This is a genomic window from Acinetobacter soli (assembly GCF_018139125.1).
GTDB classification, from domain to species: domain Bacteria; phylum Pseudomonadota; class Gammaproteobacteria; order Pseudomonadales; family Moraxellaceae; genus Acinetobacter; species Acinetobacter soli.
Map to the genome: position 1 here is coordinate 288,358 of NZ_CP073241.1, position 230,686 is coordinate 519,043.

Consider the following 230,686-nt stretch of genomic DNA (forward strand, 5'->3'; position numbering starts at 1 on the left):
GTCTTGCATGCCAACCAAAATGAAATGCAAGATGAAAAGGCGCGTGTTGTACTGACCAAGTTTATCCAGACCAAAGAGCAAACCCCTGAAGTTTTACCGGCATTGGCCAGCATTACAGATCACTTGGGTGAGCGCGTAGGACAGTATGGCGATTTAAAAGATATCCCAGAGCAGGCAGTCAGCGAAATTCGTAATGATATGTACTTGAGCACCACAACGTTTAAACGTTTGGAAAAAGCTGAAGCACTTCCTGCAATGACCCCTCAGCAACAAGATACCTTAAAAGAATATCGTAGCAACCTTGATGGCTTTTTACAGTATATTCCTAACTGGGTGAAGGTTGCGGTTGCCTTAGCACTTGGCTTGGGCACGATGGTAGGCTGGAAGCGTATTGTGGTGACTGTGGGTGAGCGTATTGGTAAAAACCACATGACCTATGGTCAGGGCATGTCTGCTGAACTCGTTGCCATGAGCACCATTGCAGCAGCAGATGGTCTAGGTATGCCAGTTTCGACCACACACGTCTTGAACAGTGCAGTTGCAGGGACCATGGTGGCGAATAAATCTGGTTTGAACTTTGCAACAGTAAAAACCATTATTTCGGCATGGATCTTTACCTTGCCAGCAACAATCTGTTTATCCGGTGGTTTATATTGGGTGTTCTTACAGTTTGTTGGTTAAACTGCTATTCTAAAAAAGGTCACATGGGTGGCCTTTTTTTATGTCGCAATATTTCTATTTTCCGCTCAAACACGTATAAGTTTAAAGCAGATAATCAATAAGCTTTACAGGGTTTTGCCGTCATGATGTCATCTCTTGCATCTGCGTTACAACATGATCAGTTAATCAATGCATTAAAACACTATCAAGAAATCTTTTGGTATCCACCTGAAACTAAGGATTGTGAGCATGGTCTAAATGGGGTTGGTCTTCGCCGTGCCGATATTGAAGATGCCGAACAGCGTCTAACACGCTTCGCACCTTATCTGGCTAAGGTGTTTACTGAGCTCGAAGCTTCACATGGGCGGATTGAATCTGAGATGGTGTCTATCCCTAACATGCAAAAACATGCCTGTGCTACGCTCAATTTACCTACCACAGGGCAATGGTGGTTAAAAAAAGACAGTCACTTACCCATTTCAGGTTCGATTAAAGCACGAGGTGGGATATATGAGGTATTGGCACATGCTGAAAAGTTAGCGCTTGAAGCAGGATTACTTCAGCCAGATGATGACTATACAATCTTTGATTCAGCACCTTTTCGTCAATTTTTTGCGCAGCATCAAATTGCTGTAGGATCTACAGGAAATTTAGGTTTATCGATAGGCATCATGAGTGCCAAACTTGGCTTTCGTGTGAGCGTACATATGTCAGCCGATGCTCGGCAGTGGAAAAAAGACAAATTACGTTCGCTGGGTGTCAATGTGGTGGAATATGCCAGTGACTACGGCGTGGCGGTCGAACAAGGCCGAAAAGCCGCCGAAAACGATCCTTTATGTTTTTTTATAGATGATGAAAATTCGAAAACCCTGTTTCTGGGCTACGCTGTTGCAGGCTTGCGTTTAAAACAGCAACTCAACGATCATCAAATCAAGGTCGATGCGGCGCATCCATTATTTGTTTATTTGCCTTGCGGCGTAGGCGGTGGTCCTGGAGGCGTCAGTTTTGGTTTAAAGCATGCTTTTGGTGAGCATGTGCATTGTATTTTTGCAGAACCGACACATTCTCCGTGTATGCTTTTGGGTGTTTATACCGGATTACATGACCAGATTTCAGTACAAGATATTGGCCTAGATAATCATACTGCGGCAGACGGACTGGCGGTAGGGCGCGCCTCTGGCTTTGTTGGTCGTGCCATGCAAGATCTGATCGATGCCTATGTGACGGTCTCGGATGCACAATTATTTCAGTTTATTCAATTGCTCAATCAAACTGAGAATATTCAGCTTGAGCCTTCAGCGATAGCAGGCTTACTCGGAATTGGGCATGTACTTCAAAATCAGGATTATCAGCGAGTACAACAGTTAAGTGACTCGCAGTTGAAAAATGCCACGCATCTCATTTGGGCCACTGGCGGTGGCATGGTCCCTTCCGATGAAATGGCCAAGTACCTGAGTATGCATGGCTAAGAAAAAGCCTGTCAGTTTGACAGGCTTTTTTTTATTTTTTGAGCCAGTGCAGAGGCAGTTTATCCGAGGCAAAGCCATAAAGCGCCGCAAAGGGTAGCGCAGTACGTGCCAGATATGCAACCCGCCACAAACCACCATGATTAGCGCCTTCCATCATCAGCTCTAGTGGATGATCAATGGAAGTGTGCGGATTCGCTGCACATTCATCATTGCGTAAATCGTGTACCCAAAGCGCAGCCATAATGGCATTGGTGGTTTCAGGTGCAAAGGCTTCAACATCAAACAATGAAGCACCATTAAACGCAGCTTTGAGGATTGGATTTTTGGTGACAGAGTGTGTGGTAGTTGAGGGTGCAATATTGATGCTCACGCGTTGACCATTTTGGTGAGCCAAAATAGCACGCCACTGTTGAATACGTTTTGCCAGCGCATAATTTGGGCCTTGCTCGAGCACTAGACAGTCTGCCACACCGTAGTGTTTATCATTATCTGAGCGAATCAGTGCTTGTTCACTCGATTGAAAAAAGTGTTTCAAGGTCAGAGTCTTAATACCTGCCGTCAAGACTTTTTGTAAGTTTGAGCGTTGCTCTGCTTTTTGATGTGCTGCTTCGACCACTTCTTTAGGAACAGCATAAATGTCGGTTGGCGTACACATAAACATAAGTGAGCTATCTGGTTTGTGTTCACTCACTAGGCTCATGATCGTGTCCATGGCCATAGATACCCGCACATGTTTTTCGCCGTCTAGATAGGCAATCGCAGCCAAATCGAGTGAAGATTTAAATTGATTTAACCACGTGACCACTTCGGGTAACTGGGTAAGTAGATTTGCGCCAAGTTTATGTTTTAAATCAGCAGAGGATACGCCAGCATCCAGATTTTCTACACAAGGTGCTATCAGCTTGGCATTGCCTTTACGCACGGTATCCAGAATTTTTTCCCATACTTTTGGATTGGGCAGATCGACGGCCACGATATTGGCTCGCCATTTTGACAACCAAGTGAGCGGGCCAGCTTCTGAGGCTGCGCCAAACAGCACCATGGTACGGTCAGATAAATCAAACCATTCAGGGTGGCTGCTGGCCAGTCTTAACGCTTTTGCATGGCTTGGTTCAATAATGCCGCGCGTTTCCCAGTCTTGAATCTGAGTAAGTAAAGCTTGTCCCGTCAGCTTTTTACCGCCATAAGGTACGTACCATTCAGGATCATCCTGACTTTCACCTTTGATGGTCACGCTATGAAGTGGAGACACGTTTGCCACATTCATGACATCTTTGAGCAGGTATTTAATGCCATCGCGGTAAAATACAAAGCTGTGGTGCGCTTTGTGTAAACCTTGCTGGGCAATGTTCACGCTCTGATGTCGGGTACGAATGCCATGCTCGACCAACGCTCGAAAATACACCGGATACTGCTTGCGCCATTGTTTTTCGTTGAGCGCCTGCTGAGAGAGCTTGTTATCGACAATCGATAATGCTTCTGAAATGATCGCTTTGCCTGTATGAGATGTACTCGGCTTTTGCGTGGTTTCGAGCAGGGGAAATTGTAATCCGTCTAGTGAATTGGACATGCAGAAAGTCTCACGATGTATTTTTAATCAATAGCATTTTGCCATTATCTACCGTATATACCTGCAAAGAGTGGCAATAACTACCAAATTTGAAATGAATCGTTAAATTTAATTTTGATCATGTGAAGTCAGTTGGACTTTATGCGTGCTTTGTAAAACGCTTGGCTCTATTACGTTATCGCCTCATAGTGAGGCGATAACGCGTTAAACCCATTCATCAGTATATTGCGTTTAAAAAGGTAGTTGGGTGAGTTTGTTTAAAAAGTGCTGAATCAGGCGTGGTTCTAATATAATCGTCATGACCACACCATAGGCTGCTCCCCAAAGGTGTGCACTGTGATTGATGTGGGTATTGCCACGTTTGCCAGACCAAATGCTATATGCGACATACAATATGGCAAAGATAATCGCTGGAACCGGGATGAAAAAGACAAAAATCAGTTTCCACGGTTCAAACAAAATATAGGCAAACAATACCGCTGAGACAGCCCCAGATGCACCTAAACTGGCCCAGTGCGTATCGTTTTTATGTTTGAGATAGCTGGGTAAAATAGCAACAATTAATCCGCCCAAATAAAACAACACAAAGCCTAAATCAAAGAAATACTGTCTGTAGAAGCTTTCGATAATGCTGCCAAAAAAGAACAGCGTAATCATATTAAAAAGCAAATGCGTGCCATCGGCATGCACAAAACCATGGGTGATGAAACGATCAATCTGACCGCGTTGCATAGCGGGTGGCCAAAAAATCAGACGATTCATGACATTTTGGTTGGAAAAAGCCAACAGTGAAACGATCACGGTAATGATGATCAGGGTAATCGTATGATTAAACGGTAAATGCAGCATAAGATGAGAAAAAAGTTTTATTTGATGTCCATCATGCCATTTTTTGAGCATGAATAAATACCAAAAGTAAAACAAATCCGACAAATTTGGTTGATTTTTTTTAAATCCCCCGCATCTTCAGTTAAGATAAGCACTTCAGCTTGAGGATGATTGATATGTCGACTGAGAACACCAACACTGCCGTTGCAGATGAAATTCCAAATCTTTTAATTACACCGACTGCACAAGAGTATTTAAAGGATTTATTGGAAAAGCAAAACACTCCGGGTATTGGCGTTCGTATCTTTGTTGAAAACCCGGGTACGCCACGTGCAGAATGCTGTATGGCCTATAGTGCACCGGATGAAGTGGTTGCCACCGATTACAAACAAGAATATCCAGATTTTCCAGCATATGTAGACGGACCATCTATTCCGTACCTGCTTGATGCTGTGATTGATTACAACAAAGATCGTTTTGGTGGCCAGTTAACATTCCGTGCGCCAAATTCTAAAGTGCCACGTGTTGGACCAGATGCATCGATTGAAGAACGTATTACCTATGTACTCCAGTCTGAGATCAATCCGGGCTTAGCAGGTCATGGTGGTAACTGTGCACTCGTCGAAGTACAAGACGATGCAGAGCACGGCTTAACAGCTGTACTTAAATTTGGTGGTGGCTGCCAAGGTTGTTCTGCAATTGATGTAACTTTGAAACAAGGTGTCGAGACGACTTTACGCCAGCATATTCCTGAGCTTCAGCGCGTTGTGGATCAAACCGACCACACCCAAGCAGAAGGCGCTTACTTCAAATAATTTTTGATAAATTCGCTGTAATGAAAACCCCTGAGTTTCGGCTCAGGGGTTTTTTAGTTTTTAATATTGAGAATTATTATCAATATTGTTTGTAATTTTATTTCTTTTTGCTAGAATTGTCACGCAATTTAAGCTTGATTTAATATTTGTAACAAAGGGGATGTCAATGTGTAAGCCGTTATTTCGTACAGTTTTATCCGCAGCCATACTCAGTAGTATGTTCTCAGTGGCTTATGCAGAAGATACGCAGCAAGATGATCAATCTAACCCAGATGCAACCAAACTTGAGAAAATCGTTTTAACGGCAGAAGAGCAGATCAAGCAATCATTGGGTGTGTCTGTGATTACCGCAGACGATTTGGAACGTATGCCGGTGGTCAATGATGTATCTGAATATATTCGTAAAATGCCCGGGGTAAACCTGACTGGAAATAGTTCAACGGGTCAGCGTGGCAATAACCGTCAGATCGATATTCGAGGAATGGGGCCTGAAAATACCTTGATATTAATTGATGGTAAACCAGTCACTTCACGTAATTCAGTGCGTTATGGATGGCGTGGCGAGCGCGATACACGCGGTGATTCAAACTGGGTACCTGCCGATGCAATTGAATCGATTGAAGTAATTCGAGGGCCAGCCGCAGCACGCTATGGCAATGGCGCGATGGGAGGCGTGGTCAATATTAAAACTAAAAAAATCACCAATGAAACGCATGGTTCTGTCGAACTGTTCAGCAATCAGCCTGAAAACAGTAAAGAAGGTGCAACCAATCGTGTGAGTGTTAATTTAAGCGGCCCGATTATCCAAGATGTGCTGTCTTATCGTATTTATGGGAACTTCAATAAAACGGACAATGATGCAGTCGATATTAATCCACTTACCCCAAGCGGTACGCGAGCTGCTGGTCGTGAAGGAGTAGAAAATAAAGATCTGAGCGCTCGATTTGCATGGCAGGCAACCGATCATCAAACGCTGTTATTGGATTTGGCTTCGAGTCGTCAAGGCAACTTATTTGCAGGTGATTCACAAAATAGTGGTGTTGATCCGATCTCAAATGAAATTCTCTCGCAATTGATTGGTAAAGAAACCAATACCATGTGGAAAGACAGCTATGCCATGACCCATGAAGGCAAGTGGGACTGGGGCGATAGCCGTATTATTGCGCAGTTTGATCGAACCAAAAATAAACGCTTTGCCGAAGGGACTGCTGGTAGGGTTGAGGGGCAAATTAATAGTTTAGGCAACCGAACCACATCGACATTGGATACACTGCGCTTAAATGGTGAGGTGAATATTCCACTCGACTTCTATGTGCCTCAAAATTTAACTGTGGGTACAGAATGGGTTGAAGATCGTTTTAAAGACCCAGGAAATACCACCCAAGGAACGGGTGAGTATGCGAATTCATTGACTACTGGCGATCGCAGTAAAATGAATTCACGTATTGCATCGGCATATGTAGAAGATAACCTTAAAATGACCGACAGTACCGACTTTGTTTTGGGCTTGCGCTTTGATGATCACAATAAATCTGGCTCAAACTGGAGCCCAAGCTTAAATATCACACAGCGTTTAGGTGATTACTTCACGCTCAAAGGCGGTATTGCACGTGCCTATAAAGCACCAAACTTGTATCAAAATGCAGAAGGTTACTTGCTTGCAACTAAGGGGAATGGCTGTCCGATTGGGCTAACGCAATGTGTCCTTCAAGGTAATGATGATTTAAAACCTGAAACATCCGTCAATAAAGAGATTGGCATTCAATTCCAAAAAGATAACGTCAATGCCAGCTTGGCTTGGTTCCGTAACGACTATAAAGATAAAATTTCTTCAGGAACCGAAGTGTCACAGCAGGTTGTCATTGGAGCTACCACGTACAATGTTTTGCAGTGGACCAATATTCCTAAAGCATTGGTTCAAGGGCTTGAAGGCAGTGTGACGCTAGATTGGGGAGATATCAGCTGGACCAATAATTTTACCTACATGATGGATTCGGTGAACAAAGAAACTGGCAATCCGCTGTCGGTGATTCCAAATTACACCATCAACTCGATTTTTAATTATAAGATCACCGATAAAGCCGATGTTAACTTTGTCTATACGCAATATGGTCGTCAGAAACCCCGTCAATATGTCGAAACCAATATTGATAATACAGCTGGTTTAGTGACCGAAAGTATCAAAAGTTATGGCATCGCCGGAATTAACATGGGCTATAAATTTACTGATCAGTTCAGTGGCCGTGTGGGGGTCAGTAATGTATTTGACGAAGAAAAACTTCGCGATCTTTCAGTGAGTCAAAGTTATAACGAGCCAGGACGAGCGTACTACGCCAGCTTGAAATATCAATTTTAATAAAAAAAGCCGCATTAGCGGCTTTTTTTATAGCTTTAACAGTTGTTGTGTTTCAGCTGCGTAATAAAACTTTTCTAAGTAATGTCGTGCTCGTGTCGCCAAGTATTGTGTTTCGAGCATTTGACTCAAAATAGGTTTTAAGAGCGCACTTAACTCATGTTCAATCAGCGGTTCATGGATGTTCAGATCTTGAAGCAATTGATCAAAGGTACGTTCCTGATTGCGTGCATACCACGCGTAAATACCATCATGCACCTGCTGTTTTAAGTAATCGGTCTGCCGAAGATGTTGCCAGATTTCATGCCCCATCGACACGGTATTGGGTAAATCTTCAACTTCAATATAGTGGCGTAAAACACTCAGCGGTTGGAGTTTGATTTTGTGCCATAAATTGGCCTGAAAATGATAGAGCTTATCATCGCTAAAATGCTGATTGAGCACACTTTCACTGAGCTGGCTCAGCTTGGAAATATTCTTGTGCAAGTAATTTGAGACAGTTGCATCTAGGTTTGAATCGGTGACCGATTCAAGTACCGATTTGCCCATTTTCATGAACCGTCCTACACCCGGCACTTTTTTGGCCATGAGTGAATTGTCCATGTAATCTTGTATCGCATGTTGAATCAACTGGCTCACCATAGCTGAAAACGCGGGATTGTTGGTGACCCGTTTGATTAATGCTTTGCGGTGGTCACTTTTACTGGCGATGTATTGTGCGATACGATCGATGGTGAGCACTGGAATCACATCTTGAATCAGCGTTTGATCATTGAGCGGGTGAATCAGAGCAAAACGAATATGCTCTGCAATTTGATCAATCAAAAACGCCGTTGCAGGGGTATTTAAAATTTGTTTTTCAATCAACTGCTGAATCTGTTCAAATGACCAGATGTGCTGAAGCTGCTGTTGTTTGAACCAATGATAGAAGCTTGAAAACTCTGCTTGAATGGTCTCGGGTGCAGAAAACTCGTGTTGTAAAAATGCCAGATGTGCGTCGATCAATTGTTCAATCACTGGGTGTTTTTGCATGTTCAGCTTAATTTGAAAAGAATGCCTTCATACTAAAAGATATCCGCACAATTTGAAATGACCCTTTTTATGGAATATGGCAAATGATTTATCTATTTCAAATACACAAATTAAAATATCAACCATATAAAAAGTAATTTAAATTCATTTGTTTAGAACTATATTGATTGCAAAATAACAATATATAAATTTGTTGTAAGAGTTGAGATTTTGTCAGTGACTTTCTATAAGGAGCTGATTAAACTTATCTAAATTTTTAGTTGGATGGTAGAACAAAATGTTAACCGCACAAGAAGCATTGGATCGTCTAAAAGCTGGAAATCAGAGATTTATGAAAGGTGAAACCACCAATCATACTCTCGTGAGCCATCAAGAGCGTGCAGAAATGGCAGAAGGTCAAAACCCTTTTGCGATTATTTTAGGCTGTTCAGATTCACGTGTACCGGCTGAAATGGTTTTCGACCAAGGCTTAGGTGATTTGTTCGTGATTCGTGTGGCAGGTAACGTTGTTGCACCATCGCAAGTAGGTAGTGTTGAATTTGCTGCTGAACGATATGATTGTGCAGTGGTTGTGGTACTCGGTCATAGTCATTGCGGTGCGATACAAGCTACTGTAGATACTTTGCTCAATCCAGAAAATCCACCTTCTGACAACTTGATGTCTATTGTGAATCGTGTACGCCCATCAGTTGAAATTTTGCTGCAAACTGATTTAAAACACGATCACAATAAACTTTGTATGCATGCCATTCGTTCAAATGTATTTGCATCGGTCAATCAATTAAGACACGGTTCTGCTGTACTTGAAAGCTTGATTGCCAAAGGCAAAATGATTGTCGTGGGTGCTGAGTACTCACTTGAGACAGGTGAAGTTAATTTTTTTGATTTCTAAGTCCTGATACGTCGGCAGACGGTTGGGCAAAAGGCGTCTTATAAGGCGCCTTTTACGTATGGATATGCCGTTTTGAGTAAAATAGACTGCGCTTTGGCATTTGGATGAATCTGATCTTTTTGCATTAACGTTTTATTGCCCGCAACCCCTTCAAGAAAAAATGGCAAAAGTTTGACCTTATACTTTTGACTGACCACTTTATAATTATTTTCAAATGCCTGACTGTATGCAGTGCCGTAATTCGGTGGAATTTTCATTCCAAATAAAACAACTTTGGCTTGAGCAGCTTGACCTTGCTGAACCAGTTTTTCAAGATTCGCACGAATCAACTGAGGGGGTTGGCCGCGAAGTGCATCGTTGCCACCAAGCTCAACAATCATAACTTGCGGTTTGTAGGTTTGCAGCAATTTGGGTAGTCGTGCGAGTGCGCCGCTGGTGGTTTCTCCACTCACACTGGCGTTAATGACTTTATGCTGTTTAGGATCGTCCTGATCGAGACGCTTTTGTAAAAGTGCAACCCAGCCCTGTTCAGGATTGAGGCCATAACCTGCACTCAAACTATCACCGACCACTAAAATCGTTTTAGCTGAAACCGCAAATGGCATGATGCTAAATGAACCAATAATTAACCATTTTGTCCATTTTCCGTTTAAAAACATGTTATACAGTTGCATAGTAAGTCGTCGATGCTTTCACCAGAGGGGATACTGATCATCATGCCACAACCAATAATTTCTGCCCATCACCTGACACAATCTGTGCAATTTAATAACAATCAGTTAACGATTTTAGATCAGATCAATTTGGAAATTTTTGCTGGGGAACAGGTAGCAATTACAGGTCGTTCTGGCTCTGGAAAATCTACTTTATTGGGAGTGCTGGCAACCCTAGATAGACCTTCTTCGGGTGAGCTATGGGTGTGTGGTCAGGCAGTACATGGGATGTCGGAAGAGCAGCGTGCGACTTTAAGATTAGAGCATATTGGCTTTGTTTTTCAGTCTTTTCAGCTTCTGCCGCATTTGAGCGCACTTGAAAATGTGATGCTACCGCTACGCTTACAGGCATCATTTCACTTTAAAGATGCCGAGATGAAAGCACGAGAATGGCTTGCACGCGTGGGGCTTGAGCGTCAAGTTGAGCAAACACCTAAAGTTCTTTCTGGCGGGGAACAGCAGCGCGTTGCCATTGCACGTGCACTCATCGCCGAGCCAAAACTGGTATTTGCCGATGAACCTACAGGCAATCTAGATGGCCAAACCGCAAAAGAGATTGAACGTTTATTGTTTAAACTGAATCAGGAGCTTGGAACTACATTGGTGTTGGTGACGCACGATCAAAAACTGGCCAGTCAATGTCAGCGGCATTTTAATCTGGTCGATGGACGTATCAATGAAGAACTGGCAAAGGTGGAGCATGTATGAGTTCACTTTTAAAACCGTTATTGTTGCAAAGTTTACGAACGGGCGGGCTTTATTTATTGATCATTGCCTTATCGTTGGCGATCAGCGCAACCACTGCTTTAAAATTTAGTAACAATCAGGTCAAACAAGCCGTCAATCTACAAGCTGCGCAAATGCTGGCGGCCGATCTGGTGCTTTCCGATCAAGACCCTTTATCAAACCAGTGGTCACAGCGTGCGACACAAGATGGACTCAAACAATCGCGTGTCACGCTGTTTAGTTCAATGGCACGCACCGAGCAAAACTTTGTGATGGTCAATGTAAAAGCAATTGATTCGGCCTTTCCATTACGAGGTGAACTGCGTATTCAGCCGGCACAAAAAACGCCAGCAATAGGGGAGATCTGGCTGAGCACACGGGCTATGGAATTGCTGAAAGTGAAGCTGAACGACACGGTTTATATTGCCGATGGTCAATTCCGTGTGGCAGGTGTCATTGCGCATGATTCCAATCAGGAGCTGGGTTTTTCTGGTTTTTCTCCGACGGTGATCATCAATCAGAATGATGTCGCGAAAACCAATGCCATTCAGGTGGGTAGTCGGATCGAATACCGGTTGCTCCTTGCAGGCCGCCCAGATCAGACCAAACGCTTTGCAGATGAATTTAAGTATCTGCAACAAACGGACAGCAGCAGTGCACAGCAAGCAGATTCTGAAAGTGCAACCACCTTGCGCCTACGTGATGCCACGCAAGGTAATACTCGTTTGGTCAAACCGATTGAAAATCTAGACACCTTTTTGCAACTGGCAAATATTTTAACCATTCTACTCTGCGGGATTGCCATTGCCCTGACCAGTCAGCGCTATGTACAGCAAAACCAAGACCACATCGCGTTGATTCGATGCTTGGGTGCCAGCAAGGCACAGGTTTTATGGGCTTATATGGGGCTGCTCGCGATTGTAAGCTTCATTTCAATTGTACTGGGCAGTGCAATAGGTGTCGGTTTAGGCTTTGGACTACTGCAACTCATGCTGCAGTTAATACCGCAGTTACAACTGAATTTTTCAGTCTGGGATATCTGGATTGGCCCACTACCAACGGCCATCTTTACCAGCGTGGTGGTTTTGTTCGGATTTATCTTACCGAGTGTGTGGGAGCTGTTAAATACGCCGCCAATTCGGGTGATTCGTCAGGAAGTTCGGTCTAAACGCTCACTGGCGCTGATGTTTCTTGCCGGTATCATTAGTCTAATTGTGTTCAGTCTGGTGTTGAGTGATAACCTTCAACTGAGCGCACTTATGCTTGCTGCGATTTTACTCTTAAGTTTGTTGCTGTATGGGGTGGTCTGGAGTGTACTTAAGTTCATCAAAGGCCTTAAAAACGGACTTTCAGCCTATGTGCGTTTACCGCATCAGAGTGCGATCCAAATTACGGCTTTGGCGTTAGGAATCAGTCTGATTACGGTGCTGAGTGTCTTACGAGTCGATTTGCTTGAGCGCTGGCAAGAACAATTGCCTGAAGGGACGCCTAATCAATTTGTCTATGGTTTACCGCCATTCGACATGCCGCAGCTACAACAGCAATTAACCCAAAACGGTTGGAAAAGCACACCGCTATACCCGAATATCCGTGGTCGACTGGTGGCTAAAAACGATCGCGCCTTTACGCCCGAACAAGTCAAACAAAACAATGCACTGCGCCGTGAATTGAATTTAACTCAATCACGCACATTCCCAGACGATAATAAAATCGTTTCAGGGGTAACGCGCTTTAATCAAGTCAATCAAGTGTCGGTAGAGGCTAAACTGGCCGAAGAGCTGGGGATTAAAATTGGCGATAAACTGACCTTTCAATTGCCTGAAGGTCCGTTGTCTGCCCGAGTGATTAACCTAAGAACCGTGGAGTGGGAAAGTTTCAGTCCGAATTTCTTCTTTATTTTCTCACCATCGACCATCGATGAGAACTCAGGCAGTTATTTAGGGAGTTTTTATGTTCCCCCGCAAGACAAAGCCAAACTGGTGGGGCTTATTCAGCAATTTAGCAATACCGTCTTTATCGATGTCAGCTTGATCTTGGAAGAAGTCAAACGACTGGTCGGTGTTTTGGTGCAAATTATTACTGTACTTGCCGTATTGGTCGGTATTTCGGGCTTATTGGTGTTAATTGCGTGTTTGAATCTTTTAATGGATGAGCGGCGTCAGGAAGTGGCTGTGTTACGTTCGTTTGGTATTGCCAAAACCAAGCTCAAACAATTGCTGATGCTTGAAGTCGGATTAATGGGTTTGTTGTCTGGGATTGTCGCATGTTTATTTGCAGAAGTGATTAGTGCGGTTGCCAGTTACAAGATGAACATTGCAGTTCAGTGGCATCCTGAAATCTGGTTGATTTTACCACTCACAATGATGGTGGTCTGTGCCCTGATTGGGCGTTATCGCCTCAGTTATTTATGTGACATTCCGCCACTGCAAAGTCTAAGAGAGCTGAATCAATCTTGATTCAATGGGCCAGCTTATAGATTAAGCTGGCTTTTCATTTGCATCAGAATGTGTTGCCACAGCTCTAAAATAGGCGCCAACAAACTGAGACAGTATTGATAAGCTAAATAGCACAATAAACTCCCCGTGGCTAAGCCGACAAGTTTTGCCACTGTGCTCACGGCGAAGCGCTGCCCCACATACCAGATCAGTGCCAGTAATGCGCCCATCAGCATCCCCCCAATATGCGCAGCGTTATTGATGCCGGTTGCCATGAAACCAAAGGCCAAGTTAATCGCCATAATGATCAATAACGCTTTTTTGTCGAGAATAAAACGTTGCCTCGGCAATGCAGGTAATATGGCCAGTATTGTGAGTGCGCCGCCAAGCCCCATCACCGCGCCAGAGGCACCGGCTCCCACATGGGGCAGTAAACTTGGATCAAAGTTTTCAAGTAGTGCATAACTGTCACGAATGGAGATATAACCACTGAGCAGACTCCCGGCCAGTCCGGCCAGAATATACAGGCCCAGATAATACCCGCGTCCGAGTAGTTGTTCGGCAATGTTGCCAAACACATACAATGCCCACATGTTCAGCATAAGATGAATCAAGCCAAAATGAAAAAACATGCTGGTAAACAGACGAGCCGGTTGCTCAAGATAGGTGAGCGGCGCAAAATCGGCTCCCCAGTAAATGGCATCGGCTGTGGTCGGGTTACTGGCATCTACGCCATGCATGATCTGCCAGACAAATAAACCCACGTTTATCATGATCAGTACAGCCGTAATCCACCAACTGTAGAGGTCAAGTTTACGATTCATCTGAGGTGGTCTTAGATCAGTCATGCTATGCTTTTGTAATCATTCAATAAGAGCGATAAAGTAGCTTAGCATGAAACTACAAACTCTCTGGAGAAAAGCGCTGACATGAAACGTTTTTTTGTACGTGTTATTTTGGCACTTGTCAGTGTTGTACTTCTGGTTCAACTTTGGATTTTTGCAAGTTTAGTATGGTGGCGCACGCAGCCTGTCAATACCAGCATGTTTATGCGCATTGCATCGTGGTCAGAGCCCTCTAAACCGCTTCAACACCATTGGCGTGACTACGACAATATTAGTAATAATTTCAAGCGAGCAGTAGTGGCTGCCGAAGATGGCAAGTTTTTGCAGCATCATGGTTTTGACTGGGATGGTATTCAGTACGCTTTAGAAAAAAATGAAAAATCAGGTGAAGTGGTCAATGGTGGATCGACTATCTCGCAGCAGTTGGCCAAGAATCTATTTTTATTCAATCAGCGTTCTTTTTTGCGCAAGGGCCAAGAAGCGATTGCGACTTGGATGATGGAGCGAATGTGGTCGAAGCAGCGTATTTTAGAAGTGTATATGAACTCGGTTGAATTTGGTGAACATATTTATGGTGTAGAGGCGGCATCTCAATATTACTTTAACCGCAGTGCTAAAAACTTAAGCCGAGAACAAGCTGCGTTTTTGGCTGCCTTACTACCCAATCCAAAGTACTATCAAAACAACCGAAACGACGCCAAATTTCGTTTTAAACAGCGCTTTACACTAAAATATATGCGCTACAGTCAAATTCCTTAAGAATCGAGATGTGTAATGAATATAAAAAACGTACTTTTAGTGCGTTTTTTTATGTAATTGAAATAATTTTGAAGCATACTAATTCAATCACGAAGCTTTTGTAGATAGGGTTGGCGCATGAATACTGCGATAACAACGACACCAGTAGAATATACTTACAACGATCGATATATTAATCGTGAATTATCCATTTTAGATTTTCATCTTCGGGTTTTAGAACAGGCGGTTGATCCGCTCCATCCTTTGCTCGAGCGCATGAATTTTTTACTGATTTTTTCACGAAATCTTGACGAGTTTTTTGAAATTCGTGTGGCCGGTATTCTAGAGCAGCTAGATTTGGGTAACGAAAGCCGAAGCCCTGATGGTCTGACGCCTAAACAGGTACTTGAGCAAATTTCACAAACAGCACATGCCGCGATTGAGCGTCAATACCGTATCTTAAATGAAGAAATATTGCCAAAACTACGTGACGAAGATATCTGTTTCTTGCGCCGTGGCGAACTTACCCCTGCACAATCGGCATGGGTGAAAAAATATTTTCAAGAGCAGGTTGCGCCAGTACTCACCCCAATCAGCTTAGACCCTGCACATCCATTTCCGCGTTTGGTCAATAAAAGTCTCAACTTTGTAATTACGCTCGAAGGTAAAGACGCCTTTGGCCGTCAAATTGACTTAGCAGTTGTACCGGCGCCGCGTTCACTACCGCGTGTAGTTCGTTTACCCGACGAGCTTACAGGAGGTAAAGAACATCATGTGATGTTGTCTGCTATTATCCATGAACATGTGTCTGATCTGTTCCCGGGCATGACCGCAACGGGCTGTTATCAATTCCGTGTTACACGAAATGCAGATTTGGCACTCAATGAAGATGTTGAAGATTTGGCTAAAGCACTAAAAGGTGAGCTGAGTTCCCGCCGCTTTGGTCGAGCCGTACGTTTAGAAGTAACAGAAAACTGTCCAAAACATATTTATAACTATCTGCTCGAAGAATTTGATCTGGATGAAGATCAGCTTTATAAGGTGGAAGGTCCAGTCAATTTGGCCCGTTTATTGTCAAACTTCAAACGTCCACATTTGCGTTATGACTCGCACACACCTGTTATTCCAAAGGTGCTTAAAAAGTCTGAGAATGTTTTTGCTGCCATGCAAAAACAGGACATTTTACTGCATCATCCGTTTGAATCGTTTGCACCTGTAATTAATTTATTGCGTGAAGCTGCGCGTGATCCACAGGTTTTGGCAATTAAGCAAACCCTTTATCGTAGTGGTCCCGATTCAGAAATTGTCCAAGTGCTGGTTGAAGCAGCGCGTAACGGTAAAGAAGTAACGGCAGTGATTGAATTGCGTGCGCGCTTTGACGAAGAGTCAAATATTGCGGTGGCAAATGTGTTGCAAGAAGCCGGTGCGGTGGTGGTATATGGCATTGTTGGTTATAAAACCCATGCCAAAATGATTCTGGTGGTACGCCGTGAAAATAACAAGCTGGTACGTTATGTGCACTTAGGCACGGGGAACTACCATGCTGGTAATGCACGGATTTATACCGACTATGGCCTCATGACCACAGACAAAGAGTTGTGTGAGGATGTACATCGCATTTTTCAGGAACTCACTGGTATGGGCAAAATGGCCAAACTGAAAAAGTTGTTGCATGCACCTTTTACCTTACACGCTCAACTCCTCAATTATATTGACGATGAAATTGCCAATGCCAAAGCAGGTAAGCCGGCGCAGATTATTGTCAAGGTCAATGCACTGACCGAAATGCAGCTGATCAATAAATTGTATGAAGCATCACAAGCAGGCGTACAGATCGATTTAATTATTCGTTCGATTTGCTGTTTGCGTCCAGGTTTACCGGGGCTGTCGGAAAATATCCGTGTGCGTTCAATTGTAGGCCGTTTCCTTGAGCATACCCGCGTGTATTACTTTAGCAACAATGGTGATGCCCGAATTTACTGTTCAAGTGCAGACTGGATGGATCGTAATTTATTTAATCGTGTTGAAGCATGTTTCCCGATTGAAGACCCTGCGCTGAAAAAGCGAATTTATCAGCAAGGTCTGGTGAATTACCTCAAAGATAATCAGCAAGCATGGTTACTTCAAGGAGATGGGACATGGATACGCGAACAGGCAAAAGAAGGGGAAGAACTGCATAATGCCCAACAAACCCTGATTTCACTATTTGCTTAATTAATCTCTCATAAAAAAAGGAGCCTTAAACGGGCTCCTTTTTTATTTTAACTGGGTGTATTAATCGCTTAATGACGATGTGATACGTTTTAAGATATCTAAAATCACATCAAATTCGCTTTGAAGCGGTGTGCTCTTACGTGTAATCAATGCAAGAACACGACTTGGTGCATTTTCAATTTCTTTCACCATCAAGTCATCGTTAAACTTGAGCATATGCGTATTGATTGCAATTTCTGGCAATAACGTAAAGCCAAGATTTGAAGATACCATTTCTACGAGTGTAGGAAGTGAACTGGCTTTTAAGCGATTGTCATTTTTACGTTCACCAACCGGACAAGCACTGAGTGCATGATCACGTAAGCAATGACCTTCTTCGAGCAGCATCAAACGTGATAAATCGAGGTCATCGAGAGACTGCGCCGAAGACGCATGCTTATCGTGTTTGTTGCAGACCAAGAACAGGTTTTCTTTGGCAATATCGACAACTTTGAGTCCACGCGTATCGAACGGTAGTGCCAGCACCACCATGTCTAAATTGCCGTGTTCAAGACGTTCAACAATTTTTTCACTTTGTGCTTCGTGCAGATGCAACTGAATTTTTGGCAGTTGCTTATGCACTTCTTCAAGTAGTTGCGTCAAGATAAAAGGTGCAATCGTTGGAATAATACCAAGATGAAGATCACCAGTCAGCGGCTCACTCATTTCACGGCTCAGTCGCATCAGATCTTGAGCATCTGCTAACAGGACTCGGGCGCGTGCAACGACTTGTTCCCCTAAAGGTGTTAAACGCACGTTTTGACGATCTCGTTCAACCAGTACGCCACCAAGCAAGCGTTCTAATTCCATGATGCCGCCAGACAGTGTCGATTGAGTGACAAACGAGCGGCGTGCTGCTTCAGTGAAGTGCAATGTTTCCGACAGTGTTACTAAATATGACAGCTGTCTTAGGGAGGGTAATGCAGCCATAATGTCCTAATGCTTATGATCTAAAGTGATTCGCAATCAAATGACTAAGCTGAGGAATAAAATGGGGCGGAATATCGTGTCCCATTCCATCAATTAATTCAAACTTAGCGCCTTTAATTGCTTTTGCAACAGCCTTACCATGACTAGGAGGTAACAACCGATCTTTCGAGCCGTGTACCACAAGGGTGGGCTGAGTAATCTGTTTGTCTAGTTGTAGTAAGGACCCCGTACATAATATTGCTAAAAACTGTTGAAGTACACCCGCAGGGTGATAACTTCGTTGATACAGTTTACGCGCAGTCTGTATTGCTTCGACCTGATTCACATATCCCGGTGATCCAATAATTTCGAATAATCTCAGACTATGATTAATAATACCATCTTCATCGGTGCTTTTGGGCTTACCAATTAGACTAAATAGTTGTTTTGGAAATGGAGGCGGTAATAGAGGCTGATTATTGCTGGTAAACATCAGGACCAACTTTTCAACTTTCTCAGGATATTTGGCAGATAAAATCTGTGCAATCATGCCACCCATTGATGCGCCGACCACGTGCACCCGATCTAGATGCATGGCTTCGATAAGCAGGGCAACATCTTCAGCCATATCATATAAAGTATAAGGTGCACCTTGATTTTCAAGCCCGAGTGCAAAACGTCCCATGAGCTTAAGGGTGTTTAGCCGTTTGCCTTTATTGCGAATTTTAGAGGACAGACCAATATCTCGGTTGTCAAAGCGAATCACGTAAAAGCCCTGATCGATAAGGGATTTACAGAAAAAATCGGGCCAGAATAGCATTTGGGCGCCTAAGCCCATGATTAACAGTAGGGGAGGATGAGCCGGATTACCACCCACCTCAACATGCAGTTCCAAGTCGTTACTGAGTTTGACTTTGGTTTCATGCATAAAGGCGGTATACGGCGAAGCGCTAAACTGCAAAGCACGATTCATGTTTATTTCCGTAAAGAAAGGACATTCCCCTGAATGCCCTGATAATAAAAATCTAAGCCTGTGCGGGCATTAAGTCAGGTACCAATTTGGTTAAGCTTAGGCGTTGTTTACCAGCAGTTGCTCCAAGCAGAACAAAACCACGTAACGTTTCTGAGCTATCCACCGCTTTAGCGAGCATACCGTCTTCAAAGGTTTCAGTTTCCCAATTCACGTCTACGTCGACTGGCGCAGGTAAAACGGTTAACGGTGCAGCTGGTGTTTTTACCGCCACAGGCATGGCTGGATAATGCACTTGCGTGGTCTCGCCGTTAAGGGTTTTGGCCAGTGCGCGTGCTTGTTGCATAATCGGCATGACATAAGGCAAGAGCGTCCCATTGACCTCAGCACAGTCTCCAATGGCATAAATATCCGTTTGATTGGTCTCAAGCAAACTGTTGGTTAAGATGCCACGGCTAGTGGTCACTCCCGCCTGTTTGGCTAAATCGATATTGGGCTGTAAACCAATTGCGGAAAGTACAACGTCGGCAAGCAACGTTTGTCCATTGGCGAGAGTTACCATATAGTCTTGATTGTCATTCGTTTTTGAAACTTTCTCAACGGTGGTCGAAAGAACAAACTGAATACCGCTCGCTTCAAGCTTACTCTGAAATGCTTCAGCTACATGTGCAGGTAACAAACGGCCCAATGGACGTTCAGAAAGATCAATCACGGTAACGTGATGCCCCGTATGCTGTAAGTCATTGGCAAACTCACAGCCAATGAGTCCTGCACCTAAAATGACCACACGTTTATCATCACGCTCTGCAAGGCGTTCTCGAAAAGCCCGGTAATCAATCAATGAATTGACCACATGAATATCATCGCTTGCATCACCACCAATCGCCAGACGGATTGGATTGGCACCTACGGCTAAGATCAGTTTGGAATAGGGTTGTTGGCGTGTTTGTCCGTTGTGTTCTAAAGTCAGTTCATGTTGATCTGGATCTATGGCTGTTACAACGGTATCGGACAAAATGTCCATCGAAAGCTGAGCACTCATTTTCGCTGCATCACCTAACGGAATTTGCTCAGGTGCCTTGTTACCTGCTAAGGCATTCGATAAGGTTGGTTTGGCGTAATTGACTGCATCATCCGCACTAATCATGACCAATGCCTGTTCAGGATTTAACTTGCGAAACTCACGAGCAAGGGTATAACCCGCCATGCCTGATCCAATGATGACGATAGGATGCATTCTTTTTCTCCAAAACTTAGTAAAACAGATTCAATCAAAAAGACCATGTAAACGGACATGGTCTTTTAAAATAAATAATCAAACTTCGATCATTTCAAAATCGGCTTTTGAAACGCCGCAGTCTGGGCAGGTCCAGTCATCAGGAATGTCATCCCACTTGGTTCCTGGTGCAATGCCGTCTTGTGGCCAGCCTTCAGCTTCGTCGTAAATCCACCCACAAACGATGCATTGATATTTTTTCATTTGATTCTCCAACCTGATAAGTTCGCGTCAGCTGCCTTTCAGTAAAACAATTCCATATGATCTAATCATGACTTTGAATATAAACATCACCGGTGTTCATATTGGCTTAGATTCTTGCGCAGTTCGACATCTAAGTAAAGTGAATACACGAGTTTAATCTTTCATAATAAAAGTAAAATGGCTGATCAGGACAAAACTGATGTTATTTGGGCAATTCCACCTTTTATCAGGCGGATTTGTTTGGTTTTTATTCGTTACGTTTGTCTATTTCTTTAGCGTAAAGGCTGAAAATACTCGTTTTTAATATGTTCAATGAGCGTGTTGAGTTTCGCTGGATGTTCTAAACGATGATGTCCGCCTTCAATGGCATCGACCAACATATAATCTTCGAGCAAATTTTTAATTTCATACATGTCAAGCGTTTCATCTCCAAGCTCTAAATAGGCAATTTTGGGGTTGTCGTTATCGAGTTCTTGTAGAGCCAGCGCTGGATAATCTTCACGAAAGCTCGGCGCAATGCTCGGATTGGCCACAATTGCAGGAAGCTTAAACTGCGAAGACAGTTTTAAGGCCCAGTAGCCGCCCAAATTGTGTCCGACCAATACGTCAGGCTTGATGGTCAGTACGATGTTCTGATAAAAGTCCGCAACAGTTTCATAGTTCAGGTTACGGTAGTCAATCGTAATACAGAACTTATTGTCGCTTTGAATGGCATGGAATTTTGTCGATTCACGCGAAGAATCTAGGCCATGCATAAATAAAATTTTTAAACGCGGTAACATCATTATGATTATATAGACTCATGCTAACGAAAGAGATTTCAAGGCATTGGATCTATCCAGACCTGATCGAATAATCATTAGTTTACCGAGTGATGTTTCAAATTTATCTTAGCGTTTGGTCTAAGATTTACGCGATTTTTCAACAAAAATGTAAGCGAAAATAACTTTTTTCATGTGCGGGCGTAAAGAAGACATACGAAATTGTAACGAGTTCTGTTAAGCTATACGACTTCATTTTTTTATCTTATCGAGGCAGAGATGACGCAACCAAACGTTCAATCGACTTCCGAACCTATTATTTCCGAAAACGATTTAATTGCACAGCGTCATGCCAAGTTAAAACAGATTCAAGACAATGCCAAGGCATCTGGCAAAAGTGTCTGGCCAAATACTTTCAAACGTGAGCACTATGCGGCTGACTTGCAAGAACAGTTTAAAGATTTAGACAAAGCGCAGATTGAAGGCGCCGAAAAGACCTACGTTAAAGTTGCGGGTCGTGTCATGCTTAATCGTGGCTCGTTCATGGTGATTCAGGACATGACGGGTCGTATCCAGCTTTATGTCGACCGCAAAGGCTTGCCGCAAGAAACCTTAGATACCATTAAGAGCAACCTTGATCTTGGCGATATTATTGCAGCCGAAGGTTATATTGGTCGTTCTGGTAAAGGTGATTTGTATGTACACCTTGAAGGTTTTGAGCTATTGACCAAATCACTTCGTCCGTTACCAGACAAATTTCACGGTCTGACCGATACCGAAGCGAAATATCGCAAGCGTTATCTCGACCTGATTGTCAATGAAGAAACGCGTAAGACCTTTGAAATCCGTGCCAAAGTGGTTGCAGGCATTCGTGCCTTCTTAACCAATGAGCGTTTTATGGAAGTCGAAACGCCAATGATGCATGTAATTCCGGGTGGCGCTTCAGCACAACCTTTTGTTACGCATCATAATGCACTCGATATGGAGCTTTATTTACGTATCGCACCAGAGTTGTATTTAAAGCGTTTGGTGGTGGGTGGATTCGAGCGTGTGTTTGAAATTAACCGTAACTTCCGTAATGAAGGAGTTTCGACGCGTCATAATCCTGAATTTACCATGATCGAGTTTTATCAGGCTTATGCAGATTATAAAGACCTGATGCAATTAACCGAAAACATGCTGGAAAAACTGGCGCTGGATATTTTGGGTAGCACCGATGTGCCGTATGGCGAAGAAGTGTTTAGCTTTAAAGGTCCGTTTAAAAAGATTTCAATGTTTGATGTGATTTTGGAGCACAATCCACAATTCACAGCTGAAAATGTTGGGGATCGCGAGTTCTTGGCTCAGTTTGTAAAAGACGAGTTAAAAGAACAGGTGAAGCCAAGTTTTGGTTTAGGTAAATTGCAAACGATTGTGTTTGAAGAAACAGTGGAAACACAGTTGCGTCAACCAACCTTTATTACCGAATATCCAGCTGAAACGTCGCCTTTGGCTCGTCGTAATGATGATAATCCGCATATTACAGACCGCTTCGAGTTCTTTATCGGGGGACGTGAGCTGGCGAATGGTTTCTCTGAGTTAAACGATCCAATTGATCAGGCAGAGCGTTTCTTGGCACAAGTTGCAGAAAAAGACGCGGGTGATGATGAAGCGATGCATTACGATGCAGACTTTATTGAAGCACTTGAGTATGGTTTACCGCCAACTGCAGGTCAGGGAATCGGTATTGACCGTTTGGTGATGTTGTTTGCCAATGCACCAAGTATCCGTGACGTCTTATTGTTCCCGCATATGCGCCGTAAAGATGCCTAAGCGTTTTTCTGCGTAGCAAAAAAAAGAGTTTCTTTGTAGAAACTCTTTTTTTTCAACTTATTTTTTCATGGCTTGCATATAGCGTTCATTCACTTTATTCCAGTTCACCACAGACCAGAACGCTTTAATATAGTCGGCACGTCGGTTTTGGTATTTCAAGTAATAGGCATGTTCCCATACGTCAAGTCCCAACAAAGGTTGACCCTTGGTTTCGGTCAGATCCATCAATGGATTGTCCTGATTTGGTGTTGATGTAATCGCCAGCTTTCCTTCTGGGGTCACAATCAGCCATGCCCAACCTGATCCAAAACGTCCGGTTGCAGCTTCATTGAATTTTTGTTTGAAGGCATCCATAGAGCCAAAATCTTGGGTGATCTGTTTGGTTAAAGCTGCACTGGGTTGTCCTGTTTTATTGGCAGGTGCAAGGCTCTCCCAAAAAAAGGTGTGGTTAAAATGTCCACCACCATTATTACGTACCGCCGTATTGTATTTTGAAATCTGCTTTTGTAACTGAACCGGATCCATTTTATCCAGTTCTGGGTAGGTTTTGATTTGAGCATTTAAGTTGTCTACATACGCTTTATGGTGCTTGCCGTAATGTAGCTCCATGGTTTGCTGATCAATAGCAGGTTGTAGCGCATTGGTCGCATATGGCAAAGGTGCTTGTTTGAATTCTGCCCAAGCAGAAACACTCATGACTGAACCAGCAATAACTAAAAGTGTTGTTTTCAATGTATTTTTCATGAACGGTGAAATCCTTGAATGATCTTGTTTTCACTTTGCATATTAGCGGGTTTGAAAAATGAAATGATTATTGGTTACATTTATACAGCAAAGATTTCAGCTAAAATTAAGCTTATGATTAATTTAAATCTGGCGCTGTATCTTTTGTGTGACGCTGCATAAATATTGTGTAGCTCGGGGTTTTATTTTTTTAAACCAATCACCATGATCTCAAGCATAATTTTTGTTGTCATAACTTCTCGTTTGAAGCTGAAATATGTCTCATGCTGATATGCTTATCAATAAAATCGGGTAGGCAGCAGAATAGGGCTACGGCATAATAGGTTTTTTTAATCTGCATAGTGGTTTAAGCTCAAAATTGCATGTTGTTTATGATGAATTTAGATATGTTTATGAAAAAACATGCAAAGCAAAAGCTTTTTACATCACTATAATGAATATCTATTCCCAGATCTAGCATAAAGCCAATCTGGTTGGTTCTGTTGATATTTATAAACTGGAGTTGTTATGGCACTCGTTCCTCCATATGGTGGCGCAAGTAGTGGCGAAAAACTACTATGCGACGTGATGAATAAATCGGACTGGAAAGGTGGTGCTCATGACTGAAGATAGATTAACCCATCTCAAGCAGCTTGAAGCTGAAAGTATTCATATTATTCGCGAAGTTGCTGCCGAATTTGAAAATCCGGTAATGCTTTATTCGATTGGTAAAGACTCTGCGGTAATGCTGCATCTGGCGCTCAAAGCTTTTTACCCTGCAAAATTACCGTTTCCGCTATTGCATGTCGATACTGGCTGGAAATTCAAAGACATGATCGCGTTTCGTGACAACATGGCCAAAACACATGGCTTTGATTTGATCGTGCATCAAAATAAGGAAGGCCGTGAAGCGGGAATCAATCCGTTCGATCAGGGCAGCTCGAAATATACCGATATCATGAAAACCCAAGCCTTAAAGCAAGCGCTGGACAAATATCAGTTCGATGCTGCTTTTGGTGGTGCGCGTCGCGACGAAGAAAAATCACGTGCTAAAGAGCGTGTCTATTCGTTCCGTGACAGCAAACATCGTTGGGATCCAAAAAATCAGCGTCCAGAACTATGGAACTTGTACAACGGTAAAGTGAACAAGGGCGAAAGTATTCGTGTGTTCCCGTTATCGAACTGGACCGAGCTAGACATCTGGCAATACATTTACCTCGAAAATATCGACATCGTGCCACTTTATTTCTCGGCAGTTCGTCCTGTGGTTGAACGCAGTGGCACACTGATTATGGTAGACGATGAACGTATGCGTCTGAAAGAAGGTGAAGTTCCGCAAATGAAATCAGTGCGTTTCCGTACGCTGGGTTGTTACCCGCTTACAGGCGCGGTTGAGTCTGAGGCAGACACATTGCCTGAGATTATCCAAGAGATGCTTTTGGCCACCAGTTCGGAGCGTCAGGGTCGTATGATCGACCATGATGAAGCCGGCTCGATGGAAAAGAAAAAGCAGGAAGGTTATTTCTAAGCGTTGCTAAGCAACTAGATTTCAGAATGTGTGGAGTTTGAGCAATGTCTCATCAATCAGATCTTATTAGCCAAGATATTTTGGCTTATTTAAAGCAACACGAACAAAAAGATTTATTGCGTTTTTTAACCTGCGGTAACGTCGATGACGGTAAAAGTACCCTCATTGGTCGTTTGCTTTACGATTCAAAATTGATCTATGAAGATCAATTACAAGCAGTAACCCGCGACAGTAAGAAAGTGGGAACCACCGGTGATGCGCCAGATTTGGCTTTGCTTGTAGATGGTTTGCAGGCCGAGCGTGAGCAGGGAATTACCATTGATGTTGCGTACCGTTATTTCTCGACAGAAAAACGTAAGTTCATCATTGCAGATACTCCAGGGCACGAGCAATATACACGTAACATGGCAACAGGTGCATCGACAGCCGATCTTGCGATTATCTTGATTGATGCGCGTTATGGTGTACAAACCCAGACACGTCGTCATAGTTTTATTGCAAGCCTTTTGGGGATTCGCAATATTATTGTGGCTATTAACAAAATGGATTTGGTCGAGTTTTCTGAAGCACGCTTCAATGAAATCCAGGTGGAATACGATGCTTTCGTCAATCAGCTTGGCAATCGTCGTCCTGAAAATATCCAATTTGTTCCGATCTCGGCATTAAACGGCGATAACGTGGTTAACCCATCGGCCAGCACACCGTGGTACAACGGCCAAACCTTGATGAGCATTCTTGAATCGGTCGAAATCAAGCGTGAGTCGAACAAGCACGAGTTCCGTTTCCCAGTGCAATATGTGAACCGTCCAAACCTCGATTTCCGTGGCTTTGCTGGTACTATCGCGTTAGGCGAAATTAATGTAGGCGATGAAATTGTTGCTTTGCCATCGGGTAAAAAATCCAGTGTCAAAGAAATTGTGACCTTTGATGGTAACCTCGACAGAGCTTTTGCTGGTCAGGCGGTCACATTAACACTCAACGATGAAATCGATATCTCACGTGGTAATGTGTTGGTTCGCGCAGGCGAACAGCCACTTATTTCACGTAGCGTGCGCGCATCACTGGTATGGATGAATGAACATCCACTGGTAAAAGGTAAGTTATACAATGTAAAAATTGGTACGCAAACCGTTCCTGCAAAAGTCACCGCGATTAATTATCGTGTGAATGTGAATACTCTTGAGCATTCTCAGGTCGATGAGCTTGAACTGAACGGGATTGCCGATGTAACAGTCGAGTTCGATGCGGCTGTGGTGTTTGATCGTTACCAAGACTCGCGTTATACCGGTTCGTTTATTTTTATTGACCGATTAAGTAACGTCACCGTAGGTGCGGGTATGGTCGAAGCAGCGGTCGAGTGGACTGCACACAGTACACCAGTGACTGCCGAAGACCGAGCTGCGCGTTTGGGGCAAAAGCCTGCTGTGATCGGCATTGATGCTTCTGTACTTTCGCAATCTCAGGCGCTTGAAAGCTTGCTGATTCAACAGGGTGTGGTGGCAATTGCCAAGCCTGATTTAACGGCTGAGCAGATTGGATTGTTACGTGAAACGGGTGTTATTGTATTGACAAATGTCAGTGATGCCACCGACACTGATGTTAGTGCAACCTCACTTGATGAAGTTGTCGACCAAGTGGTTGAGCGAGTTCGTTTGTAATTTAAAACGCATAAAAAAACCTCCTGATCAGGAGGTTTTTTTTATGGAGCCAGATCAAATTAAACCAGACTCACCAGTGGAAATACACCAAATACCAAAGCACTACCTAAAAGTACACAGCAAGTCACAAATGCCCATTTCAAAGTGAATTTCTGATGATCTGCAAACTCAACTGCAGCCAGACCACAAAGAAGATAGGTAGACGGAACCAGCGGAGAAAGTAAGTGGATTGGTTGTCCAACAATCGATGCACGTGCAATTTCAACTGGCGTAATGCCGTAGTGGCCTGCAGCTTCTGCCAAAATTGGAAGAACACCAAAATAGAAGGCATCGTTAGACATAAAGAAAGTTAATGGCATACTGAGTATGGCTGTAATCGGTGCCATATAAGGCCCCATGCTGTCTGGAATAATAGCAACAAAGCCTTTAGACATTGCTTCAACCATGCCTGTACCAGTTAAAATACCGGTAAAAACACCTGCTGCAAAAATTACCCCGACAACCGCCAATACGCTATCTGCGTGCATCGCGATACGTTTTTTCTGCATTTGAAGATCAGGATAGTTGACCACAAGCGCAATACAGAAACCGAGCATGAACAGAATAGCCATAGGTAAAATGCCTTTGACCAATGCTGCCATTAAAACTATCGTTAAAATTCCGTTAAACCAGCGAAGATGTGGACGCTGCGCTTCTGGGTCTTTTGAAATGGTCAGATTGTCTGCGTGACTGATATCACCCATTTCAATTACACCCAAACGTTTACGTTCATATTTGCCATACATATAGGCCAATGCAAATAACCATGCTGCTGCTATGACCATCGATGGGATCATTGGAATAAAGACAGCACTTGCATCGACTTGCAAGGCACTGGCAGCACGTGCTGTTGGGCCGCCCCATGGTGTAAGATTCATCACACCACTACAAAGCAGCATTAAGCACGTCATCACCAGTGGATTCATGCCAATACGTTTATAAAGAGGCATCATGGCCGCAACACAAATCATATAGGTGGTCGATCCATCACCATCTAGAGAAACGGTCAAGGTCAGAAAAACAGTACCAAGCGTAATTTTAAGCGGATCGCCCTTTACTTTTTTGAGAATCCACTTGATTGAAGGGTCAAACAAACCTGAATCGATCATTAATGCAAAATACATGATGGCAAAAAGTAACATCACACCAGTGGGTGCGAGTTTCTTGATACCATCTAGCATGGTTTCGCCTAATTTGGTAATTTCAATGTGGCTTAAACTATCAAAATGAAAGCCCAGCCCCCAACCGATGAGTGCGAACAAAACAGGAATGAGAATAAGTGCAACCATTGCACTGAGGCGTTTTGTCATGATCAAGTACATAAAACACATGATCATGCTGATACCTAAAAAAGTAAGCATGTGCGCAATCCTTAGCCCAAAAAATAATACTTATATAATTGTTCAAAATTTTAGAACCTGCGTATATTCATTAATTTTTCTTAAAAGTACAATTGCAGAATGTGTCTATGCGACTAAAGTCTTAAAAAAAATATAAGTCTGTAATTTTTAAAATTATTTTTGCACTCAACTGGTGCGGTTTTTATCTGAATCTGTGTAAAAGGATCAAAAACATTGATTATTTCGAATGATTCTGCTTATCCATCTTATTTCATTTTTTGAACAAAAACATTGCAACTTCTCGCGTGTACACTGATATAGATTAAAATCATTAAGAGAAATCACTTGAGCGCTTAAAAGATATATTCTGACCAAATATAAATATAAAAATTTCAAAACGATACACTACGCCGCATAATCTATTGATGAATTTTTCATATTTCAACGTGAAATATGACGTTGAAAAGCGCGTTGAATATACAAAGTGGCGTAATAAACACTGTGCTTTTCCTTTCGTTTTATTCTGTTTTAGAGTGACTTTTATGAGACAATATATCTTTCATTTTTCCCAAGGACTCCCATGACAGAACAGTCTCATGAATCTTTAAGCGATATCGAAATTTTAGATATTTTACAGTCGATGAAAAAAGACGAGCTAGATATCGAAGCGAAAGAGATTATTCGTAACGGGGGCAAAGCAGGGCGACAAGAAGCACACAAACAGGCAATTGTGGCTTTAAATCAAAACTTTGAAGAAAAATTTGTAGAAGCAGTAACGTTAGCACTGGGCCTAAATTCTACACAAGCAAAAAAAATTCGGTATAAAAAAGATCGTATTCGTATTTTAAAAGCACGTGGCATCGATTATATGGCCGTAGATGGTGCACAAACAGCACAAGTCTTGGCGCAAATTGCTCAAGCAATTACGCGTGAAGACAGTATTGTGACCAAAGATTTACACGATATTTTCCCATTTTGGAAACAAGGCTGGCCAATGGTTCAGTTTGATAATGCATATAAAATTTTGGCTGAAGATATTCAGATTCATTACCAGGCACTGATCGATGCATTACTTGCTTAATTGCTACATTTAGAGAAATGTGTCTGCTGTATTAAACATTCAGGTACATTCATCTAGATTACGAGCGATCGCTTTGAATGATAAAAAATGCCTCACTTAAGAGGCATTTTTGATTTCTTAGAAACCAGATTAATGATCGAGTAAAATATGCTCTTCTGGTTTTTCAAGAATACGCGTGACCAGCAACTGGTCAATTTTATAGTGATCCACATCGACCACCTCAAATTTGAATCCTGAAAATTCAACTGTATCGGCAGGGCGAGGGATTTTGCGTAATTGATACATCATAAAACCTGCCAGTGTTTCATAGTTTTCTTCATCAGGCATTTCATCGATCTCGAGCGCATGTTTAAGATCTTCAATCGGTGTGCCACCGTCTATAAGCCAAGAATTATTATCGCGCTTAATAATTTGTAGCTCTTCATCCATTGGAGTGACCCAATCACCCATCACAGTAATCATGATATCACTGAGGGTAATCACACCAACAACCCAAGCGTATTCATTGATAACGACCGCAAATTTTTCCTTGGTCGATCGGAATCGATCAAGTACCTCAGAAAGGGTGAGTGTATCGGGAATGGTTAAAACGGTTCGGATGGTATTTTCTTTGAGTTGAATCAAAGATTGATTTTTCAAAATCCGCACCAAAATATCTTTGGCATCTACATAGCCAATCACCTGATCGATATGTGCATTACACACCAAAAACTTCGAATACGGATACTCAGCCAGTTTTTGACGAATGCTTTCATCGGTCTCATCGAGTGTAAAATACACAATGTTTTCACGCGTGGTCATGCTCGAAGGAACCGTTCGTTCTTCTAGCTCAAAAACATTCTCAATAAAATGATGCTCTTGTTTTTGTAATACACCAGCCTGCGCACCAGCTTCCATGACTGCTGAAATGTCATCGAAGGTAATGTTGTCATCACGAATGGTATTGACCTTAAATAAACGGAACAACATATTCGCGATCGCATTGATCAGCCACGCCAATGGCTTGCAGACTTTAATAAAGATCTGAATAGGTTCAATGACACTGACCGCGATTTTTTCAGGTGCAATCATGGCCAAGCGCTTTGGCATGAGGTCGGCAAATAAAATAAATAACGAGGTAACAAAGGTAAACGATAAGCTAAAGCCAATGGTTTCGGTCCAAGGGCCGTCGTAGACGCGATCAATCAGTTCGACAAAAAATGGCCGAAATGCGGCCTCACCTAAAATACCCCCGAGTATCGCAACAGCATTTAAGCCTATTTGCGATGCGGCAAAGAAATCTGCAGATTGCGCCTGCAAATCCAACACCTTTTGGGCGCGTTCATCACCAGATTCGGCCAGGATTTTCAGCTTGACTTTGCGCGCGCCCGCTAGCGCAATTTCAGTGAGTGATAAAAAACCAGCCGCAACAATCAGCATCATGATGATGATGGCATTTTGAAAGAGACTCACAGTTCACCTGTTGTATTGGTTATTTTGCGAAAACTTAGATAAAAAATAGTGAGGTAGTCAGACTACCTCTGTTTTAAATTAGTATAAGCGTGAAAAAAGAAGAATTTAAGAAAAATTTCAATTAGTAATGAGAAAACTGTGAGTTATTGGTGATAAATTCACGATTTTCTTCTTCGATCATTTGTCGAGCAACAAAAAGAATCAGTTGGCGTAACCAGCGATGTGCAGGATGATGATGTAATAACGGACACCATGCCATTTTTAATTCAAATTCTGGAATATAAAACGGTGGATCTTTTATCACAAGACGCGGATTTTGTGCTTGCAAACGCGCCATTCGTGTTGGAAGGGTCGCAATCAGATCCACATTTTGCGCCAATAATGCAGGCATCTGATAATGACGGGTAAACACTGAAATTTTACGTTTTTGTCCGATTCGCTCAAGTGCCTGATCAATCCAGCCTAAGCCCGCTTGCTTGTCTGGGTTGACACCAAATCCCACGCCCATACCGGTTTTCGATACCCAGATATGTTGCGCATCGAGATAGCTTTTTAGATTTAAGTGCTGAACAGCAGGGTGCTTGTCATTTAATAAGCAGCTAAAACTGTCACGCCAAACCAGAACCTGATGAAAACTTTGTGGAATTTCATTGAAACGGTTAATCGCAAGATCGACTTTACCTTGCTCCATGTCACGATATGAAACGTCACTTGGTGTGAGAAAGTCTAACACCACATTCGGTGCTTCTGAACGTAATGCTTTGACCAAGCGCGGGATGAGCGTTGCTTCGGCGTAGTCAGAGGTCATGACACGAAACACGCGACTGCTTGTATAAGGGCGAAACTCTGTTCTCGGTTCCAGAATCATCGACAAATCAGATAAGGCATCGCGAATACGCGGCTGAAGTTCGAGCGCGCGCTCGGTGGGTGTCATACCTTCAGATGAACGAATTAACAACGGATCATTAAATAAATTGCGTAAACGGCGTAGAATATTACTCATGGCAGGTTGGGTAACACCCAATTGTTCAGCTGCACGAGTAACGTTCTTTTCGCGAAGTAGTACATCAAGATAAATTAATAGATTGAGGTCAACTCGCTCTAGATTCATAAAAAAAATACCGAGAATAAAAAAAGAAAATTATATTTGATTATGCCACAGTTCATTTGATTTGTGTCAACGTAAACACAAAAAAGACCATATCGAATAAAAGCAGAAATTTCGAGTCATCAAAAAAAACATGAACCATCGCGGTACAGATTCAATGACAAGTACATAATGATGATGAGTAAAATACAAAAATTGATCAGTTGCATCTACTACGTGCAGCAATTATATCTGATAAAAAATGCAATCGCACTGGCAATTTTGATCGATAATTTGGTTTTTATTTGATCTAAAATAGCGGAGTCGACTTAAGTCTAATATCAAAATTAATACGATAGCGTCATTTTAAATCAGCTTAATGATTATTTTTATTTATTAAATAACAAAAGCTTAGTATGTGGTATTTTAATTATATTACGACTTTTATCTATGTATTTTTTAAATAAATACCGAAAATTAGCTTAGAATATTGGATTAATTTTTTTGCAACTACTAAGCTGTATTCATAGCGAAGAACAGTACAAAATCTAGTCAAATAATTTAATCTGATTTTGAACTGGAACTTCGATCAACCCAAAATGATTATAGGGCAATATCATGACTACATATCAATCAGCTTTAGAGCACGTTCGTACCGTTAAGGACAAATTAGGTGGCACGTGGAATGCAATCCGTGCAGAAGATGCAGCTCGTATGATTGTTCAAAACCGTTTCCGTACAGGTTTAGACATTGCCAAGTATACAGCGTCCATCATGCGTCAAGACATGGCTGAATACGATGCGGACACTAGCAAATATACTCAGTCTTTGGGTTGCTGGCATGGTTTTATTGCACAACAAAAAATGATCGCCAACAAAAAATATTTTGGCACGACATCTAAGCGTTATATCTATCTATCAGGCTGGATGGTTGCTGCACTTCGTTCTGAATTTGGTCCACTTCCTGACCAATCTATGCATGAAAAAACATCTGTTCCTGCATTGATCGAAGAAATCTATACCTTCTTGCGTCAAGCAGATGCTAAAGAACTGAACGATTTGTTCCGTGCATTACAAAAAGCTGAAGCAGCAGGTGATACAGCCAAAGCCAAAGAAATTGAAGCCCAAATTGACAACTTCGAAACGCATGTTGTGCCAATCATTGCCGACATCGATGCTGGCTTCGGTAATGAAGAAGCAACTTACCTTTTGACTAAAAAAATGATCGAAGCGGGTGCATGTGCGATCCAAATCGAAAACCAAGTTTCTGACGCAAAACAGTGTGGTCACCAGGCAGGTAAAGTAACTGTTCCACATGAAGATTTCCTTGCAAAAATCAATGCAGTACGTTTTGCATTTATTGAGCTTGGAATCGATGAGGGTGTGATTGTTGCGCGTACTGACTCTGAAGGCGCGGATTTGACTCAAAAAATTCCAGTGTCGAAAGAAAAAGGCGACTTGGCATCTCAATACATCAGCTATCTCGATACACAAGAAATCGATATTGGTGAAGCAAGTGATGATGAGATCCTAATCAAGCGTGATGGAAAGTTGCATCGTCCTAAACGTTTGGCGTCTGGCTTGTATCAGTTCCGCGAAGGCACACAAATCGACCGCGTGGTACTTGACTGTGTCACCAGCTTGCAAAATGGTGCAGACATGCTGTGGATTGAAACACCAACACCAAACGTAGCTGAAATTGCACACATGGTGAATCGTGTGAAAGAAGTGGTTCCAAATGCAAAACTGGTCTATAACAATAGTCCATCATTCAACTGGACACTGAACTTCCGTCAGCAATCTTATGACCGTTGGGCTGCTGAAGGCAAAGACGTTTCTGCCTACGATCGTGCTAAGTTGATGAGCGCTGAATATGACAACACGGAATTGGCTGCGGATGCAGACGAAAAAATCCGTACCTTCCAAGCAGATGCTGCACGTGAAGCGGGTGTATTCCATCACTTGATTACACTACCGACTTATCACACTGCTGCATTGTCTACACATGAGTTGGCAAAAGGCTACTTTGGTGAAGAAGGTATGTTGGCTTATGTTGCGGGTGTTCAGCGTAAAGAAATCCGTGGCGGTATTGCATGTGTGAAACACCAAGCAATGGCGGGTTCTGACATCGGTGATGACCACAAAGAGATCTTCTCTGGTGAGCAAGCACTCAAAGCTGGTGATGCAAGCAAAAATACAATGAATCAGTTCTCTGCTCACTAATTGAGTAAAGAAAGAAAAAACCCTGCAATCGCAGGGTTTTTTGATGCAAATTTAACTTTTCTTTTTTAAAACATAATATTCAGCCAAACTACCGTCAATTTTGTTGCCTTCCAAATCAAGTGCTGTTGCCGTATTTTCACCAATAAAGAATTTACGCTGTTCAGACTTCTGATCTAATACAATCATCGATGGATTTTTTGAGTCAAATGTAAAGCTTCCTTTAGTTTCAAACGGTTTACCATCGCCTTTACCTAAATACGTTTCTTTAAGTACATAGGTTTTGTCGTCGTTTAACTGAAGCTCAGTTTGAATGCCTTCGCAGTCGGCACACGGCAATTTGCCTTGATAATCACCCGACCAATCCAGTGAATTTTCAGCAGTATGCGTCATATCATGGGCTTGATGCTGGTCGTGTTTAACCTCAGATGCGGCTTGACTATGCTGTTCAGCGGTAGCAGCGTCTGTTTTATTTTCAGATTTTGAACAAGCGGCTAAAACCAAACTGGTCAATGCAAGCGCCAATAACGATTTTTTCATGTTTTACCCAATCATTATTTATTTAATGGATGCCCAGCCTATAAAAAAAATCAAGCCAGTTAAATAATTGAAATGTAAGATTAGGTAGAACATTCCCTCATAAGTATCAGTTTATTTCAACTCAGGATTAATACCACCCAATGCCTGGCAGGCTGCTTTATAACGTTGTAATTGTTGTTGTACGGCTTCATCGAGTGGCATTTTAAATGTTGCATCGCCCGATTTAAATTGTTCAACATAGCTTGTGGCCTTGGCTTTACTGGTTGCTAGAGATTGCTGATGAAAGCTGTTGATCGAACTGTGCGGAATTTCGGTGGTTTCGAGATTTTTACACTCGAAATTTTGCAGCAATTTTTCAGCACGTTTCACTTCATTCGAGCTTCCGATTACACAACCAGAGAGTGCGGCACAACTTATTAATATTGTCAGGGTTTTCATTATCAGAACAATTAGGTTAGGGTGGTCGTTAAGCCCGCTATTCTATCGGTATTATGGCGCTAAAACCTTGTCATTATTTGTGAAAATTGACTAAATTTTGGCTAATCAATATCACAAAATCATCTCAATCACTTGATTGAAAAAAATAACACAAGAAAAGTACCAAAAATTATGCTATTGAAATGTATGTAAAATAAACGTTTAAGCAAGACTTTCAAAAAATTGACAATTCTTGGTGCAAAAATTGCTTAACTGATCAGACCAGTAGAACATGTCGCATAAAGGAACAGCATGAATCAGCCACAGGACTTTCACATCCAAAGATCCAAAGCTTTGTGGTATGCCCAACTCGAATTAGGCTTTCATGATGATGGTGAGCGCACCATTATGAAGCATAGAAAGCATCACGGACCTGTTCGGGTGCAAAAAATGCTATGGCCTGAAAAAACGGGTGTATGTCATGCAATATTGGTGCATCCACCAGCAGGTATTGCGGGGGGAGATCATTTAACTTTTCAGGTATATACAGAAGAAGGCGCACATGCAGTTGTGACGACTCCAGGAGCTGGAAAATGGTATCGCACCAATGGTAAACCAGCTGCGCAACATATTTATTTAAATGCACGAGGACGTTCGATTTTAGAATGGCTTCCTCAGGAAACTATGCTCTACGATGGTGCAAATGCGCAGTCGGAAACCACCATTCATCTTGATCAAGCCGCCAGTTTTATTGGATGGGATATGCTGGTTCTTGGGCGTCAGGCTCGCGCGGAGACATTTTCTGACGGTGCTTATCGCAATATATTTACGTTATATCGTGATCAGAAACTACTGGTTGCCGACACACTGCGCTTTACAGGAAATGATCGCTGGTTACGATCATGTTTAGGCATGAACGGACGCGCCGTAATGGCCAGTTTGTGGGCGGTTGCACCTGAAACACATCGCGCTAAAGTCGATCTTGAGCAGCATGTTGAGCTGATTCGAGAATTGATCATGCGTATGGATGCACCAGTAACACTGACGCTACTCGATGATGTGCTCTGTGCCCGTTATTTAGGTGATGATGTTCGGCAATGTCATGATGCATTTGCTGCCATACGCGCTCGATTGCGTCGTTACTGGCTCAATTTAGATGAAGAATTTCCGCGAATTTGGCGCACTTAATTGTAGGCGAGTAGTGGGTTTGTCAATCAGAAGATAAATAAACAAAGCTTCAATGCCACATGTGTGTACATATTTTGCTTTAAAGACACTTAATGAAACTAGGTATATCGAAATGGAACTGAATCCAACCGAAAAAGACAAGATGTTGATTTTTACTGCAGGTTTGGTCGCTGAGCGTCGTAAGGCACGTGGTTTAAAGTTAAATTATCCTGAAGCAGTCGCATTTATTTCAGCAGCACTGTTAGAAGGTGCGCGTGATGGAATGAGCGTTGCAGAATTGATGCATTACGGCACCACCTTACTCAGTAAAAATGATGTGATGGATGGCGTGGCCGAAATGATTGCTGAGGTACAGGTCGAGGCGACTTTTCCAGATGGTTCAAAACTTGTGACGGTTCATCAACCCATTGTTTAATCATTCAGAGGAGAACATCATGATTCCTGGAGAAGTGCTTACTCCCGATAGTATTATTGAACTCAATGTCGGCCGACCAACGCTCAAAATCAGTGTTGCCAATACTGGCGACCGTCCTATTCAGGTCGGATCACATTTTCATTTTGCAGAAGCCAATGATGCACTTGAGTTTGATCGTGAACAAGCCAGAGGCTATCGTCTAAATATTGCCGCAGGAACCGCGGTTCGATTTGAACCGGGACAAAACCGAGAGATTGAATTGGTTGCACTGGCAGGCAAGCGCGAAGTATATGGATTTGCCGGTCGTGTGATGGGCGCACTGGACTCAGAATGAAAACAATGTGGAAGGCCTTTTAATATGAAAATGTCGCGTCGTGCATACGCTGAAATGTTTGGCCCAACGGTGGGAGATCGAGTCCGTTTAGCCGATACCGAACTATTTATTGAAGTAGAACAAGACCTCACCACTTATGGCGAAGAAGTCAAATTTGGTGGTGGTAAGGTGATTCGCGATGGCATGGGGCAATCGCAGTTACTTGCAGATCAAGTGGCAGATACCGTAATTACCAACGCATTGATTGTTGATTGGTGGGGCATTGTAAAAGCCGATGTGGGCCTTAAAAATGGTCGTATCTGGAAAATTGGTAAAGCTGGAAATCCAGATATTCAGCCAGACATTACCATTCCACTCGGCGCAGCAACCGAGGTCATTGCAGGTGAAGGGCAAATTCTGACCGCAGGCGGAATTGACACTCATATTCACTGGATTTGTCCTCAGCAGGTAGAAACGGCATTGATGTCTGGTGTGACTACTATGGTGGGTGGTGGTACTGGACCGGCAGCAGGAACGTCAGCCACGACAGTTACACCAGGACCATGGCACATTGGCACCATGTTACAAGCCATTGATGATTTACCCATGAATATTGGTTTGTTGGGTAAAGGCAATATTAGTTTACCGGATCCGATTCGTGAACAGATTAAAGCGGGTGTGGTGGGGCTTAAACTGCACGAAGACTGGGGCTCGACGCCTGCTGCAATTGATAACTGCCTGAGTGTGGCCGATGAGTTTGATGTGCAGGTTGCTATTCATACCGATACACTCAATGAAGGCGGCTTTTTGGAAGAAACGCTCGGGGCATTTAAAAACCGAACCATTCATACCTATCATACCGAAGGTGCTGGCGGTGGGCATGCCCCCGATATTTTAAAAGCGATCGGGCAGGCCAACGTACTGCCATCTTCGACCAATCCAACACGTCCATATACTATCAATACCATCGATGAGCATTTGGATATGCTAATGGTGTGTCATCATTTGGATCCTGCAATTGCAGAAGATGTGGCATTTGCTGAAAGTCGTATTCGTCGTGAAACCATTGCAGCAGAGGATATTTTACAAGATCTGGGTGCTATTTCGATGATGTCGTCAGACTCACAGGCCATGGGCCGCGTGGGAGAAGTGATTATTCGGACATGGCAAACTGCACATAAAATGAAGGTGCAACGCGGCGCACTTGAAGGAGACAATGAGTTTCATGATAACAACCGAATTAAGCGTTACATCGCCAAATACACCATCAATCCTGCTATTACACATGGTTTGAGCCATGAAGTGGGGTCGGTAGAAGAAGGAAAGTTGGCCGATTTAGTGCTTTGGAAGCCTGCATTTTTTGGGGTTAAACCCTCGATGATTATCAAAGGCGGGATGATTGCCGCAGCACCGATGGGCGACATCAATGCTTCAATTCCAACGCCACAGCCTGTGCATTATCGTCCGATGTTTGGTTCTTATCCACGTGCTGTACATAACACATGTATTACCTTTTTGCCGCAAGTGGCGATTGATGAAGGCGTTGATCAGAAGCTGAAACTTAAAAAGTTGATCAGCCCGTGTAAAAACACGCGCAACATTACCAAACATGACATGAAACATAATACTTACTGCCCCGTGATGGATGTGCATCCTGAAACATACGAAGTGCGCGCCGATGGGGAACTGTTGACCTGTGAGCCAGCCGATGTGCTGCCAATGGCTCAACGTTATTTCTTGTTTTAAAGCTGTGAACGAATCTATGAAGCGCAATTCAATGCGATTTATATTGAAAAAATGATTGAGAAACAATGAAAATTTATACCCAACGTCTGGATGAAATTTCATCAGACCAAACATTTGAAACACTCGAACTGAACTTTGATACCCGTCAAAAATCGCGTTTTCGTGCAACCTTAAAAGACGGTACTGATATTGGTGCCGACTTGCCGCGCACGGGTATTTTACGCAGTGGCTCATTTATTGCGACCCATGACGGCGATATTCTGCGTGTAGATGCCAAACCAGAACGTTTAATGCAGGTCACGGCCAAAACGGATTTTGAATTGCTCAAAGCGGCTTATCATTTAGGGAATCGTCATGTTCCATTAATGCTTACACCGTATGCGCTTTATTTTGAACCAGATCACGTACTGGCAGAAATGGTTGAAGGTTTGGGATTGGTTGTTAAAGAAGTTGAACATATGTTTGAACCTGAAAGTGGTGCTTATGCACAGCATGCACACGATCATCGTTTAAGCCCAATCAAGTCATTGCATCATGTCCATTAATGCTGCTCAACTGCTCAAGCTACTGACACTGTCTTCTACGGCATTGCCTGTAGGGGCTTACTGCTACTCACAAGGTGTAGAAAGCGCCATTCAGGTGGGGCTTGTGCATGATGAAGAGAGCAGCAGTGCTTATTTTGAAGAAGTACTTGAGATGTTGCTGGTGCGCTTTGAGCTGCCATTGCTCAAACGGCTGATGCTACATTTTAATGATGACGAGCAGTTTTTAAAGTGGGCGCATCTCTATAGAGCGAGCCGTGAAAGTAAAGAGCTCTTGGCAGAATCCCAACAATTGGCATTTTCTTTGAACGCTTGGATTAAGGCCGTACTCAAGATGCCTGTAGAGGTAAAAAAGCAGTTTGGTTTTGTACCTGTATATGCCCAGTTGTGTGGACGCCTTGAACTTAATGCGGCAGAGGTTTTAACAGCATATACCTTTAGCGTGCTTGAAAATCAGGTTTTGGCCGCATTGAAAACCGTTCCACTTGGTCAAATGAGCGGCCAGCGAATTTTATGGCATTTACATGAAAAAGTGCCGCAAGCTGTCGAGCAGGCGTTGTTACTGCAAGATGACCAAATCAGTAGTGCATTGCCTCAGTATGCAATGCTAAGCATGCAACATGAAACCCAATATTCGAGACTATTTCGATCTTAACCCTTGATTTGGCAAAGTAATAAAATTGAATTGCCAAATCAAAATGTGACATTTTAAAGGAAGTAAACATGACAGAACGTAGCCCATTACGCGTTGGCATTGGTGGTCCGGTTGGATCGGGTAAAACAGCATTGACCCTTAATCTGTGCCGTGCCTTACGTGAAAAATACAATATGGCTGTCGTCACCAATGATATTTACACCAAAGAAGATTCAAACTTTCTGACCCGAAACGAAGCCATGACACCAGACCGAATTGTGGGGGTTGAAACGGGTGGATGCCCGCATACCGCTATTCGTGAGGATGCATCCATCAACTTGGCTGCAATTGATGATCTTTGTGAAAAATTTGACGGTCTGGAACTCATCATTATTGAAAGTGGTGGAGACAACTTGGCCGCAACGTTTAGTCCAGAACTTTCAGATCTGACACTCTATGTGATTGATGTTGCCGGTGGAGAAAAGATTCCACGCAAAGGTGGGCCTGGTATTACTAAATCTGATTTATTAATTATTAATAAAACGGATCTGGCGCCAATGGTTGGAGCGAATTTAGACATTATGGAACAAGATGCCAAGCGGATGCGCGGCGATAAACCGTTTTTATTTTCGAACATGAAAACAGAAGATGGTTTAGCACAAATTATTGAATTTATTGAAAAGCAAGGGCTTTTTAAGGCTTAAGGAGGCGCCATGCGCTCAATCACAAAACAACTGCTCATCATCTTGATATCGGCTTTGCCTGTTGCAGCGATGGCACACCCCGGACATGCTTCACAAGCAGGTTTCTGGACAGGATTTATTCACCCTTTCACTGGACTGGATCATTTAACCATGGCAATCGGCTTTGGCGTATTGCTCTGGACAGTTGCAAAACAATGGAAAGTTTTAGGTATTGTGGGGTTGAGTTTAAGCCTCGTTTTTGGTTTTGTTTTGGGCGCAAACGGTATTATCGCTGAAGCGATTGCTGAATATGGCATTGTGACATCGTTAATCGTACTGGCTGTTGCACTGTGGAGTAAGTCTTATCGTGTATTGCCATTTGTTGCATTGCTAATGGCGAGCTTTCACGGTGCTGCGCATGGCGTTGAGCTTGCACCTCAAGGCCACGTCATTGCTTTGATCTCTGGTATGGTGCTCGGTATGGCAACGTTGTATACCATCGGCTTGGTGGTAGGTGAGTTGATCAATCGCCACGTACCGTACGGACGTAAAGTCTTGTCTGCTTTAGCTATATTGGTCGCAATTATCGGTTTAGCCTAAGCGGTTTCATCTTATCAAAAGGTAGCGTATGCTACCTTTTTTACTATATCTTTTTAAAAAATGATGAGGTTGTCTGTTTTATTGAGACTGACTGTATTGTTGGCATTAAGCTGTTATTCATCCTGGGGACAGGCTTATGATTTTTTCTCACAAGCAATGCCTGACAACACAGTGAATCTGGATGTAAATCTTGAAAATAAAGACTTGAATCAGGAGCAGAAGCACCTTGCCGAGCAACATGATCAAGAAGAAAACAATTATAAAGTGCTTAAAAATCTTTTCTATGCAAATGAGCGAATCAGTATTTATAACTTTACGGTGTATAACATGGATGATTTGAAAAGTAAGATGATTGAAGGAGCTCCCGATGCGGTTGGTCTACACGATTTATCTATTTCGTTTGGTTATGGCATGAGTTATCGACTTAAAGATGATACAAAGCTAGGCTACGAGTACGTTTCTAATTTTCCCTATGATCGTGGACAGTTGATCCGTTTTTTCTGGATTCGATCTTTTTAAGTTTGGAGATATCTTTTTTTACCTAAGTAACATAAGACACATCAATTGATGATGAAGACACTATAATTTCTTCAACATTATTTAATGGCCTTAAATCAGACTGAACGCACTTATTAACAGTGAAGCAGTTGATGATGCTAAAAAGACTTCGTGTTTTCATTTTTGTTTTTTTAACTGTAACGAGTTTTATGTCGAGCTTATCTGTACAAGCACAAAGCTTTTCCGGATATCAAAATCAACTGTCGAATATGCACCAACCACGCTGGTCATTGCAACCAAGACAACAACTCGATGATGATGACGTCCGAGAGCGCCGTGAAGAGGAAATGGTGCGAGATGTGCGGCCGGTATGTTTAGATCGCCCTGACTAATCGAATGATTAAACCCATAGATCAAGAAGAGTTCACGATTAAACAATACCGCTTAAATACAAATAAGATTTTGACGCATTGTCGGGCGAATCATCGCTATAATTTTTTCTGATAAAGCCCTGCGCGCACTGTTCCGGCTTTGCTCGATTTAAGCAATTGCCATGTGTTGGGAAGTTGCAGCTGAGTCAACTCCCGATCTGCTTCGACATAAATATAGGCATTTTCACGGGCTAGAGGATCAAGCAAAATAGCTAATTCTGTCCATAAATCTAGGCTGTAAGGCGGATCTAGAAAGATCACATCAAATTGCTGATTCAGTCTAGGTAAAACCTGCTGTGCGGTGGCGACTTTTAAGTCGCAATTTTTCGCCTCAAGTAACTGGATATTCTGCTTGAGAATTTTGGCCTGTAGCGTTTCTGGCTCGATCATCAGTACCGAAGCTGCTCCACGCGACAAGGCCTCAAAGCCCAGTGCGCCAGAACCCGTACAAACATCGAGCACGGCCGCATTTTGAATATCCCACATGAGCCAGTTAAATAATGTTTCACGAACACGATCTGGGGTGGGGCGTAAACCCTCGACACTGGCAAATGGAAGCTGTCGACGTTTCCATTGCCCGCCAATAATACGTAACTGATTTTTCATTATTCTGAGATCTCTGCTGAGGTAGGTGCAGATACGGCAATCACCGAAGAGGCAGCAGTGTTTGGTTTCTGCTGTGGTTTATTGCGATTTGACACGGCATTTGGATCTGCTTCAAGTAAAGCTCCGCTAGGAAGCTCGCCTGGCTTAATACCCGCTGTCATCAAGCCGCCACTCAGTTGATGATTGGCTGGTCGGATTGGATTTTTCTTGCGGGTCAGTAGCCAATAGTCAAATAATGGGCGCGAAAGCTGAGCTGCCGATCCACCATGTCGACCATTTTCCCACACCACAGCCACCGCAATTTCAGGGGTTTCAGCAGGTGCGAATCCAACAAATAGACCATGGTCGAGTTGGCGCTCAGACAAAATTGACTCGTTGTAGCGTTTACCTTGCGCAATACTTTTAACCTGAGCTGTCCCTGTTTTGCCTGCAATTTGATACATTGGTGTACGAATACCGCGACCTGTACCACTTTGAATCACATCAATCATGGCATCGCGCATATTGACCCAGTCTTGTTCTGTGCCATTAAACTGGATTTTACCGTCCGGTGCATTGTGTACCTTAAAGGGTTTGGCGCCATGTGCAGAACGAAGTACATGCGGTGTCACATGAGCACCGTGGTTGGCCATAATTGATGTAGCCATTGCAAGCTGGAGTGGTGTTGCAGTAAATGCACCCTGACCAATACTCACAGAAATCGTTTCGCCTTTGAGCCATTTCGATTTACGCGTGCGCATTTTCCACTCTGGATTTGGGTACAGGCCTTCACTCTCACTCGGTAAATCAACCCCTGTTTTTTGACCAAAACCAAATTGACGCATCCAGGCATTCATTTTGTCGATTCCCATCTGATACGACAATACATAGAAATAGGTATCGCAGGAATCGATAATCGATTTATGCAAATTCACCATTCCATGACCGCCTTTTTTCCAGTCACGGAACTTATGAGAATCCCCCGGAAGATGGAAATAACCCGGATCATAAATACTGGTCGACCAGTCTACAGTGCCATAATGAATGCCGCCCAATCCTTCCATCGGTTTAATGGTCGAACCCGGTGGATAGACCCCTTGTAAGGCACGGTTATACAGCGGCTGGTCGAGATTGTCTCGCAGGGCACTGTAGTCCACATGACTAATCCCTGTTACAAATAAATTTGGATTAAAGCTTGGGCTAGATACCAGCGCCAGAATTTCACCTGTACGCGGATCCATCGCTACGATTGCACCACGACGACCGACCAGTTGTTCGGCAGCCACCACTTGCAAGCCGTAATCGATTGAAAGATAAAGGTCGTTACCTCGTACTGGTTCTTTACGCCCAAGATGACGCAAGATATTGCTGTGGGCATCGGCCTCGACTGATTCGTATCCTGGTGTTCCGTGTAACAAGTCTTCGTAGGTTTTTTCTACCCCGATCTTGCCAATCAGGTTGGTTCCAGCGTAGGTGTCTTTATTGAGCGTTTGAAGCTCTTTTTCATTGATGCGCCCCACGTAACCAATCACATGTGCAAACAGATCCCCGTGCGGGTAATAGCGAGTCATCTGTGTCTCGATTTTTACACCCGGAAAGTTATATTTCTGTTCACTAAACTTGGCAATATCTGCTTCGGTCAGATTGAGTTTAATCGATACGCGCTCAGTTTTACGTGCTGTTTTAATTCGCGTTTTAAAACGATCAATATCTTCTTGTGTAAGGGTAAGAATAGGCGTAAGTCGTTCGAGTGTACCATCGATATCTTCAACATCTGCGCGGCTCATGGTTGCCGTAAAGACCGGATAATTATCGGCCAGTAATACGCCGTTTCGGTCGTAAATGTATCCCCGAGCAGGAGGAAGAGGTTGCAGTCGAATCCGGTTTTTGTCAGAGGCTGTAGAGAACTCATCAAAATGCACAATTTGCAAATAGGCATAACGGCTCATCAACACCAGTAAGCAGCAACACACCAAGCCAATTGCAAAAAAGATTCGCCCTCGATACAGACGCTTTTCTTGCTGGTTATCTTTTAACGGAAAGTGCTGCTTCATACCAATAGACTTTAACTTGAACGACACAAATAAATAGCCGTAAAGTTTACCCTATCACGCTTATAAAACAGAGATAAATTTTAAGTATTCACCCACAATCGAGATCAGTTTTTTGACATTTGCGCCATCAAAATTGTAAGGTGCTGTATATAAGAACGAAACTATTTCTGTTAAAGTCACAAAACAGTTAAAGGAATGCTCTAAATTGAAGATGTTTGGAGAAACACGGAGAAAATAATGAAAAAAATATATTCCTTTCTTGCTCTCTTAACCTTTAGTTCGGTGACATGTGCAAGTGTTCAGGATTATTTGCCTGAAGCAAAGTTACAAGGCAAAGATGTTAGTCCGTTCAATGTCGGCTTGGGAGTCACCCAGCAACTGGCACATGTGAATGGCGAATGGGTCAATCCTTATGGCATTACTTATTTAAAAGCAGGCGCCTATCTCAACGGCGATCATACCTTTGGCGGGCAAGTCGGCTTTCGTTATCCATATTATCTCACAGGCAAAAATCAAAATGGATACTACTTAGGTGTATATGCTGGTACGCTAGAAAGCCGCCGAGTCGACAATGATTACACCTCACGATTGGGTGGTGGCGTCGATTTGGCGTATGTTTGGTTAAATAAAGATCGAATCAGTACCTTTAGTGTTGGCATTGGTGCCGCAGAAGCGTTAAAAAATACAGATGGGTCTACTGTAGTTGATACCAAACCTCAATTACAGTTTGCTTATACGCTAAGTTTTGGTCTTTAAAGTGCCGAGATTTCTTCATCATAAATACACCCATCAAGTAATAAAGAAATACGAGAGTAATGGATGTTAGATTTCATCAGTGATTTGTGGCAAACCTTTTTAAATCGACCTGATCATTTGGCGGTGATGAGTATCATCCCGGTGACTGCATTTGTGACATGGGCACATGTGTGGATGGCTTTAAAGATGGTCTTTTATCCAATTAACTTCTGGGGATTTCATCTAGGTCCGTTACCCGTGGGCTGGCAAGGAATTGTGCCACGTAAAGCGGGTCGTATTTCTGGCATCATTACCGACAACACGCTTTCAAAATTGGGTTCGTTGCGTGAGTTTCTTGAGGCCATGGACCCAGAAGATATGGCCAGAATTATTGGTGAGCAAGTCGGCTTTGAACTTGAGCACCTGATTGATGAAGTCATGATTGACCGAAATGCCGTGCTCTGGGAAAACTTACCTTATTCGATTAAACGTAGAATTTATGCTCAAGCGCATAAGCAGTTACCCGGTGTACTCCGAGAATTGGTTACAGAGTTGACTTTAAATGTAGAGTCACTGGTGAATATGCGTGAAATGGTTGTCAGCCAAATGGAAGGCGATCGCCGTTTAATGGTGAGAATGTTTTTAAAAGTAGGTCAGAAGGAAATTAACTTTATCTGGCATATCAGTGCACTAATTGGAATGTTTTTTGGTGTGTTTCAAATGCTGGTCTGGTTTTTGGTGCCATGGCACTGGACAGTGCCTTTCTGGGCGGCTATCTGGGGCTTTCTCACCAACTGGATTGCAATCTGGATGGTGTTTAATCCAGTCGAGCCACACTATGTCCGTTATCCGCAGTTTTTCCGCTTAACGCAAGATCGTAAATTTCCGTGGGTGGTCCCTGTCGTGCCGCGGATGGGAACTTATAATGTTCAAGGCGCTTTTATGAAGCGTCAAGAAGAAGTATCGGATGTATTTGCAAGTGTCGTCACTGAAGATCTGATTACCTTGAAGTCGATCATGACTGAAATGATGTATGGCAGTAAAAAAGACAAGACCCGTCGTATAGTTAAACGCCATATCAATGAAATAATGGAAACTCCATTGGTAAGAACCTCACTTCAACTCTCCTTAGGGCCACGCGAATATGCTAAACTCAAGACAGACTTGATTGATCGCTCAATTGAAATTACGATGGTGCCTGTATGCGACCCTGCGTTCAATGCGAGCCGTGCACAAAAAATATTTCAGATGTTTAAAGACCGTATTCGTGAGTTAACTCCAAAAGAGTTTCAAAACCTTCTACGTCCGGCATTCCAAGAGGATGAGTGGATACTGATTGTGCTTGGTGGGGTCACCGGATTTTTTGCAGGTTTAATACATTTGTTTGTCGCTTTCTTATAATTTAGATGCTGGTAGATGTGACACGAGGTGTCATACTCCAGAGCATCGTGATGATTGTTTTTAATGAGGATGCTTTCTTATGCGCATTATTTTACTCGGACCACCTGGAGCAGGTAAAGGTACTCAGGCTCAGTTGATCTGTAAGCGCTATGATATCCCACAAATTTCAACCGGTGATATGCTCCGTGCTGCAATTCGTGAAGGAACTGAACTTGGTCTAAAAGCCAAAAGTGTAATGGAGTCTGGTGGTCTGGTATCAGATGAACTGATCATCGGTTTGGTAAAAGAGCGTATCGCGCAACCTGACTGTTCAAATGGTTGTATTTTTGATGGTTTCCCACGCACTATTCCACAAGCTGAAGCGCTGGAAAAAGAAGGGATCACAATCGATCACGTGATTGAAATTGCGGTACCAGACGAAGAAATCGTAAAACGTCTTTCTGGCCGTCGTCAGCATCCAGCATCTGGTCGTGTTTACCACATCGAATACAATCCACCAAAAGTAGAAGGTAAAGACGATGTAACAGGTGAAGAACTGGTACAGCGTCCCGACGATCTAGAAGAAACCATTCGTAAGCGCCTTGGCTCTTATCACAGCGAAACTGAGCAATTGGTTGGCTTCTATCAAGGTCGTGCGGCATCTGGCGAAAATGCACCAACCTATGACAAGCTTGATGGCTTACGTACAATCGATGTTGTACAAAAAGATCTATTTGCTATTTTAGACAAAACTAAATAATTCGTTTGGTTTTTGCTAATATAAGAGAGTCCTGAACATTCAGGGCTCTTTTCTTTTTTGAGGATATCTGTTTGCTAAAGATCGCATTAATCTTTTTGGTGGTGATAAGTCTATTGGTTTTGTTGTTTCTGCTCTATCAAAGCCAGAAAATGCTACGTCAAGTGCAAAAACAAGAGCTTGCAGAAAAACGTTTAAATCAGCAAAACAAGCGCAAAATACTGCACCCAAAGCTCAAACAAAAAAAGTGAGTGCATCGCTCATGTAAACACTTTTATTTTGAAAAAAATTAAGGTGTTGCTTGAATGGTCACAGCGCGCTCTGCACCATAAGCATAACGTTCTGACCAGTTACATACATCGGATACTACACATTCTGCGCATTTTGGCTTTCTGGCCACACAGCAATATCGTCCGTGCAAAATTAGCCAGTGATGCGCATCGGTAATAAATTCTTTTGGAATAACTTTAATTAGACGGTGTTCCACCTCAAGTACATTTTTGCCCACGGCTAAGCCTGTGCGGTTTCCTAAACGAAAAATATGTGTATCGACTGCCATGGTGGGCTGCCCAAATGCGGTATTTAACACCACATTTGCGGTTTTGCGTCCTACACCTGGAAGTGCCTCAAGCTCTGCTCGGGTTTGAGGAACCTCGCCTTGATATTTTTCAATTAAGATTTGACAGGTTTTAATCACATTTTCAGCTTTGGCATTATATAAGCCAATGGTTTTTATATAAGTTTTTAAGCCTTCAACACCCAAGGCATAAATTTTTGCGGCAGAATTGGCCACCGGAAACAGTTTGTCTGTGGCTTTGTTTACACTTACATCGGTGGCCTGAGCCGAAAGCATGACCGCAATCAGTAATTCAAATGCATTACTGTAATTTAACTCAGTTTGTGGGTGAGGGCGCTGTGCTCTAAGGCGCTCAAAAAACGTCTGGATCTGTTTTTTGGTCATGTTTTTAACTGGCATTTAATTCCCCTGAAGCAGATTCAGTTGTTGTTGCAATTGCTCAAGTTGCTGCTGTTTCTTTGCATCTGCTCGAACGCTTAATTGCTTTTCCAGTTTTTTAATTTGGGTGCGAAGCTTGGCAAGTTCAATCGTAATAGATGCATCCTGTTTTGTGACTGTTTTAGCTGCAGCTTCAATACGTTCAATTGAAGGCAGTTCATCTATCCACTGCGAAAATTGAGAAAACAATTCGGTGTCAATTTCTGCACGAACAATCGGGCCTTTGCGGTCGATACGGCGGCGTTCTTCACGTTGAATGTGCGCATAATAACGTTGTCGAAGTTGCTGTTGTTCCTGTTCTTGTTGCAAAGCAGTAGGAAGCGGCGCAGTATCTTCAACCAGTTCGATACAATCCACAGGGCATGGTGGAATACAAAGCTCGCATCCTGTACACAGATCCGTCAAAACAGTATGCATCAGCTTGCCGCTACCAATAATCGCATCGACCGGACAGGCACTGATGCACTTGGTACATCCAATGCATTCATCCTCACGAATGATTGCTTTCATACGCTGCGGGCGCCCATCGGACTGAATTGGCCAGACACTTTTTTCTGCAGGCAGTGGCGGGCGGTTGAGTCGAGCTGCAAGAGCATCTGCAACAGGTTGACCGCCCGGAATACATTTATTTGCCGCTTCACCTTCTAAAATGGCCTTTGCATAAGGCAGACATCCATCTCGATGTCCGCACAAACCACATTGAGTTTGCGGCAAAATACGGTCTATTTCGCGTAAAAGTGCAAAAGCGTTATTGGTCATAAGAGAAAAATATTCAGTACAAAAAGGAACGTCAGCTTAAGCCCGGCATTTTAGCACAGAAGTCGCTATATGATCCCGTAATCCAGTAACACTTATTATTCAAAAAAAGGCCTGATCGCAGTGATCAGGCCTTTGAGTGTCTGGAGTGAATCATCCGCTGGCTTATTTGGACTTCACCATTTCTTGCTCAACGGTCATGTCATGGATATAGACATATTTAGATTGATCTGCCGCAGGATTTTTTCGTTCATAGCGTTTTACACGAACAATTACGCGTTGATCTGCACGATGTTGAAAGCCCTCGATTTGGTCATAAAATAACGACCAGTCTTTATCAACTTGGGTTTTAATCCCTTTATCGTCATATTTAATTTCGCGAACTTGCAGACAAGTTTGCGGTGCAACACCTGTACACGATTTAGTTTCAGGTGCAATTTCCAAGAAAATGATTTCGCCCTGAGACTGATATTTGGTTTCCGGTGTCATGCTGCCTTTAAACTCAAATGTTTGTCCTGCGGCATTGGTTAACATCAGACTTGGCTGTTCAATTGAGCGAGTATCGAGTTTGAAATGAGTGCTTTTGTCGCTAAGAAGATTAGCTGCAAACTGCTCATTTTTCATCAGTGCTGGCTCACATGCTTTCATGGTAGAAGCCAGCGCTGAAGTCACGAGTTGCTGGTCGTTAAGCTTCCATGAACCACCTTGGTTGTTACACCCTGTATGAATACTCAAGTTCTGATCGCTAAAACTTAAGATAATCGGCTGTGGCGCACCTTCAGGTTGAAACGACCATGTATAAGCAGTTAAGGCTTTAGTGGCATCAACTTTTTGTTCTTGAACTACAGAAACAGGCTGGGTTTGATTCATTGATTGGCAGGCCATAAGTGAAAATGGCAAAAGAGCAAGAATTAAATATTTAATTTTCATGGAACAACATTCTTTCAATTTAAGGCCTAAATCCTAACGAATTTATTGCAGAAAAAAAGACACATCTATTAGGCTTTAAGTGTAATAAATGTATCTATTTTGCAACATAGAAGGCACCTAAACTTACAAAGTTTTAATTTTGCTTAAGTTTAATTTAAATCTTTAAGTGATTAATCGAAACGGTAAATGTCCATCCCTAAAGATCCCATCGAAAAACTACTGTGAACGATAGAGAAGCGATTCCCTGTACCCATGGCAAAAAACAAGGGTGCAAAATGTTCGATGGTAGGGTGGTTGCGCTCGATGTGAGGTAAGTCTGGCCAGTTTAAGATGGCATCATAATCTTGGTGGGTCAGTTTATTCACCACATGGTTTCGAAAGCCAGATGCCCATTCTGGAATATTTTGCAGATTGCCTTGCCAGCGCAATTCGGCCAGATTATGAGTGATGCTTCCCGATCCGATCAGTAAAATTTGTTGTTCTCGCAGCGGTGCCAGTGCTTGTCCAACTGCATAAATTTCATCTGAATTGAGTTGCATGGGCAGCGAAATTTCAATGACAGGTATATCTGCCTCTGGATACATATGTAGAAGCGGCATCCAAACCCCATGATCGCGGGGCCGTGTGCTGTTGGCATGCGCGGTCAAATGCGCATCGGCTAAACGCTTTAATATATCTTCTGCCAATTCCGGTGCACCAGGTGCAGGATAATGAATACGATACAACTCAGCCGGAAAGCCACGAAAATCGTGCCATGTTTGGGGGCGGGTTGATGTGCTGACTTCAAGCGACTGACTTTCCCAGTGCGCAGACATCACCACAATTGCTTTCGGTTTTGGCAAGTTAAAGCTCAACCGGTGCAGGGCAGGCCCCACTTGTTCGGGGTCGACTGCCAGCATAGGAGAGCCATGGGAGATAAACAAGCCAGGGAGTGTTTGTGGACTCATATGATGCTGTACCTAGTAGACAAGTCAGCTGCACAGTTTGCTGTACAGCAACAGATTCATTTGAACGACTTATCGGGGCATACACTTAACTGCATTAAGCCCGATGATAAGGATGATTGTGGTTAATGCTCATGGCTCTGTATAGCTGTTCGATCAGCAATACACGCACCAGTGGATGTGGCATGGTGAGCTTAGACAAAGACCAGTGCCATGCAGCAGCCTGACGAACCTGATCGGAAAGACCATCAGGCCCGCCAATCGCCAATGCAATATCCTGTCCGTCTTGCATCCAGCCCTTCATGGTCAGGGCGAGTTTTTCTGTGCTTAACTCACGACCGCCGACTTCAAGTGCAATCAGCACTTCACCTGGTTTTAGGGCGTTTAAAATACTTTCACCTTCGAGTTGACAGTATTTTAAAATATCGGCCTGCGAGTCATTTTTACCCCGTTTTGCCATAGGCAGTTCAATCACTTGTGTTTGAACAAACGGTTGGATGCGTTTGAAATAATCTTCAAAACCCGTGAGTACCCATGCTGGCATTTTTTGACCAATGGTGAGAAGACGGATTTTCATTACAATACTCACAGGTGAAATCATCGGTATCAGTATAACGATAAAGCCCCGAATGATCATGCCCCGCCGTGCAGATCGTATTCAAATGTTTAGCCACTAAACAACACGAAGAAATTCAGGTAAAAAAACGCAGCCCAAAAGCGTGAAGGACTGCGGTTAAAAGGGCCACCTGTCTGGAGAATCAGATGACCACACTGGAAAAATGAAACAATCATAATAAGTACCCTTAAGATTATTATGGGTATTATTGGTTAATTTTCAACCTGAATAATGTAAAAAAAGAGAGCCGAAGCTCTCTTTTTTATAACCAACTGGAATTAGTGACGTGCTGCTTTTGATTCTTCAACAGGCTTCACAATAGGTGCTTTTACCAAAGGTTTAGGCTGTTCTGTCAAAGCTAAAGGTAAGATTTCATCAATGCTTTTCACTGCTTTGATTTCTAAACCTTCTTTAACATTGTCTGGTATTTCAGCCAAATCACGCACGTTATCTTGTGGAATAAAGACCAACTTGATACCACCACGGTGGGCAGCCAGCAGTTTTTCTTTCAAACCACCAATACGCAGTGCATTACCACGTAGAGATGTTTCACCTGTCATGGCAATGTCGGCACGGATCGGAATACCAGTAAATGCCGATACAAGTGCGGTAGTCAGTGCCAAACCAGCAGACGGACCGTCTTTTGGTGTAGCGCCTTCAGGCAAATGCACGTGAACATCGGTTTCTTCAAAGCGAGAGGCTTCAATACCCAATTCGTCTGCACGTGTTCTCACTACCGTCATGGCCGCAGTAATCGACTCTTTCATCACATCACCAAGCGAACCTGTTGTAATGAATTTACCTTTACCTTTGACGGCTGCAACTTCAATGGTGAGTAACTCGCCACCGACTGATGTCCATGCCAAGCCGTTTACACGACCGACCTGAGCCTCTTCTTCTGCAATACCAAAGTCAAACTTGTGTGGACCAAGATATTCTGGAAGCGTTTCTTGAGTCACGTCGATATGCAGATTTTTACTCTTTTTGCTGACCGCTTCTTTAACCACTTTACGTGCAATCTTAGACACTTCACGCTCAAGGCTACGGACACCTGCTTCACGTGTGTAGCGTCGTACAATGTCACGAATCGCTTCTTCATGAACAGTCAATTCACTGCTACGTAAACCGTTATCTTTGATCGCTTTAGGAACCAAGTAACGGTCAGCAATATTAACTTTCTCTTCTTCGGTGTAGCCCGGAAGACGAATCACTTCCATACGGTCTAACAACGCTTCTGGAATGTTCATGCTGTTTGCAGTACAGATAAACATCACTTCAGACAGGTCAAGGTCAAGATCAAGATAATGATCGTTGAACTTATTGTTCTGTGATGGATCAAGTACTTCTAACATGGCAGATGCAGGGTCACCACGATAGTCTTGTGCCATCTTGTCGATTTCATCGAGCAAGAACAATGGATTTTTTACACCCACTTTGGTTAGAGACTGCACGATTTTACCTGGCATCGCACCGATGTAGGTACGACGATGCCCGCGAATCTCGGCTTCGTCACGTACACCACCAAGTGCCATACGCACAAACTCGCGACCTGTGGCTTTTGCGATCGATTCACCCAGTGAGGTTTTACCCACACCTGGAGGGCCGACCAAGCACAAAATCGGGCCACGTAACTTTTTCACACGCGATTGAACAGCAAGATATTCGACAATACGGTCTTTGACATCATCAAGACCATAGTGGTCTGCATCTAGAATTTCCTGCGCTTTTTTCAGGTTAATGCTGACTTTGCTTGCAGTGTTCCAAGGCGTATCTAGAATCACTTCAAGATAGTTGCGCACTACCGCTGCTTCACTTGAAGCTGGCTGCATTGCTTTTAGTTTACGAAACTCAGCTTCTGCTTTTTTGCGCACATGTTCAGGCAAATCTGCTTCAGCAAGACGTTTTTCAATTTCTGCAACATCGTCTTCTGCGCCGCCGTTCATATCGGAAAGCTCGCGTTGAATCACCTTCATTTTTTCATTGAGAAAGTATTCGCGCTGATTCTTTTCCATTTGGCGTTTGACGCTGTCATGCAAGGTCTGCTCAATTTGCTGCTCGGCAGATTGTTGTACCAAGTAGCTGGTCAGCTCTTGCAAGTGTGCTTCAAATTCGTTGTGCTCGAGAAACTTTTGTTTTACATCAATGTTTAATGGCACGCGTGTGGCCACAAAAAACATCAGTTGCAGCAAATCGTCAATTTTATTTGCTGCCGCAACAAGTTCACGTGCATTACGCAGTTTTGCTTCAGCATATTGAGCAAACAAGGTCCGTAATTCCTGCAAACGCGTTTCTTGAGTCGCGGAATCGCTATCAACCGTCATTGGGCTCAATTGATGTTCGGCAGTCAAGTAACTGTCTTCATCAATAATTTTTGTGAGTTTTGAACGGTATAAACCTTCAATCAAAACCTTGATACAGTTTTCATCATTTTCGTGATTCACAACTTGCACAATCTTCGCGACGGTACCGTATTGATAAAGGTTGTCGTGATCAATTTCTTCTGTGAGAGAATCCTTTTGTGCAACTACAAATACTAAATTGTCACTGTTACGAGCCACATCAACTGCATTGATCGATTTTTCACGACCTACAAATAGCGCAATTTGCATGTGTGGATACACCACCACATCACGTAGTGCTAAGAGCGGTAATACACTTGGAACCTGAGGCTCTAAGGTTTCTACATTCATAATATTTTCAGACATGGGCACTCCTAATGAGTGACAACGAGGTTGCCATGTTTTTATAGTGATGGGTATTTTAAAAATTACAAGGGCATGACAATCGAAAATGTCAAAAAATTGAGCAAATCGCTCAGATTTTTTTTATCAAGCTGATAGTTTTTTTGAATGGGCGTTTGAAAATATAGCATTTTTTTGGTGTAACCAGTGCATCAAGTGATTGATCCCACGGTGCACGTTGAATATTTTCAGCAATATACTGAAACTCATGTGCCAGTCCGAGACGGATTGGACGCTTCGGTGCGATGGATAATGTTTTATCGTAAAACCCGCCACCCATGCCCACGCGTGAGCCTGTAGTGTCACAAATCACCAGTGGCATTATCACCAGATCAAGCTTGGAGATCGGTTGCCCGCGTGTTGCCATAGGTTCGTACATACCTAAACGATGCTTTGTAAAACGATGGTTTTGATATTGATGCTTAGAAATTTCAACCCAAACCAGTCGCTGATTCATGGCGCAGACTTTAGGTAGAAACACCTTAATGTTTCGCTTGAAACACTCTTGAATCAGCGCTTGTGTCCGAATTTCTCCAAAGGCATCTAGGTAAATGCCTGCACGCATAATAGACTGACGAGTTCGATCAAGAAAAAAACGAAACTGAGCCAGTACACGTTGCGCTGCACGTTGCTGTGCAAAGCGTGAACTTTGCCGACGCTGTTTGGCAATGTGTCGGCGTACTTGCTGTAGTGCTGAACCGGAAAGTGGTGCTGTAGCGTAAGGCACAACTGATGTCATTGGATGTATCCCGAGCTTAGGTTTTGATCAGCTTGTCATGCCATATAATTGCTTATAGCTTAGCGGGCTCTTACATAAAATTAAAGTACGTTAAAACTGGATCTGCCACTGAGTGAACAGACCCGTGTAATTATTCATTTTGATCAAGCGTGCCTTTAGTTATGTCATTCATTAAAAATCAGCACATCAAAATTTCGATTATGAATAACCTGTTTGGCTTGTTGCTCAAGTGAATTATCATGCGATGAGCTAATCACAATCATCGGCGCTTTACGGTCAATTGCGCCATTTAATTGCGCTCTAGTCCATAAGTAAGCCCGACGTTCTGGTTCAAATTGCAAACCATCCGAGAGTTCCTGTGCGTAATTATCCGATACATTATTTTGCCAGTCAGTGACCACATATACAGGCTGTTTCAAGTCGAGTAAGAAAGGCAGGTCGTAGTAGTAACGATCGTAAAACACCACTTTGGTATTGGGATGAATGTACGCCGTGAAATTGATTTGATCGTGATTATTTTTAATATCAAAAATGCGTGTAGCGAAGGGCACCACACTACACAGCACAATCAGGCAGGCAGCCACATAATGTGCATATTCGAGTTTATGCCGATGGAGTAGCTGTAAAAATAACAGTGGAGAATACACCAGCAGTGCTGCCAGTAAGGTAATTTGCCACTTTTGTACACTCGATAAATTAAAATCCAGTGGAATGAAGTACAACGTAGCGGCCAGAACACATCCCAGCAAACAAACAAAAGCTGCTGGCGCGTATTTTTGCATGCGGGTCAGTTGTTGAGTATTCAGAGTTGATTTCTCAAAAGCTACTGCACACAAGATAATCAGTGGTGTGAGTGCCGGTAAAATATAGCCTGCAAGTTTTGACGGTGGAATAGAAAAAAAGATGACAACAGACACCAACCACCAGATCAGTAATTGCCCAATCGGGTTTAATCGCTGTTGGTGCAGTATAGTGCGAAGGCCTGTCCATCTTAAGGTGAGTAACCAAGGCAATAGGCTCACCAGTAAAATGACCAAGTAAAAAAACCACGATTGCTTGTTGTTGAACTGATTAGAATGGAAACGGTTAAATTGTTGATCGATAAAAAAGTAATGCAAAAAATCTGGATAAATTTGCTGCATTTGATACAGCCACGGTAGGGTAAGTGCCGCCAGAAACAACAAAGCAAAAGGATTAAAAAACGCCGGGATACGCTTATATTGCCGGGTGTAAAGCAGCCATGGAAGCAGAATCATTCCGGGAATTAAAATGCCGATCAGCCCTTTGGTTAAAAAGGCAGAGGCGGCAAAAAAGTACCCCAAGAACAGCATGGCTTTTCGATTGCACAAACTAAAATCGACCAGACAAAATACCGATAAGGTGATGCCTGTTGCCAGCAGTAAATCATGATTAACGTATTGACTGCTCCCAAAGAAAAGCAAATTGGTTGCCATCATCAAGATGCTCAGTTCGGCAATTTTTTGAGAGAGATATTTACGAACAAACAGGTAGGTTCCAATCAAAAGCAAGCTTGCCGCCAGTACAGGAACCAAACGCACCACCCAAACATGCACACCAAAAATATGCATCGCGATACTGCTCAACCAGTGCAGCATAGGGGGTTTGTGAATAAATGGCAGACCATCTAAACGTGGAACAAGCCAGTCGCCAGACTCAAACATATGGCGGCTGATATCCGCATAACGGCCTTCATCGGGGATTGATAAAAAGCGGACCGTGGCGCATACAAATAGCCAAACAGAAATTAAACCGAGCTTGATCGGTAAGGTACGTAACCATGACGGCATACAGGCTATCCTTCTGGCTGAAAGGCAAAAATTCGATTCAATAAAAAAGTAAAGACTGAGCTAAAACCAATTGCTGTCAATACACTGAAAGCGGTGGGCAAGTGAAAGGCTTCTTTCAGACTAAGTACCAGTGCTTCATTCAATAAAAATCCGCTACAGGCCACCATCAAGAAACGAAACATCATTTGGCGATGCTGGGCATTTGAAGTCGCAAAGGTAAAATAGCGATGTCCAAAATAACTCATCCAAAAAGCCACGCCAAAGCCAGCCAAATTCGACCAAGCAAGCGCAAGCCGTGTCTTTTCAAGTATGATCACGACTGTCACATGAATGGCGGCAGCACACAGCCCAATGAGGCAAAAACGAATAAACTGCGCACTGATATGTTGATTTTTAGGGTTCAGATGCATGCGGTTTAATTTCGGGTAACGTGTGGGGATGCTTAAATTGCGAGAATTCGCCAGACACAATATAGCGTGGGCGGTTTTTAACTTCGGCATAAATACGGGCGATGTATTCGCCTACAATTCCCAAAAATAACAACTGAATGCCACCAAGTAAGGTGAGTGCAATGACCAGTGTTGCCCAGCCTGGTACACGAACGCCTTCGACCAGTGTTTCAATCAGAATCCATCCACCATAACTCATGGCAATGAGCGCCATTAAAGCCCCTAAATAAATACTCAAACGAAGGGGAAGATCTGAAAACCCGGTCAAACCAGACATGGCAAGACGAAATAATGACTTGGCATTGAATGTTGACGTGCCATGCTGACGTTCTTGTTCTGAAAAATGAATACCAATACCTTTAAATCCAACCCAAGCATACAAGCCTTTCATATAACGATTTCTTTCTGGTAAGCGGCGGATGGCATCGACGACCTTGGCGTCCATCAATCGAAAGTCACCTGCATTTTCAGGAATATCGATTGGAGAGCTAAGATTTAAAACTTTATAGTAGTGATTGGTTAGTATGCGTTTTAACCAAGACTCACTGCTTCGATTGCGAATGCCGTACACCATATCGTAGCCATTCTTCCAAAGATTAATCATGGTCGGAATGGCATCTAGAGGATGCTGAAAATCGGCATCGATCAGCAAAGTAATTTCACCAGTCACCCGATCTAAGCCTGCACTCAATGCGGCTTCTTTACCAAAATTGCGCGACAGTTCGAGTACAATCAGTGGGTAATGATCCACCATGGATTGTAAGACGTGAAGCGTATCGTCTTGACTGCCGTCATCGACCACAATAATTTCATAATGCAATTGTTGCTGATCCAGCGATTTTGCCAGCGCGGGAATAAATGTTTTTAGGTTCTCTGCTTCGTTATAAGCCGGAACAACACAGGACAAAAAAGGAGAAGTGTGCATTAGATTGCTCCTAATGGACCAAGCTGGATATGGTGATGTCGGCAGTCTTGCTGAAATTGTGCTGAGTCGAAGTATTCAAACTCGCGTACACGTGCAGCATGAATCGGGTCATGACTAGACTGGCTGTGGGAAAGTGCAGGGTGACACATGATTAACAGTTGATCTTGCGCTTGAGCAAGCCACTGCTGGTTCAAAAGCGCATAAGATTGGGCGTCAAAACTATAAATACCGGCAAAGGTAGAATTTTGGTGAATATTGTAATGCTGACACATCTCGCTAAAACGTGTAGCACCGAGTAATTTGAGTAGCGTGACTTTGATTCGCGTATTTGGCGTTAAAACAGGGTGGCGCAGACTGCGTACCCAGCCTTTAAATTGCTGTTGATTGAGAAATTTAAATAAAGCTTCACGAATAATGGGAAACTGATGTACATGCTGGTGCCCATCGACAAAATCAGGTATTCGACCTGTCGCAGAGCAAAATAATTCCCACTGACGAGCAATGCTGTCGCGAACTTTAGTTTGTGAAAGCTGGCCGGTCCATGCGCCGAGCATGAGTTTCGGTAATCGCTCGGTATAATCCTGAACGCCAAAAACTTGAGTAAAATTTAGATGTAATCCAATTTCGGCAGTTGTATCAAGACTTGTTAATACTTTGGCATCTTGAAACCAAGAGGGTGATTGAGTCATGCATGAGGTGGCATGAATGCGCTCTTTTTCAAGCAACGATAGAATCGCCGATGAAATTTCGGGACGCATGGAAAAATCGTCGGCACAGTAACACACTTTAGCCATTGCTTCGTCTCATCTTAACGGTCAAACATGTGCAGCAGGATTACCTGACATGTTTTGTATAATGATGACTATCGAGGCAAAGACTTAAGCCTAAATTAAGTGCAAAAAATTGAATCTTTATAGAATCTAGTGAGAAGTGTTATTTAATTTGATATTAAAGCTGAAATTAATATTTGCTTGTTAAGCGAGCATGTCGCGCTCAATTGAGGAATGATTTAAGGGAATATTAGCTACATACAAAAGGGAAAGGGTTATCGGCTGTGTTTGGGTATTGCTGCGATGATAAAGAAAAATAATAAAGAGGAACTAAACGTAAAAAAATTATAATTAAATGATTTTAAAATAAATGCCTCCGAAGATGCCGCTGCCTGTCATTACCCTTGAACCCTTAAGTTCAAGGTGGAAGCGACGCATACTTGCTGGGTTTCCTACTCGCGGTAGGCATACACTCTAAATATGCAGAACGCTATCCTAAAGTGATAGTATCGGCTCAGGGGATTCTGACGCGCTGGCGAGCATCCCAGAGACAGATTCAGTATAACCGATCTGAACTCAATGGCAATTCTCTTGCCACAGTGTTATGTAAACTTAGTTTTCAAGTGGTGAACGTTTGCGCGAAAATGCACAGTTCTATAGGCTTTTTTCTACATCTTGTAAAATTGCGTCTAATAATCGCTCGCAATGTTCATACTCTTGCAATGATTTATTGAGGCTGAGTACTTCTTGGGTCAATTGAAGCGCGACCATAATGACCAGCTTATTATGTTCAACGCGCGGCGCACTGCGGCGCATTTCATTAAAACGCTCATTCAGTACTTCAGCAGCACGTTCAAGCTCATCACGTTTTTCAACTGTGGTGTTCAGACGAAAAATTTGTTCGATTAAACGTAGTTCGACGACCACTTGATCGCTCATGGATGAATCTCCTCAGTAGGGTCGGCGAGTTGCTGGATTTCCTGAGCATGTTGATCTTGTGCCGTACCCAAAATTGCAAGTCGTTGAATGATCGCTTCAACCTTTGATTTGGCCAGTTCATTTTTTTTCAGCAACCGATCACGATCTTGTTGTAACTCTTGAATCTCTTGCTGGGTTTGGCGCTGATGTGCTTGTAACTTTTCTTTTGTAACACGTAAGTCATTGCGCTCTGCCAAAATTTCCTGAAAACGATTTTTCAGATCTGTACAACTTTTTTCCAAACGGCTGTAGCGGTCTGCAAGTGCCGTTGCATCTGTGTTAAGTTGCTTAAACTGGCCTTGAAGTTGGGAAAGCTGATCATTTAAGGTTTCAATTTCCTCTTGCTTGGCCGTAATGATACTATTTTTTTGCACGATTTGACTATGATGTTGGGCTTCAGTTTCATCTTTCGTCTTTACGAGCGCTTCGTTGTCACGCTCTAAATGAAGTAAACGCGTTTTTAAAACGCCAACATGCGCTTGAAGTCGCTGTAATTGTTCTAACATAACGTAGTCGCACAGAATTGCAATCAAAGGTAATATATACGAAGTATAGAGATTGGATAAGCGAATGCAAGACGATATTTCAGGTTGGAACGAGTGGAACCAAAATTTTGAAGGAATTGAGGAAATTTCAAGCCCTAGTGAGTTACATGGCTTGCTTACAGGTATAGTTTGTGTGACAGAAGCACCGACCAGAGATGAATGGTTACAAATTTTAGCAACGCTAAATGTACCGACTTTAAACGATCAGGCGCTGTCCGTGCTGTCCGATGAAGCTGAAGACGTTGCGCATGCGCTCGCCGAAGATGAGCTGGACTATTTACCTATGCTTCCAGATTCAGAGCATCTTTTGCAAGAGCGAGTACAGGCACTTGCAGATTGGTGTGCTGGCGTGGTACTCGGCTTTGGTTTGGCTTCCGGACACATCCGTTCAGATGAAGTTGAATTGATTGAGCATCTCCAAGATGTTGCAGCAGTCGAATTTGACGAATCAGACAACGATGAAGAAGGCGAAATGGGTTACGAAGAACTGTATGAGTTCGTTCGTTTGATTCCGGTCAGCTTATCGATAGGCCGTAAAAAAATCCCTGTTTCAGAAAGCTCATTGATTAAAAGTTTTCAGTCAAAGTTGAAAAATACATCTGAATCTGATGAAAATCAGAGTATTGTTGAAATGTTTACACCACATCGTCCAAGCTAATGCTTGGGCGCTGCCTTACCATTTAGACATTATCCATATAGATTATAAGAGCACATGAAACTCACCCAAGCAGATTTTGAACGTCGTCGAGACCGCCTCGCTGAGCATATGGGGCCAAACAGTATTGCAATTATTGAAACCAGTCCAGTGGCGTATCGAAATCGTGATGCGGATTATAAGTTTCGTGCGGATAGTAGTTTCTTTTATTTAACTGGATTTGCCGAGCCTGAAGCTGTAGCAGTGATTGAAACGGGTGAAAGTACAGCAGATTACACCTATAGCCTGTTTTGTCGTGAACGTAATCGTGAGCTTGAAATCTGGAATGGTTATCGTGCAGGTGTCGATGGTGCGGTTGAAGATTATGAAGCAGACGAAGCCTTTGCGATTGATTTGCTTGACGAAGAAATCATCGAGAAGTTATTCAATAAGGGCGCCATTTATTATCGAATCGGGCATCGAGCTGAATTTGATGCGCGCGTAAGTCAATGGATTAAACAGGCTCAAGATCAAGACAAACGCGGCGACGGTGCGCCGTCTCAAGTGCTTCAACTCGATCGTCTCTTAGATGAAATGCGACTGTTTAAGTCAGAAGAAGAAATTCAATTGATGCAAATCGCATCGGACATCAGTGCTCAAGCGCATACTCGTGCCATGCAAAAGGTTCGTCCAGGTATGATGGAGTATGCACTTGAAGCTGAATTGAACTATGTATTTAATCAAAATGGCTGTGTCCCGTCTTACAACAGCATTGTTGGTGGTGGAGCCAACGCATGTATCTTGCACTATGTAGAAAACAATCAGCCGCTCAATGATGGTGATTTGGTGCTGATCGATGCAGCATGTGAATACCAGTGCTACGCATCTGATATTACGCGTACTTTTCCAGTCAATGGTCGTTTTAGTCCAGAGCAACGCGCGCTCTATCAAATCGTGCTAGACGCACAGTATGCCGCGATCGATCAGGTGCGAGTCGGACGGTCGTATCGTGATCCACACGAGGCCGCAGTGCGTATCATCACACAAGGTTTACTTCAGCTTGGACTGATGCGCGGCGCAATCGATGAACTCATTGAAAAAGAAGCCTACCGTCAATTTTACATGCATGGCACCGGACATTGGTTGGGGATGGATGTGCATGATGTAGGTGCCTACAAAGTGGCCGGCAAATGGCGAAGTTATGCGCCAGGGATGGTGGTCACGGTTGAGCCGGGTATTTATATTGCGCCTGATGATGAAACGGTGGATGAAAAATGGCGCGGTATCGGCATTCGAATTGAAGATGATGTCGTGGTGACCGAAGATGGCCCATTGATTCTGACGCAAAATGTGGTTAAAGAAATCGATGCAATTGAAACACTTATGGCTCAAGCGAAACGATAAAAATCGAGTAAAGGAGAAATCGCAGTGCAACATGTGATTATTGTCGGTGGTGGAATGGTGGGATTGAGCCTCGCGCTCATGCTGGCAAAACAAAATATTGCAGTAAAATTGCTTGAAGCCATTCAGTATCCAGATTACGACGACGAAAATCTGGCTCCCTATCACTCAAGTTTCGATGCACGAAATACGGCACTCTCACGCCGAAGTGTACAAATTTATCAAAAGTTGCAACTGTGGGATGCGCTACAGCAACACGCAACGCCTATTTTACAGGTTCATATTACCGAAGAAGGTAGTTTTGGCAAAGCAAGACTGGTGGCCTCACAAGAAAAAGTCGAAAGCTTTGGACAGGTCATTGAAAATGCATGGTTGGGGCGTGTATTACTTACACAGGTACGCCAGCACGAACTCATTGAGCTGATCGATGGCGTCAAAGTAACGTCATTAAAACAAGATCAGGACTTTGTCTATTTAAATGCCGAGCGTGAACACGAGCAGCTTGAGTTACAAGCAAAACTGGTCATTGCCGCCGATGGTCGTGATTCATTTTGTCGTCAGGCTTTAGGCGTGGGTGCCGATGTTCGAGATTATGATCAAGTGGCGATTGTGACCACGGTACAAACCTCTAAACCACACGAGCAGGTCGGATTTGAGCGTTTTAGTGCGTTAGGTCCATTGGCATTATTGCCTTTGCCCGGCGAGTCGCGACGCTCTGTGGTCTGGCCCGTAAAAAAAGGCACCGAAGACGAATGGTTAGGTGAGCACAACGATCAGCATTTTCTAAATGCTTTACAAAAAACCTATGGGGATCGGGCAGGAACTTTTGAAAAAACTGGACGACGTTTTAGCTACCCGCTGTCACAAGTATTGGCACATAAGCAGGCTGTAGGTCGTGTGGTACTCATGGGTAACGCTGCGCATACGATTCATCCGGTCGCTGGGCAGGGCTTTAACCTATGCCTACGAGATGCTGACGTATTGGTGCGTCATCTGTTACAACAATTGAGTGAGTCAGATGATATCGGAGAGCCAGAAAATCTGCTGGCTTATGAACAAGCCCGATTAAAAGATCAACAACGCGTGATTAAATTCTGTGATTCGGTGGTGCGTGGCTTTAGTAACCAAAATCCGGTACTCAAATTATTGCGAAATACCGGGCTGGTGGCTTTTGATGTTATTCCGGGCATTAAGCCATTAGTTGCCAATTACGCAATGGGGTTAAAAGCATGACACAAATGCACGATGTTGTGATCGTCGGCGGTGGGCTGGTAGGCGGACTAACAGCGCTATTGTTGGCTCAAGGTGGCGTTCGTGTCACCGTCCTCGATGCCGCTCCTGTACTTTCACGTGAACACATTGAGCGTGAAGTCAATCCACGAGTATTGGCTTTGAGTCAGGCCACCATTCATTTGTTAGAGACCGTTGGAGTCTGGAGTGCTATTTCACGTCATATGCCGTATTCGGGCATGCAGGTGTGGAATAAAAATGGCTACGGTGAAATTCAATTCGGACATGCGAGCGAGCAGACACCACATCTGGATCAGGCATTGGGTTCGATGGTGGAACCGAGTATTGTTAATTTTGCAATCCAGCAAAAAATGCGTGAAGTGATTGCAGATTATCGGACGCAGATTCGTGTCAAGCGAATCGAATCTGTACAGTCGGGCTGGCAGCTTGAGCTTGAAGATGGTTCAGTTTTGCAGACTCGTTTGCTGATTGGTGCAGACGGTCCAAATTCGTTTGTGCGTAACCAAGCCATGATTGATCTGGATGTGCTGGATTATCGTCAGGCTGCGATTAGCTGTGCCGTGAAGACGGCGCAGCCACATCAGCATGTGGCTCGCCAGCTCTTTTTGCCGACCGGGCCATTGGCATTCTTGCCGATGGCCAGTATCGAGCCAAATGAAAAGGGATTTTGGCAGTCAATCGTGTGGACATTGCCAGAAGATTATGCCGAGGAATATGCTGCATTAGGCGATCAGGCATTTGCGGATTTACTTACACAAGAAAGTCAGCATATGTTGGGTCAAGTGCATGAGGTACGTTCGCGTGCAACGTTCCCGCTGATCGCTCGTGCTGCAAAACAATACATCAAATCGGGATTGGCTTTGGTTGGAGATGCAGCGCATGTGATTCATCCTCTGGCTGGTCAGGGCGTCAATATCGGTTGTTTAGATGCAGCGCTACTCTGTGATGTGCTGCTACATGACCGGGCGCGTGGTGTATGGGCACATGAACAAACCTTGCGACGTTATGAACATGCGCGTAAAGGGCAAAACGATGCCATGATGCATGGTATGTCTGTGATTGGCTGGCTGGAATCTCAAACGCTATTTCCAGTGATTGCAGCGCGTAACGCGGGCTTAAAATTTGTTGATGAGCATGAAAATCTGAAAAATGCTTTCCTACAGCAGGCCACCGGATTGAGTTTACTCGCCAAAACCCGTTATGCGCATTAGGACTTAAACGGTAATTTTTAATCAGTCATTGATTAATGATTACAAATTAGTTTAAAAAAATACGAAATTGGTGTAAAAGCCTCTTTGCGAATACGCAAGAGATTGTTAAATTTCTTCGTAATTTATGAGTAACGTTCATGATGTATGAATCGGTCATTGAGGGGAGAAAAAAATGACGGATATGAATGAATACGATGAATCAGAAGATGCGGCAGTCGATGAAGATGAAGCCAAAGCTGCTGAACATGGTGCCAACGATGAAGAATCAAGCGGAAACGATGCAGATCTTGCAGAAGCTGAAACGCTGACAGTGACAGCCAAGCAAAAGCAAAGACAAGCGCTTGAAGATGAAATTGCGGCATTTCTAGCAAAAGGCGGAAGTATTACCCAAGTTCCGCCAGATGAAGACGCCCGAGATTAATCTGAATCCATAAAAAAAGCATCATAATTGATGCTTTTTTTATGCTTAATCGAGATCGGTCTGGGTCAGTTCTAAAGCGCGTTGATAGGCAATTTTTTTCTTGATGCCGGTCAGGTCGGCGGCAAGCTGAGAAGCAGCCTTCACAGAAAGATCCTGTAAAAGACGCGTCAGTAATTGATCCAGTTTTTCTTGCTCCATGTCTTTTTCAACTGGATTACCGCCTACAATCAGTACAATTTCACCCTTTTGCTGATTATGATCATGCTCTACAAAGCTGACCAACTCACCTAAACTCATTTTTTTTATGGTTTCAAATGTTTTGGTGATTTCACGTGCGAATCCGACAGGTCGCTCGGCACCAAAAACCTGCATCATATCTTTGACACAATCTAGAATACGATGCGGTGCTTCATAAAAAATCAGAGTTTGTGTTTCATCTTTTAGCTTTTCAAGCTGAAGCATGCGCTGAGAAGATTTAGACGGTAAAAAACCCTCAAAACTAAAGCGGTCACTCGGAAGTCCGACAGCACTCAAGGCTGCAACGGCTGCACAGGCACCCGGCACGGGTACTACGCGAATCTTGTGCTCTTGGGCAGCACGAACCAGTTTAAAACCTGGGTCACTAATGAGCGGGGTACCTGCATCACTGATCAGGGCAATATTTTCACCCGCTTTTAAACGTTGAATCAGTTCATTAATTTTATGATTTTCATTGTGATCGTGGCATGCTGTCAATGGAGTTGTTATATTATAATGCTTAAATAACTGAGCAGACTGACGCGTATCTTCTGCGGCAACCAAACTGACCGATTTTAAAGTTTCGATGGCGCGATACGTCATGTCATCTAAGTGCCCAATTGGGGTCGCTACAACAAATAACTGAGCACTCATAAGGTTTTACTCCATGCTACATAATAAAAAGACTTGGCTGCTGATGTTTTTTGCAGCTTTTGTTTCACAGGCACACGCCGAAGTGATCGTCATTCTACCTGAAACCGGACCTATGGCGCGAGCCGCGACCAGTATTAAGCACGGTTTTTTGAGCGCTTACGCGCAATCAAACCACAAAACACCCATCAAATTTGTTAACTCAGATCAGCAAAACATGAAGTCTATTTTCAGGCAGCATGTAGGCAAAAAAACTGAAATGGTGGTTGGGCCACTGGCTCGGCAAGATGTTGAAGAGGTGATGAAGCTAAACCCCAAAGTAAAAGTGTTGGCCCTCAATGAAGTGGGTGCCGAAGCAAAAAACGTGATTCAATTTAGTTTGTCCAAACAAGATGACGCAGGCTCGATGGTCGATGTGTTGCAAAAAGATAACATCACGGATCTTTTGGTGCTGCGTCAAAATGGCAGAGAAGCCGATACCGAACTGTATTACATCTCGCTGGTTTCGCAATTTGGTCATCGTGTAGAACCGATTCAAACGTTACCGGCCAAGCTCAAAAAAGGTCAGGGTTTAATGCTGATGGGCGATTCTGCATGGCTCAACCAACTGGGCAAGCTACCCAAACGCGGAGTATATGCACAAGCCATTGCCATTGAAGAAAATAAAGCAATTCCAGAGGGGCTAACCTTTTGTGATGTACCTGCCTTATACGAGCATCAATGGAACGACGTGTACCATGCCTATTTGCAAAAACCTGAACCGATGCCGTATCAGCGTTTAATCGCCTTTGGTGGAGACGCGTGGATGCTGACTGAACAATATGTACTTAATCCTGCCATACAGGATTTCCGACTCAAGGGCCGAACGGGCGATTTAACTGCACAGGGCGATCGGATCAAGCGTAATGTGCATTGTTATCAAAAAACCAAGCGTTCGCTTGTGGTTCTCAAATGACACAGTCTTCACATCATGCTGAGCCGCATGCTCACCACTTGGGCGTATGGGCAGAACAAGCGGCTTTAACCTTGCTGCAAGCCCATGGATTTCAGTTGGTGCAGCAAAATTTTCGCTCGCGCCGTGGTGAAATTGATTTAATTGTGGCCAAAGGGGATGAGCTGGTTTTTGTTGAAGTCAAAGCACGCACCCAAGGGAGTTATGCGATGGCAAACGAAGTACTCATGTACTCACAACAGCGTAAAATCATTAAGACGGCGCAGTATTTTTTGAATAAGTATCCACATTATCAGCAGTTTTACTGTCGTTTCGATGTGATTTGTTTTGATTTCCCCTACAAAATTGCAAAAACAGTACAGCAAGATTTTTCTAATCTTCGCTATGATCGACAGTGGATCGAAAATGCGTTTACTTTGTAACTGGAGTTATTTACTCTTTGGGCATGTAAATGCCGTAAATGTTCGCCGATTGTTTTAAAAAAGAGTGTATAGGGAGTCTTGCTCAGTGGTTAAACGAATTTCAATACTGATGTTGTGCGTAGCAAGTTTATCGGGATGTGCAAGTTTCATTTCGGGTGGAACAGGTTCAGCACCTGTAGGCACAGAGAGCGGTGCGCGCAGCTTAGGGCAGGTTTTTATTGATTCTTCTATCAAGCGCACAGCGACCATTAATTTGTATAAGCTAGACCCTCGCTTTAAACAGTCACGCGTCAACATTGAAAGCTTCCATAGCAATGTACTGTTGACAGGGCAAGTTCCCGATGAATCATTACGTCAGTTGGCTGAAGACAATGTTAAAGCCATGAGCGATGTCAAAACTGTCCATAACTACATTACGGTTGGCCCGCAAATTGGCTATAGTACCATTATGCAAGATACTGCCGTGACCGCAAACACCCGTGGACTACTGGTGCGTGCACCTGTAGTTTCGGATTCTAAAGTCTTGGTTCAAACCGAAGATGGCGTGTTATACGTGATGGGGCGTTTAAATACTGCAGAAATTAATGATCTGAATGATGTACTACAAAAAGTCGGGAATGTGACTAAAATCGTAACCCTGATCGACAACATTGAACAATCAGCCGGTACAGTTGCCAGCTCGACTGTTGCGACACCACTGGTCAATTCGGTACAGCCAGAAGTACAGACGCCAGTGGCGATTGATCCAAATCAAAACGGAACCACCAATGCTCAATAAACCACATCAGCTTTTGGAGCAACTTGGAAAGCAGGTCGAATGGATGAAAGAGCAATGTAAGTCGGTGCGTGTTTATGATCTTGGAAGTTATGCGCTCAACCGACTTACGCCTAAATCGAGCTATAGCTGTACTGAAAATATTGCTTATGGCTTGAAAGCGCGTCAGCGATTCGATCTGTACCGAGCCAACACACCTTTAGCACATCGTCCACTGGTGGTTTTTGTGCATGGTGGTGCATGGCAGCACGGTGATAAAAAAGACTATGTGTTTTTAGGTGAAAGCCTTACGCGTGAAGGGTACGACGTCGCGATCATCAATTATCATCTGGCGCCACAATCTATTTTTCCTGTATTTATCGATGATTTAGCCGTGGCGCTCCAATATCTTGATCAACATCAAGCGCGTTTGAATATTTCAGCGCAGCAGATCATTTTGATGGGCCACTCATCTGGCGCATTTAATATTATGTCGCTGGTGTACCATCCCCAGAGGCTTGCGCTTCAGTGTTATGAGCAGATCAAAGCAATTGTCGGATTTGCTGGGCCTTATCATTTCGATTATAAAGGCGACCCACTCGCTGAAGATGCCTTTGATCAGTCGGTGCCCTATCAGCAGGTCATGCCGTATTATTTTGTGAAAAAAAATCATATTCGGCATTATATGTTTCTGGCTGAGAACGATCATATCGTCAAGCAAAGTAATAGCTTAGATATGCAGCAAGTGTTGGTACAGGCTGGAAACCACAGTCATATCAGTGTGATTCCTAAAACGGGACATATCACGATCATTGCAACATTGTCGAGTTTGTTTAGCCGTTATTTCAAGACCAAACGAACGTTACTCAATTTGCTTAAAGAGACACATCCCGTTGAGTAAAAACAGCCAATTACATTGGCTGTTGATGAATCACATGCATAATCATGGCGTACGCAATACTGCCTTTAAATGGAATTTCTGGCAGTTCATCAAACTTGAAAAACTGTGCGTCACTAATTTCTTCTTCTTGTAATTTGATCTCGCCCGATTCATATTCAGCCTGAAAGGCGAGCATTAAATTACTTGGAAAAGGCCAAGGCTGGCTCGATAAGTAACGAATATTTTTAACTTTCAGTCCGACTTCTTCAAGCGTTTCACGTTGAACAGCTTCTTCAAGTGTTTCTGCAATTTCTACAAAGCCTGCAATCAGACTGTACATATTGGTCTTGTTATTGGCATTTTTGGCCAACAAAATTTCGTTGTCGCCTCGGGTAATCACCGTAATCACACACGGTTGGATTCGTGGATACTGATTGTAATGACAAGACGGGCAAGTCATTGTGTATTCAGTGGCATGCTGTTCAGTTTCATGCCCGCAACGGCTACAAAACTTGTGATTGCGGCGCCATTCAAGGAGTTGGACCGCACGGCTTGCCTGCAAAAATTCGTCGGTCGACCATGTCGAAACCAGTTGACGGATCGGCACCAGCTTAAATCCGGCAGGAATTTGATCGTCAGTCTTTAAATCCCGCGCAATAACATTGTCGCCCGTGCCCAGCTTTAAATCGCCAGTCATGGCCTCAACGCTAGGAAGTTTATGGTTTTCATCAACGAGAAGTTGTTGATTATGAAAGATGTAAGCTAGTGATAACTCAGACATTAGGCAACCGCTGATTGAAAGTGAGAGGAGTGTCTTAATGCTACCTCAAAGGTGGCACGTAAGACAGGTTGTTTGGTTTTTAAATTATCGATGAACAGATCCAGACAGGCCAAAATATTCAGTAAACGGCTCATATCATCGTGTTTTAAATCGCTGTGATTGCTTTGCAGCGCACCCATAAACTGTGCACTGTCATGTAAGGCCTTGTGTAATTCTTTTGCACCTAAAAAGAGTGCTGCGCCTGCAAGCTCATTTAACTGCTGCTGCATGGTGTCAAGGTCCAGTGCCGTAGCCTCCGTGGCTTGCGTCGCTTCTAGCGCATGTGCCGCGGCATTGACCACCAGTTTGGTTTCATGTAACAGCGCGGCATGTGCATCGTCTAAACGATCAAGTGAAATATTCATATTGTGCGCACGTAGCTGCAAGCGATTAGAGGTATAGTTCCGCTCTAAAATACCAATCGAATTCATGGCAGATAAAATACTGCGCATCAACTGCTGGGCATAGCCATCGTGAGTCAGAATATCTGGCTGATTAAGGTGCTCGGCCTGCTGTGCCAGTGCACGATTGGCTTCGTGTAGGTTTAATACTTTAAACACATTCGCCAGATGAGACAGTTGAGCTTGTAATTCCTGAATTTTTTCAGGTGTCATACTTAAATAGTTGTATTCGATTTCGTTGCGAATTTGTGTCATTGATTCATTGATTAACTGGCACACTGCATGAATGGTGTCATAGTCAGGACCATACAAATGTGAACTCAAGACCTGTAGTTGGGTGTCGGTCAGTTGATCATCTCCAATACGTAGCTGGCGGCGTAATAGTTCGGAAATCGCATCGTCCTGACTCACGCACAGGCTGATAATATTGGCCAAATCGGTGATAGAAGCTCGAAATTCATCTGGCTGTTCAAAGAATTTACCTATGTTGCTTTCGAGTTGAATCAAGATTCTTAGACGCGCATCACTTAAGATCAGCTGATCAATATGATCAAGTGCCACATAAACCAGTTGCCAATATTGCTTGGTATGATGTTTTTTAGCGGCGTTGGCCAGATATGCACCAATCAACTTAATTGCTTGTAAATCCAGTGTGGTTTCGCTGTGCTGGATGAGCTTGTGCAAAGCGTGCTTATATAACTGGTGCACGTATTCGGATTGCTCAAGTTTAGGTGGTAAAGGCAGGGATAAATCACTTTTAAATGCATTTAAGCGGGTAATGAGTCGTTGACCTTCTTGCGTGAGCGGTTTGCCAAGAGCAAGCTCAAGTCGATTCAGCGTATCGAGCAGAAATTGTGGTGCTTTAACTTCATGCAAAGCGGTAAATTCGATATAGCGCTTTAACATGGTGGTGCCTTCACTAAGTGCCGCCATCGTAGTGGCGTCAGTGAGGGCAGGCGCTTGCATGATTTTTCGGACCAATAATGAAATATAGCCGATCATTTGCGACAGATGTCCCATATCAATCAGCTCTAAAACTTGTGCACACTGGTCAAAGTGCTCAAGCGTCTCTTCAAGTTCAAACGGAATCTGTTGTTCATCGTGAAGCGTTTGAATTGCGATTTCAACACGCCGAACTGAATCATCAATTTCTTTTTTTATAGTCAACAATGCAGAAGGGTCGAAGCGAATAGAAACTTGTGAAGACATAAAAACTGCACCACTTTATAATGTTATGAGCGTCCAGACGGCGCGACTAAAAGATCAACCTGACTATACCTCAAGTTGATCGGCTTGCATCATCTGTTGTAAAAAACTTTTGGGTTTTATTTTGCAAACAGGCAGGCGGCCCCATTTTTTTCTTCGTAGCGCTGAACCCATTCATTGTGACGTGCCAATTCTTCTTCGGAGGGTTGAATCACTGGAAGCTGAAAATCGACACGTGCACGTTTTGACTGACCTTGCTCATTTTCACTTTGTGACAGGGCATCCATATCAAATGAAACCTGCCCACCGGTCATGGCCAAATAGACATCCGACAAAATTTCCGCATCGAGTAACGCGCCGTGGAACGTGCGGTCTCTTGCCGGAATTTCATAGCGTCTGACCAAGGCATCGAGCGAGTTTTTTTGCCCCGGATGCTTATTTTTGGCCAGTGCCAAGGTATCGGTGACTGTACACACCTCAGACAATGCAGGTAATCCTGCACGGGTAAACTCCATATTCAGGAAGTTCATATCGAAGGTGGCGTTATGTGCAATAATCTCTGCACCTTTCAGATATTCAAATAGTACGTCCGCAATCTCGGCATACTTGGGTTTATCTGCAAGAAACTCGTCGGTAATCCCGTGGACATTAACCGAATCGCCTACCGGCTTCTCTGGATTAATGTAAATATGAATCGAGCTGCCCGTCAGTTTACGGTTGATCATCTCGATCGCACCGACCTCAATAATACGATCGCCATCTTGATAATAAAAACCTGTGGTTTCGGTATCTAGAATGAGCTGGCGCGGGCCTTGTGCATGCACCTGTGCAGGCGTGACAATAATAAACGGGTGAACCTGATTTTGCTCGGACTCACTCGGTATGTTGTCGAGTTCTGACTCGTCGTCTGCCTCAATATTCTCTTCAGGTTCTACCTGATCGAGGTCAAAACCGAACGGATCATCGAGCAACCAGTCATTTTCAGGTTTTTTTTTAGTGTCTTCAGTGGTTTTAGATTGAGTGTGAAGCTCAGCGGCGATCTGGGCTGCCCCTTGGTTTGCGAGCGTATCGGCCATTTCATTTCCTGCGTGGCCAGCGTGACCCTTAATCCAGTTCCACTCAATTTGACGACCTTGACAGATCGCATCAAGTGCCTGCCAAAGATCAGGATTTTTAACGTCTTTCCAGTTTTTCTTTTTCCAGCCATGAATCCATTCGGTAATGCCTTGTTTGACATAGTTTGAATCGGTCCAAATAATCAAGCTGGCATCTGGTGGACAAAAACGAATGCCTTCAATTGCAGCGGTCAGTTCCATGCGGTTGTTGGTGGTGGTTGGCTCGCCACCACACAGTTTATGTTCACCTTGCTCGGTAATGATATACGCACCCCAGCCACCTAAGCCGGGATTGCCTTTACAGGCGCCATCAACATAAAGGGTGATTGTTTGTGACATAAGAACCAGACTCGACACGTAAAACAAAGGGAACAATGGGTATTGTATACGCAAACGAAGCGATTCTCTGCGCTCTAAGGGGTGTTTTTTTAATTTCTTGTAACATTTCCACTCAAATCACGCTAAATTATTGCCTTGTCTCGACGGCATGCTTCACTACAATGGCATATTTAAAGAATTAAACTTTACGCGAGTTGTTTGGAACATCTATATGTATAAATCTACCACAATGATGTGGCCTTTTTCAGTCGCCTCACTTTTCAAATATACGGTTCTTGGTTCTGCAATCGCAGCCATAGGTCTTACAGCCGGATGTTCTTCAACTCCAGAAAAAACACACAGCAAATCGACGCATAAAATGGGTTCAGGCTTTTTAGATGCCAGCAGCTTGGATTCTTTAGAAGATTTACTCTCGGCGACCGACATGCGAGCAGTAGAGGGCGACCGTCTATTAATTTTAAAGCACGGTGACGTTTGGAAACGCATGACCGTTGGATTTAAGATGGACGAAACCCATTGGGACCCACGTATTGAAGCCCAGCGTAGCTGGTTTATTTCGCGTCAGCCTTATTTAGACCGCTTAAGTGCGCGTGCCAGTCGCTACTTATACCACACCGTAAAAGAAGCAGAACGCCGTGGTTTACCGACCGAGCTTGCACTGTTGCCGGTCATTGAAAGTTCTTACGATCCAGCTGCGACCAGTAGTGCGGCGGCGGCAGGACTATGGCAGTTTATCCCAAGTACCGGCCGTATTTACGGCTTACGTCAAACCAGTCTCTACGATGGCCGTCGTGATGTTGTTGAGTCGACGCGTGCAGCTTATGAGTTTTTAGGCAGTTTGTATAACCAGTTTGGCTCATGGGAGCTGGCACTGGCGTCTTATAATGCCGGACCGGGACGTATTCAACAGGCCATTAACCGAAATCAGGCGGCAGGCTTACCAACCGATTACTGGTCGCTGAAACTGCCTGCGGAAACGATGAACTATGTACCGCGTTTCCTTGCGGTGGCTCAGATTATTAAAAATCCAAAAGCATATGGTGTGTCATTGCCGCCAATTGCCAATCGTCCGCACTTTCGTGAAGTCACCTTAAGTGGTCCGGTAGACCTCAATCAAATTTCAGCGGTAACCGGTTTAAGCCGTACCGAGCTATATGCTCTTAACCCAGGTTACCGGGGGGATGTGATCGATCCGGCCAGCCCAATGCGGATTTTGATTCCGGCCGATTTAAGCCCATCGATTGACACCAAACTCAGAGCGTTAAAACCTTCATCGTCATCTGGTATGTGGGCCGCGAATACCGCAGCACCTCCAGCGTCTGTCACGGTCACTACAACACCAAGAAATACAGGAACGTCCTCGGTGACCACCTCGACCACCCCTGTATTGACTGCCAGTAACACCAAGCCAGCGGTAAAGAATACGACCACTACAGTCGCTTCAACAACCACGCGCCGTATCAATACCCCGCGTGGTGCAGACGAACTGGCTGCTTTTGCTGCGAGTGCTGATGTACCGAGTGCACCGCGTATTCCAGTTGCAGTGACACAAAAAGCCAATGTGAAGCCTGTGACTACTGAACCACCAATTTCAAAAACCGAACGTGCTGATATTGTTGCTGCGATTCGTTCTGAAGGTCAGAAGGAGACTGTTGCACAAGCGTTGGAGCCACAACCAACTCAAGCAGAAAAAGATCAAGTGGTTGCCGAGCTTTCTGCATTGGCACCGAAAGGCACTCAAATTGTCGATCCGCTAGATGGTAAGATTAAGCTCACCGCGATTCAGACCAGTCAATCCGTTGCCGATCAGCAAGGCAAAGAAGTCACCAAAGAATTTGCGTATCCGAAAGCATTGGCAGAAACCGTCAGTGCCAGCGACCAGGATGTACAGCGTAATAGCAACAAGCCGTATATCAAAACGGATACCGATATTGTTGTGGTTCAGCCGAAAGGAAAGCGCTCTACCTATACGGTTGTTTCAGGCGATACGCTGGCCATCATTGCCATGAAAAACGGTGTGAGCTGGCGCGACATTGCAAACTGGAACCAGATCGATCCGAATCGTACGTTGTATGCAGGCACTACGCTGTATTTGTATGATGCCAAACCACAAGCAGAATCTGCTTCTAAAACCGAGACGATTCCAGATACCTATACCGTTAAAGCCAATGACAGCCTGACCGCAGTGGCAGAACAGTTCGGTTTGAGTGTTAAGCAATTGGCCGATCTAAACGAGCTAAGTGTTACCAGTGGTTTGTTTGTGGGCCAGAAACTAAGCTTAAAAGAGAAAAAAGGCAATACTACGACAGCCTCGGCTAAGCACAATAGCGATACGAAATCGACCAAACGCACGCCAACCAAACTCTACACTGTAAAACGTGGTGAATATCTCAAACAGATTGCAGATCGTTATGGACTCTCTAATCAGGAACTAGCGGATCTGACCACAGGATTGAATGCAGGAAGTAATTTATACATTGGTCAGAAAATTAATGTTCCATTGCACGAAGTTGCCGAGGAAGAGAGCAGTGTAGCGGCCAAGGCAAGCAAAAATGCTCCTTCGATTAAAACCGAAAGCTATAAAGTACAGCGCGGTGAAACCTTATCGAGTATTGCCAGCGCTACAAAAACGAGCTTGAGTGAGTTACTTGAGCTAAACAATATGAAATCTGCTTCTGGCTTGAGAGCTGGTCAAAGCATCAAGATTCCGGCTGGTTCGACCACACCTGAAGAATATACGGTTCAATCGGGTGATAGCTTAAATGCGGTAGCGAGTAAATTTAATTTACAACTGGATTACTTGGCAGAGCTGAACGGATTAAACCGTACAGCAGGGCTTCGCGTTGGGCAAAAGCTAAAACTCACAGGCGATGTACCATCAAGCTCAAGCAAGAAATCTGCGGAGCAGGCTGCTCCTGAGGTCTATACCGTTAAATCGGGTGATACGCTGGGCGCCATTGCCAGCCGTTATAACCTCGATGCAAATGATTTGATGAAGCTCAACGGTCTACGCAGTTCTGGCCTGCAAGCAGGACAAAAGCTCAAATTAAGCGGTGAAACTGAAAAACAAGTCAGTGCCAAAGCCGAGCCAAAAGCAAAATCCAATGCCAAAGCCTCGACCAAAACCGAATCTTATACGGTCAAGTCGGGTGAGTCGCTTAATAGTATTGCCAGTCGTTTAGGCATGTCATCTAAAGAGCTGGCCGATTTAAATGACTTGAGTGCCCGCGCGAGCTTACAGCGTGGTCAAACCTTACAAGTTCCAAAAACAATCACGGAGTATAAGGTCAAGCGCGGTGATACCCTGATTGGACTTGCCAGTAAGTATGGCATGGCATTGGCTGAACTGGCCGATCTAAATGATTTACGTCCTTCAAGTTCACTTCGTATTGGAGATGTGATTAAGGTTCCCAATCTATAACTTTACTGGACGATAAATGCACGCCAAGAATGCATATGTAATGAAAACACTTAGCCTCGCATTGGGGCTTGGTGTTTTTTCTTTAAGTTGTTTTGCCGCCGTTACCACCACACCCTATATCGCCATTCGTACCCAGCCCAAATATCAACCGCTAACGCACATGCCTTATGCCAACCCCAAGGCACCCAAAGGTGGAATCTTAATTCAGTCGAGTAATGGCACCTTCGATAATTTGAATAGCATGAATGGCAAGGGCAGTTCGACCGACGGTATTAATTATGTCTTTGACAGTTTGATGTCTAGCTCGCTAGATGAACCCGGGGTGATGTATCCCTTGCTGGCTAAAACGGCCACCTTTGATCAACAGCACCCAAGCTTCGTGATTTTTGATTTAAATCCGCAAGCACGTTTTAGTGATGGCTCTCCTCTGACTGCCGAAGATGTCAAATTTAGCTTTGATACGTATCAAACCAAGGCCAATCCGGGCCTGCAAATGTACATTGCAGATCTGGCCAAAACCGAGGTGCTGTCGAAGTACCGCATCAAGTTTAGTTTTAAGTCCAAAAGTAATCTTGAAATGCCGATGATTTTGGCCAGCCTACCCATTTACTCAAAAAAAGACTGGCAGCATAAGGACTTCACTCGAGTCACGCTCCAGCCGATTTTAGGGTCGGGGCCTTATTTGATTGAGCGCATCGATCCGGGCCGAAGTGTTACGTACAAACGTAATCCTAAATACTGGGCTAAAGATTTAGCCGTGAATCAGGGGCGCTACAATTTTGATCGCTTAAAATATGTCTATTATCGTAATTTAGACATTGCATTTGAGGGGTTTAAGTCGGGCCAATACACCTTGCATGAAGAATTTATGTCGCGTAAGTGGGTGACAGGCTATGACTTCCCCGCGTTTAAGTCCGGCATGATTAAAAAATATGTCTTTGAGCACCGTAATCCCATGACGACACAAAGTATTGTCATGAATACGCGGCACAGACCTTTAAGCGATATCAAGTTAAGACGTGCCATCAGTTATGCCTACGATTTTGAATGGCAAAATAAAGCTTTGTTTTATGGTCAGTATCAACGTCTACAGAGTTATTTTAATAACAGTGAACTGGCTGCAACAGGAACGCCATCTGCGGCAGAGCAAAAAATTCTAGCGCCTTTCTTGCCCAAACTTGATCCGATTGTGCGTGAGGGTGTTTTGGCCAATTGGCGTTATCCTGTTTCCGATGCCAGTGGCTTTAATCGTAATAGCTTGCTTAAAGCAAGACAGTTACTAATTGAGGCAGGCTATACGGTTCAGCATCAGACTTTAAAAGACAAACAGGGGCGTGCTGTTCAGCTTGAGCTGTTGATTCATCAGGACAGTTTACAGCGCACCCTGATGCCTTTTGTTCGCAATTTAAAGCGCTTGGGCATTACGGTGAATATCCGTTTGGTCGATACGCCACAATATGTGGAACGCATGCGCCGCAATGACTTCGATTTAACCACAATGGCCTTGCCACAATCTTTAACACCGGGCAATGAGCAGGCGCAATTTTGGGGAAGTGCAGCGGCCAATCAGGTTGGAAATTATAATTATTCTGGAATTCAGGATCCTGTCATTGATGCGGTGATTCAGCGCGTAATTCATGCCAATTCACGAGATGAGCTGGTGGCCAGTACCAAGGTATTGGATCGGTTGCTTCGGGCTGGTTATTACCAGATTTTGACCTATGGAAAAGCGGGTAACTGGTATGCATACTGGGACATGTATGAACGCCCTAAAGTGAAGCCAGCGTTATCGGTAGGTTATGATTACTGGTGGTCTAATCCTGAAAAAGCACAGCGTGTTGCCCGCTATTTGCGTAAACAAGAATAATCAAGGAGTATGCGCATGGGTGCTTATATTATTAAACGTCTGTTCTTGATTATTCCGACATTGTTTCTGATTTTATTGATCAATTTTGTCGTGGTGCAAATTGCACCGGGTGGACCAGTCGAGCAAGCTATTCAGCAGGCAGAAAGTTTTTCAGGTGTAAAAACCGGGGGAGAAACTGCTTCTGTCAGTACAGATACCCATTATCAGGGTGCGCGTGGTCTGACGCCCGAAATGGTCGAAAAAATTAAGGCGCAATATGGATTTGATAAGTCTGCACCAGAACGTTTTTGGCTGATGTTGAACGGATATTTGCGTCTTGATTTTGGTACCAGTTTTTTTAAAGATAAACCTGTTACGCAGTTATTATTTGAGAAAATGCCGGTCACCATTTCTTTGGGGTTATGGAGTAGTTTGCTGATTTATCTGATTTCAATTCCGCTTGGCATTCGAAAGGCACGCCAGCATGGATTAATCTTTGATAAGTCGACATCTATTTTGCTGGCGGTTGGTTATGCGGTACCTACTTTTGTATTTGGGGTGTTGTTGATCGTATTTTTTGCGGGCGGTTCATATTTTCAGTGGTTTCCACTGCAAGGATTGGTTTCGGAAAATTTTCAGAATTTGAGTTTACTCAATAAAATAAAGGACTATTTCTGGCATATGGCATTGCCTTTAACCACCATGTTGCTGGGTGGATTTGCAGGCTTAACCTATCTAACCAAATATGCCTTTATGGAAGAGTTAGGAAAGCAGTATGTGCTGGCAGCTCACGCCAAGGGTTTAAGTGAAACGCGTGTTTTATACGGGCATGTTTTTCGAAATGCCATGCTGATTGTGATTGCGGGTTTACCTGAAGCATTGATTGGTATTTTCTTTGTGGGAAACCTGTTTATTGAAATTATTTTCAATTTAGATGGGATTGGTTTATTGGGTTTTGAAGCGATTACGCAGCGCGATTATCCGGTGATTTTTGGCACGTTGTTTTTATTTACTTTACTTGGGCTGCTGCTCAGACTGGTCAGTGATGTGCTGTATCAAATCATCGACCCAAGAATCAATTTCGACGCGCGAGGAGCAAAATAATGTCTCCAGTGATGCAGCAGCGTCTTGCACGTTTTAAACAAAACCGGTTAGGTTTTATCTGCTTAATTGTTTTTGCAGTGATTTTTGTACTGGCGATTTTCTCTGAATTAATTGCCAACGACAAACCTTTGGTGGTGAAGTATCAACAATCCTATTATTTTCCAGTGATCCAGTCCTATCCAGAAACAACTTTTGGCGGGATCTTTGAAACCGAAACAGATTATAAAGATCCAGCCGTACAGCAACTCATCGATCGTGATGGATGGGCACTTTGGCCTGTGATTCCATTTTCATATCAAACGCCTAATCTGGAGCTGGCTGTGCCTGTGCCATCGCCTCCGTCGCAGCAAAACTGGTTGGGGACAGACGATCAGGGCCGTGACGTATTGGCGCGTATTTTATATGGCTTGCGCGTGTCTCTTTTATTTGGATTTGCCTTGACCCTCTGTGCCGCCTTTATCGGAATTTTGATTGGGGCATTACAGGGCTATTATGGTGGCTGGGTCGATTTGATTGGTCAGCGGGTGCTAGAGGTGTGGGGCGGATTACCCATGCTGTTTATGGTCATGATCTTGGTCAGTATGTTTACCCCAAGTGTCTACTGGTTATTTGTGATTATGCTGCTGTTTGGCTGGACGGCATTGGTGGGGTTGGTGCGGGCTGAATTCTTGCGCGCTCGAAATTTTGACTATGTACGCGCTGCACGTGCTTTGGGCGTAGCTGATCGGACCATCATTTTCCGGCATATTTTACCCAATGCCATCAGCTCAAGCCTCTCCCAATTGCCGTTTATGCTTACTGCCAATATTACTGCGCTAACGGCACTGGACTTTTTGGGCTATGGTTTACCTCCAGATGCTGCATCATTGGGAGAACTGCTGCTACAAGGGAAAAATAATCTCAATGCACCGTGGCTGGCGCTCTCTGGCTTTTTTACGCTGGCGCTGGTTTTGTCATTATTGATTTATGTCGGAGAGGCCACGCGTGATGCATTCGACCCAAGACGCTAATACCCCATTATTACAGGTTGAGCATTTACGCATTGCGCTAGATGCTCATCAGCTTTTAGTCGATGACTTAAGCTTCGACTTACACGTCGGGCAAACCTTGGCGATCGTGGGGGAAAGTGGCTCTGGTAAATCGATTAGCAGTCTGGCTTTATTGGGTTTACTTCCAGAGCAGCTTCAAGTTTCGGGCACTGCACATTTTCACGGTCAGAATTTATTTAAGCTCACAACTCAAGCGTTACAGCAGCTTCGGGGCAGTAAAATTGCCATGATTTTTCAAGAACCCATGACTGCACTGAATCCGCTGCATCGAGTTGAAAAAATCGTGGGTGAAATGCTCAGACTTCGTGGCTGGTCAAAAGCACGTGTTCGTGCGCGTGTGATTGAATTGCTCAATGATGTGGGAATCCCAGAGCCAGAACAAAAGCTTAGACGTTATCCGCATGAGCTGTCTGGCGGGCAACGCCAGCGCGTCATGATTGCCATGGCACTGGCACAAGAGCCTGAAATTTTGATTGCCGATGAACCCACCACAGCGCTTGATGTGACCTTACAAGCGCAAATTCTGGATTTGCTCAAGTCATTGCAGCGCCAATCTGGTATGGGATTGATCTTGATCAGTCACGATCTGAACTTGGTAAAACGCTATGCCGATGACGTGATTGTAATGAATCAAGGTCGGGTCGAAGAACAGTCTACAGCGAAAGAATTGTTTGAGCGACCACAAACAGCCTATACACGTCATCTGCTAGATCACGACTTTGGACGTGCACTTCCGATGTCATCTGATCAAGAAGTTTTAGGCGTTCATCATCTTTCAGTGAAGTATCCGCTTCAAAACAGCTTATTCTGGCGAACTCAAAATTACTTTAGCGCACTGGCACCGCTGAGTTTTCAGCTTCAGCAAGGCAATACCCTTGGGATTGTGGGAGAAAGTGGTTCGGGTAAATCCACACTGGCACTGGCGATTACGCGATTGATTGAAAGTGATGGCGAGATTGTATTTCTTGGAGAAAATCTGAATCAACTGAAAGAAAGCCAACTGCGGCCTATTCGTCAATCGATCCAGATGGTATTTCAAGATCCGTTTAGTAGCCTGAATCCGCGAATGAATGTTGCACAAATTGTTGGAGAGGGGCTGGCATTAAAGCGTGTTGCCGCACATGAGCGAGAAGCATTGATCGATGCTGCGCTTGAGAAGGTTGAGCTAACACCAGCGTTCAAGCATCGTTATCCGCATCAGTTATCTGGCGGGCAGCGACAACGTATCGCTTTGGCAAGAGCTTTGATACTTCAGCCAAAACTGATTGTGCTCGATGAACCGACCTCAGCCTTAGACCGCACCACACAGCGCGCGATTGTAAAGTTGCTGCGCCAGCTTCAAACAGATGAACACATCAGCTATGTGTTTATCAGTCATGATTTACAAGTGGTCAGGGCACTTTGCCAGCAGGTGATGGTGCTCAAGCATGGCACCGTGATGGAATTTCAAGACACTGAAACTTTATTTGTTTCACCACAAACGGACTATACCCGGCAGTTGATTCAAGCCAGTCAGTATTAATAATTTGACAATATATGTTGTCAGTTTGTCGGTTTTGGCTTGACAGTAGGCCTGTTTAAACTAAATTGATAAGAAAACAGCTACAACTTGCCGAGCAATGTCATGAATCAAATCGCTGAGCCACTTAAAATACGCAATACCACTTTTAAAAACCGAATTATCAAAGGTGCGATGAGTGAAGCACTGGCCAATGAGGCAGGTCAGCCCAATACGCTACATTACGGACTCTATGAAGCATGGGCCAAAGGTGAGTTGGGTTGTGCCATAACGGGTAATGTGATGGTTGATATTCGCGCCAAGAATGAGCCAGGCGTTGTGGCCATTGAAAATGAACGTGATCTGGCTCAGCTTAAGCACTGGGCACAAATTGGTAAACAGTATGGCATGGTGCAGTTGATTCAACTTTCGCATCCGGGGCGTCAGTGTCCAAAAGGTTTAAATAAAGAAACCGTAGCACCATCGGCAGTGCCATTTAGCGCCGCATTGGCACCACTTTTTGCAACACCGCGTGAACTTCGCCACGACGAAATTGAAGAGATTATACAGCGCTTTGCCAAAGCAGCTTCCGTGTGTGAGCAAGCAGGTTTTGAAGGCGTGCAACTACATGGTGCGCATGGTTATTTAATCAGTCAGTTTTTATCGCCACTCACCAATAAACGCCAAGATCAATGGGGAGGCAGCATTGAAAACCGTATGCGCTTCTTGCTTGAAATTTATCGTGCGGTACGCGCGGCCACATCTGAAGATTTCATTATTTCAGTCAAACTCAATTCAGCAGATTTCCAGCGTGGTGGTATTACAGAAGAAGATGTAATTGCTGTCTTTAAGGCAATTGATGCTGCGGGTATCGATATCATTGAAATCTCTGGTGGGAGTTATGAAGCACCCGCAATGGCCGGAGTAAAAGCAGATAAACGTAAAGCCAGTACCATTGCACGTGAAGCTTACTTTTTAGATTTTGCAGAAAAAATTCGTCAGCATGTGTCATGCAAACTCATGGTGACTGGTGGCTTTCGTACAGTTGAGGGAATGAATGCAGCTTTAAAAAGTGGTGCATGTGATTTTATCGGGATTGCGCGCCCGTTTGCAGTAGAGCCTGATTTGACGCAGCGTCTTATTGCAGGGCAGGATGTAAGATATGCAGTAAAACCGATTAAAACTGGCTTACCTTTTGTTGATAAGATGGCCATTATGGAAATTATCTGGTACGCCGCGCAGTTTAAAACCATTGGAAAAGGCAAAACGCCAAATCCAAAACTATCGCCTTTATTGGTCTTTCTAAATTATGCCAAAGGCAATATTAAAGCGGTCATTCAGGGGCGTGTAAATTCGAGAAAATCTGCATAAGTCATTTTAAGGGTTTTAGGTCTAATTAAGATTTAAAACCTAAAATAAAAAAAGCCTCACATTTTGTGAGGCTTTTTTTATGATCTTAATGATCGAATTTGGCGTCCCTACGGGGATTCGAACCCCGGTTACCGCCGTGAAAGGGCGATGTCCTAGGCCTCTAGACGATAGGGACTTATAGTGAGGCTGTATCTGAAATTGGCGTCCCTACGGGGATTCGAACCCCGGTTACCGCCGTGAAAGGGCGATGTCCTAGGCCTCTAGACGATAGGGACGTTTCAGAGGTGGGCGTATATTAGGTTTAATTCCTGAGTCTGTCAAACTGTTTTCCTAAAAAAAACTGCAATTTAGCGATGAGTGTTTAAAAATACCGCATTTCATTTATTTTGAATCAAAAAATTAAACATAATGAATATCTTTTGAGCTGAATATCGTTTAGCGGCTCTGACAACTTTCGATCAGTGCTTTGAGCACCTCAATATTTTGCAAATAACCAGAAATCTCATGTGGATGTGCACTCGAAGTCGAAATTTCATGATTCAAAATAGGTGGATCAAAATCGAATGGGGGCTTTTCAAGTGGAAACGCTGTGAGAAAATCATCATGAGAGTAAAAATTATGCCATACACCATGTAGACATTCGGGGTAACTGATCGGCTGTATGAGGTGTTGCTGAATGACACGAAACGCCAGAGGGGAGCCAAGTGTAATAAAGCCTTGGATATTAGAGATATTACACATTTGGCGTAGCAGATTATAGGCAATGACCGATCCTAAAGAGTGCGCCACTATAATACACGGCTGCTGAACAGGAATACCAATACGTATACGTTGATGAACACGTTGCATGAAGCTTTGATTTGCCAAATAACAATAAGTTTCGATCAGAAATGTATGCATCAGCTCTTCATGTAATGTTGGAAAGTGATCTAGAAGTATCATCAGTTCTTTTAAAGATTGATCTTTTGCAGTCAAGCTCTCATCAAGCAATTTCTTCTTTATCATTGCTAAATCAAATAGATGTATGTGCCCACTGGTTTGTTTTTCTTTAAAAAGGGCGAATGAGGGAATATGAAGATGAGCAGGCAAGTGAAGTGAGAGCAGTGATTTAGGTAAAAAGGTATCGAGGTCAAGGCGATTGCTTAAATGAAATTGGGTCAGTAAATCGCCATAAAAAGGAAAATGCAACTGATGTGAGTCGAATTGAAACAACAAATGATTCCGGCTTAGCCCATGCTTGAGCACGCTGAGCCAGTGCTTACGTAGGCTCTGTGCATTCAATTGCTGCTGATTCATACCATGAATAAACACAATATGCATAGTGATACTTTTTATGGCCTATAGATTGAGCTTACATCAAAAAAATGTAGCGCTTTGTGTGGCTTGTTGAGTTGAAGTGTTGATGCAAAATCTGGCACTACTATTAACCGTAATCCAGATAAAGCGCCGGATCTGGATAAAGCGGTTCTACAATACGCTCAATGACGGAAGGATGTTGTAGGTAGCCAATAATTTCGTGCGGACGATTGACAAAGGTTGAAATCAATTGATTCTCAATTGGAGGATGAAAATCGAATGGTGCCTGATCGAGAGGAAAGGTGGTGAGATAATCTTCTTGCGAATAGAAATTGTGCCAATCTCCTATAAGCGATCTGGGGCGTTCTACTGGCATGTTGAGCTTCGATTGAATCACCTGAAAGGCCAGTGGTGAAGCAAGCGTAATAAAGCGTTGTACGCGTATGTGAGGCAATTGCTGTAATAGGTTGTACGCGATGACTGTACCCAGAGAATGCGCCACAATAATATACTCATCGTCGCTGTCAAAGGCAGATGCAATACGCTTGTGTACATCCTGCATAAAGTCTGGACTCGCCAGATATAAATACGCCTCAATAATCAGTTTTTGAATCACGCTTTCATGTAATTTGGGAAATTTGTTGAGCAGCACTACAAATTCTTTAAGTACGCGATCTTTGGCTAAATGTGAAAAAAGATAAAGTTTTGAAGTAAATGAAAGTTCTTCGTCGGTGTCGGATGTGAGTGAAATGAGCGGCTGGCTGTCATCTACAGGCTGAGATTCATCTGGAAGGAAAAAAGGCAGATGCCATTCTTGCCAAGTATCTCCAAGTAAATTGATCGGCTCAGTACTAAAACTGAGCATGTGCTTAAACAGTAAATCACCATAATAAGGAAAGGAGATATCCAGCGTATCGAGTTCGATGTGTTTTGCAGAATGATTCAGCCCAAGTTGAAAGATATTCAACCAGTAGTCTTGAAGCTGTGAGGCATCCATTTTTTGTTGCTGGGCGCCATGAACAAATACAATTTTCATCGTGATCAGGCTTATTTATTCTTATATTGACTTAAAATCTACAGAAGAATGATGCGCTAAACCAGTGATCTAAATAAAAAAAGTGTAGCGATTTTGCTACACTTTCCAATGAGTATTGTACCTTTTAACCGCTTTAGTTTTGATTACGGTAAAATATGTAGTGACTTAAATAACAACCCGCCACAAAGATCAAACAACCAATAAAACCGGGAAGCATCTCAGGATCAAGTGCCATACTTAAGCCAGTAATCAAGCAAAATACAAATCCAAGAATCGGTAGAACTGGAAACAGCGGTGCAGCAAATTTGAGCTCAGATACGCTGTGGCCATCTTTATACCATTGACGTCTAAAGTTGAACTGACTCCAGCAAATACTCATCCAAACAATTACCATGGTAAATGCCGCAACGCCCAGTAAATTTTTAAAGATAGTCTCTGGTGCAAACTGCTCAGACAATAATCCCGGTATCGCACCAAACATCGTTACAATGAGGGCAATAATTGGCGTACCACTGGTGGTGAGCTTAGAGAAAATAGACGGTAATTGCTTTTGGCTCGAAAGCGACCACATCATACGAGAAGCAGCATATAAACCAGAGTTTGCAGCAGATAGCAGCGCCGTAATAATCACAAAACGGATAATGTGGTCTGCATACGGAATACCGATATATTGAAATACCGTTACGAACGGACTATTACTCACACCATGATTGCCTAAGCCAGTTGCCTCATAAGGCAACAGTGCGCTAATGACCACAATGGTGCCCACAAAGAAAATGAGCAAACGCCAGATGGCTGCATTAATTGCTTTGGGTACATTGACTGCAGGATCTTTAGTTTCACCTGCCGCAACGCCAATCAATTCTGTGCCTGAAAAGGCAAAGTTAACAATCAGCATGGTCGCAAAAATAGGCATCAGACCTTGAGGAAACCAACCATGACTGGTGAGATTGCTAAACAGTGGTGCGGTTTGATAGCCCTCAAAATGAATCAGACCAAAAATAGCCAATAGACCCAATATAATAAAGCCGATCACGGTCAGCACTTTCACCAGCGACAACCAGAATTCAGATTCGGCAAAAATATGCGTGGAGCTGAGGTTGAGTGCAAAAATGGTGATTGCAAAAATACTGGTCCAGATCCACATCGAGATATGGGGAAACCATTCTTGCATGAGTAATGCCGCGGCAGTAAATTCGGTACCTAGCGTGGCTGTCCATGTCAGCCAGTATAACCACGAAATCATGTATCCGGTGCCTGGCCCGATATAGCGTTTGGCATAGGCACCAAATGACCCAGACACTGGCATATGTACAGCAAGCTCACCCAAACACAGCATGACCATATATGCAATCAGACCGCCCAGCATATAGGCGATCACAGCGCCAATCGGGCCTGTTTGGGTAATCACTTCGCCTGAGCCTAAAAACAGGCCTGTGCCAATCGCACCACCTAACGACAGCATGACCAAATGACGAGTACTCATGGCACGTTTTAATGGAGCAGCACTGCTGAGTACTTGTTGGTCTGTAGAGTCTGGCGGCAGCATAGACAATATCGCTTCAAGATGAAAGAAAGCGCTATTTTAGTGAAAAAACTGAAATGTGCAATGCAGCATGAGTCAAAGAATAGACAGTGAGACAAGCAAAAAGAGAAATACAACGGAAAAATAAGATGGCGTCCCTACGGGGATTCGAACCCCGGTTACCGCCGTGAAAGGGCGATGTCCTAGGCCTCTAGACGATAGGGACGTTGCGAGGTGTGCGTATAATAGGAAGTTTCATCTGTGCTGTCAATTTGCATTGCAAAGAAAAAGGCAGAAATATGATTAAGTGAATAAAAAATAGCTAATTGTATGAATATTAGGCTGTTTTTAAAATTTAGTTGGCAGGTGACTGTTCAGTCGAAGTTTTCTTAGGTGCGTCATGCACGATATAAAGATAAAGCGCAGAAGGCAATAAAATGAGTATAGCGATCAAAATCTTTTTCAGCATGACATGTCTCTGTTTGAGCACAGGTAAACAGTATAAAAGAAAATGCAAGAGAGAAAAATGAGATGGCGTCCCTACGGGGATTCGAACCCCGGTTACCGCCGTGAAAGGGCGATGTCCTAGGCCTCTAGACGATAGGGACGTTGAGGATGGCGGTATCTTATTGATCCGCCACGAGTGTGTCAAGTAGGTGTGGAGAGAGTTTGTTTAAAATATAGCAAAACAGTTCGGCTGTCTTTTGCGTATCGTATAACGCAGAATGTGCTTCCTTGCCATCAAACTCAATGCCTGCCTGTATACATGCCTTGGCCAGTACTGTTTGTCCAAACGTAACTGCACTTAAGGTCACCGTATCGAATACCGAAAAGCTATGAAACGGATTTTGATTTTTAGTGCTGGTACGTGCAATTGCAGCTTGCAAGAAGCCCAAATCAAAATGTGCGTTGTGGCCTACCAGTACAGCATGAGTACACTGCTGTTGCTTACGCACTTCATGAATCGACTTGAATATACGTTTGAGCGCTGAACGTTCATCTTCTGCCATGGCCATGCGCATCGGATTAAACGGATCGATCCCGATAAAATCGAGCGAACGACGATCAAGATTTGCCCCTTCGAATGGATTGATATGGGCTTGATAGGCTTCGCCCGGTACAAATTGTCCGGCTTCATCATAGACGATTGGAATACAGGCGATTTCAAGCAACGCATCGGTATGCGCATTGAAACCCGCTGTCTCGACATCGACAACAACGGGTAAGAAACCACGAAAACGCTGACCAATCACAGGAAGAGTGGAGGTTTCTTGAGTCACACTTTTCTCCATTGAATGGTTTTACCTGCATAGAGTGGAATAATTTTTTCACCCTCAAGATAGTCCAGTTGCTCTGGAATCACTTGATCTTCTTTAACCAAGGTAATGGTCGAGGTGTTGCGTGGCAGGCCATAGAAGTCGGCACCAAAATGGCTGGCAAACCCTTCTAAGCGCTCAATCTTTCCAACCTGATCAAATGCCTGTGCATATAATTCGATGGCTGTCGGTGCACTGTAGCAACCTGCACAACCACATGCATTTTCTTTGGCATCTTTCGAATGTGGTGCGCTGTCGGTACCCAAAAAGAATTTTGGATTGCCGCTAGTAGCCACTTCAAGCAAGGTTTGTTGATGCGTTTGACGCTTTAAAATTGGGAGGCAATAAAAATGCGGTTTGATCCCACCGACCAGCATATCATTACGGTTAAATAGTAGATGCTGTGGCGTGATGGTGGCAGCTACGTTGCGGTCTTGTTCTAAAACAAAATGCGCGGCTTCACTGGTGGTAATGTGTTCGAGTACCAGTTTAAGTTTTGGAAACTGTTTGAGTAACGGAGATAATACTTCGTCTAGAAAGCGCTTTTCACGATCAAAAATATCCACATGGTTATGAGTGACTTCACCATGCAGTAACAGTGGTACCTGATGCTCTTCCATTTGCTCAATTACAGCATAGACTTTGCGGATATCGCTTACGCCATTATCTGAATTGGTGGTTGCACCTGCTGGGTAAAGCTTAATCGCGTTTACAAATTCGGAAGCCTTGATTTTTTTGACTTCGCTCGCTGGAGTTTGGTCGGTAAAGTACAACACCATACGCGGATCAAAATGAACACCTTCTGGAACATGCGCCATGATTCGTTCACGGTAAGCCAAGGCTTCATCCACTGTTTTGACAGGTGGGACAAGGTTCGGCATACAAATCGCGCGAGCAAACTGGTTAGCTAAATCTGGAACAGTACGTTGAAGTGCGATTCCGTCACGTAAATGCGCATGCCAATCGTCTGGCTGCAGAAGAGTAATCGTATCCAAGGGAATTCAAGCTGCAAAATAAAACAGATGATAATGCAAAAGCCCTGAAAATGGTAACAGGAAATGCTTACAATTCACCTCAAATTGCTTCAAGTAACTGCATCTAAGCGGATTTTTAATCAAAAAGTTGATGCGTACAGAAAAAATAAAAGCTGTCAGGTGACAGCTTTTATTTGAGATTTCAGACGATTATTTCGTTTTGGTCTCTAATTGTGGTACAGCTGAGCCTTGACCAATCGAGAGCAGGCCCGAGTTGGTATAAATGCCCAATTTTGCACGTGTATCGGTAATATCCAGATTACGCATAGTCAACTGGCCAATACGATCCATTGGCGTAAACATCGAATCACCTTTTTCCATGGTTAAGCGTTCTGCTTCATAGGTCAGGTTTACAGATTCAGTGTTCATGATGGTGTAGTCGTTACCACGACGTAATTCTAAAGTCACAGTACCTGTAATGGCTTTTGCAACCCAACGCTGTGCAGTTTCACGCAGCATCAATGCTTGTGAATCGAACCAACGGCCTTGATACAACAAACGACCTAAACGTAAGCCGTTGATACGGTATTGTTCAATGGTATCTTCGTTATGAATACCCGTCACCAGACGTTCGTAAGCAATATGCATAAGTGCCATGCCCGGTGCTTCATAAATACCGCGTGATTTTGCTTCGATAATACGGTTTTCAATTTGATCCGACATACCTAGGCCATGACGTCCACCAATACGGTTGGCTTCAAGAATCAATTCAACCGGATCTTCAATACGCTGACCATTGAGGGCAACTGGCATGCCTTCTTCAAAAGTAATGCTGACTTGTTCAGGCTGAATTTCAACGTCATCTTTCCAGAACGCAACACCCATGATCGGATCTACAATCTTGATACCGGCATCAAGGTATTCGAGATCTTTCGCTTCATGGGTTGCACCTAGCATGTTCGAGTCGGTCGAATATGCTTTTTCTTTCGACATTTTGTAGTCAAAACCATTATCGATCAGGAACTGTGACATTTCTGCACGGCCACCTAGTTCGTCAATAAAGGTTTGGTCTAACCAAGGTTTGTAAATTTTCAAGTTCGGGTTGGTCAGCAAACCATAACGATAAAAACGTTCGATATCGTTACCTTTGTAGGTCGAGCCGTCGCCCCAGATATTGACATCATCTTCTTTCATAGCAGTGACCAACATGGTCCCAGTAACCGCACGACCAAGTGGCGTGGTGTTAAAGTAAGGCACACCGCCAGTGCTGATATGAAATGCGCCACATTGGATTGCTGCAATACCTTCAAGTGCAAGCTGCAAACGGCAGTCGATCAGGCGAGCTTTAACTGCACCGTACTGCTCAGCTTTCTTTGGAATCGCATCATAGTCATCTTCATCGGGCTGACCTAGGTTTGCTGTATATGCATATGGTTCAGCGCCTTTTTGTTTCATCCACAATAGAGCAGCTGAAGTATCTAGACCACCAGAGAAGGCAATCCCCACTTTTTTGCCTACAGGTACATGCTGCAAAATGGTTGCATTATCAGTCATTACTAATCCTAACGTTTATAAAAAGACCTAAAATGATGGTCATGAGAATTCACAATGGCGGGTATTGTAGCACTTTTTTTTATTGATTTTTTCCGATAATTCACTCGACCCTCTGAAAAAAACAAAATTATGTTTTCGCTTAGAAGGCTGGCAGCAAAGGCTGCGCGGCGCAGGCTGCTCGCGATATTTTATAATAGCCATATTATACCTATGCAGATTTTTAGTTTACCTCAAGCGATTCATTTAACTCGATGAACTGTTTTTCAATCGGGGTGAATACGTGATCATGCCGTGCAACCAAATAGAGTCCAATATTACGATATTGATCTGGAAGCTCTTTGTAATACTGGATGTCGTATTTCTTTAACAAAGATTTTGCAATCATGGAAACACCCATTCCCAATTGTGTAAAATTTATAAGTGCTTGATAATCATAAATATGAACCAATTCGCCTTGGCTTAAATTACGCTCTGTATAAATTTTATTGAGTGTAGTGGCATAGCAGCATTCTTCACAGGCCAGCAGAATATTTTGATGATTAAGACAATCGTCTAGAGATTCATGATTAATCATATTTTTACCAATAATCACCAGTTCATCTTGTTCCTTTAAACGGTACTGAAGATGCTTGTGTTTGGGATGACCCAGCACATAGCCAAAATCGAGATGGCCTTGTGAAATTTCATCTTCAATAAAACCGGTCGATCCAGTTTTCATGGTCAGTGCCAAATCAGGATAGGCACTATATAACTGATTAAATGCAGGATAAAAACGCATTCCACCCAAGCTGGTATTGGTACCAAAACGTAAAGTGGAGTCTTGTTGTTGAATCTTGTTTTCGGTTTCTTCCCAAGTAAACATCATTTTTTTGTACTGTGTGTATAACTGCATGCCAGATTCGGTCAGTTCAACCCCTTTGGATTTGCGAATAAATAGCTGGCGATTATAGTGACTCTCAATTTTTTTGATTTTTGCCGTCATGTTGGATTGTAAATAATTCATTTTTTGTGCAGCGGCTGAAATGCTTTTGAGTTCAGCTACGTTAACAAAGGATCGGATATCATTAATATCAATATTCATGGCCGAACTCCGCATTAAAAATGATCAAGATGTATTTTTAGAGAGATGAATACATCAAGGTATTAAAAAAAATGATGCTTATATTAAAACATAACATTATTCATGATGTCATTTCTTTTCTATAATGGCGCATGTTTGTTGTGAAATGGGTGAAAACGTGAATATTCGAGTCATCAGTGCCATCACACTGTTGTGCCTTGTTTGGGGATCATTATGGGGATTGGTCAAACACAGCTTACAGGTGTTTCCTCCATTTTTATTTATTTCCGCACGTTTGATTGTGGCTGCCCTAACCCTGATATTGGTACAGGCTTTATTGAAACGTTCGATTTTACCTGCACGCCATGAATGGCGAAAAATGATTGTACTCAGTGTCTTAGTTTGTTTTGGATTTTATGCGACCCAAACCTTTGCCATGCAGTTTGTCGACTCAGGATTGTCGGCGGTATTGACTTTTACCATGCCAATTTTTGTAGGTGTTTTGGCGCATTTCTTACTGAATGAACGCTTGAATTTCCAAAAAACGTTGGGCCTGATACTGGGTGTGGCAGGGCTGATCGCGATCATGTGGCCGCAGCTTAAACACATTCAATTTAATCTGTCGGTGGTGGGTGAGTTGCTGTTAATCAGTTCGGGTTTCTTCTGGGCCACGGCGACGGTGTACATTAAGAAAGAATTTGCCGAGTATGACAAAATCAAGTTGACGATTTGGCAATTGCTTCTGGGGGCTGTGGTATTACTCGCTGGTGCACTTGCATGGGAACCGGTTGATTTGAATGTTTGGCTAGATCCATTGAATGCGTCAATCTTGTTCTATATTGCAATTGTTGGCACAGGATTTGCGTTTGTACTCTGGAACTGGATTGTGAGTCAGGTCGATACCTTTGTTGCTTCAATCTCGATTATGAGTATTCCGGTGTTGAGCTTGTGCTTTGGTGCGCTGCTCTGGCATGAGCCTTTAACCATGAATATTGTATTGGGTGCGATTTGCATATGTTTAGGCATTGTGGTGAGCTCATTAAAGCTGGGTTCACAGCGACTTGCTGCCATTCAGAGTCATAAATAAACTCAAAAAACAGCTCTGTACAGCAGGGCTGTTTTTATAGATTTACTTGTAGATCAAGCTGAATAATCACCGTTAATATGATGCGATTCGAAACAAAGAATAAGATGTAAACCAACCAAAAGAATGTTTTGATAACTAATTAACTGACATTTTTAACACGTAAAAAAAGCACTCGGGTCATCCCAACCCCGATAAAAAGTATTAAAGTATTATGCAACAAGTTGCAAAGCCAATAACAACCTAAGGATTCGTCATGACTAGCTATGCACATATTTTAAAACCACTGCATTTAGGTTTTACAACAATTAAAAATAGAGTCGTGATGGGCTCTATGCATACCGGCTTGGAAGACCGTTTTTATAATTATCCGAAACTTGCAGCCTACTTTGGAGAGCGAGCGAAAGGCGGTGTTGGCTTAATCATTACCGGCGGCATTTCACCTAACCGACAGGGCTGGCTTTTACCCGCAGGTGGAACCATGAATTCTTTGGCAGATATTCCACATCATCGTTTGGTCACGCATGCCGTACATAAGCATGGTGGAAAAATTTTGATGCAGATCTTGCATGCTGGTCGCTACGGTTATCAACCTTTTGTGGTGTCGGCAAGCCCAATTAAATCACCTATTTCACCGTTTAAACCGCGTCAGATGTCGGAAAGCAATATTTTAGACACCATTGAAGATTATGCCCGCTGTAGCGATCTGGCCAAGAAAGCAGGGTACGATGGTATCGAAATTATGGGCTCTGAAGGCTACTTGCTTAATCAGTTCTTGAGCCGTCATGTCAATCAACGAACAGATCGCTGGGGCGGCGAGATTGAAAACCGTATGCGCTTTGCAGTTGAAATTGTAAAAGCGATTCGTGAAAAAGTCGGTGAAAAATTTATTATTAGTTTTCGTTTGTCTATGCTGGATTTAGTTCATGATGGCAATACCATGAGCGAAGTGATTACGGTGGCACAGGCACTTGAAAAAGTGGGCGTTACCTTACTCAATACGGGTATTGGCTGGCATGAAGCGCGTATTCCAACCATTGTCACCTCTGTACCGCGTGCGGCTTTTGTCGATTATACTGCTTATGTGAAACAGCACGTGTCTATACCTGTGATTGCGGCCAATCGAATCAATATGCCAGATGTGGCAGAAGAGATCTTGGCACAAGGTAAAGCCGACATGATTCAGATGGCACGTCCACTTTTAGCCGATGCATTTTGGGTGACCAAGGTGGCTACCAATCGTGTCGATGAAATTAATACCTGTATTGCCTGTAATCAGGCTTGCCTCGATCATACCTTTAAAAACCAGCGTGCAACGTGTTTGGTCAATCCGCGTGCAGCATACGAAACCGAGCTAACGTATATCAAAACCAAAAAACCGAAAAAAATTGCGGTTGTAGGTGGCGGTGTCGCAGGGCTGTCGGCGGCCACCGTTGCAGCCAGTCGTGGGCATCAGGTGACGTTATTTGAAGCTGCGTCTGAAGTGGGTGGGCAATTTAACTTGGCCAAAGTTATCCCCGGCAAAGAGGAGTTTCATGAAACCATTCGCTATTTCAAAGTGCAACTAGAAAAAACGGGTGTAGATGTTCGTTTAAACACACGCGTCAATCGTGAGCAACTCGAGCGCGAGGGCTATGAAGAAGTGATTGTGGCGACGGGTGTTATTCCACGCCAGCTTCGTATTGAAGGCAGTGATTTGCCACAAGTTCTTTCGTATGCTGAAGTATTACGTGGTGCTCCAGTTGGTGAAAAAGTGGCCGTGATTGGCGCAGGTGGTATCGGGTTTGATGTATCTGAATTTTTACTCAAACCTGCGCATCAGATTCAGCCCCAGCCCTTGGCGGATTGGCAGCGAGAATGGGGGGTCGACTCTAATCCGAATTACATTACCGAAGGTGGCCTGCAACCTGTCCAAATAGAAGTACCTGTGCGACAAATTTATTTATTACAACGTAAAACCACACCGCTGGGAATTGGTTTAGGAAAAACATCAGGCTGGGTGCATCGCGCACAACTGAAAAAACATGCGGTGCGAATGATGCGTGGTGTGCAGTACAAAGCTGTAACCAATGAAGGCTTGTGGGTGGAAGTAAATGGTCATGATCAGCTACTTCGTGTAGATACGGTTGTGGTTTGTGCTGGACAAGAGTCAGTGAAAGATTTAATGCCTTTAGCACAGGAGTCGACACTGGCACGCTATCATATTATTGGTGGAGCGAAGCTTGCTGCCGAGCTAGATGCCAAGCGTGCCATCCGAGAAGGTGCAGAATTGGCCGCAGAACTGTAATTTTGATGAAACAATATGCAAACGAGTGCAAAGCGTTAAAATTTTTCTTGAATAAAATAAACGGTCTTTGTATTCTTACGCACATGGAAGCGTGGCAGAGCGGTTTAATGCACCGGTCTTGAAAACCGACGAGGGTGTGAGTCCTCCGTGAGTTCGAATCTCACCGCTTCCGCCAAATATTTAAATAAGCCCTTGTTTTTACAAGGGCTTATTTTTTTACTGTAATTCTACCCCTCAACTTACCCCACATTAAATTTTGGATTGAGAGGTATTATTTGATGTTGATTCGGATCACTTAGGACAATTGAAATTTTGAGTTTAAAATTCATTGCACAGTCTAATCATCATCGTTGAAGAATCACAGCTGCTCTCTAATTGCTTTAGATTCAATTTAAATCAACTAAAACGAAAGATGCAGGGGTGTAGTTCTAATTTTGCTTTAAGGCGATTCTAAGAAGATTTAGGTGTAGTCTAGAACAATGAGTGAGATTTTATTTATCTCCTCGTCGTTTAAGTTAACTAGGCTTTGTTGCACAAACCTACCGTTAAAGGCTTATTTAACATTATAATTCTCAAATGAATAAGCCCACACCTAAAATCTATCTTACAACCAATTGGCCTTCATATAACCAAGTTTTAATCGAGCGTGGAAATATTTCAATCTAGTTGGGTCCTAAGACCCAATAGTATGCACAGCCACAAGGCAAGCATGGACGAAATCAAACTTATTCCGATACAGCGATTCAATACTGTTTAATGATCAAATCACTATTACGTCTGTCTTTACGTATGGTCACTGGCTTTGTTCAAAGTCTTATTCATCTTTGTAGATTAGATTGGACAGCCCCAGATTATTCCATTATTTGTAGAAGACAAAAGCATATTGATATTGCAATTAACTATCAAAAAAGCAGTAATGGTCTCCACACCTACTCGTTGATTCTACAGGCTTAAAGTTTTTAGGTGAAGGCGAATGGAAACGTAAAAAACATCAGCCTGAATATCGTCGCGAATGGCGTAAATTACAATTGGTATCGATACTGAAACCCTTCAAATACGCACTATTCAGCTCGCAACCAACAATGTGAGTGATTCACAGGTGCTTGGTGATTTACTGGATCAGATTCCACAAGAAGAACAGATTGACTCCGTCTCGTCTATACTGATGGGGCTTATGAGACCAAGCAATGCCGTCAGGTAATCGCAGATCGACAAGCGCATACGGTGATTCCACTCAGAAAAAATGCGAAGCCTTGTAAAGATACAAAGACCAGCTCGTTAAAGCGAAATGAATTAATTCGAACAGTTAAACGTTTAGACAGGACACTATGAAAAAAAGGTCAGGCTATCATGCCCGAAGTTTGGTAGAAACCAAGATGCATTTCATCAAATTATTCGGTGATATGCTTAGCGCAAGGAATTTCCAAAGCCAACTCAATGAGATGCATGCACGTGTGGCTGTATTAAATAAATTTACGAAGTTGGGCCGACCTCACACCCAAGTTGTCACTTAAATTTGGATAACTTGGGGAAAGTTTAGCTTTTGAATGTTTTTGCAACAAAGCCCTTTAAAACTAAGATTTAATTTGGAAAAACTTCTACTTATATCTGAGATTTAAATCAAATCATAATTTATCTATTCTTAAAATAGCTCCGAAATATTTGAAATTACTCTGAAATTTATTTATGTGATCATTTTATTTACTCTTTTTGATCATTCTTTTCATTACGTTGACTTTGATTTATCAGGCTCTTATTTTCACTCTTAAGAATAATACTTATTAATGAATTAAATGGAGTAAAAATGCAGCTCAAAGGAAATGTTGTATTAGTAGCAGGTGGTGCTTCTGGTTTAGGAGAGGCAGTTGTACAGCGGCTTGCTAAGCAAGGAGCACAGTTAGTTATTGTCGATTTAAATCAATCATTAGGTGAACAACTTGCGCTTCAGGTCAGTGGTCTATTTGTACAAGCCGATGTAACCAATGAAGAACAGATTAATCAGGCTTTTCAACAGGCTGAAGAATTTTATAAGAAAAAAGTACGTGTGGTGGTGAATTGTGCAGGTATCGGTCCTCCTGGTAAAGCCATTGATCGTGAAGGTAATGCATTGGCTTTATCCGTATTTAGCAAGATTATTAATATCAATCTAAATGGTACCTTTAATGTCTTATCAAAATTTGCAGCCCGATTACATAAAGACGAAGTTATTGGTGAAGAACGTGGTGTGATTATCAATACGGCCAGTGTTGCTGCATTTGATGGGCAAATTGGTCAGCCCGCTTATGCAGCCTCTAAAGCAGGTGTAGTAGGCATGACTTTACCTTTAGCACGTGAGTTTGCACGTTATGGCATTCGAGTCATGACGATTGCACCTGGGATTTTTCTCACGCCATTATTGGCTACTTTACCGCAAGATGTTCAAGATTCATTAGGCGCTCAAGTACCATTTCCAAGCCGTTTGGGACAACCTGATGAGTTTGCTCAATTAGTCGAAAGCATCATTCTCAATCCTATGCTTAATGGCGAAGTTATCCGCTTAGATGGCGCTATACGGATGACAGCAAAATGATGATTGATGATTTAAATCTGGCACATGAAATAGCTATTAAGGTTGAAAAGTTTGTGCGTGAAGTGGTGATTCCGTATGAGCGTGACCCACGGCGTGATCATCACAATTGTCCAACCGAAGAATTGGTTGTCGAACTGCGAGATAAAGCGCGTGAGGCAGGGGTTCTTACGCCACATATTTTGCCTGATGGTACACATTTAAGTCAGCGTGGAACAGCACAAGTTTTGATTAAAACGGGTTTGTCACCCTTAGGGCCTTTGGCTTGTCAAACTGCTGCGCCTGACGAAGGCAATATGTATCTGTTAGGTCAAGTAGGCAGTGATTTTATCAAGCAAAAATTTCTAAAGCCTTTGGTAGAAGGGAATGTACGTTCTGCTTTTTTTATGACCGAACCCGCACAAGAAAATGGTGCAGGTTCTGATCCATCTATGATGCAAACGCTTTGTTGGAAAGAGGGTGATGAATGGGTCATTCGTGGCCGAAAAGCCTTTATTACCGGTGCAGATGGTGCACAGGTCGGCATCATTATGGCCAAGGCAGAACAAGGTGCTTGTATGTTTCTGGTCGAATTGCCGCATCCTGCGATCCAGATTGAGCAAGTACCGCGTACCATTGACAGCTCAATGCCAGGTGGGCATGCAACATTATGGATGAATGACTTGCGAGTGCCAGCACAACAAATGCTAGGTGAACCGGGTGAAGGTTTTAAATATGCGCAGGTTCGGCTTTCTCCAGCCCGTCTTTCGCATTGTATGCGCTGGTATGGTGCCTGTTTGCGTGCCAATGAAATTGCGACTGAATATGCCAATCAGCGTAAGGCATTTGGACAGTTGCTGATTGATCATGAAGGATGCAGCTTTATGCTGGCCGAAAACCTTATTGATCTAAAGCAGGTTGAACTCATGATTGATTGGTGTGCCTCGGTTTTAGATCAGGGTGAATTGGGTACATTTGAAAGTTCGATGGCAAAGGTATCGGTGAGTGAAACCTTAATGCGAGTGGCTGATCGTTGTGTACAAGTGATGGGTGGCTCTGGTTTGACCGAGCAAACCATTGTCGAGCAAGTATTCCGTGAGATTCGAGCTTTTCGTATTTATGACGGTCCGACCGAAGTACATAAGTGGTCAATTGCAAAAAAAATTAAGCGAGATTGGCTGAAACGAAACAAGCAACAGCAGCAAGGAGGCTAAGTGATGACGAGTTTAAATGCGCAAGCCAATACCGGGGTTTCTGCCGTAAGAGCAGGTATGGAACTGAATAAGCATGCTGTAATTGAATGGATGCGAACTCATGTGATTGATTTTTCAGGTGATATTGAAATTAGTCAATTTAAAGGTGGCCAGTCTGTTCCGACATATCAGATCAAGACCCCTAATGCAAGTTATGTACTGCGTAAAAAGCCCAATGGTGCATTAAAGGGGGCACATGCGGTAGAGCGAGAAGCACGTATTCAAACTACTTTATATCAAACAGGTTTTCCTGTGGCTAAAATTCATGGACTCTGTACCGATACTTCGATTCTGGGAACTGAGTTTTACGTTATGGATAAAGTCGAAGGACGAATTTTTTGGGATGCATCTTTTGCAGAGGTATCTCTACAACAGCGTCCTTTATATTTTGATGCCATGAATCAAACTATTGCTAAATTACATAGCCTCGATCCCATGGCGTTGCAGCTTGAGGATTATGGTAAGTCTGGCAATTATTTTGAACGACAGATTGCACGTTGGTCAAAACAGTATCTTGATGACCCTGAAGCAGGGCACGATTCTAATATGGATATGCTGATTGAATGGTTACCGAAGCACATTCCAAAAGGGGATGAAACTCGCATCGTTCATGGTGATTTTCGCTGCGACAACATGATTTTTCATCCCACTGAACCCAAAATTTTGGCTGTTCTGGATTGGGAATTATCAACATTAGGTCATCCCCTCGCTGATTTTGCCTACCACGCCATGATGTATCAAATGCCGCCTGACATTGTCGCGGGTCTGGCAGATACCGATATTGAAGCTATGAATATTCCGACAGAGCAAGAATATATAGAAAGTTACTGTGCACGCACAGGTCGACAGGGTATTTCACAATGGAAATTTTATGTCGCATTTAATTTTTTCCGCTTGGCGGCAATTTTTCATGGCATTAAAGGACGTGTCATTCGTGGATCTGCGGCCTCCATTCATGCCCAGGAACGTGCTAAAAGCTTCCCTATCTTGGCACGTCTCGCGCGTGAAGCAATGGAGGCCTGCCAATGAGTCAGCATCTTTTAGTTGAAGTAGAAAAAGGTGTGGCGTATTTAACTTTAAATCGTCCCCAGCAAGGCAATGCGATTGATTTGGCGCTTGCACAAGCGCTACTCCATGCTGCAATTCAATGTGATCAGGATCGAAGCATTCGCTGTGTTGTCCTTACAGGGGCTGGACGTTTTTTCTGTGCTGGAGGTGATATTACCGCATTCACCGAAGCTCAAGCACACATTCCTGCTTTTTTAAGTGAGCTTGCGGGTATTTTACATTTAGCCATTTCGCGATTTATGCGTATGAACAAGCCTTTATTGGTGGTGGTCAATGGGACTGCAGCAGGTGCTGGTATGAGTCTGGCGCTGATTGGGGATGTGGTTATTGCAGTTGATAATGCACAATTTGCACCATCTTATGGGGCGATTGGTTTAAGTCCAGACGCTGGATTGACATGGCATTTGCCTAAATTGGTCGGTTTACGCAAAGCCCAACAGATTTTAATGCTCAATCAAAAACTGAGCGCTGCTGAAGCAGATCAAATCGGTCTGATTAGTGAAGTGGTCACCACTGAGCAACTGCAAAAGCGTCAAACTGCTTTGATTGAGCAATTGCTGAATAGTTCCACACCTGCATTGTCGAATGTTAAACAACTGCTGCTCAATAGTCATCAAAATACCCCTGAAACGCACTTGGAGCTTGAAGCACGCAAAATTGCAGGGATTAGTCTGGGTGAGCCTGCCAAAGAGGGGCTTGCGGCATTTTTAGAAAAACGTACCCCACAATTTAATCAGGATAATTAAATATGAATATTGCCTATATTGTAGATGCAGTACGCACGGCAGGTGGTCGGCGCAACGGTAAACTGGCTAGCTGGCATCCTGTTGATATGGGTGCAGAAGTCATTAATGCTTTGTTGGAACGTACAGGTATTGATCCGAATATTATTGATGATGCGATTTTTGGATGTGTTACTCAGGCAGGTGAACAAACTTTTGCATTTGCCAGAAATATTGTACTTGCTTCCAAATTACCGATTCATGTACCTGGTGTCACAATTGATAGGCAATGCGGTAGCTCGCAACAAGCCGTGCAATTTGCTGCCCAAGCGATTTTATCAGGCATGCAGGATGTTGTGATTGCAGGTGGTGTCGAAAGTATGACGCGTACACCGATGTTGAGTAATGCGAGCTTACATGCTAAAGCTGGACTCCCCGCCGATCCTTTAAGCCCTCGAATTAAAGCGCGGTTTGCTGTTGATGAGTTTAGCCAATTTACAGGCGCTGAAATGATGGCCAAGAAATATGGCTTTAAGCGTGAGCAACTAGATCAATTTGCTTTATTGAGTCATCAACGTGCAATTCAAGCTACCGAAACGGGTGCTTTTGAAAATGAAATTATTGCACTTCAGACAGATGATGAAGTGCATCGTGTTGATGAAGGCATTCGTTTTGATGCCAATCTTGAATCTATCTCAGCAGTTAAACCCTTAGTGGAAAATGGTGTAGTGACAGCTGCAAATGCCAGTCAGATTTGTGATGGAGCAAGTGCTGTACTTATCGTCAGTGAACGTGCGCTTAAAGCGTATGGTCTAACTCCTAAAGCACGCCTAGTACATATGAGTGTTAGTGCAGGTGACCCAGTGATAATGCTGGAAGAGCCAATTTTTGCCACGCAAAAAGCTTTAAAAAAAGCGGGACTTAAAATTACTGATATTGATTTGTATGAAGTCAATGAAGCTTTTGCACCTGTGCCTCTGGCATGGTTACAAGCTTTGAATGCAAATCCTGAAGCGCTGAATATTCATGGGGGGGCAATTGCATTGGGGCATCCACTGGGCTCATCAGGAACCAAACTCATGACCACATTAATTCATGCATTACATAGAGAAGGTAAGCGTTATGGTCTGCAAACTATGTGTGAAGGTGGTGGTATGGCAAATGTCACTATTTTGGAGGCTTACTCATGAAACTGCAAACACGTGTTACCGAGTTGCTTGAAATTGAATATCCGATTATTCAAGGCGGGATGATGTGGGTTGGACGCGCTGAATTGGCCAGCGCAGTCTCCAATGCGGGAGGATTAGGAATTCTAACCGCATTAACGCAGCCAACGCCTGAGGATTTGGTAAAAGAAATTCAACGTTGTCGTGATCAAACTGACAAGCCTTTTGGGGTTAACTTAACTATATTACCTTCAGTCAATCCACCCCCATATGCTGAATATCGTCAAGCGATTATTGAAAGCGGAATCAAAATTGTCGAAACCGCAGGTGGAAAACCACAAGAACACATTCATGAGTTTAAAAAACATGGGATAAAAATTCTGCATAAATGTACATCGGTACGCCACGCAATCTCGGCTGAAAAAATGGGTGCAGATATTATTTCAATCGATGGATTTGAATGTGCGGGACATCCTGGTGAAGACGATGTACCCGGCTTAGTGTTGATTCCTGCTGCAGCCAATCAAATAACGATTCCAATGATTGCCAGTGGTGGGATTGCTGATGGTCGCGGGTTGGTGGCTGCTCTAGCTCTAGGAGCCGAAGGTATTAACATGGGTACACGTTTTTGTGCCACCAAAGAAGCGCCAATCCACGAAACGATTAAGCAATTTATTGTAAATAATGATGAGCGTTCAACCCATTTAATTTTCAGAAAATTTCACAATACTGGACGGGTTGCTAAAAATAGTGTGTCAGATCGTGTGGTCGAAATTTCAAGCCAGCTTAACAGTCAGTTTGAAGATATACGGGGTTATGTATCGGGTATTAAGGGTCGTCAAGCACTGGAAACTGGTGATTTGAATGCGGGTCTGATCTGGGCTGGGCAAGTACAGGGCTTGATTCAAGATATTCCGAGTTGTCATGAATTACTGCAACGCATTGTTAGTGATGCCAATCAGATTATTCGTGAGCGTCTTAACCAATTTATTTAAACTATCAATTAAAAAATCTAAGGAGAGTGGCAATGGAATACCACTTTATTCAGGTTGAAAAACAGCAACATTTAACAATTATTACTCTCAATCGTCCTGCAAGTTTTAATGCATTAAATGCATCTGCCCATGAGGAGTTGGCTCAAGCTTTTGATCAATTTCAAAATGATGATGAGCAATGGGTTGCGATTGTGACGGGTGTGGGGGAAAAAGCGTTTTGTGCAGGTCATGATTTAAAACAACAAGCAGCAGGTGGTGGTCTGGTGACACCGCAATCAGGTTTTGCAGGTTTAACAACACGTTTCGATTTAACTAAACCTGTCATTGCTGCTGTAAATGGCGTCGCAATGGGTGGTGGGTTTGAGCTGGCTTTAGCTTGCGACTTAATTATTGCATCTGAAAATGCTGTTTTTGCTTTGCCTGAGCCAAGAGTCGGTTTGGCTGCCTTGGCAGGTGGAATGCAACGTTTACCTCAAGTCATTGGGTTAAAAAGAAGTATGGGAATGTTATTTACAGGACGTCGGGTATCGGCAAAAGAAGGATTCGAGCTTGGTTTTGTCAATGAAGTAACCAGTGGATCTGTACTTGAAGCAGCGAAAAGATGGGCAAATGAAATCTTGGCATGTAGTCCACTAGCGATACGTGCTACCAAGCAAGCTGTGTTAAGAGGATTGGAGAGTTCGGTTGAACAAGCCATGCAGGAGCAATGGCAATACGATGCGATACAACGCATGCTGAATTCAGAAGATGCCATTGAAGGGCCAAGAGCATTTGCCCAGAAACGTGTACCAGAATGGAAAGGACGTTAATTTTCAAATTAAAAATGTCACATGGTAATGAGGATCAAAAGATGCATCCAATGGTTCATGCACAGAACACCCCAGATAAAGCTGCTTGCATCTTTGCCAGTACGCAACAGGTACTAAGCTATGCACAAATGAATGCATTGGCAAATCGCTGCGCACATTTATTTCGTCAACACGGCCTCAAACGTGGTGATGTTGTTTCAATATTGCTTGAAAACAGTATTGATATCTTTACGGTGGCGTGGGGAGCACAGCGTTCAGGACTTTATCTTACCGCGATTTCGTGTAAAACCTCCGCAAAAGATCTGGCTTATATTTTAGATAATTCAGATAGCAAGATATTGATTGTCTCAAAATCATTGGTCGATACCGCTTTAGAAGCACTCAAACTGAGTCAGCTGGATTATGTCTATTTATATGCCACAGGACCAAAAACCTCAGTGGCTTCTTTCACACAGGCACTCAGCCAGTGTTCGGAAGGTGATATTACAGACCCAAGTCCAGGCGGAGATATGTTGTACTCCTCTGGTTCTACTGGTCGCCCTAAAGGTGTACGTCCGCCTTTACCTGAAGGTGATTTGATGCAGCCAGTGCCACTGATGTCGATGGGACGTACTTTATACCAAATGGGTCAAGACACTTTGTATTTATCGACCTCACCGCTTTATCATGCTGCGCCGTTACGATGGGCCCTAGCTGTTCATCGTTTTGGTGGAACTGTTGTGATAATGGATAAGTTTGATGCAGAGCAAACACTCAATTTAATTGAGCAATATCAGATCAGTCATGCCACCTTTGTGCCGACACATTTCATTCGTTTACTTAACTTGCCAGAAACCAGACGTCTGAGTTTTAATTCATCCTCGCTCAAAGCTGTCATTCATGCAGCTGCACCATGTCCTGTACCAGTTAAGCAAGCAATGATTGACTGGTGGGGCCCACTTCTCCATGAATATTATTCAGGCACTGAACAATGTGGGATTACTGCATTGGATTCAGTTGAATGGCTCAGTAAACCAGGCTCAGTCGGTAAAGCAGTACTAGGAAAAATTAAGATACTTGATGAACAGCAGAACGAACTGGCTGTGGGGCAAATTGGTGATATTTATTTTGCGGATGGCCCACAGTTTGAATACTACAAAGACCCTGAAAAAACTAAAACAGCCTATAGCAAGCAAGGTTGGGCCACATTGGGCGATATTGGCTGGATGGATGAAGATGGCTACTTATATCTGACCGATCGTAAAAACTTCATGATTATTTCGGGTGGAGTCAATATTTATCCTCAAGAAATCGAAAATCTATTAATAACACATCCTGATGTAAATGATGCCGCCGTTTTTGGTATTCCTGATGACGAAATGGGCGAAAAAGTGGTTGCGGTTGTTCAGCTCAAAGCCTGTATTTTGTCCAGTGCAGATGAAGTCCAGAAACTCAAACAATTTGTGCGTCAATCTTTAGGAAGCGTGAAATGCCCACAGATTTTTGAGTTTAGTCAAAACTTTCCAAGAGAAGCGACGGGGAAAATACTGAAACGTAAACTGATTGAAGATTATAAAGTGTATTTGGCTTCTTCAAACCAGACTCGATATGACACAGGAGATGGCCATGCATGACGATATCGTGATTTTAAGCGCAGTGCGTACTCCAATCGGTGGATTTCTAGGCGAATTACAAAGTTTAACGGCCAGTGATTTAGGTAAATTCGTCATACAACAAGTCGTCAAACAAAGTTGCATCGATCCAAAGCAGGTTGATCAGGTAATCATGGGCTGTGTCCTTCCTGCTGGACAAGGGCAGGCACCAGCTCGACAAGCCGCATTAAAAGCACAATTACCTCCTTCCGTAGCCTGCACGACCATCAATAAAGTTTGTGGTTCGGGTATGCAAAGTTTGATTTTTGCAAAAAATCTAATTCAGACCGAACAAGCCAAAGTGGTCATTGCAGGCGGTATGGAAAGCATGTCCAATACACCTTATTTGCTCAATCGCGCTCGTTCAGGCTATCGCATGGGACATAACAAATTACTGGATCATATGTTTTTAGATGGTCTAGAAGATGCATATACTTCTGGTCGCCTCATGGGGAGTTTTGCCGAAGATAGCGCACAATATTATCAGTTTGACCGTGCACAGCAGGATGCCTTTGCCATTGATTCACTCCAACGTGCATGTGATGCGATCAAAACTGGTCAATTTGCTGCTGAAATTGTGCCATTGACCGTGCAGCAAAAAACACAAGCACTCACGATTCATCAAGACGAACAACCGCTTAAAGCCAAACTAGACAAAATTCCACAATTTAAACCTGCTTTTCGCGCAGATGGAACCATTACTGCTGCGAATGCCAGTTCGATTTCAGATGGTGCAGCAGCACTTTTACTGACACGTGCAAGTTATGCTAAGGCTAAGGGATTTCAGCCTTTAGCACGCATTGTGGATCAGGCAGTGTATGCGGGTGAAACACATTTGTTTACCACCGCCCCCGTATTCGCGATTCAAAAATTGCTTCAACAGTGTAACTGGACGATTGACCAAGTCGATTTATTTGAAATCAATGAAGCATTTGCCATTGTTCCAATGATTGCCATGCATGAACTAGATATTCCACATGAAAAACTCAATATTCATGGTGGTGCATGTGCCCTAGGACATCCACTTGGAACATCGGGTGCAAGAATCGTGGTAACACTGATCCATGCCCTTAAACAACATAAACTAAAACGCGGGATTGCGGCTATTTGTATCGGAGGTGGAGAAGCCTTAGCAATGGCAATTGAACTGATGTAAATCACTTTGGCTTAATCATTTATATTAATTATAGGGACAGCAGATGATTCTCAGCGAAGCACAACAACAAATCCGTGATATGACGCAACAATTTGCTCAGGAAAAAATAAAACCCCACTCTTCAGAATGGGACCGAACACGCCGATTTCCAATAGAGATGATTCAAGAAATGGGACAATTAGGCCTGATGGGAATGCTTGTTCCAGAAGTATGGGGCGGATCTGATACAGGCTATGTGGCATATGCTAGTGCGATTGAAGCGATTGCTTCAGCAGATGGTGCTTGCTCAACTATCATGAGCGTCCACAACTCCGTCGTGTGTATGCCGATTTTAAAGTATGGTAGTGACCAGCAAAAACAACAATTTTTGATTCCTTTGGCACAAGGGGAAATGCTTGGTGCGTTTGCTCTGACCGAGCCACAAGCAGGGACAGATGCTAGCCATCTAAAAACCAGAGCAATTAAAAAAGGTGATGATTATATTATTACGGGTAGTAAGCACTTTATTACCTCAGCACAGCATGCTGATGTGGTGATTGTGTTTGCAGTGACAGATCCTGAGAAAGGTAAAAAAGGTATTAGTGCATTTCTTGTCCCTACAGATATTGCTGGTTATTCAGTACTACGACTTGAAGAAAAGATGGGACAGCATGCTTCAGATACAGGGCAAATCCAACTAGATCAGATACAGCTTTCCAAAGATTATTTGCTTGGTGAAGAGGGCGAGGGATATAAAATTGCATTGGATAATTTGGCTGGTGGACGCATCGGAATTGCCTCGCAATCTGTAGGAATGGCGCAGGCTTCCTTAGATGAAGCGGTACAATATGCGAAGGAACGTTATGCATTCGGTCAACCAATCATTAATCATCAGGCTGTAGCTTTTAGATTGGCGGATATGGCGACTCAAGTGGCGGTAGCACGACAAATGGTTTGGCATGCAGCAAGTTTACGAGAAGCTGGACAATCTGCTTTAGTGGAAGCATCAATGGCAAAACTGTTTGCCTCTGAAATGGCTGAGCGCGTTTGTTCAGGTGCTATTCAAACCTTGGGAGGATATGGTTACTTAAAAGATTTTCCTCTTGAGCAAATTTACCGGGATGTAAGAATTACGCAAATTTATGAAGGAACTAGTGATGTACAGCGGATGGTGATAGCTAGAGGCTTGTAAAGAAGTTACTCATCAAATGAAGCCGCTTTTATTTCAAATCACAAGCTTATCCAGAAAAATCAGGAGTATTCTAACCTGATTTTTTTATTTAAAGGTTGAAAACACTTCAACTGTACTTAAAACTTTTTTCTTCTTTTTTTGATATTTAAGGGCGCAAAAAAGTGCAAATTTAGCCGTTAGATTGTGCATTGATTACTTAGGGCGGAACTTTATACTGCTAAATAAGGGCTTTAGGAATAAGCCTTAAACAGATGCTCAAGGCTTGAAATAACCAGTTATTTTCATACCAAGACACATAAAAAAGGTTAGCAATTTGCTCACCGAGATAATACGAAAAAGGAATAGGAAAGGAGAGGTTATGAAGGTTCAACATTGCCTATTGTTAGGTTCATTATGTTCTACCATTTCAGTAAGCAGTTATGCTTTTGATATGTTGCCTGGTGATTTTACTTGGCTAGGAGATGGTACAAAAGTCGGTCTGGCTTACTTTGCTTATCAAGATGCCAGTACATTAAAAGTCGATGGGGTTGGTAAAATTCCACAATCCGATGCTCAGGTTTATGCTGGAATTTTACGCGCAGTAAGTTGGCAGGAAATCGCAGGTTATAAAACAGTCATACAAACATTTTTAACTTCGGGTTATGTCGACAAAGCAACGGTAGGTGGAATTGATCAACCTGATAATTCTGGTTTAGGTGATCTTAATTTTGGTTTTACTTTATATCCCACAGCCTCAAATGAACCGACAGGCACAACGATTGCTTTAAGTGGTTACGTGACAGCACCGACAGGCGATTATGATGTTGGTAAGGTGAATATTGGTACAGGCACTTGGGTGCTTACGCCACAGATTGGTTTAATTCAAGGATTAGGCAAAGGGTTTCTAATTGATGCTGCTTATGATGTTGGATTTTATAAGACTAAAGATCACAATGGTTTTGAAGTTAAAACAGATCCATCCTCACAAGCACAGGCTTATTTGCGCTATCAGCCTAGTGCACAGACCAACTATGCGATTGGTTTTTCAAAGAAATTTGGTGGCAAACAGTTTCTAAACGATCAATACACAGGCATGAAAACGGATGTAACACAACTTCGTCTAACCACGACTCATGCATTTAAAAATGGTGTCATCGCTACAGGCATGTTGGCACGCGATGTACAGGTTGAAGGGGGCTTTAAAAATGATGTTTCCATGCTGTTACGTATTGGGAAAGCATTTTGAAACATAAAATCTCACAATAAAATAATGAATATTAAGGAGCAAGGAATGTCTCGAATTGATTTGAAAGATCCTGATTTATATCAGCAGCGCGTCCCTCATGATTTATTTGCGCAGCTTCGTAAAGAACAACCTGTTTACTGGAATGATGAAGTTGATGGTTCAGGTTTCTGGGCCGTGATGAAACATAAAGATATTTGTGAGGTATCTCGTAATCCTGCCGTATTTTCATCGGCTTATGAAAATGGTGGTCATCGTATTTTTAATGAAAATGAAGTCGGTCTGACAGGTGCAGGGGAATCTGCAGTTGGAATCCCGTTTATTTCGATTGACCCACCGCTTCACACTCAATATCGCAAAGCAATCATGCCAGCATTGTCACCAGCGCGACTTGGCGATATTGAAAATCGAATTCGTGAACGAGCCAAATTATTAATTGAACAAATTCCATTTGATCAGGAAGTGGATATTGTGCAGTTATTATCGGCACCTTTACCATTACTGACACTCGCAGAATTATTGGGCGTTAAACCAGATGTTTGGAAAGATCTTTATCACTGGACTAATGCTTTTGTCGGTGAAGATGATCCAGAATTTCGACAATCACCAGAAGCCATGCAGCAAACTATGATTGAGTTTATGGGCTTTTGTCAGGCATTGTTTGAAGAGCGACGTGCTCATCCAGGACACGATATTGCAACGTTGCTTGCAACGGTTCCTATTGATGGTAAAGCGCCTGTATTGCGGGATTTTATTGGAAATCTGATTTTAACCTTGGTTGGTGGCAACGAAACTACTCGTAACTCTATGAGTCATACCATCGTCAATTTTTGCAAAAATCCAGAGCAATGGGACAAAATTAAACAAAATCCTGAACTACTTAAAACGGCAACAGCCGAGATGGTACGTCATGCTTCACCTGTGTTGCATATGCGCCGTACAGCAACCCAAGACACCATGATTGGTGAGCAAAAAATTGCCAAGGGTGATAAAGTTGTTTTATGGTATTCCTCAGCAAATCGTGACGAAGATGTGTTTGAACGTCCTGACGAATTTGACGTTACACGTAAAGGATTTCAACATGTGGGATTTGGTTTTGGTCAGCATGTATGTGTCGGTTCACGTTTAGCTGAAATGCAACTGCGAGTCGTGTTCGAGTTGCTTGCAGAACGGGTAGAGCGTTTCGAATTAAAATCTGAACCAAGACGCTTTCGTTCTAATTTTTTAAATGGATTAAAGAATCTCAATGTGGTGCTTGTCGCCAAATGAGGAGATCATCATGCAAGGATTAGCACTTCGTAACGAAGATGTCGTCAGTCAAACTTTGGGTTGTCGCCCAGAAGTGAGTTATGTCAACAAACAAAGTGACTGGCAAATGATGCGTTGGCGTCAGTTCGTGGGTCACTATAATTTAGACGCATTGCCAGAGCCAATGCTGGTTGCTCATATTGGTGGTAAACAGCAGGTACATATGCGTGACGGTCAATGTTGGAGTCGTACAGGCTCTAAACCTAGTGACATGACCAATATGCCTGCACATGTTGCTTCTGGCTGGCTAGTGAATGGTGAATTAGATGTTGTCACCCTGACCTTACCACGCGCAATCCGAGATTTCGTTACAGACGTCCGTTTTGCATACAGAGATACGTTGGGTATTGCGTTGATTAGACAAATGCTGGCCAGTTTATATGAAGCACAAAGTGTAGAACGTGATCAATATATTGATTTGCTGATGACCACTTTTGTCGCACATTTAAATCGTGCTGATACTCAACTGACGGATCAAATTCCAAGAACAAGTTGTTCTGCGCACAGATTGCATCATATTTTAAATATGATCCGTGAACATCCTGAGCAAGAGTTTAGTTTGGATATCCTTGCAAGTGAAATTGATTTAACGCCTGCCCATTTTTGTCGTATGTTCCGCGAGGCAACGGGGATTACTCCTCACCAATATATCTTGAAATGTCGTTTACAGCGGGCAGAGCATTTGTTGAATAATTCCGATCTATCTATTTCCATGGTGGCTGAGGCGTCAGGATTTAATTCACAATCACATTTTACCCGATTGTTTTTAAAAAAAATGGGGAAAAATCCGTCAGACTTAAGGCGACGACTGCATTAGGAAATGAGTAATACAAGGTCAATCACGAGATACTAAACGACATGCTTTAGCCTTTAGTTTGACCTCTAATATTAATTTTATACACGAATTTTTAAAGGTTGCATTTGAGCAAACTCAAATGCACTTGAGAAATTCGTCCCAAAAAAATTAGGGACCCAACATGAATGCCAGATTTCAAGAACTTTTACCTGAATTGGCTTTGTATGCAGGCAGTAAAAAACTGGATGTTAATCAGACCTTTCAGGATATAAACCCCTGTGATGAAACCTTGATTGCACATATTCCAAAAGCATCTGTGGAAGATTTGAATGCGATTGTCGCAGTAGCGAAACAAGGATTAAATAGTACAGCCTGGCATGAGGTGGCGCCATTACAACGCGAAAATTTAATTCGACGTTTTGCCGATGCAATTGAAAAGGATAGCACTCGTTTGGCGCAATTAGAGTCGATAGATGCTGGCAAACCGATTTCAATCACACAAACAGTAGACATTCCCGCCGTAGTGGCATGGCTTAAATATTATGCAGGTTGGGCCAGTAAAATCATGGGTAGCGCAGGTGAGCTAAGCAATGTTGCGGGTTCATTTCATGCGTATAGCCGTCGTCAACCTGTTGGGGTGGTGGCCGCAATCACGCCGTGGAATTTTCCAAGTGTTTTGTCGATGTGGAAAATTGCGCCTGCACTAGCAGCAGGCTGTTGCATTGTACTGAAACCTGCGTCAGACACCCCCCTCACAGCTTTACGTTTGGCAGAAATTGCACGAGAGATTGGTTTTCCCGAAGGCGTTTTTAATGTCGTGACCGGTAACAGTGATATTGGTCATGCTTTGGCTACTCATCCGGATATTGCTAAAGTTGCCTTTACAGGATCAACTCAAACAGGACGTTCTATTTTACAGGCCAGTATCGCCGATTTTAAACGTGTAACGCTAGAACTTGGCGGAAAGTCTCCAGTCATTTTGCATAAAGATGCAGATTTGGATAAAGCCATTCCAACCATTGCGATGGGCTGTTTTTTTAATACAGGACAAGTCTGTTATGCAGGAACACGTTTGTACGTGCATCATGATATTTATGATGAGGTGTTAGAGCGTTTAATAGCATTTACCAAAACCCTGAAAATAGGGTCTAGCGATGATCCAAATACGCAATTGGGGCCCGTAGTTAATGCTCGTCAACAGCACAGTATTCAAGAATTTTTGAATAAAGCAGAGCAACAGGGAATCGAGTCACTGGATTTATCCGCAATGACTTTACCCGAACAAGGTTTTTACGTTCGTCCAGCCATCTTAAAAAATGTTCCTGCACATGCCGCGATTATGAAAGAAGAAGTATTTGGGCCAGTACTTGCAACTGCAGCATACCAGAGTCTAGATGAAGCCATTCAACTGAGTAATGACAGCATTTATGGTTTGGCAGCACATCTTTGGACCCAAGATTTATCCATTGCCCATCAAGTTTCAGCAGCGCTCGATGCGGGTACCGTGTTTGTGAATTGTGCTTTATTGGCAGATCCGAACTTCCCATTTGGAGGCTTTAAGCAATCTGGAATAGGTCGTGAAAATGGACAGGAAGTTTTAGATGCATATCTGGAGTCTAAGTCTGTGATTATGGCTTTAAGTTAAAAATTAAATGGATTAAGGGAATAATACAATGAAAATTACAGCAGCTGTGGCGCGTCAAGCGCATCAGGATTTTACTATTGAACAGGTTGAACTTGATGAGCCAAAAGATCATGAAGTCTTGGTCCGTATTGAAGGTGTGGGGTTATGTCATACCGACTTAGTCGCTCGTGATCGTTTAATTCCGATTCCACTCCCCGCAGTTCTTGGGCACGAAGGGGCAGGTGTGGTTGAAAAAATTGGTAAAGCAGTGACAAAAGTAGCCGTGGGTGATCATGTCTTAATGAGTTTTAACAGTTGTGGTGAATGCCCACGCTGTAAAGAACAGTTACCACCGTATTGTACTCAGTTTCCGCAGCTCAACTATGTCGGTGCGCGCCCAGATGGAAGCTCTACGCTAAAACAAAATGATCAGGCGGTATCGGGTTATTTCTTCGGACAATCTTCTTTTGCCAGTCATGCGCTTGCCAATGAACGTAACATTGTTAAGGTTGCTCAGGATTTACCGATCGAAATTTTAGGACCACTCGGTTGTGGTTTACAAACAGGTGCAGGAGGGGTGATGCGTTCACTGGCTTGCCCTCAAGGTTCGACTATTGCGATTTTTGGCGGGGGGCCTGTTGGTTTGGCAGCGGTGATGGGAGCCGTCATTCAACAGTGCGCAACCATTATTTTAGTTGAACCAATGGCTTCACGTCGTGAACTGGCCCTTGAGTTGGGTGCGCATCATGTGATTGATCCAGCACAGGGTAATATTACCGAACACATCCGCAATATCTTACCGCAAGGTGTCGATTTTGCATTTGAATCGAGTGGACGAGGTGAAGTGGTTGAAGCGGCACTGGCATCATTGGGCAGTCATGGTTTACTTGGACTAGTTGGAGTTCCGCCCAGTGTAGAAACGACACTCAATGTCAATCTGGTATCACTCATTACTTTTGGTCACCGTATTCATGGCATTATCGAAGGCGATAGTGATCTGGATACCTTCTTGCCAGAATTGATTGAACATTATCAAGCAGGCAGATTTCCTTTCGACAAACTTATCAAAAAGTATGCACTAAGTGAGATTAATCAGGCCATACAAGACCAGGCACAAGGCCGCTGTATAAAAGCGGTTCTCATTCCTGAACATGTCCATCATTAGAAAAAAAGGAGAGTTTTATGCCAACGATTGCCATTGTCACTCGTGAGGGTGAACGCACCTCGGTTACCGTTGAAAATCAACTTTCACTCATGGAGAACTTGCGAAATGCGGGAGTTGGGGATATTAGCGCTTTATGCGGTGGCTGTTGTTCTTGTGCTACTTGTCATGTGTACATTCTGGAGGGCTATGCTCATTTAAACCCATTGGGTGATGACGAAAATGACATGCTCGATAGTAGCTTATCACGCCGCGAATCTTCTCGTTTAGCCTGTCAGGTCATTATTGATGAACAATGTGATGATCTTGTAGTTGAAATTGCACCGGAGGAATAAATGTCAAATTACGATGTGATTATCGTGGGCACAGGGCACGCAGGCGCACAAGCGGCTGTTGCACTCAGACAACAAGGATTTACTGGATCAATTTTGATGATAGGTGAAGAGTTACATTTACCTTATGAGCGACCACCATTATCAAAAGAGTATTTTTCTGGTGAAAAAACGTTTGAACGAATTTTGCTGCGTCCAGAACAGTTCTGGCAAGACAAAAAAATTGATCTAAAGCTTGGACAACGCGTGATTCAGATTGATGCTCAGTCACATCGTATTTTAACGCAGCAAAACTACGAATATCACTATAATAAATTGATTTGGGCCACGGGTGGAAAACCACGTCGGCTAAGTTGTGAAGGTGCGGCTTTAGAAGGTATTCATTATATTCGTAATCGTGAAGATGTAGATCGCATTAATCAGGAGCTAGATCGAGTTCAAAAATGTGTGATCATTGGTGGTGGATATATTGGTTTAGAAGCTGCCAGTGCATTACGCAAAATTAATAGAGATGTGACTTTGGTTGAAGGACAGTCAAGAGTGCTGGCGCGTGTTGCAGGACCCATAATATCTGATTTTTATCAGCAATATCATCAGGAAAAAGGAGTTGAATTTTACTTAGGGCAAGGAGTGGATTATCTAGAAGGTGATCAGGGGCGAGTGCATACGGTGATACTTGCCAATGGAACACGAATTGCTACGGATATGGTGATTGTTGGGATAGGGTTGAACCCTGAAGTGAATGTCTTAGTCGAGGCAGGTGCAGCTTTTAGTAATGGAATTGAAACGGATCGCCGTTGCAGAACTTCTCTGGTTGATATTTTTGCAATTGGTGATTGTGCTAATCATGAAAATTTTTTTGCCGATGGACAGCGTATCAGACTCGAATCTGTACAAAATGCCAATGATCAAGCAATGATTGTCACCAAAGAAATCTTGGATAAAGGCGAAGACTACGCAGCTGTACCGTGGTTTTGGTCAAATCAGTATGATCTGAAATTACAAACGATTGGGCTTTCAATTGGCTATGATCAGGAGATTCTGCGCGGTGAACCTGACTCAGGCTCATTTACTGTGATTTATTTACGTGAGGGTAAAATCATTGCAATTGATTGTGTCAATCGACCCGCTGATTTTATACAAGGAAAGGCGATTATTCAGCAATCAATCTATATTCCAATAGAGCAATTAAGCGATCACAGCCAGGCGCTTAAAGATATGATATTGCGTTATAAAACCATATAACTATATATTTAAACCCTATCGTAACCCGAATCGCGGATAAGAAATTGACTTGAAAAATAAGAGGACTAGAGCCATCAGTTGAGTTACCACACCAAACTCACAACTCTAGTCCTGATGTTCAATAGTACCGAATTATTCTGCGTAATTGATGATTTTTTCTTAAATTTGAATCAACTTATTGGGAGTTTCTCAAGCAAAACCGTGGTTCCCTAAGAATCAGAACTGCTCAACTTAAAATTTCAGAAATCTGCTTTATTGCCATTTGGTACATATGCTCTCATTTCAATAATTTCAAAGCCTTTTTCACTTGGTTAAAAGAAGATAAAAGCCATTTATTTAAGTACTTGCCTTGCTATCAAAGGATGATTCATCTGATCAAAAGGCATGAATTGGCACTGCATGCCCTACATGTGGCGCTGATGAAAGGCCAAGGTACACAATATTTATGGATCGATTCAAAAACTCTGCCAGTTTGTAAAAATCAACGTATTCAGCGTCATAAATCATGAGTCCAAATTGCATCACGTGGTAGAAGCTCAATGGGCTGGTTTTATGGCTGTAAATTACATATTGCGATGGATCAATTTGGTGAAATTGCGTGTTCTGCTTTATCGAATGGACATGTTGCTGACATAAAAATGGTTGAGCAATTGGTTGCTGGCCTAAACGGAAAACTTTACGGGGATCGAGGTTACTGTGTATCAGATGAATATCACATAAGGCAACGCAATAAGATAGAAACATTATTCAGTTTATTGAAGGGGCAATACAATTTAGTGACGAGTAAAGCACGTAGTCTTCATGGATTACTGAGTGGAATTTACGCCTCACTATGTGCATATCAATTAACCCATGGAAATAAGCCAACAATTCAAATTAAGTAATCATCGGCTTAAGCAGGATTCGGGTTAATTATGATTGCTGGTTTTTGTATTGGATTATTTGCATCATTTAGAGAAGAAGGTGATTTTTCAATTTCTTGAGCATTAATGATTAGTTTCATTGTTGGAATTGTGGTGAGTTTACTTATATTTTTAATTGAGATATTTGCAAATTATCTTGATAAAAAGTAGTAATGCTGACAATCTTAATTGAAAGTCTTAGGTGCACAAAGATTTAAATCGTGCTGGTGATTTGTTGTTTTTTAAGTTTGAACACGATCTCATCTACTCCCTATTGCTGGATTCACAAGGCTTTGAGCGAGTAACCAACAAAATCCAGAATGAAGTTGCGAAACAGACCCAAGATACGGTTGAATAATTTCATTTTTGCTGTATGCTAATTGCAACTAGAAAAATTAGACGGTTAGTTCAATCTTCTTTAAGTATCGTAGTTTTAGTCTTAATCCTTCGTTTTATAGATCTTAAGCTCAATTTGTTCAATTTTTACAGTTAAATAGTCATCTCGCATGACGCTCCACCCTTAAAATTTATAGGATAGATTATGTCTAACACAGCTACTGGTACCGTTAAATGGTTTAACGAAACTAAAGGTTTTGGTTTTATTCAACAAGATTCTGGTCCAGACGTATTTGCTCACTTCAAAGAAATCGCAACTGACGGTTTCAAAACTTTGCATGAAGGCCAACGCGTTTCTTTCAACATCGTTGAAGGTAAAAAAGGCCCAAGCGCAGTGAACATCACTCCGCAATAAGGACATCTGTCCAAACAAGAGCACCTTCGGGTGCTTTTTGTTATTTAGAATAAAGTTTTAACTCGCTCGTAGGAGTGATCCAAACAAGATCAATTGAAATAATTATGCTATTCATAATTTAATTCACTATTGTGTAAATAAATAATCTTTGTTAGTTTGAAAAAAATCAAAAACAGCTCGGAAAGCTGATTTATACAAAATAAAAAGGAAGATAAACATGCAAACGGTTGAATCCGGTCTCAAACAGCCTCCTCATTCATCTCATGTAATGATCATTACTTTGGTCTTGTGTTTTATTTTTGCGATTATTGAAGGTTTTGATTTGCAGTCTATGGGTGTTGCCGCCCCACGTATGAAAGCAGAAATGCTGTTGTCGAGCGCCGAGATGGGTTGGATCTTCAGTGCTGCTGTTTTGGGGACTTTACCCGGTGCATTAATTGCAGGGCGTATTGCCGATGTGATAGGTCGCAAAAAAGTGTTAATTGCCTGTGTCATTATTTTTGGTGCAATGTCTCTCATCACGCCTTTTATGCAGGAATATACAGCTTTATTAGCGATTCGCTTTCTGACTGGTATCGGCATGGGTGGCGCACTGCCAATTGTGATTACCATGGTGTCTGAGGCGGTTCCCGATAAATATAAGGCCACAGCAGTCAGTTCAATGTATTGTGGTATGCCAATTGGCGGTTTTTTGACTTCTGTAGTTGCACTAGGCCTAGATGCAGATCATCAATGGCGACATATTTTCTATCTGGGGGGCGGGGCGCCACTTCTTTTAGCCGTTGTTCTTTATTATTTTTTGCCTGAATCGAAAGCCTATCTGAAAAGCCATCAACGGCAAAGTACAAAATACAGTATGTCTGAGGTACTATTTTCTCAAGGACGAACCCGCACCACTGCCAGTTTATGGATCAGTTTTTTTGGAACCTTACTGGTGCTGGCCTTGCTACAAAACTGGCTTCCTACACTGATTGCCGGTTTAGGATTAACTAAGCATCAAGCAAGTTATATTCAAATGGGATTTAATCTGGGAGGTTCTGTTGGGGTGTTACTTCTGGGCCTGATGCTCGATCGTTTCAATAAAATTATGATTGCGATGTGCGCATATACCGGAATCTTCCTGTCATTGATTGGTTTGGCCTATTCGCATACCACTCTTGCCTTCACGCTCTCCGCCGCAGGGTGTGGTATGTTTGTTATTGGGTGTCAGTCGATTTTGTATACATTGGCTGCAACATATTACCCTACAGAAATGCGGGGGACTGGCGTTGGTGCCGCAGTGGCGTTAGGACGAGTTGGCGCATTTATCGGGCCACTTTTCGCAGGCTATTTACTGAGCGTTGGCCAAAGTGAAATCTTTGTAATTGCCTCCAGTATTCCCATGATTTTAATTGCTGCACTCTCCGTACTGTTTTTACTGTACCGACCAAATCATCAGCCAGTTACCGACACGGTGGCATCTTCACTTAAATCTTCCTGATCGGCTAAACCTAAAGCTTGACTCATTCAGCGCCTCTTGTGCGCTGTTATGGTCTGTTATAGTGTGTTCATCAAAAATTGTATCTACCAGTTTTCCTATGGTCTGCCAAACTCTAAAGTGTCATATTCAATCAGGAGTGGACAGCATGAACTTTTTATTTCGTAAAAATAAAGCCTGGTTTGTTTTTTTTATCATTACATTTTACTCATTTCTGGGCTTTTTTATGGGTTATCTGATTTGGGAATATGCATTGAATTGAGTGCAAATTGTCGCTTAATCGACTGTGCGAGTTGTTGAAGTGCCTGCTCAATGGTGGCGTCAATTTCAAACGAACAGTTTAAGCGCAAATGATGCGCATGTTCGGGACGCTGATTAAATAAATAACCTGGCGCAATTCCAATCTGGTGCTGTAGAAGATCTTGGTACAACTGTTGACTGTCTAGCCGTTCTGGAAGAGCAATCCACAAAAAATATCCAGAAGGATAATAATGTATGTGGCAAGTCGCTGGTAGTCGCTGTGTCAGTATTTCGTAATATTGATCTTTAAGACGTTTTAAGTTGCTACGCAACTGCTTTAAATGTTTGTCGTAATAGCGTTGAGACAGATATTCGACCAATGTACTTTGAATCAGCGCATTCACAGAGATGGTGCTCATCAGTTGTAAATGCTGAATTTGCGCCGAGAATTGTGCAGCATACACCCAACCTACACGAAATCCTGCGCCTAATGTTTTAGAAAATGAACTACAGTGTATCACTCGATGATGTCGATCAAAGAATTTCATCGAGTGTGGTTTGTGTACGCCGTAATACAACTCCTCATAGACATCATCTTCAATCAAGTACACATCATGCTCGTATAGTAATGCTGCAAGCTGTGCCTTAATTTCATCACACACGGTAAAACCAATTGGATTTTGGCTATTGAGCATCAATAAACATACTTTTATAGGGTAGGTGATCAGTGCTTGCTTAAAAGCCTCTAGATCGAGTCCGTATTCAGGATGATCCGGTAATATGATCACATTTAAACCCAGATTTTCTGCGGCTTGCCAAGCACCATAAAAAATGGATTCTTGTAGCAAAATATAATCGCCTGCCTGAGTAAGCGCGCGTAGTGAAAGATTCAGTGCATCTAACCCACCCGAAGTGATCACGATATCTTCTGGGTCTGTCGGAATACCCTGCATGCAATAGCGCTGCGCTATGTATTTGCGTAATGCATAATTTCCTGGTGGAAGGCTTGGCATTTGCTGATAAGCCGGTTTATGTTTAGCTTGTCGAGCCAATGTATGCATCAGCTGCGCTGAATAAAGTAAACGGCTGTCAGGAAAGGCACTTCCAAATGGCACAATATGCTCAGACTGAATCGACTTTAAATAGCGAAATACCCGTGAATTGATTTCGATATTGGTACTCTGAACCATGTTATGTGTGCCCGATGCAGGCACTGGAGGGACAGCAACAAAGTATCCAAGCTTTGATTTAGAATAAATTAACCCTTGAGCTTCGAGCTCCTGATAGGCATTTAAAACGGTCATTAAGCTAAATCCTGAAATTTGGACTTGCTGTCTAAGCGAGGGAAGTTTGTCATGGGCTTTCCATGTCCCTGTTTCGATCAATCGCTTTAAGCTCAGTGCCAGTTGTTTGGATTTTTGCATATGATGGTCATGTGATTTGTCTGGATGACTATAACAGATTGTGTATGGATGCTTAAACCAGCGTTTTTTACTTGGATAATTTGGAAGTGCTCAAATGGTTTCAGGCCTTAGGTAAATTTCAAAGATAAAATTATTTGTGTAACAAAAAATTTAAATGACATATTTATTACAGCATAAATAACTTCAAGATAATTGAATTTAAAGCGTTTTTTTATTTTATAAAGATATGATGATTTTAACTTAGTATTTTCAAGAATTCTTCGTCAGTTTGTAGCTAGTTTTGATAATGATTCTCAGGTATGTTCGCTTGAAATTTGATCATGGATGATCTGGTTTTATCGATAGATCAGCCCATCACATCAACCTCAATTCTACACGGATGAAACATGCGAATTGCTTCTATTTTGCTATTAGTTATTGTGCTTCTGACGTTATTATTTTTTTATTTTCAACCATCTGAGACAGCTATCCCAATCAAGCAAAGTACTGCACAAGCTCAAGCAGGGCAGCTTGATCAGCCATCTCACCTAAATAATATCACTACTCAAGACGTGACATCTCATTCAGTTACTCAAGCAGAGCAGCGAGCATCCGACAGCGCGCCACTTGCCGATACCAAAAGTGATCTGAGCATTCAGCCCATAGATCCAGAAAAGGACCCGGGTAATCAAATTATTAAACCCTAACGTTTCTTCACCCAACAAAAATGGAATTAAACACATGCATAAGTACATGCTATTCATTGTAAGTATTGGATTGGGAATAACATCAGCGCACGCTCAGCTTTCATCTGAACAAGCTCGGGCGAAACTGTCTGCACAGGCGCTACAAAAAGTTGCACAAGGTAAAATTAATCTGGATGCACTATTGAATAATGCATCCAATGATTTGATTGTCGAGACGAATCATGCACAGCCATTAACAAGCACATCCTTAATTACACAACTGCATCAACAAAAACAGAATTTAAGACAACGTCTATCCGTACTTGGCGGTGTGCAGTTAATGCGTGATTACAATGCATTGCCTTTGACTTTTTATCGAATTCAACAGCGTGATACTTTGGTAAAGTTGCTCAATGATCCAGAGGTCAAAGCGGTTTATCCGAATATAGCGTCTAAAACCATGGCCAATGAAAATCTGAATCTGATTGGCCAACCAGCAGTAAAATCTAAAGGTTATACTGGTCAGGGAACATCGGTGGCAATTTTAGATACGGGTGTAGATTATCGTTTAAATGATTTTGGAAACTGCACACGTGCCGGCACACCAGCCAGTTGTCGGGTCAGCTATGCTATGGATATGGCGCCAGAAGATAATCAACTTGATGACAGTGAAAAACACGGCACCAATGTTGCAGCGATTGCTGCCACAGTCGCGGCAGATACCAAGATTATTGCCATGGATGTTTTTCGTGGCAAACTGGCGTATGACAGTGATATTGCAGCGGCTTTAAACTGGGTGACCAACAATGCCAAAACCCTCAATATCAAGACTGCAAACATGAGTCTTGGGGGAGATTTAAATACTTCGACCTGTACAGGCTCATTATCAAAAAGCTTTCAAACGCTACGTGAAGCAGGTGTATTACCCGTCGTTGCGGCTGGAAATTCGGCTAAATCCAATGCCATTTCATATCCGGCCTGTTTACAGGGAGCAGTCAGTGTAGGGGCAGTGTACGACTCAAATATTGGCCGTGTCATGTATAGTTCATGTACCGATAGCAGCTCTTATGCAGATAAAGTCGCTTGTTTTAGTAACAGTTCTGCAAATTTAACATTACTTGCACCAGGTGTTCGAATTTCAGGTGGTGGCATTGTTATGAGCGGTACTTCTCAGGCAACACCGCATGTAGCGGCTGCACTGGCCATAATTCGAGCCAATAATGCCTTTGCAAATGATAGTCTCGACGAGAGCGTCAATCGACTCAAAAATAGTGGAACATTGGTGACCGATACTCGAAATGGTTTACGTTTTTCTCGTCTCAATCTGGCCGCAGCATTAAGTAGTTTAACAGGCACTCCAACGCAAAATAACACGGCAACGTTTGATCAGAACAACAGCACAGCTGCGCCTGCGACGCCAACAAAATGCACCAGAACATTATTTTTTACCAGTTGCCGCGGCTAGCCTGAATCATTGAACTGAGTGTGATCGCTCAAAATGCGTGGCGATCACATTTCCTTTTACTCAGTACTTATCGATGTGGATGGCGCAAACTGATGCAAACGATTTTGTAATATTTGTGCCATTTGTGTGGCTAGTTCTGAGATAACACCATCTTTTTCCCAGCGATAAAGCGATACCGCCATAGCGGGTGCTCGCCCAAAGACGCTGTATTCGCGAACATTGTATCCTTGTGTGGCTGCCACGGGCAAAAGCGAGATTCCTAATCCTGCTTCAATACCGACCAAAACACTGGCAAGGCTATTGCTTGAAAAAGCGACATACCAGTGTTTACGTTCACGTTCAATAAAATCAAACATTTCGTCGCGGTACAATCCACCTTGCGGAAAGGTTACCAAAGGAATGGGATCGGGCCATACTTGACTAAAATGCTGACTTTCAAACCAGGCAATTGCTTCTGGAAATGTTGCAAAATGATCTGCACTGGCCATCGGTTCCTTTACAATCACTATATCAAATTGTCCTGCGCGATAGCGTGTCATTAAATCACGACTTAATCCTGCCGTGACATCAAGCCGGATTGAACGGTGTGCTTCACTAAAGCTATGCAGTAATCTCGCCATTTCCGTATTCATAATATCTTCTGGTACTCCAATACGGATGGGAATACTGCCTGTGGTTGTGCTTAGCACATTTTGTGCTTCAAGTTGTAAGGCCAGAATACGTCTGGCGTATCCCAAAAGCGACTCGCCCGCTGTGGTCAGTTGTAAAGAACGGGACTGGCGCTCAATCAAAGGCTTACCGACAGCGTGTTCTAGCCGAGCCAGTTGCTGACTGATGGTCGATTGGGTCATATGCAGTTGATCTGCCGCCAAGGTAAAGCTTCCCGTTTCAACAATCGCCACAAATGCCCGAAGTAAACGATGATCAAACATGTGGTGCTCCCAAATCGCTACAACGATCCTAAAAGTAAGTATTTATAATCTTAATGTATTCGATTAAATAATTTAATTTCTAAATATAAAAGATCATGTTTATGCTGAGTAGTGAGAACGTACAGAACGGTTTTGCTGAGCAGTATAAGAAACAAGAATATCTAAAAACTTGAGGAGCATTTGAGTGAATGTGGATCGTAAGTTTTTACGCCATTTGCCAAGCAACCAATGCAAATTTGTTATGTTCCTACTCGCCTAGTACATCTCCCAGGGATCTACGCGTACTGGCAATTCATTAACATACCCTATCAACAGTGAGTAAAATCAGGTGACCAATCGAGCTTTATTGATGATAACAGTGGCTTTAGTGGGGTTAAATTTGCGGCCCTTTATGACCAGTATTGGCCCTGTGGTCAATCGGATTAAAGCCGATATGAGCCTTGGTTTACAAGGGATTGCACTGCTGACATTGGTTCCTATGCTGCTCATGGGGGTGATTGCGCTGCTGGGCCCGTGGATACACAACACTTTGGGTGAGCGAAAAGCCAGCCTGATAGCTTTAAGTCTGATTTGTATAGGATGTGCGTCTCGATTTATCGCGCCGAATGGCTTATTGCTGATTGGTACGGCAGGCGCAATTGGGCTGGGTGTTGCGATGTTGCAAGTGACATTTCCAAGCTTGATTAAACGAGAGTTTGCCGATCAGATGGGACCCATGATGGGGCTTTATTCTGCCATGCTCATGGGAGGCGGCGCGCTTGGCGCATTTTTAACGCCTTTGATCACAGCACAATATGGATCGTGGCAGTTTGGCCTTGCAATTTTTAGTGTTCCGGCACTGGTTGCGCTGCTTCTTGCGGCACGTTATTTAGCTCAGCCATCACAGCATAAGCTTCAATCAGCTTCGATTTCGCTGTTTTTATCACAACCGCGCACGTGGTTACTGATTGTATGCTTTGGGCTGATTAACAGTGGTTATACCAGCATTGTGGCATGGCTGGCACCTGCCTACCAAGAATTGGGCTGGAGTGCTAAATCAAGCGGAAACCTAATGGCGATTTTAACGCTTTGCCAAGCCATTTCCGCTTTAGTTTTGCCTTATTTGGCCCGGAAAAATCAAGATCGTCGGCTATGGCTCAGTGCGGCACTGGTGATGCAAATTGTAGGTTTTGCTGGTTTGGTTTTTATTCCTCAGATGTTTGCCTATGTATGGGTAATGCTGATTGGCGCAGGTTTAGGAGGCTGTTTTGCATTGATGATGATTATTGTGCTGGATCACTTATCTGATCCAGTCATGGCAGGTCAGCTTTCTGCACTCATGCAAGGAGGCGGTTTTTTAATTGCCGCAATTGCGCCATGGTGGGTTGCCATTTTGCACGATATAACAGCGAGCTATACCATCGCTTGGATACTACAGTTGTTCATGGTGATTGTGGTCACTACTTTGGTATATAAATTTAATCCTCACCATTATGCCGATGTAATCGATGTAGAGGGAAAAAGATGAATTTAAAGCAATGAAAAAGCTACAATCAAATAAAAATTCATATGTATAGTCTTGTATATACAATTAAAGCTAAATCACGCTAAAATATACGAGTAAATATTCTATGAGCCGGAACTGATGTCAAGACCTACCACACACAATGATCTGGAACTCTCGCTGGCACAAGACAGCCCTGTTCCGTTATATCTGCGTGTAAAGCACATGATTTCACAGCGTATTTATGACGGGACTTGGCCTGTAAACAAAAAGATTCCATCTGAAAGTGAATTGGTCAATTTGCTTGGCTGTAGCCGGATGACAGTAAATCGAGCACTTCGAGAGCTGACCACTGAAGGCTTACTGGTTCGTATTCAGGGCGTTGGGTCATTTGTTGCAGAAGGACAAGGGCGAACTGCGTTATTTCAGGTCAATAATATTGCCGAAGAAATATTGGCTCGAAATCATAAGCATCATGCCCAAGTACTGGTGCTTGAGAAAATTCAGGCCAATGCCGAACAAAGTGTGTTAATGCAAATTCGTGAAGGACAGACACTGTTCCACTCGATTATTGTACATTTTGAAAATGATGTACCTGTCCAAATTGAAGATCGTCTAGTCGATCCGGTCATCATTCCTGATTATCTTGATCAAGACTTTCAAAACATTACACCTAATGCATATTTGATGTCTAAGGCGCCGGTAACTGAAGGTGAACACGTGGTCACTGCCATTCTCGCAACAGCACAGGAATGTAAATGGCTCAAAATTAATAAAACTGAACCGTGCCTGCTGATTCGACGTCGTACATGGTCGAACAAACAATTGGTTTCAAGCGCAAGATTGATTTATCCGGGCAGTCGCTATTTTCTGGAAGGTAAATTTACCCAATGATGAAACATCTTCTGGCCTCAGACTATAAAAAAATGCGCTGGAAGAATGGTTTGGGATATACGCTGGAATTGGCTCGAAGTGCTGGCGATGATCTGGCGCATTTTGAGTGGCGAATTTCCATGGCGGATGTTTCTGCATCTGGTGCATTTTCCAACTTTTTGGGAATGCAACGCATCTTGAGTGTATTAGAGGGTGCAGGGCTTTGTTTGAACATTGAGGGGATTGTCCATCAACTCAATAAGGGCCAAAGCATCTGCTTTTCTGGCGAGCGTAACGTATTTGCCGAATTGTTAAATGGGCCGATTCGTGACTTTAATCTGATTTATAACCCAAATCTCTGGCAAGCGCAGCATGTACGCTTGGCTGCAAAGTCGGCGCAAACTCGTCATATTTCGGCAGATCTTATTTTTCTGTTTAATGCCTCGACCGAGCCTCAGGTACTACAAATAAATGGAAAATCCTGCCTGCTTCTGCATTATGAAAGTATACTTTTAGATCGGCAAGAAGCGGTAGAATCCATACTCACGATTTCTGGAATTTTTAAGAATTTGTGCATAATTGAATTAAGAAAGTAAATTTTTGAATGGATCAAAGCAACACATACAGCCCTAGGTTGTATGTGTTTTTTTATGGCGTACAAAAATTAAAACAATGAAAAACATTGTCTTATATATTAATTTCCACAATTTTTAAAAAAGCATCTTTTCATTAAAAAGGATTTGTGTAGTATATGGATGTATATACAAGTTAATACATAACTATACAGTGAAGTGAGATTAAATTTCACTTCAAACTCAAAGGAAGGAGTCCTCTTGTGACCACAGCAACAACCAAATTCCGTGATATCGAAATTCGTGCACCTCGCGGTACAAAGCTCAACACCAAAAGCTGGCTGACCGAAGCACCATTACGCATGCTGATGAATAATCTTGATCCAGATGTGGCAGAAAATCCGAAAGAACTGGTGGTTTACGGAGGGATTGGTCGTGCTGCACGAAACTGGGAATGTTTCGATAAAATTGTCGAAACCCTTAAAAATTTAGAAATTGATGAAACTTTATTGGTTCAATCGGGCAAGCCTGTCGGCGTGTTTAAAACCCATCAAGATGCGCCACGCGTCCTAATTGCAAATTCAAACCTTGTGCCGCACTGGGCCAATTGGGAACATTTTAATGATCTCGATGCCAAAGCCTTGGCAATGTATGGGCAAATGACAGCAGGCTCTTGGATCTACATTGGTAGCCAAGGAATTGTGCAGGGAACCTATGAAACTTTTGTAGAAGCTGGTCGTCAGCACTACAACGGCAATTTGAAAGGGCGCTGGGTATTGACCGCAGGTTTGGGGGGAATGGGCGGTGCTCAGCCACTTGCTGCAACGCTGGCAGGTGCTTGTTCTTTAAATATCGAGTGTCAGCAAGCGAGTATCGATTTTCGTTTACGCACACGCTATGTCGATGAGCAAGCAACAGATTTAGACGATGCACTGGCGCGTATTGAAAAATACACTCAAGAAGGTCAAGCTGTTTCTATTGCCTTGCATGGAAATGCAGCAGAGATTTTACCTGAACTGGTGCGCCGCGGAGTACGTCCAGATATGGTAACAGATCAGACCAGTGCACATGATCCGCTCAATGGTTATTTACCTGTAGGTTGGACATGGAATGAATACCGTGAGCGCTCTAAAACCGAGCCAGAGCAGGTGGTTCAAGCTGCTAAAAAATCGATGGCGCAGCACGTTCAAGCCATGCTTGATTTTAAGAATATGGGCATTCCAACCTTCGACTATGGCAATAATATTCGCCAAATGGCCAAAGAAGTGGGTGTAGAAAATGCATTCGATTTTCCAGGTTTTGTACCGGCCTATATTCGTCCACTTTTCTGTCGTGGAATAGGGCCATTCCGCTGGGCTGCACTTTCGGGAGATCCAGAAGATATCTATAAAACTGATGCGAAAGTGAAGGAGTTAATTCCTGACGATGCGCATTTACATCGCTGGTTAGATATGGCACGTGAGCGAATTAGCTTCCAAGGTTTACCTGCACGTATTTGCTGGGTCGGGTTGGGCCTGCGTGCCAAACTCGGATTGGCATTTAACGAAATGGTTCGTAGTGGTGAGTTGTCAGCGCCAGTGGTCATTGGGCGTGATCATCTCGATTCTGGCTCGGTGGCAAGTCCAAACCGTGAAACCGAATCGATGAAAGATGGCTCTGATGCTGTATCGGACTGGCCACTTTTAAATGCACTACTGAACACAGCAGGTGGTGCGACATGGGTATCATTGCATCATGGTGGCGGTGTCGGAATGGGCTTTTCTCAGCATTCAGGTGTGGTGATTGTCTGTGATGGCACAGACGAAGCAGCAGCACGTATTGCACGAGTTTTAACGAATGACCCTGCAACTGGTGTAATGCGTCATGCCGATGCAGGCTATGAAATCGCAATTGATTGTGCCAAAGAGCAAGGACTAAACTTGCCAATGATCACGCAATAACTTGCTCAAATTGAGGTGATAGATGCTGATACCGAATCAGCATCTAAAATAAATATAGCGCAAACAGGACGCCAAACATGGAACTCTTACTTCAACCGGGCAAACTCACCCTCGCAGATTTACGCCAAGCTTATCATCAGCCGATTAAGGTAAAACTCGATGAGAGCGCATCTGCGGCGATCAATGCCAGTGTGGCCTGTGTCGAAAAAATCGTAAACGAAGGTCGCACGGCCTATGGCATTAATACAGGTTTTGGCTTACTCGCATCGACCAAAATTGCACCTGAAGATTTAGAAAAATTGCAACGCTCATTGGTGCTGTCACATGCAGCAGGGGTGGGCGAACCACTCGATGATGCTATGGTGCGCTTAATTATGTTGCTCAAAGCCAATAGCTTAGCACGCGGTTTTTCAGGCATTCGCCGTAAAGTGATTGATGCACTGCTCGCGCTGATCAATGCCGAAGTCTACCCGCATATTCCCTTAAAAGGCTCTGTGGGAGCTTCGGGAGATTTAGCGCCACTGGCCCATATGTCGCTGGTATTACTTGGTGAAAGTAAAGCGCGCTATCAAGGACAGTGGATTTCAGCAGTTGAAGCCCTTAAAATAGCCGGCCTTGAGCCGATTTCACTGGCAGCTAAAGAAGGTCTGGCGCTGCTCAATGGAACACAGGCCTCTACTGCCTATGCCTTGCGCGGACTCTTTGAAGCAGAAGATCTCTTTGCAGCAGCAACTGTATGTGGTGGTTTAAGCGTTGAAGCCATGCTCGGATCACGCGCGCCGTTTGATGCAAGAATTCATGAGGTACGTGGTCAGCGCGGGCAAATTGATGTTGCAGCAGCATATCGTGACTTACTGACAGAGTCGAGTGAAATTGGGTTGTCGCACGAAGAGTGCAGTAAAGTTCAAGATCCGTATTCACTACGTTGTCAGCCGCAAGTAATGGGAGCGTGTCTGACGCAAATTCGTCAAGCAGCTGAAGTTCTTGAAATTGAAGCGAATGCAGTGTCTGACAATCCGCTGGTCTTTGCGGCAGAGGACGATGTGATTTCGGGAGGAAACTTCCATGCAGAGCCTGTGGCGATGGCTGCAGATAATTTGGCACTGGCAATTGCGGAAATAGGCTCGTTGTCAGAGCGTCGTATTTCCATGATGATGGATCGCCATATGTCACAGTTACCGCCTTTTCTGGTGGCCAATGGTGGTGTCAACTCTGGCTTTATGATTGCACAGGTGACAGCAGCTGCATTGGCAAGTGACAATAAAGCACTTGCACATCCTGCCAGTGTCGATAGTCTACCGACGTCTGCCAATCAGGAAGACCACGTATCCATGGCGCCAAATGCCGGAAAACGTTTGTGGTATATGGCCGACAACGTACGTGGCATTCTGGCGGTAGAGTGGCTCGGGGCATGCCAAGGACTTGATTTTCGTGAAGGATTGAAAAGTTCACCAAAACTTGAACGCGCGCGGCATTTATTGCGTGATCAAGTGCCTTATTACAGCGAAGATCGTTTTTTTGCACCTGATATCGAGCAGGCCAGCGCGTTACTCGCAAGCGGATGCCTAAATGCGTTAATTCTTCCAAAATTATTGCCGAGTTTGTCTGAAGTGTGATCTATAAATCGGTCACATGGAGTGGCCGAATCTAACTGAATTTCCTCAAGGATTGGAGATTAAAATGTCACAACACTCCACATTACAGCGCGGGTTGAATACCCGTCATATCCGTTTTCTGGCCTTAGGCTCTGCCATTGGAACGGGTTTATTTTATGGTTCAGCAACAGCAATTAAAATGGCAGGCCCTTCGGTCATCTTGGCGTATATCATTGCCGGAATTGCAATTTATATTGTAATGCGGGCGCTGGGCGAAATGGCGGTACATAACCCAGTATCGGGTTCATTTAGTCATTATGCCTCGCAGTATATTGGGCCGCTCGCCGGCTTTACCACCGGCTGGACTTATGTGTTTGAGATGGTGATTGTGGCACTCGCCGATGTCACCGCATTTGGGATTTACATGGGGTTTTGGTACCCCGATGTACCGCGCTGGATCTGGATCATGTCATTGATCATGTTTCTGGGCGGGATTAACCTCATTCACGTTAAAGTATTTGGTGAGCTTGAGTTCTGGTTGTCAATTGTCAAGGTCACTGCCATTATCGCCATGATTGTGGGTGGTTTGGGCCTGATGCTTTACGGTTTTCATGCAGATCATTCGAGCTTTACACCGGGATTACAAAATCTCTGGATTCATGATGGCTTTATGCCAAACGGCATTGCAGGACTGATTGCCTGTTTGTCGGTGGTGGTGTTTGCTTTTGGAGGCATCGAGATTATTGGGATTACCGCAGGTGAATCACAAGATCCGAAAAAGACTCTGCCGAAAGCTATTAATGCAGTACCGGTACGTATTTTACTATTTTATGTGCTGACTATTTTTGTATTAATGTCGATCTTTCCATGGAACCAGATTGGCAGCCAGGGTAGTCCCTTTGTACAAATTTTTGAAAATTTGGGCATTGGTTCTGCTGCCACGATTTTAAATATTGTGGTGATCACCGCTGCAATTTCGGCCATTAACAGTGATGTATTTGGTGCAGGGCGTATGCTGTATGGCATGTCGAGTCGCGGACAAGCCCCTCAAATCTTTCAAAAGCTTTCTAAGAACGGCGTGCCATGGATGACCGTGGTCGTTATGGCGGGTGTGTTGCTGGTTGGCGTCATTTTAAATTATCTTATCCCTGAAAATGTATTCATCATTATTGCCTCCATTGCCACCTTCGCGACGGTGTGGGTATGGTTGATGATTTTGCTTTCACAAGTCGCGATGCGTCGCAAACTCTCTGCGGCTGAAATCAAAGCGCTCGATTTTCCGGTGATTGGTTGGCCAATTGCACCAGCCTTCGCAATTATATTTATGCTGTTTATTTTGGTGATGATGGGATATTTCCCAGACTCCCGACCTGCGATTTATGTGGGTGCCGGCTGGCTGATTTTACTCTGGATTGCTTACATGATTTGGGTGAAACCCAAGCAAGATCATGTAGAAGAAGACACCACAGCGCTTGAGCACCGTGCAGAAATGGAACGATAACACTTAAGCAGCATCCGTATCATGTGCGTATGCTGCTTCAGGAAAAAACAATGAAAACGCTTTGGAAAAACTGTCACATGGCAACTATGCGTGACGGTCAATATTCAATCATAAAAAATGCGGCATTGATCAGTTCAGGTACACATATTGACTGGATTGGTCCAGAACAGGACTTGCCTGATATTACAGATGTACAGGTCTGTGACTTGCAAGGACGCTGGGTGACACCGGGGCTAATTGACTGCCATACACACAGTGTTTTTGGTGGCAATCGAAGTTTAGAGTTTGAGCAGCGTCTTGAAGGGGTGAGCTACGCCGAAATTGCAGCACAAGGAGGGGGTATTGCCAGCACTGTGCGTGCAACCCGCGCCGCCAATGAAGATGAATTACTGGCTTCGGGTCTCAAGCGCGTTCGTGCCCTGTTAAGAGACGGTGTGACCAGTATTGAGATTAAGTCGGGCTATGGGCTGGACTATACAAACGAACGTAAAATGCTGCGGGTGATTCGTCAAATTGCCAAGCAGCTCCCCATGACCGTGAAGAGTACCTGCCTTGCGGCACACGCCATGCCACCAGAATATAGCAGCACAGATCAAGATGCATATATCGATCATATCTGTAACGAGATGCTACCTAAGCTACATGCCGAAGGCCTGATCGATGCGGTAGATGCATTTTGTGAATATCTGGCTTTTACGCCAGCACAAGTGGAGCGCGTGTTTCAAACGGCGCAGCAGCTAAATCTGCCAGTCAAGCTTCATGCAGAACAGCTTTCTGCATTGGGGGGAGCCGCACTGGCAGCACGTTATCAGGCACTTTCAGCAGATCATCTGGAGTATTTAACTGAGCAAGATGTGATTGCGATGGCAAAAAATAACACCGTTGCGGTTTTATTGCCTGGTGCTTTTTATTTCTTACGCGAAACAAAATATCCACCAGTGGCTTTGTTGCAGCAACATGGTGTGCCAATTGCCTTGTCGAGTGATCTAAACCCAGGAACATCGCCTGCGCTTTCTTTAAGACTGATAATGAACATGGGCAGCACCTTGTTTCGACTAACACCTGAACAGACACTGGCTGGTGTAACCCTACATGCCGCACAGGCTTTGGGCTTACAACATTCACACGGTAGTCTGGAAGTGGGTAAGGTGGCCGATTTTGTTGCCTGGGAGATCGAACACCCCTCAGAACTGACCTACTGGCTGGGCGGAGATTTGTCCAAGCGAATTATTCGTCATGGTCAGGAAATTGAATATTCAGTTTATGCATGAGGTAAAGGGAATGACAATTCACCCAAGCTTTCAGTGGAAAGGGCGTCACGATGGTGATGGCACAGCGCATTTACGCTTTCACCATCTTGTGGGGCAAAGCCCGACGGCTACGTATACGCTGATCGGGTTTGCATCCGATGAAGGTGTACGACGAAATCATGGCCGGGTGGGAGCGTCGCTTGCGCCAGATGCAATTCGCACTCAGTTCAGTAATTTGCCGGTTCATCAAAGTATTTCGATTTCAGATTGGGGCACGATTTACTGTGAAGATGCTGCACTTGAAGCAGCGCAGGAGCAACTTGCGACAGCAGTAGATGCATGTTTGCAACAGGGCAGTAAACCTGTCGTAATCGGTGGCGGTCACGAGGTAGCTTTTGGAAGTTTTTCTGGGTTATTTCGGCATGTCTTAAATCAAGATTTAAATAAAAAAGTTGGCGTCATTAACTTCGATGCTCACTTTGATTTGCGTGAAGCCACTCAAGTCACATCAGGTACGCCTTTTTACGATGCCGCAATGCTATCTGCAAAACATGGTCAAGAGTTTCATTATTTATGCTTAGGCGTTGCCAAACATTCAAATACTCAAGCCTTATTTGAAACAGCCGAGCGGCTTCATTGCGATTATTTGTTCGATCATGAGCTAAATAGCAGCAATCTTGATGTTGTATTGCGAAAAATAGATACCTTTATAGCGCGTGTAGATGAGCTTTATATCACGATTGATCTCGATGTATTTCATGCCAGCATCGCTCCGGGCGTAAGTGCACCGGCCGTTAAAGGGATCGATCTGGCTATTTTTGAACTTCTGCTGCAACGCATCAAGGCAAGCGGGAAAGTGAAAGTTTTGGACGTTGCAGAATGTAATCCAAATTTTGATCTCGATCATCGGACAGCGAAGCTTGCGGCGTATATTATTTATCTGTACATGACAGATTGAGGCGGTGTGCTGCAACGCAAAGTTGTTTACATTTAACGCGACATCTGGTGTCGTAAATACATCAAATGCATGTCTACACTGACCGGCGATTTTTTATAATAGCACTATGGGCAATCGCAGATCAGGTAGACATGCATGACAGATCGTATTCGTGAAAAGCTGCAAATTCTTGCAGATGCAGCCAAGTATGACGTTTCATGTTCATCAAGCGGCAGTGATCGAAAAAACAAAGACAAAGGGTTGGGAAATACCGGATCGGGTATTTGCCATAGCTATACCGAAGACGGCCGCTGTGTCTCGCTCCTTAAAATTCTATTTAGCAATGTGTGTATTTATGACTGCTCTTATTGCGTATCCAGACGTTCAAATGATGTCAAACGAGCTGCATTTACGGTGCAAGAAGTGGTCGATCTGACCATTAATTTTTATCGTCGTAATTATATAGAAGGTTTATTTTTAAGTTCAGGAATTTTTAAGTCTGCCGATTACACTATGGAGCGAATGCTTCAAGTGGTTAAAAAATTACGTTTGGAAGAAAATTTCAACGGCTATATTCATTTAAAAACCATTCCGGGTGCTTCACCAGAGCTGATTACCGAGGCGGGGCTTTATGCCGACCGTATGAGTATTAATCTTGAAATGCCGACTGAAGCAGGTTTAAAACAATTTGCACCTGAGAAAAGCCACGCCGAAGTACAAAAAGATTTAGGCATTGTTCGAGACCGCTTAATTCAGTTTAAAGATGAACGCAAGCTGATTCGCTCTGTGCCAAAATTTGTACCTGCGGGTCAAACTACACAAATGGTGGTAGGTGCCTCAAATGAGACTGATTATGATGTCATGATGATGGCCGATCAGCATTATAAAGATTACAAGCTTAAACGGGTTTACTACTCAGGTTATATCCCAATTAATGATCAAGACAAGGCTTTGCCAGCGATTGGTTCTGCACCCCCGTTATTACGTGAAAATCGTTTGTATCAGTCTGATTGGCTGATGCGCTTTTATGGCTTTGCTGCCAATGAGATTGTCAATCCGCAGTTTCCTAATCTGGATTTGGAGGTCGATCCAAAGTTAAGCTGGGCACTTCGACATCCCGAATATTTTCCTGTCGATATCAATCGAGCAGACTATCAAATGATCCTACGAATTCCAGGCATTGGGGTACGTTCGGCCAAAAAAATTATTCAGGCGCGTCGTTTTGGTCCACTACGTACCGACCAACTTAAAAAAATGGGTGTGGCCTATAGCCGCGCGCAGCATTTTATGTTTTGTATCGACACGCCAGCCTATAAAAAAGAGCTACATCCGACACAGGTTCGCCAGCAAATTCTGCAGTCGGGTCAATCTAAGTACACCAAACAATTATCACCGCAGTTGGGGTTTGGCTTTTAGCGATGGTGATATATCAGTTTGATGGCACAATGACCGGGCTTTTATGCTGTATCTTTCGTGCATTTCAGTTTAAAGAGTTTAATGTGACGTTGGCGCTTGAACATCAGGCTCAAGATTCGTTGCTTGCCGAAACCATTGAGATTGCGAGCCATGAGGCACAGGCCAAACGCGTTTGGGAAGGTTTAAGTCAAAAACTCTCAAATGAAGGCTTGAAACGCTTTTATTACAGCTATTTGTCTGAGCAACTGCCGGCTTATCAACATTTGTTCAATTTTGCCGTCTATGTCTTTCAAAGCCATATTTCGATTGAAAAAAATTATGGCAATCCAGATGTGTTAGGTGTTGCACAGTGGACCAAGCAAGTGGGACGTGAAAAACATCGTATGGAAGCATTTGTACGGTTTAAAAAAACCAAAGAAGAACTTTTTATCAGTCTGGTTCGTCCAGATTTTAATGTATTGCCGTTGATTCAACGACATTTTAAGGCCCGTTACCAAGATCAAGAGTGGCTGATTTACGATGAAAAACGCCACTACGGTATTTATTACGATTTAAATACCATTCATCAAGTCGAACTCAATGCGAGTACCATCGATAAAAATATCGACAATGGCTTTAGTCAGAATTTTGACCTTGAACTGGATGAGCAGGAGATGCTCTACGATCAGCTCTGGAAAGACTACTTCAACAGCGTCAACATTCAGGCCCGTAAAAACATTAAATTGCATATTCAGTATGTGCCAAAGCGTTACTGGCGATATATGAATGAAAAGATCATCTAATGTTGTTTGAGGCCTGATTGACCATTTTCAGCTCAAGATTAAATTGGTCCGACTTGAAAAAATGACCCAACCCAGCTTGAAAAGGCCATCGCCAAAATGCCCCAAAGTGTAATCCGTAAGCTGCCTTTCCATAGTGCTGTACCGGCAAAATAACTCGACAGTGCCCCCATGATTGCCAAAGAACATACGCCGACAATCAACACCACGATCGACACCAAATGTTCAGGACTCAGCAAAATAGCCAGCATCGGGCAAAGTGCGCCCAATGAAAAAGACAAAGCCGATGAAAACGCGGCTTGAATAGGACGTGCCGCTGTTTGCTCAATAATACCAATTTCATCGCGCGCATGTGCTTCAAGTGCATCTTTCTCGGTTAACTGAATGGCAACTTCTTTGGCCAATTCTGGGCTTAAGCCGCGGCGCATGTAAATAATGGTTAACTCTTCTAATTCAAGATGAGGATTCTTTTCAAGCTCTCTTGCCTCAAACTTCAAATCGGCATGCTCAATGTCCTTTTGCGACTGAACCGAGACATATTCACCTGCGGCCATGGACGTTGCACCCGATATCAAACCGGCCAGACAAGCAATAAACAAGGTATGCGAGCTTGCACCACTCGCGGCCATTCCCATGACTAAGCTGGTCACTGAAATAATCCCGTCGTTCGCCCCCAGCACAGAGGCACGTAGCCAACCGGTACGATGAATATAGTGATCTTCTGCATGATGCGAGTAGGTCATAGGCTTACCTGAATACATAAATCGATGAGATGAGTAAAACGGTTTATTCTTAGTTTTTACTTATTCAAAATAAAACAAACGCATATTTTTATTAAACGTTATCACAATATAGCAAGTCAGCTGTTTTTTCTATTTTATTTTATGGCATGACTTGAGTTCCGGTTTGAATGGGGTAAAGCTTCCAGAAAAACATAAATAGCCTTCTGAAAGCCAACAGATGAGTTAATTATTTTTAAATACTTCAATCGCCTCTGCACGACTGGCTTTTAAATCGACAATCGGTTTTGGATAGTTGAGCTTTGAGATTTGTTTACTCGCGTATGGCTCATGGATTCGAGTGTTATCCAAATGTTTGAGTTCGGGGAGCCATTCTCTAAGAAATTTCCCGTCTGGATCGAATTTTTCCGATTGGTTGACTGGATTAAAAATACGGAAATAGGGTGCGGCATCGGTGCCCGTCGAAGCACTCCATTGCCAGCCGCCATTATTGGCCGCAAAATCACCATCGATCAAATGTTGCATAAACCATTGTTCGCCTTTACGCCAATCGATCAGTAGATTTTTGGTCAGAAACATGGCACAAATCATACGGACACGGTTATGCATCCAGCCTGTCGCCTTGAGCTGACGCATGGCGGCATCGACAATCGGAATGCCGGTTTGACCTTGTGTCCATGCTTCAAAATGCGCGTCATTGTCTTTCCATGGAATGGTTTTGGTTTGATCTTGAAAGGGCTGATGGCGCGACAGCTTTGGAAAGTCAAACATGAGTTGCTGATAAAACTCGCGCCAGAGTAACTCATTGAGCCAAACTTCCTGACCTTTATTTTCTAATAAAAACTGGCCCTGATGTTTTGCAAAAATTGCCTGTACACATTGACGAATAGACACCAGACCAATGGTCAAATACGGTGAAATACAACTGGTTCCTTCAGCGGCCGGATAGTCACGCAGCTCGTGATAGTGATTGATTTTATCTTTTATAAACGCTTCAAGACGCTTATGCGCTGCTTTTTCACCAACAGGCCAGAGGGCTTGGGTTTTTTTATCGATTTCGTCATAACCCAAGTCCGTCATGGAAGGAAGTTTTGAGTCATCTGCTTTGATTTTTGGTACATCCGACTGAGCTTCGGGTTGCGGGAAGCATTGAGGAAGACTGATATTGAGCAGTTCGTAGCAGTTTTTCTTAAATGGTGTATACACCTGATAAGGCGCATCACTTTTATTACGAATACTGCCTAAAGTGAATAGGGTTTTATCTTGATACAGTTTTAAATCTTTTTGAATGGCATTGAGTGCTGTTTGAGCCTGATGATCCCGCTCAAGTTCGTTAATGCCTACTTCGACATTGGCATAAACATTTTCAATCTTGTAGTACTCTACCAGCTTGACTAGCTCATCTGGAATATCTTTCCATAATGGAATGGTGCGTACAATCAGCGGAATATTGAGTGCTGTTAAATCGTCTTTAAGCTGTGCAAGTTGACGTAAATAAAAATCGATTTTTATCGGCGCATCATCATGACGTTGCCATTGCTCAGGAGAGAAAATAACCAATGCAAGCGTTGTGCCGGCCTGTGTTGCATGCCATAGCGCAGATTGATCGTTTAACCGAAGATCATTTCGAAACCAGATCAATTGATTCATCTGTAGACCTATTTAAAGTGTTTAAATTTATAAAGTGTGTGAAAGCGAATTGTCTTTAATCTTATAAGTAAAAAAGTGAGCGAGATGTGAAATGCTGTTTAATTTTAGTTCATGCTCTATTTTTATCATTTTTTGTGTGTTGGATGCATAAAAAAAGGTAAGACCGAAGCCTTACCTTTTATACTGGATATTTCCAGCTTAGTGGTGGTGACCACCTACACCGTGAACGTGTCCGTGATCTAACTCTTCTTGAGTTGCATCACGAATTTCAACGATTTCAACTTCAAACGTTAAATCTTGACCAGCAAGCGGGAAGTTGGCATCAACAACAATGTTGTCGCCTTCAACAGCTTTAACTGTAACGATCTGAACGCCGTCATCAGTTTGCGCTTGGAACTGCATGCCCGGTTGAATGTTTTCAACACCTTGGAACATTTGAGCTGGAACTTCTTGAACGAGATCAGGATTGTACTCGCCATAACCTTCAGCAGCTGGAACATTCACTGTAAATTTGTCACCAACAGCTTTACCTACAAGTGCATTTTCCAAACCTGGGATGATGTTACCTGCACCGTGCAAATAGGCAAGTGGTTCGCCTTGAGATTGGTCAAGGGTTTCACCTTCAGCATTCGTTAATTTGTAGTGGAATGAAACCACGTGGTTATTTGCAATAGCAGTCATGTTTGTTGATCCATTCAATCAATTTAAGTTCACATCATAAAGTGAAAAAGCAGATTTGTAGATTAAAAATCGCAAAATCTCACAAATTTCACATTTAAGCGTTCATTTTTTCTTAGTTGGAGACGATTTTTAGCTTTTCAATGCGATTTATCAAATTTTATTGAGTTTTCTGCTCAAAATGTCTTAATTTGAGTTGAAAATGGCATTTTTATTGAGGTTTTTGCAAAAATAAAGGCAGCCGAAGCTGCCTGAATATATCTGACGATTACAACTTAGTGCAGCGGATACAGCTTTGCTGTTTGCTGGTCATGCCCAAACAGATTAAACAAACCCTTTACCCACATCAAGAAACGTTCAAAGAAATTTGCTTCTTCGATATGCACTGTATCGTTAATCTGAATGCTGTGAATCAACTGGTTGTTTTGATAAATCTGAACCGTAGCCAAATTGATTGCTTTCATTAAAGGCGCGGTCAACTGTTGTTCATTCAGTTCTACATTAATACGCGTATTGGTGGTTTGTAAGGGTTCAATCCATTGCTTTTGACCGTTGGCCATTGGCGTAAACAAACGCTGAGAAATGTTATCAAAGTTGTTGAGATCAATTGGCTGTGCCAGATTGTAAAGCGATGTAGTCACAATGGTTGGCGTATGTGTTTCGACCTTAAACATTTTTAAGGTGGATTTCACAACAGGCAGCTCAGCAATCAATTGCTTGTTTTTGATCACTTCTTCATCACGGGTATAGGCGTAGGCCAAATTCATGAGTTTATTGGCCACTTCGGCACGTTTAAATGCATTTTTAGTGCCGAGTACCACCACAATCAGTCGACGCTCAGGCAAATCGACATTCATGGTTGGGCGCTTCGCAGTTAATGCCAAGTTAAATCCAGCAGCTTTGGTGTAACCTGTTTTCAGGCCGTCAGCAGTAGGGTCCATTTTAAGCGCCAGATTGGTCGCACGATGAAAGCGCTGCTGATAGCGAAAACTTGGAAGTTTCGAGTAATTTAAGTAATCGGGTGTTTCTTTGACAATTGCCTGTGCAAGCAGGCTCAAATCATGCGATGTAGAATAGTGATCGGTCATGGTGACACCCGCCGGGTTGGAAAAATGAGTATCTTTCATTCCCAGTGCGCGTGCTTCTTGATTCATACGTGCCACAAAGTTGGGGACGTTACCTGAAATTTTTTCACCTAGACTGACCGCAGCATCGTTGGCTGACATCACAATTAAACCGGCAAGCAATTGATCGATTGAAATCTGCTCACCCGGCTTGAGATACATTTGTGATTCATCCCACATCACCATATTGACCACAGGTGTTGCCGTGAGAATGTCATTTTTGTGGAGCTTTCCTGCTTTTAGCTCTTTTAAGGTAATGTAAGCCACCATCATTTTGGTTAAAGATGCTGGTGCCCGTTGTACATGGCTGTTGTGCTCGGCAATGATTTGACCAGATTGCGCATCCACAATACTCCATGCTTCTGCCTCAACACTCTCGGGTGCAATATTAAGCAAATTTGCATGTGCAACAGATGCACATAAAAGGCTAAATAAAGAAATAATGGTCAGTATCAGTCGCACGTGTTCACCTTAGGTTGCCATCCTCTAGCAGGAAATGCCAAAACACACGCATGCTATGCCTTTTTTGGGTTCAAGGCTAGTGACTTTTGCAGACAAATAAGACAACTACGCAAGACTTTGTAAAAAAATGCTAAGCTAAGATCATCTTGCTAATTCTTATGTAGAACTATGTTGCATTATCAAATCGAATTTGACGACTATCGTCAGCATCTCGTTCATGTCACCTTACGTTTTCTTGCAGACCCCAATCAGGAGTTATGGCTTCCAACCTGGATTCCGGGCAGTTACCTGATTCGTGAGTTTGCCAAACATGTTGAGTCGGTTCGTGCATACGATGAAGCGGGTCGTATTTTACAAATTAAAAAAGAGCAAAAAAATCGCTGGAGACTGTTTAACAACGATCACGAGCTCATTACGGTTGAATATGATGTTTATGCTTTTGATCTGTCGGTGCGTGGGGCCTATGTTGATCAGACCCGTTTATACGTCAATCCAGCTTGTGTGTGTATGGGGCTTTCTAATCAAGAAGAAAAACCATGTGAAGTTGAGCTTTTTCTTCCAGATGAGCTCAAACACTTTCAGTTGGCTACGGGTTTACCTGCAAAAAGCTTGGTGAGAGGGCGCTTTACACTCAAAGCCGAAAATTATGATCAGTTAATCGATAGTCCGTTTGAATTGGCTGAACAGACACGCTTTGAATTTGAAGCAGCAGGAATTCAGCATGAAATGGTGATTTCTGGTCAACACAATACCAATGTCGAGCGCCTAAAATCAGATTTAGAGAAAATCTGTCAGACTGAAATTGCAATTTTTGGCTCGGCACCTTTTAAAGATTACACCTTTATGACTATGGCCACTGGCAATAGTTATGGTGGTCTTGAGCACTGTAACAGTACCAGCTTAATTATTCCGCGTACCGATTTGCCACAGCCGAATGAAGCAGAAGAACCGTCTGAAGATTACCAGCGCTTTTTGGGCTTGTGCAGTCATGAGTATTTTCATTCGTGGCTGGTCAAATTTATCCGACCAGAAACTTTTGCCCAGTATAATTTGCATCAGGAAGGTTATACGTCGTTGCTCTGGATTTTTGAAGGCTTTACATCGTATTACGATGATTTGGTCCTGCTCAGAAGTGGCGTCATTTCACAGGCATCGTATTTAAAATTACTCAAAGCACAGATCGACCGCTATTTACAAAATCCGGGAAGATTTGTTCAGACTGTGGCAGAGTCAAGTTTTGATGCATGGATCAAGTTTTATCGTCCAGATGAAAACTCCAACAATGCCGGTACCAGTTATTACAACAAGGGCTGCTTGGTTGCACTTTGTCTCGATTTAGGCCTGCGCTTACGTGGATCGAACCTCGATGCACTGCTACAAAAAATGTATGCCAATACACAAAATGGTGTTCAGGTGAATGAGCGAACCATTTTTGAATTGTGTGAACAGTTAACTGGTGATAATTGGCTTGAGCAGATTAATCATTTAATCAATACCACAGATGAATTGCCACTCGATCAGCTTTTACCAGAATTTGGTCTGAACTACAGCATTCAGCGCGACAAACAATTACCGTTTGGTATGAAGTTGGCTGACAAACCAGAAGGTGTGTTGGTACAACAGGTGAACCGTAGTGCTAGTGCAGCCAAAGCAGGCCTTTCTGCGCAAGATGTGATTGTTGCGATTGATGGTTTAAAAGCGACTGAAAAGCTATTGGCACGTTATGCCAAGGCATCGGGTGAATATGTTGTACATGCGTTTCGTCGAGATGAGCTTATGACTTTTACAATAAGTGCCGATGCGCTTGAACTGCAGGAAGTTCAGTTAACTGTTGAAGATCAAAATAAACTGGATAAATGGTTAAAATTCACTGCGCCATAAGCTTATAAAAGATAAACAAATAAAAACCGGTGACAATCACTGGTTTTTATTTGGGTGTGTTTTTTGTTGCGAGCATATGCATATCATGACAACAGCCCGTAAAAAATATGAAAAATAAGAGTTTCAAACAGTTAAATTTCTCAATATGTGCAATTAAACCGATCCAAAATCTGATAGTCGAACACTATTTTTTTTCGAAATGTGGATATCACTAGATATGACGTTGACTGAACAGTCGTGACAGCGGATACTCTCAGGGTTTTTATTTAAGCTAATCGGTTTCAGGGAGTGAATCTTGATCATCGCTCCTAAAAAAACTCAATCCAAAGCAGGAGATATATATGGCTGGTGGAAAGTCAACAATCATTTACACACTGACCGACGAGGCGCCGCTATTAGCGACTTACTCACTGCTGCCGATCATTGAGACTTTTACTAAGCCTGCAGGCATAGAAATTGCAAAAAGTGATATTTCTGTAGCTTCTCGCGTTCTTGCAGAATTCTCTGATTATTTAAGTGATGAGCAAAAAGTTCCAAACAACTTGGCTGAGTTGGGTCGTTTAACTCAAGATCCAGACACCAATATCATCAAATTGCCAAACATCAGTGCCTCTGTAGCACAGCTCACTGCATGTATTAAAGAGCTTCAATCTAAAGGTTTTGCGATTCCAAACTATCCTGAGAATCCAACAACTGAAGAAGAAAAAGAAATCAAGGCACGCTATGGCAAATGCTTAGGTTCAGCAGTAAACCCTGTACTTCGTGAAGGTAACTCAGACCGCCGTGCACCTGCAGCTGTAAAAAATTATGCGAAAAAACATCCACACTCAATGAGTGAGTGGAAGCAATGGTCGCAAACTCATGTTTCGCATATGGAAGAAGGTGACTTCTATCATGGCGAAAAATCGATGACACTTGACCGTGCGCGCAACGTTAAAATGGAGTTGATCACCAATCGTGGCGAAACGATTGTACTCAAACCAAAAGTAGCGTTGAAAGACGGTGAAATCATCGACTCAATGTTTATGAGCAAAAAAGCGCTGTGCGATTTCTATGAAAAGCAGCTCGATGATTGCCGCGAAGCAGGCATCTTGTTCTCTTTACACGTAAAAGCAACCATGATGAAGGTGTCTCACCCAATCGTGTTTGGTCACTGTGTGAAAATTTACTACAAAGATGCTTTTGAAAAACATGGCAAGCTGTTCGATGAGCTTGGCATTAATGTCAATAACGGCATGGCAGGTCTTTACGAAAAAATCGAAACATTGCCAACATCGCTACGTGAAGAAATCATTGAAGATCTTCATGCATGTCAAGAACACCGTCCAGCATTGGCAATGGTGGATTCTGCAAAAGGCATCACCAACTTCCATTCTCCAAACGACATCATTGTCGATGCATCTATGCCAGCCATGATTCGTGCAGGCGGTAAAATGTGGGGTGCCGATGGCAAGCAATACGATGCGAAAGCCGTTATGCCTGAATCAACATTTGCGCGTATTTACCAAGAAATGATTAATTTCTGTAAATGGCACGGTAATTTTGATCCGAAAACCATGGGAACAGTTCCTAACGTTGGTTTGATGGCTCAAAAAGCTGAAGAATACGGTTCGCACGACAAAACTTTTGAAATCCCTGAAGCGGGTATTGCCAACATTACCGATCTTGAAACGGGTGAAGTATTGTTGACGCAAAACGTTGAAGAAGGCGATATCTGGCGTATGTGTCAGGTAAAAGATGAACCGATTCGTGACTGGGTAAAACTTGCTGTTACACGTGCACGCAACTCAGGCATGCCTGCGATTTTCTGGCTCGACCCGTACCGTCCACACGAAAATGAGCTGATCAAAAAAGTTCAAAAGTATTTGAAAGAACACGACACAGAAGGTTTGGATATCCAAATCATGTCGCAAGTGCGTGCAATGCGTTATACGCTTGAGCGCGTTGTTCGCGGTTTAGATACTATTTCGGTCACTGGTAACATCTTGCGTGACTATCTCACCGATTTGTTCCCGATTATGGAATTGGGTACTTCTGCAAAAATGCTTTCAATTGTGCCGTTAATGGCCGGTGGCGGCATGTACGAAACAGGTGCGGGTGGTTCTGCACCGAAACACGTACAGCAGTTGGTAGAAGAAAACCACTTGCGTTGGGATTCACTGGGTGAGTTCTTGGCGTTGGCAGTGTCACTCGAAGAGTTGGGCATTAAAGAAGACAATGCGCGCGCTAAACTTCTTGCCAAGACACTTGACCAAGCAACGGGTAAATTACTCGATAACGGCAAGTCTCCATCGCGCCGCACAGGTGAAATTGATAACCGTGGCAGTCATTTCTACTTATCTTTATACTGGGCACAAGCACTTGCTGCACAAGACGAAGATGCTGAACTCAAAGCCAAGTTCGAACCACTTGCAAAACTATTAAGTGAAAACGAAGACAAAATCGTGGCTGAGCTTTCAGAAGTACAAGGCAAGTCAGTAGATATTGGTGGCTATTACGCGATTGATCCAGCTAAAGTGAATGCATTAATGCGTCCAAGCGAGACCTTTAATTCTGCGCTTTCAACAGTGGCTTAAAACACTTAAAAACTAAAAAAACCGATGCCTAGGCATCGGTTTTTTTATCTGTTCAAATTTTAAAAAGATTGCTTTTCTTGTACTCAGTTACCCCGATACGTCGAGTAACCGTAAGGGCTGATTAACAGTGGAATGTGATAATGTGGCAAAGAACCATCGATGACAAAGACCACGGGCACCTCTGGAAAAAAGCTACGCTGATTTTTTTGGCGAAACCATTCACCTGTTTTGAAGGTGACCCGATACACGCCTTTATCGAGGGTTTTATTTTCCGGATAAAGTGCCTCGATCCGACCGTTATCGTCGGTCGAGCCTGAGTTGATTTCGACCCATTTGTCATTTTGCTGTGCTTCTAGCACTACATTCACGTGTGCCGATGGTAGACCGGTATCTAAATTTAATACATGCACACTTAATGGGTTTTGTGCAAAAACAAATCCCGAAAAACCAAGTCCAATGAGAGGAAGCAGCTTTTTTATCATCTGATTGATCTCAATATTCAAATGGTTATGGTATCGATTCGGCATAAATTCGTGTAGTAAAAAATGTAACATCATAAAAAAAGGATGCCGAAGCATCCTGTTTTTTTAGCAGATTAACGCGCTCGGCGGCCACGACTCTTGGTGTTGGGTCTTGTGGTGCCGTTGGTCTTACGACGTGGCTTTTCACTTTCGTCCATTTGCCAAATACGAGTGGTACCTGATTTCTTTTTCGCAGGATCTTTTTTGTCGCCTTCTTTATTTTTTTGATGCAGCGGTTTGCCTCCTGTGCCACCCGACTTTTTCACATAAGAACGCGAGCGAAATGGCTTGTCTTCAGGGACATCTTTAAAGTCTGGATAAAGTAACGGTTCAATTTCCTTTTGCTCACCCGGTTGTAGCCCCAAGCGCTCAAGATCAATTGAGCCAATTTTGGTTCGAATGAGGCGTAGTGTCGGGAAGCCCACTGTTGAAGTCATGCGACGAACCTGTCGGTTGCGGCCTTCACAAATCTGGATTTCTACCCAAGAGGTCGGAATACTGGCACGATAACGCACTGGCGGGTGACGTTCCCAGAGCCATTCAGGCTCAGAGACTTTAATGGCTTTCGCCGGAAGGGTCATGCCATCGGCCAGTTCAACACCCTTGCGCAGCTGTTCGAGTGCTTCTTCGGTAATATCACCATCTACCTGAACCAAATAAGTTTTGTACTTTTTATTGTTTGGATGAGTAATGTATTGGTTTAAACCACCATGATCGGTCAAAAACATAAGACCTTCGGAATCGAGGTCTAGACGTCCTGCAATTCGTAAATCTGGATCATTGATAAAACTTGATACGGTTGGATGCTTACTGTCTTCTCGAAACTGCGACAACACATCATATGGTTTGTTAAATACAACTATTTTCATAAAATTTACTGCTTAAATCTTTTGATGTGAAAAAGGTGAGGGAGACTTAAACTTGATCGCTCGATGCGGATGATTTAAGCACTCAGCCCATGGCTTCATGACATCGTTTAAGGGAGTGATCTAAATAACTCAGCCCCATGTCGATCTCTTTGTATGACCTGTGGCAGAGGAGAATACAAATCGAGTTGAGCATACGCCACTGATGATTTGCGTATAACCCTAGATTTGCTTAAATATTAATCGAGACCGTTCGCTGGCTTCAACCTTTGCGGGGTATTAGATGATTCAACTGACATAGGGTAACCAACCGATGTAGTGAGCTCAAAACCAATACATGGATGATAAGGCGATCAATCCTTGGCGCGTAGGTGTTTTGCTTCATGACCAAGATTATAGCGTGTGCCTGACGCAATTGCTATCTAGCAACCACATCGATGCCATAACATTAAAGATTTACAGATGGAATTGGGTAAAAAAACCACATAGTATACGTCTTAAGATCAATCCGTAATATAATCTCGATGAAGAATTAAACAGGGTGGAGTTTAAATATCTAAATAAAAATTATATAGATAACATAATAATTTATATCAGATAATTGAAAATATTCTCCATACAATGCGGCTTTGATTGAATAAAAAAACTGGCGTGGTAGATTCACGCTATGGTCAAATAGTTGAAGTTAAACGTTTTAAATTAAATTAGGAGTAGAGGAATGAATTGGCCTCTAATCGTCAATATTCTTGTTTTTATCGCCGCTTTGCTGCTGCTTGCACAAACCAGAAAAACCAACTGGAGTTTGGCAAAAAAAGTACTGGCAGGTTTGCTGCTGGGTGTCGTATTCGGTCTGGGTTTGCATCTGATCTATGGCGGTGGAAATGTCATTCTTAAAGATTCGATTAGCTGGTTCAATATTGTGGGCAATGGTTATGTAAAATTGCTGCAAATGGTGGTAATGCCGCTGGTATTTGTTTCAATTTTAGGTGCAGTCACCAAGTTGCATGAAGCATCTGCACTGGGCAAGATTAGTTTTTGTAGTATTGGAACCTTGCTGTTTACAACCTTGATTGCAGCACTGGTGGGTGTTGGGGTCACCAATTTATTTGGCTTGTCTGCGCAAGGATTGGTTCAGGGTGCAGCCGAAACGGCTCGCTTAAGTGCAATTCAAACCGATTATGTGGGCAAACTGACCGATTTGACTGTGCCACAAATGGTACTGTCTTTTATTCCGAGTAATCCATTTGCAGAGCTGACGGGTGCAAATCCGACCTCTATTATTAGTGTGGTGATTTTTGCAGTCTTCTTGGGTATTGCGGCTATTCATTTAATTCGCGATGACCAAGCCAAAGGCGAACGTGTTTTGCATGCAATTCAGATCTTACAATCATGGGTGATGAAACTGGTCCGTTTGGTCATGATGCTAACACCTTATGGTGTATTTGCCTTAATCACCAAAGTCGTTGCCAGTTCGAACATTGCGGATATCCTCAATTTAGGTAGTTTCTTAATTGCTTCTTATCTTGGGCTGGGCATCATGTTTGTGGTGCATGCCATCTTGTTATTGTTTGTGGGTGTTTCCCCAGCAAAATTCTTTAAGAAAGTTGCACCTGTTTTAACCTTTGCCTTTACCAGCCGTTCCAGTGCTGCAAGTATTCCGCTCAATATCGAAGCCCAGACACGTCGTTTGGGGGTTCCAGAGTCAATTGCGAGTTTTTCTGCTTCTTTTGGTGCCACAATTGGTCAAAATGGTTGTGCCGGTTTGTATCCAGCCATGTTGGCAGTTATGGTGGCGCCAACGGTTGGCATTAACACGCTCGATCCAGTTTGGATTGCAACCTTGGTGGGTATAGTCACGCTCAGTTCAATTGGAGTGGCGGGTGTGGGTGGTGGTGCAACGTTTGCTGCCTTAATTGTGCTACCAGCGATGGGCTTGCCTGTAACACTGGTGGCACTGCTGGTTTCGATTGAACCGCTGATCGATATGGGGCGTACTGCCTTAAATGTAAATGGTTCAATGACAGCTGGCATGGTGACCAGTCAGATTTTAAAACAGACCGATAAAGATGTATTTGATCGTGACGATGTCATGCTCGACCAGTCTTAAATCCAATTCAAAAAGCTCTAGATTGTTCTAGAGCTTTTTTCTGTGCTGGTTTTTTTAAAAATACTGTATCTGTTATTTTTCTTCCTAATTGCGAAAATAGACTAAAACGAACAAGAGACGATATTCATGAAAATGTACCAAGTCGATGCATTTACACAGCATCTTTTTAAAGGAAATCCTGCTGCGGTCATTATTCGAGAAGACTGGCTTTCAGACAGCCTCATGCAATCTATCGCACTTGAAAACAATTTGTCTGAAACTGCTTTTGTAAAAGTTTTGGATCATCAGAATTTTGAAATTCGTTGGTTTTCTCCAATCAGCGAAGTTGCATTTTGTGGGCATGCCACGCTGGCCAGTGCTTTTGTATTATTTAAAGATTACACCACAGCCAAAACGCTCCAGTTTCACGTAAAAGATTTAGGCATTTTTATTGTGTCGCAAGCACAAGATGGCAAGATTCAAATGAATTTTCCTGTTCGACCAGCGCAGAAACTTGACGATTACCCGGCTATCTTAGATGAAGCGCTTCAAAAGCCTTTTAAGGCTGTGTATCAAAATGCACAGGCTTATGTTGTGGAATATGAAAGCGTGCAAGATGTAATCGATGAAGTGCCAGATTTTTCAAAGTTAAAAACGCTTGGGAAAATCAGAACGGCCATTACGGCGTCTGATGCCACACTGGATTTACTCATCACTGCACCAGATACACAGCAATACGATTGTGTATCACGCTACTTTGCTCCAGCTATTGGAATAGATGAAGATCCGGTCACCGGTTCGATTCACACCGCCGTAGCGCCACTTTGGGCCGAGCGTCTGGGGAAACAGGAATTGGTTGCTTATCAGGCATCGACACGTGGTGGAACATTGTATTGCCGAATTTTAGATGACCAGCGCATTGAAATTTCTGGATACGCAGTGCTGTACATGCAAAGTGACATTACGCTCGACGATGCTCAGCACACTTAAGCGTTTCACTTTACAAGTTTTCGCCTGCATTTAAGTTCAGATTAAGCGTGAAAGCTACAAAAGATGTTACACTTTTGTCCAGAACCTGAGCATTCACTATGCGTATTTAAATCGGCTTGAACACTGAGAGATATGAAAATTTTTCCATCGTCGGAATATCGTGAAATTATTCAATATACCGGGTATTGGATTGTGGTTTCGATCCTGATCGGGGTCATCTCTGGGGTTTCGTCGAGTCTGATTTTTGCGTGTTTTGATCTGGCCAATAAAGTTCGCGGTGTTTATCCGTGGTTGATTTATTTTTTACCCTTTATTGGCCTGATGTTGGGCTATCTGTTTTATTACTATGGTACGCCCATCGAAAAGGGCACACACTTGCTCATCGATGAAATTCATCAGCCTAAAGCCTTTATTCCAAAGCGCATGAGTCCACTGATATTTGTCAGTGCGATTCTCACTCAGATTTTCGGTGGATCGGCTGGGCGTGAGGCGCCTGCCGTTCAGCTTTCCGGTGCATTAACCGATCATCTTACCCAAGTATTTAAAGTACCACATGACAATCGCAAGATCTTTCTGATTGCCAGTATTGGCTCTGGCTTTGCCGCAATTTTCGGCTTGCCATTGGCAGGTGCCATTTATGGGCTTGAAATTACCTCGCTTGGAAAACTGCGATATTCGGCAGTTTTTCCATGTTTTGTGTCGGCAGTGATTGCATCGCAGGTGCCCGAGTTTTTTCATATTGTGCACCCGCATCAGTATTATGTGGTGGCGAGTTTTCCAAAACTCACCAGCGAAGTGATCATTAGCCTGATTGTTGCAGGTGTAGTTTTTGGCATCATTGCACGTATCTTTATTGCCTCGATTCATTTTGTCAGTCAGCGTTTGAATCGTCATATTACCTTCATGCCATTTCGACCCATGGTGGGGGGAATTCTCATCATGTTGATGACGCTCATGGTCGGTCAGCAAACCTTTAACGGTTTAGGCGTGCATAGCATGATTGCTTCGTTTTATCATGAGTTGCCTGTCACCGATTTTATTGGCAAGCTGATTTTCACCGCGACCACCTTGGGCTCTGGTTTTAAAGGTGGCGAAATCACGCCGTTGTTTTTTGTGGGCACAACATTGGGCAATGCTTTAGGGCAGTTTTTACCGCTACCTATCTCGCTCTTGGCGGGGCTGGGGCTGGTGAGTTTATTTGCAGGGGCGAGTAAAGCACCCTTGACTTCTATTATCTTAGCCATTGAACTTTTTGGTGTTGCGATTGCCGAGTACGCCGTGATTACCTGCTTATTGGCCTATTTGTTTTCAGGCAATTGTGGTTTGTATCGTCATCTTAATTTAAAGCTCCACGATGACTAGACCATACACTGGCTTTTGTTTCAAAAAATCACTATGAATAGCGCGGGACATTTTTTAGTATAGAGTCGATTTTTAATGATTCTTATTACGATATTTTTGGAACAATTATGTTAACGCGCTTTAAACAGCTTAGTTTTTCTTTTGTTTTACTGGGTTTTAGTACCCTCAGTTGGTCTCAAGCTGTTTTAGTGAAGTCACAACACAATATTGAAGAATATAAACTTGATAACGGCTTACGTGTTGTTTTGGCACCTAACGAAAAAGCAAATAAAGTATTTATCAACACCATTTACTTAACGGGTTCGTTGAATGATCCTAAAGGTAAAGGGGGGATGGCACATCTGCTAGAGCATTTGGCATTTAAAGGCACTCAAGATGTTCAAGGTGAAGCCTTTCAGCGCCGTCTGGATCAGTATACGCTCTCTACCAATGCGAGTACGGAGTATTACACTACACGCTACACCAACATTGTACGTGCAGATCAGCAGGCGCTGGATCAGGTGTTGTACTTGGAATCGCAGCGTATGAACAAACTGGTGCTGCAAGACAAGTATGTTCCCTCCGAGATCGAAATTGTAAAGCGCGAACGTGAAGTGCGTTTAGATCAACCTTTCGCAGTGTTGATTGATCAGATGTTTAAGGCATTTTACGGCAATCGGTATCTGGGCCGTTTGCCGATTGGAGATTTACCTGAATTAAAATCCATCAATATGCAGGAACTTGAGCAGTTCTATCGTACATGGTATGCACCGAATAATGCTGTCATGGTTATTTCGGGAAAGTTTGACAAATCTTCAATTCTTCAGACCATCGACAAAAACTTTGCTCAAATACCGTCTCGGGCTGTACCCGCACCTGTTCAGGTACCAGCATTAGATCCAGCGAAAATCCAGCCGCGACAATTTTTAGTCGAGAAGGGCAGTGATCTGGCTAAATATAATATTTATAGCAACAAGAGTGAGCCTAAATTACAACCTGCATTAGCCCTTGCACCACTTTTGTATACCATGCAGCCAAGTGGCAGTCTTTATAAAAGTATTGTCGAAACGGGCACCGCAACCAATGTTGAAGCTGCAACATGGCTTGATCAAAATTTTAATTTGGTCTTTTTGGGTGCTGTGTATTCACCTTCGCAAAATGCCACGACCGTTGAGTCGGCATTGGCCAAGCAAGTGGAGCAGTTTAAGCCATTTGATGATATTGAGCTCAAGCGTGTCAAGCAACTGATGCAGACCCAGATCGATCTGATTCAAAAAGATCCGATTGCACTTGGCTCGCGTTTAAGTGACTACATTGCTTCTACGCGAGGTGATTGGGGGCGCTACTACCAAGATGTCGATGATGTAAAAAAACTGGATACCACCACGGTCAATCAGATATATCGTGAGTTTTTTACAGCCTCACATCGTGTGGTGGGAGACATCAAACCTACGCCTGAAAGCCAGAAAAAAGCCATGGCGCAGCAAGCCGCTTCAAGCGTGAAAAAAACGCTTGATCAGCAAACCGAGGCACCTGAACCGCTCAAAGATATTTCAGAATATCAGCGTGAAATTCAGCAGTTTACTCAACGCTCAAAACAAGAAATTGAAAGCAACGAAAAGAAAATTGTGCGGGGTCAACTCAGCAACGGCATGCAGTATGCACTGTTTCCGACTGAAACCCGAGATGATCGAACCTACGCAACATTGTCGGTCGATTTTGGTACAGAACAATCTCTTTTTGGAAAAAGTGCAATACTTGATTTAACGTCTTACTTATTGCTACGTGGTTCTGAACAATACAACTTGCAGCAAGTAGCAGACAAATCGATTGAGGCTGGTGGTAGTGCGTCAGCCGCCATGTCGGATAATGGTATGGTGATTAATATTCAGGCCAATAAAGATCAATTTAATGATTTCTTTCAATTTATAATTGAAATGATGAAAAAGCCGTCGTTTGAACAATCACAATTTGATCTGATTAAATCGCAAAGTTTGGCCAGTCTAGATCGTCCTTATACCGAGCCTGAAACGGTTGCTGCGCTCACTATGGCGCGCTTGGTTGAAACCTATAAACCTGGAGATTTACGCTACCATTTCGAACCTGAATTGGCTAAAACAGAAATTTCAAAAGCCACTCAAGCGCAAGTAAAAGCACTTTATGATCGCTTTTTTGCTATGAATCACGCACGTATTTCAGTCACTGGAGATTTCGATCCAGTGCGCATGAAACAGACGTTAAATCAGAATTTTGCAAACTGGAATAATCAAGAGGCTTATAAAAAACTGATGTCTGAATACACGGCTTATCCAGCGCAAAAAGTGCATGCTCTCTCTGAGCAACGTGAATTTGGTAACTACCAAGCACTGTTAACATTCCCTGTGGGTACAGAGCACCCCGATGCACCTGCAATGCTGGTTTTAGCGCAGATATTGGGTGATTCACAAATTTCATCGCGCTTGGCAGTGGCTTTACGTGAAAAAAATGCCTTGGTATATGGCTTTGGAAGTGATGTGGATCTCGATCCAGATCTGAACAATGGCGTATTGAGCATTAGCGCAAACTACACAGCGGGCAAGGCCGATCAGCTTTCATCGCTAATTCATGAAGTGCTGCAAGAAATGATTCAAAAGGGTGTAACAGATCAGGAAGTTGCGGCAGCAAAAGCCAATATCATGAAAAAACGCGTCACTTCACTTGAGGATGAGCGTAATATTCACCGAATGCTCAATGGGCAAATGGAATATAAAAAGACCTTAAAAGATCGCCTGAAACGTGATCAAGAGTATGCCACTATCACCAAAGCAGATGTAGATCGTGTGATTAAAAAATACATCCAGCTCGATCATTTGGTTGAAGTGATGGCCGACCAGTACGGTCAAGCACAGTCAGTTAAACGCTCTTAATTTAAACGGTATCAAAAAAGCCCCATCTGGGGCTTTTTTTAATGATTGTGTTTGTGTGTGTGAAACTCTTCGTTTTTTCTAAAACGTAAGTAATTTTCGAACTGCTCACAATATTCGTCAAAGTTATCTTCAAGCATCATTTGGAATTGTTGCATCAGATACGTCATGATTTGCTCTTTGGCCTCACGCATTTCTTCGCCATCTTTAAAGTTATTTGCGGCAACCCAAGTATTAAAACGCGCAGTCGCAAATAACATTGCGGCACTGACTTGGCCACGTAGCTCAGCAGGGTCTGGCTTTTCACCTTTTTTAGGGCGGCAGAACTCATTGGCAAGTTTAATGAACTCATCCGCACGCTCAAAAAATACGGCATTTAAAGCCTCTTCTTCGGTGATATCAGCGGCATTAATCTTTTGAGACATGGTTTTTTCCAACACAAATGAGGCAAACATTATACGTGAAACCCTTGCAGAAACTAAACCTTTGTCATAGTCTTAAATAGCCTAAGCAGAGCACGAGATGATTAATGCAAGATGCCATAGCGGTTCAAAATCTCAAACAGGATATTCATCTGTTACGTCAGCATATCTGGCCACCTCAGTCGCTTGAGGTGGTAGACGGCTTACCCATTTATTATGGCTTACAAGCCGATGTCGAGCGTTATTACCAGCACTGGAAAGAACTTATTGAGCGTGCACAAAGTTTATTTCAGCCGTTTATGGAAGATGAAACAATCGATGCGATTCATTTACCGAGTCATTTGAATTTGCCGCTATTTTATTTTCATGTAGATCGCATCCGGATCAATAAAACCCGTGCCAAAGAATCAAAAACTTTTCGTGGTGTAGCGAGTTTGCAACAAAAGTGTGGTCATTTTGAGCTGGATCAGGTGCTGGCGATGCAGGAGTGGATCAATAGTGATGATACTGCGGCATTGGTGGCACATCGAGAATTTATCGATCTCAGAACCTATGTGTTTCAGCACGGGCAAAGCGACTATACCCGAACCCGATTTTATATGAATGGCATTGTACTCGGTGTAGAGCCGCACTTTAAACTGATCGATGCAAGAGACAAGCCGCGTAAACAGCGCAATGACAGTTATTCAGACCCCATTGCGGACAATGGTGTCTGGAAAATTTTTGGAAAGTATCGTTAGGTTTTGGTCAACAATCTGGATCTATTTGGTCTTCCAAAAAGATGGTTGCTGACGAAAGCGCTCAAGTTGTTCACTTGCGTCTTTAATCAGTTGAGATTGTTGTCCGCGGCTCCAGCCTACAGCAAACCAGTAGGTGGGGTCCTCAGCAGTCAGCGCTTCAAAGTAAGTTTCAGTCATATGCATATCATTATAATCCCCCAGAATTTCCTGAATGCTTTGCAGCTGACTCAAGTACTGGCTAACTCTTTTGCTCTTATAAAGACCTGAAACAAATTCAATGCTGTAACGTAATCGTTTGGCTCGCTTGCGTAGGCGGTGGCGTTGTTCGGTTTTCAATGAAGCAAACTTTGAGGCATCTTGAATAATTTTCTTGAGTAAGCGATCAAGTGTATCTGATGCTTGCTTTTTCAGATTTTTCTTCTTGCTTGATTTGTCATTATGAATACTAAACGCCAGCAATTGCAGTAGTAAACACACATGTTCAGGTTTTTCAAATGTTTGATACGCCTTGAGCTGACCGTATTTTTCTTTAGGAAGGGTCTTAAAGGGTGCACCCGATTCAACCAGTTTTGGCAAAATCTCATCGCGAAGGACATCTTGATCACGTGATACACCCAGTTCGCGCTGAAGATCGCCAAGAGCAGCTTCCCAACTGGTATCTACATCGCTCGACCAGCGACCAAATGTTTTTAACGCGCTTCGCATTCGACGAATGGCGACTCGTGCTTGATGAATGTGTTCAGGTGCTGCGATACCTTCAGCAATAAATGCAGCATTGGGGAGCAATTGTGCAAGTGCATTGCCAATCATTTGGCGCAGTGCCATATCGTTTGACATTTTTTTATCTAAAACCAGTGCCTTCGCTTTGGTGGCTGGCGAGGTTTTCTGATTGGTCGCGAGCAGATTGCCGCGTTCAGCTTTGCTTCTCACATCGAGCCAAAGTTTATATTTTTTCACCCACTCTTGTGTAAACAAGATCAACGTTTCGGCAGAGCCAGATTTAAGTTCAAATTCGACTTCACAGATTTTTTCAGCTCGCTCTGGTGTCGAAACTTCGCCATCATCCAGACAAATTTCAATATGCGTACCATCAACCTCAACCACGCGGTAGGTGCGCTGAACATCTGTTTTAAATTGCATGCAAAGCGTTTTCGCCTGATCGCCCAGTACAGCTTGAAGTCGTTGCATCACCTCTGGATAGGCTTGAAACAAACTTAGGTCAATTTCTGGCTCAGCATTCGACTTGCCTATTTTGACTTCACATTCAATGCGTTCAAGATGTGTTTTACCTGATGCTTTAAAGGTTTGTACCCATTCCTGACCTTCCAAGCGCAATCTTAAAGCTACATGCTGCTGTGCCAATAAACGATCAGGAGTATCGTAGTATTTCGCTTGTAGCCGAATTTTCTCTGCGGTCTTGGCCTTTAAGGCTTGTAAAACACTTTTTTTCTTATTTTCTGGAAGCTGAAATTTTAACTCGACTTCAATCATGATACACCTCCAACGCCTTGTTCATTCTCATCATGTCTTTAAATGAAGCATAGCATTAACGTGGCCGTCTACGCTTGATGTTTGTATTGAATTCGCTCGTATCTTTTCACGTTAGATCTGCCACGCTTAGCACTACACTGTTGGCGTAAAACAGCATAAATTTCATCCGATTTTCTATATTTTTGTTTTGAAAAGGCGTATCTTGAATAAAAAAACTCAGGACACTACTCATGAATGCGCCAGTGAAGATGCACACGCCAGCTACGACTCAGCAACCCAACTTTCCCATTCGTAATTATTCCGAATTTTATCGTTTTTATCTCACCGAGCACCGTCATATGGTTAGCCGACGCCTGCATGTGGCAGGGAGTTCAATCGGATTGTATTTCTTTGCTAAAGCGATTCGTCAGCGCAAGCCGCGCTATGCACTTTATGGTTTGCTCTCAGGCTATGCCTGCGCATGGGTCGGGCATTTTGTATTTGAAAAGAATAAACCGGCGAGCTTTAAACAGCCACTGTATAGCTTTATTTCAGACTGGAAAATGTTTGCCGATGTACTCAGAGGGCAATTGAGCTTAAAACATCGTGATCATGACAAAATTCCCAGTTAAAGGTGTTGTACAGATTTTTTGATGAATTAAACGACTACGCAGTTACGAAATTTTGAGTTTTCTAGTTGATCTTTCATGTATTTCTTCTAATATCAAGATTATCTGTAGGGCTGGGATGCCTTGGCCTTTAGATTCAATAAAATAGGACATTTTTTGATGAAAAAATTAACAACAGCACTTTTACCACTTGCATTGATTGTTACAAGTTTTGGCGCACACGCAGCAACCTCAGATGGTAAATCATATGCTGTTTCGGCAGGTTGGGCGCACATTATGCCACAAGGCACTAAGCAAGGTGTCCAGTCGAATAGTAACTTTCCATTAATTCCATCAGGTTTTACAAGCAGTGCTGGTTTTGAGTTAGACAATGCAGACACAGCAGAGTTCAAGCTTGATTATTTGGTAAATGACAACGTAACCGTTGGTTTGATCTTGGGTGTGCCGCCTAAAGTGGATATTCAAGGTAAAGGGAAACTGCTAGGTGATCGTTTAGACCTTGAGAGCTTTAGCAAAGTCGGTGATGTAAAAGTTTATAGCCCAGTATTGACAGGTAAATACACATTTGGCGATATCAACAATAAGTTCCGTCCATATGTGGGTGCGGGCTTTATGTATGCCAGCTTCCGTGATTTTAAATTGAATCCTGAAGTAAATGCTAAAATTGCGCTTCTTGGTGGTAGCATTCGCAGTGTAGATATCGACGACACAGTCGCACCAGTCGCTTTCGTTGGTGCAGATTACAATATCACGCCTAACTGGTTTGCAACGGCTTCTGTCAGCTATGTACACCTCAGCACGCATGCAAATCTCGATATCGTCAGCAATGCATCGAACGCAACTTTGGTTCAAGGTTCAAGCAAAATCGAAATTAACCCGATTGTGACTTATCTTGGTCTAGGTTACCGCTTCTAAGTCATCACGGCTTTGAAAAACCCCGAATGATTCGGGGTTTTTTATTACGAAAATACACGTATAAAAAAAATCAATGAAAGCAGATTTGCTATACTTTACAGGTCAGTACAGTTGAGAACGAAGTTCATGCGCGGTTTATACCTTATTACCAATGATGATCCGCTTGAGTTGTTATTGGATAAACTGGAAATTGCATTATCGACTGGTCATATCGCTATTTTGCAATACCGCCGAAAAAAGGTTGCCAAAACCGATCAATATTTTGAAGTAGAACAAATTAAAGTCTTGTGCGAAGCATATCATGTACCGTTTGTGATTAACGATGATCTTGATCTGGCGGTTCGCTATGGTCTGGGCGTACATTTGGGGCAATCTGATGGTGAGATTTCAGATGCTTCACAGAAATTACCGCAAGGCGTGATTATTGGTCGTACTTGTCTGAACTCCTTGGCGCTTGCAAAAAAAGCCATTCAAGATGGTGCAACCTATGTGGCATTCGGTGCGATCTATGCCACCTCAACCAAGCCTGAAGCCGGCAATGTCGGTATTGAAGTGATTCGGCAGGCACGCCAGCAGTTTGATGTGCCAATTTGTGCCATTGGCGGCTTAACGGTTGAAAATGCGCAGGTGGTGATTGAGCAGGGGGCTGACCTGTGTGCGGTGATTAGTGATATATTAGGTCGACCCGTTCAGGATATTCCAGCGCGTATTCAAGCATGGGCTGCTTTATTTGCAGCGCCGTCATCTGCTGTAAATTCATAGTCAAATTTTATTAATCATCGAGAGTATTCATGCGTTTATCTCCAAAGCAAGTGCAATTGTTTGAGCAAGCCAGTAAACATATTCCAGGTGGAGTCAACTCGCCAGTTCGTGCGTTTAATGGCGTTGGCGGAACGCCTGTGTTTATTAAAAAAGCACAAGGTGCATATCTTTGGGATGAAGACGACAAGCGTTATGTCGATTATGTGGGTTCGTGGGGGCCAATGATCTTGGGTCACGCGCATCCAGATATTATTCAAGCCGTACAAACTGCGGCATTAGATGGTTTGAGCTTTGGTGCACCAACTGTACATGAAACTACTTTAGCCGATATTATTTGCGATATCATGCCGTCGATTGAGATGGTTCGTATGACCAACTCAGGTACAGAAGCGACCATGACGGCAATCCGTCTGGCACGTGGTTACACCGGACGTGACAAGATTGTTAAATTTGAAGGCTGTTACCACGGTCATTCCGATTCATTGTTGGTTAAGGCGGGTTCTGGTTTACTCACACTCGGTGAAGGTGAACCGACCTCAAAAGGTGTGCCAGTCGATTTTGCAAAGCATACCCTAACGCTTCCGTATAATAATATTGAAGCCTTAAAAGAATGTTTTGCCAAGTTTGGCCATGAAATTGCTGGAGTGATTGTTGAGCCTGTTGCTGGTAACATGAATCTGGTGACACCAATTGAGGGTTTCTTACAGGCGATTCGTGATGTCTGCGATCAATATGGCGCAGTATTTATTATCGATGAAGTCATGACGGGTTTTCGTGTTTCGCTGGGTGGTGCCCAAGCTGCATACAATGTTAAACCGGATTTAACCACTTTGGGTAAAATCATCGGTGCAGGTTTGCCTGTGGGTGCTTTTGGCGGAAAGCGTGAAATCATGGAATGTATCGCACCACTTGGTGGTGTGTACCAAGCGGGTACCTTGTCTGGTAATCCATTGGCCATGCGTGCCGGAATTGCCATGTTTAAGCATCTTCGTCAGCCAGATTTTTACAATAATCTGTTTAAAAAGCTTGAGAAACTGTTAAGTGGTTTACAGGCAGCGGCAGATGAGGCAGGCATTCCGTTTAAAACCCAGCAAGCCGGTGGTATGTTTGGTTTGTATTTTACAGATCAAGAAGATATCACCAGTTTCGATTCGATGCTGGCTTGCGACATTGGTGCATTCAAACAATTTTTCCACGGTATGCTTGAGCGTGGTGTAAATTTGGCGCCGTCTGCTTTTGAGGCTGGCTTTATCTCTGCTGCGCATAGCGATGAAGATATCGAATTTACACTTCAGGCTGCCAGAGAAACTTTTGCCGAAATGAAGTAATTGATGTATCTAAAAAGCCCGGTTTCGGGCTTTTTTATTGGAGTAAACCTGATGAAAACGAAACATTACCTGACACTGGATGATGCCGAAATTCTGGTCGATGCCGCAATCAAGTATGCACAAGAGCATCAGTTTAAGGTCAGTATTGCTATTGTCGATGATGCCGGTGCACTGTTGCTCATGAAGCGTATGGATGGAGCATCTGCACTCACGGCGGGTTTAAGTCTTGAAAAGGCCAAAGCTTCAGCCTTGAGCCGCCGTCCGACCAAAGCTTTTGAAGATCTGATTCGTAATGGTCAAATGGGCTTTTTAACAGTTGATACCTTTAAAGGCCAACTTGAAGGTGGTGAGCCGATTCTTTATTTGAACGATTTGGTGGGCGCGATTGGAATTTCTGGCGTAAAGTCTTATCAAGATGCTGAAATTGCACAATATGCAATTGCGCAATTACTTGCCCGGATAGAGAGCTAATGCTTGAAAGTCGCTAATCTGCTAAAATCAAGCGCTAATTTATGAAAAAGTTGCTGAAAAACGACAGATATGCATTGTATTTCCAAGCCAAGCTTTTTATTATTGCCGGCTGATTTTTACATCACCTCTGGAAGAAAACATTGAGTAATTTTCTCACTGATCACCTGATCCATCGCGATGAAGATTTCATGGTTGTCCATAAACCAGCAGGCATACTCAGTGTTCCGGGGAAAGGCGACGCATTATTCGATAGTTTACTCACGCGCTTAGTCGAAATCGAACCCAAAACATTACTTATTCATCGTCTAGATCGCGATACCTCGGGGATTTTGGTTTTTGCCTTGAATAAAGCGGCGCAAAGTGCCATTTCAAAGCAGTTCCAGTCTCGTCAAACCGATAAAACTTATCAAGCCCTTGTGGTGGGTGAGCTTCACGGAAAAGGGCAGATCAATGTTCCCGTGGTGTATGATCCAGCACGTCCGCCATTGCATATTGCAGATCCAGATTTTAAAAAACCAGCGCTCACCGATTGGGAAGTGATGGAGCATCTGGAGATTGATGGCGTTGCGGTGACACGTGTGAAGCTCAAACCGATTACAGGGCGCTCGCATCAGCTGCGCGTACACATGCAATATCTGGGGCATCCTATTGTAGGAGATACCCTCTATGCAGAACTCGCGCATCAGCAATTGATGCCACGTTTGTGTCTGCATGCAGAGCAATTAAGTTTTTATCACCCAAAAACTGACGAGTTGATGAGCTTTCATTGTCCCGTTCCGTTTTAATGCGAAAACCCTACAACATTCGTTAAAAGTTCATTTTTTTTGATGAGCTTTATGTCAAAATACATTGCGTAAAGACTACACAAAACGACTGCCATTCATTTTTATGGCCAGCGTAAAATGTAGTGATAACTTGAGATAAAGGTGGAAAAATTGCAGCAGTTTGCTATTGGTCAACGTTGGTTGTCAGACACGGAAACTGAACTCGGCTTAGGTGTTTTAATTGATGTTGATGAGCGCTCTATCAGCATATTATTTCCTAAAAGTGATGAAACGCGTGTCTATGCACGCAACAATGCTCCTTTATCTCGGATTGTCTTCAATGTAAACGATGAAGTTCAAGACCAAGAAGGCGCCAAGTGGCAAGTCGAATCGATCGAAGATCGTAATGGTGTGTTGCGCTATAACGTGATGCGTACCCTTGCAAATGGCGAAGCAGAACGTAAAGCCTTAAACGAAACCCGTATTGGTGCTCACATTCAGCTTTCAAAACCACTCGATCGTTTACTGGCCAGCCAAATCGATTATAAAGAATGGTATGACCTGCGTATTGAAGCGTTGCGTTTACAAGCGCATATGCACAGCAGTCCATTGCGTGGTTTGATTGGTGCGCGTGTTGGGCTGATTCCGCATCAGCTTTATATTGCACATGAAGTGGGACAACGTTTTGCGCCGCGCGTATTACTGGCAGACGAAGTCGGCCTTGGTAAAACCATTGAAGCAGGCTTGATTATCCATCAGCAGTTAAAAACTGGTCGTGCCGAGCGTATCTTGATTTTGGTGCCAGATTCATTGCAGTATCAGTGGATGATTGAAATGCGCCGCCGTTTCAATTTGCAATTTTCCTTGTTTGATCTGACCCGTACCGCTTCTATAAAAGAGCACGACCCAGAGCTGAATCCGTTCTTGACCGAGCAATGCATTATCGCCAGCGTCGATTTGATGATTGACCATGATGACCTCAGAGAACAGGCGCTTGAAGCTGGTTTTGATTTGTTGGTGGTCGATGAAGCACATCATCTGATGTGGAGCGAAGAAGAAGGGGGTAACGATCGTTACGACCTGATTGAAGAGCTTGCAGAGCAAACGCCGGGTGTCTTGTTACTCACCGCAACCCCTGAACAATTGGGTGTGGAAAGTCACTTCGCACGTTTGCGTTTATTAGATCCACAGCGCTTTAGCAGCTTAGACCGCTTCCTAGACGAAGAAGAGCAGTATCAACAAACCGCGAAAGTGGCTGAGGTATTGATGTCGGATGAGCCACTGGCTGAAGCGCATATTAGTGCAATTGAAAGCTTGCTCGGACATCGGATTGACGATATTCCAGAGCAACGTTACCGTGCCATTCATGAGTTACTCGACCGCCACGGAACTGGACGTATTTTGTTCCGTAATACCCGTGAAGCAATTCAGGGCTTTCCAGGGCGTGATTGCCAGCCTGCGGCATTAGAGGCACCAGCCGATTGGTCGCTCGATGGTAAATTACGTGAGCAAATGTGGCCTGAAGAAGGTCAGCTCGATGGTGCATGGATGCAAACCGATCCGCGTGTGCCATGGCTCATGGAGATCTTGAAAAAAGATTTAAAACACAAAAAAGTACTACTGATTGCACGTAGTGGCCCAGTGGTCGAAGCGCTAGAAAGTGCATTGCGCTTACATGCGGGTATTCGCACGGCAATGTTCCATGAAGGAATGAGCTTGCTTGAGCGCGATCAGGCGGCAGCGTATTTTGCTGAAGAAAGCTATGGTGCCCAGATTTTACTTTGCTCTGAAATTGGTTCTGAAGGTCGTAACTTCCAGTTTGCCAGCGATTTGATTTTATTTGATTTACCGGCCAACCCAGATGTACTTGAGCAGCGTATTGGTCGTTTAGATCGAATTGGACAAGAAAACCGTATTCAGATTCATGTTCCTTATTTGATTGGAACAGCACAAGAACGCATGTTCCGCTGGTACAACGAAGCGCTCAATATTTTCAGTAGTATTTCGCCAACGGCACAAACCTTACAAGAAAACTTCATTGTGGACTTAAAAGAGTGTTTGCTGGCAGATTTAGGGCAAAAGTTTGAAGATTTGCTTGAAGAAGTGAATGTTCAGCGTCAGGCGCTTGAAAATGAATTGCAAGCTGGTCGAGATCGTTTACTTGAGTACAACTCATGTCGACCTGTTGTGGCACAAAAAATTGTTCAGGCACTCGAAGATTACGACGACAACACCACGCTCCCGATGTTTATGAAGCGTTTCATGTCGTCAACCAATATCGATTTTGATGAACAAAGTAACGGTACGGTGATTATTAAACCAACCGACCAGATGCAGGTACAAGGTCTGACCTTAGACGAAGATGGCATGACGGCAACCTTTTACCGTGACCAAGCGCAAATTCGTGAAGATGCACAGTATCTGACACTTGAGCATCCGTTTATCGAAAGCGTCATGGAAATGATCAATACGCAATCATTTGGTAGTACCAATGTGGCGTTGCTTAAATCGAATGCCTTGAAGCAAGGAACAATCTTGCTTGAAGTCTGGTTTAAAATAGACGTTGTGGCTCCTAAATCACTGAACTTGCAAGCGAGCCTACCAAAGCAATTGGTGCGCGTGCTGTTGAGTGAAACAGGACAAGACTTGTCTGAAAAAATTGATCCGGCTATTTTACGTCCGTATTTGCATCACCTCGATGGCAATAGCTGCCGTCAGGTTGTTAAGGCACGTCGTGATGTGATTGAGGAGCGTTATACGCAGGCACTTGGATCTGCCAAAGAAGAGTTGCCAAAACTCAAAGAGCAGGCCAAACAGCACTATAGCCAAAAATGGCAATACGAAATTGACCGTTTGACTTACTTGCAGCAATTCAATCCGAGCATTCGTCAAGACGAAATTGATCGACTGGTCAAACTGCAAAAAGAAGGAATTAGTTTGCTCGAAGAGATTTCGTTGACACCCAATGCGATTCAGGTGATGGTTGTGGTAAAACCATAAGCATCAACCAAAATGTTAGACAGTAAAAATGGGAGCAGATGCTCCCATTTTTTATACGACCCAAATTAGGTGGTTTGATCTTGCTCAATGTTGGCTTCGAGGAACCATAAATACTGGTCTAAATCTTCAAGCGCAGCATGAATGATGTCTTCAGAAATTGGATCTTTGATTTCTTCGATGGTATCACGTAGGTGGTTCGCCACTACGCCATAGCGATCTGCAAGTTCTTTCAAATGATCTTGTACATCGTGGATTTCAACTGGATACGCCTTAAGGTGCGACGTTTGGGAAACAGCTTGTGTGGTTCCGTAAGCGGTACCGCCAATCTGTACCGAACGTTCTGCAACGTTGTCGAGATGGGTAATGAGTGACGTTCTGAATGTATCAAGCATTTCGTGAACGGCAATAAAGTTACTGCCGCGCATGTTCCAGTGCGCTTGTTTGGTGATGAGAGAAAGGTCGATCAGGTTAGCCAGAATCTGGTTCAAGATTTTTACTGTAGATTCTTTAACCGCTGCATCTAGGTTGTTGCGGGTATATACTTTAAGTACTTTGCTTGTTGACTTAGCCATGAAAAACCTCTTTTTGTTATAAAGCATCAACCGACTCGAAAGTCGATTACGAAAAACACTTCATTAGGTTAATGGATAAATACGCGCTGAAATGTTTTGATTTTTAAAGTTTTTGTATAAGTTCGATAAATAAAGCGTCACATCCTGTGACATCACACTTAACGTATTTTGGCTTCATCGAGGTGTCTTGCACCTTCTAAAATCATGCGAATCATAATCATGGTTTGTTCAGCCATTGCTGTTCGTTCATCGATTGGTAAGTCAAGCACTTTGGCACCCATGGTAAACACCAGTTGGGTGATGGCACGTGACACAAGATCGGGGTGTGACAAACGGCTATGATTGAGCCGTTCAAGACGGATCAAGTCTTCTTGCAGTTCTTGCTGGAAAAAATTGAGCTGCCGCTCAACTGCTTCTTTATAAGATTTTGAGCCAGTATATGCTTCACGAAGCAGCAAGCTTAAATTGCCTTCATCTGCATCGAGCTGCTGAATAAACACCTCAACAGAGCTACGGATAATACTGTTTTGCTTTGATGCTTGCAGGCGTGACTCACGAATGATCTGGCGCAACACCAGTCCAGCACGATTAATCAAATCGATTGCCAGTTCATCGATATCTCTAAAATGACGATAAAAACTATTGGGTGCAATGCCAGCTTCGCGTGCAACTTCTCTTAAGCTTAAAGACGATATACTTTTTTCGGGGCCAATTAAGTTCAGCGCGGCTTGAAATAACTCTTCTTTGGTGATGGTTGCCTTACGACCCACAGTACGAATTGGCGCTTTCTCAAAAATCTCGGGATTGTGAGAAGGATTGTCGAGCACGTGAGAAAGAGAAGTTGACGCCATATTTTGCAAGAGTTTGGTAAGTTCATCTCATTATAACCACAGCAGCTTACGATTTGAAACGTAAATAAAAGGACAACTGTATATACAAATTTATATACAGGTGTATAATAATTAAAAAAGCGACACATCGAGTAGTATCAACATGCAATCTATCTCCAAGAGAAACACACTCTTACGCTCACTGACCGAATCAGTGTTCGACCCGCATGCGACTGATTTCTGGCTTCAAAAAATCAATCCTATCTGGTCTACACATCGTGCTCTTGCAAAAATTGTGCGTAAAGAGAACGTTGCAGCTGATACAGTGTCGTTGACACTCGAGCCAAATCGCCATGTGAATCTTGGCCAGCCAGGACAGCATCATCCTGTTCGCGTGAAGGTGCAGGGCCGTCTTTATGAGCGTAACTATAGTTTGACCGAGCGCGACAACACCCTTGTACTGACAGTAAAAAAAGTGGCTGATGGCATAGTAAGCCGCTGGTTGGTCGAGGATAGTCAGGTGGGGCAGGTAATCGAGCTGGGCCAACCTTTTGGTGATATGCTTATACCTGCTCAGTCACGCGTGGTGATGCTTGCAGCGGGAAGCGGTATTACCCCAATGTTGAGCTTGATTGAAGGTATGCAGGTCAAAAGTCAGCTTCAGCACACGCCAGTCGATTTGATGTACTGGGTAAAGCGACACGAAGATGCTGCATTCTTAAATGTATTTGAAGCATTGGCAGCACAATATCCATTATTTAAATTTCATGTATTTTATACCCAAGATCAGGAGCATGATTCGCGTTTAAATGTGACTCATCTTGCTGCAATTGATGATCTTGATCAATCGACAGTTTATGCATGTGGTCCTTCAGGATTTGTAGCAACAGCCGAAGACTTGTTTGGTCATGCACAGGTATTTATGAGCGAAGCATTCAGTATGAGTGCCATTGATACTAATGAAACAGGCTTTATCAATGTAACGCTCACTCAATCCAATAAAACCGTTGCTATTCCGAAAGGTCAGTCGATTCTGGCTGGGCTCGAACAGGCGAATGTGAAACCAACTTATGGTTGCCGTATGGGAATTTGCAACAAATGTGCGTGTCAAAAAGCGACAGGCGCCACCAAAAACTTGCTCAATGCCAGCGAAAATGCTGAGCCAAACAATTTGCTTAAAATTTGCGTAAATTCGGCAAAATCTGATCTTGTTATTGATCTTTAATGTGAGTACTCCCATGAATGCACCCGTTAAACTAGAATTTTTTAAAAATCCAAAAAACAGAGAATTAACCGCCGCTGAACTAGAGGCATTTGCGAAAGAACTTGACCAAATTAAACAAGATGTTTTGGATGATATTGGTGAAAAAGACGCACGTTATATCCGTCGCGTCTATTCCGCGATTCGTTACAGCAGTGTGCTTGGGCGTGCCTGTTTATTTGCAGGCTGGTTCCCACCAGCATGGATTTTAGGTACAGGCTTGCTAGGCTTTTCTAAAATTATGGAAAACATGGAGCTCGGTCATAATGTCATGCATGGTCAATACGACTGGATGAATGACCCGAAATTCAATGGTCAAACATACGAATGGGACACTGTAGGTACAGCAGATAACTGGCGTCAGACGCATAATTTTAAGCATCATACATACACCAATATCAAAGGCATTGATGATGATATCGGTTATGGTTTATTGCGTTTATTCCCAGAGCAACGCTGGAAACCCGGCTTTTTGTTACAGCCGATTTATAGTATTCCGTTCTGCCTGTTGTTTCAGTGGGGCGTGGCCATTCAAAATCTTGAAATTGGTAAACTCATTTATAAGCGTAAAACGTGGAAACAGTTTGTCGAAGAATGGAAACCAACACAAAAGAAAATTGGCAAGCAATTGTTTAAAGACTATGTGTTTTTTCCATTGATTGCAGGCCCAGCGGCATTGCCGGTCTTTACAGGCAATCTGGTGGCAAACGGTATGCGAAATGTCTGGACCTTTAGTATTATTTTTTGTGGTCACTTCACTAAAGATGTAGAAGTATTTCCAAAAACAGTACTGAAAGACGAAAGCCGTGGTCACTGGTATATGCGTCAGATTCGTGGATCGTCTAATTTGACGGGTTCAGAAGCGTTTCATATTTTGACTGGGCACTTGAGCCACCAGATTGAACATCACTTATTTCCAGATATTCCGGCACGTCGTTATCGTCAGATGGCACCTAAAGTCGAGGCTGTGTGTAAAAAGTATGGACTTAACTACAACAATGCTAGCCTGCTTAAACAATATGGTCAGGTATTGGGACGTATCGTGAAATACGCGTTTCCATTTAAAAAGTAATGATTTACTCGTAAAAAAAAGCATGCCAGATCAATCTGGCATGCTTTTTTTGATTTAGGGTAATTACAGTGATTATTTCAATTGAATTGAACCATTGGCATTTACGGTAATTTTTGACTCTCCAGCGGCCACATCCTGAGCAGGTGCGGCTTCCGCATTTGAAAATTTGGCTAAGCTTGCACGCATCATCATCGGTTGTGGCACGTAATTACTGGTGTTCAAATTAAGACTAACAAGGTTATATCCTGATTTGTTCCATGCCTGACTCACCATTTGTGCACGTTGTTGAAAGCCCTTCGATGCTTCAATCATCAGCTCATTTTCAACTTTTTTACGTTGTTCATCGGAAACAGTGAAGTTGATCGATTCAGTTTGAAAGTTTTGCTGTAGTTCAGAAATCAGCTGACTGGTTGCCTTAAAGTCTTTGCTTTCAAGACGGATTTCGGCGCGCCCACGCCATTCTTTAAACTTACTGCTGTCGTTATCGTAAACTGGATACGTGGTTTGTGTGCCTGTTTCTACCTTAACTTGTGGATATTTACGCGCAATCGCTAAGCCTTGATTCATGGCTTGTGTAATTTGCGTAGAAAGTGCTGCTGGCTGTTTGTTACTACGTTCAATAAATAGCACGGCATGCATTTGATCATTTGAAACTTGGCGTGATGCATCTGACTGAATATTGATGACATTATAGTTTAAAGCCTCAGGTTCAGCCGCTGAAACATAACCCGAAATTGTTCCTGTAAGGAGCAATGCTGAGAGTGCTAAAGTACGCATATAAATTCCTTAAAATGTATGTTGTAAAAATTATTTTTTACTTAGAAAACATCTTAGTAATTAGTTTCATATTTTTTGAGAAGCTTTTGTGGTGAGTTTGTAATACTTTGCATCATTTTGCAATTTTAATTGATATAAATTCTATTTAAATACATAGGCTTAATGTTAGGGTTTATATCGAGAGTTCAAAAAAACACAAATCACACTCTAGATGAAAAAAAAAGCGGGTTTTCTTTAGGGTGTCACATAGTATGATGATAATTTAGGCAAGGGAAAACACGATCGTTTTTTTTGGACGAGTTATATGAAATTAAAGGCCAAAAGGTCTTTATTTTTATATAAAAAAGGGTATCATCGCCCTCCTAGTATCATAAAAGCAATCGCTGTTTTACTAGAATCCTACAAGCACCGAGTCAAAGGACCGCAAGTCACCAGACTTATTTCTTTCAACCCTTATCTGAGATGGTAATCCGATATGAGCGTTAATTCCGTAAATCCTGCCACCAATTCCACCAACGAATATTACCTGACTCGCCAAAGTCAGATGGAATCAAATGTTCGTAGCTATCCGCGCAAGTTACCTCTTGCGATAGCTCGTGCACAAGGTTGCTGGGTTACAGATGTTGAAGGTACACAATACCTCGATTGTTTAGCGGGGGCAGGGACATTGGCTCTTGGTCATAATCACCCTGCTGTTATTCAAAGTATTCAAGACACGCTAGCAAGTGGTCTGCCATTGCATACTTTGGATCTTACAACTCCTTTGAAAGATGCATTTACTGAAGCATTGCTGTCTTTTCTACCAGGTGGAAAAGAAGAATATTGCTTACAGTTCTGTGGTCCATCTGGTGCAGATGCCACTGAAGCAGCAATCAAACTTGCGAAAACCTATACAGGTCGCAGTTCAGTGATCAGTTTTTCAGGTGGCTACCATGGTATGACCCATGGTTCACTTGCAATGACTGGTAACTTAAGTGCGAAAAATGCAGTGAATAATTTAATGCCGGGCGTGCAGTTCATGCCGTATCCGCATGAATATCGTTGCCCACTTGGTTTAGGTGGTGAAGCGGGTGTCGATGCACTCACTTACTACTTCGAAAACTTTATTGAAGATGTTGAAAGCGGCGTAACCAAGCCTGCAGCTGTCATTCTTGAAGCAATTCAAGGTGAAGGCGGCGTGGTGACTGCACCAGTAAAATGGTTGCAAAAAATCCGTGAAGTGACTGAGCGTCACAACATCGTATTGATTTTAGATGAAGTTCAAGCAGGCTTTGGCCGTTCAGGTAAAATGTTTGCATTCGAACACGCAGGGATCGAGCCTGATGTTGTGGTGATGTCTAAAGCAGTGGGTGGTGGTTTGCCGCTTGCTGTACTCGGTATCAAGCGCAAATTCGATGCATGGCAACCTGCTGGTCACACTGGAACATTCCGTGGTAACCAGTTAGCAATGGGTACAGGCTTGGTTGTTTTAGATACCATCAAAAATGACAAGCTTGCTCAAAATGCACATGAGCGTGGTGAATTTTTACAAGCAGAGCTGAAAAAGCTGGCACAAGAATTCCCATGTATCGGTAACGTGCGTGGCCGTGGTTTGATGGTGGGTGTCGAGATTGTCGACGAACGTAAACCAGCAGATCATATGGGTTCATTGCCTGCCGATGCACAATTGGCCGCAGCGATTCAAACTGCATGTTTTAACCATAAGTTACTGCTTGAAAAAGGTGGTCGTAACGGTACTGTGATCCGTTTACTTTGCCCGCTGATTATCAATCAAGATGAATGTGTTCAAGTCATTGAACGCTTCAAAAAAGCATTGGCTGATGCACTCAAAGCAGTTCGAGGCGAATAATCCATGGTTGATTTTGCAGAACACCGTAAAGCGTTGCTCTGTAACGATGCTGCATCCATTGCTGACTATCAGTCAGCAATGGACGACGCTGTAAAAGCTGTTGCAGCATGGCTACAAAACGACAAGATGTATACAGGTGGAAGTATCAAGGAATTGCGTTCGGCAATTGCCTTTAATCCATCTAAAGACGGATTGGGTTTACATCAGTCTCTTGAACGCATGGTTGAGCTTTTCTTAAATAAAAGCTTGAAAGTACACCATCCGTATTCGTTGGCACATTTACATTGTCCAACAATGGTGACCAGTCAGATTGCAGAAGTCTTGATCAATGCAACCAACCAATCGATGGACTCATGGGATCAAAGCCCAGCGGGTTCATTGATGGAAGTTCAGTTGATTGATTGGTTGCGTAAAAAAGTAGGCTACGGATCAGGTCAAGCTGGCGTATTCACCTCAGGTGGCACGCAATCGAACCTGATGGGTGTGCTACTGGCGCGTGACTGGGCAATTGCTAAAAACTTTACAGACGAAAATGGTCAGCCGTGGTCTGTTCAGCGTGATGGTATTCCTGCCGAAGCAATGCGTAACATCAAAGTCATTTGTTCTGAAAATGCACATTTTTCTGTGCAAAAGAACATGGCCATGATGGGCATGGGCTTTCAGTCAGTAGTCACGGTTCCTGTCAATGAGCTTGCTCAGATGGATGTCGATGCACTAGAAAAAACCATGGCGCATTTGCAAGCCGAAGGCAAAATCGTGGCGTGTGTGGTGGCAACAGCAGGCACAACTGATGCTGGTGCAATTGATCCGCTGAAAGAAATCCGTGACATCACCACAAAATATGGCGCGTGGATGCATATCGATGCGGCATGGGGTGGTGCACTGATTTTGTCGAACGACTATCGCGAGATGTTGGCTGGAATTGAATTGTCTGATTCAATCACGCTCGATTTCCATAAGCATTATTTCCAAAGCATCAGCTGTGGCGCATTCTTGCTCAAAGATGAAGCCAACTATCGCTTTATGCATTATGAAGCGGAGTATTTAAACTCAGCTTATGATGAAGAGCATGGTGTACCCAACCTTGTGTCGAAGTCTTTGCAAACGACGCGTCGCTTCGATGCATTAAAGCTTTGGATGACCATTGAGGCACTTGGTGAAGAACTTTATGGCTCTATGATTGATCATGGTGTAAAACTGACGCGTGAAGTGGCAGATTACATCAAGGCAACTGACGGCCTAGAGTTGTTGGTTGAGCCACAATTTGCATCTGTACTGTTCCGTGTTGTACCGCAAGGTTATCCGGTTGAGTTGCTTGATACCCTGAACCAAAACGTTGCAGATGAATTGTTTGCACGCGGTGATGCCAATATTGGTGTGACCAAAGTGGGTCAGGTGCAGTCGCTCAAAATGACCACGTTAAGCCCGGTTGCGACACTCGAAAACGTTCAAAATCTTTTGTCATTTGTATTGCAAGAAGCAGATCGCATTAAAGATGCAATTGCTTCAGGTACATATGTTCCAGCAATTGATTAATCGATGCGTATCAAAAAACCCAGTTTAGACTGGGTTTTTTTACGCCAATCTTTGCAGCTCAAGATTTTTAGCACATGATTTTCAACGCAAGATTTTAACACATTGACTTAAACTGCCAGTGGACTAGTCTGACGTTTATTTTTTCCTAAATATTGATTCTGTTCCTTCACTTTTTTTAGCACGATATAAGTTTTGATATGCCCGATCGCTTCACAAGTCAGGAGTCGCTCGGTCACAAAATTAGAAAGATCTTCAAGATTTTCTGCCACGACTTTTAAAATGTAATCGGCATCACCGCTGATAGAAAAAGAATCATGAATTTTTTCTTCATGTTCGATCATCTCGAGAAAAGTGATTTGAGATTTGGCCTCATGAATTCTCAAATTGATATGCACCATCGCTGTGACTTCTAGCCCCACAGCTTGCTGATCGATACGCGCGGTATAGCCTAAAATAATCCCTTTTTGTTCAAGTATTTGCCGGCGACGTGAGCACTGCGATGCCGATAACCCGATCAGATCACCAATCTCCTGATTTGTTAACCGTCCATTTTTCTGTAAAGCACTAATGATTTTCCAATCAAATTTATCCATTGCATCAAATCCTTTTTTGATACACAAAATGTGCGTTTTTATAAAAATTAGTATCCATTATGCATGAAGATCAGTGAGTCGATCACCTATTATTTTTATAGAGACGAAAAAAATAGTATCAAGGAGAAGAACAATGTTTATCGAGATTGGGCAATTTTTAAATCAACGTTTAAGCGAGTTAGGAATAGATCATATATTCGGATTACCCGGAGATTTCAACCTGTCGTATCTAGAACAAATCGAAGAAGATACATCGCTAGAATTTATTGGAAACTGTAATGAGTTAAATGCCGCCTATGCGGCAGATGGTTACGCGCGTAGTAATGGTGTGGCTGCTCTTGTGACCACTTATGGTGTGGGTGATTTAAGTGCAATCAATGGCATTGCTGGTGCTTATGCTGAAAATGTCCCTGTGATCTTGATTTCGGGCATTCCACCTCTGCATGCAGTCAATCGAGGGGAGTTAATTCATCACACCTTGGTTGATGGTAATTACGACAATATTATGAACTGCATGAAAGAGTTTACTGTTGCACAAACTCGTCTTACTCCAGAAAATGCAGCTTTTGAAATTGATCGTGTGCTCAAGCAGTGTTTGATCTCGCGCCGTCCAGTCTATATTCAATTACCTTCCGATATCACTCATATCAAAATTGATGTTGATGCAAAGCCACTCGATAAACGCATTCCAAAAAGTGATCCGCAGCTTTTAGAACTGGCATTAAATGAGTTTTGTGCTGAGCTTTATTCGGCCAAACGTCCAGCATTTCTGATCGATCAAACCGCCAAGGTGTATGGTTTAGGTAAAGTTTTGGCTCAAATTGCGGAAAAATACAATATTCCTTACGCGTGTCTTTGTACCGCAAAAAATGTAATTGATGAGTCATCAGATTTGTATGCAGGAATTTATGCTGGAAGTGCAAGCCAACCCAAAACTAAAGAGATCATTGAGCAGTCCGACTGCCTGATTGGAATTGGTGCGCGTTTTAGCGATGTTGGGACTGGCTTTTTTTCACATCAGATTCGCAAAGATCGCTACATTGATTTAAAACAATACGATCTGACGATTTATGATCGTAACTTTGCCGGAATTGAAATCGCTGAATTTTTAACTGCATTATTACAGCGATTAAAAACCCGTGAACGTGAACCAAAGAGTTGTTCAGCTCCCTCGGTTCAAGCGCCAGAATATTCAGAACAAGATTCGCTGATTCAAGCTGCGCTATGGTGTGCAATGTCAGGCTTTTTCAAAGCCAATGATGTGATTATAGGAGAGGTTGGCACTTCCAATTCCTCTATTTCTGGTATTTGTTTACCCGCGACTGCTGATTATATTGCGCAGCCAATCTGGGGATCAATCGGCTATACATTACCTGCGTTACTGGGCAGTATGCTAGCCCAGCCAAAACGCCGCCATATTTTATTTATTGGTGATGGTTCAATCCAGTTAACTGTACAAGAGCTTTCCACAATAGTACGTCAAAAACTCAAACCGATTATTTTTGTTTTAAATAACGGGGGTTATACCATTGAGCGTTTAATTCTCGGCGAAAAATCATCGTATAACGATATCCAGAACTGGAACTATACCGAAGTAATGCGGGTGTTTAATGGAGCAGATGCCTACAGCACACATATCGTCGAGACAGTAGGGCAGTTACATACAGTACTGGATCAGCTTGAGTCGAGCCAAACGTTGGCGCTGATTGAGCTTAAACTTCCTGTCATGGATGCACCAGCCAGTCTGACCAAATTTGCCGATGTAGTGGCGCAATACGATTATGGTCATTATAGCTATCAACAACTCAAACCAAAGACCGCCGATATATTCAGCCCGGTCGGCATCTATAAATAAAAGACTATCAGGACACTGTGCGATAACCAATCACCACAGTGTCTTTTTTTATTGAGATCAAGCATTTAAGGGGTATTCATAAGAACTTTATTATTTAAATTCACATCGTAAAAGATTCAAAGGAACGCACAGGAGTGTGCAAATTGAACCATGGAGCGCAGTAATGGAAGCACAACAAACGAACGAGTTAAAACAAGGATTATCGAATCGGCATATTCAGTTAATTGCTCTAGGAGGAGCCGTAGGGACAGGGCTGTTTTTAGGTATTTCACAAACCATTAAGTTGGCAGGGCCATCGGTTTTACTGGGTTATGCAATCGCAGGCATCATTGCATTTCTGATTATGCGACACTTGGGTGAAATGGTTGTCGAGGAACCGGTCAGTGGGTCTTTTAGCTATTTTGCCAACAAATACTGGGGTCCAATGGCCGGTTTTATGTCTGGCTGGAATTACTGGGTGCTATACGTGTTGGTCAGCATGGCCGAATTGAGTGCAATTGGTACCTTCGTACAATTTTGGTTGCCCGAATTACCCACATGGATCACAGCGCTTTTTTTCTTTATTGCCATTAATGCCATAAACCTCATCAATGTACGTTTTTTTGGTGAATCTGAGTTTTTATTTTCCTGTATCAAGATTATTGCGATTTTAAGCATGATCTTCTTCGGTTTATATCTATTGATATCAGGCGATGCTGGACCTCAGGCCAGCGTGGCCAATCTCTGGCAATTTGGTGGCTTTTTTCCAAATGGTATCCAAGGCTTTATCATGTCCTTGGCCATTATCATGTTTGCCTTTGGTGGATTAGAGCTGATTGGTATTACGGCGGCGGAAACCAAAAATCCATCCAAGACTATTCCTAAAGCGGTCAATCAGATTGTGTATCGTATTCTGATTTTTTATATTGGTGCGATCGGGGTTTTGCTGTGCTTATTTCCATGGAATCAGTTGGCTCAAGGGGGTAGTCCTTTTGTTTTGATTTTTCAGTCGCTAAACAGCCACGGCGTCGCCAATGTTTTAAATTTTGTGGTGTTGGTGGCTGCAATCTCAGTATATAACAGTTGTATTTACTGTAACAGTCGAATGCTGCACGGTTTGGCCATGCAAGGTAATGCGCCACGAGTACTACAACGAGTGAATCATCGTGGTATTCCGGTATATGCTGCTGGTGTTTCAGCGTCTATTACAGCGCTTTGCGTATTAATTAATTACTTAATGCCAGGCAAAGCCTTTCAATTTTTGATGATGCTGGTGGTCGCAGCGTTAGTGGTCAACTGGCTCATGATTTCTTGGACACATCTGAAATTTCGAAAAGCGATGCAGCAACGACATCATCAAACGACGTTTCAAAGCATCATGAGTCCATGGAGTAACTATTTAACGATTGCCTTTATTTTTGGTATTCTGATCATTATGAGTATCACGCCGGATATGCGACTTGCCGTAATGCTGGTCCCTATCTGGTTGATCGTGCTGGCAGTGGTGTATCAGCTTAAATACCGTAAAAAAGACATCTTGACGGCTGAAGCTCAAACACATTCATAACTATAGCAAACAAAAAAAGAGTTCGCTTTCGAACTCTTTTTTCATGGATATCATCAGCTGATCTGCACCTCAGTGTTGCAGACCAGTCTTTTATTTAAGCTGCACGTTCAACCAGCGTTAAAATATCGTAGGTTGCCACCAGCTCTTCGCGTTGATTTTTTACTTTAATGTCCCAGACCACCACACCGTGCGGTTTTTGCGTTGGGTCGGTGAGTGTTTTCGGGGTTTTTTGTTTACAGGTCAACTCAACTTGAATGGTATCGCCAATTTTTACAGGCTCGACAAAGCGTAAATTGTCCATACCGTAATTGGCAATTACTGGCCCGGGAGCTGCATCGACAAATAACCCCGCAGCAGCGGAGACAATAAAGTAGCCATGTGCCACGCGCTCACCAAACAACGAGTCTTTGGCTGCAATTTGATCCATATGCGCATAAAAATGATCGCCACTTAAGCAAGCAAAATTGACAATATCGGCTTCAGTCACGGTACGGCGTGCAGTTTTTAAACGCTCACCTATTTCTAGCTCATCAAATGTTTTTCGAAACGGATGAACGCGATCTTCCACAATATGGGCGCCTGCTGTCCAGCTTTGCCCCAGTTGGGTGACTGCATTTGGCGATCCTTGTATGGCTGTACGTTGCATATAGTGTTTCACCGCACGTAGGCCACCCAGTTCTTCACCTCCACCCGCACGCCCCGGACCGCCATGTACCAATTGAGGCAATGGAGAGCCATGACCAGTACTTTCTTTAGCACTTTCCTGATCTAAAATATGAATTCTGCCATGCCATGGCGCAATTTTTGCAATTAGCGCTTCAATATTTTGATGACTTTCACGTATCACTGACGCGACTAAGCTACCTGCACCTTTGGCAACCAGTACTGCCAATTGCTCCAGATCATCGTACGGCATGAGGGTACATACGGGGCCAAAGGCCTCTGTTTCATGTATGGATGTGGCTTGAACAGGATCATTACACAGCAGTAGTGTTGGTGGATAAAAGGCACCTAATGTGGCGTCTTCGGCATGAATTAGACAATCATTACGCAAGTGGCTTCCAAACACAATTTGCGCTTCTTGAGCCAATACTTCAACACGAGCTGCAACGTCTTGCTGCTGTTTTTTGCTGGCCAAAGCGCCCATGGTAACCTCTGCTCGACTAGGGTCTCCAACCACAACCTTTTTTAGTTGCTCGATGAGCTGCTGTTGAACTGTCTCTAGCGCGGCTTTAGGTACAAAAGCACGTCGGATGGCGGTACATTTCTGGCCCGCTTTACTGGTCATTTCATTGACCACTTGCTGTACAAAAAGTGCAATGGTGGCTTCACTACAATCTTCAGTCAAGATGGCGCTATTGATTGAATCGGCTTCCATACTAAAAGGAATTGAATGACGATTTAAATGTGGATGCGCTCTGAGCTGCTGCCCGGTTTGTGCAGAACCCGTAAATGTAACGGTATCTTGAGCATTTAAATGATCAAGTAAGTCATGGATCTGCCCGCAAATGAGTTGTAAAGCACCATCGGGTAAATATCCGCTCGTCAAGATATCCTGTACAACCGCATGGGTTAAAGCGGCACCTTCTGTGGCGGGTTTCACAATACAAGGTACACCTGCCAGTAACGTTGGGGCAATTTTTTCTAACATCCCCCAGATAGGAAAGTTAAATGCATTGATGTGTACCGCAACGCCAGCTTTGGGATGCAAAATATGTTTAGCACCAAAGTTGCCTTTTTTTGATAGTGGAATCCACGCATCTTCGACCAATGTTGTAGCATCACTTAGCTCGCGTCGAACGAGGCTAGAATACGCAAAAAGTGTACCGATACCGCCTTCGATATCAATCCAAGCATCTTTACGTGTACATCCCGTGGCTTGTGCCAATGTGTAATAGTGTTCTTTACGATCAAGTAAATATTGCGCCACCTTTTTAAGCGCATTCGCACGTTGATGAAATGTCCATTTCGCAAGTACTGCACCGTGTTGTTTTGCATAATCCACTACAGCTTGAACATTTAGACCATCACTACTCACCCGGTAAATAGCAGCACCGGTAATGGCATGATGCACTGTGCGAGTATTGGTATCTGAGGTGTAGGATTCACCACACACCAATGAACTTAATGCGGGCGCAAGCGATACATTTGGCTCTGAATGTGTGGAAACATGCGCGTCTGAATCAACTAGGTACATAGTTAAACTCCATTTATGATACGTTTTCATTCATTTTTTAATTATTGCGTTACTTAATTTCTAATAGAGCCATAGAAAAGTCAATTAAAATTCGCTGTTGTAAAAATTTTTAAAAAATAAAATTAATATAAAACAAAATCTTGATCAAGTTTCATTTTAAAAAATAAATGATACTAAAAATTAATATTGATTTTTATTTTGTATCAAATTAACTTAAGTGTATGGATACTTTTGACGAGTAAGTGAATCATGAGCACGCAACAGGAACGGTTTGATCAGTGCATAAAACAAGACTCTTTTATTGAGCCCAAAGACTGGATGCCCGACGCATATCGCAAAACCTTGATTCGTCAGATTAGTCAGCATGGTCACTCTGAGGTGGTGGGTATGTTGCCAGAAGGGAACTGGATCACACGGGCACCCACGCTCAAACGTAAAGCGGTGTTGCTGGCGAAAGTTCAAGATGAAGCTGGTCATGGGCTTTACTTATACAGTGCGGCCGAAACACTCGGTGCAGATCGTGATGACATGATGCAAAAGCTGATCGATGGGAAAATGAAGTATTCTTCAATTTTTAACTATCCGACGCTGACCTGGGCAGATGTGGCAGCCATTGGCTGGCTTGTCGATGGTGCCGCAATTGTCAATCAGGTCGCGCTATGTAGAACCTCGTACGGGCCTTATGCACGTGCCATGGTTCGCATTTGTAAAGAAGAAAGCTTTCATCAGCGCCAAGGCTTTGAAGCCATGATGCAACTGGCAAATGGTACTGAAGAACAAAAACAAATGGCACAAGATGCGGTTAATCGTTTCTGGTGGCCAGCCTTGATGATGTTTGGCCCAAGCGACGACAACTCGCCCAATAGTGCTCAGAGCATGTTCTGGAAAATTAAACTCTTTAGTAACGATGAGTTACGACAAAAATTTGTCGATAACACCGTACCGCAGGTTCATCAGCTTGGTCTGACTGTTCCGGATTCGAAATTAAAGTGGAATGAAAGCACTCAGCATTATGAGTTTGGCGAAATTAATTGGGATGAATTTAATGCAGTGATCGCAGGAAAAGGACCTTGTAATCAGGAGCGTCTAGCAGCACGCCGTAAAGCATGGGAAGACGGCCAGTGGGTACGAGAGTCTGCAGCGGTTTATGCACAAAAACAAACTGCTAAAGTTGCATAACTGAGCGAAAGCACCAATAGGAAAACAAGGAATAACAATCATGGAATATAAAAATAACTGGTCATTGTATGAAGTATTTATTCGCAGCAAACAAGGTTTAAGTCATCGGCATGTTGGCAGTTTACGCGCATCTGATGACGAAGTGGCACTTCAAAATGCACGTGATGTTTATACGCGGCGTAATGAAGGAACGAGTATTTGGGTGGTGAAGTCTGAGTTAATTCGTTCATCTCAACCTGAAGAGAAGCCAGAATTTTTTGAACCGTCACAAGACAAAGTCTACCGTCACCCGACCTTCTATACCATTCCCGATGGTATTGAGCACATGTAATGCGGAGACTACTTATGAACACTCCAGTATTTTCACAGTTTTTGCTGCACATTGGCGACAGTCATTTAATTTTATCTCATCGCTTGTCTGAGTGGTGTGGTCATGCACCCGAACTAGAGCTTGATATTGCACTTGCCAATATTGGTCTAGATTTATTGGGTCAGGCACGTACTGTATTGAGTCTGGCGGGAGAAATTGAAGGACAAGGACGCGATGAAGACCGTCTGGCTTATTTTCGTCATGAGCGAGAGTATCGCAACTTATTGCTGACCGAGCAACCGAATGGCGATTTTGGGCAAACCATCGTTAGACAATGGTTGATGGATCATTATCATGCACTGCTTTTTCGTGCCTTAAGTGAGAGTAAGCATGAAGGTCTTGCAGCATTTGCAGTCAAGTCACTCAAAGAGGTGAATTATCATCTGCGTTTTTCAAGCACATGGATGGAGCGCTTGAGTCTGGGTACAACAACTGCACATGAGAAAATCCAACTTGGACTCGCACAGCTTTGGCGCTTTACCGATGAGCTTTTTGATCTGACCCCAGAAGAACATTCACTGGTCGAGGCAGAAATCATTCCAGATCTTGCACCGCTAAAACATATCTGGCAAACACGCGTAACCGAAGAGCTTACACGTTTGGGCTTACAAATACCTGAATTGGGTGCGTATCGTCGTGGAGCCAAGCAGGGCTTGCATACCGAGCATCTGGGTTATGTACTGGCAGAAATGCAATATATGCAGCGTAGTTATCCAAATATGGTGTGGTAAAACAGCCATATACAGGAGGTATGACGTGAAACAGATTCGATTACTCAACGATACTTGCTGGGACATATTGTCGCAGATTTCAGATCCAGAGATTCCAGTGCTTTCAATTACCGATTTAGGCATGATCCGAAGCGTTGAAATCAATAATCAAGACGAGATTATCATCAAGCTCACGCCAACCTATAGTGGTTGCCCAGCAACAGATTTGCTCAAGGCTGAGATATTATCGGCATTTGAGCAGCAGGGTTTATCACCGGCGCAAGTGGTGATCGATCTGAGTCAAGCATGGACGACAGATTGGATGACAGATACAGGCAAGCGCAAGCTTAAGGCTTACGGCATTGCACCGCCACAAGGTGATGCTCACCAGTGTGGCACGCATGTCGCTTTGCAAGATGGCATCGAGTGTCCACATTGCCACAGCCGTCACACCAGATTAGTCAGTGAATTTGGTTCAACCGCATGCAAGGCGTTATACAAATGTCAAAGCTGCCATGAGCCTTTTGATTACTTTAAATGTATCTGACGCTTAAACAAACAATAAAAATAGCGTCACGCTAAAAAGGAATTTTGATATGAACCCGTTTATTCCGCTCACCATTAAAGCAATACAGCATCCAACCGAGCAATCGATTTGTATTTCCTTTGATTTGCAAGATGATCAAAAGCACGCTTTCGATTATATGCCGGGTCAGCATTTAACGATTCGCCATCAAAGCGAGCAAGGTGAACTGCGCCGTTGTTATTCAATTTGCAGCGATCATGATGAAGATTTGAGTATTGCCATCAAAAAAATTGATCAGGGGCAATTCTCGACTTGGGCCAATGAGTACTTGCATGTGGGGGATATACTCGATGTGATGCCACCACAAGGCATTTTTTTTCAAAAAGCCGCAAAAGCGGGTGGTCGTCACTTTTTATGCATCGCGGCTGGTAGTGGAATCACACCAATCTTATCTATTATCAAATCGGTGTTGAAGCATCAATCTGATGCGTTTGTCACCTTGATTTATGGCAATCGATCTTGGAAACAGACCATGTTTGCAGAGCAAATTATGGATTTGAAAGATGCATTTAAAGGTCGTATGCAACTGATCAATGTATTTTCAAGAGAGTTCAACGACAGCGAGATTTTTAATGGCCGTATCGATGCTGTCAAGCTACAGCAATTGGCCACTGCCGGATTGATTCCAAGCGATGCCGATCACTGTTTTGCCTGTGGCCCTGAAAGTATGCTCGATGCGATTGAGACCTACTTGCCCAAACTGGGTATCGCGTCAGAAAAAATTCATACTGAACGCTTTAATACGGGCACATCCGCGTCTTTGTCTCGTGAGCAGATCGAACAGCGCAGCGAAGAAAGCGTCAATATTATATTAGATGGTCGAGAGCTACTGATTGAGGTGAGCAAAGAAGATGACAGTATTTTAGATGCAGCTTTGCGTGCTGGAGCCGATTTGCCTTATGCCTGTAAAGGGGGCGTATGTGCAACCTGCAAATGCAAGGTGCTCAGCGGTGAGGTGGAAATGACACTTAACTATAGTCTGGAGCCAGAGGAAATTGCAAAAGGGTATGTACTGAGTTGTCAGGCGCGGCCAATCAGCGCAAATGTCAGAATGAGTTTTGATGAATAAATCGCTTAGGTTTGCTTAAAAGCATGCCTGATGCCCTGAATAAAAGACCGGATGAAACAAGAATCAGAAAATTGGAGAGTAAAATGGAATTTCAAACCATAATTGTGCAAGAACAGAATGCGGTGGGCTATCTTACCTTAAACAGACCACAGCAACTCAACAGCTTTAACGAAACCATGCATCATGAAGTATCAAAAGTGATGCAGCAATGGACCACTAATTCTCAGATTCGCGCCGTGGTAATCACAGGATCTGGCCGAGGATTTTGTGCCGGACAAGACCTCAATGATCGCGTGGTCGATCCAGATGCCGATGCGCCCGATCTAGGTTTATCGATTGAAAAATATTACAACCCGCTGATTCAGTGCATTACCGAAATGCCAAAACCAGTAATCTGTGCGGTAAATGGTGTGGCTGCGGGTGCAGGTGCCAATATCGCGTTGGCATGTGATATTGTGGTTGCGGCTGAATCTGCCACCTTTATACAAGCATTTTGTCGCTTGGGACTGGTACCGGATTCAGGTGGCACATGGTTTTTACCTCGTTTGGTTGGTCGAGCACAAGCCATGGGACTGGCAATGCTGGGCGATAAAGTGACGGCACAACGTGCGCTTGAACTTGGCATGATCTGGCAAGTTGTACCCGATGATCAATTACAGCAGACCACCACAGCTCTGGCTGAGCATTTGGCCAAGCAACCGACGTATGGTTTGTCGCTGATTAAAAAAGCAATCCATGCCTCGGCGCATAACCCACTTGAAACACAGCTACTTTTGGAGCGTGATTATCAACGCCTTGCAGGTCGCTCAAATGATTACCGCGAGGGCGTGCAGGCGTTTATGCAAAAACGTGTGCCGCAGTATTCTGGCTGCTAGTAAATTGTAAAGCTTTGCACATGCAACAATGAATGAAAAACACGATACTGTAGCCCAAATGACATTCCATAATGATGAAATGGTCTAAATCAGAATGTACGAGATTCGGTTTGTGCTTATGTTTTTTGGCTATAACCTAATACCAATGACGATTGAATTGATGACAACAACTCGCATGATCGAGATAAATAGCAGTCAGGATGACTGAGGAGCCAGACGGTGAATAAGAATGCATTAGATGCGATTGAAACAGCCTCAATCGATGAATTGCGCAGTGTACAGTTTGAGCGTATGCAAAAAACATTGCGTCACGCCTACCAAAACAGTCCAGCGTACCAAAAAAAGTTTGATGAAGCAGGCGTACATCCCGACGATTTTAAACAACTGGAAGATTTAGCAAAATTTCCATTTACTACAAAAAAAGATCTGCGTGACAATTATCCGTTTGGAATGTTTGCGGTGCCACAAGAACAAATTGTGCGTGTGCATGCCTCTTCAGGTACAACGGGGCAACCTACTGTGGTTGGTTACACACAGCAAGATATTCATTTATGGGCAGATGTCGTGGCACGTTCTTTGCGCGCTGCCGGATTGACTGCAAAGGATGTGATACAGGTTTCCTACGGCTATGGCCTGTTTACAGGTGGGCTAGGTGCCCATTATGGTGCTGAGCGTTTAGGCGCTACCGTCATCCCGATGTCGGGAGGTCAAACCGAACGTCAGGTACAATTGATTCAAGATTTTAAACCAACTGCACTTATGGTGACGCCATCTTATTGCCTGAATATTATTGAAGGGCTTGAAAAGCAAATGGGCAATGCCAGAGCGTGCTCAATCAAGACGGGCATATTTGGAGCAGAGCCGTGGACCAATGAAATGCGCCATGAAATCGAACAGCGCTTGGGTATTGATGCACTCGATATCTACGGATTGTCTGAGGTGATGGGTCCTGGTGTGGCAATGGAATGTCTGGAAAGTAAAGATGGACCAACCATTTGGGAAGATCATTTTTATCCGGAAATTATACATCCAGAAACAGGTGAGGTTTTGCCGGATGGCGAATTAGGTGAGCTGGTTTTTACCACGATTACCAAAGAGGGAATGCCGGTGATTCGTTACCGTACGCGTGATTTGACCCGTCTTTTACCCGGTACAGCACGCACAATGCGCCGAATGGATAAAATTATTGGGCGCAGTGACGATATGATGATTATTCGTGGTGTAAATGTGTTTCCATCACAAATTGAGGAACAGATTTTACATATTCCGCAATTGGTGCCAAATTATCAGATCCAGATTTGTAAACATGGTCACTTGGATACCTTGCATATTCGTGCTGAAATGCGAAGTGAGCTTAGTGACGCGCTGGCGCCCCAACTGTGCGTACAATTGCAAAACCGGATCAAAACCATGGTGGGAATTTCAGTAAAAGTCGAGATTTTATGTGAGGGAAGTTTACCTCGCTCCGAAGGTAAGGCTCAGCGTGTGTTCGATACCCGAAAATCGGCGTAATTCAATCAAAATGATCCGTCACGGGATGGATCATTTTTTTCTAAACAAGGTGTAAGAAACGAAATGAATCAGAAATTAAAACAAATTATCGATGAATTCGTTCAGAAAGAAGCTTTAAGTGTCACCTCACTGATCATGACTATTTTTGGTGATTGTATTTTTCACCGTGGAGGAATGATCAGTCTGGCCAGTTTGATACAGCTCATTGAAACCTTGGGCGTAAATGAACGTTCTGTTCGTACCGCCGTATTTCGTCTGGTCAAAAATGGTTGGCTGGTTTCCGAGAAAGTTGGTCGTACCAGTTATTATCGAATTACTGAAAGTAGCCGTCAGCGCTTTATCAATGCAGACCAAAAAATTTATAGCCTGAGCCACCATGAATGGGATCAGCAATGGGATTTGGTTCTGCTCAGTTCGGTAGAAATTGAAAATAAGATTCAACTAAAAAAAGAGCTGGAGTGGTTGGGTTTTGCCAATATTGCGACAAATCTGATGGCTTATCCAGGGTGTGATCATTTAAAACTGCAAAGTTTACTCATGAATTTGAGCATGACCGATCAGGTTGTTATTTTTAAAGCGCAAACACTTAAATTGTGGCAAGAATCGAACCAAACTGTAAAACGTATGGTCGAAAGTAATTGGCCAGTTCAGGAGTTACATGAGCGCTATGGAAAGTTTATTGGTGATTTTCGTGAGCTACTCGGTATCATTGAAAATGAAGATGCATTAGATCCATTGCAGGCGTTTCAAATCCGTATTTTATTGATTCACCAATATCGCCGTATTTTACTGAAAGATCCAAATTTACCATTTGAACTGCTGCCGTCTCACTGGCTATCACTCAATGCACGTAACCTGACTGGCAACTTATATCAAGTGGTGTTTAATGAGGCAGAAAGCTTCTTTTTACATACTGCACGCACATCAGAAGGGGCGATGCCGTCAGCGCATCCGCAGTTTTATAAGCGCTTTGGTGGACTGGTTCTGGAAAAAAATGAGCCTGTTGCCTAAGTGTAATGGCTGTTTCATGTAATGGAGCAAAGTGATGCCGTGTTATTCAATTGATGGTGTGATTCCTGTGATTAGTCCGCATGCCTATGTGCATCCTACTGCGGTATTGATTGGGGATGTGATTATTGAAGACGGCGTGTATGTTGGGCCGCTTGCCTCACTGCGTGCCGACTTTGGTCGCATTCATGTACAGGCCAATGCCAACATCCAAGATGCGTGCGTGATTCATGGTTTTCCAAACAGTATTACCCAAGTTGCAGAGCGCGCGCATGTGGGTCATGGTGCGATATTACATGGCTGTACATTGCATCATAATGTTTTGATTGGTATGCACAGCGTTATTCTTGACGGGGCTGTTATTGGGGAAAATACAATTGTCGGCGCGCACAGTTTGGTAAAGGCAAAGATGCAAGTACCTGCGAATGTGATGCTGGTAGGTAGCCCAGCCAAGGTCATTCGAGAATTAACTGAGGCAGAAAAAAACTGGAAACAGCAGGGAACACAAACTTACATCGAGTTAGCACAGCGCTGCTTACACAGCATGCAGGAAGTGCAGCCGCACGCACAAATAAATACACATCGACGCGATTATCGCGATTTTTTTTCGCAACATGTCACAAAACATGAATATTTGACCAAGCAGCCTTGATTCCTAATTGAGAGTTCTGAGTTGAGTGAAATTCAGCCATTTGATGTTGTTCTGAGCGAATCCTTGATTTTAAAAATATTTTTACATTAGCAGTAAATTAAGCGCAGATTCTGTTTGATTGAAAAAAATGACAATAAAAATTTATCATCATAAAAGCGTCATAAAGTTGTCACTTAATTGTCATATTATCTGCTCAGAATGCAGTTAACCAAAGTACAACACTTAAATAAAGAAAGCGTTGTCATTAAATTGCACAAATGAGAGAAAACAGAATGCGCTTAAATCCACGTCACATCGCCATCGCATTAGCAGTATCTGGGGCAACTTTAGCGACAGCTGCAAATGCAGCCCGCGACACGATTCAGATTGCAGGATCTTCTACCGTATTGCCATATGCAAGTATTGTGGCAGAAGAATTTGGTAATACATTCCCTCAATTTAAAACGCCTGTAGTAGGCTCAGGCGGTACTTCAGGCGGCTTAAAGCAGTTTTGTCAAGGCGTGGGCGACAACACCATTGATATCGCAAATGCATCTCGTAAAATTAAAGATACTGAGTTGGCAGCATGTAAAAAATCTGGCGTAAATCAAGTCCAAGAAATCAAAATTGGTTACGACGGTATCGTGTTTGCATCGAATTCATCTAAACCGGCTTACAAACTGAAACCAGCTTTTGTTTTCGCTGCATTGGCAGAAAAACTCCCGTCGAATGGTCAGTTGGTTCCAAACCCGTATACACGTTGGAATCAAATTGACAAATCGCTTCCAAACGAACCGATTACTTTAGTCATTCCAGCGTCTAACCACGGTACACGTGAAGTGTTCCAAGAAAAAATGGTTGAAGCAGGCTGTGAATCATACGAATATTTCAAGAAGTTAGATAAAGACGATCAGAAGAAAGCATGTTCGGCATTCCGTAAAGACGGACGTGTGATCGAAATTTCAGGCGACTACACAGAAACACTTGCGCGCCTTAAAACATCACCAAGTGCGGTGGGTGTATTTGGTTTAGGTTTCTACGATCAAAACCGTGACAAGCTACGTGTTGCAACTGTAAATAACGTGGCACCATCTGAAAAGACCATTTTGAATGGCAGCTACCCAGTTTCTCGTCCGTTGTTCTTCTATGTAAAAGGTGAACACTTAAAATCAATCAAAGGTTTACCACAATACGTTGAGTTCTTTATCAACAAGAAAACCTCGGGTAAAGGTTCTAAACTTGAGAAAGCGGGTTTGATTTCAATGTCTGATTCAGAGCGTGCAAAAGTCTTGGCAGACTTTAAAGCGGGTAAATCAGTTAAGTAATTTGTTTAACATTGGAAAGCTGATGGTGATTCAACAACACCATCAGCTTTTTTCTAGCAAAGTTTTTTCAAAGAATCAAAATTGAAAAAACGGTGGAGATTACATGAATCTGCTATTGATTGGCGTGCTATTGGCTTTGATTGCTATAGCTTATCAAATCGGGTTATCTAAAAGCCGTAGCCTAGCAGGTAAGGGAAATAATTCCGCGTTATTGCACTCACGCCCGGGTTATTACGGTGCGCTGGTGGCGTTATGGTGTGGTATCCCTGCGTTTTTAATTTTAATTGTTTGGAATATTGCTGAACCGCATTTTTTAAAACAAATTGTACTCAATCAGGTGCCTGCTTCCATTTATGCAGGTATGGATCAAGCCAGTGTTGAAGTGCTGCTCAATCGTGTAAAAGCCATTGCATCAGGTTTTGGAGTAACCGATCAGCCTACCGCATATGAGCTGGCTGCAGCGCAGCAACTGGCAAAATTCCAGACCATTGGCTCTTATGCCAAGCTGGCTGTGGTGTTGTGTGCTGCTATTGCAGGCCTTCTTTTTGCCAAGAAACGCATCGGTCAAAGCTACCGTGCGCGAAATAAAGTCGAGCGTGTGATTAACATTACCTTAGCGCTGTGTTCAGGTGTGGCGATTTTAACTACTTTGGGCATTGTAATGTCGATGTTTAGTGAGGCATTGCGCTTTTTCAGTTTTGTTAGTCCCTTTGATTTCTTCTTCGGTACCGAATGGAATCCGGGCTTTAGCACATCAGGGAATGCCGAAGGGAGTTATGGCCTGTTGCCTTTACTCTGGGGCACCCTCATGGTGAGTGGTATTGCACTATTGGTGTCTGTTCCGCTAGGCCTGATGATTGCGATTTACTTATCTGAGTATGCATCTTCAACGTTGCGTTCATGGGCAAAACCAACCATCGAGATTCTGGCTGGTATTCCCACCATTGTATATGGTGTGTTTGCACTGATGGTGATTGGGCCGTTCTTTAAAGAAGCGGGTGAAATGATTGGTCTTAATATCACCGCAACCAGCGCACTTACAGCCGGTTTCGTTATGGGTATCATGATCATTCCGTTTGTTTCTTCACTTTCAGATGACATTATTACCCAAGTTCCTCGCGCACTTCGTGATGGCTCTTTAGGTTTGGGTGCAACCAAATCGGAAACCATCCGTCAGGTGGTCTTGCCAGCTGCATTACCCGGTATTATTGGTGCATTTTTGCTCGCGGCATCTCGTGCGATTGGTGAAACCATGATTGTGGTATTGGCCGCAGGTAACAGCCCGCTGTTGCATATCAATCCGCTTGAAGCAGTATCGACAGTTACGGTGACGATTGTGAATCAGCTCACTGGTGATACCGACTTTGCAAGCCCACAGGCTTTGGTGGCTTTTGCCCTTGGTTTAACCCTTTTTGTGATCACGCTTGGTCTCAACATTATTGCACTCTACATCGTGCGTAAATATCGTGAGCAATACGAATGAGTCTATCCAATACATCTACACCAGTGGATCAGAATGCATTTGATCCACAAGTTGCCGCCGAATTACGTGCGAAGCGCAAAAGTAAAATTCAAAAGTCGCTGGCAAAACGTCATCGCAAAGAAAAGTCGTTTCGTATATTCGGCTTATCCGCAGTGGTCATTGGTTTGCTGTTTGTTGCTTTATTATTCGGCAGTATTTTGGCCAAAGGCTTACCTGCATTTTGGCAAACCAGCGTGACTGTTCCTGTTTATTTCGACCCGACGATTATCAATGCTGGCCCTAAGCCTACTCAAGCAGCAGGTGAGACCCCAGCGCACTTTCAGGAACGCTATATCGATTGGCAAACCAAAATGGGCATGGTCGATTGGGATGCACTCATCGTAAACGGCATGATTGCTAAAGATCCAGCTTTGGCTGCCAAACGTGATGATCTCACCAGTTTATATACCAGTTCGGAAGCCTATCGTTTACGCGATATGGTATTTCAAGATCCGTCTTTAGTGGGTAAGCGCGAAGAGATCAAGTTCTTGGCCGATGCCAACATTGATGTCTGGCTGACAGGTAAAATTGACCGTTCTTTACCAGACGATCAACAACAGCTCAGCCCGGAAGTTCGACAGCTGGCCGATCAGCTTGAAGCAAAAGGCATTTTGTCACATACCTTTAATACCAGTTTGTTTACCAACCCAGACTCGCGTAGCTCTCCTGCAACGAGTGGTTTAGCTGGTGCATTCATGGGCTCGTTGTTCATGATGCTGATCGTGATTTTTATCTCTATCCCGATTGGTGTGGCCAGTGCGATTTATCTGGAAGAGTTTGCTAAACAAAATATCTTAACCGACACCATCGAAGTCAATATCAACAACTTAGCGGCGGTACCTTCAATCGTATTTGGTTTGCTCGGGGCTGCCATCTTTATTAACTGGATGCATCTACCACTTTCTGCGCCGCTGGTTGGGGGCTTGGTACTGAGTTTAATGACTTTACCGACAGTGATTATTACCACGCGTGCATCTTTAAAAGCGGTACCGCCTTCGATTCGTCAGGCTGCACTTGGTCTAGGTGCATCAAAAGTACAAACCGTTTTTCATCATGTTTTACCATTGGCGCTTCCTGGTATTTTAACCGGTGCCATCATTGGTGTGGCGCAGGCTTTAGGTGAAACAGCACCACTGTTATTGATCGGGATGAGTGCTTTCGTTGCCAGTGTACCGACTTCTCCACTGGATCAATCTACTGCGCTTCCAGTCCAAATTTTCTTGTGGCAGGGTAACGAGCTGCGCAATTTCTTCGAAGGCCGAACCGCCGCTGCGATTATTGTGTTGCTGGTGATGATGATTGGCTTAAACAGCCTTGCCATTTGGTTACGTAAAAAGTTTGAAGTGCGTTGGTAATTGAGGAACAGATCATGAATACTATGAATACAACCCGTCCCGTAGAAAAGGATACGACAGTGACCTCAGAACAAATGCAGTCTACTGGTACAGATACACCACAAAAACGTCATGGTTCATTTGTGTCAATCGATCCGAACACATCACCTAAAAAAGACGTAAACAAAACCATTAAGATCAGCACCAGCGATGTGCATGTATATTATGGCGAAAGTGAAGCCATTAAAGGGATCGATCTGGAAGTTTACGAAAACGAAGTGATTGCCTTTATCGGACCATCGGGCTGTGGTAAATCGACCTTTTTGCGTACCTTAAACCGCATGAATGACACGATTGATAGTTGCCGAGTGACAGGTAAAGTGTTGCTCGACAACCAAGACATTTATGATCCAAATCTGGATGTTGTGTTGCTTCGTGCTCAAGTGGGCATGGTGTTCCAAAAGCCAAACCCATTTCCAAAATCTATTTTTGAAAATGTTGCATATGGCCCGAAGCTTCACGGTTTGGCGCGCGATAAATACGACCTTGAAGAAATTGTTGAAAATAGCTTGCATAAAGCAGGTTTGTGGGATGAAGTGAAAGATCGTCTGAATCAGCCGGGTACTGGTCTTTCGGGTGGTCAGCAACAGCGTTTATGTATTGCACGAACCATTGCGGTAAGTCCAGATGTGATTTTAATGGATGAGCCATGTTCGGCACTAGATCCCATTGCAACGGCAAAAATTGAAGAACTGATTTCAGAGCTTTCGCATCAGTACACTATCGCGATTGTTACCCACTCGATGCAGCAGGCGGCACGTGTTTCAGATCGTACAGCGTACTTCCATTTGGGTGATTTGATCGAAGTGAACTCAACTGAAAAAGTCTTTACGCAGCCAGATCATCAATTGACAGAGGCTTACATCACTGGACGTTTCGGTTGATGAAACGTATAAGAGAAGGCCTTCGGGCCTTTTTTTATGCCTAAAAATAGGGCGTAAACTTGACTGTTTTCAAAATAGATATTGAATTTTCTAAAGAATGTCCTCATCTTTATCTAAATAATGTGCAATTAGAGAATGGCCGAACTATGTTATTTCATTTACCTAAATTACCAGCCGAATTACGTGTCACACATTTAAATGCACGTGTAAATGAACAACGAAAAAAGATTGCACAAACCACTGCATCTAAACTTGAACTGTTACAGCTCACACAACAACTTGCCAAAGAAGCCAAAGCACGTAAGAAAAAGAACCAGAAAGTGTATGTACTCGATTTTAAAGGTGATGTACAAGCTTCTGCTGTCGAGCAGCTTCGTGAAGAAATTACGCTCATTCTGGCGACTGCAAAATCTGGTAAAGATCGTGTGGTACTGCGTTTAGAAAGCCCGGGTGGCATGGTGCATGGTTATGGTCTGGCAGCTGCGCAGTTGGTACGTTTGCGTGATGCGGGCTTTCATCTGACCATCGTGGTCGATAAAGTGGCGGCGAGTGGCGGCTACATGATGGCGTGTATTGCGAGTGAAATTATTTCTGCGCCTTTTGCCATTTTAGGCTCGATTGGTGTGGTGGCTCAGGTGCCAAATTTCAATCGATTACTCAAAGAACATAATGTAGATTTTGAGCTGTACACTGCCGGTGAATATAAACGTACCGTGACCATGTTTGGTGAAAACACCCCTGAAGGAAAAGCCAAATTCGAGCAAGAACTTCAACAAACCCATGCATTATTTAAGCATTTTGTAGAAAAGTATCGTCCACAGCTCAATGTTGAAAAAGTTGCAACGGGTGAGCATTGGTATGGTCAAGATGCACTTGATCTAAATCTGGTCGACAAGCTGCAAACCTCAGATGAATATTTACTGAGCTTGTTACCACAGCATGATGTATTCGTGATTACAACACGTAAAAAACCAACACTTGGTGAAAAATTAGGTCTTCAAGCTGCCCAGATTGCAGATACACTGATTCCTGCTGTAGTGTCCAAACTTACCGACACCTTAATCAAAGCCAATGGTCATTTGGTACAGCTACGCGATCCTAAGCTTTAATCTTGTGCATAATAATTTTTTTTAAAGAAAAGGCGTAGTAACTCATGAACGCAATAAAAAAAGCGGAATTTAAATTCCGCTTTTTTTATGACTAGAAGACCAACTTAGAGTTTGGCAATGAGGTCATGAATTTGTTTTGCTTGATCTGCAGCATTACCGGTATAGCTTGCTGGCGTCATTTCAGCCAAACGTGCACGATCTTCACTCGGTACTTGAGTCAATTCATCACTATTGACGAAGTTCACCATCATATCGCGTGTCATGGCTTGACCACGTGTTAAAGCTTTTAGCTTTTCATATGGTTTTTCAACGTTGTAACGACGCATTACAGTTTGAATTGGCTCAGCCAATACTTCCTGTGCTTGATCTAGATCTTCAGCAAGACGAGCAGCGTTGAGTTCAAGTTTACCAATACCTTTTAAGCAAGCTTCAAAAGCAATTAAACTTTGAGCAAAACCGACACCCATATTACGTAATACGGTTGAATCGGTCAGGTCACGCTGCCAGCGTGACACTGGAAGTTTCTCGCCCAAATGTGCCAGTACCGCATTCGCAATACCAAGGTTACCTTCTGAGTTTTCAAAGTCAATCGGATTGACCTTGTGTGGCATGGTTGAAGAACCTACTTCGCCATCTTTAAGCTTTTGCTTGAAATAACCCAACGAAATGTAACCCCAAACGTCGCGGTTAAAATCGATCAAGATGGTGTTGTAACGACGTAGCGCATCAAACAATTCGGCCATATAATCGTGTGGCTCGATTTGCGTGGTGTACGGGTTGAAGTTCAAGCCTAAAGATTCGACAAATGCTTGCGCATGCGCAGCCCAGTCAATCGATGGATACGCCGACAAGTGAGCATTGTAGTTACCGACCGCGCCATTGATTTTGCCAAGCAATTCGACATTTTCAAATTGTTTAATCTGACGTGCCAAACGGTAAGCCACGTTTGCCATTTCTTTACCAAGCGTGGTTGGGCTGGCAGTCTGGCCATGTGTACGAGACAACATTGGCTGTTCGGCATGCGTGGTTGCAAGCGCAGCAATTGCATTTAAGATGTCTTTCATGCTCGCCACAAGTACATCACGACCATTTTTAAGCATTAAAGCATGTGACAAGTTATTGATGTCTTCAGAAGTACATGCAAAGTGAATGAATTCACCTGCATTTTTGAGTTCATCGATATTTGCAATTTTTTCTTTCAAGAAATACTCAACTGCTTTCACATCGTGGTTGGTGGTGCGTTCGATTTCTTTAATGCGGTTCGCATCATCTTCAGAAAAATCTGCAACGATTGCGTCGAGTGCTGCATTAGTTTGAGCTGAAAAAGGAGCAATCTCAATGATTTCGGCGTGGTTCGCAAGTGCTTGTAACCAGCGAACTTCAACTGTCACACGAGCATGAATCAAACCAAACTCAGAAAGAAAAGGGCGCAAAGCATCACATTTGCTGGCATAACGTCCGTCCAATGGAGAGAGGGCAGTTAAAGCGTTCATAGAGATTCCTTAAACAGGGAATTGACGTAAAACGAAAATCGCAGCAGCATCAGATCTAGACCATTTGATACTGTAAGCGAGCGAGAGTTTGAATATCTTGAAGCAATTTACGTTTGCTAAAAATCATGTTCCATGAACTACCACCGAGCTGGCGCCACAGATGTGCAAGTTGCAAGCCGGTAAACAAGCAGGCACGAATGCGATTGGTATGATTTGCATCTTTAAATGCTTCTGCATTACCGCGTACCAAAATCCGCGGGTTAATCTGACCTGCGGTATCGACATAGGCTTGGGCAAGATTTGCAATAATGCTGGAGTGTAAATAGTTATGATCAAAAAAAGACAATTGCTTGAGAATTTTTTGCTGTGATTTTTCAATAATTGCCACATATTCAGGATTGCTATACACCTTTTTTTCAAGATGAAGCAGCGCCATGGCATACGACATAGGTAGCTTGGCGCTTGGCATTTTGGGGATTTTTGTTTTTGGCGTGGGACTAAATGGTTGGTTGATACTGCTTTCAAGCGTTTTGAGGCCAAGAGCGATATCGCCGAGTTGATTGAAAAAGTCCAGTGTTTGTGTTGAGGAGTTCACCGCAGGTCGGATATTTAGGCTGGCTTTAATGAGTTGCTCAAAATAAAAATTCCCGCTTTCCCCAATACTTTGCTGTCCGGTCATGGCGGTCATATGAGTCAGCTGGGTGGCTTGAAAGACACCCGCCAACGCTAATGCACGGTTCTGACGAACATTCAATGATTGAGGCTGTTGAAAAGGGGTATCAACCATGCCTAAGATCCCTTTATATAAAATCAGGTTTTGGGGCGTTGGTATTGAGGATTACACCACCACCCAAACAAATTTCATCCAAATAAAAAACAACACTTTGACCCGGTGTAACGGCGCGTTGCGGTTGGTCAAACTCAACTCTTATACGGTTTTCGTTGTGTTCATCACGGTAAATTGTACACGCTTGATCTGGCTGACGGTAGCGAGTTTTTGCAGTACATCGGAAACCTGTAGCAGGAATTTCCTGTTCACCCGCCACCCAATCAATATTTTCACTCCAAAGTGCGGTACTTTGCATCAAAGGATGTTCATGACCTTGACCAACCACCAAACGGTTGTTTTCCAAGTCTTTGTGCAATACAAACCAAGCACCTTCGCTTGCGCCTTTCATGCCACCCAAGCCAATACCACCACGCTGACCCAGCGTATAGTACATCAAGCCATGATGTTCACCAACGTCTTTACCATTATCGAGTACAATTTTACCCGGCTGAGCTGGCAGATATTGCTTTAAGAAGTCATTGAATCGGCGTTCACCAATAAAGCAGATACCCGTCGAATCTTTTTTCTTGGCAGTGGCTAAATCTAACTGTTCAGCGATCTTGCGAACTTCAGGCTTTTCGATTTCACCTACTGGGAACAAAGTTTTATTAATTTCGCGACCATGTACAGCATGCAAGAAGTAGGTCTGATCTTTATTGTTGTCTACACCACGCAATAACGGTGCATACGTTTCACCACGTGAGTTTTGCATACTTGAACCACGACGCGCATAGTGGCCTGTTGCAATAAAATCTGCGCCGAGTGTCATGGCGTGATCTAAAAATGCTCGAAACTTGATTTCTTTATTGCACAAAATATCCGGGTTAGGCGTACGCCCAGCAGCATATTCTGCTAAAAAGTGTTCAAATACGCGGTCCCAATATTCCATTGCAAAATTTGCAGTATGTAGCTTGATCCCAATTTTGTCGGCTACAGCCTGAGCATCAGCCAAATCTTCTAGTGCTGTGCAATACTCGGTTCCATCATCTTCTTCCCAGTTTTTCATGAAAAGACCTTCAACCTGATAACCCTGTTGAAGTAAAAGTGCAGCAGAAACAGATGAATCTACACCACCAGACATACCGACGATGACACGTTGTTGCATAGGACTAGGCATCCAATTGAGAAGTGAGGGGAGAAGCGAAGGGATGCTCATATACGAGCGATAAAGGATATTTCTTTCCAGCCAAGGCATCTTGAATGGCTTTTAACACCAGCGGACTTCGAGCACGTGCCGAAATTTCAAGCTCATCTGGCGTCATCCAGACTGCAGCGACGATATCGGTGTCGAGTTGTGCTTCTGTATCGACATCTAGCACATGCGCCAAAAAACAAAATCGATAATAGGTGTGATCTGGAAACATAGGCGGCGTATAGCTGTAAATGCCAAGTAAATGGTCGATTGCCACGCGATGCGCTGTTTCTTCAAAAGTCTCACGAATCGCGGCATCAATGAGCGTTTCGCCAGCTTCGACATGGCCTGCAGGCTGGTTAAACACGGTATGTACGAAGCCTTCGCTGTGTTCTTCAACCAATAAGAATCGGCCATTTTTTTCGACAACAGTGGCAACGGTGACATGAGGTGTCCAAGCAGTCATAAACAGCACCATGATTTTAAAACGCATATTCTACAAAATTTGCACCTTTGTGGCTAGGCTATAACGCGGTGCAGTGAGCCATTAAGGTAAAAAGCACGCAAAACTCACATTCAAGGTGCATTAAAAATAATGTTAAAGCAATCTTTTAAGTCTAAATATAGAATCTCCAGCATTTGCTAAAACCTTTAGAATGACTACAGAGTAATGCAAAAACATGAAGGAGTAGACAGATTTAATTTCTATTAATGTTTCAAGTATTATCAAAATGTGATTTTATAATGAAGCCCCTAAGGATTAGGGTATAAATTAAAATAACTGGAATAATATCATGCAAAAAATATTGAAAAAACGGATGCTTGCACTTTCATGCTTATCGGTATTCATGCTGGCGGCTTGTAATGATGATGACAATTCATCTGATAGCGTGGGTTCATCTACATATGTATCAGAATCGGCTTACGCAAAGGATTCACTAAGTGAAGCCGCTTCAATCACGGTCATGACGTATAAAATGCAAAGCGTCAGAAATGTCGCTGTCAATGCAACCGCAATGGTTTTATTCCCGAAAACTGCGCAGCCGGCAGATGGCTATCGCGTTGTGGTCTGGGAACACGGAACCTTAGGTGTGGGCGATAGCTGTGCACCTACCAATAATCTACTTGGGCCACGCTTTAAAGATCCATTGGCTAAAAGTCTTTTGGCTGCAGGGTACGTGATTGTGGCACCAGATTATGAAGGACTTGGAACGTCAGGAATACATCCTTATTTGCATCTTGAAAGTGAAGCACGTTCTGCAATTTCGGCTGTTAAGGCAGCACAGGAACATTATGGCAGCAAGCTTAATAAACAATGGATGTCGATTGGTCAGTCACAAGGTGGCCAGGCATCATTGGGAACAGCCGAATTTGCTAATAGTGACGCTAACTTTAAGGGCGCTGTGGCAGGCGCACCTGCATCGAGTTTGGGTCAGATTATTTTTAGTGTTGCACCAGCCGCACTTGCGGCTGCCGAACAAAAAGAATTAGATGCCGGTGCAAGTTTGGCCTATCGTGCAGAAAATGGCTCTATTGGGGCTTATGCAACTTTACTGACCTATGCTGCATTTGCTGCAGTCGGAATTAAGGCATCCGATCCAAGTTTTAACTACAGAGAAATCTTTAGTGATACGCGCTCACAACTGATTGCTGAAATGGCAGAAGGAAGTACGGGTGAAAACGGATTGTGTCTTGACAGTACAGATCCAGTGAATGCGCCACAAGACAGTCTACGCTATCGATTTGCTCAAGATATTGTTAAGTTTTTAAGTGACAATCCAAGTAAAAAGCTTCTGGATTATCCTGGATTAAATCAGCAGAAATTTGAAGCCAGTGCGCAAATCAAATCATTCTTGGCGGCAAGTCAGCCGGGCACAAAAAAGATTGATAAACCGATCATGATTATTCAGGGAACCGCAGATATGAGTGTGCCGTATCCTGTTACGCTCGCGCTCTATAACGCCATGAAAGCACAGGGAACTAATGTGCAGTTACTCACCGTACCAGGTGCTACACATACCCAAGCGATCGTCGATAAAAACGCCGATGCAGTGAACTTTATTCAGACTTATATGCCGGCTCGTCCTTAAGCAAACATCACCCCAAGATTTTAAGCGTCAATCTTGGGGGGATAGCTTAGGCTTCTAATTGATTTAAATAGTTATTTTTAACCTTCACATAATGCTGTGCCGAATAAGGCAAAAATGCTTTTTCTTTTTCGGTTAATGGACGCACTTGAACCACAGGGCTACCCACATACAAATAACCACTTTCAAGTCGTTTGCGTGGTGGAACCAAGCTTCCTGCACCAATCATGACATCATCTTCAATCATCGCGTCATCTAAAATCACGGTATTGATTCCAACCAAAACACGATTTCCGATGGTACAGCCATGCAAGGTTACATGATGGCCAATGGTAACGTCTTCACCAATGGTTAGGGGGGAACCATTTGGCTTGGTCTCATTTTTATGGCTTACATGCAGCATGCAGTGATCTTGTACATTACTGTTGCGACCAATCCGAATCTGATTTACATCGCCCCGAATCACAGCAAATGGCCAGACCGACGCATGTTCAGCCAGTTGAACATCACCGATCACAACCGACATTTCATCGACGTAACAGCTTGAGTCGATTTTAGGTTGATGTTCGAGATAAGGACGTATATTTTTTTTCATTAGTGATCAATATCGTTGAGTTTTATACAGTATAAAAGAAAAAAGGCATTCATGTTTAAAACAAGAATGCCTTCATTTTTATTACAACCAATTAAAACAGGTTGCTAAAAAACTGCTTGATATGGTCGATCAAACGCGAGAAAAAGCCCGCTTCTTCGACTGGTTTTAGTGCCACCAATGGTTTTTCTGCAATCACTTTACCATCAAGCGTAGCAACTAATTTGCCCACAACCTGACCTTTTTGTAGCGGTGCATTCAATTTTGGTTGTACAACCAATTGGGTTTTAATGTTGTCTGCCTGACCTTTTGGCATGGTGACATTGAAGTTTTCTGCCAAACCAATCTGCACTTCATTTTCTTTACCAAACCATACTTTGGCCTTGGCAAGCACTTGATTTGCAGGTTGAACGTTTACCGTTTCAAAGTTTGAAAAGCCCCACGCTAAAAGGGTACGGGTTTGGTTGGCACGCTCATTAACACTGTTGGTTCCAAAAATAACTGAAATCAAGCGCATTGGCCCACGTTTACTCGATGTGGTGAGACAGTAACCTGCTTCCGAGGTGTGTCCAGTTTTCAGGCCGTCTACACTAGGGTCGGTGTATAGCAATGCATTACGGTTACCTTGCTTAATACCGTTAAAGGTGAATTCTTTTTCTGAATAAATTGGGTAGTACTTTGAACTGTCTTTAATGATGTGCTGTGCAAGCAGTGCCATATCTTTGGCAGATGAATAATGACCTTCTGCCGGCAAGCCAGTCGAGTTCATAAAGTGGGTATTCACCATACCTAAACGCTTGGCTTCTTGGTTCATCATGTGGGCAAATGTACCTTCATTGCCTGCCACATGCTCTGCCATGGCTTTAGAAGCATCATTACCCGATTGCACAATAATACCACGCAACATTTCAAGGACTGTTGCCGTGCCATTTAAGGGTACATACATACACGATTCTGAACTACTTCCGCGGCACCATGCAGATTCATTCATACGAACCTGTTCGCCTTCGGTTAATTCGCCTTTTAAAAGCTTCTGCTCAATGATGTAACTGGTCATCATTTTGGTCATTGAAGCCGGTGCAAGATGCTCATTTTCATTTTTAGATGCAAGAATTTGACCGGTTTCATAATCCATCAGGACATAGGATTTGTTATTTAATTCTGGTGGTGTGGATAACACAGTTGCTGCATAGGAAAATGAGGGTAAAAGAACGAGTGCAGCAAGGGCGCTTTTTAGAGTCATTTCTAGTTGGTCCAATATCTTGAGTAAAGCAGAAGAGCCTAGCATTTTAGGATAAAGCAAAGCCGACTTCTACGGGAAAGTCGGCTTATTTCACACAGTATTGTAAATACGATTAAATTATGACTTATATGCTTTTACATCTTCGCAAACAGCACGATTTTGCTCATCACCAGCCTTTTTGGCATCAGCACGCGCTTCTTTTAAAAACTTCTGGAAATTTTTTTGTTTGCTGAGTTTTTCTAATGCCTCATCTGGATTACTTTCGTTTGGCATATAGTCTTTCACCAAACGTGAGTAGCCAGATTCAAATGCAGCTTTGTCTTGTGCAACCAATTTTGGGCAAATTTCATGCAGTACACGGATTGCTGCGAGCTCTTCTTGCGTAATGCCTTCTTGCGGTGTCACTTCAATATTTTCAGACATGTCTTTCGCATCGGCAGCGTGAACCACGGGTAATAGGGCACTCGATACAACAAGCAAAGCGGAGGAAATACGTAAAGCAATCGATTTTTTCATTGTTGACCTAAATCACATCTAAAATACAGTAATTTCACTAGAGTACCGTGATCTGAAAAGAATAAAAGTCAAAAATGTATACTTGATGTTGGTTTATCGAAAAATCATACAGATGAAAAGAGTACATAATCATCTTAAAAATCAGCATGATTTTTGCGCAGTGCATCGCTTTGGGGCTTGAATATTGATAAGAACATGGCGATATAATCGGAGCCTTGTTTTCGTTGATTAGATAGAGTCTGCTTGAAGTGAATATTTTAATAGCCAATGACGACGGTGTGTTTGCTCCCGGAATTCAAGCATTAGCCAAAGCATTACGTCCGCTGGGGCGGGTGGTCATCGTGGCACCAGAAAGTGAGCGCAGTGGCTACTCGAGTGCCTTAACGCTTGACCGACCACTGCGTCCGATTCAAATTGCACAAGATGTCTGGGCGGTCAACGGTACTCCTGCCGACTGTGTATATCTGTCAATGAACGGCTTGTTTGATTTTGAGTTTGATCTGGTCGTGAGCGGAATTAACAGCGGCGCCAATTTAGGTGACGATGTACTGTACTCGGGTACGGTGGGTGCTGCATTTGAAGGACGCTTAATGAAGCAGCCAGCGATTGCGGTGTCTCTGGCAGGCAGTAATGTGCGTTCTTATGAAAATATCAACGACTATGCCGTTGCTGCACAATGGGTTCATGACTTTATTAAAAAAGGACTGCCAAATTTACCGGCACGTCATATTCTCAATATCAATATTCCAGACGTGCCTGAGCTAAAAGGCGAAAAAGTCACCTATCAGGGGCTACGTGGTCAAGCCAAGCCAATTACCAGTCATGTCGATCCGCGTGGACGTCAGGTCTATTGGATTGGTCTTGCTGGGGAAGCTGTTACAGATCCAAGAAAAACGCCGTCGCATATCCAGTCAGATTTCTTTGCAGTCGCCAATGGTTATGTCAGCATTACCCCGATTCAGATGGATGCAACCAATTATAATATTTTAGAAGACTTACAAACATATATAGGCTAGAGCTATAACTGACCGCGCTGTAAGTGTTGTAACTTTGTGAAAAAAAGGTGAAGAGACTCGTTTCTTCATCCTTTTTTGGTAATCTTAGTGCAACGATTTGTTAGTGTTGCTTGATTCGAGAGGGAGATAAATGCAATTGCTTCGACAACAACGGGATTTTAATGCTTCGGCCCATACTTTCATCAAAACAATAATGTTGTCTGCTGCGGTTGCTGGTACACTTGCAATCACCGGATGTGCCTCAAAACCTCAGATAAATCAGCAAGTTCGATATACGAGTGCGCCAGATTACTATACGGTGCGTTCAGGTGATACATTAAGCGGGATTGCCGCACGCTATGGTTTAAATTATTTAAATGTGGCAGAGCTCAATGATATTGCACCGCCATATCGCATTTATGTAAACCAATCTTTACGTTTGAAAGGCTCCGCAACCCGTCGCTCTGTGACTACTCAGCCAATGGTTCAATCTGCACCTATTCAACGCCAGAGTATTAATTTACCGACCACAACGGCGCAAACCACTCCACCAAGAACCAGCACGCCTGTAAATACTGTACCAGCGCCAGTTGTTCCTGTTTCGCCTGTACCAAGTACTTTGCGCTGGATGAAACCATCGAATGGTCCAGTCATTCAAAGCTTTAATTTGGCAAGTAATATCAAAGGGATACGCTATGGTGGAAACCAAGGTGATCCAGTCTTCGCAGCAGCAAACGGTCAGGTGGTATATGCGGCAGATGGCTTGAAAGAATATGGAAACTTGGTGCTGGTTAAACATGTCGATGGCTATATTACAGCGTATGCACATAACAGCAAGATGCTCGTAAAAAGCGGAGATAATGTAACGGCCGGTCAAAAAATTGCTGAAATGGGATCTTCAGGTACAAACCGCGTGATGCTTGAGTTTCAGGTGCGTTTAGATGGTAAACCGATTAATCCTGCCAACATTATCCCAATTAACTAATAGGAATTATGAATTAGATAATGCAAAGCATAGATTTCTCCGTATAATACAACGAGTTGCTTTTATCATATTTAGATAAGGAGCATCTCATAAGTTCAGAGGGAAATTTATGTTAGATCAACTTCGAGCAATGGGAGTATTTGCTTGTGTTGTAGAGAAAAGTTCGTTCAGTGGTGCAGCCCGAAATTTGGGTATCACCACCAGTGCCGTCAGTCAGCAAATTCGGTCACTAGAGCAAGAGATGGATGTTACACTGCTACATCGCTCTACCCGAAAATTAAGCTTAACTGAGGCTGGACAAGCTTTTTTCCACAGTTGTCAAGAAATGCTCGCTGCTGCAGAGCGTGGAAAAATTCGGATCAACGAATTAAGGGATGATTTAATCGGGGATCTTCGCATTGCGACGACACCAGAGTTAGGTGCATTCCACGTGATTCCTGCATTGTCACATTGGATGTCTGCTCATCGCGGATTGTCCGTTCATTTTGAAGCTGATCATCGGTATATAGATCTTATTGAAGGGCGGATTGATATAGCCATTCGGATGAGCCAACGTATAGACGATCAGAGTTTAAATGCCATTCCGATGGCGCGTGTCGATCAAGTATTGGTCGCCTCGCCAAGTTATTTAAATCAATCGGCTCCAATTTCGCGCCCAGAAGATTTGGCGAATCATGATCTGATTCCAATTAATCTGATGAATGGTTATCAAGATTTTTCGTTTCAACACGCATCAAGTGGTGAACGCGTCGATCTTCAGATGAAAAATCGTTTGCAAACAAATAACGTATTTATCGCCAAAGCGCTATGCCAGCAAGGTCACGGCGTTGCCAGAATATTATATTTGGATGTTCAAAAAGAATTGATCAATGGCTCGCTGGTCGAGGTCTTACCGGATTGGAACCTTCCTGCATTTAATTTGTATGCACTGACTCAAAAGCGCGAACAGCAACCGATGAAAATTCATCGTTGTCTAGATGCCCTCAAACAATATTTTGGCCAGCTTCCAGGCGGTCGTAATTTGTTAGAAGCATGCTAAGCGCAGAATAAAAAAAGCCGCTGATGCGGCTTTTTTAATTGATTTCATTTAGGCTTTGATAAAATCTGTAATGGCCGGCACTAAGCGCGCCAAAAGGTCATCGGCTTGTTCAAATGTCATATTGAGTGGTGGGAGTAAACGGACTACGTTTCCTGCGGTCACATTGACAATCAGCTTATAATTGTCACGTGCACTATGCACGATATCTGCACATGGCATAGGTAATTCAATACCAATCATCATACCGAAGCCACGCACCTGAACTGAAAACTCTCCGAGACGTTCGCGTAACTGTTCAACAATATAACTGCCCACTTTTTCCGCATTTTCGATGACATTCTCTTTTTGAATGGTATCAATTACGGTGTAAACCACTCGTGAACCCAGCACTGTTCCACCATATGTCGAACCATGGCTACCTGGCCCAAGCAGACCAACAGCTTTGCCTTGCGTCATCATAGCACCCACCGGAAAACCATTGCCTAAGCCTTTAGCGGTTGTCAGAACATCGGGAATAATATTGGTGTGCTGGTAAGCAAAGTACTTTCCTGTACGGCCGTTTCCAGTTTGAATCTCGTCTAACATCATCAGCCAATTGTGTTGATTACACAATGCACGCACTTCTTCAAGATAGCTAAAACCTTGTGGTGCAGTATTAATACCGCCTTCGCCCTGAATCGGTTCAATTAAAATAGCCACGATATCAGGATGATGAAGTGCAGCTTCTTGAATCGCTTCAACATCACCAAAAGGAACGCGTATAAAGCCTTCTACTAATGGATAAAAGCCTTCTTGTACTTTACTGTTGCCAGTTGCAGATAAAGTGGCGAGGGTACGGCCATGAAAAGATTTTTCAGCCACAATAATTTTAGGTTGGCGAATCCCTTGCTGTGCGCCAAACTTACGCGCAATCTTGATTGCGCCTTCGTTGGACTCGGCACCACTGTTTGAAAAGAAAATTTCGTGCATGCCTGAAACTTCAGCCAGCTTTTGAGCTGCTGCCGTTTGCCATGGAATTTCAAAGATATTACTGGTATGTACCAACGTCGCGGCCTGTTCGGCGATCGCCTCGGCAATGACAGGGTGTGCATGACCCAGTCCACAGACCGCAATCCCGGTTAAGCCATCGAGATACTCGGTTCCATCTTCCGTATAAAGATAAGATCCTCGGCCTCGCACAAAACTGATCGCTTGGCGGCCATAGGTTGCCATCAAATGAGTGGGTTGATCAGGTTGTACAGGGGCGAGGGTGATGTGATTCATATCGTACTCTTATCTGTGAAAAGAAATGAATTAAAAAGGGTATATAAGCAAAAACTCTTCAGGAAAGAAAGTATAAAACGAAAATTAAGCAAGAAATCTTAGGATCAGGCACACGGATTGTATACTTTTAGGTATAATGCCCTGAGAATAGTTGAGGATTTATCTATGACTGAACAAGCGCGTGATACAGAAGCGTTAATTCGTGATCAAATTGCTAAACATGCAGTGTTACTTTACATGAAAGGTACGCCACAATTTCCACAGTGTGGTTTTTCTGCGCGTGCAGTTGAAGCGCTGAGTCAAATTGGGCGACCATTTGCTTATGTCAATATTCTCGAAAATCCAGATATTCGTGCAACATTGCCGGGCATTGCAAACTGGCCGACATTCCCTCAATTATGGGTCAATGGCGAACTTGTTGGTGGCAGCGACATCATGCTCGAAATGTTCCAAAATGGTGAGTTAAAGCCATTAATCGAGCAGCATAGTCCAGCTCCAGAAGCATAATGCTGATATAAAAAATCCCACATTATTGTGGGATTTTTTTGTTTTTATTTACTGTCTTCTTTCACATCTTTCGCTGCTTTCTCGACATGTGCAGCGGCATCATGAGTCGCATCACGTGTTGCAGCTTCAGTTTTTTGAGCTGCATTTTCAGTTGAAGCAGCTGCTTTATCGGCAGCAGCATCGATTTTAGCCGCAGCGTTGTCTGTAGCCGATTCAATTTTTTGAGCTGCGTTGTGTGAAGCATCTTTAATATCGTGGCCTGCTTGAGTTGCTGCATTTTCCAAATGCTGGCCTGTTGTTGCGCCTGTCTCAGGGGTTTTTTCTTTACTACAACCCACCAGTGCCACAGCGGCCGCCAAGCTTGCAATCATCATCAGTTTTTTCATTGTATATTTCCTTTTTGTGAGGCATCCGATTGATATCGAAGTTAATTCATTATGCTAAAAATTATGCTATCTACTGATTTAAATTTGTAATTAAAATGTTTAAAAATGCAATAAAAAAAAAGGCTTATCCATCGGGGAAGATAAGCCTTATAAAAAGGTAAAACTACACTTGCGTTAAAAAATTAACCATTGCGAATAATATAATCGAAGGCAGACAATGCGGCTTTTGCCCCTTCACCTGTTGCAATAATGATCTGCTTGTACGGTACCGTGGTACAGTCACCCGCAGCAAATACACCCTTCACATTGGTTTCGTTACGCTCATCAATGATGATCTCACCACGTGTATTTAAATCCACTGTGCCTTTTAAGAAGTCGGTGTTCGGCAACAATCCGATCTGTACAAAAATACCAGACAGCTCAAGCGTATGCTCGGTATCAGTGGCGCGGTCTTTATATTTCAGACCCGTCACCTGACTGCCGTCTCCCACCACTTCAGTGGATAAAGCATGCGTGATCACGGTGGCATTGCTCAAACTGTTCAGCTTGTCTTGCAAGACCTGATCGGCACGAAGTTTGGTATCAAACTCAATCAGCGTCACATGTTCAACAATTCCAGCCAGATCAATTGCAGCTTCAACACCCGAGTTACCGCCACCAATCACCGCTACTTTCTTGCCTTTAAACAGCGGACCATCGCAGTGTGGGCAGTATGCAACACCACGAGTGGCATATTCATCTTCACCCGGAACATTCATCTTTCTCCAGCGTGCACCAGTAGAAAGAATGACGGTTTTCGATTCAACTGTAGCGCCATTTTCAAGTTCAAGATGTACCAGACCATTTGCAGTTTGGTCTGCACCGGTGATTTTGCTCACACGCTGCAAGTTCATGATATCGACATCGTATTCACGAATATGTGCTTCCATATCGGTGGCAAACTTCGGCCCCAAGGTTTTTTGTACCGAGGTAAAGTTTTCAATGTCCATGGTGTCCATGACCTGACCACCAAAGCGATCTGCGATCATACCGGTACGAATGCCTTTACGTGCGGCATAAATGGCCGAGGTTCCACCCGCAGGGCCGGCACCGACCACCAGCACATCAAAGGCAGCTTTGGCATTGATGGCCGCAGCGTCTTTTTCAGCCGAATTATTGTCGAGTTTAGCTACAATCTCTTCAAGCGTCATACGGCCCTGACCAATATGCTGACCGTTTTGGAACACCATCGGCACAGCCATGATCTTGCGTTCTTCAACCTCATCCTGAAAGAAGGCACCGTCAATCATGGTGGCTGTTGCATTCGGGTTATAAATGGCAATCAGGTTGAGGGCCTGTACCACATCTGGACAGTTATGGCAGCTTAAAGACACAAATACATCAAAATGATCGCTCACCTGCAAGCCTTTAATCTGCTCTAAAAGCTCAGGCGCAACTTTAGGGGCATAGCCTGATACCTGTAGCAACGCCAGAATCAACGAGGTGAACTCATGGCCCATTGGCAAGCCAGCAAAAAACACACGTGGCTGTTCACCCGCTTTGGCAATACCAAAGCTTGGACGGCGTGGATTCTGGCCATCAAAACGAGCGGTCACGCGATCAGAGAGTTCTGCGATTTCAGTCACCAGTTCTTTGATCTTTGCGGCTTTATCCGAATCATCGAGCGCAGCAACCAGTTCGATTGGGCTTTCTAAGCGTTCTAGGTAAGTTTTAAGTTGAGTCTTGATATTTTGGTCTAACATGCCTAACAGCTCCAAAGGAGTAAATAATTTAACTTGTTGAGAAGAATAAGATAAATGCATTGATAGGGGAAACGGTATGTTTTTATCAATACAATCGGTTTTTTGAATCAATATGACTTTTAGTCAGCAAAAATTTATTTAACAGCTCATTCACTTTACAAATATTCTCTTTGTGCGCGATTCAGATTCTTGTAATGTCAAAAGAATAAAAGATGCCTAAAAAGTGATCTTTTTGTATGAAAAAGGAGCTTATATGCAGCAACTGGTGAGTGTTAAGTCATGGCAATACGATGCAATATCACGCCATCTTAAAATTTTTTATGAGAATGGTACAGGGGCCTTATACCATCCTGTACCTGTATTTATCTATGACAATTTATTACGTGCGACCGATAAAGCCGCTTTCATTCACAAGTATATTGAATTTGACTTACACTTTAATCGACTTTCGATTTTATAAGCCAGTGTTAGTCTACACAATGTAAAAACTGAAAGCGTGGTTTGATTTCGTTGTCGTGTTCTACGGTTTCAATAAACATGGTGAGCGGGCGCGCCCAAATGGAGTAATCTCCGTATAAACACTGATAAATCACCAATTCTTCTTCAGTCTCGCTGTGTTTTGCAACATGCAAAACTTGGTAAAGCTGACCTTTATAATGCTGGTATATGCCTTTACGAAGTGACATGATCGCTCGCCTTAAATACTAATGCTGTAGAAGCTACTATGTTATCGTATTCTTTGCAAAGCGGGTAATCGTAGCATTCAATCGTTTGATTGAAGTGCATTAAAATTAATTAATTCGAGTTAAAAAATTCGGCTCTGACACATTAATGATGAGCAGAGCCAAATATGGTCTATTTTTTTACAATTAAAACAGGAAGTTCAGTGTTCCCTAGCACATCTTGAGCAAAGCTACCTAAGAAAAACTTTTGAACACCTTTACGACCGTGTGAGCCCATCACAATCAAATCAATCTTCAAATCTTCAGCAGCCTTAATGATACCTTCAGCAGACACTTCACCTTTTACAATCTGTGTTTCGACCTCAATACCATGCACAGTCGCAGTGCTCTTTACATGTGCCAAGGTTTCTTGTGCTTTTGCCTGTGCTTCAATGAAATAGTCTTTCATAATCGGGGATACATAGTAAAAATCGACACCGCTAAACGGATCCTCAGCCAATAAGCTAATTGCAGTCAATTTGCTACCAAAAGCTTTGGCGAGCGATGCAGCATGTTCGAAAGCTGCTAAAGAAATTTCAGAGCCGTCAACGGGAACTAAGATATGTTGGTAACTCATAATGTTTATTCCTATGTTATGCGTAATTGTTATGTAATGTGCGAAAGAGTGATTAAGTTTAGATGGACAATCCAAGCATCATCTCCCTTTAATTTTATAATAAAATCAAATACAAATAACCACAAGACCAATTACAATAAGATAAACTGAGAAAAATGATTTGAAATATCTTTTTGAATTTTGTTCATCTTCTTTTGTTTAACCTGAATGCTATCAGTTTTTTATTAAAATAATGACCGAATTCAAATTGTTAAGATAAGCAACGATAATATTTAAAATCGTGTAGATACGCTGAAAAAATAACTTAAGTATCTAAAGCGTCTGCAATTTAGCATGCTCGTTATTGATAGTATCTTTGAAGATTTTTAAACTCAATGCGCAGTTTAATGCGCATTGGGTTTTCTAGATTTAATTAAAGCATTTGTCCCATCTTTCTAGACTAAAGCTCTGACCGACAGAGAAACGCTGGCGAATTAATTCGGGAAGGTGGCCTAAATAGCGTACATAAACTTCGGGTGTACGATCTACTTTATGCACAATAGTTAAAATTTCGTAGATGGCGGAGCTCTTATCGTGATCTAGTTCAATCCATTCGCCTACTTGAGGAGAAATACCAATCGTTTTTAATCCCAAGTTTTTCGAGGGAGACTGGCTTAGATCGATCAAAATAATATTCATCTAAATAGGTTCCTTAAATCGTTAACCGTGTTTTAACTTTTAAATTAATTATCAAGTCATAAAGTTTTTAAGGCTTATATTTATAATAAAAATAGAAGAAAAGAAAATTGCAAAAAGCTTCTTTTTTTATTTTTTTTAATTTAATTAAAATAAAAGATTTATTTGAAATATATTTTTTGATGTATTTCTATACATATATAAATCGAGATCTGTAATGAATGGATAGACTTTAAATATATATTTAAACAAATAAATGATATGTAAATGATTTAAATTCGAATACTAGGTATAAAACCAAATAAATAATATGAGATTGGTTTGTAAGTAAAATTTAAGAAATTGTATAAAAAAAGTAATGCAAATGGGAATGTTTTTTATTAATATTTGCGCTTTGTATCCCCACTTTGGATATTGCGTCGATGATTCAGAAACGTTTTTTTAAACAGCCAGGAACCGCAGCCTTCAGATTGAGCTTGCTTAGTCTTATGATTGTGCAAACACAATACGCTTTTGCCAATCAAAATGAAGATGTTAAAAATTCGACTGCCGTGATGCCAACTCTGACGTTGGAAGCGATGAGCGAGCTTGACCCGATCAAAAGCTATGTGGATTATGCTCAAGCCAATGTGACACGAAATGGTCTAGATAAGAAAGATATACCTCAGACCATTGATACCATTGATGTGCAAAAGTATAAGATTTATGGTGCCAATGATTTAAGTGTGATGTTACAAGGTACACCGGGTGTGACCACCAATTATGATACACGCGGTGATGGGATTGTGCTTAGAGGATTCAACGCCGACACCAGCGATATATATCGAGACGGTATCCGTGACAGCGGGCAAATTCGTCGTAGTACAGCCAATATTGAACGAATTGAAATTTTAAAAGGCCCAGCTTCGGTACTTTACGGTCGTAGTGGTGGAGGTGGTGTGATCAATATGGTCAGCAAATATGCCAACTTCGATTCGAAAAGTACGGTAGGTGGCTACCTCGGCTCTTGGAACAACCGCGGAACAACGATTGATTTAAATCAGGCGATTGATCAAAACTGGGCGGTACGCCTAACCAGTGAATATGGCGAAACAGACAGCTTTAGGCGCGGAATTCAGCAACGGCAGGTGATGGCCTCACCCAGTGTGACTTATCGTAATGATGACCAGACAGTCATTTGGACCACTCAATATACCTACGACAAATTGCATCGGATTCCAGACCGCGGCCCATCTTATTTTGATTTGGCAAAAAGTGGTGTGTATCCTTCAATTAAGCAAGGTTTTGCGCACGATGGTGATTATATCGATGATGAATTACATTTGATTCGCACTGATTTGAAATATCAATATGCGACCAATTGGAACTTTCATTGGGCTTTAAGTTACCGCGAAGCGTCCCAAGATTTTGATAATTATTTTGGTGGAACTTACTGCGCCACAAAAAGCGCGACATGTTTGTATCCGGGCTACATTCGTCAAAGCTATGCATGGCAACAGACCACCAATAAAACCATCACCAATACTTTTGACTTAACAGGTGTGTTTAATACTGGGCGTTTCGAACATCGTGTACTGTTAGGGGCCGATGTTACTAAAGAGACACGTGAGCCAAGACTGGGGAATTATTCGAGTGGCAGTACACAGTTATATGGGTATTTCAACCCGTACACGGGTGATACCATTGAAACTTTTGATCGTGCAAATGCTCAGATCACCACTCAGAATTATAGTGAAGCATTAAATTTAGGGTTTTTTGCCCAAGATTTGATTCGCTTAAACGCTTCGTTACAACTGATGCTCGGTGCCCGATACGATATCTATGATTCATCTACACGGGTCAAAATCAGAAACAAGCTGGCCGTAGATGAATACTATTCAAAATCTGAAGGCACGTTTAGTCCAAATATCGGTTTAGTTTGGCAGCCTCTCGATGTACATAGTATTTATACATCGTATAGTCGTAGTTTTGCACCATTTGGTGGTTCAACAGGTGTGAACGCTGTTTCGAGTACTGTGGTCAATGCCGAGCCTCAATACAACGATCAATTTGAGGTTGGAATTAAAAGTGATTGGCTTGATCAGCGTTTGAGCACGCAATTTTCGGTTTATGATATTCGTAAACACAATATTCGCTATCAACCCGATACCATTAACAACCCTGATCTGTGGGCTGTTGCAGGCGAGCATGAGGCGCGTGGAGCAGAATTTAGCTTTATTGGCCGATTACGCGATAACGTGTTTATCCGCGGTGGTTATGGCTATACCGATGCAAAGGTAAAAGAAAATATTCAATATCCGCTGACAGAGAATAATCCTCTAGATAAAGTCTCTAAAAATACAGCAAATCTATTTGTTCGTTATTTGCCAACTGAAAAACTGTATTTTGAGACAGGAGTAACTTATCAAGGTTCGTTTTACGCTTACCAAAATGGTAATTTAAACAGCACGCCTGTACATATCAATGGCTTTACACGACTCGATGCAGCAATTGGCTACAGCTTTGCACCTTGGAACGTGACGCTTGCAGTAAATAATGTAACCGACAAGCAGTACTGGCGCTCGGCTGAACTACCGGGCACGCCACGCAATGTTTTATTGCGCTTTGGTTATCAGTTTTAAATGAATAATCATCCATGCAGATTTAATCCTGCATGGGTGATCTTTGACGTATTTATATCTTCGAGTGGGTACCATATTGCTCAATCATGATCGAGCTGGCTTCGTTTAAACCTCTTACGCTCACCAAAACGCCATTTTTCTTGAATTTATCTACAATGCTGTCTAATGTTGCCACGGTGGTGATATCCCAGATATGTGCATGGTTCAAATCAATCACAACATGCATAACATCCTCAGAAAAATCAAATGCATGTGCAAAGCGCTCTGATGAACTAAAAAAGAGTTGACCGCGTACATCATAGTGGCGAATGTTGTCTGTACGGGAGGTTTCAATATGTACATCATTTTCAAGTTTTTGTGCCAAAAATAATGCCGACAGTAAAACACCCACCAATACGCCAATCGCCAAGTTATGGGTAGCCACTACCACTACCACGGTTGCCAGCATCACCACAGTACTTGTGGTTGGGTTGCGGCGAATATTTTTGACTGATCCCCAATCGAAGGTACTGATCGAAACCATGATCATGACAGCAACCAAAGCTGCCATAGGGATGATCTTGAGCCAGTCACTAATAAACACCACTAAAATCAGCAAAAACACACCCGCAACCAGAGTAGAGAGTCGAGTGCGTGCACCAGATTTTACATTAATCATCGACTGTCCAATCATGGCGCAACCGGCCATACCACCCATCATCCCCGTAACGATATTGGCAATACCTTGACCTTTACATTCTTGATGCTTGTTGCTGGCACTGTCGGTCAGTTCATCTACAATTGTGGCGGTCATCATCGACTCGAGTAAGCCGACTGCAGCCATTGCACAAGAATAGGGCAGAATGATCCATAATGTATCAAGATTCCAAGGGATATTAGGGATAAAAAAGTGCGGTAATTGATTGGGAAGATTCCCCATATCGCCAACGGTGCGTACATCTACACCCATTAAATAGGCGATGAGAGTAATTAAAACAATACATACCAATGGGGAGGGAACAAGCTTTCCAATCACGGGCAAGTAAGGAAACAAGTAAATAATGGCTAATCCAAGCGCAACGAACACATATACCCAAGATGAGACATGTATCAGTTCGGGGAGTTGAGCCATAAAAATTAAAATGGCCAGTGCGTTTACAAAACCGATTACAACCGACTTAGACACAAAGCGCATCAGCTTGGCCAGTTTCAGCTGCCCCGCAATAATTTGAATAATCCCGGTTAAAATTGTGGCTGCAAACAGATAGTCCAGTCCATGTTCTTTGACCAACGTCACCATGAGCAAAGCCATCGCGCCAGTGGCGGCTGAGATCATGGCTGGTCGACCACCTACAAATGCGATGATCACTGCCATCGAAAAAGAAGCGTAAAGGCCAACCTGTGGATCGACACCTGCAATGATAGAAAAAGCGATTGCTTCAGGAATCAGTGCAAGACCAACAACTAAACCAGCGAGAACATCTCCACGAATATTGGAGAGCCATTGCTGTTGAATTTGAGCAAACATAAAAAGCCTATAAAATTTTTTATTTCGTACAGGCTAGCGATGTGATATTTACACACGACTACACCACATCACCAGACAGTGATGATTTCAATTGATGAGAACTAAAAAGAAGATCAATTAAGGTGGCGTAAGGATCATGTAAATAAATCGAGGAGGTGGGTTTTGAAGCGCGTAGGTTAACACATGCACGTATGAAAATACAGGTTGGGCGTGCATGCTGCCAAGATGAGCTTGAGAGGAAGAGTAAAATAAAGGGCCATATTAAAGCCTGAGCTTGAAGGAAAAATCTATATATCTTAAAAATCTACAGTGCGCTCTTTGTGATTTAATGTAATCAGAGTATGATCAACTAAGCATCGTATGATAGAGATAAAATGATGCCTTTAATGTCATGATATAAATGACAAAAATAAGACATTTGCACAGTAATAATGCGAATATGTGTGAATTAAGTCACAAAAATGTAGTCAAAAAGTGTTGTTTTATAGTTTAATAGCGTGTCTATAAAATGGTAGGCACAAAATGGCGTTTGCATCAGTCGAGCGCCTGAAAAATTCATTTTACTGATAAGATTTTTAAGATATGAAAAAAATAGCTGCTGTGTCCGTTGTTGGGCTTGTATTGGTCTTGGGTTATGGGATCTATATAGATTCTCGTGCCAAAAAACGCCAAGAAATATTGCATATCATTAAAGATGCCGAAAAAGGTATAAAAATGATTGAAGCCAATCCGAATCATATCAATCACAAATTTCTAACTGAGCGTGCAACTCAAGAGCAGTTTTAACTTTAAAGTTGACCGCCGGGAAAAATAAGTAATTGATTTGTTGCACGATTAATTTAGAAAAACACGTATTTATAAAAAAATAAACAAAATAAAATCAATCTGTTATAATCCACCGTCAAGTATTAAGTGATTAAAAGACAGCAATTGGGGCTGAATTACTTAATCGTTAGGTTGAAAAAGCCGCATGCTCATGCGGCTTTTTTCTGTTGGGGGAGCCTTTGTCATTATCCAAAGCCAGCATACTGATTATTTTAAATAAATAATAATCAAGCTGATGGCATAGTATTTGCTCAGGCCTAAACAGATTTTTCATGTGCAGTACAGTGCTTTTAACATGGCCTGTAAACATGATCGCAGAATTACGAAATGCTCAATTTTCTCATAGGGCGATGATATGACCACTCCTAATCCTTCAGTAGGTTTGCTTGAGCGCTTGTTTAAGCTAAGCGAAAACAAGACAAACTTCAGAACTGAAGTACTTGCAGGTGTAACTACATTTTTGACCATGTGTTACATCATTATTGTAAACCCGATCATTCTTTCAGAAACGGGAATGAACTACGGTGCTGTCTTTGTTGCAACCTGTTTGGCTGCAGCAATTGGTTGTTTGGTCATGGGCTTGATTGCCAACTACCCAATCGCATTGGCACCGGGCATGGGCTTAAATGCATATTTCACCTATTCTGTATGTTTGGGTATGGGTGTGCCTTGGCAGACAGCTTTGGCTGCCGTTTTCATTTCTGGTCTTGTTTTCTTGGCGATTAGTTTCTTAAAAATCCGAGAAGCGATTGTCAATGCGATTCCAATGTCACTTAAGTTCGCTATTGGTGGCGGTATTGGTTTATTTTTGGCGCTGGTAGCACTCAAAAATGCCGGTATTATTGTAGATAATCCTGCCACACTGGTGGGGTTAGGTAATCTCAAATCTCCAACTGTCTTGTTGGCCTTTCTTGGTTTTATCATTATCGTAGTTTTGCACCAGTTAAAAGTACGTGGTGCAATTATTATCAGTATTCTGGCGATTACTGGTCTTTCCACGCTACTCGGCTTAAATGAGCTAAAAGGTGTAGTCGGTGCCATCCCATCAATTGCACCAACATTTATGCAAATGGACTTCGAAGGCCTGTTTACAGCAACCATGATTGGTGTGATTTTTGTGTTTTTCTTGGTCGATTTGTTTGATAGTACCGGAACACTTGTTGGTGTTTCGCACCGTGCCGGATTGCTCAAAGATGGTAAGCTACCACGTTTGAAAAAGGCCTTGTTTGCCGACTCAACTGCAATTGTTGCGGGTGCAGCTTTGGGAACATCTTCAACAACACCATATATCGAATCGGCATCGGGCGTAGCAGCAGGTGGGCGTACGGGTTTGACCGCAGTGGTGGTGGCTGTGCTATTTCTAGCATGCTTGTTTTTATCACCGCTTGCTCAATCTGTTCCTGGTTTTGCGACTGCACCAGCGCTACTCTTTGTCGGTGTGCTCATGATTCACGGTATTACCAATATTGATTGGGACGACATTACAGAAGCGGTACCGGCTTTCCTCACGATTGTATTTATGCCATTTACTTATTCAATTGCCGATGGTATTGCAATGGGTTTTATCAGCTATGCGATCATTAAATTGCTGACTGGTAAGGCTAAAACCGTACCATATATGGTCTGGATTGTTGCTGTGCTTTGGGTTTTCAAATTTGCAGCATTTGGCGGTTAATTTTTGTTTTAAACTAAAGGGTGTAGTGACTTACACCCTTTTTTATTTTGTAAGGAGTTTGGATGAATCAAGCAGAACTAATTCGTGCCCTGCCGAAAGCAGAATTGCATGTGCATATTGAAGGAACTTTTGAACCTGAGCTAATGTTTGAAATTGCCCAGCGTAACCATATCGATATTCCGTACCAGTCGGTTGAGGAAATCAAACAGGCGTATAACTTTCACAATCTGCAATCTTTCTTAGATATCTACTACGCGGGTGCTAACGTTCTGGTCAATGAGCGTGATTTTTATGATCTTGCTTGGGCATATTTTAAAAAATGTGCGGAAGACCGCGTGGTTCATACAGAAATATTTTTCGATCCACAAACACATACTGAGCGTGGCGTTGCTTTTGAGATTGTATTAAACGGCTTAAAACGCGCTTGTGCAGATGCGAAAGAGCAACTGGGAATTAGCTCTGAGTTGATTATGTGCTTCTTGCGCCATTTAAGCGAAGAAGACGCATTTAAAACGCTCGAACAAGCTTTACCGTATAAATCAGATATTATTGCTGTGGGCTTAGATTCAAGTGAAGTCGGGCATCCTCCTTCTAAGTTCGAGCGTGTTTTTGAAAAAGCGCGTGAAGAAGGCTTCTTGGTTGTCGCCCATGCTGGTGAAGAAGGGCCACCTGAATATGTATGGGAAGCTTTAGATTTACTCAAAGTGAATCGTATTGATCATGGTGTTCGTTCTGAAGAAGATCCGGCACTCATGCAACGTCTGATTCAGGAAAAAATGCCACTCACGGTGTGTCCACTCAGTAACCTCAAGCTTTGTGTTGTCGATGACATGAAGCAGCACAACATTCGCCGTTTGCTTCAGCAAGGCGTGCAGGTTACGGTGAACTCTGATGATCCGTCTTATTTTGGCGGATATATGAATGATAACTTTGTTGCTATTCAAGAGGCTTTGGATTTAAGTCAAGATGAGCTAAAGCAACTTGCGATTAACTCGTTTGAAGCGTCATTTATTGCCGATGAGCAAAAGCAAAAATGGATTGAAGAAATCAAAGCCATTTAAAAGAAAAAAGCATCCTTTCGGGATGCTTTTTTTATGTCTAGCGTTGTCGTGTCATACTTCTGAGCACGTTATCTTTATCAATAAAATGATGTTTTAAAGCTGCCAGTAAATGCCCCACCACCAAGAATCCTGCAATCCATGAAATATAGATATGTAGAGGTTTTACAATGGCGGTGACTTCAGGATTTTCTCCAATCAATTGTGGGATATTAAATAAATAGAGTACAGGTGCAGGGTGGCCCGCACTCCAGCTGTACAAGCAGCCTGTAATCGGCATTGCAAGCAAAATAAGATACAGCGCTAAATGCCCGATATGAGCAAACGTTTTCATCGCAGGTGACATAGTCTCTGGTAACTGCGGAACAGGATGTGTATAGCGCCAAAAAAGACGTATTACCACCAGAAAAATAATCGTGGTTGCAATGTTTTTATGCAGCGTAATCACATCTCCTTTAAAGCTGCCATCGTTTTCGTAACTTAAAAAGTTGCCACTATAAAAGCCAATCATCCAAGCGGCAATAAAGATAATCGCCATAAGCCAGTGAAGTATTTGAGCAGTGCGCGTGTAATACTGAGGGGAAGAAGCCATTTTTTTAAATCCCAACAAGGTCATCATTTTTATATCACCATCATAAAAAGTCTTGATGCGATTAAAAACCAAGAACTTGTAACGATGTGTCTTTTAAACAGAACGATTTGATCTGGTTGTCGGATTAAAGCGCATCACGCTATTTCATAAATAGATGGAGTTGGGCACAATACGCTATTTGAATTTTGAAGGTGAAGCACTTGAAAAAGTTAGCGCTGATGGTATTGCCTGTATGTTTGATTTTTACTTCATGCACCACAATGAATACCACAGGAACAGCACAGACCTCTTCTGGTTCATCGCAACTTGGTATGGCAGCTTTAAAAGTTGCGGTCAATGTTCAGTGCCTGAATAAAATTGAAACCTTACCTGCTTGGAAAAGTGCGACCAAAGTGATGTCGAACGAGCAAAAGCAAAGCATTCAAACCGAAGTTTGCGGTTGTGTCAGTGAAAAAGCACCATATAGTGTGACCACGATGGACATTGCAACAGCCAGTCTTGACCCAGCTGCACGAGCAACTATTGTCAATCAGATTGTCACTAAAACCGTGAGTGAATGTGTGGTACAAACCTTAAATTAAACTAATCAATCTGGGGTTTTACTTTGGAACAAACCAATCTATTTGTTGCAGGAGTCGATGAGGCAGGGCGTGGCCCTTTAGTCGGTTCTGTGGTAGCGGCAGCCGTGATTTTAGATCCTGATCATCCCATTGCTGGATTGAATGATTCTAAAAAATTAACGGAAAAAAAACGTGAAAAGTTGTTTATTGAAATTCAGGAAAAAGCATTGGCTTGGTCGATTGCTGAAGCTACACATACTGAAATTGATGAGCTCAACATCCTGCAAGCTACTTTTTTAGCCATGCGACGCGCGGTTGATGGCTTGCAGCAGCAGCCCATGAAAGTGATTGTAGATGGCAATCAGATTCCAAAGGGAATGACAATTGCCTGTGAAGCGATTGTCGGTGGAGATGCAACGCATGCCGAAATTAGTGCTGCGAGTATTTTAGCCAAAGTGACTCGTGATCGCCAAATGGTTGAACTGGATCAAAAATATCCATTGTTTGGTTTTGCTAAACATAAAGGATATCCAACCAAGGTACATTTTGAGGCAATAGCTCAGTATGGTGTCATTGATGAGCACAGACGCAGTTATGCACCCGTTAAACGTGCCTTAAACCAAGATCAATAGAAAAGTGAAATTGCTAAAATGTTTAAAGCGGCTAAATTAGCCGCTTTAATTTGGGAGGGTATAAATAAAACTTTAGCGATTAAAGTTATTTTGAGAGTAGTTATCGTCTTCAAAAGAAGGCTGATAATCTTGATCTAGGTGCTGAAGATGTTCATGCATTGCGCGTTCATGTTGAATACGTTGATAAATTTCTTCACGGTGAACCGATACTTCTTTCGGTGCATTCACACCAATACGTACCTGATTCCCCTTAACACCAAGCACAGTTACACTGACTTGATCCCCAATCATTAATGTTTCCCCGACACGACGGGTAAGAATCAGCATGTTTATCTCCTTGCAAAATGCTAAACCTGCGATAGTTTTTTCAAAAAGTGAAAACACAACCTCGGAATTGAGAGAATTTTAACAGAATTATTAGAAAATGAGAATTTCTTATAAATTCTGTTGAAATTTTCTTAAAAACCTCTAGCGCTAATATAGCAGAGCCACTATAAAAAACACTATAGTGGCCCTGATTTTTTGTCACGATTCTTTGAAAAGTGAACTAACTTCGGCTTAACTGGTTAATCATTAAGCACGTGCGCTGCTTTCACCATGCTCACGGTCTAAACCAAAAGCAGTATGAAGTGTGCGCACTGCAAGCTCTAAATAATTCTCTTCAATCAAGACTGAAACTTTGATTTCAGACGTCGAAATCATCAGAATATTGATGCTTTCTTCAGCTAAAGCCATGAACATTTTACTTGCAACACCCGCATGTGAACGCATGCCTACACCCACAATCGATACTTTTACAATATCATCACGGGTTGAGACTTCACGTGCACCAATGGTTGAAGCAGTTTCTTCAAGAATTTTCTTGGCTTTAGCCAAATCACCACGGTTTACTGTAAAGGTAAAGTCGGTAGTTCCATCTTCTTCAACATTTTGAACGATCATGTCGACTTCAATGTTGGCAGCACTGATAGGAACTAAAATTTTAGCGGCGATACCCGGTTCATCTGGAACACCCAAAATAGTTAATTTTGCTTCGTCACGATTAAATGCGATACCAGAGATAATCGGTTGTTCCATTGTATCTTCCGCCTCAGTTGTGATTAGTGTACCTACGTTTTGTTTAAATTCTTCATCAAATGCACCGTCGTTGTCGTTGTCAAAGCTTGACAATACACGGAGGGGCACTTGATATTTTCCTGCAAACTCTACAGAGCGAATCTGTAGAACTTTTGAACCCAATGATGCCATTTCCAGCATTTCTTCAAAAGAAATACGATCCACTTTTTTGGCTTTTGGTGCAACACGTGGGTCTGTGGTGTAAACACCGTCCACATCGGTATAAATCTGACATTCGTCTGCTTTGAGTGCGGCAGCCAATGCAACACCTGTAGTATCTGAACCGCCACGACCTAATGTGGTCGTGTTGCCTTTTTCATCTACCCCTTGGAAACCCGCAACGACAAGAACACGTCCTTCGTCAAGATCTGCGGTCATCACGTCGGTATCAATCGATTCAATACGTGCTTTATTGTAAGCGCTGTCTGTTTTGATACCAACTTGACGACCTGTATATGATTTAGCTTCGACCCCAATCGAGTTGAGTGCCATTGCTAACATCGAAATCGTCACCTGTTCACCGGTTGAAACCATCTGGTCTAACTCGCGTGGGTCAGGGGTGTCGGTAATGGCTTTCGCGAGAGCAAGTAGGCGATTGGTTTCGCCACTCATAGCCGATACAACCACAACAACCTTGTGGCCGTGATCATGCCAACGCTTCACACGACGAGCAACATTTAAAATGCGCTCGGGAGTACCCATAGAAGTACCGCCATATTTTTGAACGATTAATGCCATAGTTGTTCCATATAAGCCATGACCCTGAGAGGCTTATTCAGGGTCAGTTACACAAAAGTGAAGTTTTAGTGCTGTTCAAGCCATGCAGGTAATGCTGCAATCACTTGCTCAAACTTCTCGTTTAGTGGCGCGCCACCTTGTGCTAAGTCAGGTTTACCACCGCCTTTGCCGCCTAGTTCGGTTGCAAGATGCTTAATGATATCGCCTGCTTTTAGATTGGCAGTGAACTGTTTGGCAACAGAGGCAATTAGGCTCACTTTGTCGCCTTCAACTCCAGCCAATACAATTACTGCATCCTCTAATTTTGATTTCACACTGTCATGTAAGTTGCGAAGTGATTTCGCATCCATATTCTGTACAGTGGTGATCAGTGTCGAACGACCTGCTACGGTCTGAACTTGGCTTAAAAGTTCAGCCGCCTGGAAGTTTGCTAACTTTTGGTTAAGCTGTTCAATTTGCTTTTGCAATGCTGATGCTTGTTCGACAGCAGCGTGAACACGTTCAACAGTTTGATCTTTTTGAGCTTTTAGTAAGCTATTAATTTGCTGAATATCAGTGTCTGCTTTTTGAATAACTTCAAGTGCCTTGGTGCCTGTAACCGCCTCAATACGACGTACACCGGCAGCCACACCGCCTTCAGATGTAATCTTAAACAAGCCGATATCGCCTGTACGCTGTACATGGATACCACCACAGAGTTCAATCGAGAAGTTGCGCTCGTCAATCACCGAACCCATTGAAAGTACGCGCACTTCATCGCCATACTTTTCACCAAAAAGCATCATCGCGCCTTTGGCTTTGGCAGATTCGATATCGAGTACTTCAACACCGACAGCAGTATTGGCAATAATTTCACGATTAACCAGTTGTTCAACTTGCTGTAATTGTTCAAAACTCACAGGTTGATCATTGGCAAAGTCAAAACGCAGGATATCGCTTGCAACCAAAGAGCCTTTTTGCTGTACATGCGTACCTAAAATTTGACGAAGGGCCGCGTGTAACAAGTGCGTAGCAGAGTGATTGCGGGCCGTTGCAGCACGCAAATCTGCTTTAACAATCGCATCAACTTGTTGAGTGGCTTTAAGGCTACCCATGGTAACAATACCTTGATGAACAAAGGCACCACCAGATTTTTTAGTGTCTTGTACTTCAAAGATACCGGTATCGTTTTTGAAAATACCGGTATCACCGATTTGGCCGCCACTTTCAGCATAAAATGGTGTCTGATTCAGCACGATTAAGGCCTCATCACCTTCTGCAATTTCGTCAACCTGTTCACCATCTTTATAGATGGCAATAATCTGGCCATGACCCGAAGTTGCATCATAACCATCAAATTGAGTTTCGCCATCAACTTTCACAATGCTGTTGTAGTCGACTGCAAACTTGCCCGCATCACGTGCGCGGCGACGCTGTGCTTCCATTTCGCGCTCGAAACCAATTTGATCGATTTCAAGGTCACGTTCGCGTGCGATATCTGCGGTTAAATCTGTTGGGAAACCATAGGTGTCGTATAGTTTGAAAACGGTTTCGCCTGGAATCACTTTGCCAGAAAGCTGAGCAAGTTCGCCTTCAAGTAATTTAAGACCTTGCTCAAGTGTTTTGGCAAATTGTTCTTCTTCTTTAAGGAGTGTGGCTTCGATGCGTGCTTGATCGGTTTTGAGCTGTGGATAAGCATCGCCCATCACATCGATCAATGGCTGTAGCATTTTATGGAAGAACGAGCCTGTTGCACCCAATTTATTACCATGGCGAACTGCACGACGAATGATACGACGCAATACATAACCACGGCCTTCATTTGATGGATTTACACCATCTGCAATCAGGAAGCAGCAAGAGCGGGCGTGATCGGCAACCACACGTAATGACGGTTGGCCGTTATCTTCAACACCAATAATCTCGCAGGCAGATTTGATCAAATGCTGAAACAGGTCGATGTCGTAGTTGGAGTTGACATGTTGTAATACTGCACTGATTCGCTCAAGGCCCATGCCAGTATCAACCGCAGGTGCTGGGAGCGGATGTAAAACACCATCGGCGGTACGGTTAAACTGCATGAAGACGTTATTCCAGATTTCGATGAAACGATCGCCATCTTCTTCTGGAGAACCCGGTAAACCACCCCAAATATGATCGCCATGATCATAGAAAATTTCTGAGCAAGGACCACAAGGGCCTGTATCGCCCATGGCCCAGAAGTTGTCTGAGGCGTACTTTTCACCTTTGTTGTCGCCGATACGAATAATACGCTCAGCTGCAATACCGATGTCTTTATTCCAGATGTCGTAGGCTTCATCATCGGTGTGATAAACCGTCACATACAGTTTGTCTTTTGGTAGGCCTAACCATTGCTCGCTGGTCAGAAAATCCCATGCAAAATGCAGTGCATCACGCTTGAAATAATCACCAAATGAAAAGTTGCCGAGCATTTCAAAAAAGGTGTGATGGCGTGCGGTATAACCTACGTTATCGAGGTCATTGTGCTTGCCGCCTGCACGGACACACTTTTGTGACGACGTAGCACGAACATAATCACGTTTTTCAAGGCCCAAAAAGCAGTCTTTAAACTGGTTCATTCCGGCATTGGTAAAAAGAAGTGTTGGATCATTGGCTGGGACAAGTGAGCTCGATTCAACGCGTGTGTGGCCTTGCGATTCAAAATAACGCAAAAACGCTTCACGGATTTCAGCTGATGTCATAAAACGAGTACTCACAACCAAGTCACTCCATAAATTCTTAATAGGCTATATGCACGCAATTTGTATTGATCATTGATTTTAAACAAGCACTAAATTGCGGCGTGGCATAAATGTTAAAAGCGCTAAATTATAACGGAAAATACCTATTCGACCAATGATTTTAAAGAGAAATGATGACAAAACTGTGCAATTTAACCCCTGAACTGTGCGTCTTAAATTCTCTAACTCAAGATAAGAGTTATTTTTCAATCAATTGATACAAAATTGCCTCGCTTTGTATAGCAATCTATTTGTTTGAAAAATGTGCATCTATTTTTGATATTCGCTTTTAACTCTAAAATCAGACATCAACATGGCCGGTTAAAAAATAATAAAGCAGCGTTTAAGCACAGTGGAAGGCTATCTTCAATCGGGTCAATCCATTACCATAGATGCAGTTTAAGTTTGGGCGTGTCAAGGATTTACCATGCAACGTATTGCCATTAATGGTTTTGGTCGAATTGGTCGAAATGTTCTGCGTGCTTGGTTCGAAAATCCGAAGTCGTTTAACTTTGAAATTGTGGCATTAAATGATGTAGCCGATGTGAAAACACTCGCGCATCTATTTAAGTACGATACCACGCATGGACCTTTTCATGGTCAGGTTGCCATCGAAATTGAAAATGAGCAGGTTTATTTGTCGATTCAGGCGCATGGGCGAACACTCAAAGTACAGGTGTATCGTGAAGAAGCACCTGAAAATCTGCCTTGGAAAGCGCTTGATGTGGATGTTGTACTAGAATGTACCGGATTGTTTAGATCACATGCCGATGCTATTCGGCATTTGGGCGCTGGGGCAAAACGTGTGATTATCGGTGCAGCGCCATTCGATAAAGTCGATGCAGCGATTGTATACGGTGTCAACCACGCCGATGTAAAACCAACAGATCGAATCATTTCCAGTGTGTCCTGTACCACGCAGGCGTTGGTTCCCTTGGTCAAGATTATCGATGATGCATTTGGCATCGAAACAGCACTAATGACCGAAATACATGCTGTCACTGCCGATCAGGCTGTTTTGGATCATGCACACCGGGACTTACGTCGGGCACGTGCATCGGGTCAAAATATTATTCCGACCACATCGAGTGCCTTGGGTGCATTAAAGCGTGTTTTGCCTAAAATGGAAGACCGTATAGAAGGGTATTCGATTCGTGTTCCAACCATCAATGTTGCCGCGATTGATCTGAGTTTTGTGGCACAATCTGCGGTTACGGTGCATCATTTAAATGAGGTACTCAGTAATGCTGCGCGCCTCGACTATGCCGAAATCATGGCCGTTACCGACGAGCCGCTCGTATCGAGTGATTTTAATCATTCACCTTACTCATTGATTGTGGATTTAACCCAGACACTTGTAGTAGGGCGTCAGGCCAAGGTTTTTGCGTGGTACGATAACGAGTGGGGCTATGCAAATCGGTTGCTCGATTTGTGCGAATCCTTCCATGGTTGAGGCTTAAGCACCTGAAACAGAATTAAATTTGTGGATATGTAATAAATCCTAAAATTCTCAGGTGCATGCGTGAAAGTATCGTGCTAGACTAGGAGAAATCGGGTGTGTTCCCGATTTTTTTATGCGGGTTATATGCCGCCTTAAACAGATTTTAGGTTTGAAACATGCCGATTTCAGAGACATGGTTGCTCCCTGACGGGGTTGCAGATGTATTACCCGAACAAGCGCAAGTAATCGAAACACTTCGCCGACAAGCTCTCGATTTCCTCGCATCCCGAGGTTATCAACTGGTATATACACCATTTATCGAATATATCGAATCTTTGTCTTTATTATCAGAGTCTAACAATGACCTTGATTTGGTCACTTTTAAGGTGATCGATCAGCTTTCTGGGCGGTTGCTGGGTGTTCGTGCAGACATGACCCCACAAGTGGCACGTATTGATGCCCATGTTCGCTCAATCGACGGTGTAGCGCGCTATTGCTATGCGGGCACGGTCTTACATACAAAACCACAGAATTTCAATTCCACGCGTGCACCATTACAACTCGGTGCAGAGCTCTATGGTCATGAAAGCCTAGAAGCAGACATCGAAATGGTCGATGTGATGCTTGGACTGATTCAGCACGCTATAAAGCTGGATGGTCTACATCTAGATCTTGGACATGTTGGACTGTTTCGTAGTCTGGTTAAACGTGCTGGCCTAAACAAGCAAACCGAACAGGATTTATCTGACTTGTATCAACGCAAGGCATTGCCGGAGCTTGAGCAAGTGACGAAAACACTGCCGTTTGGTTCGGATTTTTATGCACTCGGACGTTATGCAAGTGACTTAAATGCGCTTGAGCAGCATTTAAGCCAAGATGTGTTAAGTGACATCGCGTTTTGCCGTGCACTGCATGATTTAAAAACCACACTGACACAAATTCAAACGCGCTGGCCAAATTTACATATTGGCATTGATGTCGTTGAACTACGCAGTTACCACTATCACACAGGCCTCATGTATGCTGTTTACGCACCGAATCGTGCGGCACCGCTTGCACAAGGCGGGCGCTATGATGGCATTGGTGAGCACTTTGGTCGCGCACGTCCTGCGACAGGTTTTAGTTGTGACTTATACGCACTGTGTGGCGGGCAGTTCAAAGAGATCGACATTGTGGTGGCACCTGCTGGACAAGAACCAGCGTTACAAGCTGCAATTGCACAGGCACGTCAGAATGGATTACGCGTGATTCAACTGCTTGGCAACGACGATTTAAGTTCAGTACCTTATGCAACGCATCAGATGGTGTTTGCGCAAGCACAATGGACAATTCACAAGATTTAAGTGTTTGTTTGCCAAGCATGCAAGGCAAATAAATGTTCAATTTTAACAGCATGATGTAATGAGGCTATTATGGGCAAAAATGTTGTGGTACTCGGTACCCAATGGGGCGACGAAGGTAAAGGTAAGATCGTCGACCTGCTCACAGATCAGGCGGCTGCAGTCGTACGTTATCAAGGCGGGCACAATGCAGGGCATACTCTTGTCGTAGGTGGAAAGAAAACTGTATTGCACCTCATTCCATCAGGCATTTTACGTGAAAACGTGTTGTGCTTAATTGGAAATGGCGTGGTACTTTCGCCTGCTGCATTAATTAAAGAAATGGCAATTTTGGAAGAAGAAGGCGTACCTGTGAAGGAACGTTTACGTATTTCTCCAAACTGTCCACTTATTTTGCCAAACCACATTGCTCTTGACCAAGCGCGTGAGAAAAAGCGCGGCAATGCCAAAATCGGGACAACAGGTCGTGGTATTGGTCCAGCGTACGAAGATAAGGTCGCGCGCCGTGCAGTACGTGTTGCCGATTTGGTTCGTGGTGGTGCAGCACTTGAAGAAAAACTTCAAGAAATGCTTGAGCTACACAACTTCCAGCTCACTCAATTCTACGGTGTAGAAGAAGTGAAGTTTGAAGATGTACTTGCATTATGCAACGAATGGCGCGAAGTTTTGGCACCACTTGTCATTGATGTCACCAAAGTTCTACATGATTACCGCAAAGAAGGTAAAGCGATCATGTTTGAAGGTGCGCAAGGTTCATTGCTTGATATCGACCATGGTACATATCCGTTTGTTACCAGCTCAAACACTACAGCAGGTGGTGTGAGTTCTGGTTCGGGTATGGGGCCATTGCACCTTGACTATGTGCTTGGTATTACCAAAGCATATACCACGCGTGTGGGTTCTGGTCCGTTTCCAACGGAATTGGTTTACAATGCAGCGACCGATGAAGGTGATGCAGTTGGTAAGCACTTGGGTACTGTGGGTCACGAATTTGGTGCATCAACTGGTCGTCAGCGTCGTTGTGGCTGGTTCGATGCAGAAATTTTGCGTCGTTCGGTTGATGTAAACTCACTTTCTGGTATTTGCTTGACTAAACTCGACGTTTTAGACGGTTTAGAAGAAGTGAAGATCTGTGTGGGTTATGAAAATACAGATTCAGGCTGTGCAGGTTCTTCAGATGCGATCTCATTTGAAAGCTTAAAACCTATCTATGAAAGCATGCCGGGCTGGACGGAATCTACAGTGGGTCTAACCAGCGTAGATCAGTTACCTGCCAATGCAATTGCCTACGTAAAACGTATTGAGCAACTGATTGGTTGTCCAATCGACATTATCTCGACGGGTCCAGACCGTGCAGAGACGATCGTATTGCGTCATCCATTTTCTGCATAAGAAAATGCAGTGACCTACGACTAAAGAAAAGCTCCTTAAGGGAGCTTTTCTTTTGGATATTGTTAAAATAAAAACAACCATTAAAGATGAACAGAAGCAGAATCCATCAATGAAAATTTTGCCCAATATTGCACAAACTATTTTTTATTCATTATTGTTTGCAATTGGCGGTGCACCCACCATCGGCATGTGGATTGCACGCATTCAAACCCAGAATCCCGATTTAGTTTTAACTGCATTTATTGGTCTGACCGTAATTATCGCCTGTGTGTTGGTTCCTGTTGTGCTCATTCAAAATAGCTATTTGCTGGTCAAGCGCAACAATGTGCTACTCGATGATAAAATCAAACCATTATCGAAGTTTTACTTTGTGGTGGACTTATGTTGTTTGGCCTCTTGGGTGTACTTTGTAGTGGTTTAATCACACTGGTTACATAAATCCTATGATGTTTTCTCAATTCTTCGATATGTTTTAAATATAATGCACCCGAAAACAGAGACATACACTCGTTCATGTCGCGTTCTGGAGTAAAACGATGAATAATAAATTTTTAATGGGTTTTTGCGCGGCCACAGCCATCTCACTTTCTGGATGTGCGTCTTTAGGTGAATTTTCAGGCACAGATTCTGCGACCTTAAATGCCAGTGCAGCGCAAAGTTTCTCGCAAATGCGACAAGAAGCACAGCAAAAAGGCATACTCGATACCAGTTCATCGACCTATCGACGTATTAATACTGTAATGCAGCGTATGATTCCATATGCCAACCAGATGAATCAGACAGGTCAGCCGTTCCAATGGCAACTGGCGGTGATCAAGTCGGATACCATTAATGCATATGTAGCGCCAGGCGGCAAAGTTGTGTTTTATACTGGAATTGTCAATAAGCTTAATTTGTCTGACAACGAAATTGCTGCCGTAATGGGACATGAAATGACCCACGCCTTAGAAGAGCATGCAAAAAGTAAGCTTGGTGCTCAAAATCTTACTGGCTTAGCGCTGAATTTAGGCAAAGCCTATGCGGGTGACAGTATTGGTCAGTTTGGCTCTGCTGCACTCGATTTAGGCAGTCAGGTCGGTGTAGGTCTACCGTACTCTCGTAATTTGGAAACACGTGCCGATTACGGTGGCCTCATGCTCATGGCCAAATCAGGTTATAACCCGCAGGCTGCAATTACATTGTGGGAAAAAATGAATAAACTCGAAGGTGCAGGTGGTCCGTCATTCCTATCGACTCACCCTTCAAATTCACAGCGTATTGGCGAAATGCGCAAGAATTTACCTGCTGCAATGGCTGTTTATAACAACCGCCGTTAATAAAATGATGAAAAAAGGGATGCCATCGCATCCCTTTTTTTTGTCTGTTCAGCTTAAGGCGCAGGGTTAGGTTGTTGAATATGGATCTTTTCAATTTCTTGTAACAGCGCTGGATCGAGTGTGAGATCAAACGCAGCAATATTTTCTTTTAACTGATCAAGACTGGTGGCACCAATGATGGTGCTGGTTACAAAGAATTGCTGTTTGATAAAGGCCAGTGCCAGTTGAGTTAGAGTTAGGCCATGTTGTTCTGCCAATTGTGCATAGCGCTCGGTGGCCCATTCGCTTTGAGGGTTACTGTAGCGGGTAAAGCGCGGAAAAAGCGTGACGCGTGCATTGGCTGGGCGTGCGCCATGTCTGAACTTACCGGTTAAATAACCAAAAGCCAATGGCGAGTAGGCCAATAGCCCAATGCCTTCATATCTGGCAATTTCCGACATGCCCACTTCATAGGTTCGGTTTAGCAGATTATACGGGTTTTGAATACTCACAAAACGATCTACACCCAGCTCTTTTGCCAGTGATAAAAACTTCATGGTGCCCCAAGGGGTTTCATTCGATAAACCAATATAACGAATTCGACCATTTTGGATTTCTTTTTGCAGCGCAATTAAGGTGTCATGCATGGCCTGTACATCGTACTCGGCCTCTGCTTGTGCGTTTGCATAACCTAATGTGCCAAAAAAGTTGGTATTACGTTCTGGCCAGTGCAACTGATACAAATCGATATAATCTGTGTGGAGACGTTTTAAGGATAGGTCGAGTGCTTCGGAAATATGTTGACCAAAACGCGTTTCTCCTTCACGGATGTGACTTCCCCCAAAGGCTGGCCCCGCAATTTTCGATGCTAAAAATATCTGATCGCGCCGACCATGCTGTGCAAACCATTGTCCTAAAATTTTTTCTGTGGCGCCGTAGGTTTCAGGCTTAGGTGGAACCGAATACATTTCTGCGGTATCCCAAAAATTGATCCCTTGTTCGAGCGCATAATGGAGCTGTTCAAAGGCCTCTTGCTGGGAGTTTTGTTCGCCAAAGGTCATGGTGCCTAAACAAATTTCAGGTACCTTTATATCACTGTGACCGAGTCGATTAAATTGCATACTAAGTATTCCCTTAATGTGA

204 protein-coding genes, 5 tRNA genes, 1 other RNA gene and 2 pseudogenes (1 of these 212 cut by a window edge) are annotated in these 230,686 nt (G+C 43.1%); 131 read left to right on the forward strand and 81 right to left on the reverse strand.

Annotated elements, in window-relative coordinates; all coding sequences use genetic code 11:
• Both KCV09_RS01230 and KCV09_RS01235 read left to right on the forward strand, forming a co-directional pair.
• Positions 1-681: the 3' end of an inorganic phosphate transporter gene (locus KCV09_RS01230; protein WP_004936016.1), read on the forward strand. 948 nt of this gene lie to the left of the window's left edge; the window shows 681 of its 1,629 coding nt (coding positions 949-1,629); its start codon lies beyond the left edge, outside the window; its stop codon occupies positions 679-681.
• Positions 682-803: 122 nt separating this feature from the next.
• Positions 804-2,129, forward strand: coding sequence for a D-serine ammonia-lyase (locus KCV09_RS01235; protein WP_151816080.1), 1,326 nt, complete (start codon positions 804-806; stop codon positions 2,127-2,129).
• Between the two features lie 31 nt (positions 2,130-2,160).
• Here KCV09_RS01235 and KCV09_RS01240 read toward each other — a convergent pair whose 3' ends face one another.
• Positions 2,161-3,699, reverse strand: a complete 1,539-nt coding sequence (locus KCV09_RS01240) for a hypothetical protein (RefSeq protein ID WP_151816078.1) — start codon at positions 3,697-3,699, stop codon at positions 2,161-2,163.
• Between the two features lie 231 nt (positions 3,700-3,930).
• Positions 3,931-4,548: a rhomboid family intramembrane serine protease gene (locus KCV09_RS01245; protein WP_151816082.1), complete on the reverse strand. Its 618-nt coding sequence runs from the start codon at positions 4,546-4,548 to the stop codon at positions 3,931-3,933.
• A gap of 155 nt (positions 4,549-4,703) precedes the next feature.
• On the opposite strand from KCV09_RS01245, the gene nfuA reads away from it, so the two are divergent.
• Entirely contained in the window at positions 4,704-5,342 is a 639-nt protein-coding gene (gene nfuA / locus KCV09_RS01250) for a Fe-S biogenesis protein NfuA (protein ID WP_004936028.1), read from the forward strand.
• A 166-nt stretch (positions 5,343-5,508) separates the two neighbouring features.
• Positions 5,509-7,698 (forward strand): TonB-dependent siderophore receptor, encoded by a 2,190-nt coding sequence (locus tag KCV09_RS01255; RefSeq protein ID WP_212515416.1) that lies wholly within the window; start codon positions 5,509-5,511, stop codon positions 7,696-7,698.
• Between the two features lie 27 nt (positions 7,699-7,725).
• Here the strand turns inward: KCV09_RS01255 and KCV09_RS01260 are convergent, their stop codons facing one another.
• A complete protein-coding gene (locus KCV09_RS01260; protein WP_004936031.1) occupies positions 7,726-8,727 on the reverse strand; it encodes a hypothetical protein in 1,002 nt (333 codons plus the stop codon).
• A 277-nt stretch (positions 8,728-9,004) separates the two neighbouring features.
• Here KCV09_RS01260 and KCV09_RS01265 point away from each other — a divergent pair, with 277 nt between their 5' ends.
• Positions 9,005-9,619: a carbonic anhydrase gene (locus tag KCV09_RS01265; protein WP_004946131.1), complete on the forward strand. Its 615-nt coding sequence runs from the start codon at positions 9,005-9,007 to the stop codon at positions 9,617-9,619.
• Between the two features lie 38 nt (positions 9,620-9,657).
• Here the strand turns inward: KCV09_RS01265 and KCV09_RS01270 are convergent, their stop codons facing one another.
• Positions 9,658-10,287 (reverse strand): arylesterase, encoded by a 630-nt coding sequence (locus KCV09_RS01270; RefSeq protein WP_228301580.1) that lies wholly within the window; start codon positions 10,285-10,287, stop codon positions 9,658-9,660.
• A gap of 48 nt (positions 10,288-10,335) precedes the next feature.
• On the opposite strand from KCV09_RS01270, the gene KCV09_RS01275 reads away from it, so the two are divergent.
• Together KCV09_RS01275 and KCV09_RS01280 are read left to right on the forward strand one after the other, a co-directional pair.
• A complete protein-coding gene (locus KCV09_RS01275) occupies positions 10,336-11,040 on the forward strand; it encodes an ABC transporter ATP-binding protein (protein WP_004946140.1) in 705 nt (234 codons plus the stop codon).
• Positions 11,037-13,514 (forward strand): ABC transporter permease, encoded by a 2,478-nt coding sequence (locus KCV09_RS01280; protein ID WP_212515418.1) that lies wholly within the window; start codon positions 11,037-11,039, stop codon positions 13,512-13,514. Before KCV09_RS01275 ends, KCV09_RS01280 begins: the two co-directional genes overlap by 4 nt.
• 14 nt (positions 13,515-13,528) lie before the next feature.
• Here KCV09_RS01280 and KCV09_RS01285 read toward each other — a convergent pair whose 3' ends face one another.
• Complete coding sequence (locus tag KCV09_RS01285; protein ID WP_212515419.1) at positions 13,529-14,341, reverse strand: rhomboid family intramembrane serine protease; 813 nt, start codon at positions 14,339-14,341, stop codon at positions 13,529-13,531.
• Positions 14,342-14,422: 81 nt separating this feature from the next.
• Between KCV09_RS01285 and mtgA the strand changes: the two genes are divergently transcribed.
• Together mtgA and ppk1 are read left to right on the forward strand one after the other, a co-directional pair.
• The gene (mtgA, locus tag KCV09_RS01290) at positions 14,423-15,097 is read left to right on the forward strand and encodes a monofunctional biosynthetic peptidoglycan transglycosylase (protein WP_004936051.1); all 675 of its coding nucleotides are present in this window, start codon (positions 14,423-14,425) and stop codon (positions 15,095-15,097) included.
• Between the two features lie 117 nt (positions 15,098-15,214).
• A complete protein-coding gene (ppk1, locus tag KCV09_RS01295; protein ID WP_212515420.1) occupies positions 15,215-17,290 on the forward strand; it encodes a polyphosphate kinase 1 in 2,076 nt (691 codons plus the stop codon).
• A gap of 60 nt (positions 17,291-17,350) precedes the next feature.
• Here ppk1 and oxyR read toward each other — a convergent pair whose 3' ends face one another.
• The 5 genes from oxyR to KCV09_RS01320 form a co-directional block, all read right to left on the reverse strand.
• A complete protein-coding gene (oxyR, locus tag KCV09_RS01300; protein WP_004936057.1) occupies positions 17,351-18,259 on the reverse strand; it encodes a LysR family transcriptional regulator OxyR in 909 nt (302 codons plus the stop codon).
• 13 nt (positions 18,260-18,272) lie between these two features.
• Positions 18,273-19,211: an esterase EstB gene (gene estB / locus KCV09_RS01305; RefSeq protein WP_004936062.1), complete on the reverse strand. Its 939-nt coding sequence runs from the start codon at positions 19,209-19,211 to the stop codon at positions 18,273-18,275.
• A gap of 52 nt (positions 19,212-19,263) precedes the next feature.
• On the reverse strand, positions 19,264-20,445 hold the full coding sequence (gene rubB, locus KCV09_RS01310) for a rubredoxin reductase RubB (protein ID WP_212515421.1): 1,182 nt from the start codon (positions 20,443-20,445) through the stop codon (positions 19,264-19,266).
• A 78-nt stretch (positions 20,446-20,523) separates the two neighbouring features.
• Positions 20,524-20,688 (reverse strand): rubredoxin RubA, encoded by a 165-nt coding sequence (gene rubA / locus KCV09_RS01315; RefSeq protein WP_004946157.1) that lies wholly within the window; start codon positions 20,686-20,688, stop codon positions 20,524-20,526.
• Between the two features lie 272 nt (positions 20,689-20,960).
• Positions 20,961-21,473 (reverse strand): YqiA/YcfP family alpha/beta fold hydrolase, encoded by a 513-nt coding sequence (locus tag KCV09_RS01320; RefSeq protein ID WP_004936072.1) that lies wholly within the window; start codon positions 21,471-21,473, stop codon positions 20,961-20,963.
• Positions 21,474-21,728: 255 nt separating this feature from the next.
• Between KCV09_RS01320 and lysS the strand changes: the two genes are divergently transcribed.
• The gene (lysS, locus tag KCV09_RS01325; RefSeq protein ID WP_212515422.1) at positions 21,729-23,261 is read left to right on the forward strand and encodes a lysine--tRNA ligase; all 1,533 of its coding nucleotides are present in this window, start codon (positions 21,729-21,731) and stop codon (positions 23,259-23,261) included.
• Between the two features lie 57 nt (positions 23,262-23,318).
• On the opposite strand, the gene KCV09_RS01330 is transcribed toward lysS, so the two are convergent.
• Positions 23,319-24,005, reverse strand: a complete 687-nt coding sequence (locus KCV09_RS01330; RefSeq protein ID WP_212515423.1) for a superoxide dismutase — start codon at positions 24,003-24,005, stop codon at positions 23,319-23,321.
• 598 nt (positions 24,006-24,603) lie between these two features.
• On the opposite strand from KCV09_RS01330, the gene cysD reads away from it, so the two are divergent.
• Positions 24,604-25,512, forward strand: a complete 909-nt coding sequence (cysD, locus tag KCV09_RS01335; RefSeq protein ID WP_004936081.1) for a sulfate adenylyltransferase subunit CysD — start codon at positions 24,604-24,606, stop codon at positions 25,510-25,512.
• 44 nt (positions 25,513-25,556) lie between these two features.
• Positions 25,557-27,170, forward strand: a complete 1,614-nt coding sequence (gene cysN, locus KCV09_RS01340) for a sulfate adenylyltransferase subunit CysN (RefSeq protein ID WP_004946169.1) — start codon at positions 25,557-25,559, stop codon at positions 27,168-27,170.
• A gap of 59 nt (positions 27,171-27,229) precedes the next feature.
• On the opposite strand, the gene KCV09_RS01345 is transcribed toward cysN, so the two are convergent.
• On the reverse strand, positions 27,230-28,570 hold the full coding sequence (locus tag KCV09_RS01345; RefSeq protein WP_119025488.1) for a CitMHS family transporter: 1,341 nt from the start codon (positions 28,568-28,570) through the stop codon (positions 27,230-27,232).
• Positions 28,571-29,129: 559 nt separating this feature from the next.
• Between KCV09_RS01345 and KCV09_RS01350 the strand changes: the two genes are divergently transcribed.
• A complete protein-coding gene (locus KCV09_RS01350; protein ID WP_004936095.1) occupies positions 29,130-29,630 on the forward strand; it encodes a hypothetical protein in 501 nt (166 codons plus the stop codon).
• A 129-nt stretch (positions 29,631-29,759) separates the two neighbouring features.
• Here KCV09_RS01350 and KCV09_RS01355 read toward each other — a convergent pair whose 3' ends face one another.
• Together KCV09_RS01355 and KCV09_RS01360 are read right to left on the reverse strand one after the other, a co-directional pair.
• Positions 29,760-31,082 carry a hemolysin family protein gene (locus tag KCV09_RS01355; RefSeq protein ID WP_004936099.1) on the reverse strand — a complete coding sequence of 441 codons (1,323 nt, stop codon included), beginning with the start codon at positions 31,080-31,082 and terminating at the stop codon, positions 29,760-29,762.
• A gap of 121 nt (positions 31,083-31,203) precedes the next feature.
• Positions 31,204-32,193 (reverse strand): LysR family transcriptional regulator, encoded by a 990-nt coding sequence (locus KCV09_RS01360; RefSeq protein WP_004936102.1) that lies wholly within the window; start codon positions 32,191-32,193, stop codon positions 31,204-31,206.
• Between the two features lie 594 nt (positions 32,194-32,787).
• On the opposite strand from KCV09_RS01360, the gene KCV09_RS01365 reads away from it, so the two are divergent.
• Positions 32,788-34,392: an isocitrate lyase gene (locus tag KCV09_RS01365; protein ID WP_212515424.1), complete on the forward strand. Its 1,605-nt coding sequence runs from the start codon at positions 32,788-32,790 to the stop codon at positions 34,390-34,392.
• A gap of 51 nt (positions 34,393-34,443) precedes the next feature.
• Here KCV09_RS01365 and KCV09_RS01370 read toward each other — a convergent pair whose 3' ends face one another.
• Both KCV09_RS01370 and KCV09_RS01375 read right to left on the reverse strand, forming a co-directional pair.
• Entirely contained in the window at positions 34,444-34,929 is a 486-nt protein-coding gene (locus tag KCV09_RS01370) for a copper resistance protein NlpE (protein ID WP_004936106.1), read from the reverse strand.
• Positions 34,930-35,040: 111 nt separating this feature from the next.
• Positions 35,041-35,367: a hypothetical protein gene (locus KCV09_RS01375; RefSeq protein ID WP_004936107.1), complete on the reverse strand. Its 327-nt coding sequence runs from the start codon at positions 35,365-35,367 to the stop codon at positions 35,041-35,043.
• A gap of 291 nt (positions 35,368-35,658) precedes the next feature.
• Here KCV09_RS01375 and KCV09_RS01380 point away from each other — a divergent pair, with 291 nt between their 5' ends.
• The 10 genes from KCV09_RS01380 (at position 35,659) to KCV09_RS01425 (ending at position 42,357) form a co-directional block, all read left to right on the forward strand.
• The gene (locus KCV09_RS01380; protein ID WP_151794730.1) at positions 35,659-36,534 is read left to right on the forward strand and encodes an urease accessory protein UreD; all 876 of its coding nucleotides are present in this window, start codon (positions 35,659-35,661) and stop codon (positions 36,532-36,534) included.
• 112 nt (positions 36,535-36,646) lie between these two features.
• Positions 36,647-36,949: an urease subunit gamma gene (gene ureA, locus KCV09_RS01385; protein WP_004936114.1), complete on the forward strand. Its 303-nt coding sequence runs from the start codon at positions 36,647-36,649 to the stop codon at positions 36,947-36,949.
• 19 nt (positions 36,950-36,968) lie between these two features.
• Entirely contained in the window at positions 36,969-37,283 is a 315-nt protein-coding gene (locus tag KCV09_RS01390; RefSeq protein WP_004936116.1) for an urease subunit beta, read from the forward strand.
• Between the two features lie 24 nt (positions 37,284-37,307).
• Positions 37,308-39,008, forward strand: coding sequence for an urease subunit alpha (ureC, locus tag KCV09_RS01395; protein WP_212515425.1), 1,701 nt, complete (start codon positions 37,308-37,310; stop codon positions 39,006-39,008).
• Between the two features lie 65 nt (positions 39,009-39,073).
• The gene (gene ureE, locus KCV09_RS01400; RefSeq protein WP_212515426.1) at positions 39,074-39,553 is read left to right on the forward strand and encodes an urease accessory protein UreE; all 480 of its coding nucleotides are present in this window, start codon (positions 39,074-39,076) and stop codon (positions 39,551-39,553) included.
• Positions 39,543-40,205, forward strand: a complete 663-nt coding sequence (locus KCV09_RS01405) for an urease accessory protein UreF (protein WP_212515427.1) — start codon at positions 39,543-39,545, stop codon at positions 40,203-40,205. Before ureE ends, KCV09_RS01405 begins: the two co-directional genes overlap by 11 nt.
• A gap of 68 nt (positions 40,206-40,273) precedes the next feature.
• Complete coding sequence (ureG, locus tag KCV09_RS01410; RefSeq protein ID WP_004936147.1) at positions 40,274-40,888, forward strand: urease accessory protein UreG; 615 nt, start codon at positions 40,274-40,276, stop codon at positions 40,886-40,888.
• A 9-nt stretch (positions 40,889-40,897) separates the two neighbouring features.
• On the forward strand, positions 40,898-41,467 hold the full coding sequence (locus KCV09_RS01415; RefSeq protein WP_212515428.1) for a HupE/UreJ family protein: 570 nt from the start codon (positions 40,898-40,900) through the stop codon (positions 41,465-41,467).
• Between the two features lie 60 nt (positions 41,468-41,527).
• Complete coding sequence (locus tag KCV09_RS01420) at positions 41,528-41,986, forward strand: hypothetical protein (protein WP_212515429.1); 459 nt, start codon at positions 41,528-41,530, stop codon at positions 41,984-41,986.
• A 188-nt stretch (positions 41,987-42,174) separates the two neighbouring features.
• Positions 42,175-42,357, forward strand: a complete 183-nt coding sequence (locus KCV09_RS01425) for a hypothetical protein (RefSeq protein WP_228267692.1) — start codon at positions 42,175-42,177, stop codon at positions 42,355-42,357.
• Positions 42,358-42,453: 96 nt separating this feature from the next.
• Here KCV09_RS01425 and rsmD read toward each other — a convergent pair whose 3' ends face one another.
• Positions 42,454-43,002: a 16S rRNA (guanine(966)-N(2))-methyltransferase RsmD gene (gene rsmD / locus KCV09_RS01430; protein WP_088458736.1), complete on the reverse strand. Its 549-nt coding sequence runs from the start codon at positions 43,000-43,002 to the stop codon at positions 42,454-42,456.
• Positions 43,002-45,035, reverse strand: a complete 2,034-nt coding sequence (gene mrdA / locus KCV09_RS01435) for a penicillin-binding protein 2 (protein ID WP_104124423.1) — start codon at positions 45,033-45,035, stop codon at positions 43,002-43,004. The genes rsmD and mrdA overlap by 1 nt, the downstream gene beginning before the upstream one ends.
• Before the next feature lie 237 nt (positions 45,036-45,272).
• Here mrdA and KCV09_RS01440 point away from each other — a divergent pair, with 237 nt between their 5' ends.
• The 3 genes from KCV09_RS01440 (at position 45,273) to adk (ending at position 47,910) form a co-directional block, all read left to right on the forward strand.
• Positions 45,273-45,791, forward strand: a complete 519-nt coding sequence (locus KCV09_RS01440) for a hypothetical protein (protein ID WP_119025483.1) — start codon at positions 45,273-45,275, stop codon at positions 45,789-45,791.
• Between the two features lie 63 nt (positions 45,792-45,854).
• Positions 45,855-47,171 (forward strand): hypothetical protein, encoded by a 1,317-nt coding sequence (locus tag KCV09_RS01445; protein ID WP_004936167.1) that lies wholly within the window; start codon positions 45,855-45,857, stop codon positions 47,169-47,171.
• A 79-nt stretch (positions 47,172-47,250) separates the two neighbouring features.
• Positions 47,251-47,910, forward strand: coding sequence for an adenylate kinase (gene adk / locus KCV09_RS01450; RefSeq protein WP_004936171.1), 660 nt, complete (start codon positions 47,251-47,253; stop codon positions 47,908-47,910).
• 286 nt (positions 47,911-48,196) lie between these two features.
• Here the strand turns inward: adk and nth are convergent, their stop codons facing one another.
• The 14 genes from nth to KCV09_RS01520 all read right to left on the reverse strand — a co-directional run bounded on the left by nth (position 48,197) and on the right by KCV09_RS01520 (position 61,084).
• Entirely contained in the window at positions 48,197-48,883 is a 687-nt protein-coding gene (gene nth, locus KCV09_RS01455) for an endonuclease III (RefSeq protein WP_212515430.1), read from the reverse strand.
• Positions 48,884-49,681: an RnfABCDGE type electron transport complex subunit B gene (locus KCV09_RS01460; RefSeq protein ID WP_004946203.1), complete on the reverse strand. Its 798-nt coding sequence runs from the start codon at positions 49,679-49,681 to the stop codon at positions 48,884-48,886.
• A 162-nt stretch (positions 49,682-49,843) separates the two neighbouring features.
• Positions 49,844-50,608 carry an META and DUF4377 domain-containing protein gene (locus tag KCV09_RS01465; protein WP_212515431.1) on the reverse strand — a complete coding sequence of 255 codons (765 nt, stop codon included), beginning with the start codon at positions 50,606-50,608 and terminating at the stop codon, positions 49,844-49,846.
• A gap of 170 nt (positions 50,609-50,778) precedes the next feature.
• Positions 50,779-51,555 (reverse strand): dioxygenase family protein, encoded by a 777-nt coding sequence (locus KCV09_RS01470; protein WP_004936181.1) that lies wholly within the window; start codon positions 51,553-51,555, stop codon positions 50,779-50,781.
• A gap of 94 nt (positions 51,556-51,649) precedes the next feature.
• Positions 51,650-52,129, reverse strand: coding sequence for a 23S rRNA (pseudouridine(1915)-N(3))-methyltransferase RlmH (rlmH, locus tag KCV09_RS01475; RefSeq protein WP_004936183.1), 480 nt, complete (start codon positions 52,127-52,129; stop codon positions 51,650-51,652).
• 317 nt (positions 52,130-52,446) lie between these two features.
• Complete coding sequence (lon, locus tag KCV09_RS01480; RefSeq protein WP_119690318.1) at positions 52,447-54,873, reverse strand: endopeptidase La; 2,427 nt, start codon at positions 54,871-54,873, stop codon at positions 52,447-52,449.
• A 109-nt stretch (positions 54,874-54,982) separates the two neighbouring features.
• Entirely contained in the window at positions 54,983-55,648 is a 666-nt protein-coding gene (locus tag KCV09_RS01485; protein WP_208476949.1) for a 5-formyltetrahydrofolate cyclo-ligase, read from the reverse strand.
• Positions 55,649-55,812: 164 nt separating this feature from the next.
• Complete coding sequence (locus KCV09_RS01490) at positions 55,813-57,456, reverse strand: ArnT family glycosyltransferase (protein ID WP_208476948.1); 1,644 nt, start codon at positions 57,454-57,456, stop codon at positions 55,813-55,815.
• Between the two features lie 5 nt (positions 57,457-57,461).
• Complete coding sequence (locus KCV09_RS01495; protein WP_025095255.1) at positions 57,462-57,866, reverse strand: GtrA family protein; 405 nt, start codon at positions 57,864-57,866, stop codon at positions 57,462-57,464.
• On the reverse strand, positions 57,850-58,830 hold the full coding sequence (locus KCV09_RS01500; protein ID WP_212515432.1) for a glycosyltransferase family 2 protein: 981 nt from the start codon (positions 58,828-58,830) through the stop codon (positions 57,850-57,852). The genes KCV09_RS01495 and KCV09_RS01500 overlap by 17 nt, the downstream gene beginning before the upstream one ends.
• Complete coding sequence (locus tag KCV09_RS01505; RefSeq protein ID WP_212515433.1) at positions 58,830-59,624, reverse strand: ChbG/HpnK family deacetylase; 795 nt, start codon at positions 59,622-59,624, stop codon at positions 58,830-58,832. Before KCV09_RS01505 ends, KCV09_RS01500 begins: the two co-directional genes overlap by 1 nt.
• Before the next feature lie 345 nt (positions 59,625-59,969).
• Positions 59,970-60,154: non-coding RNA, 6S RNA (gene ssrS / locus KCV09_RS01510), on the reverse strand.
• A gap of 100 nt (positions 60,155-60,254) precedes the next feature.
• Entirely contained in the window at positions 60,255-60,539 is a 285-nt protein-coding gene (locus KCV09_RS01515; protein WP_004936208.1) for a cell division protein ZapA, read from the reverse strand.
• Positions 60,536-61,084 (reverse strand): hypothetical protein, encoded by a 549-nt coding sequence (locus KCV09_RS01520; RefSeq protein WP_004936212.1) that lies wholly within the window; start codon positions 61,082-61,084, stop codon positions 60,536-60,538. The genes KCV09_RS01515 and KCV09_RS01520 overlap by 4 nt, the downstream gene beginning before the upstream one ends.
• A gap of 64 nt (positions 61,085-61,148) precedes the next feature.
• Between KCV09_RS01520 and KCV09_RS01525 the strand changes: the two genes are divergently transcribed.
• The 5 genes from KCV09_RS01525 to KCV09_RS01545 all read left to right on the forward strand — a co-directional run bounded on the left by KCV09_RS01525 (position 61,149) and on the right by KCV09_RS01545 (position 66,041).
• Positions 61,149-61,781 (forward strand): UPF0149 family protein, encoded by a 633-nt coding sequence (locus tag KCV09_RS01525; RefSeq protein WP_004946229.1) that lies wholly within the window; start codon positions 61,149-61,151, stop codon positions 61,779-61,781.
• A 54-nt stretch (positions 61,782-61,835) separates the two neighbouring features.
• On the forward strand, positions 61,836-63,161 hold the full coding sequence (gene pepP, locus KCV09_RS01530) for a Xaa-Pro aminopeptidase (protein WP_212515434.1): 1,326 nt from the start codon (positions 61,836-61,838) through the stop codon (positions 63,159-63,161).
• Positions 63,162-63,215: 54 nt separating this feature from the next.
• The gene (locus KCV09_RS01535; RefSeq protein WP_252148441.1) at positions 63,216-64,391 is read left to right on the forward strand and encodes an FAD-dependent monooxygenase; all 1,176 of its coding nucleotides are present in this window, start codon (positions 63,216-63,218) and stop codon (positions 64,389-64,391) included.
• Positions 64,388-65,620, forward strand: coding sequence for an FAD-dependent monooxygenase (locus KCV09_RS01540; RefSeq protein ID WP_212515435.1), 1,233 nt, complete (start codon positions 64,388-64,390; stop codon positions 65,618-65,620). Before KCV09_RS01535 ends, KCV09_RS01540 begins: the two co-directional genes overlap by 4 nt.
• Before the next feature lie 172 nt (positions 65,621-65,792).
• Entirely contained in the window at positions 65,793-66,041 is a 249-nt protein-coding gene (locus KCV09_RS01545) for a hypothetical protein (protein WP_004936225.1), read from the forward strand.
• Between the two features lie 45 nt (positions 66,042-66,086).
• Here KCV09_RS01545 and rsmI read toward each other — a convergent pair whose 3' ends face one another.
• On the reverse strand, positions 66,087-66,932 hold the full coding sequence (gene rsmI / locus KCV09_RS01550) for a 16S rRNA (cytidine(1402)-2'-O)-methyltransferase (RefSeq protein ID WP_004946233.1): 846 nt from the start codon (positions 66,930-66,932) through the stop codon (positions 66,087-66,089).
• A gap of 13 nt (positions 66,933-66,945) precedes the next feature.
• Between rsmI and KCV09_RS01555 the strand changes: the two genes are divergently transcribed.
• The 4 genes from KCV09_RS01555 to KCV09_RS01570 all read left to right on the forward strand — a co-directional run bounded on the left by KCV09_RS01555 (position 66,946) and on the right by KCV09_RS01570 (position 69,958).
• Positions 66,946-67,884, forward strand: coding sequence for a penicillin-binding protein activator (locus KCV09_RS01555; protein ID WP_004936232.1), 939 nt, complete (start codon positions 66,946-66,948; stop codon positions 67,882-67,884).
• Complete coding sequence (locus KCV09_RS01560; RefSeq protein ID WP_004936234.1) at positions 67,881-68,303, forward strand: YraN family protein; 423 nt, start codon at positions 67,881-67,883, stop codon at positions 68,301-68,303. The genes KCV09_RS01555 and KCV09_RS01560 overlap by 4 nt, the downstream gene beginning before the upstream one ends.
• Positions 68,304-68,388: 85 nt before the next feature.
• On the forward strand, positions 68,389-69,081 hold the full coding sequence (locus KCV09_RS01565; RefSeq protein WP_004946240.1) for a BON domain-containing protein: 693 nt from the start codon (positions 68,389-68,391) through the stop codon (positions 69,079-69,081).
• Positions 69,071-69,958, forward strand: coding sequence for an alpha/beta hydrolase (locus KCV09_RS01570; protein ID WP_212515436.1), 888 nt, complete (start codon positions 69,071-69,073; stop codon positions 69,956-69,958). The genes KCV09_RS01565 and KCV09_RS01570 overlap by 11 nt, the downstream gene beginning before the upstream one ends.
• A gap of 10 nt (positions 69,959-69,968) precedes the next feature.
• Here KCV09_RS01570 and nudC read toward each other — a convergent pair whose 3' ends face one another.
• From nudC to dnaQ, 3 genes are all read right to left on the reverse strand, one after another.
• Positions 69,969-70,718 carry an NAD(+) diphosphatase gene (gene nudC, locus KCV09_RS01575; protein WP_004936241.1) on the reverse strand — a complete coding sequence of 250 codons (750 nt, stop codon included), beginning with the start codon at positions 70,716-70,718 and terminating at the stop codon, positions 69,969-69,971.
• Positions 70,718-72,367: a chemotaxis protein gene (locus tag KCV09_RS01580; protein WP_212515437.1), complete on the reverse strand. Its 1,650-nt coding sequence runs from the start codon at positions 72,365-72,367 to the stop codon at positions 70,718-70,720. Before KCV09_RS01580 ends, nudC begins: the two co-directional genes overlap by 1 nt.
• Positions 72,368-72,483: 116 nt before the next feature.
• The gene (dnaQ, locus tag KCV09_RS01585) at positions 72,484-73,818 is read right to left on the reverse strand and encodes a DNA polymerase III subunit epsilon (protein WP_212515438.1); all 1,335 of its coding nucleotides are present in this window, start codon (positions 73,816-73,818) and stop codon (positions 72,484-72,486) included.
• Between the two features lie 211 nt (positions 73,819-74,029).
• Here dnaQ and KCV09_RS01590 point away from each other — a divergent pair, with 211 nt between their 5' ends.
• From KCV09_RS01590 to KCV09_RS01615, 6 genes are all read left to right on the forward strand, one after another.
• Positions 74,030-77,239, forward strand: coding sequence for a LysM peptidoglycan-binding domain-containing protein (locus tag KCV09_RS01590; protein ID WP_212515439.1), 3,210 nt, complete (start codon positions 74,030-74,032; stop codon positions 77,237-77,239).
• A 40-nt stretch (positions 77,240-77,279) separates the two neighbouring features.
• On the forward strand, positions 77,280-79,106 hold the full coding sequence (locus KCV09_RS01595; RefSeq protein WP_228301581.1) for an extracellular solute-binding protein: 1,827 nt from the start codon (positions 77,280-77,282) through the stop codon (positions 79,104-79,106).
• A gap of 15 nt (positions 79,107-79,121) precedes the next feature.
• Positions 79,122-80,189 (forward strand): microcin C ABC transporter permease YejB, encoded by a 1,068-nt coding sequence (gene yejB, locus KCV09_RS01600; protein ID WP_212515441.1) that lies wholly within the window; start codon positions 79,122-79,124, stop codon positions 80,187-80,189.
• The gene (locus KCV09_RS01605) at positions 80,189-81,199 is read left to right on the forward strand and encodes an ABC transporter permease (RefSeq protein ID WP_048764143.1); all 1,011 of its coding nucleotides are present in this window, start codon (positions 80,189-80,191) and stop codon (positions 81,197-81,199) included. The genes yejB and KCV09_RS01605 overlap by 1 nt, the downstream gene beginning before the upstream one ends.
• Positions 81,177-82,760 carry an ABC transporter ATP-binding protein gene (locus KCV09_RS01610; protein WP_212515743.1) on the forward strand — a complete coding sequence of 528 codons (1,584 nt, stop codon included), beginning with the start codon at positions 81,177-81,179 and terminating at the stop codon, positions 82,758-82,760. Before KCV09_RS01605 ends, KCV09_RS01610 begins: the two co-directional genes overlap by 23 nt.
• Before the next feature lie 102 nt (positions 82,761-82,862).
• Positions 82,863-84,107, forward strand: coding sequence for an NADH:flavin oxidoreductase/NADH oxidase family protein (locus tag KCV09_RS01615; RefSeq protein WP_004936266.1), 1,245 nt, complete (start codon positions 82,863-82,865; stop codon positions 84,105-84,107).
• 99 nt (positions 84,108-84,206) lie between these two features.
• On the opposite strand, the gene KCV09_RS01620 is transcribed toward KCV09_RS01615, so the two are convergent.
• The 11 genes from KCV09_RS01620 to KCV09_RS01670 all read right to left on the reverse strand — a co-directional run bounded on the left by KCV09_RS01620 (position 84,207) and on the right by KCV09_RS01670 (position 92,889).
• A tRNA-Glu gene (locus KCV09_RS01620) sits at positions 84,207-84,282 on the reverse strand.
• Between the two features lie 24 nt (positions 84,283-84,306).
• Positions 84,307-84,382: transfer RNA gene (locus KCV09_RS01625), tRNA-Glu, on the reverse strand.
• Between the two features lie 160 nt (positions 84,383-84,542).
• Positions 84,543-85,427, reverse strand: coding sequence for a hypothetical protein (locus KCV09_RS01630; protein WP_151814961.1), 885 nt, complete (start codon positions 85,425-85,427; stop codon positions 84,543-84,545).
• Between the two features lie 103 nt (positions 85,428-85,530).
• Positions 85,531-86,439, reverse strand: a complete 909-nt coding sequence (locus KCV09_RS01635) for a lipase family protein (protein ID WP_212515442.1) — start codon at positions 86,437-86,439, stop codon at positions 85,531-85,533.
• A 133-nt stretch (positions 86,440-86,572) separates the two neighbouring features.
• The gene (locus tag KCV09_RS01640; RefSeq protein WP_048763597.1) at positions 86,573-87,988 is read right to left on the reverse strand and encodes an amino acid permease; all 1,416 of its coding nucleotides are present in this window, start codon (positions 87,986-87,988) and stop codon (positions 86,573-86,575) included.
• 126 nt (positions 87,989-88,114) lie between these two features.
• Positions 88,115-88,190 (reverse strand) — tRNA-Glu (locus KCV09_RS01645).
• 306 nt (positions 88,191-88,496) lie between these two features.
• Positions 88,497-88,572, reverse strand: a tRNA-Glu gene (locus KCV09_RS01650).
• An 18-nt stretch (positions 88,573-88,590) separates the two neighbouring features.
• Positions 88,591-89,256: a ribonuclease T gene (rnt, locus tag KCV09_RS01655; RefSeq protein ID WP_004936280.1), complete on the reverse strand. Its 666-nt coding sequence runs from the start codon at positions 89,254-89,256 to the stop codon at positions 88,591-88,593.
• A complete protein-coding gene (gene pyrC, locus KCV09_RS01660; protein WP_055415672.1) occupies positions 89,241-90,275 on the reverse strand; it encodes a dihydroorotase in 1,035 nt (344 codons plus the stop codon). The genes rnt and pyrC overlap by 16 nt, the downstream gene beginning before the upstream one ends.
• 189 nt (positions 90,276-90,464) lie before the next feature.
• Positions 90,465-91,808: an argininosuccinate synthase gene (gene argG, locus KCV09_RS01665; RefSeq protein WP_151752681.1), complete on the reverse strand. Its 1,344-nt coding sequence runs from the start codon at positions 91,806-91,808 to the stop codon at positions 90,465-90,467.
• Between the two features lie 220 nt (positions 91,809-92,028).
• A complete protein-coding gene (locus KCV09_RS01670) occupies positions 92,029-92,889 on the reverse strand; it encodes a LysR family transcriptional regulator (protein WP_119025465.1) in 861 nt (286 codons plus the stop codon).
• Positions 92,890-93,046: 157 nt separating this feature from the next.
• Here KCV09_RS01670 and KCV09_RS01675 point away from each other — a divergent pair, with 157 nt between their 5' ends.
• The 26 genes and pseudogenes from KCV09_RS01675 to KCV09_RS16455 all read left to right on the forward strand — a co-directional run bounded on the left by KCV09_RS01675 (position 93,047) and on the right by KCV09_RS16455 (position 119,836).
• A complete protein-coding gene (locus KCV09_RS01675) occupies positions 93,047-93,955 on the forward strand; it encodes a DMT family transporter (RefSeq protein WP_119025510.1) in 909 nt (302 codons plus the stop codon).
• A gap of 253 nt (positions 93,956-94,208) precedes the next feature.
• Complete coding sequence (locus tag KCV09_RS01680; protein WP_151977367.1) at positions 94,209-96,239, forward strand: NADPH-dependent 2,4-dienoyl-CoA reductase; 2,031 nt, start codon at positions 94,209-94,211, stop codon at positions 96,237-96,239.
• 85 nt (positions 96,240-96,324) lie between these two features.
• A tRNA-Ser gene (locus KCV09_RS01685) sits at positions 96,325-96,414 on the forward strand.
• 401 nt (positions 96,415-96,815) lie between these two features.
• A pseudogene (locus KCV09_RS01690) lies at positions 96,816-97,753 on the forward strand (IS5 family transposase).
• A 290-nt stretch (positions 97,754-98,043) separates the two neighbouring features.
• Positions 98,044-98,808: an SDR family NAD(P)-dependent oxidoreductase gene (locus KCV09_RS01695; protein ID WP_212515443.1), complete on the forward strand. Its 765-nt coding sequence runs from the start codon at positions 98,044-98,046 to the stop codon at positions 98,806-98,808.
• The gene (locus KCV09_RS01700) at positions 98,805-99,998 is read left to right on the forward strand and encodes an acyl-CoA dehydrogenase family protein (protein WP_151795746.1); all 1,194 of its coding nucleotides are present in this window, start codon (positions 98,805-98,807) and stop codon (positions 99,996-99,998) included. The genes KCV09_RS01695 and KCV09_RS01700 overlap by 4 nt, the downstream gene beginning before the upstream one ends.
• 3 nt (positions 99,999-100,001) lie before the next feature.
• A complete protein-coding gene (locus KCV09_RS01705; protein ID WP_151815865.1) occupies positions 100,002-101,066 on the forward strand; it encodes a phosphotransferase family protein in 1,065 nt (354 codons plus the stop codon).
• Positions 101,063-101,851 carry an enoyl-CoA hydratase/isomerase family protein gene (locus KCV09_RS01710; protein ID WP_151815866.1) on the forward strand — a complete coding sequence of 263 codons (789 nt, stop codon included), beginning with the start codon at positions 101,063-101,065 and terminating at the stop codon, positions 101,849-101,851. Before KCV09_RS01705 ends, KCV09_RS01710 begins: the two co-directional genes overlap by 4 nt.
• A gap of 2 nt (positions 101,852-101,853) precedes the next feature.
• Positions 101,854-103,017 (forward strand): acetyl-CoA C-acetyltransferase, encoded by a 1,164-nt coding sequence (locus KCV09_RS01715; RefSeq protein ID WP_151815867.1) that lies wholly within the window; start codon positions 101,854-101,856, stop codon positions 103,015-103,017.
• Positions 103,014-103,988 (forward strand): NAD(P)H-dependent flavin oxidoreductase, encoded by a 975-nt coding sequence (locus tag KCV09_RS01720; protein ID WP_119689656.1) that lies wholly within the window; start codon positions 103,014-103,016, stop codon positions 103,986-103,988. Before KCV09_RS01715 ends, KCV09_RS01720 begins: the two co-directional genes overlap by 4 nt.
• A gap of 32 nt (positions 103,989-104,020) precedes the next feature.
• Complete coding sequence (locus KCV09_RS01725) at positions 104,021-104,797, forward strand: enoyl-CoA hydratase-related protein (RefSeq protein ID WP_151815868.1); 777 nt, start codon at positions 104,021-104,023, stop codon at positions 104,795-104,797.
• A gap of 41 nt (positions 104,798-104,838) precedes the next feature.
• On the forward strand, positions 104,839-106,410 hold the full coding sequence (locus tag KCV09_RS01730) for an acyl-CoA synthetase (RefSeq protein ID WP_151815869.1): 1,572 nt from the start codon (positions 104,839-104,841) through the stop codon (positions 106,408-106,410).
• On the forward strand, positions 106,403-107,584 hold the full coding sequence (locus tag KCV09_RS01735) for an acetyl-CoA C-acyltransferase (protein ID WP_151815870.1): 1,182 nt from the start codon (positions 106,403-106,405) through the stop codon (positions 107,582-107,584). Before KCV09_RS01730 ends, KCV09_RS01735 begins: the two co-directional genes overlap by 8 nt.
• Before the next feature lie 43 nt (positions 107,585-107,627).
• Positions 107,628-108,755: an acyl-CoA dehydrogenase family protein gene (locus KCV09_RS01740; protein ID WP_119689652.1), complete on the forward strand. Its 1,128-nt coding sequence runs from the start codon at positions 107,628-107,630 to the stop codon at positions 108,753-108,755.
• A 358-nt stretch (positions 108,756-109,113) separates the two neighbouring features.
• Positions 109,114-109,980 carry a transporter gene (locus tag KCV09_RS01745; protein ID WP_151815871.1) on the forward strand — a complete coding sequence of 289 codons (867 nt, stop codon included), beginning with the start codon at positions 109,114-109,116 and terminating at the stop codon, positions 109,978-109,980.
• 45 nt (positions 109,981-110,025) lie between these two features.
• Positions 110,026-111,246, forward strand: coding sequence for a cytochrome P450 (locus KCV09_RS01750; protein WP_151795738.1), 1,221 nt, complete (start codon positions 110,026-110,028; stop codon positions 111,244-111,246).
• A gap of 10 nt (positions 111,247-111,256) precedes the next feature.
• Positions 111,257-112,102, forward strand: coding sequence for a helix-turn-helix domain-containing protein (locus KCV09_RS01755; protein ID WP_119689649.1), 846 nt, complete (start codon positions 111,257-111,259; stop codon positions 112,100-112,102).
• Positions 112,103-112,262: 160 nt separating this feature from the next.
• Positions 112,263-113,726 (forward strand): aldehyde dehydrogenase family protein, encoded by a 1,464-nt coding sequence (locus tag KCV09_RS01760; RefSeq protein ID WP_151816187.1) that lies wholly within the window; start codon positions 112,263-112,265, stop codon positions 113,724-113,726.
• Positions 113,727-113,754: 28 nt separating this feature from the next.
• On the forward strand, positions 113,755-114,870 hold the full coding sequence (locus KCV09_RS01765) for an NAD(P)-dependent alcohol dehydrogenase (protein ID WP_119689647.1): 1,116 nt from the start codon (positions 113,755-113,757) through the stop codon (positions 114,868-114,870).
• Between the two features lie 17 nt (positions 114,871-114,887).
• On the forward strand, positions 114,888-115,202 hold the full coding sequence (locus KCV09_RS01770) for a 2Fe-2S iron-sulfur cluster-binding protein (RefSeq protein WP_119689646.1): 315 nt from the start codon (positions 114,888-114,890) through the stop codon (positions 115,200-115,202).
• Positions 115,203-116,444, forward strand: coding sequence for an NAD(P)/FAD-dependent oxidoreductase (locus KCV09_RS01775; RefSeq protein WP_151816189.1), 1,242 nt, complete (start codon positions 115,203-115,205; stop codon positions 116,442-116,444).
• Between the two features lie 114 nt (positions 116,445-116,558).
• Positions 116,559-117,328 (forward strand): annotated as a pseudogene (locus tag KCV09_RS01780) (IS982 family transposase).
• A 220-nt stretch (positions 117,329-117,548) separates the two neighbouring features.
• Positions 117,549-117,704, forward strand: a complete 156-nt coding sequence (locus KCV09_RS01785; RefSeq protein ID WP_171497723.1) for a hypothetical protein — start codon at positions 117,549-117,551, stop codon at positions 117,702-117,704.
• A 183-nt stretch (positions 117,705-117,887) separates the two neighbouring features.
• Positions 117,888-118,097, forward strand: coding sequence for a cold-shock protein (locus KCV09_RS01790; RefSeq protein ID WP_004936298.1), 210 nt, complete (start codon positions 117,888-117,890; stop codon positions 118,095-118,097).
• A 217-nt stretch (positions 118,098-118,314) separates the two neighbouring features.
• Entirely contained in the window at positions 118,315-119,577 is a 1,263-nt protein-coding gene (gene mhpT, locus KCV09_RS01795) for a 3-(3-hydroxy-phenyl)propionate transporter MhpT (protein WP_151816129.1), read from the forward strand.
• Positions 119,578-119,722: 145 nt separating this feature from the next.
• Positions 119,723-119,836, forward strand: a complete 114-nt coding sequence (locus KCV09_RS16455) for a hypothetical protein (protein ID WP_004936303.1) — start codon at positions 119,723-119,725, stop codon at positions 119,834-119,836.
• Here the strand turns inward: KCV09_RS16455 and KCV09_RS01800 are convergent.
• Complete coding sequence (locus KCV09_RS01800) at positions 119,799-121,238, reverse strand: aminotransferase-like domain-containing protein (RefSeq protein ID WP_151816131.1); 1,440 nt, start codon at positions 121,236-121,238, stop codon at positions 119,799-119,801. The genes KCV09_RS16455 and KCV09_RS01800 overlap by 38 nt on opposite strands.
• 386 nt (positions 121,239-121,624) lie before the next feature.
• Here KCV09_RS01800 and KCV09_RS01805 point away from each other — a divergent pair, with 386 nt between their 5' ends.
• A complete protein-coding gene (locus tag KCV09_RS01805) occupies positions 121,625-121,924 on the forward strand; it encodes a hypothetical protein (protein WP_004946313.1) in 300 nt (99 codons plus the stop codon).
• A gap of 34 nt (positions 121,925-121,958) precedes the next feature.
• Complete coding sequence (locus KCV09_RS01810) at positions 121,959-123,368, forward strand: S8 family peptidase (protein WP_151816106.1); 1,410 nt, start codon at positions 121,959-121,961, stop codon at positions 123,366-123,368.
• Between the two features lie 56 nt (positions 123,369-123,424).
• Here the strand turns inward: KCV09_RS01810 and KCV09_RS01815 are convergent, their stop codons facing one another.
• Positions 123,425-124,300, reverse strand: a complete 876-nt coding sequence (locus KCV09_RS01815; protein WP_151816108.1) for a LysR family transcriptional regulator — start codon at positions 124,298-124,300, stop codon at positions 123,425-123,427.
• Positions 124,301-124,649: 349 nt separating this feature from the next.
• On the opposite strand from KCV09_RS01815, the gene KCV09_RS01820 reads away from it, so the two are divergent.
• The 10 genes from KCV09_RS01820 to KCV09_RS01865 all read left to right on the forward strand — a co-directional run bounded on the left by KCV09_RS01820 (position 124,650) and on the right by KCV09_RS01865 (position 136,649).
• Positions 124,650-125,807 carry a cyanate transporter gene (locus tag KCV09_RS01820; RefSeq protein ID WP_151816110.1) on the forward strand — a complete coding sequence of 386 codons (1,158 nt, stop codon included), beginning with the start codon at positions 124,650-124,652 and terminating at the stop codon, positions 125,805-125,807.
• A gap of 117 nt (positions 125,808-125,924) precedes the next feature.
• Positions 125,925-126,677 carry a histidine utilization repressor gene (gene hutC / locus KCV09_RS01825; RefSeq protein ID WP_004936319.1) on the forward strand — a complete coding sequence of 251 codons (753 nt, stop codon included), beginning with the start codon at positions 125,925-125,927 and terminating at the stop codon, positions 126,675-126,677.
• Positions 126,674-127,252 carry a HutD/Ves family protein gene (locus KCV09_RS01830; RefSeq protein ID WP_088459490.1) on the forward strand — a complete coding sequence of 193 codons (579 nt, stop codon included), beginning with the start codon at positions 126,674-126,676 and terminating at the stop codon, positions 127,250-127,252. The genes hutC and KCV09_RS01830 overlap by 4 nt, the downstream gene beginning before the upstream one ends.
• Before the next feature lie 239 nt (positions 127,253-127,491).
• Positions 127,492-129,168: a urocanate hydratase gene (gene hutU / locus KCV09_RS01835; RefSeq protein ID WP_055415684.1), complete on the forward strand. Its 1,677-nt coding sequence runs from the start codon at positions 127,492-127,494 to the stop codon at positions 129,166-129,168.
• 77 nt (positions 129,169-129,245) lie between these two features.
• Positions 129,246-130,784, forward strand: coding sequence for a histidine ammonia-lyase (hutH, locus tag KCV09_RS01840; RefSeq protein WP_076032774.1), 1,539 nt, complete (start codon positions 129,246-129,248; stop codon positions 130,782-130,784).
• Positions 130,785-130,848: 64 nt separating this feature from the next.
• The gene (locus KCV09_RS01845) at positions 130,849-132,264 is read left to right on the forward strand and encodes an amino acid permease (protein ID WP_119025452.1); all 1,416 of its coding nucleotides are present in this window, start codon (positions 130,849-130,851) and stop codon (positions 132,262-132,264) included.
• Between the two features lie 50 nt (positions 132,265-132,314).
• Positions 132,315-133,535, forward strand: a complete 1,221-nt coding sequence (hutI, locus tag KCV09_RS01850) for an imidazolonepropionase (RefSeq protein ID WP_151815721.1) — start codon at positions 132,315-132,317, stop codon at positions 133,533-133,535.
• Between the two features lie 16 nt (positions 133,536-133,551).
• Positions 133,552-134,472 (forward strand): formimidoylglutamase, encoded by a 921-nt coding sequence (hutG, locus tag KCV09_RS01855; RefSeq protein ID WP_212515744.1) that lies wholly within the window; start codon positions 133,552-133,554, stop codon positions 134,470-134,472.
• A gap of 135 nt (positions 134,473-134,607) precedes the next feature.
• Complete coding sequence (locus KCV09_RS01860; protein WP_004936346.1) at positions 134,608-135,867, forward strand: putative DNA modification/repair radical SAM protein; 1,260 nt, start codon at positions 134,608-134,610, stop codon at positions 135,865-135,867.
• A gap of 2 nt (positions 135,868-135,869) precedes the next feature.
• Entirely contained in the window at positions 135,870-136,649 is a 780-nt protein-coding gene (locus KCV09_RS01865) for a TIGR03915 family putative DNA repair protein (RefSeq protein ID WP_212515444.1), read from the forward strand.
• Positions 136,650-136,687: 38 nt separating this feature from the next.
• Here KCV09_RS01865 and KCV09_RS01870 read toward each other — a convergent pair whose 3' ends face one another.
• From KCV09_RS01870 to KCV09_RS01885, 4 genes are all read right to left on the reverse strand, one after another.
• A complete protein-coding gene (locus KCV09_RS01870) occupies positions 136,688-137,389 on the reverse strand; it encodes a VIT1/CCC1 transporter family protein (protein WP_004936356.1) in 702 nt (233 codons plus the stop codon).
• Positions 137,390-137,611: 222 nt separating this feature from the next.
• On the reverse strand, positions 137,612-139,036 hold the full coding sequence (gene phrB, locus KCV09_RS01875) for a deoxyribodipyrimidine photo-lyase (protein ID WP_208476923.1): 1,425 nt from the start codon (positions 139,034-139,036) through the stop codon (positions 137,612-137,614).
• 198 nt (positions 139,037-139,234) lie between these two features.
• On the reverse strand, positions 139,235-139,717 hold the full coding sequence (locus KCV09_RS01880; RefSeq protein ID WP_004936362.1) for an FKBP-type peptidyl-prolyl cis-trans isomerase: 483 nt from the start codon (positions 139,715-139,717) through the stop codon (positions 139,235-139,237).
• 272 nt (positions 139,718-139,989) lie between these two features.
• A complete protein-coding gene (locus KCV09_RS01885) occupies positions 139,990-141,300 on the reverse strand; it encodes a D-alanyl-D-alanine carboxypeptidase PBP6B (protein ID WP_212515445.1) in 1,311 nt (436 codons plus the stop codon).
• A 168-nt stretch (positions 141,301-141,468) separates the two neighbouring features.
• Between KCV09_RS01885 and KCV09_RS01890 the strand changes: the two genes are divergently transcribed.
• Positions 141,469-143,181 carry a M61 family metallopeptidase gene (locus KCV09_RS01890; protein WP_055415692.1) on the forward strand — a complete coding sequence of 571 codons (1,713 nt, stop codon included), beginning with the start codon at positions 141,469-141,471 and terminating at the stop codon, positions 143,179-143,181.
• Positions 143,182-143,522: 341 nt separating this feature from the next.
• Positions 143,523-145,757 (forward strand): NADP-dependent isocitrate dehydrogenase, encoded by a 2,235-nt coding sequence (locus KCV09_RS01895; RefSeq protein ID WP_004946371.1) that lies wholly within the window; start codon positions 143,523-143,525, stop codon positions 145,755-145,757.
• 83 nt (positions 145,758-145,840) lie between these two features.
• Here the strand turns inward: KCV09_RS01895 and uraH are convergent, their stop codons facing one another.
• On the reverse strand, positions 145,841-146,239 hold the full coding sequence (gene uraH, locus KCV09_RS01900) for a hydroxyisourate hydrolase (RefSeq protein ID WP_004936374.1): 399 nt from the start codon (positions 146,237-146,239) through the stop codon (positions 145,841-145,843).
• Positions 146,240-146,352: 113 nt separating this feature from the next.
• Positions 146,353-147,147, reverse strand: a complete 795-nt coding sequence (locus KCV09_RS01905) for an rRNA large subunit pseudouridine synthase E (RefSeq protein WP_212515446.1) — start codon at positions 147,145-147,147, stop codon at positions 146,353-146,355.
• Between the two features lie 715 nt (positions 147,148-147,862).
• Here KCV09_RS01905 and KCV09_RS01910 point away from each other — a divergent pair.
• From KCV09_RS01910 to KCV09_RS01925, 4 genes are all read left to right on the forward strand, one after another.
• Positions 147,863-149,251 (forward strand): L-cystine transporter, encoded by a 1,389-nt coding sequence (locus KCV09_RS01910; RefSeq protein ID WP_212515447.1) that lies wholly within the window; start codon positions 147,863-147,865, stop codon positions 149,249-149,251.
• 126 nt (positions 149,252-149,377) lie between these two features.
• Entirely contained in the window at positions 149,378-150,220 is an 843-nt protein-coding gene (locus KCV09_RS01915; RefSeq protein ID WP_212515448.1) for a PhzF family phenazine biosynthesis protein, read from the forward strand.
• Between the two features lie 132 nt (positions 150,221-150,352).
• Entirely contained in the window at positions 150,353-151,582 is a 1,230-nt protein-coding gene (locus tag KCV09_RS01920; RefSeq protein ID WP_004936385.1) for a voltage-gated chloride channel family protein, read from the forward strand.
• A gap of 107 nt (positions 151,583-151,689) precedes the next feature.
• Positions 151,690-154,467 (forward strand): M16 family metallopeptidase, encoded by a 2,778-nt coding sequence (locus KCV09_RS01925; RefSeq protein WP_212515449.1) that lies wholly within the window; start codon positions 151,690-151,692, stop codon positions 154,465-154,467.
• A 38-nt stretch (positions 154,468-154,505) separates the two neighbouring features.
• Here the strand turns inward: KCV09_RS01925 and KCV09_RS01930 are convergent, their stop codons facing one another.
• Positions 154,506-154,889, reverse strand: coding sequence for a DUF3144 domain-containing protein (locus KCV09_RS01930; RefSeq protein ID WP_025094265.1), 384 nt, complete (start codon positions 154,887-154,889; stop codon positions 154,506-154,508).
• Positions 154,890-154,993: 104 nt separating this feature from the next.
• Between KCV09_RS01930 and KCV09_RS01935 the strand changes: the two genes are divergently transcribed.
• On the forward strand, positions 154,994-155,626 hold the full coding sequence (locus KCV09_RS01935) for a hypothetical protein (protein WP_025094264.1): 633 nt from the start codon (positions 154,994-154,996) through the stop codon (positions 155,624-155,626).
• Between the two features lie 21 nt (positions 155,627-155,647).
• On the opposite strand, the gene KCV09_RS01940 is transcribed toward KCV09_RS01935, so the two are convergent.
• Complete coding sequence (locus KCV09_RS01940) at positions 155,648-157,117, reverse strand: CYTH and CHAD domain-containing protein (protein ID WP_212515450.1); 1,470 nt, start codon at positions 157,115-157,117, stop codon at positions 155,648-155,650.
• A 230-nt stretch (positions 157,118-157,347) separates the two neighbouring features.
• On the opposite strand from KCV09_RS01940, the gene KCV09_RS01945 reads away from it, so the two are divergent.
• From KCV09_RS01945 to rapA, 7 genes are all read left to right on the forward strand, one after another.
• On the forward strand, positions 157,348-157,728 hold the full coding sequence (locus KCV09_RS01945; protein WP_212515451.1) for a DUF962 domain-containing protein: 381 nt from the start codon (positions 157,348-157,350) through the stop codon (positions 157,726-157,728).
• A 156-nt stretch (positions 157,729-157,884) separates the two neighbouring features.
• Positions 157,885-158,640, forward strand: a complete 756-nt coding sequence (locus KCV09_RS01950; RefSeq protein WP_004936397.1) for an OmpW/AlkL family protein — start codon at positions 157,885-157,887, stop codon at positions 158,638-158,640.
• Between the two features lie 126 nt (positions 158,641-158,766).
• The gene (gene thiE / locus KCV09_RS01955; protein ID WP_212515452.1) at positions 158,767-159,402 is read left to right on the forward strand and encodes a thiamine phosphate synthase; all 636 of its coding nucleotides are present in this window, start codon (positions 158,767-158,769) and stop codon (positions 159,400-159,402) included.
• Positions 159,403-159,431: 29 nt separating this feature from the next.
• On the forward strand, positions 159,432-160,730 hold the full coding sequence (hemL, locus tag KCV09_RS01960; protein WP_025094260.1) for a glutamate-1-semialdehyde 2,1-aminomutase: 1,299 nt from the start codon (positions 159,432-159,434) through the stop codon (positions 160,728-160,730).
• Positions 160,731-160,781: 51 nt separating this feature from the next.
• On the forward strand, positions 160,782-161,201 hold the full coding sequence (locus KCV09_RS01965; RefSeq protein ID WP_151815135.1) for a GlcG/HbpS family heme-binding protein: 420 nt from the start codon (positions 160,782-160,784) through the stop codon (positions 161,199-161,201).
• Between the two features lie 140 nt (positions 161,202-161,341).
• Positions 161,342-161,986, forward strand: a complete 645-nt coding sequence (locus KCV09_RS01970; protein ID WP_004946392.1) for an RluA family pseudouridine synthase — start codon at positions 161,342-161,344, stop codon at positions 161,984-161,986.
• A 141-nt stretch (positions 161,987-162,127) separates the two neighbouring features.
• Positions 162,128-164,965, forward strand: a complete 2,838-nt coding sequence (gene rapA, locus KCV09_RS01975; RefSeq protein ID WP_004946393.1) for an RNA polymerase-associated protein RapA — start codon at positions 162,128-162,130, stop codon at positions 164,963-164,965.
• Between the two features lie 65 nt (positions 164,966-165,030).
• Here the strand turns inward: rapA and dps are convergent, their stop codons facing one another.
• Both dps and fabR read right to left on the reverse strand, forming a co-directional pair.
• Complete coding sequence (dps, locus tag KCV09_RS01980) at positions 165,031-165,537, reverse strand: DNA starvation/stationary phase protection protein Dps (RefSeq protein WP_004936417.1); 507 nt, start codon at positions 165,535-165,537, stop codon at positions 165,031-165,033.
• Between the two features lie 158 nt (positions 165,538-165,695).
• The gene (gene fabR / locus KCV09_RS01985) at positions 165,696-166,388 is read right to left on the reverse strand and encodes an HTH-type transcriptional repressor FabR (protein WP_004936421.1); all 693 of its coding nucleotides are present in this window, start codon (positions 166,386-166,388) and stop codon (positions 165,696-165,698) included.
• Positions 166,389-166,530: 142 nt separating this feature from the next.
• Between fabR and KCV09_RS01990 the strand changes: the two genes are divergently transcribed.
• Positions 166,531-167,592 (forward strand): ferredoxin reductase, encoded by a 1,062-nt coding sequence (locus tag KCV09_RS01990; protein WP_004946394.1) that lies wholly within the window; start codon positions 166,531-166,533, stop codon positions 167,590-167,592.
• Between the two features lie 13 nt (positions 167,593-167,605).
• Positions 167,606-168,700, forward strand: a complete 1,095-nt coding sequence (locus KCV09_RS01995; protein WP_004936426.1) for a fatty acid desaturase family protein — start codon at positions 167,606-167,608, stop codon at positions 168,698-168,700.
• Between the two features lie 72 nt (positions 168,701-168,772).
• Here KCV09_RS01995 and KCV09_RS02000 read toward each other — a convergent pair whose 3' ends face one another.
• Positions 168,773-169,477, reverse strand: coding sequence for an SIMPL domain-containing protein (locus KCV09_RS02000; RefSeq protein WP_025094257.1), 705 nt, complete (start codon positions 169,475-169,477; stop codon positions 168,773-168,775).
• Between the two features lie 475 nt (positions 169,478-169,952).
• Here KCV09_RS02000 and KCV09_RS02005 point away from each other — a divergent pair, with 475 nt between their 5' ends.
• Both KCV09_RS02005 and KCV09_RS02010 read left to right on the forward strand, forming a co-directional pair.
• Complete coding sequence (locus KCV09_RS02005) at positions 169,953-171,326, forward strand: diaminobutyrate--2-oxoglutarate transaminase (RefSeq protein ID WP_004936432.1); 1,374 nt, start codon at positions 169,953-169,955, stop codon at positions 171,324-171,326.
• Positions 171,327-171,329: 3 nt separating this feature from the next.
• Complete coding sequence (locus KCV09_RS02010; RefSeq protein WP_004946409.1) at positions 171,330-172,862, forward strand: pyridoxal phosphate-dependent decarboxylase family protein; 1,533 nt, start codon at positions 171,330-171,332, stop codon at positions 172,860-172,862.
• 107 nt (positions 172,863-172,969) lie between these two features.
• Here KCV09_RS02010 and KCV09_RS02015 read toward each other — a convergent pair whose 3' ends face one another.
• A complete protein-coding gene (locus KCV09_RS02015; protein ID WP_004936439.1) occupies positions 172,970-173,455 on the reverse strand; it encodes an Lrp/AsnC family transcriptional regulator in 486 nt (161 codons plus the stop codon).
• Positions 173,456-173,588: 133 nt separating this feature from the next.
• Here KCV09_RS02015 and KCV09_RS02020 point away from each other — a divergent pair, with 133 nt between their 5' ends.
• A complete protein-coding gene (locus tag KCV09_RS02020; protein ID WP_212515453.1) occupies positions 173,589-175,310 on the forward strand; it encodes an alpha-keto acid decarboxylase family protein in 1,722 nt (573 codons plus the stop codon).
• 163 nt (positions 175,311-175,473) lie between these two features.
• The gene (locus KCV09_RS02025) at positions 175,474-176,856 is read left to right on the forward strand and encodes an amino acid permease (RefSeq protein WP_119689622.1); all 1,383 of its coding nucleotides are present in this window, start codon (positions 175,474-175,476) and stop codon (positions 176,854-176,856) included.
• A 94-nt stretch (positions 176,857-176,950) separates the two neighbouring features.
• Here the strand turns inward: KCV09_RS02025 and paaZ are convergent, their stop codons facing one another.
• Positions 176,951-179,053 carry a phenylacetic acid degradation bifunctional protein PaaZ gene (gene paaZ / locus KCV09_RS02030; protein ID WP_212515454.1) on the reverse strand — a complete coding sequence of 701 codons (2,103 nt, stop codon included), beginning with the start codon at positions 179,051-179,053 and terminating at the stop codon, positions 176,951-176,953.
• Between the two features lie 249 nt (positions 179,054-179,302).
• Here paaZ and paaA point away from each other — a divergent pair, with 249 nt between their 5' ends.
• From paaA to sohB, 14 genes are all read left to right on the forward strand, one after another.
• Positions 179,303-180,232, forward strand: a complete 930-nt coding sequence (gene paaA / locus KCV09_RS02035) for a 1,2-phenylacetyl-CoA epoxidase subunit PaaA (protein WP_212515455.1) — start codon at positions 179,303-179,305, stop codon at positions 180,230-180,232.
• Between the two features lie 40 nt (positions 180,233-180,272).
• A complete protein-coding gene (gene paaB, locus KCV09_RS02040) occupies positions 180,273-180,563 on the forward strand; it encodes a 1,2-phenylacetyl-CoA epoxidase subunit PaaB (protein WP_025094253.1) in 291 nt (96 codons plus the stop codon).
• Between the two features lie 14 nt (positions 180,564-180,577).
• Positions 180,578-181,333, forward strand: coding sequence for a 1,2-phenylacetyl-CoA epoxidase subunit PaaC (gene paaC, locus KCV09_RS02045; protein ID WP_212515456.1), 756 nt, complete (start codon positions 180,578-180,580; stop codon positions 181,331-181,333).
• A 25-nt stretch (positions 181,334-181,358) separates the two neighbouring features.
• Positions 181,359-181,859 (forward strand): 1,2-phenylacetyl-CoA epoxidase subunit PaaD, encoded by a 501-nt coding sequence (gene paaD, locus KCV09_RS02050; RefSeq protein WP_212515457.1) that lies wholly within the window; start codon positions 181,359-181,361, stop codon positions 181,857-181,859.
• 49 nt (positions 181,860-181,908) lie between these two features.
• Positions 181,909-182,967, forward strand: a complete 1,059-nt coding sequence (locus tag KCV09_RS02055) for a 2Fe-2S iron-sulfur cluster-binding protein (protein WP_212515458.1) — start codon at positions 181,909-181,911, stop codon at positions 182,965-182,967.
• An 83-nt stretch (positions 182,968-183,050) separates the two neighbouring features.
• A complete protein-coding gene (gene paaG / locus KCV09_RS02060; protein ID WP_212515459.1) occupies positions 183,051-183,842 on the forward strand; it encodes a 2-(1,2-epoxy-1,2-dihydrophenyl)acetyl-CoA isomerase PaaG in 792 nt (263 codons plus the stop codon).
• Positions 183,843-184,061: 219 nt separating this feature from the next.
• On the forward strand, positions 184,062-185,354 hold the full coding sequence (gene paaK / locus KCV09_RS02065) for a phenylacetate--CoA ligase PaaK (protein ID WP_004936465.1): 1,293 nt from the start codon (positions 184,062-184,064) through the stop codon (positions 185,352-185,354).
• 63 nt (positions 185,355-185,417) lie between these two features.
• On the forward strand, positions 185,418-186,365 hold the full coding sequence (paaX, locus tag KCV09_RS02070; protein WP_151815142.1) for a phenylacetic acid degradation operon negative regulatory protein PaaX: 948 nt from the start codon (positions 185,418-185,420) through the stop codon (positions 186,363-186,365).
• A 34-nt stretch (positions 186,366-186,399) separates the two neighbouring features.
• A complete protein-coding gene (locus KCV09_RS02075) occupies positions 186,400-187,014 on the forward strand; it encodes a gamma carbonic anhydrase family protein (RefSeq protein ID WP_212515460.1) in 615 nt (204 codons plus the stop codon).
• Between the two features lie 272 nt (positions 187,015-187,286).
• A complete protein-coding gene (locus KCV09_RS02080) occupies positions 187,287-188,318 on the forward strand; it encodes a substrate-binding domain-containing protein (protein ID WP_004936473.1) in 1,032 nt (343 codons plus the stop codon).
• Between the two features lie 103 nt (positions 188,319-188,421).
• Positions 188,422-189,801, forward strand: a complete 1,380-nt coding sequence (gene pstC, locus KCV09_RS02085; protein WP_048765073.1) for a phosphate ABC transporter permease subunit PstC — start codon at positions 188,422-188,424, stop codon at positions 189,799-189,801.
• Positions 189,798-191,195 carry a phosphate ABC transporter permease PstA gene (gene pstA, locus KCV09_RS02090; protein WP_004936478.1) on the forward strand — a complete coding sequence of 466 codons (1,398 nt, stop codon included), beginning with the start codon at positions 189,798-189,800 and terminating at the stop codon, positions 191,193-191,195. Before pstC ends, pstA begins: the two co-directional genes overlap by 4 nt.
• Positions 191,196-191,209: 14 nt before the next feature.
• Complete coding sequence (gene pstB, locus KCV09_RS02095; RefSeq protein WP_004936484.1) at positions 191,210-192,118, forward strand: phosphate ABC transporter ATP-binding protein PstB; 909 nt, start codon at positions 191,210-191,212, stop codon at positions 192,116-192,118.
• Positions 192,119-192,264: 146 nt separating this feature from the next.
• The gene (sohB, locus tag KCV09_RS02100; RefSeq protein WP_004936485.1) at positions 192,265-193,227 is read left to right on the forward strand and encodes a protease SohB; all 963 of its coding nucleotides are present in this window, start codon (positions 192,265-192,267) and stop codon (positions 193,225-193,227) included.
• A 104-nt stretch (positions 193,228-193,331) separates the two neighbouring features.
• Here the strand turns inward: sohB and purB are convergent, their stop codons facing one another.
• From purB to KCV09_RS02120, 4 genes are read right to left on the reverse strand one after another with little or no spacing between them, the layout of a single operon-like run.
• The gene (purB, locus tag KCV09_RS02105) at positions 193,332-194,720 is read right to left on the reverse strand and encodes an adenylosuccinate lyase (RefSeq protein ID WP_212515461.1); all 1,389 of its coding nucleotides are present in this window, start codon (positions 194,718-194,720) and stop codon (positions 193,332-193,334) included.
• Between the two features lie 55 nt (positions 194,721-194,775).
• Entirely contained in the window at positions 194,776-195,507 is a 732-nt protein-coding gene (hflD, locus tag KCV09_RS02110; RefSeq protein WP_004936491.1) for a high frequency lysogenization protein HflD, read from the reverse strand.
• Positions 195,508-195,520: 13 nt separating this feature from the next.
• Positions 195,521-196,654: a tRNA 2-thiouridine(34) synthase MnmA gene (gene mnmA / locus KCV09_RS02115; protein ID WP_111812543.1), complete on the reverse strand. Its 1,134-nt coding sequence runs from the start codon at positions 196,652-196,654 to the stop codon at positions 195,521-195,523.
• A gap of 4 nt (positions 196,655-196,658) precedes the next feature.
• Positions 196,659-197,147 (reverse strand): NUDIX hydrolase, encoded by a 489-nt coding sequence (locus KCV09_RS02120; RefSeq protein ID WP_104125088.1) that lies wholly within the window; start codon positions 197,145-197,147, stop codon positions 196,659-196,661.
• Between the two features lie 328 nt (positions 197,148-197,475).
• Here KCV09_RS02120 and KCV09_RS02125 point away from each other — a divergent pair, with 328 nt between their 5' ends.
• Positions 197,476-198,771, forward strand: a complete 1,296-nt coding sequence (locus tag KCV09_RS02125; RefSeq protein WP_212515462.1) for an alpha/beta hydrolase family protein — start codon at positions 197,476-197,478, stop codon at positions 198,769-198,771.
• Positions 198,772-198,817: 46 nt separating this feature from the next.
• Here KCV09_RS02125 and KCV09_RS02130 read toward each other — a convergent pair whose 3' ends face one another.
• The 3 genes from KCV09_RS02130 to KCV09_RS02140 all read right to left on the reverse strand — a co-directional run bounded on the left by KCV09_RS02130 (position 198,818) and on the right by KCV09_RS02140 (position 201,119).
• Complete coding sequence (locus KCV09_RS02130) at positions 198,818-199,363, reverse strand: gamma carbonic anhydrase family protein (protein WP_104125057.1); 546 nt, start codon at positions 199,361-199,363, stop codon at positions 198,818-198,820.
• Positions 199,364-199,454: 91 nt separating this feature from the next.
• The gene (gene dacC, locus KCV09_RS02135; RefSeq protein WP_004936509.1) at positions 199,455-200,603 is read right to left on the reverse strand and encodes a D-alanyl-D-alanine carboxypeptidase PBP5/6; all 1,149 of its coding nucleotides are present in this window, start codon (positions 200,601-200,603) and stop codon (positions 199,455-199,457) included.
• 117 nt (positions 200,604-200,720) lie between these two features.
• Positions 200,721-201,119, reverse strand: a complete 399-nt coding sequence (locus tag KCV09_RS02140) for an MCR_0457 family protein (protein WP_004946453.1) — start codon at positions 201,117-201,119, stop codon at positions 200,721-200,723.
• 248 nt (positions 201,120-201,367) lie between these two features.
• On the opposite strand from KCV09_RS02140, the gene surE reads away from it, so the two are divergent.
• The 3 genes from surE (at position 201,368) to KCV09_RS02155 (ending at position 204,138) form a co-directional block, all read left to right on the forward strand.
• Entirely contained in the window at positions 201,368-202,135 is a 768-nt protein-coding gene (surE, locus tag KCV09_RS02145) for a 5'/3'-nucleotidase SurE (protein ID WP_004946454.1), read from the forward strand.
• A gap of 130 nt (positions 202,136-202,265) precedes the next feature.
• Positions 202,266-203,099: a peptidoglycan DD-metalloendopeptidase family protein gene (locus KCV09_RS02150; RefSeq protein ID WP_212515463.1), complete on the forward strand. Its 834-nt coding sequence runs from the start codon at positions 202,266-202,268 to the stop codon at positions 203,097-203,099.
• A gap of 109 nt (positions 203,100-203,208) precedes the next feature.
• Positions 203,209-204,138 carry a LysR family transcriptional regulator gene (locus tag KCV09_RS02155; RefSeq protein WP_004936521.1) on the forward strand — a complete coding sequence of 310 codons (930 nt, stop codon included), beginning with the start codon at positions 203,209-203,211 and terminating at the stop codon, positions 204,136-204,138.
• A 48-nt stretch (positions 204,139-204,186) separates the two neighbouring features.
• Here the strand turns inward: KCV09_RS02155 and KCV09_RS02160 are convergent, their stop codons facing one another.
• Complete coding sequence (locus KCV09_RS02160; RefSeq protein ID WP_212515464.1) at positions 204,187-205,401, reverse strand: aspartate aminotransferase family protein; 1,215 nt, start codon at positions 205,399-205,401, stop codon at positions 204,187-204,189.
• Positions 205,402-205,566: 165 nt separating this feature from the next.
• Between KCV09_RS02160 and grxD the strand changes: the two genes are divergently transcribed.
• Complete coding sequence (gene grxD, locus KCV09_RS02165; protein WP_004936530.1) at positions 205,567-205,908, forward strand: Grx4 family monothiol glutaredoxin; 342 nt, start codon at positions 205,567-205,569, stop codon at positions 205,906-205,908.
• Positions 205,909-205,952: 44 nt separating this feature from the next.
• Here the strand turns inward: grxD and KCV09_RS02170 are convergent, their stop codons facing one another.
• Together KCV09_RS02170 and ahpF are read right to left on the reverse strand one after the other, a co-directional pair.
• Positions 205,953-206,294, reverse strand: a complete 342-nt coding sequence (locus KCV09_RS02170) for a hypothetical protein (RefSeq protein WP_212515465.1) — start codon at positions 206,292-206,294, stop codon at positions 205,953-205,955.
• A gap of 182 nt (positions 206,295-206,476) precedes the next feature.
• A complete protein-coding gene (gene ahpF / locus KCV09_RS02175) occupies positions 206,477-208,036 on the reverse strand; it encodes an alkyl hydroperoxide reductase subunit F (RefSeq protein ID WP_212515466.1) in 1,560 nt (519 codons plus the stop codon).
• A 253-nt stretch (positions 208,037-208,289) separates the two neighbouring features.
• On the opposite strand from ahpF, the gene KCV09_RS02180 reads away from it, so the two are divergent.
• The gene (locus tag KCV09_RS02180) at positions 208,290-208,496 is read left to right on the forward strand and encodes a KTSC domain-containing protein (protein WP_004936538.1); all 207 of its coding nucleotides are present in this window, start codon (positions 208,290-208,292) and stop codon (positions 208,494-208,496) included.
• 7 nt (positions 208,497-208,503) lie between these two features.
• Here the strand turns inward: KCV09_RS02180 and KCV09_RS02185 are convergent, their stop codons facing one another.
• From KCV09_RS02185 to KCV09_RS02195, 3 genes are all read right to left on the reverse strand, one after another.
• Entirely contained in the window at positions 208,504-208,722 is a 219-nt protein-coding gene (locus tag KCV09_RS02185) for a DUF1653 domain-containing protein (RefSeq protein ID WP_004936541.1), read from the reverse strand.
• 169 nt (positions 208,723-208,891) lie between these two features.
• Positions 208,892-209,335 carry a universal stress protein gene (locus KCV09_RS02190; protein WP_004936545.1) on the reverse strand — a complete coding sequence of 148 codons (444 nt, stop codon included), beginning with the start codon at positions 209,333-209,335 and terminating at the stop codon, positions 208,892-208,894.
• A 408-nt stretch (positions 209,336-209,743) separates the two neighbouring features.
• Entirely contained in the window at positions 209,744-210,013 is a 270-nt protein-coding gene (locus KCV09_RS02195; protein WP_004936547.1) for a hypothetical protein, read from the reverse strand.
• A 419-nt stretch (positions 210,014-210,432) separates the two neighbouring features.
• Between KCV09_RS02195 and KCV09_RS02200 the strand changes: the two genes are divergently transcribed.
• Positions 210,433-212,631, forward strand: a complete 2,199-nt coding sequence (locus tag KCV09_RS02200; protein WP_212515467.1) for a TonB-dependent receptor — start codon at positions 210,433-210,435, stop codon at positions 212,629-212,631.
• Positions 212,632-212,683: 52 nt separating this feature from the next.
• Here the strand turns inward: KCV09_RS02200 and KCV09_RS02205 are convergent, their stop codons facing one another.
• Entirely contained in the window at positions 212,684-214,138 is a 1,455-nt protein-coding gene (locus KCV09_RS02205) for a SulP family inorganic anion transporter (RefSeq protein ID WP_212515468.1), read from the reverse strand.
• Between the two features lie 582 nt (positions 214,139-214,720).
• On the opposite strand from KCV09_RS02205, the gene KCV09_RS02210 reads away from it, so the two are divergent.
• The 3 genes from KCV09_RS02210 (at position 214,721) to KCV09_RS02220 (ending at position 217,699) form a co-directional block, all read left to right on the forward strand.
• A complete protein-coding gene (locus KCV09_RS02210; protein WP_004936555.1) occupies positions 214,721-214,924 on the forward strand; it encodes a hypothetical protein in 204 nt (67 codons plus the stop codon).
• A gap of 394 nt (positions 214,925-215,318) precedes the next feature.
• Positions 215,319-216,638, forward strand: a complete 1,320-nt coding sequence (locus tag KCV09_RS02215; protein ID WP_004936556.1) for an NCS2 family permease — start codon at positions 215,319-215,321, stop codon at positions 216,636-216,638.
• 62 nt (positions 216,639-216,700) lie between these two features.
• Positions 216,701-217,699, forward strand: coding sequence for an adenosine deaminase (locus KCV09_RS02220; RefSeq protein WP_004936559.1), 999 nt, complete (start codon positions 216,701-216,703; stop codon positions 217,697-217,699).
• A 37-nt stretch (positions 217,700-217,736) separates the two neighbouring features.
• Here the strand turns inward: KCV09_RS02220 and KCV09_RS02225 are convergent, their stop codons facing one another.
• A complete protein-coding gene (locus tag KCV09_RS02225; RefSeq protein ID WP_004946473.1) occupies positions 217,737-218,288 on the reverse strand; it encodes a cytochrome b in 552 nt (183 codons plus the stop codon).
• A gap of 200 nt (positions 218,289-218,488) precedes the next feature.
• Here KCV09_RS02225 and KCV09_RS02230 point away from each other — a divergent pair, with 200 nt between their 5' ends.
• Together KCV09_RS02230 and rnhB are read left to right on the forward strand one after the other, a co-directional pair.
• Positions 218,489-218,869 carry a hypothetical protein gene (locus tag KCV09_RS02230; RefSeq protein ID WP_212515469.1) on the forward strand — a complete coding sequence of 127 codons (381 nt, stop codon included), beginning with the start codon at positions 218,489-218,491 and terminating at the stop codon, positions 218,867-218,869.
• Positions 218,870-218,892: 23 nt separating this feature from the next.
• Positions 218,893-219,480, forward strand: coding sequence for a ribonuclease HII (rnhB, locus tag KCV09_RS02235; protein WP_004936567.1), 588 nt, complete (start codon positions 218,893-218,895; stop codon positions 219,478-219,480).
• A 72-nt stretch (positions 219,481-219,552) separates the two neighbouring features.
• On the opposite strand, the gene csrA is transcribed toward rnhB, so the two are convergent.
• From csrA to alaS, 3 genes are all read right to left on the reverse strand, one after another.
• A complete protein-coding gene (gene csrA / locus KCV09_RS02240) occupies positions 219,553-219,807 on the reverse strand; it encodes a carbon storage regulator CsrA (RefSeq protein WP_004925987.1) in 255 nt (84 codons plus the stop codon).
• A 246-nt stretch (positions 219,808-220,053) separates the two neighbouring features.
• On the reverse strand, positions 220,054-221,334 hold the full coding sequence (locus KCV09_RS02245; RefSeq protein WP_004936569.1) for an aspartate kinase: 1,281 nt from the start codon (positions 221,332-221,334) through the stop codon (positions 220,054-220,056).
• 65 nt (positions 221,335-221,399) lie between these two features.
• Entirely contained in the window at positions 221,400-224,036 is a 2,637-nt protein-coding gene (alaS, locus tag KCV09_RS02250) for an alanine--tRNA ligase (RefSeq protein ID WP_119025804.1), read from the reverse strand.
• Positions 224,037-224,502: 466 nt separating this feature from the next.
• Here alaS and KCV09_RS02255 point away from each other — a divergent pair, with 466 nt between their 5' ends.
• The 5 genes from KCV09_RS02255 to KCV09_RS02275 all read left to right on the forward strand — a co-directional run bounded on the left by KCV09_RS02255 (position 224,503) and on the right by KCV09_RS02275 (position 229,564).
• Positions 224,503-225,528: a type I glyceraldehyde-3-phosphate dehydrogenase gene (locus KCV09_RS02255; RefSeq protein WP_076032736.1), complete on the forward strand. Its 1,026-nt coding sequence runs from the start codon at positions 224,503-224,505 to the stop codon at positions 225,526-225,528.
• A 164-nt stretch (positions 225,529-225,692) separates the two neighbouring features.
• The gene (locus KCV09_RS02260) at positions 225,693-226,859 is read left to right on the forward strand and encodes an ATP phosphoribosyltransferase regulatory subunit (protein WP_151815712.1); all 1,167 of its coding nucleotides are present in this window, start codon (positions 225,693-225,695) and stop codon (positions 226,857-226,859) included.
• Positions 226,860-226,928: 69 nt separating this feature from the next.
• Positions 226,929-228,248 (forward strand): adenylosuccinate synthase, encoded by a 1,320-nt coding sequence (locus KCV09_RS02265; RefSeq protein ID WP_004936582.1) that lies wholly within the window; start codon positions 226,929-226,931, stop codon positions 228,246-228,248.
• 109 nt (positions 228,249-228,357) lie between these two features.
• Positions 228,358-228,669 (forward strand): hypothetical protein, encoded by a 312-nt coding sequence (locus KCV09_RS02270; RefSeq protein WP_212515745.1) that lies wholly within the window; start codon positions 228,358-228,360, stop codon positions 228,667-228,669.
• Positions 228,670-228,784: 115 nt separating this feature from the next.
• Positions 228,785-229,564, forward strand: coding sequence for a M48 family metallopeptidase (locus KCV09_RS02275; protein ID WP_004936586.1), 780 nt, complete (start codon positions 228,785-228,787; stop codon positions 229,562-229,564).
• 53 nt (positions 229,565-229,617) lie between these two features.
• Here KCV09_RS02275 and KCV09_RS02280 read toward each other — a convergent pair whose 3' ends face one another.
• On the reverse strand, positions 229,618-230,664 hold the full coding sequence (locus KCV09_RS02280; RefSeq protein ID WP_151815714.1) for an NADP(H)-dependent aldo-keto reductase: 1,047 nt from the start codon (positions 230,662-230,664) through the stop codon (positions 229,618-229,620).
• Positions 230,665-230,686 lie beyond the last annotated feature (22 nt).

What these genes read in the sequence shown, in the direction of transcription:
- KCV09_RS01845 (WP_119025452.1), top strand. Translation starts at nt 130,849, where the DNA reads ATGTCACAACACTCCACATTACAGCGCGGGTTGAATACCCGTCATATC.
- ahpF (WP_212515466.1), bottom strand. Translation starts at nt 208,036, where the DNA reads ATGTTAGACCAAAATATCAAGACTCAACTTAAAACTTACCTAGAACGC.
- KCV09_RS02025 (WP_119689622.1), top strand. Translation starts at nt 175,474, where the DNA reads ATGGAAGCACAACAAACGAACGAGTTAAAACAAGGATTATCGAATCGG.
- paaB (WP_025094253.1), top strand. Translation starts at nt 180,273, where the DNA reads ATGGAATATAAAAATAACTGGTCATTGTATGAAGTATTTATTCGCAGC.
- KCV09_RS02140 (WP_004946453.1), bottom strand. Translation starts at nt 201,119, where the DNA reads ATGAAAAAATCGATTGCTTTACGTATTTCCTCCGCTTTGCTTGTTGTA.
- KCV09_RS01265 (WP_004946131.1), top strand. Translation starts at nt 9,005, where the DNA reads ATGTTAACCGCACAAGAAGCATTGGATCGTCTAAAAGCTGGAAATCAG.
- KCV09_RS02000 (WP_025094257.1), bottom strand. Translation starts at nt 169,477, where the DNA reads ATGCGTACTTTAGCACTCTCAGCATTGCTCCTTACAGGAACAATTTCG.
- KCV09_RS01695 (WP_212515443.1), top strand. Translation starts at nt 98,044, where the DNA reads ATGCAGCTCAAAGGAAATGTTGTATTAGTAGCAGGTGGTGCTTCTGGT.
- KCV09_RS01965 (WP_151815135.1), top strand. Translation starts at nt 160,782, where the DNA reads ATGAAAACGAAACATTACCTGACACTGGATGATGCCGAAATTCTGGTC.
- oxyR (WP_004936057.1), bottom strand. Translation starts at nt 18,259, where the DNA reads ATGGCTGCATTACCCTCCCTAAGACAGCTGTCATATTTAGTAACACTG.
- KCV09_RS01580 (WP_212515437.1), bottom strand. Translation starts at nt 72,367, where the DNA reads ATGTCTTCACAAGTTTCTATTCGCTTCGACCCTTCTGCATTGTTGACT.
- KCV09_RS02125 (WP_212515462.1), top strand. Translation starts at nt 197,476, where the DNA reads ATGCAAAAAATATTGAAAAAACGGATGCTTGCACTTTCATGCTTATCG.
- KCV09_RS01950 (WP_004936397.1), top strand. Translation starts at nt 157,885, where the DNA reads ATGAAAAAATTAACAACAGCACTTTTACCACTTGCATTGATTGTTACA.
- KCV09_RS01705 (WP_151815865.1), top strand. Translation starts at nt 100,002, where the DNA reads ATGACGAGTTTAAATGCGCAAGCCAATACCGGGGTTTCTGCCGTAAGA.
- KCV09_RS01465 (WP_212515431.1), bottom strand. Translation starts at nt 50,608, where the DNA reads ATGAAAATTAAATATTTAATTCTTGCTCTTTTGCCATTTTCACTTATG.
- KCV09_RS01570 (WP_212515436.1), top strand. Translation starts at nt 69,071, where the DNA reads ATGCTCAATAAACCACATCAGCTTTTGGAGCAACTTGGAAAGCAGGTC.
- KCV09_RS01670 (WP_119025465.1), bottom strand. Translation starts at nt 92,889, where the DNA reads ATGAATATTGATATTAATGATATCCGATCCTTTGTTAACGTAGCTGAA.
- KCV09_RS01925 (WP_212515449.1), top strand. Translation starts at nt 151,690, where the DNA reads ATGTTAACGCGCTTTAAACAGCTTAGTTTTTCTTTTGTTTTACTGGGT.
- KCV09_RS01765 (WP_119689647.1), top strand. Translation starts at nt 113,755, where the DNA reads ATGAAAATTACAGCAGCTGTGGCGCGTCAAGCGCATCAGGATTTTACT.
- KCV09_RS01495 (WP_025095255.1), bottom strand. Translation starts at nt 57,866, where the DNA reads ATGCATCTGAACCCTAAAAATCAACATATCAGTGCGCAGTTTATTCGT.
- KCV09_RS01750 (WP_151795738.1), top strand. Translation starts at nt 110,026, where the DNA reads ATGTCTCGAATTGATTTGAAAGATCCTGATTTATATCAGCAGCGCGTC.
- KCV09_RS01740 (WP_119689652.1), top strand. Translation starts at nt 107,628, where the DNA reads ATGATTCTCAGCGAAGCACAACAACAAATCCGTGATATGACGCAACAA.
- KCV09_RS01870 (WP_004936356.1), bottom strand. Translation starts at nt 137,389, where the DNA reads ATGACCTACTCGCATCATGCAGAAGATCACTATATTCATCGTACCGGT.
- KCV09_RS02080 (WP_004936473.1), top strand. Translation starts at nt 187,287, where the DNA reads ATGCGCTTAAATCCACGTCACATCGCCATCGCATTAGCAGTATCTGGG.
- KCV09_RS02010 (WP_004946409.1), top strand. Translation starts at nt 171,330, where the DNA reads ATGGTTGATTTTGCAGAACACCGTAAAGCGTTGCTCTGTAACGATGCT.
- hutI (WP_151815721.1), top strand. Translation starts at nt 132,315, where the DNA reads ATGAAAACGCTTTGGAAAAACTGTCACATGGCAACTATGCGTGACGGT.
- KCV09_RS02075 (WP_212515460.1), top strand. Translation starts at nt 186,400, where the DNA reads ATGCCGTGTTATTCAATTGATGGTGTGATTCCTGTGATTAGTCCGCAT.
- KCV09_RS01820 (WP_151816110.1), top strand. Translation starts at nt 124,650, where the DNA reads ATGATAACAGTGGCTTTAGTGGGGTTAAATTTGCGGCCCTTTATGACC.
- KCV09_RS01240 (WP_151816078.1), bottom strand. Translation starts at nt 3,699, where the DNA reads ATGTCCAATTCACTAGACGGATTACAATTTCCCCTGCTCGAAACCACG.
- KCV09_RS01375 (WP_004936107.1), bottom strand. Translation starts at nt 35,367, where the DNA reads ATGAAAACCCTGACAATATTAATAAGTTGTGCCGCACTCTCTGGTTGT.
- lysS (WP_212515422.1), top strand. Translation starts at nt 21,729, where the DNA reads ATGACGCAACCAAACGTTCAATCGACTTCCGAACCTATTATTTCCGAA.
- KCV09_RS02220 (WP_004936559.1), top strand. Translation starts at nt 216,701, where the DNA reads ATGAATCAAGCAGAACTAATTCGTGCCCTGCCGAAAGCAGAATTGCAT.
- KCV09_RS01760 (WP_151816187.1), top strand. Translation starts at nt 112,263, where the DNA reads ATGAATGCCAGATTTCAAGAACTTTTACCTGAATTGGCTTTGTATGCA.
- KCV09_RS01945 (WP_212515451.1), top strand. Translation starts at nt 157,348, where the DNA reads ATGAATGCGCCAGTGAAGATGCACACGCCAGCTACGACTCAGCAACCC.
- KCV09_RS01920 (WP_004936385.1), top strand. Translation starts at nt 150,353, where the DNA reads ATGAAAATTTTTCCATCGTCGGAATATCGTGAAATTATTCAATATACC.
- KCV09_RS02020 (WP_212515453.1), top strand. Translation starts at nt 173,589, where the DNA reads ATGTTTATCGAGATTGGGCAATTTTTAAATCAACGTTTAAGCGAGTTA.
- KCV09_RS01420 (WP_212515429.1), top strand. Translation starts at nt 41,528, where the DNA reads ATGATGAGGTTGTCTGTTTTATTGAGACTGACTGTATTGTTGGCATTA.
- KCV09_RS02185 (WP_004936541.1), bottom strand. Translation starts at nt 208,722, where the DNA reads ATGTCACTTCGTAAAGGCATATACCAGCATTATAAAGGTCAGCTTTAC.
- KCV09_RS01275 (WP_004946140.1), top strand. Translation starts at nt 10,336, where the DNA reads ATGCCACAACCAATAATTTCTGCCCATCACCTGACACAATCTGTGCAA.
- KCV09_RS01830 (WP_088459490.1), top strand. Translation starts at nt 126,674, where the DNA reads ATGATGAAACATCTTCTGGCCTCAGACTATAAAAAAATGCGCTGGAAG.
- KCV09_RS01810 (WP_151816106.1), top strand. Translation starts at nt 121,959, where the DNA reads ATGCATAAGTACATGCTATTCATTGTAAGTATTGGATTGGGAATAACA.
- ppk1 (WP_212515420.1), top strand. Translation starts at nt 15,215, where the DNA reads ATGAATACTGCGATAACAACGACACCAGTAGAATATACTTACAACGAT.
- KCV09_RS01490 (WP_208476948.1), bottom strand. Translation starts at nt 57,456, where the DNA reads ATGCCGTCATGGTTACGTACCTTACCGATCAAGCTCGGTTTAATTTCT.
- KCV09_RS02155 (WP_004936521.1), top strand. Translation starts at nt 203,209, where the DNA reads ATGTTAGATCAACTTCGAGCAATGGGAGTATTTGCTTGTGTTGTAGAG.
- KCV09_RS01890 (WP_055415692.1), top strand. Translation starts at nt 141,469, where the DNA reads ATGTTGCATTATCAAATCGAATTTGACGACTATCGTCAGCATCTCGTT.
- KCV09_RS01440 (WP_119025483.1), top strand. Translation starts at nt 45,273, where the DNA reads ATGAAAAAAATATATTCCTTTCTTGCTCTCTTAACCTTTAGTTCGGTG.
- KCV09_RS02195 (WP_004936547.1), bottom strand. Translation starts at nt 210,013, where the DNA reads ATGAATATTATTTTGATCGATCTAAGCCAGTCTCCCTCGAAAAACTTG.
- KCV09_RS02015 (WP_004936439.1), bottom strand. Translation starts at nt 173,455, where the DNA reads ATGGATAAATTTGATTGGAAAATCATTAGTGCTTTACAGAAAAATGGA.
- KCV09_RS02275 (WP_004936586.1), top strand. Translation starts at nt 228,785, where the DNA reads ATGAATAATAAATTTTTAATGGGTTTTTGCGCGGCCACAGCCATCTCA.
- KCV09_RS02265 (WP_004936582.1), top strand. Translation starts at nt 226,929, where the DNA reads ATGGGCAAAAATGTTGTGGTACTCGGTACCCAATGGGGCGACGAAGGT.
- KCV09_RS01370 (WP_004936106.1), bottom strand. Translation starts at nt 34,929, where the DNA reads ATGAAAAAATCGTTATTGGCGCTTGCATTGACCAGTTTGGTTTTAGCC.
- KCV09_RS01730 (WP_151815869.1), top strand. Translation starts at nt 104,839, where the DNA reads ATGCATCCAATGGTTCATGCACAGAACACCCCAGATAAAGCTGCTTGC.
- paaA (WP_212515455.1), top strand. Translation starts at nt 179,303, where the DNA reads ATGAGCACGCAACAGGAACGGTTTGATCAGTGCATAAAACAAGACTCT.
- KCV09_RS16455 (WP_004936303.1), top strand. Translation starts at nt 119,723, where the DNA reads ATGAACTTTTTATTTCGTAAAAATAAAGCCTGGTTTGTTTTTTTTATC.
- KCV09_RS01535 (WP_252148441.1), top strand. Translation starts at nt 63,216, where the DNA reads ATGGTGGGATTGAGCCTCGCGCTCATGCTGGCAAAACAAAATATTGCA.
- KCV09_RS01860 (WP_004936346.1), top strand. Translation starts at nt 134,608, where the DNA reads ATGACAGATCGTATTCGTGAAAAGCTGCAAATTCTTGCAGATGCAGCC.
- cysN (WP_004946169.1), top strand. Translation starts at nt 25,557, where the DNA reads ATGTCTCATCAATCAGATCTTATTAGCCAAGATATTTTGGCTTATTTA.
- rlmH (WP_004936183.1), bottom strand. Translation starts at nt 52,129, where the DNA reads ATGAAAATCCGTCTTCTCACCATTGGTCAAAAAATGCCAGCATGGGTA.
- KCV09_RS01720 (WP_119689656.1), top strand. Translation starts at nt 103,014, where the DNA reads ATGAAACTGCAAACACGTGTTACCGAGTTGCTTGAAATTGAATATCCG.
- KCV09_RS02205 (WP_212515468.1), bottom strand. Translation starts at nt 214,138, where the DNA reads ATGTTTGCTCAAATTCAACAGCAATGGCTCTCCAATATTCGTGGAGAT.
- argG (WP_151752681.1), bottom strand. Translation starts at nt 91,808, where the DNA reads ATGACTGATAATGCAACCATTTTGCAGCATGTACCTGTAGGCAAAAAA.
- KCV09_RS01555 (WP_004936232.1), top strand. Translation starts at nt 66,946, where the DNA reads ATGCTACATAATAAAAAGACTTGGCTGCTGATGTTTTTTGCAGCTTTT.
- KCV09_RS02210 (WP_004936555.1), top strand. Translation starts at nt 214,721, where the DNA reads ATGAAAAAAATAGCTGCTGTGTCCGTTGTTGGGCTTGTATTGGTCTTG.
- purB (WP_212515461.1), bottom strand. Translation starts at nt 194,720, where the DNA reads ATGAACGCTTTAACTGCCCTCTCTCCATTGGACGGACGTTATGCCAGC.
- KCV09_RS01715 (WP_151815867.1), top strand. Translation starts at nt 101,854, where the DNA reads ATGAATATTGCCTATATTGTAGATGCAGTACGCACGGCAGGTGGTCGG.
- paaX (WP_151815142.1), top strand. Translation starts at nt 185,418, where the DNA reads ATGAATCAGAAATTAAAACAAATTATCGATGAATTCGTTCAGAAAGAA.
- KCV09_RS01350 (WP_004936095.1), top strand. Translation starts at nt 29,130, where the DNA reads ATGACAGAACAGTCTCATGAATCTTTAAGCGATATCGAAATTTTAGAT.
- KCV09_RS01520 (WP_004936212.1), bottom strand. Translation starts at nt 61,084, where the DNA reads ATGTTAGAACAATTACAGCGACTTCAAGCGCATGTTGGCGTTTTAAAA.
- KCV09_RS01940 (WP_212515450.1), bottom strand. Translation starts at nt 157,117, where the DNA reads ATGATTGAAGTCGAGTTAAAATTTCAGCTTCCAGAAAATAAGAAAAAA.
- ureE (WP_212515426.1), top strand. Translation starts at nt 39,074, where the DNA reads ATGAAAATTTATACCCAACGTCTGGATGAAATTTCATCAGACCAAACA.
- KCV09_RS01775 (WP_151816189.1), top strand. Translation starts at nt 115,203, where the DNA reads ATGTCAAATTACGATGTGATTATCGTGGGCACAGGGCACGCAGGCGCA.
- phrB (WP_208476923.1), bottom strand. Translation starts at nt 139,036, where the DNA reads ATGAATCAATTGATCTGGTTTCGAAATGATCTTCGGTTAAACGATCAA.
- nth (WP_212515430.1), bottom strand. Translation starts at nt 48,883, where the DNA reads ATGCCAGTTAAAAACATGACCAAAAAACAGATCCAGACGTTTTTTGAG.
- KCV09_RS01540 (WP_212515435.1), top strand. Translation starts at nt 64,388, where the DNA reads ATGACACAAATGCACGATGTTGTGATCGTCGGCGGTGGGCTGGTAGGC.
- hutC (WP_004936319.1), top strand. Translation starts at nt 125,925, where the DNA reads ATGTCAAGACCTACCACACACAATGATCTGGAACTCTCGCTGGCACAA.
- KCV09_RS01500 (WP_212515432.1), bottom strand. Translation starts at nt 58,830, where the DNA reads ATGCACACTTCTCCTTTTTTGTCCTGTGTTGTTCCGGCTTATAACGAA.
- yejB (WP_212515441.1), top strand. Translation starts at nt 79,122, where the DNA reads ATGGGTGCTTATATTATTAAACGTCTGTTCTTGATTATTCCGACATTG.
- KCV09_RS02120 (WP_104125088.1), bottom strand. Translation starts at nt 197,147, where the DNA reads ATGACTGCTTGGACACCTCATGTCACCGTTGCCACTGTTGTCGAAAAA.
- KCV09_RS01605 (WP_048764143.1), top strand. Translation starts at nt 80,189, where the DNA reads ATGTCTCCAGTGATGCAGCAGCGTCTTGCACGTTTTAAACAAAACCGG.
- KCV09_RS01595 (WP_228301581.1), top strand. Translation starts at nt 77,280, where the DNA reads ATGAAAACACTTAGCCTCGCATTGGGGCTTGGTGTTTTTTCTTTAAGT.
- KCV09_RS01320 (WP_004936072.1), bottom strand. Translation starts at nt 21,473, where the DNA reads ATGATGTTACCGCGTTTAAAAATTTTATTTATGCATGGCCTAGATTCT.
- KCV09_RS01235 (WP_151816080.1), top strand. Translation starts at nt 804, where the DNA reads ATGATGTCATCTCTTGCATCTGCGTTACAACATGATCAGTTAATCAAT.
- dps (WP_004936417.1), bottom strand. Translation starts at nt 165,537, where the DNA reads ATGGCTAAGTCAACAAGCAAAGTACTTAAAGTATATACCCGCAACAAC.
- KCV09_RS01880 (WP_004936362.1), bottom strand. Translation starts at nt 139,717, where the DNA reads ATGACTGCTATTGCAAATAACCACGTGGTTTCATTCCACTACAAATTA.
- KCV09_RS01790 (WP_004936298.1), top strand. Translation starts at nt 117,888, where the DNA reads ATGTCTAACACAGCTACTGGTACCGTTAAATGGTTTAACGAAACTAAA.
- hutH (WP_076032774.1), top strand. Translation starts at nt 129,246, where the DNA reads ATGGAACTCTTACTTCAACCGGGCAAACTCACCCTCGCAGATTTACGC.
- KCV09_RS01915 (WP_212515448.1), top strand. Translation starts at nt 149,378, where the DNA reads ATGAAAATGTACCAAGTCGATGCATTTACACAGCATCTTTTTAAAGGA.
- KCV09_RS02160 (WP_212515464.1), bottom strand. Translation starts at nt 205,401, where the DNA reads ATGAATCACATCACCCTCGCCCCTGTACAACCTGATCAACCCACTCAT.
- rsmI (WP_004946233.1), bottom strand. Translation starts at nt 66,932, where the DNA reads ATGAGTGCTCAGTTATTTGTTGTAGCGACCCCAATTGGGCACTTAGAT.
- KCV09_RS02225 (WP_004946473.1), bottom strand. Translation starts at nt 218,288, where the DNA reads ATGGCTTCTTCCCCTCAGTATTACACGCGCACTGCTCAAATACTTCAC.
- ureG (WP_004936147.1), top strand. Translation starts at nt 40,274, where the DNA reads ATGACAGAACGTAGCCCATTACGCGTTGGCATTGGTGGTCCGGTTGGA.
- KCV09_RS02215 (WP_004936556.1), top strand. Translation starts at nt 215,319, where the DNA reads ATGACCACTCCTAATCCTTCAGTAGGTTTGCTTGAGCGCTTGTTTAAG.
- mnmA (WP_111812543.1), bottom strand. Translation starts at nt 196,654, where the DNA reads ATGCAACAACGTGTCATCGTCGGTATGTCTGGTGGTGTAGATTCATCT.
- KCV09_RS01460 (WP_004946203.1), bottom strand. Translation starts at nt 49,681, where the DNA reads ATGACCAATAACGCTTTTGCACTTTTACGCGAAATAGACCGTATTTTG.
- KCV09_RS02150 (WP_212515463.1), top strand. Translation starts at nt 202,266, where the DNA reads ATGCAATTGCTTCGACAACAACGGGATTTTAATGCTTCGGCCCATACT.
- thiE (WP_212515452.1), top strand. Translation starts at nt 158,767, where the DNA reads ATGCGCGGTTTATACCTTATTACCAATGATGATCCGCTTGAGTTGTTA.
- KCV09_RS02190 (WP_004936545.1), bottom strand. Translation starts at nt 209,335, where the DNA reads ATGAGTTACCAACATATCTTAGTTCCCGTTGACGGCTCTGAAATTTCT.
- KCV09_RS02245 (WP_004936569.1), bottom strand. Translation starts at nt 221,334, where the DNA reads ATGGCATTAATCGTTCAAAAATATGGCGGTACTTCTATGGGTACTCCC.
- KCV09_RS01280 (WP_212515418.1), top strand. Translation starts at nt 11,037, where the DNA reads ATGAGTTCACTTTTAAAACCGTTATTGTTGCAAAGTTTACGAACGGGC.
- KCV09_RS01380 (WP_151794730.1), top strand. Translation starts at nt 35,659, where the DNA reads ATGAATCAGCCACAGGACTTTCACATCCAAAGATCCAAAGCTTTGTGG.
- ureA (WP_004936114.1), top strand. Translation starts at nt 36,647, where the DNA reads ATGGAACTGAATCCAACCGAAAAAGACAAGATGTTGATTTTTACTGCA.
- KCV09_RS01910 (WP_212515447.1), top strand. Translation starts at nt 147,863, where the DNA reads ATGAATTGGCCTCTAATCGTCAATATTCTTGTTTTTATCGCCGCTTTG.
- lon (WP_119690318.1), bottom strand. Translation starts at nt 54,873, where the DNA reads ATGTCTGAAAATATTATGAATGTAGAAACCTTAGAGCCTCAGGTTCCA.
- KCV09_RS01610 (WP_212515743.1), top strand. Translation starts at nt 81,177, where the DNA reads ATGCATTCGACCCAAGACGCTAATACCCCATTATTACAGGTTGAGCAT.
- KCV09_RS01390 (WP_004936116.1), top strand. Translation starts at nt 36,969, where the DNA reads ATGATTCCTGGAGAAGTGCTTACTCCCGATAGTATTATTGAACTCAAT.
- KCV09_RS01615 (WP_004936266.1), top strand. Translation starts at nt 82,863, where the DNA reads ATGAATCAAATCGCTGAGCCACTTAAAATACGCAATACCACTTTTAAA.
- pstC (WP_048765073.1), top strand. Translation starts at nt 188,422, where the DNA reads ATGAATCTGCTATTGATTGGCGTGCTATTGGCTTTGATTGCTATAGCT.
- KCV09_RS01815 (WP_151816108.1), bottom strand. Translation starts at nt 124,300, where the DNA reads ATGTTTGATCATCGTTTACTTCGGGCATTTGTGGCGATTGTTGAAACG.
- KCV09_RS01770 (WP_119689646.1), top strand. Translation starts at nt 114,888, where the DNA reads ATGCCAACGATTGCCATTGTCACTCGTGAGGGTGAACGCACCTCGGTT.
- KCV09_RS01560 (WP_004936234.1), top strand. Translation starts at nt 67,881, where the DNA reads ATGACACAGTCTTCACATCATGCTGAGCCGCATGCTCACCACTTGGGC.
- KCV09_RS01470 (WP_004936181.1), bottom strand. Translation starts at nt 51,555, where the DNA reads ATGAGTCCACAAACACTCCCTGGCTTGTTTATCTCCCATGGCTCTCCT.
- dacC (WP_004936509.1), bottom strand. Translation starts at nt 200,603, where the DNA reads ATGACTCTAAAAAGCGCCCTTGCTGCACTCGTTCTTTTACCCTCATTT.
- KCV09_RS02170 (WP_212515465.1), bottom strand. Translation starts at nt 206,294, where the DNA reads ATGAAAAAACTGATGATGATTGCAAGCTTGGCGGCCGCTGTGGCACTG.
- sohB (WP_004936485.1), top strand. Translation starts at nt 192,265, where the DNA reads ATGTTATTTCATTTACCTAAATTACCAGCCGAATTACGTGTCACACAT.
- estB (WP_004936062.1), bottom strand. Translation starts at nt 19,211, where the DNA reads ATGAATCGTGCTTTGCAGTTTAGCGCTTCGCCGTATACCGCCTTTATG.
- KCV09_RS01680 (WP_151977367.1), top strand. Translation starts at nt 94,209, where the DNA reads ATGACTAGCTATGCACATATTTTAAAACCACTGCATTTAGGTTTTACA.
- KCV09_RS02270 (WP_212515745.1), top strand. Translation starts at nt 228,358, where the DNA reads ATGAAAATTTTGCCCAATATTGCACAAACTATTTTTTATTCATTATTG.
- KCV09_RS01330 (WP_212515423.1), bottom strand. Translation starts at nt 24,005, where the DNA reads ATGAAAAATACATTGAAAACAACACTTTTAGTTATTGCTGGTTCAGTC.
- KCV09_RS01635 (WP_212515442.1), bottom strand. Translation starts at nt 86,439, where the DNA reads ATGAAAATTGTATTTGTTCATGGCGCCCAGCAACAAAAAATGGATGCC.
- grxD (WP_004936530.1), top strand. Translation starts at nt 205,567, where the DNA reads ATGACTGAACAAGCGCGTGATACAGAAGCGTTAATTCGTGATCAAATT.
- adk (WP_004936171.1), top strand. Translation starts at nt 47,251, where the DNA reads ATGCGCATTATTTTACTCGGACCACCTGGAGCAGGTAAAGGTACTCAG.
- pepP (WP_212515434.1), top strand. Translation starts at nt 61,836, where the DNA reads ATGAAACTCACCCAAGCAGATTTTGAACGTCGTCGAGACCGCCTCGCT.
- csrA (WP_004925987.1), bottom strand. Translation starts at nt 219,807, where the DNA reads ATGCTGATTCTTACCCGTCGTGTCGGGGAAACATTAATGATTGGGGAT.
- KCV09_RS01700 (WP_151795746.1), top strand. Translation starts at nt 98,805, where the DNA reads ATGATGATTGATGATTTAAATCTGGCACATGAAATAGCTATTAAGGTT.
- KCV09_RS01895 (WP_004946371.1), top strand. Translation starts at nt 143,523, where the DNA reads ATGGCTGGTGGAAAGTCAACAATCATTTACACACTGACCGACGAGGCG.
- KCV09_RS01905 (WP_212515446.1), bottom strand. Translation starts at nt 147,147, where the DNA reads ATGAAAATAGTTGTATTTAACAAACCATATGATGTGTTGTCGCAGTTT.
- KCV09_RS01800 (WP_151816131.1), bottom strand. Translation starts at nt 121,238, where the DNA reads ATGCAAAAATCCAAACAACTGGCACTGAGCTTAAAGCGATTGATCGAA.
- nudC (WP_004936241.1), bottom strand. Translation starts at nt 70,718, where the DNA reads ATGTCTGAGTTATCACTAGCTTACATCTTTCATAATCAACAACTTCTC.
- paaG (WP_212515459.1), top strand. Translation starts at nt 183,051, where the DNA reads ATGGAATTTCAAACCATAATTGTGCAAGAACAGAATGCGGTGGGCTAT.
- KCV09_RS02180 (WP_004936538.1), top strand. Translation starts at nt 208,290, where the DNA reads ATGCAGCAACTGGTGAGTGTTAAGTCATGGCAATACGATGCAATATCA.
- KCV09_RS01505 (WP_212515433.1), bottom strand. Translation starts at nt 59,624, where the DNA reads ATGGCTAAAGTGTGTTACTGTGCCGACGATTTTTCCATGCGTCCCGAA.
- KCV09_RS01930 (WP_025094265.1), bottom strand. Translation starts at nt 154,889, where the DNA reads ATGTCTCAAAAGATTAATGCCGCTGATATCACCGAAGAAGAGGCTTTA.
- KCV09_RS01545 (WP_004936225.1), top strand. Translation starts at nt 65,793, where the DNA reads ATGACGGATATGAATGAATACGATGAATCAGAAGATGCGGCAGTCGAT.
- KCV09_RS01445 (WP_004936167.1), top strand. Translation starts at nt 45,855, where the DNA reads ATGTTAGATTTCATCAGTGATTTGTGGCAAACCTTTTTAAATCGACCT.
- KCV09_RS01935 (WP_025094264.1), top strand. Translation starts at nt 154,994, where the DNA reads ATGCAAGATGCCATAGCGGTTCAAAATCTCAAACAGGATATTCATCTG.
- KCV09_RS01525 (WP_004946229.1), top strand. Translation starts at nt 61,149, where the DNA reads ATGCAAGACGATATTTCAGGTTGGAACGAGTGGAACCAAAATTTTGAA.
- cysD (WP_004936081.1), top strand. Translation starts at nt 24,604, where the DNA reads ATGACTGAAGATAGATTAACCCATCTCAAGCAGCTTGAAGCTGAAAGT.
- hemL (WP_025094260.1), top strand. Translation starts at nt 159,432, where the DNA reads ATGCGTTTATCTCCAAAGCAAGTGCAATTGTTTGAGCAAGCCAGTAAA.
- KCV09_RS01345 (WP_119025488.1), bottom strand. Translation starts at nt 28,570, where the DNA reads ATGCTTACTTTTTTAGGTATCAGCATGATCATGTGTTTTATGTACTTG.
- KCV09_RS01735 (WP_151815870.1), top strand. Translation starts at nt 106,403, where the DNA reads ATGCATGACGATATCGTGATTTTAAGCGCAGTGCGTACTCCAATCGGT.
- rsmD (WP_088458736.1), bottom strand. Translation starts at nt 43,002, where the DNA reads ATGAAAAATCAGTTACGTATTATTGGCGGGCAATGGAAACGTCGACAG.
- dnaQ (WP_212515438.1), bottom strand. Translation starts at nt 73,818, where the DNA reads ATGTCACAAACAATCACCCTTTATGTTGATGGCGCCTGTAAAGGCAAT.
- KCV09_RS01365 (WP_212515424.1), top strand. Translation starts at nt 32,788, where the DNA reads ATGACTACATATCAATCAGCTTTAGAGCACGTTCGTACCGTTAAGGAC.
- KCV09_RS01640 (WP_048763597.1), bottom strand. Translation starts at nt 87,988, where the DNA reads ATGCTGCCGCCAGACTCTACAGACCAACAAGTACTCAGCAGTGCTGCT.
- KCV09_RS02130 (WP_104125057.1), bottom strand. Translation starts at nt 199,363, where the DNA reads ATGAAAAAAAATATACGTCCTTATCTCGAACATCAACCTAAAATCGAC.
- hflD (WP_004936491.1), bottom strand. Translation starts at nt 195,507, where the DNA reads ATGGTTGATACCCCTTTTCAACAGCCTCAATCATTGAATGTTCGTCAG.
- rnt (WP_004936280.1), bottom strand. Translation starts at nt 89,256, where the DNA reads ATGGAGAAAAGTGTGACTCAAGAAACCTCCACTCTTCCTGTGATTGGT.
- KCV09_RS01245 (WP_151816082.1), bottom strand. Translation starts at nt 4,548, where the DNA reads ATGCTGCATTTACCGTTTAATCATACGATTACCCTGATCATCATTACC.
- KCV09_RS02260 (WP_151815712.1), top strand. Translation starts at nt 225,693, where the DNA reads ATGCCGATTTCAGAGACATGGTTGCTCCCTGACGGGGTTGCAGATGTA.
- KCV09_RS01805 (WP_004946313.1), top strand. Translation starts at nt 121,625, where the DNA reads ATGCGAATTGCTTCTATTTTGCTATTAGTTATTGTGCTTCTGACGTTA.
- KCV09_RS01990 (WP_004946394.1), top strand. Translation starts at nt 166,531, where the DNA reads ATGCAATCTATCTCCAAGAGAAACACACTCTTACGCTCACTGACCGAA.
- KCV09_RS01995 (WP_004936426.1), top strand. Translation starts at nt 167,606, where the DNA reads ATGAATGCACCCGTTAAACTAGAATTTTTTAAAAATCCAAAAAACAGA.
- alaS (WP_119025804.1), bottom strand. Translation starts at nt 224,036, where the DNA reads ATGACATCAGCTGAAATCCGTGAAGCGTTTTTGCGTTATTTTGAATCG.
- KCV09_RS01485 (WP_208476949.1), bottom strand. Translation starts at nt 55,648, where the DNA reads ATGACATCAGTTGTGCCTTACGCTACAGCACCACTTTCCGGTTCAGCA.
- pstA (WP_004936478.1), top strand. Translation starts at nt 189,798, where the DNA reads ATGAGTCTATCCAATACATCTACACCAGTGGATCAGAATGCATTTGAT.
- KCV09_RS01590 (WP_212515439.1), top strand. Translation starts at nt 74,030, where the DNA reads ATGTATAAATCTACCACAATGATGTGGCCTTTTTCAGTCGCCTCACTT.
- KCV09_RS02280 (WP_151815714.1), bottom strand. Translation starts at nt 230,664, where the DNA reads ATGCAATTTAATCGACTCGGTCACAGTGATATAAAGGTACCTGAAATT.
- mtgA (WP_004936051.1), top strand. Translation starts at nt 14,423, where the DNA reads ATGAAACGTTTTTTTGTACGTGTTATTTTGGCACTTGTCAGTGTTGTA.
- KCV09_RS01255 (WP_212515416.1), top strand. Translation starts at nt 5,509, where the DNA reads ATGTGTAAGCCGTTATTTCGTACAGTTTTATCCGCAGCCATACTCAGT.
- fabR (WP_004936421.1), bottom strand. Translation starts at nt 166,388, where the DNA reads ATGGCGTCAACTTCTCTTTCTCACGTGCTCGACAATCCTTCTCACAAT.
- KCV09_RS02255 (WP_076032736.1), top strand. Translation starts at nt 224,503, where the DNA reads ATGCAACGTATTGCCATTAATGGTTTTGGTCGAATTGGTCGAAATGTT.
- uraH (WP_004936374.1), bottom strand. Translation starts at nt 146,239, where the DNA reads ATGATAAAAAAGCTGCTTCCTCTCATTGGACTTGGTTTTTCGGGATTT.
- KCV09_RS02055 (WP_212515458.1), top strand. Translation starts at nt 181,909, where the DNA reads ATGAACCCGTTTATTCCGCTCACCATTAAAGCAATACAGCATCCAACC.
- pstB (WP_004936484.1), top strand. Translation starts at nt 191,210, where the DNA reads ATGAATACTATGAATACAACCCGTCCCGTAGAAAAGGATACGACAGTG.
- KCV09_RS02200 (WP_212515467.1), top strand. Translation starts at nt 210,433, where the DNA reads ATGATTCAGAAACGTTTTTTTAAACAGCCAGGAACCGCAGCCTTCAGA.
- KCV09_RS01405 (WP_212515427.1), top strand. Translation starts at nt 39,543, where the DNA reads ATGTCCATTAATGCTGCTCAACTGCTCAAGCTACTGACACTGTCTTCT.
- KCV09_RS01285 (WP_212515419.1), bottom strand. Translation starts at nt 14,341, where the DNA reads ATGACTGATCTAAGACCACCTCAGATGAATCGTAAACTTGACCTCTAC.
- rubA (WP_004946157.1), bottom strand. Translation starts at nt 20,688, where the DNA reads ATGAAAAAATATCAATGCATCGTTTGTGGGTGGATTTACGACGAAGCT.
- nfuA (WP_004936028.1), top strand. Translation starts at nt 4,704, where the DNA reads ATGTCGACTGAGAACACCAACACTGCCGTTGCAGATGAAATTCCAAAT.
- KCV09_RS01360 (WP_004936102.1), bottom strand. Translation starts at nt 32,193, where the DNA reads ATGAATCTAGAGCGAGTTGACCTCAATCTATTAATTTATCTTGATGTA.
- KCV09_RS02005 (WP_004936432.1), top strand. Translation starts at nt 169,953, where the DNA reads ATGAGCGTTAATTCCGTAAATCCTGCCACCAATTCCACCAACGAATAT.
- KCV09_RS01745 (WP_151815871.1), top strand. Translation starts at nt 109,114, where the DNA reads ATGAAGGTTCAACATTGCCTATTGTTAGGTTCATTATGTTCTACCATT.
- ureC (WP_212515425.1), top strand. Translation starts at nt 37,308, where the DNA reads ATGAAAATGTCGCGTCGTGCATACGCTGAAATGTTTGGCCCAACGGTG.
- rubB (WP_212515421.1), bottom strand. Translation starts at nt 20,445, where the DNA reads ATGCATCCTATCGTCATCATTGGATCAGGCATGGCGGGTTATACCCTT.
- KCV09_RS01425 (WP_228267692.1), top strand. Translation starts at nt 42,175, where the DNA reads ATGTCGAGCTTATCTGTACAAGCACAAAGCTTTTCCGGATATCAAAAT.
- mhpT (WP_151816129.1), top strand. Translation starts at nt 118,315, where the DNA reads ATGCAAACGGTTGAATCCGGTCTCAAACAGCCTCCTCATTCATCTCAT.
- KCV09_RS01865 (WP_212515444.1), top strand. Translation starts at nt 135,870, where the DNA reads ATGGTGATATATCAGTTTGATGGCACAATGACCGGGCTTTTATGCTGT.
- KCV09_RS01515 (WP_004936208.1), bottom strand. Translation starts at nt 60,539, where the DNA reads ATGAGCGATCAAGTGGTCGTCGAACTACGTTTAATCGAACAAATTTTT.
- paaC (WP_212515456.1), top strand. Translation starts at nt 180,578, where the DNA reads ATGAACACTCCAGTATTTTCACAGTTTTTGCTGCACATTGGCGACAGT.
- paaZ (WP_212515454.1), bottom strand. Translation starts at nt 179,053, where the DNA reads ATGTACCTAGTTGATTCAGACGCGCATGTTTCCACACATTCAGAGCCA.
- KCV09_RS01260 (WP_004936031.1), bottom strand. Translation starts at nt 8,727, where the DNA reads ATGCAAAAACACCCAGTGATTGAACAATTGATCGACGCACATCTGGCA.
- KCV09_RS01755 (WP_119689649.1), top strand. Translation starts at nt 111,257, where the DNA reads ATGCAAGGATTAGCACTTCGTAACGAAGATGTCGTCAGTCAAACTTTG.
- KCV09_RS01710 (WP_151815866.1), top strand. Translation starts at nt 101,063, where the DNA reads ATGAGTCAGCATCTTTTAGTTGAAGTAGAAAAAGGTGTGGCGTATTTA.
- KCV09_RS01415 (WP_212515428.1), top strand. Translation starts at nt 40,898, where the DNA reads ATGCGCTCAATCACAAAACAACTGCTCATCATCTTGATATCGGCTTTG.
- KCV09_RS01725 (WP_151815868.1), top strand. Translation starts at nt 104,021, where the DNA reads ATGGAATACCACTTTATTCAGGTTGAAAAACAGCAACATTTAACAATT.
- KCV09_RS01630 (WP_151814961.1), bottom strand. Translation starts at nt 85,427, where the DNA reads ATGCATATTGTGTTTATTCATGGTATGAATCAGCAGCAATTGAATGCA.
- mrdA (WP_104124423.1), bottom strand. Translation starts at nt 45,035, where the DNA reads ATGAAGCAGCACTTTCCGTTAAAAGATAACCAGCAAGAAAAGCGTCTG.